Annotated in this window: 228 protein-coding genes, 7 tRNA genes and 1 other RNA gene (1 of these 236 running past the window's edge); 148 read left to right on the top strand and 88 right to left on the bottom strand. The window is 64.6% G+C overall.

What is annotated here, in order from left to right; translation table 11 throughout:
- The 4 genes from AC4PRM_RS13765 to AC4PRM_RS13780 all read right to left on the bottom strand — a co-directional run.
- A partial coding sequence (locus tag AC4PRM_RS13765; protein WP_492040300.1) for a beta strand repeat-containing protein occupies positions 1-5914 on the bottom strand: 5914 nt, incomplete at its 3' end.
- A 69-nt stretch (positions 5915-5983) separates the two neighbouring features.
- The gene (gene ettA, locus AC4PRM_RS13770; protein WP_492040301.1) at positions 5984-7651 is read right to left on the bottom strand and encodes an energy-dependent translational throttle protein EttA; all 1668 of its coding nucleotides are present in this window, start codon (positions 7649-7651) and stop codon (positions 5984-5986) included.
- A 118-nt stretch (positions 7652-7769) separates the two neighbouring features.
- The gene (locus AC4PRM_RS13775) at positions 7770-8405 is read right to left on the bottom strand and encodes an NrsF family protein (RefSeq protein WP_492040302.1); all 636 of its coding nucleotides are present in this window, start codon (positions 8403-8405) and stop codon (positions 7770-7772) included.
- On the bottom strand, positions 8395-8961 hold the full coding sequence (locus tag AC4PRM_RS13780; protein WP_492040303.1) for a sigma-70 family RNA polymerase sigma factor: 567 nt from the start codon (positions 8959-8961) through the stop codon (positions 8395-8397). The genes AC4PRM_RS13775 and AC4PRM_RS13780 overlap by 11 nt, the downstream gene beginning before the upstream one ends.
- A 161-nt stretch (positions 8962-9122) precedes the next feature.
- Here AC4PRM_RS13780 and AC4PRM_RS13785 point away from each other — a divergent pair, with 161 nt between their 5' ends.
- From AC4PRM_RS13785 to AC4PRM_RS13800, 4 genes are read left to right on the top strand one after another with little or no spacing between them, the layout of a single operon-like run.
- A complete protein-coding gene (locus AC4PRM_RS13785) occupies positions 9123-9425 on the top strand; it encodes a BufA1 family periplasmic bufferin-type metallophore (protein ID WP_492040304.1) in 303 nt (100 codons plus the stop codon).
- 13 nt (positions 9426-9438) lie between these two features.
- A complete protein-coding gene (gene bufB, locus AC4PRM_RS13790; RefSeq protein ID WP_492040305.1) occupies positions 9439-10308 on the top strand; it encodes an MNIO family bufferin maturase in 870 nt (289 codons plus the stop codon).
- Positions 10268-11038: an HvfC/BufC family peptide modification chaperone gene (locus AC4PRM_RS13795; RefSeq protein ID WP_492040306.1), complete on the top strand. Its 771-nt coding sequence runs from the start codon at positions 10268-10270 to the stop codon at positions 11036-11038. Before bufB ends, AC4PRM_RS13795 begins: the two co-directional genes overlap by 41 nt.
- A 10-nt stretch (positions 11039-11048) precedes the next feature.
- Complete coding sequence (locus AC4PRM_RS13800) at positions 11049-11507, top strand: DoxX family protein (RefSeq protein WP_492040307.1); 459 nt, start codon at positions 11049-11051, stop codon at positions 11505-11507.
- 19 nt (positions 11508-11526) lie between these two features.
- Here AC4PRM_RS13800 and AC4PRM_RS13805 read toward each other — a convergent pair whose 3' ends face one another.
- The 3 genes from AC4PRM_RS13805 to AC4PRM_RS13815 all read right to left on the bottom strand — a co-directional run bounded on the left by AC4PRM_RS13805 (position 11527) and on the right by AC4PRM_RS13815 (position 13907).
- Positions 11527-12399: an alpha/beta hydrolase gene (locus tag AC4PRM_RS13805; RefSeq protein ID WP_492040308.1), complete on the bottom strand. Its 873-nt coding sequence runs from the start codon at positions 12397-12399 to the stop codon at positions 11527-11529.
- Between the two features lie 93 nt (positions 12400-12492).
- Positions 12493-13104, bottom strand: coding sequence for a TIGR02466 family protein (locus AC4PRM_RS13810; RefSeq protein ID WP_492040309.1), 612 nt, complete (start codon positions 13102-13104; stop codon positions 12493-12495).
- A 44-nt stretch (positions 13105-13148) separates the two neighbouring features.
- Positions 13149-13907, bottom strand: coding sequence for a tRNA1(Val) (adenine(37)-N6)-methyltransferase (locus AC4PRM_RS13815; protein WP_492040310.1), 759 nt, complete (start codon positions 13905-13907; stop codon positions 13149-13151).
- A 190-nt stretch (positions 13908-14097) separates the two neighbouring features.
- Here AC4PRM_RS13815 and AC4PRM_RS13820 point away from each other — a divergent pair, with 190 nt between their 5' ends.
- A complete protein-coding gene (locus AC4PRM_RS13820) occupies positions 14098-15039 on the top strand; it encodes a polyprenyl synthetase family protein (protein ID WP_487922412.1) in 942 nt (313 codons plus the stop codon).
- Positions 15040-15047: 8 nt separating this feature from the next.
- On the opposite strand, the gene AC4PRM_RS13825 is transcribed toward AC4PRM_RS13820, so the two are convergent.
- From AC4PRM_RS13825 to AC4PRM_RS13835, 3 genes are read right to left on the bottom strand one after another with little or no spacing between them, the layout of a single operon-like run.
- Entirely contained in the window at positions 15048-15272 is a 225-nt protein-coding gene (locus AC4PRM_RS13825) for a YdcH family protein (protein WP_292169575.1), read from the bottom strand.
- Positions 15273-15309: 37 nt separating this feature from the next.
- Positions 15310-15789 carry a TIGR02444 family protein gene (locus tag AC4PRM_RS13830; RefSeq protein ID WP_487922386.1) on the bottom strand — a complete coding sequence of 160 codons (480 nt, stop codon included), beginning with the start codon at positions 15787-15789 and terminating at the stop codon, positions 15310-15312.
- Positions 15786-16388: a UbiX family flavin prenyltransferase gene (locus AC4PRM_RS13835; RefSeq protein WP_492040473.1), complete on the bottom strand. Its 603-nt coding sequence runs from the start codon at positions 16386-16388 to the stop codon at positions 15786-15788. Before AC4PRM_RS13835 ends, AC4PRM_RS13830 begins: the two co-directional genes overlap by 4 nt.
- A gap of 179 nt (positions 16389-16567) precedes the next feature.
- On the opposite strand from AC4PRM_RS13835, the gene AC4PRM_RS13840 reads away from it, so the two are divergent.
- Positions 16568-16741: a YdcH family protein gene (locus tag AC4PRM_RS13840; RefSeq protein ID WP_487922385.1), complete on the top strand. Its 174-nt coding sequence runs from the start codon at positions 16568-16570 to the stop codon at positions 16739-16741.
- 77 nt (positions 16742-16818) lie between these two features.
- On the opposite strand, the gene AC4PRM_RS13845 is transcribed toward AC4PRM_RS13840, so the two are convergent.
- Complete coding sequence (locus tag AC4PRM_RS13845; protein ID WP_492040311.1) at positions 16819-17487, bottom strand: DUF1013 domain-containing protein; 669 nt, start codon at positions 17485-17487, stop codon at positions 16819-16821.
- A gap of 218 nt (positions 17488-17705) precedes the next feature.
- Here AC4PRM_RS13845 and AC4PRM_RS13850 point away from each other — a divergent pair, with 218 nt between their 5' ends.
- Entirely contained in the window at positions 17706-18344 is a 639-nt protein-coding gene (locus tag AC4PRM_RS13850) for a beta/gamma crystallin-related protein (RefSeq protein ID WP_373258170.1), read from the top strand.
- A gap of 3 nt (positions 18345-18347) precedes the next feature.
- On the opposite strand, the gene AC4PRM_RS13855 is transcribed toward AC4PRM_RS13850, so the two are convergent.
- The gene (locus tag AC4PRM_RS13855; protein WP_492040312.1) at positions 18348-19319 is read right to left on the bottom strand and encodes an NAD(P)H-quinone oxidoreductase; all 972 of its coding nucleotides are present in this window, start codon (positions 19317-19319) and stop codon (positions 18348-18350) included.
- 81 nt (positions 19320-19400) lie between these two features.
- Between AC4PRM_RS13855 and AC4PRM_RS13860 the strand changes: the two genes are divergently transcribed.
- Together AC4PRM_RS13860 and rcdA are read left to right on the top strand one after the other, a co-directional pair.
- Entirely contained in the window at positions 19401-19604 is a 204-nt protein-coding gene (locus AC4PRM_RS13860) for a DUF1192 domain-containing protein (protein ID WP_373258168.1), read from the top strand.
- Between the two features lie 101 nt (positions 19605-19705).
- A complete protein-coding gene (gene rcdA, locus AC4PRM_RS13865) occupies positions 19706-20239 on the top strand; it encodes a protease adaptor protein RcdA (RefSeq protein ID WP_492040474.1) in 534 nt (177 codons plus the stop codon).
- Here the strand turns inward: rcdA and AC4PRM_RS13870 are convergent.
- Positions 20236-21795, bottom strand: coding sequence for a L,D-transpeptidase family protein (locus AC4PRM_RS13870; protein ID WP_492040313.1), 1560 nt, complete (start codon positions 21793-21795; stop codon positions 20236-20238). The genes rcdA and AC4PRM_RS13870 overlap by 4 nt on opposite strands.
- A gap of 175 nt (positions 21796-21970) precedes the next feature.
- Positions 21971-22195 (bottom strand): 50S ribosomal protein L31, encoded by a 225-nt coding sequence (gene rpmE, locus AC4PRM_RS13875; protein WP_373258166.1) that lies wholly within the window; start codon positions 22193-22195, stop codon positions 21971-21973.
- 149 nt (positions 22196-22344) lie between these two features.
- Between rpmE and AC4PRM_RS13880 the strand changes: the two genes are divergently transcribed.
- The gene (locus tag AC4PRM_RS13880; protein ID WP_492040314.1) at positions 22345-24195 is read left to right on the top strand and encodes an ABC transporter transmembrane domain-containing protein; all 1851 of its coding nucleotides are present in this window, start codon (positions 22345-22347) and stop codon (positions 24193-24195) included.
- A gap of 3 nt (positions 24196-24198) precedes the next feature.
- Here the strand turns inward: AC4PRM_RS13880 and AC4PRM_RS13885 are convergent, their stop codons facing one another.
- Both AC4PRM_RS13885 and AC4PRM_RS13890 read right to left on the bottom strand, forming a co-directional pair.
- Complete coding sequence (locus tag AC4PRM_RS13885) at positions 24199-25254, bottom strand: 2OG-Fe(II) oxygenase (protein ID WP_492040315.1); 1056 nt, start codon at positions 25252-25254, stop codon at positions 24199-24201.
- Positions 25251-25697 (bottom strand): HIT family protein, encoded by a 447-nt coding sequence (locus tag AC4PRM_RS13890; RefSeq protein WP_492040316.1) that lies wholly within the window; start codon positions 25695-25697, stop codon positions 25251-25253. The genes AC4PRM_RS13885 and AC4PRM_RS13890 overlap by 4 nt, the downstream gene beginning before the upstream one ends.
- Positions 25698-25785: 88 nt before the next feature.
- Between AC4PRM_RS13890 and AC4PRM_RS13895 the strand changes: the two genes are divergently transcribed.
- The gene (locus tag AC4PRM_RS13895; protein ID WP_492040317.1) at positions 25786-26148 is read left to right on the top strand and encodes a phage holin family protein; all 363 of its coding nucleotides are present in this window, start codon (positions 25786-25788) and stop codon (positions 26146-26148) included.
- Between the two features lie 3 nt (positions 26149-26151).
- On the opposite strand, the gene AC4PRM_RS13900 is transcribed toward AC4PRM_RS13895, so the two are convergent.
- From AC4PRM_RS13900 to AC4PRM_RS13910, 3 genes are read right to left on the bottom strand one after another with little or no spacing between them, the layout of a single operon-like run.
- Positions 26152-27297 carry a GNAT family N-acetyltransferase gene (locus tag AC4PRM_RS13900; RefSeq protein ID WP_492040318.1) on the bottom strand — a complete coding sequence of 382 codons (1146 nt, stop codon included), beginning with the start codon at positions 27295-27297 and terminating at the stop codon, positions 26152-26154.
- Positions 27294-27752 (bottom strand): RidA family protein, encoded by a 459-nt coding sequence (locus AC4PRM_RS13905; RefSeq protein ID WP_487922374.1) that lies wholly within the window; start codon positions 27750-27752, stop codon positions 27294-27296. Before AC4PRM_RS13905 ends, AC4PRM_RS13900 begins: the two co-directional genes overlap by 4 nt.
- Before the next feature lie 33 nt (positions 27753-27785).
- On the bottom strand, positions 27786-29045 hold the full coding sequence (locus AC4PRM_RS13910) for a DNA polymerase IV (RefSeq protein ID WP_492040319.1): 1260 nt from the start codon (positions 29043-29045) through the stop codon (positions 27786-27788).
- 143 nt (positions 29046-29188) lie between these two features.
- On the opposite strand from AC4PRM_RS13910, the gene AC4PRM_RS13915 reads away from it, so the two are divergent.
- Together AC4PRM_RS13915 and AC4PRM_RS13920 are read left to right on the top strand one after the other, a co-directional pair.
- The gene (locus AC4PRM_RS13915; protein ID WP_292172379.1) at positions 29189-29554 is read left to right on the top strand and encodes a response regulator; all 366 of its coding nucleotides are present in this window, start codon (positions 29189-29191) and stop codon (positions 29552-29554) included.
- Positions 29555-29559: 5 nt separating this feature from the next.
- Positions 29560-30924 (top strand): PleD family two-component system response regulator, encoded by a 1365-nt coding sequence (locus tag AC4PRM_RS13920; protein WP_373258158.1) that lies wholly within the window; start codon positions 29560-29562, stop codon positions 30922-30924.
- Here the strand turns inward: AC4PRM_RS13920 and AC4PRM_RS13925 are convergent.
- Both AC4PRM_RS13925 and rpmG read right to left on the bottom strand, forming a co-directional pair.
- Positions 30921-31112 (bottom strand): hypothetical protein, encoded by a 192-nt coding sequence (locus AC4PRM_RS13925; protein ID WP_373258157.1) that lies wholly within the window; start codon positions 31110-31112, stop codon positions 30921-30923. The genes AC4PRM_RS13920 and AC4PRM_RS13925 overlap by 4 nt on opposite strands.
- Positions 31113-31206: 94 nt before the next feature.
- Complete coding sequence (gene rpmG / locus AC4PRM_RS13930) at positions 31207-31374, bottom strand: 50S ribosomal protein L33 (protein WP_008262536.1); 168 nt, start codon at positions 31372-31374, stop codon at positions 31207-31209.
- 145 nt (positions 31375-31519) lie between these two features.
- Here rpmG and AC4PRM_RS13935 point away from each other — a divergent pair, with 145 nt between their 5' ends.
- Positions 31520-32083, top strand: coding sequence for a hypothetical protein (locus AC4PRM_RS13935; protein ID WP_492040320.1), 564 nt, complete (start codon positions 31520-31522; stop codon positions 32081-32083).
- Between the two features lie 21 nt (positions 32084-32104).
- Here the strand turns inward: AC4PRM_RS13935 and AC4PRM_RS13940 are convergent, their stop codons facing one another.
- Complete coding sequence (locus AC4PRM_RS13940) at positions 32105-32692, bottom strand: superoxide dismutase family protein (RefSeq protein ID WP_487922370.1); 588 nt, start codon at positions 32690-32692, stop codon at positions 32105-32107.
- Positions 32693-32817: 125 nt separating this feature from the next.
- Here AC4PRM_RS13940 and gyrA point away from each other — a divergent pair, with 125 nt between their 5' ends.
- The 5 genes from gyrA to AC4PRM_RS13965 are packed head-to-tail and all read left to right on the top strand — an operon-like array spanning position 32818 to position 38783.
- Entirely contained in the window at positions 32818-35580 is a 2763-nt protein-coding gene (gene gyrA / locus AC4PRM_RS13945; RefSeq protein WP_492040321.1) for a DNA gyrase subunit A, read from the top strand.
- A 27-nt stretch (positions 35581-35607) separates the two neighbouring features.
- Positions 35608-36405 carry an aminotransferase class IV gene (locus AC4PRM_RS13950; protein ID WP_492040322.1) on the top strand — a complete coding sequence of 266 codons (798 nt, stop codon included), beginning with the start codon at positions 35608-35610 and terminating at the stop codon, positions 36403-36405.
- 49 nt (positions 36406-36454) lie between these two features.
- Positions 36455-36943 carry a pantetheine-phosphate adenylyltransferase gene (coaD, locus tag AC4PRM_RS13955; RefSeq protein ID WP_492040323.1) on the top strand — a complete coding sequence of 163 codons (489 nt, stop codon included), beginning with the start codon at positions 36455-36457 and terminating at the stop codon, positions 36941-36943.
- A gap of 8 nt (positions 36944-36951) precedes the next feature.
- Complete coding sequence (locus tag AC4PRM_RS13960; protein WP_492040324.1) at positions 36952-37854, top strand: peptidylprolyl isomerase; 903 nt, start codon at positions 36952-36954, stop codon at positions 37852-37854.
- Between the two features lie 26 nt (positions 37855-37880).
- Positions 37881-38783 carry a peptidylprolyl isomerase gene (locus AC4PRM_RS13965; protein ID WP_373258150.1) on the top strand — a complete coding sequence of 301 codons (903 nt, stop codon included), beginning with the start codon at positions 37881-37883 and terminating at the stop codon, positions 38781-38783.
- On the opposite strand, the gene AC4PRM_RS13970 is transcribed toward AC4PRM_RS13965, so the two are convergent.
- Positions 38759-39907, bottom strand: a complete 1149-nt coding sequence (locus tag AC4PRM_RS13970) for a Ppx/GppA phosphatase family protein (protein ID WP_373258149.1) — start codon at positions 39905-39907, stop codon at positions 38759-38761. The two genes, AC4PRM_RS13965 and AC4PRM_RS13970, sit on opposite strands and share 25 nt — an antisense overlap.
- 147 nt (positions 39908-40054) lie before the next feature.
- On the opposite strand from AC4PRM_RS13970, the gene AC4PRM_RS13975 reads away from it, so the two are divergent.
- Together AC4PRM_RS13975 and phhA are read left to right on the top strand one after the other, a co-directional pair.
- The gene (locus AC4PRM_RS13975) at positions 40055-40354 is read left to right on the top strand and encodes a hemimethylated DNA-binding YccV-like domain-containing protein (protein WP_492040325.1); all 300 of its coding nucleotides are present in this window, start codon (positions 40055-40057) and stop codon (positions 40352-40354) included.
- An 80-nt stretch (positions 40355-40434) separates the two neighbouring features.
- Positions 40435-41310 (top strand): phenylalanine 4-monooxygenase, encoded by an 876-nt coding sequence (gene phhA / locus AC4PRM_RS13980; RefSeq protein ID WP_373258187.1) that lies wholly within the window; start codon positions 40435-40437, stop codon positions 41308-41310.
- Positions 41311-41369: 59 nt separating this feature from the next.
- On the opposite strand, the gene AC4PRM_RS13985 is transcribed toward phhA, so the two are convergent.
- A complete protein-coding gene (locus AC4PRM_RS13985) occupies positions 41370-44546 on the bottom strand; it encodes an autotransporter outer membrane beta-barrel domain-containing protein (protein ID WP_373258147.1) in 3177 nt (1058 codons plus the stop codon).
- A gap of 303 nt (positions 44547-44849) precedes the next feature.
- Between AC4PRM_RS13985 and AC4PRM_RS13990 the strand changes: the two genes are divergently transcribed.
- Both AC4PRM_RS13990 and AC4PRM_RS13995 read left to right on the top strand, forming a co-directional pair.
- Positions 44850-46184 (top strand): glycosyltransferase, encoded by a 1335-nt coding sequence (locus AC4PRM_RS13990; protein WP_492040326.1) that lies wholly within the window; start codon positions 44850-44852, stop codon positions 46182-46184.
- On the top strand, positions 46181-46699 hold the full coding sequence (locus AC4PRM_RS13995) for a SixA phosphatase family protein (protein WP_492040327.1): 519 nt from the start codon (positions 46181-46183) through the stop codon (positions 46697-46699). The genes AC4PRM_RS13990 and AC4PRM_RS13995 overlap by 4 nt, the downstream gene beginning before the upstream one ends.
- A gap of 1 nt (position 46700) precedes the next feature.
- Here the strand turns inward: AC4PRM_RS13995 and parE are convergent, their stop codons facing one another.
- Together parE and AC4PRM_RS14005 are read right to left on the bottom strand one after the other, a co-directional pair.
- The gene (parE, locus tag AC4PRM_RS14000; RefSeq protein WP_492040328.1) at positions 46701-48806 is read right to left on the bottom strand and encodes a DNA topoisomerase IV subunit B; all 2106 of its coding nucleotides are present in this window, start codon (positions 48804-48806) and stop codon (positions 46701-46703) included.
- A complete protein-coding gene (locus AC4PRM_RS14005) occupies positions 48772-50097 on the bottom strand; it encodes an O-antigen ligase family protein (protein ID WP_492040329.1) in 1326 nt (441 codons plus the stop codon). Before AC4PRM_RS14005 ends, parE begins: the two co-directional genes overlap by 35 nt.
- Before the next feature lie 100 nt (positions 50098-50197).
- Here AC4PRM_RS14005 and AC4PRM_RS14010 point away from each other — a divergent pair, with 100 nt between their 5' ends.
- Positions 50198-50965 carry a hypothetical protein gene (locus AC4PRM_RS14010; RefSeq protein ID WP_492040330.1) on the top strand — a complete coding sequence of 256 codons (768 nt, stop codon included), beginning with the start codon at positions 50198-50200 and terminating at the stop codon, positions 50963-50965.
- On the opposite strand, the gene AC4PRM_RS14015 is transcribed toward AC4PRM_RS14010, so the two are convergent.
- Positions 50966-53344, bottom strand: coding sequence for an ATP-dependent helicase (locus AC4PRM_RS14015; protein ID WP_492040331.1), 2379 nt, complete (start codon positions 53342-53344; stop codon positions 50966-50968).
- A gap of 87 nt (positions 53345-53431) precedes the next feature.
- Between AC4PRM_RS14015 and AC4PRM_RS14020 the strand changes: the two genes are divergently transcribed.
- Positions 53432-53620 carry a hypothetical protein gene (locus tag AC4PRM_RS14020; RefSeq protein WP_492040332.1) on the top strand — a complete coding sequence of 63 codons (189 nt, stop codon included), beginning with the start codon at positions 53432-53434 and terminating at the stop codon, positions 53618-53620.
- Between the two features lie 3 nt (positions 53621-53623).
- Positions 53624-53944: a hypothetical protein gene (locus AC4PRM_RS14025; RefSeq protein ID WP_373258139.1), complete on the top strand. Its 321-nt coding sequence runs from the start codon at positions 53624-53626 to the stop codon at positions 53942-53944.
- Between the two features lie 24 nt (positions 53945-53968).
- Here AC4PRM_RS14025 and AC4PRM_RS14030 read toward each other — a convergent pair whose 3' ends face one another.
- Both AC4PRM_RS14030 and AC4PRM_RS14035 read right to left on the bottom strand, forming a co-directional pair.
- Complete coding sequence (locus AC4PRM_RS14030) at positions 53969-54193, bottom strand: ribbon-helix-helix domain-containing protein (RefSeq protein ID WP_373258138.1); 225 nt, start codon at positions 54191-54193, stop codon at positions 53969-53971.
- Positions 54194-54203: 10 nt separating this feature from the next.
- Positions 54204-54704, bottom strand: a complete 501-nt coding sequence (locus AC4PRM_RS14035) for a YbaY family lipoprotein (protein WP_492040333.1) — start codon at positions 54702-54704, stop codon at positions 54204-54206.
- Positions 54705-54754: 50 nt separating this feature from the next.
- Between AC4PRM_RS14035 and AC4PRM_RS14040 the strand changes: the two genes are divergently transcribed.
- Both AC4PRM_RS14040 and AC4PRM_RS14045 read left to right on the top strand, forming a co-directional pair.
- Positions 54755-55510: a Coq4 family protein gene (locus AC4PRM_RS14040; protein ID WP_492040334.1), complete on the top strand. Its 756-nt coding sequence runs from the start codon at positions 54755-54757 to the stop codon at positions 55508-55510.
- Between the two features lie 89 nt (positions 55511-55599).
- On the top strand, positions 55600-56541 hold the full coding sequence (locus AC4PRM_RS14045) for a DMT family transporter (RefSeq protein WP_492040335.1): 942 nt from the start codon (positions 55600-55602) through the stop codon (positions 56539-56541).
- Here AC4PRM_RS14045 and AC4PRM_RS14050 read toward each other — a convergent pair.
- Positions 56538-56714, bottom strand: coding sequence for a DUF4169 family protein (locus AC4PRM_RS14050; RefSeq protein WP_492040336.1), 177 nt, complete (start codon positions 56712-56714; stop codon positions 56538-56540). The two genes, AC4PRM_RS14045 and AC4PRM_RS14050, sit on opposite strands and share 4 nt — an antisense overlap.
- A gap of 73 nt (positions 56715-56787) precedes the next feature.
- On the opposite strand from AC4PRM_RS14050, the gene AC4PRM_RS14055 reads away from it, so the two are divergent.
- Both AC4PRM_RS14055 and AC4PRM_RS14060 read left to right on the top strand, forming a co-directional pair.
- Positions 56788-57024, top strand: a complete 237-nt coding sequence (locus AC4PRM_RS14055; RefSeq protein ID WP_292169512.1) for a DUF2171 domain-containing protein — start codon at positions 56788-56790, stop codon at positions 57022-57024.
- 100 nt (positions 57025-57124) lie between these two features.
- Positions 57125-57520 (top strand): YccF domain-containing protein, encoded by a 396-nt coding sequence (locus tag AC4PRM_RS14060; RefSeq protein ID WP_449497088.1) that lies wholly within the window; start codon positions 57125-57127, stop codon positions 57518-57520.
- 57 nt (positions 57521-57577) lie between these two features.
- Here the strand turns inward: AC4PRM_RS14060 and fumC are convergent, their stop codons facing one another.
- Positions 57578-58969, bottom strand: a complete 1392-nt coding sequence (gene fumC, locus AC4PRM_RS14065) for a class II fumarate hydratase (protein ID WP_492040337.1) — start codon at positions 58967-58969, stop codon at positions 57578-57580.
- Between the two features lie 106 nt (positions 58970-59075).
- On the opposite strand from fumC, the gene AC4PRM_RS14070 reads away from it, so the two are divergent.
- Entirely contained in the window at positions 59076-59450 is a 375-nt protein-coding gene (locus AC4PRM_RS14070) for a RusA family crossover junction endodeoxyribonuclease (protein WP_492040338.1), read from the top strand.
- On the opposite strand, the gene AC4PRM_RS14075 is transcribed toward AC4PRM_RS14070, so the two are convergent.
- The 4 genes from AC4PRM_RS14075 to miaA form a co-directional block, all read right to left on the bottom strand.
- Complete coding sequence (locus AC4PRM_RS14075; RefSeq protein ID WP_492040339.1) at positions 59435-59830, bottom strand: GFA family protein; 396 nt, start codon at positions 59828-59830, stop codon at positions 59435-59437. The two genes, AC4PRM_RS14070 and AC4PRM_RS14075, sit on opposite strands and share 16 nt — an antisense overlap.
- A 94-nt stretch (positions 59831-59924) precedes the next feature.
- A complete protein-coding gene (locus tag AC4PRM_RS14080; protein WP_373258128.1) occupies positions 59925-60413 on the bottom strand; it encodes an SspB family protein in 489 nt (162 codons plus the stop codon).
- Positions 60414-60483: 70 nt separating this feature from the next.
- Positions 60484-60846, bottom strand: a transfer-messenger RNA (tmRNA) gene (gene ssrA / locus AC4PRM_RS14085).
- A 239-nt stretch (positions 60847-61085) separates the two neighbouring features.
- Positions 61086-61961 (bottom strand): tRNA (adenosine(37)-N6)-dimethylallyltransferase MiaA, encoded by an 876-nt coding sequence (miaA, locus tag AC4PRM_RS14090; protein ID WP_492040340.1) that lies wholly within the window; start codon positions 61959-61961, stop codon positions 61086-61088.
- An 86-nt stretch (positions 61962-62047) separates the two neighbouring features.
- Between miaA and AC4PRM_RS14095 the strand changes: the two genes are divergently transcribed.
- The 7 genes from AC4PRM_RS14095 to AC4PRM_RS14125 all read left to right on the top strand — a co-directional run bounded on the left by AC4PRM_RS14095 (position 62048) and on the right by AC4PRM_RS14125 (position 67827).
- Positions 62048-63121 carry an Mrp/NBP35 family ATP-binding protein gene (locus AC4PRM_RS14095; RefSeq protein ID WP_492040341.1) on the top strand — a complete coding sequence of 358 codons (1074 nt, stop codon included), beginning with the start codon at positions 62048-62050 and terminating at the stop codon, positions 63119-63121.
- Positions 63122-63168: 47 nt separating this feature from the next.
- The gene (locus tag AC4PRM_RS14100; protein ID WP_373258125.1) at positions 63169-63504 is read left to right on the top strand and encodes an ArsR/SmtB family transcription factor; all 336 of its coding nucleotides are present in this window, start codon (positions 63169-63171) and stop codon (positions 63502-63504) included.
- 6 nt (positions 63505-63510) lie between these two features.
- Entirely contained in the window at positions 63511-63936 is a 426-nt protein-coding gene (gene arsC / locus AC4PRM_RS14105) for an arsenate reductase (glutaredoxin) (RefSeq protein WP_492040342.1), read from the top strand.
- Positions 63933-65015, top strand: a complete 1083-nt coding sequence (gene arsB / locus AC4PRM_RS14110) for an ACR3 family arsenite efflux transporter (protein WP_492040343.1) — start codon at positions 63933-63935, stop codon at positions 65013-65015. The genes arsC and arsB overlap by 4 nt, the downstream gene beginning before the upstream one ends.
- Entirely contained in the window at positions 65012-65758 is a 747-nt protein-coding gene (arsH, locus tag AC4PRM_RS14115) for an arsenical resistance protein ArsH (RefSeq protein ID WP_492040344.1), read from the top strand. The genes arsB and arsH overlap by 4 nt, the downstream gene beginning before the upstream one ends.
- 99 nt (positions 65759-65857) lie before the next feature.
- Positions 65858-66955, top strand: a complete 1098-nt coding sequence (locus AC4PRM_RS14120) for an NADH:flavin oxidoreductase (protein ID WP_492040345.1) — start codon at positions 65858-65860, stop codon at positions 66953-66955.
- 98 nt (positions 66956-67053) lie between these two features.
- Positions 67054-67827, top strand: coding sequence for a sterol desaturase family protein (locus tag AC4PRM_RS14125; RefSeq protein WP_492040346.1), 774 nt, complete (start codon positions 67054-67056; stop codon positions 67825-67827).
- Here AC4PRM_RS14125 and AC4PRM_RS14130 read toward each other — a convergent pair.
- The 8 genes from AC4PRM_RS14130 to AC4PRM_RS14165 form a co-directional block, all read right to left on the bottom strand.
- Complete coding sequence (locus AC4PRM_RS14130) at positions 67794-68114, bottom strand: YbjQ family protein (protein ID WP_487922339.1); 321 nt, start codon at positions 68112-68114, stop codon at positions 67794-67796. The two genes, AC4PRM_RS14125 and AC4PRM_RS14130, sit on opposite strands and share 34 nt — an antisense overlap.
- Before the next feature lie 18 nt (positions 68115-68132).
- Positions 68133-68660: a dihydrofolate reductase gene (locus AC4PRM_RS14135; protein WP_492040347.1), complete on the bottom strand. Its 528-nt coding sequence runs from the start codon at positions 68658-68660 to the stop codon at positions 68133-68135.
- 5 nt (positions 68661-68665) lie between these two features.
- On the bottom strand, positions 68666-69715 hold the full coding sequence (locus tag AC4PRM_RS14140) for a hypothetical protein (protein WP_492040348.1): 1050 nt from the start codon (positions 69713-69715) through the stop codon (positions 68666-68668).
- Positions 69685-69990 (bottom strand): phosphoribosyl-ATP pyrophosphohydrolase, encoded by a 306-nt coding sequence (locus tag AC4PRM_RS14145; protein ID WP_492040349.1) that lies wholly within the window; start codon positions 69988-69990, stop codon positions 69685-69687. Before AC4PRM_RS14145 ends, AC4PRM_RS14140 begins: the two co-directional genes overlap by 31 nt.
- Positions 69990-70847 carry a thymidylate synthase gene (locus tag AC4PRM_RS14150; protein ID WP_492040350.1) on the bottom strand — a complete coding sequence of 286 codons (858 nt, stop codon included), beginning with the start codon at positions 70845-70847 and terminating at the stop codon, positions 69990-69992. The genes AC4PRM_RS14145 and AC4PRM_RS14150 overlap by 1 nt, the downstream gene beginning before the upstream one ends.
- A gap of 146 nt (positions 70848-70993) precedes the next feature.
- Positions 70994-71557, bottom strand: a complete 564-nt coding sequence (locus AC4PRM_RS14155) for a hypothetical protein (protein WP_492040351.1) — start codon at positions 71555-71557, stop codon at positions 70994-70996.
- On the bottom strand, positions 71554-72120 hold the full coding sequence (locus AC4PRM_RS14160; protein WP_492040352.1) for a hypothetical protein: 567 nt from the start codon (positions 72118-72120) through the stop codon (positions 71554-71556). The genes AC4PRM_RS14155 and AC4PRM_RS14160 overlap by 4 nt, the downstream gene beginning before the upstream one ends.
- Before the next feature lie 160 nt (positions 72121-72280).
- Entirely contained in the window at positions 72281-72823 is a 543-nt protein-coding gene (locus AC4PRM_RS14165; protein WP_492040353.1) for a DUF924 family protein, read from the bottom strand.
- Between AC4PRM_RS14165 and ilvC the strand changes: the two genes are divergently transcribed.
- The gene (ilvC, locus tag AC4PRM_RS14170; protein WP_492040354.1) at positions 72822-73838 is read left to right on the top strand and encodes a ketol-acid reductoisomerase; all 1017 of its coding nucleotides are present in this window, start codon (positions 72822-72824) and stop codon (positions 73836-73838) included. The two genes, AC4PRM_RS14165 and ilvC, sit on opposite strands and share 2 nt — an antisense overlap.
- Before the next feature lie 69 nt (positions 73839-73907).
- Here ilvC and AC4PRM_RS14175 read toward each other — a convergent pair.
- Positions 73908-73984 (bottom strand) — tRNA-Pro (locus AC4PRM_RS14175).
- 156 nt (positions 73985-74140) lie between these two features.
- On the opposite strand from AC4PRM_RS14175, the gene AC4PRM_RS14180 reads away from it, so the two are divergent.
- Positions 74141-74214, top strand: a tRNA-Gln gene (locus tag AC4PRM_RS14180).
- 51 nt (positions 74215-74265) lie between these two features.
- Here AC4PRM_RS14180 and AC4PRM_RS14185 read toward each other — a convergent pair.
- Positions 74266-76497 (bottom strand): prolyl oligopeptidase family serine peptidase, encoded by a 2232-nt coding sequence (locus AC4PRM_RS14185; protein ID WP_492040355.1) that lies wholly within the window; start codon positions 76495-76497, stop codon positions 74266-74268.
- Positions 76498-76583: 86 nt separating this feature from the next.
- Between AC4PRM_RS14185 and AC4PRM_RS14190 the strand changes: the two genes are divergently transcribed.
- Positions 76584-77414, top strand: a complete 831-nt coding sequence (locus AC4PRM_RS14190) for a trypsin-like serine peptidase (protein WP_492040356.1) — start codon at positions 76584-76586, stop codon at positions 77412-77414.
- On the opposite strand, the gene AC4PRM_RS14195 is transcribed toward AC4PRM_RS14190, so the two are convergent.
- The gene (locus tag AC4PRM_RS14195) at positions 77363-79147 is read right to left on the bottom strand and encodes an acyl-CoA dehydrogenase (RefSeq protein ID WP_492040357.1); all 1785 of its coding nucleotides are present in this window, start codon (positions 79145-79147) and stop codon (positions 77363-77365) included. The genes AC4PRM_RS14190 and AC4PRM_RS14195 overlap by 52 nt on opposite strands.
- 122 nt (positions 79148-79269) lie before the next feature.
- On the opposite strand from AC4PRM_RS14195, the gene AC4PRM_RS14200 reads away from it, so the two are divergent.
- The 3 genes from AC4PRM_RS14200 to AC4PRM_RS14210 are packed head-to-tail and all read left to right on the top strand — an operon-like array spanning position 79270 to position 81283.
- Entirely contained in the window at positions 79270-79815 is a 546-nt protein-coding gene (locus tag AC4PRM_RS14200) for a cytochrome b (protein WP_373258111.1), read from the top strand.
- Positions 79812-80366, top strand: a complete 555-nt coding sequence (locus AC4PRM_RS14205) for a YceI family protein (protein ID WP_492040358.1) — start codon at positions 79812-79814, stop codon at positions 80364-80366. Before AC4PRM_RS14200 ends, AC4PRM_RS14205 begins: the two co-directional genes overlap by 4 nt.
- On the top strand, positions 80363-81283 hold the full coding sequence (locus AC4PRM_RS14210) for an L-threonylcarbamoyladenylate synthase (protein ID WP_373258185.1): 921 nt from the start codon (positions 80363-80365) through the stop codon (positions 81281-81283). The genes AC4PRM_RS14205 and AC4PRM_RS14210 overlap by 4 nt, the downstream gene beginning before the upstream one ends.
- A gap of 3 nt (positions 81284-81286) precedes the next feature.
- On the opposite strand, the gene AC4PRM_RS14215 is transcribed toward AC4PRM_RS14210, so the two are convergent.
- From AC4PRM_RS14215 to AC4PRM_RS14235, 5 genes are all read right to left on the bottom strand, one after another.
- Entirely contained in the window at positions 81287-81736 is a 450-nt protein-coding gene (locus tag AC4PRM_RS14215) for a hypothetical protein (protein ID WP_373258109.1), read from the bottom strand.
- A 70-nt stretch (positions 81737-81806) separates the two neighbouring features.
- The gene (locus AC4PRM_RS14220; protein WP_492040359.1) at positions 81807-82835 is read right to left on the bottom strand and encodes a patatin-like phospholipase family protein; all 1029 of its coding nucleotides are present in this window, start codon (positions 82833-82835) and stop codon (positions 81807-81809) included.
- Between the two features lie 23 nt (positions 82836-82858).
- Positions 82859-83704 (bottom strand): 3-hydroxybutyrate dehydrogenase, encoded by an 846-nt coding sequence (locus tag AC4PRM_RS14225; RefSeq protein WP_373258107.1) that lies wholly within the window; start codon positions 83702-83704, stop codon positions 82859-82861.
- A 67-nt stretch (positions 83705-83771) separates the two neighbouring features.
- On the bottom strand, positions 83772-84539 hold the full coding sequence (gene yaaA / locus AC4PRM_RS14230; protein WP_487922326.1) for a peroxide stress protein YaaA: 768 nt from the start codon (positions 84537-84539) through the stop codon (positions 83772-83774).
- 67 nt (positions 84540-84606) lie between these two features.
- Complete coding sequence (locus tag AC4PRM_RS14235; protein WP_492040360.1) at positions 84607-85446, bottom strand: NAD(P)H-hydrate dehydratase; 840 nt, start codon at positions 85444-85446, stop codon at positions 84607-84609.
- Positions 85447-85563: 117 nt separating this feature from the next.
- Here AC4PRM_RS14235 and AC4PRM_RS14240 point away from each other — a divergent pair, with 117 nt between their 5' ends.
- The 4 genes from AC4PRM_RS14240 (at position 85564) to AC4PRM_RS14255 (ending at position 89977) form a co-directional block, all read left to right on the top strand.
- Positions 85564-85902: a P-II family nitrogen regulator gene (locus tag AC4PRM_RS14240; RefSeq protein WP_373258104.1), complete on the top strand. Its 339-nt coding sequence runs from the start codon at positions 85564-85566 to the stop codon at positions 85900-85902.
- A gap of 74 nt (positions 85903-85976) precedes the next feature.
- On the top strand, positions 85977-87386 hold the full coding sequence (gene glnA / locus AC4PRM_RS14245; protein WP_373258103.1) for a type I glutamate--ammonia ligase: 1410 nt from the start codon (positions 85977-85979) through the stop codon (positions 87384-87386).
- Between the two features lie 198 nt (positions 87387-87584).
- Complete coding sequence (locus AC4PRM_RS14250) at positions 87585-88790, top strand: saccharopine dehydrogenase family protein (protein ID WP_492040361.1); 1206 nt, start codon at positions 87585-87587, stop codon at positions 88788-88790.
- A gap of 14 nt (positions 88791-88804) precedes the next feature.
- The gene (locus tag AC4PRM_RS14255; protein WP_492040362.1) at positions 88805-89977 is read left to right on the top strand and encodes a carboxynorspermidine decarboxylase; all 1173 of its coding nucleotides are present in this window, start codon (positions 88805-88807) and stop codon (positions 89975-89977) included.
- 13 nt (positions 89978-89990) lie between these two features.
- On the opposite strand, the gene tatC is transcribed toward AC4PRM_RS14255, so the two are convergent.
- Genes tatC through AC4PRM_RS14270 form a run of 3 tightly spaced genes read right to left on the bottom strand, consistent with a single transcriptional unit; the run spans position 89991 to position 91683 of the window.
- Positions 89991-90884: a twin-arginine translocase subunit TatC gene (gene tatC / locus AC4PRM_RS14260; protein ID WP_492040363.1), complete on the bottom strand. Its 894-nt coding sequence runs from the start codon at positions 90882-90884 to the stop codon at positions 89991-89993.
- Entirely contained in the window at positions 90881-91435 is a 555-nt protein-coding gene (gene tatB / locus AC4PRM_RS14265) for a Sec-independent protein translocase protein TatB (RefSeq protein WP_492040364.1), read from the bottom strand. Before tatB ends, tatC begins: the two co-directional genes overlap by 4 nt.
- 26 nt (positions 91436-91461) lie before the next feature.
- Positions 91462-91683, bottom strand: coding sequence for a twin-arginine translocase TatA/TatE family subunit (locus AC4PRM_RS14270; protein WP_373258098.1), 222 nt, complete (start codon positions 91681-91683; stop codon positions 91462-91464).
- Between the two features lie 104 nt (positions 91684-91787).
- Here AC4PRM_RS14270 and rnhA point away from each other — a divergent pair, with 104 nt between their 5' ends.
- On the top strand, positions 91788-92231 hold the full coding sequence (rnhA, locus tag AC4PRM_RS14275) for a ribonuclease HI (RefSeq protein ID WP_492040365.1): 444 nt from the start codon (positions 91788-91790) through the stop codon (positions 92229-92231).
- Positions 92232-92233: 2 nt separating this feature from the next.
- On the opposite strand, the gene AC4PRM_RS14280 is transcribed toward rnhA, so the two are convergent.
- The 3 genes from AC4PRM_RS14280 to AC4PRM_RS14290 all read right to left on the bottom strand — a co-directional run bounded on the left by AC4PRM_RS14280 (position 92234) and on the right by AC4PRM_RS14290 (position 94193).
- Entirely contained in the window at positions 92234-92692 is a 459-nt protein-coding gene (locus AC4PRM_RS14280; RefSeq protein ID WP_492040366.1) for an NfeD family protein, read from the bottom strand.
- Between the two features lie 3 nt (positions 92693-92695).
- Positions 92696-93691 (bottom strand): SPFH domain-containing protein, encoded by a 996-nt coding sequence (locus AC4PRM_RS14285; protein ID WP_492040367.1) that lies wholly within the window; start codon positions 93689-93691, stop codon positions 92696-92698.
- A gap of 91 nt (positions 93692-93782) precedes the next feature.
- Complete coding sequence (locus tag AC4PRM_RS14290) at positions 93783-94193, bottom strand: NUDIX hydrolase (protein ID WP_373258094.1); 411 nt, start codon at positions 94191-94193, stop codon at positions 93783-93785.
- Between the two features lie 55 nt (positions 94194-94248).
- Between AC4PRM_RS14290 and AC4PRM_RS14295 the strand changes: the two genes are divergently transcribed.
- From AC4PRM_RS14295 to gmk, 8 genes are all read left to right on the top strand, one after another.
- Positions 94249-95655 (top strand): FAD-binding oxidoreductase, encoded by a 1407-nt coding sequence (locus AC4PRM_RS14295; protein ID WP_492040368.1) that lies wholly within the window; start codon positions 94249-94251, stop codon positions 95653-95655.
- Positions 95656-95682: 27 nt separating this feature from the next.
- Positions 95683-96963, top strand: a complete 1281-nt coding sequence (locus tag AC4PRM_RS14300) for an Nramp family divalent metal transporter (RefSeq protein WP_492040369.1) — start codon at positions 95683-95685, stop codon at positions 96961-96963.
- An 82-nt stretch (positions 96964-97045) separates the two neighbouring features.
- On the top strand, positions 97046-97990 hold the full coding sequence (gene fabD, locus AC4PRM_RS14305; protein WP_492040370.1) for an ACP S-malonyltransferase: 945 nt from the start codon (positions 97046-97048) through the stop codon (positions 97988-97990).
- A gap of 17 nt (positions 97991-98007) precedes the next feature.
- Positions 98008-98748: a 3-oxoacyl-[acyl-carrier-protein] reductase gene (gene fabG, locus AC4PRM_RS14310; RefSeq protein WP_492040475.1), complete on the top strand. Its 741-nt coding sequence runs from the start codon at positions 98008-98010 to the stop codon at positions 98746-98748.
- Between the two features lie 156 nt (positions 98749-98904).
- Positions 98905-99144 (top strand): acyl carrier protein, encoded by a 240-nt coding sequence (locus AC4PRM_RS14315; RefSeq protein WP_292169615.1) that lies wholly within the window; start codon positions 98905-98907, stop codon positions 99142-99144.
- A gap of 111 nt (positions 99145-99255) precedes the next feature.
- Positions 99256-100536, top strand: a complete 1281-nt coding sequence (fabF, locus tag AC4PRM_RS14320; protein WP_492040371.1) for a beta-ketoacyl-ACP synthase II — start codon at positions 99256-99258, stop codon at positions 100534-100536.
- Entirely contained in the window at positions 100537-101694 is a 1158-nt protein-coding gene (gene mltG, locus AC4PRM_RS14325) for an endolytic transglycosylase MltG (protein WP_492040372.1), read from the top strand. It abuts the gene before it with no gap.
- Between the two features lie 57 nt (positions 101695-101751).
- Entirely contained in the window at positions 101752-102393 is a 642-nt protein-coding gene (gmk, locus tag AC4PRM_RS14330) for a guanylate kinase (protein WP_492040373.1), read from the top strand.
- Between the two features lie 210 nt (positions 102394-102603).
- Here gmk and rsmA read toward each other — a convergent pair whose 3' ends face one another.
- Complete coding sequence (gene rsmA, locus AC4PRM_RS14335) at positions 102604-103413, bottom strand: 16S rRNA (adenine(1518)-N(6)/adenine(1519)-N(6))-dimethyltransferase RsmA (RefSeq protein ID WP_492040374.1); 810 nt, start codon at positions 103411-103413, stop codon at positions 102604-102606.
- Between rsmA and mmsB the strand changes: the two genes are divergently transcribed.
- The 14 genes from mmsB to AC4PRM_RS14405 all read left to right on the top strand — a co-directional run bounded on the left by mmsB (position 103339) and on the right by AC4PRM_RS14405 (position 115766).
- Positions 103339-104430: a 3-hydroxyisobutyrate dehydrogenase gene (mmsB, locus tag AC4PRM_RS14340; protein ID WP_492040375.1), complete on the top strand. Its 1092-nt coding sequence runs from the start codon at positions 103339-103341 to the stop codon at positions 104428-104430. The genes rsmA and mmsB overlap by 75 nt on opposite strands.
- A gap of 115 nt (positions 104431-104545) precedes the next feature.
- Positions 104546-105787, top strand: coding sequence for a 5-aminolevulinate synthase (gene hemA / locus AC4PRM_RS14345; protein ID WP_492040376.1), 1242 nt, complete (start codon positions 104546-104548; stop codon positions 105785-105787).
- Between the two features lie 41 nt (positions 105788-105828).
- Positions 105829-106527, top strand: a complete 699-nt coding sequence (locus AC4PRM_RS14350) for an SAM-dependent methyltransferase (RefSeq protein WP_492040377.1) — start codon at positions 105829-105831, stop codon at positions 106525-106527.
- On the top strand, positions 106524-106703 hold the full coding sequence (locus AC4PRM_RS14355) for a DUF6898 family protein (protein WP_373258083.1): 180 nt from the start codon (positions 106524-106526) through the stop codon (positions 106701-106703). Before AC4PRM_RS14350 ends, AC4PRM_RS14355 begins: the two co-directional genes overlap by 4 nt.
- 68 nt (positions 106704-106771) lie before the next feature.
- Positions 106772-108055 carry a serine hydroxymethyltransferase gene (gene glyA, locus AC4PRM_RS14360; protein WP_492040378.1) on the top strand — a complete coding sequence of 428 codons (1284 nt, stop codon included), beginning with the start codon at positions 106772-106774 and terminating at the stop codon, positions 108053-108055.
- A 6-nt stretch (positions 108056-108061) separates the two neighbouring features.
- A complete protein-coding gene (gene nrdR, locus AC4PRM_RS14365) occupies positions 108062-108529 on the top strand; it encodes a transcriptional regulator NrdR (protein ID WP_292175135.1) in 468 nt (155 codons plus the stop codon).
- Entirely contained in the window at positions 108529-109164 is a 636-nt protein-coding gene (locus AC4PRM_RS14370; protein ID WP_492040379.1) for a RibD family protein, read from the top strand. Before nrdR ends, AC4PRM_RS14370 begins: the two co-directional genes overlap by 1 nt.
- A 113-nt stretch (positions 109165-109277) precedes the next feature.
- The gene (locus AC4PRM_RS14375) at positions 109278-109868 is read left to right on the top strand and encodes a riboflavin synthase (protein ID WP_492040380.1); all 591 of its coding nucleotides are present in this window, start codon (positions 109278-109280) and stop codon (positions 109866-109868) included.
- Positions 109868-111001, top strand: a complete 1134-nt coding sequence (gene ribB / locus AC4PRM_RS14380) for a 3,4-dihydroxy-2-butanone-4-phosphate synthase (RefSeq protein ID WP_492040381.1) — start codon at positions 109868-109870, stop codon at positions 110999-111001. Before AC4PRM_RS14375 ends, ribB begins: the two co-directional genes overlap by 1 nt.
- The gene (gene ribH, locus AC4PRM_RS14385) at positions 110995-111459 is read left to right on the top strand and encodes a 6,7-dimethyl-8-ribityllumazine synthase (protein ID WP_373258183.1); all 465 of its coding nucleotides are present in this window, start codon (positions 110995-110997) and stop codon (positions 111457-111459) included. The genes ribB and ribH overlap by 7 nt, the downstream gene beginning before the upstream one ends.
- On the top strand, positions 111456-111983 hold the full coding sequence (nusB, locus tag AC4PRM_RS14390) for a transcription antitermination factor NusB (protein ID WP_373258078.1): 528 nt from the start codon (positions 111456-111458) through the stop codon (positions 111981-111983). The genes ribH and nusB overlap by 4 nt, the downstream gene beginning before the upstream one ends.
- The gene (thiL, locus tag AC4PRM_RS14395) at positions 111983-112972 is read left to right on the top strand and encodes a thiamine-phosphate kinase (protein ID WP_492040382.1); all 990 of its coding nucleotides are present in this window, start codon (positions 111983-111985) and stop codon (positions 112970-112972) included. The genes nusB and thiL overlap by 1 nt, the downstream gene beginning before the upstream one ends.
- A 42-nt stretch (positions 112973-113014) precedes the next feature.
- Complete coding sequence (locus AC4PRM_RS14400) at positions 113015-113440, top strand: hypothetical protein (protein ID WP_492040383.1); 426 nt, start codon at positions 113015-113017, stop codon at positions 113438-113440.
- Positions 113441-113618: 178 nt separating this feature from the next.
- A complete protein-coding gene (locus AC4PRM_RS14405; RefSeq protein ID WP_492040384.1) occupies positions 113619-115766 on the top strand; it encodes a sodium-translocating pyrophosphatase in 2148 nt (715 codons plus the stop codon).
- Between the two features lie 80 nt (positions 115767-115846).
- Here AC4PRM_RS14405 and AC4PRM_RS14410 read toward each other — a convergent pair whose 3' ends face one another.
- On the bottom strand, positions 115847-116326 hold the full coding sequence (locus tag AC4PRM_RS14410; protein WP_487922298.1) for an outer membrane protein assembly factor BamE: 480 nt from the start codon (positions 116324-116326) through the stop codon (positions 115847-115849).
- A gap of 81 nt (positions 116327-116407) precedes the next feature.
- Between AC4PRM_RS14410 and AC4PRM_RS14415 the strand changes: the two genes are divergently transcribed.
- From AC4PRM_RS14415 to AC4PRM_RS14445, 7 genes are all read left to right on the top strand, one after another.
- On the top strand, positions 116408-116953 hold the full coding sequence (locus AC4PRM_RS14415) for a ubiquinol-cytochrome C chaperone family protein (protein WP_373258073.1): 546 nt from the start codon (positions 116408-116410) through the stop codon (positions 116951-116953).
- Positions 116950-117465 carry a YceD family protein gene (locus tag AC4PRM_RS14420; protein ID WP_373258072.1) on the top strand — a complete coding sequence of 172 codons (516 nt, stop codon included), beginning with the start codon at positions 116950-116952 and terminating at the stop codon, positions 117463-117465. Before AC4PRM_RS14415 ends, AC4PRM_RS14420 begins: the two co-directional genes overlap by 4 nt.
- 91 nt (positions 117466-117556) lie before the next feature.
- Positions 117557-118633, top strand: coding sequence for a phosphate acyltransferase PlsX (gene plsX, locus AC4PRM_RS14425; RefSeq protein ID WP_492040385.1), 1077 nt, complete (start codon positions 117557-117559; stop codon positions 118631-118633).
- Positions 118630-119607, top strand: a complete 978-nt coding sequence (locus tag AC4PRM_RS14430) for a beta-ketoacyl-ACP synthase III (RefSeq protein WP_492040386.1) — start codon at positions 118630-118632, stop codon at positions 119605-119607. The genes plsX and AC4PRM_RS14430 overlap by 4 nt, the downstream gene beginning before the upstream one ends.
- Before the next feature lie 75 nt (positions 119608-119682).
- Positions 119683-119991: an integration host factor subunit alpha gene (locus AC4PRM_RS14435; protein WP_373258069.1), complete on the top strand. Its 309-nt coding sequence runs from the start codon at positions 119683-119685 to the stop codon at positions 119989-119991.
- A gap of 5 nt (positions 119992-119996) precedes the next feature.
- On the top strand, positions 119997-120422 hold the full coding sequence (locus AC4PRM_RS14440) for a MerR family transcriptional regulator (protein ID WP_492040387.1): 426 nt from the start codon (positions 119997-119999) through the stop codon (positions 120420-120422).
- A 51-nt stretch (positions 120423-120473) separates the two neighbouring features.
- Positions 120474-120550 (top strand) — tRNA-Pro (locus AC4PRM_RS14445).
- A 115-nt stretch (positions 120551-120665) separates the two neighbouring features.
- Here AC4PRM_RS14445 and AC4PRM_RS14450 read toward each other — a convergent pair.
- Positions 120666-120872 (bottom strand): DUF2842 domain-containing protein, encoded by a 207-nt coding sequence (locus tag AC4PRM_RS14450; protein WP_492040388.1) that lies wholly within the window; start codon positions 120870-120872, stop codon positions 120666-120668.
- Complete coding sequence (locus AC4PRM_RS14455; RefSeq protein ID WP_373258066.1) at positions 120872-121123, bottom strand: LPXTG cell wall anchor domain-containing protein; 252 nt, start codon at positions 121121-121123, stop codon at positions 120872-120874. Before AC4PRM_RS14455 ends, AC4PRM_RS14450 begins: the two co-directional genes overlap by 1 nt.
- A gap of 134 nt (positions 121124-121257) precedes the next feature.
- On the opposite strand from AC4PRM_RS14455, the gene AC4PRM_RS14460 reads away from it, so the two are divergent.
- A complete protein-coding gene (locus tag AC4PRM_RS14460) occupies positions 121258-122325 on the top strand; it encodes a COX15/CtaA family protein (RefSeq protein ID WP_492040389.1) in 1068 nt (355 codons plus the stop codon).
- Here AC4PRM_RS14460 and AC4PRM_RS14465 read toward each other — a convergent pair.
- On the bottom strand, positions 122294-123706 hold the full coding sequence (locus AC4PRM_RS14465; RefSeq protein WP_492040390.1) for an alkaline phosphatase PhoX: 1413 nt from the start codon (positions 123704-123706) through the stop codon (positions 122294-122296). The two genes, AC4PRM_RS14460 and AC4PRM_RS14465, sit on opposite strands and share 32 nt — an antisense overlap.
- 326 nt (positions 123707-124032) lie before the next feature.
- Here AC4PRM_RS14465 and rplM point away from each other — a divergent pair, with 326 nt between their 5' ends.
- The 4 genes from rplM to msrB all read left to right on the top strand — a co-directional run bounded on the left by rplM (position 124033) and on the right by msrB (position 127009).
- A complete protein-coding gene (gene rplM / locus AC4PRM_RS14470; protein ID WP_373258063.1) occupies positions 124033-124509 on the top strand; it encodes a 50S ribosomal protein L13 in 477 nt (158 codons plus the stop codon).
- A 2-nt stretch (positions 124510-124511) separates the two neighbouring features.
- Complete coding sequence (rpsI, locus tag AC4PRM_RS14475) at positions 124512-125009, top strand: 30S ribosomal protein S9 (RefSeq protein WP_487922290.1); 498 nt, start codon at positions 124512-124514, stop codon at positions 125007-125009.
- Between the two features lie 522 nt (positions 125010-125531).
- Complete coding sequence (gene argC, locus AC4PRM_RS14480) at positions 125532-126464, top strand: N-acetyl-gamma-glutamyl-phosphate reductase (RefSeq protein WP_492040391.1); 933 nt, start codon at positions 125532-125534, stop codon at positions 126462-126464.
- Between the two features lie 47 nt (positions 126465-126511).
- The gene (gene msrB, locus AC4PRM_RS14485) at positions 126512-127009 is read left to right on the top strand and encodes a peptide-methionine (R)-S-oxide reductase MsrB (RefSeq protein ID WP_492040392.1); all 498 of its coding nucleotides are present in this window, start codon (positions 126512-126514) and stop codon (positions 127007-127009) included.
- Between the two features lie 4 nt (positions 127010-127013).
- Here msrB and AC4PRM_RS14490 read toward each other — a convergent pair whose 3' ends face one another.
- Both AC4PRM_RS14490 and phaC read right to left on the bottom strand, forming a co-directional pair.
- Positions 127014-127397, bottom strand: coding sequence for a hypothetical protein (locus AC4PRM_RS14490; protein ID WP_492040393.1), 384 nt, complete (start codon positions 127395-127397; stop codon positions 127014-127016).
- Positions 127394-129406, bottom strand: coding sequence for a class I poly(R)-hydroxyalkanoic acid synthase (phaC, locus tag AC4PRM_RS14495; RefSeq protein WP_492040394.1), 2013 nt, complete (start codon positions 129404-129406; stop codon positions 127394-127396). Before phaC ends, AC4PRM_RS14490 begins: the two co-directional genes overlap by 4 nt.
- Positions 129407-129496: 90 nt before the next feature.
- On the opposite strand from phaC, the gene AC4PRM_RS14500 reads away from it, so the two are divergent.
- The 13 genes from AC4PRM_RS14500 (at position 129497) to AC4PRM_RS14560 (ending at position 138550) form a co-directional block, all read left to right on the top strand.
- A complete protein-coding gene (locus AC4PRM_RS14500; protein WP_373258057.1) occupies positions 129497-129943 on the top strand; it encodes a hypothetical protein in 447 nt (148 codons plus the stop codon).
- A 65-nt stretch (positions 129944-130008) separates the two neighbouring features.
- A complete protein-coding gene (gene glpX / locus AC4PRM_RS14505; protein WP_492040395.1) occupies positions 130009-130965 on the top strand; it encodes a class II fructose-bisphosphatase in 957 nt (318 codons plus the stop codon).
- Positions 130965-132767: a single-stranded-DNA-specific exonuclease RecJ gene (recJ, locus tag AC4PRM_RS14510; RefSeq protein ID WP_492040396.1), complete on the top strand. Its 1803-nt coding sequence runs from the start codon at positions 130965-130967 to the stop codon at positions 132765-132767. Before glpX ends, recJ begins: the two co-directional genes overlap by 1 nt.
- 61 nt (positions 132768-132828) lie before the next feature.
- Positions 132829-132903 (top strand) — tRNA-Glu (locus tag AC4PRM_RS14515).
- A 255-nt stretch (positions 132904-133158) separates the two neighbouring features.
- On the top strand, positions 133159-133725 hold the full coding sequence (locus AC4PRM_RS14520; RefSeq protein WP_492040476.1) for a cold-shock protein: 567 nt from the start codon (positions 133159-133161) through the stop codon (positions 133723-133725).
- Between the two features lie 29 nt (positions 133726-133754).
- A complete protein-coding gene (locus AC4PRM_RS14525) occupies positions 133755-134240 on the top strand; it encodes a DUF192 domain-containing protein (RefSeq protein WP_487922284.1) in 486 nt (161 codons plus the stop codon).
- Positions 134241-134289: 49 nt separating this feature from the next.
- A tRNA-Pro gene (locus tag AC4PRM_RS14530) sits at positions 134290-134366 on the top strand.
- A gap of 84 nt (positions 134367-134450) precedes the next feature.
- The gene (locus tag AC4PRM_RS14535; protein WP_373258052.1) at positions 134451-134756 is read left to right on the top strand and encodes an ETC complex I subunit; all 306 of its coding nucleotides are present in this window, start codon (positions 134451-134453) and stop codon (positions 134754-134756) included.
- Positions 134757-134844: 88 nt separating this feature from the next.
- A tRNA-Arg gene (locus tag AC4PRM_RS14540) sits at positions 134845-134921 on the top strand.
- 45 nt (positions 134922-134966) lie between these two features.
- On the top strand, positions 134967-135194 hold the full coding sequence (locus AC4PRM_RS14545) for a DUF6894 family protein (protein ID WP_373258051.1): 228 nt from the start codon (positions 134967-134969) through the stop codon (positions 135192-135194).
- A gap of 69 nt (positions 135195-135263) precedes the next feature.
- Positions 135264-136007: a Crp/Fnr family transcriptional regulator gene (locus tag AC4PRM_RS14550; protein WP_373258050.1), complete on the top strand. Its 744-nt coding sequence runs from the start codon at positions 135264-135266 to the stop codon at positions 136005-136007.
- 78 nt (positions 136008-136085) lie between these two features.
- Positions 136086-137198 carry an amino acid ABC transporter substrate-binding protein gene (locus tag AC4PRM_RS14555; RefSeq protein WP_492040397.1) on the top strand — a complete coding sequence of 371 codons (1113 nt, stop codon included), beginning with the start codon at positions 136086-136088 and terminating at the stop codon, positions 137196-137198.
- Between the two features lie 29 nt (positions 137199-137227).
- Positions 137228-138550, top strand: a complete 1323-nt coding sequence (locus AC4PRM_RS14560; RefSeq protein WP_373258048.1) for a dicarboxylate/amino acid:cation symporter — start codon at positions 137228-137230, stop codon at positions 138548-138550.
- Between the two features lies 1 nt (position 138551).
- On the opposite strand, the gene sseA is transcribed toward AC4PRM_RS14560, so the two are convergent.
- Positions 138552-139382, bottom strand: coding sequence for a 3-mercaptopyruvate sulfurtransferase (gene sseA / locus AC4PRM_RS14565; protein ID WP_492040398.1), 831 nt, complete (start codon positions 139380-139382; stop codon positions 138552-138554).
- On the opposite strand from sseA, the gene AC4PRM_RS14570 reads away from it, so the two are divergent.
- Positions 139382-140956 carry a cryptochrome/photolyase family protein gene (locus tag AC4PRM_RS14570; protein ID WP_492040399.1) on the top strand — a complete coding sequence of 525 codons (1575 nt, stop codon included), beginning with the start codon at positions 139382-139384 and terminating at the stop codon, positions 140954-140956. The genes sseA and AC4PRM_RS14570 overlap by 1 nt on opposite strands.
- Here AC4PRM_RS14570 and AC4PRM_RS14575 read toward each other — a convergent pair.
- Complete coding sequence (locus AC4PRM_RS14575) at positions 140953-142401, bottom strand: cryptochrome/photolyase family protein (protein ID WP_492040400.1); 1449 nt, start codon at positions 142399-142401, stop codon at positions 140953-140955. The genes AC4PRM_RS14570 and AC4PRM_RS14575 overlap by 4 nt on opposite strands.
- Positions 142402-142500: 99 nt before the next feature.
- On the opposite strand from AC4PRM_RS14575, the gene kdsA reads away from it, so the two are divergent.
- The 4 genes from kdsA to AC4PRM_RS14595 are packed head-to-tail and all read left to right on the top strand — an operon-like array spanning position 142501 to position 146944.
- Entirely contained in the window at positions 142501-143370 is an 870-nt protein-coding gene (gene kdsA, locus AC4PRM_RS14580; RefSeq protein ID WP_492040401.1) for a 3-deoxy-8-phosphooctulonate synthase, read from the top strand.
- 18 nt (positions 143371-143388) lie between these two features.
- Complete coding sequence (gene rfaE2, locus AC4PRM_RS14585; RefSeq protein ID WP_492040402.1) at positions 143389-144843, top strand: D-glycero-beta-D-manno-heptose 1-phosphate adenylyltransferase; 1455 nt, start codon at positions 143389-143391, stop codon at positions 144841-144843.
- Positions 144840-145841, top strand: coding sequence for an ADP-glyceromanno-heptose 6-epimerase (gene rfaD, locus AC4PRM_RS14590; RefSeq protein WP_492040403.1), 1002 nt, complete (start codon positions 144840-144842; stop codon positions 145839-145841). Before rfaE2 ends, rfaD begins: the two co-directional genes overlap by 4 nt.
- Entirely contained in the window at positions 145838-146944 is a 1107-nt protein-coding gene (locus AC4PRM_RS14595; RefSeq protein WP_492040404.1) for a DUF3089 domain-containing protein, read from the top strand. The genes rfaD and AC4PRM_RS14595 overlap by 4 nt, the downstream gene beginning before the upstream one ends.
- A 44-nt stretch (positions 146945-146988) precedes the next feature.
- On the opposite strand, the gene recG is transcribed toward AC4PRM_RS14595, so the two are convergent.
- Complete coding sequence (gene recG / locus AC4PRM_RS14600; RefSeq protein WP_492040405.1) at positions 146989-149088, bottom strand: ATP-dependent DNA helicase RecG; 2100 nt, start codon at positions 149086-149088, stop codon at positions 146989-146991.
- A gap of 80 nt (positions 149089-149168) precedes the next feature.
- Between recG and AC4PRM_RS14605 the strand changes: the two genes are divergently transcribed.
- Both AC4PRM_RS14605 and mfd read left to right on the top strand, forming a co-directional pair.
- Positions 149169-149486 (top strand): succinate dehydrogenase assembly factor 2, encoded by a 318-nt coding sequence (locus AC4PRM_RS14605; protein ID WP_492040406.1) that lies wholly within the window; start codon positions 149169-149171, stop codon positions 149484-149486.
- Positions 149486-152935, top strand: coding sequence for a transcription-repair coupling factor (gene mfd / locus AC4PRM_RS14610; protein WP_492040407.1), 3450 nt, complete (start codon positions 149486-149488; stop codon positions 152933-152935). Before AC4PRM_RS14605 ends, mfd begins: the two co-directional genes overlap by 1 nt.
- Here mfd and AC4PRM_RS14615 read toward each other — a convergent pair.
- Positions 152932-154245: a diguanylate cyclase domain-containing protein gene (locus AC4PRM_RS14615; RefSeq protein ID WP_492040408.1), complete on the bottom strand. Its 1314-nt coding sequence runs from the start codon at positions 154243-154245 to the stop codon at positions 152932-152934. The genes mfd and AC4PRM_RS14615 overlap by 4 nt on opposite strands.
- A gap of 161 nt (positions 154246-154406) precedes the next feature.
- On the opposite strand from AC4PRM_RS14615, the gene AC4PRM_RS14620 reads away from it, so the two are divergent.
- On the top strand, positions 154407-155348 hold the full coding sequence (locus tag AC4PRM_RS14620; protein WP_492040409.1) for a YihY/virulence factor BrkB family protein: 942 nt from the start codon (positions 154407-154409) through the stop codon (positions 155346-155348).
- Here the strand turns inward: AC4PRM_RS14620 and AC4PRM_RS14625 are convergent.
- Both AC4PRM_RS14625 and AC4PRM_RS14630 read right to left on the bottom strand, forming a co-directional pair.
- Entirely contained in the window at positions 155314-155544 is a 231-nt protein-coding gene (locus AC4PRM_RS14625) for a sulfurtransferase TusA family protein (RefSeq protein ID WP_492040410.1), read from the bottom strand. The two genes, AC4PRM_RS14620 and AC4PRM_RS14625, sit on opposite strands and share 35 nt — an antisense overlap.
- Entirely contained in the window at positions 155541-156032 is a 492-nt protein-coding gene (locus AC4PRM_RS14630; protein WP_492040411.1) for a CinA family protein, read from the bottom strand. The genes AC4PRM_RS14625 and AC4PRM_RS14630 overlap by 4 nt, the downstream gene beginning before the upstream one ends.
- An 81-nt stretch (positions 156033-156113) precedes the next feature.
- Between AC4PRM_RS14630 and AC4PRM_RS14635 the strand changes: the two genes are divergently transcribed.
- Entirely contained in the window at positions 156114-158426 is a 2313-nt protein-coding gene (locus AC4PRM_RS14635) for a fused MFS/spermidine synthase (protein ID WP_492040412.1), read from the top strand.
- On the opposite strand, the gene AC4PRM_RS14640 is transcribed toward AC4PRM_RS14635, so the two are convergent.
- Complete coding sequence (locus AC4PRM_RS14640; RefSeq protein WP_492040413.1) at positions 158423-159580, bottom strand: bifunctional 2-C-methyl-D-erythritol 4-phosphate cytidylyltransferase/2-C-methyl-D-erythritol 2,4-cyclodiphosphate synthase; 1158 nt, start codon at positions 159578-159580, stop codon at positions 158423-158425. The genes AC4PRM_RS14635 and AC4PRM_RS14640 overlap by 4 nt on opposite strands.
- Positions 159581-159644: 64 nt before the next feature.
- Here AC4PRM_RS14640 and dusB point away from each other — a divergent pair, with 64 nt between their 5' ends.
- The 7 genes from dusB to AC4PRM_RS14675 all read left to right on the top strand — a co-directional run bounded on the left by dusB (position 159645) and on the right by AC4PRM_RS14675 (position 167452).
- Positions 159645-160697: a tRNA dihydrouridine synthase DusB gene (gene dusB, locus AC4PRM_RS14645; RefSeq protein WP_492040414.1), complete on the top strand. Its 1053-nt coding sequence runs from the start codon at positions 159645-159647 to the stop codon at positions 160695-160697.
- Complete coding sequence (locus AC4PRM_RS14650) at positions 160694-162991, top strand: sensor histidine kinase NtrY-like (RefSeq protein WP_492040415.1); 2298 nt, start codon at positions 160694-160696, stop codon at positions 162989-162991. Before dusB ends, AC4PRM_RS14650 begins: the two co-directional genes overlap by 4 nt.
- A gap of 9 nt (positions 162992-163000) precedes the next feature.
- Positions 163001-164416 carry a nitrogen assimilation response regulator NtrX gene (ntrX, locus tag AC4PRM_RS14655; RefSeq protein WP_492040416.1) on the top strand — a complete coding sequence of 472 codons (1416 nt, stop codon included), beginning with the start codon at positions 163001-163003 and terminating at the stop codon, positions 164414-164416.
- Entirely contained in the window at positions 164413-165276 is an 864-nt protein-coding gene (locus AC4PRM_RS14660; protein ID WP_492040417.1) for a D-amino-acid transaminase, read from the top strand. The genes ntrX and AC4PRM_RS14660 overlap by 4 nt, the downstream gene beginning before the upstream one ends.
- Before the next feature lie 119 nt (positions 165277-165395).
- Positions 165396-165641 (top strand): RNA chaperone Hfq, encoded by a 246-nt coding sequence (hfq, locus tag AC4PRM_RS14665; RefSeq protein WP_168048505.1) that lies wholly within the window; start codon positions 165396-165398, stop codon positions 165639-165641.
- On the top strand, positions 165642-166970 hold the full coding sequence (hflX, locus tag AC4PRM_RS14670; RefSeq protein ID WP_492040418.1) for a GTPase HflX: 1329 nt from the start codon (positions 165642-165644) through the stop codon (positions 166968-166970).
- Positions 166971-166996: 26 nt separating this feature from the next.
- On the top strand, positions 166997-167452 hold the full coding sequence (locus AC4PRM_RS14675) for a hypothetical protein (RefSeq protein WP_492040419.1): 456 nt from the start codon (positions 166997-166999) through the stop codon (positions 167450-167452).
- Between the two features lie 65 nt (positions 167453-167517).
- On the opposite strand, the gene AC4PRM_RS14680 is transcribed toward AC4PRM_RS14675, so the two are convergent.
- The gene (locus AC4PRM_RS14680) at positions 167518-167877 is read right to left on the bottom strand and encodes an endonuclease domain-containing protein (protein ID WP_492040420.1); all 360 of its coding nucleotides are present in this window, start codon (positions 167875-167877) and stop codon (positions 167518-167520) included.
- A gap of 124 nt (positions 167878-168001) precedes the next feature.
- Here AC4PRM_RS14680 and AC4PRM_RS14685 point away from each other — a divergent pair, with 124 nt between their 5' ends.
- The gene (locus AC4PRM_RS14685; RefSeq protein WP_492040421.1) at positions 168002-168394 is read left to right on the top strand and encodes a hypothetical protein; all 393 of its coding nucleotides are present in this window, start codon (positions 168002-168004) and stop codon (positions 168392-168394) included.
- A 178-nt stretch (positions 168395-168572) separates the two neighbouring features.
- On the opposite strand, the gene AC4PRM_RS14690 is transcribed toward AC4PRM_RS14685, so the two are convergent.
- Genes AC4PRM_RS14690 through AC4PRM_RS14700 form a run of 3 tightly spaced genes read right to left on the bottom strand, consistent with a single transcriptional unit; the run spans position 168573 to position 171619 of the window.
- Positions 168573-169355 (bottom strand): DUF1223 domain-containing protein, encoded by a 783-nt coding sequence (locus tag AC4PRM_RS14690; RefSeq protein ID WP_492040422.1) that lies wholly within the window; start codon positions 169353-169355, stop codon positions 168573-168575.
- A gap of 45 nt (positions 169356-169400) precedes the next feature.
- On the bottom strand, positions 169401-170192 hold the full coding sequence (gene mazG / locus AC4PRM_RS14695) for a nucleoside triphosphate pyrophosphohydrolase (RefSeq protein WP_492040423.1): 792 nt from the start codon (positions 170190-170192) through the stop codon (positions 169401-169403).
- Positions 170189-171619 (bottom strand): MFS transporter, encoded by a 1431-nt coding sequence (locus AC4PRM_RS14700; protein ID WP_492040424.1) that lies wholly within the window; start codon positions 171617-171619, stop codon positions 170189-170191. The genes mazG and AC4PRM_RS14700 overlap by 4 nt, the downstream gene beginning before the upstream one ends.
- Here AC4PRM_RS14700 and AC4PRM_RS14705 point away from each other — a divergent pair.
- The 3 genes from AC4PRM_RS14705 to wrbA all read left to right on the top strand — a co-directional run bounded on the left by AC4PRM_RS14705 (position 171618) and on the right by wrbA (position 173783).
- The gene (locus tag AC4PRM_RS14705; protein WP_492040425.1) at positions 171618-172646 is read left to right on the top strand and encodes a D-alanyl-D-alanine carboxypeptidase family protein; all 1029 of its coding nucleotides are present in this window, start codon (positions 171618-171620) and stop codon (positions 172644-172646) included. The genes AC4PRM_RS14700 and AC4PRM_RS14705 overlap by 2 nt on opposite strands.
- The gene (locus AC4PRM_RS14710; RefSeq protein ID WP_492040426.1) at positions 172610-173107 is read left to right on the top strand and encodes a hypothetical protein; all 498 of its coding nucleotides are present in this window, start codon (positions 172610-172612) and stop codon (positions 173105-173107) included. The genes AC4PRM_RS14705 and AC4PRM_RS14710 overlap by 37 nt, the downstream gene beginning before the upstream one ends.
- Before the next feature lie 73 nt (positions 173108-173180).
- Positions 173181-173783: an NAD(P)H:quinone oxidoreductase gene (gene wrbA, locus AC4PRM_RS14715; RefSeq protein ID WP_492040427.1), complete on the top strand. Its 603-nt coding sequence runs from the start codon at positions 173181-173183 to the stop codon at positions 173781-173783.
- Between the two features lie 45 nt (positions 173784-173828).
- Here the strand turns inward: wrbA and AC4PRM_RS14720 are convergent, their stop codons facing one another.
- The 6 genes from AC4PRM_RS14720 to AC4PRM_RS14745 form a co-directional block, all read right to left on the bottom strand.
- Positions 173829-174233 (bottom strand): DoxX family protein, encoded by a 405-nt coding sequence (locus AC4PRM_RS14720; RefSeq protein WP_492040428.1) that lies wholly within the window; start codon positions 174231-174233, stop codon positions 173829-173831.
- A gap of 81 nt (positions 174234-174314) precedes the next feature.
- Positions 174315-176156, bottom strand: a complete 1842-nt coding sequence (gene cysN / locus AC4PRM_RS14725; RefSeq protein ID WP_492040429.1) for a sulfate adenylyltransferase subunit CysN — start codon at positions 176154-176156, stop codon at positions 174315-174317.
- Between the two features lie 47 nt (positions 176157-176203).
- Positions 176204-177115 carry a sulfate adenylyltransferase subunit CysD gene (cysD, locus tag AC4PRM_RS14730; protein ID WP_373257665.1) on the bottom strand — a complete coding sequence of 304 codons (912 nt, stop codon included), beginning with the start codon at positions 177113-177115 and terminating at the stop codon, positions 176204-176206.
- 112 nt (positions 177116-177227) lie between these two features.
- On the bottom strand, positions 177228-178301 hold the full coding sequence (locus tag AC4PRM_RS14735) for a PA0069 family radical SAM protein (protein ID WP_492040430.1): 1074 nt from the start codon (positions 178299-178301) through the stop codon (positions 177228-177230).
- A 145-nt stretch (positions 178302-178446) separates the two neighbouring features.
- Positions 178447-178531, bottom strand: a tRNA-Leu gene (locus AC4PRM_RS14740).
- Between the two features lie 95 nt (positions 178532-178626).
- Complete coding sequence (locus AC4PRM_RS14745) at positions 178627-180285, bottom strand: amino acid permease (RefSeq protein WP_373257662.1); 1659 nt, start codon at positions 180283-180285, stop codon at positions 178627-178629.
- Positions 180286-180479: 194 nt separating this feature from the next.
- Between AC4PRM_RS14745 and hrpB the strand changes: the two genes are divergently transcribed.
- The 9 genes from hrpB (at position 180480) to AC4PRM_RS14790 (ending at position 191992) form a co-directional block, all read left to right on the top strand.
- The gene (hrpB, locus tag AC4PRM_RS14750; RefSeq protein ID WP_492040431.1) at positions 180480-182942 is read left to right on the top strand and encodes an ATP-dependent helicase HrpB; all 2463 of its coding nucleotides are present in this window, start codon (positions 180480-180482) and stop codon (positions 182940-182942) included.
- A 154-nt stretch (positions 182943-183096) separates the two neighbouring features.
- Positions 183097-184008, top strand: coding sequence for a 30S ribosomal protein S2 (gene rpsB, locus AC4PRM_RS14755; protein WP_487922251.1), 912 nt, complete (start codon positions 183097-183099; stop codon positions 184006-184008).
- Positions 184009-184102: 94 nt separating this feature from the next.
- The gene (gene tsf / locus AC4PRM_RS14760) at positions 184103-185044 is read left to right on the top strand and encodes a translation elongation factor Ts (protein WP_492040432.1); all 942 of its coding nucleotides are present in this window, start codon (positions 184103-184105) and stop codon (positions 185042-185044) included.
- A 185-nt stretch (positions 185045-185229) separates the two neighbouring features.
- Entirely contained in the window at positions 185230-187803 is a 2574-nt protein-coding gene (locus tag AC4PRM_RS14765) for a TonB-dependent receptor plug domain-containing protein (protein WP_492040433.1), read from the top strand.
- 67 nt (positions 187804-187870) lie between these two features.
- Entirely contained in the window at positions 187871-188296 is a 426-nt protein-coding gene (gene mce, locus AC4PRM_RS14770) for a methylmalonyl-CoA epimerase (RefSeq protein ID WP_492040434.1), read from the top strand.
- On the top strand, positions 188296-188556 hold the full coding sequence (locus AC4PRM_RS14775) for a DUF1467 family protein (protein WP_487922247.1): 261 nt from the start codon (positions 188296-188298) through the stop codon (positions 188554-188556). The genes mce and AC4PRM_RS14775 overlap by 1 nt, the downstream gene beginning before the upstream one ends.
- Before the next feature lie 73 nt (positions 188557-188629).
- Positions 188630-189946, top strand: a complete 1317-nt coding sequence (proS, locus tag AC4PRM_RS14780) for a proline--tRNA ligase (protein WP_492040435.1) — start codon at positions 188630-188632, stop codon at positions 189944-189946.
- Positions 189943-191244 (top strand): lipoprotein-releasing ABC transporter permease subunit, encoded by a 1302-nt coding sequence (locus AC4PRM_RS14785; RefSeq protein ID WP_492040436.1) that lies wholly within the window; start codon positions 189943-189945, stop codon positions 191242-191244. The genes proS and AC4PRM_RS14785 overlap by 4 nt, the downstream gene beginning before the upstream one ends.
- Positions 191237-191992, top strand: a complete 756-nt coding sequence (locus AC4PRM_RS14790) for an ABC transporter ATP-binding protein (RefSeq protein ID WP_492040437.1) — start codon at positions 191237-191239, stop codon at positions 191990-191992. Before AC4PRM_RS14785 ends, AC4PRM_RS14790 begins: the two co-directional genes overlap by 8 nt.
- A 15-nt stretch (positions 191993-192007) precedes the next feature.
- On the opposite strand, the gene AC4PRM_RS14795 is transcribed toward AC4PRM_RS14790, so the two are convergent.
- Positions 192008-192124 carry a hypothetical protein gene (locus AC4PRM_RS14795; protein WP_487922407.1) on the bottom strand — a complete coding sequence of 39 codons (117 nt, stop codon included), beginning with the start codon at positions 192122-192124 and terminating at the stop codon, positions 192008-192010.
- Between the two features lie 11 nt (positions 192125-192135).
- Complete coding sequence (locus AC4PRM_RS14800; protein WP_492040438.1) at positions 192136-192669, bottom strand: hypothetical protein; 534 nt, start codon at positions 192667-192669, stop codon at positions 192136-192138.
- A gap of 273 nt (positions 192670-192942) precedes the next feature.
- Here AC4PRM_RS14800 and AC4PRM_RS14805 point away from each other — a divergent pair, with 273 nt between their 5' ends.
- The 3 genes from AC4PRM_RS14805 to AC4PRM_RS14815 all read left to right on the top strand — a co-directional run bounded on the left by AC4PRM_RS14805 (position 192943) and on the right by AC4PRM_RS14815 (position 197542).
- On the top strand, positions 192943-193524 hold the full coding sequence (locus tag AC4PRM_RS14805; RefSeq protein WP_373257647.1) for a response regulator transcription factor: 582 nt from the start codon (positions 192943-192945) through the stop codon (positions 193522-193524).
- A gap of 188 nt (positions 193525-193712) precedes the next feature.
- Positions 193713-197192, top strand: a complete 3480-nt coding sequence (gene dnaE, locus AC4PRM_RS14810; RefSeq protein WP_373257691.1) for a DNA polymerase III subunit alpha — start codon at positions 193713-193715, stop codon at positions 197190-197192.
- Complete coding sequence (locus AC4PRM_RS14815) at positions 197192-197542, top strand: GFA family protein (RefSeq protein ID WP_373257645.1); 351 nt, start codon at positions 197192-197194, stop codon at positions 197540-197542. Before dnaE ends, AC4PRM_RS14815 begins: the two co-directional genes overlap by 1 nt.
- 3 nt (positions 197543-197545) lie before the next feature.
- Here the strand turns inward: AC4PRM_RS14815 and AC4PRM_RS14820 are convergent, their stop codons facing one another.
- From AC4PRM_RS14820 to AC4PRM_RS14830, 3 genes are read right to left on the bottom strand one after another with little or no spacing between them, the layout of a single operon-like run.
- Positions 197546-198346, bottom strand: a complete 801-nt coding sequence (locus AC4PRM_RS14820; protein ID WP_487922241.1) for a TrmH family RNA methyltransferase — start codon at positions 198344-198346, stop codon at positions 197546-197548.
- Complete coding sequence (locus AC4PRM_RS14825; protein ID WP_492040439.1) at positions 198343-199251, bottom strand: RsmD family RNA methyltransferase; 909 nt, start codon at positions 199249-199251, stop codon at positions 198343-198345. Before AC4PRM_RS14825 ends, AC4PRM_RS14820 begins: the two co-directional genes overlap by 4 nt.
- Positions 199223-200695, bottom strand: coding sequence for a glycosyltransferase family 2 protein (locus tag AC4PRM_RS14830; RefSeq protein ID WP_492040440.1), 1473 nt, complete (start codon positions 200693-200695; stop codon positions 199223-199225). Before AC4PRM_RS14830 ends, AC4PRM_RS14825 begins: the two co-directional genes overlap by 29 nt.
- 139 nt (positions 200696-200834) lie before the next feature.
- Here AC4PRM_RS14830 and AC4PRM_RS14835 point away from each other — a divergent pair, with 139 nt between their 5' ends.
- From AC4PRM_RS14835 to AC4PRM_RS14850, 4 genes are read left to right on the top strand one after another with little or no spacing between them, the layout of a single operon-like run.
- Positions 200835-201455 (top strand): TetR/AcrR family transcriptional regulator, encoded by a 621-nt coding sequence (locus AC4PRM_RS14835; RefSeq protein ID WP_487922405.1) that lies wholly within the window; start codon positions 200835-200837, stop codon positions 201453-201455.
- A complete protein-coding gene (locus AC4PRM_RS14840; protein WP_492040441.1) occupies positions 201452-202252 on the top strand; it encodes an ABC transporter substrate-binding protein in 801 nt (266 codons plus the stop codon). The genes AC4PRM_RS14835 and AC4PRM_RS14840 overlap by 4 nt, the downstream gene beginning before the upstream one ends.
- Positions 202249-203229, top strand: coding sequence for a FecCD family ABC transporter permease (locus AC4PRM_RS14845; protein WP_492040442.1), 981 nt, complete (start codon positions 202249-202251; stop codon positions 203227-203229). Before AC4PRM_RS14840 ends, AC4PRM_RS14845 begins: the two co-directional genes overlap by 4 nt.
- Positions 203226-204023, top strand: coding sequence for an ABC transporter ATP-binding protein (locus AC4PRM_RS14850; protein ID WP_492040443.1), 798 nt, complete (start codon positions 203226-203228; stop codon positions 204021-204023). Before AC4PRM_RS14845 ends, AC4PRM_RS14850 begins: the two co-directional genes overlap by 4 nt.
- On the opposite strand, the gene AC4PRM_RS14855 is transcribed toward AC4PRM_RS14850, so the two are convergent.
- Positions 203972-206059: a lytic transglycosylase domain-containing protein gene (locus AC4PRM_RS14855; RefSeq protein ID WP_492040444.1), complete on the bottom strand. Its 2088-nt coding sequence runs from the start codon at positions 206057-206059 to the stop codon at positions 203972-203974. The genes AC4PRM_RS14850 and AC4PRM_RS14855 overlap by 52 nt on opposite strands.
- Before the next feature lie 108 nt (positions 206060-206167).
- Here AC4PRM_RS14855 and dapA point away from each other — a divergent pair, with 108 nt between their 5' ends.
- Both dapA and smpB read left to right on the top strand, forming a co-directional pair.
- Entirely contained in the window at positions 206168-207052 is an 885-nt protein-coding gene (gene dapA, locus AC4PRM_RS14860) for a 4-hydroxy-tetrahydrodipicolinate synthase (RefSeq protein WP_373257636.1), read from the top strand.
- Positions 207052-207522 (top strand): SsrA-binding protein SmpB, encoded by a 471-nt coding sequence (gene smpB, locus AC4PRM_RS14865; protein ID WP_492040445.1) that lies wholly within the window; start codon positions 207052-207054, stop codon positions 207520-207522. Before dapA ends, smpB begins: the two co-directional genes overlap by 1 nt.
- Here the strand turns inward: smpB and AC4PRM_RS14870 are convergent.
- The gene (locus AC4PRM_RS14870) at positions 207519-208160 is read right to left on the bottom strand and encodes a uracil-DNA glycosylase (RefSeq protein ID WP_492040446.1); all 642 of its coding nucleotides are present in this window, start codon (positions 208158-208160) and stop codon (positions 207519-207521) included. The genes smpB and AC4PRM_RS14870 overlap by 4 nt on opposite strands.
- A 71-nt stretch (positions 208161-208231) precedes the next feature.
- Between AC4PRM_RS14870 and folK the strand changes: the two genes are divergently transcribed.
- From folK to parC, 14 genes are all read left to right on the top strand, one after another.
- A complete protein-coding gene (gene folK, locus AC4PRM_RS14875; RefSeq protein WP_492040447.1) occupies positions 208232-208744 on the top strand; it encodes a 2-amino-4-hydroxy-6-hydroxymethyldihydropteridine diphosphokinase in 513 nt (170 codons plus the stop codon).
- A gap of 85 nt (positions 208745-208829) precedes the next feature.
- Positions 208830-209189, top strand: coding sequence for a DNA-directed RNA polymerase subunit omega (gene rpoZ, locus AC4PRM_RS14880; protein ID WP_373257632.1), 360 nt, complete (start codon positions 208830-208832; stop codon positions 209187-209189).
- 98 nt (positions 209190-209287) lie between these two features.
- Positions 209288-211474: a RelA/SpoT family protein gene (locus AC4PRM_RS14885; protein ID WP_492040448.1), complete on the top strand. Its 2187-nt coding sequence runs from the start codon at positions 209288-209290 to the stop codon at positions 211472-211474.
- A 37-nt stretch (positions 211475-211511) separates the two neighbouring features.
- Complete coding sequence (pyrE, locus tag AC4PRM_RS14890; RefSeq protein ID WP_492040449.1) at positions 211512-212096, top strand: orotate phosphoribosyltransferase; 585 nt, start codon at positions 211512-211514, stop codon at positions 212094-212096.
- Positions 212093-212854, top strand: a complete 762-nt coding sequence (locus AC4PRM_RS14895; RefSeq protein WP_492040450.1) for a pyridoxine 5'-phosphate synthase — start codon at positions 212093-212095, stop codon at positions 212852-212854. The genes pyrE and AC4PRM_RS14895 overlap by 4 nt, the downstream gene beginning before the upstream one ends.
- The gene (acpS, locus tag AC4PRM_RS14900; protein WP_492040451.1) at positions 212851-213252 is read left to right on the top strand and encodes a holo-ACP synthase; all 402 of its coding nucleotides are present in this window, start codon (positions 212851-212853) and stop codon (positions 213250-213252) included. The genes AC4PRM_RS14895 and acpS overlap by 4 nt, the downstream gene beginning before the upstream one ends.
- A 62-nt stretch (positions 213253-213314) precedes the next feature.
- A complete protein-coding gene (gene lepB, locus AC4PRM_RS14905) occupies positions 213315-214130 on the top strand; it encodes a signal peptidase I (protein WP_492040452.1) in 816 nt (271 codons plus the stop codon).
- Complete coding sequence (gene rnc, locus AC4PRM_RS14910; RefSeq protein WP_492040453.1) at positions 214130-214846, top strand: ribonuclease III; 717 nt, start codon at positions 214130-214132, stop codon at positions 214844-214846. The genes lepB and rnc overlap by 1 nt, the downstream gene beginning before the upstream one ends.
- Positions 214843-215802 carry a GTPase Era gene (gene era, locus AC4PRM_RS14915; protein ID WP_492040454.1) on the top strand — a complete coding sequence of 320 codons (960 nt, stop codon included), beginning with the start codon at positions 214843-214845 and terminating at the stop codon, positions 215800-215802. Before rnc ends, era begins: the two co-directional genes overlap by 4 nt.
- A 4-nt stretch (positions 215803-215806) precedes the next feature.
- Complete coding sequence (locus tag AC4PRM_RS14920; protein ID WP_492040455.1) at positions 215807-217039, top strand: serine hydrolase domain-containing protein; 1233 nt, start codon at positions 215807-215809, stop codon at positions 217037-217039.
- A gap of 53 nt (positions 217040-217092) precedes the next feature.
- Positions 217093-217710, top strand: a complete 618-nt coding sequence (locus tag AC4PRM_RS14925) for a flavodoxin family protein (protein ID WP_492040456.1) — start codon at positions 217093-217095, stop codon at positions 217708-217710.
- 29 nt (positions 217711-217739) lie between these two features.
- A complete protein-coding gene (locus tag AC4PRM_RS14930; RefSeq protein WP_492040457.1) occupies positions 217740-218192 on the top strand; it encodes a nuclear transport factor 2 family protein in 453 nt (150 codons plus the stop codon).
- A gap of 54 nt (positions 218193-218246) precedes the next feature.
- Positions 218247-218978, top strand: a complete 732-nt coding sequence (recO, locus tag AC4PRM_RS14935; RefSeq protein WP_492040458.1) for a DNA repair protein RecO — start codon at positions 218247-218249, stop codon at positions 218976-218978.
- A gap of 39 nt (positions 218979-219017) precedes the next feature.
- A protein-coding gene (parC, locus tag AC4PRM_RS14940; protein WP_492040459.1) for a DNA topoisomerase IV subunit A crosses the window boundary here: on the top strand, positions 219018-220727 show its 5' portion. It continues 495 nt past the right edge of the window; the window shows 1710 of its 2205 coding nt (coding positions 1-1710); its start codon is at positions 219018-219020; its stop codon lies off the right edge, out of view.

Genomic DNA, 220727 nt, shown 5'->3' on the forward strand with positions numbered 1-220727 from the left:
CCGTCACGCCAGCCGCCGCCGACGAATAGTCCGCCGTGTCGATCCCCGCTCCGCCAATCAGCGTATCGTTGCCTGCCCCGCCGATCAGACGGTCGTCACCGTCGTTGCCTGACAAGATGTCCGAACCAGCTCCGCCGTCAAGGACGTCGCTCTCTATCGTACCGTCCAGGATATCGCCGGTTGCCGTGCCATTGATGATGTTGGGGCCCAGGGGGGCACCAGCTATATCGAATAAGCCATCATTGAACCGCAGCCGTTCGATGTTTGTAAGTGTGTCTGTCCCGTCTGGGCCCGTCACCGTTGTGACGCCATCGACGGTGGATAGGGTATATGCTGATCTCGGGCCATTGAAGACGGCGACATCAGCACTGCCAGTACCGCCGTCTAGCCGATCGTTGCCTGCCCCTCCGATCAGAATGTCATTGGCCGCGCCGCCGTTAAGCACATTTGCTGCATTATTGCCTGTCAAGTGATCCGCAAAAGACGAGCCGGTCAGGTTCTCGATATCGAAAAAGACGTCCGTGCCACCGTCCCCATCATCGGTTGCACGGTTACTGGTCAGGCTGGCCGTCACGCCGGCATAGGCCAGTGCGTAGTCGGCGGTATCGGAACCAAGACCGCCTTCCAGCCTGTCGTTTCCGACACCCCCAACCAGCACATCGTTTGCGCGCCCGCCGATCAGAACATCATCACCGCCAAAGCCTTCGAACTTTGCGCCCGCGCCTCCGTCGTCACCCGCGCCCACGGAGATGCGGTTCACGCCGTTGTCGCCCTGAATGAACCGCTGGCCGGCCCCCGTGATCTCGATGACTACGTCTTCGACGGTGCGTACCGCGATTTGTGTGTCCGAGACATAGCCGAAACTGGTCGACAATCGCAGCATGACCCGGCTTCCGGACAGCACGAGGCTGTCGTGGCCCGCATCACCATCGACGATGATGTTATTGTTGCTGTAGACGGAGCTAGGCAAGCCGGCCGCGACAATCATCCGGTCGTCGCCGTTTCCGCCAGACAGTCGATCGCCACGCCAGCCGTAAAGCTGATCCGAACCGTCGCCGCCCTGCAGAAAATCAGTCCCCGTGCCGCCGCGCAAGAAGTCGTTACCGGAACCCCCGCTTATCTCGGTCGCCAGTTCCATCGCCGACAAGTCGATGCGATCGTTTCCAGAACCCGAGATGACGCCATAAATGTTCTTAAAGGTGTCCTGTCCGATCGTGAATCGGCTCCTCAGCACGGTGCCATCAATAGTCAGATCGACAGTCGCTGCGCTGTAGTCGAGAGTGTCGAACCCCAAATCGCCGTCGTAAATGGAGCCCGTGGTGCCAATCTCGGCACTGCCGATGAATGTATCGTCTCCCAGACCTCCGAAGACCGTGACCCGCCCGCTCCCGGCGCTGATCCAGTCGTCACCGCCGCCAGCATAGATGGTATCGCCACCACCCATCCCGTAAATCACGTCTGCGCCATCGCCGCCTCGCAGAATTTCGCGCGCTGCCGTTCCGACGAGAACGTCAACCACCGGAGTGCCCTCCAAACTGGAGGGCAGCGGGACGCCATCGATGCCCGTGATCATGTCGGCGAACCGAAGATGCTCGATACCAGTCAGTGTATCCACACCGTCCGGCCCGGTTACCGTGGTTACGCCCGCGGCGTTTGTCACGATCGTGTACGCCGAGCGGGCGGCGGAAAAAACAGCCGTGTCGGTGTCGTAATCGCCGTTCAAGCGGTCGTTCCCAGCCCCGCCGATCAGGATGTCGTCGCCGCCGGAACCCCAGAGCTCGTCGTTGCCTTCGCCCCCGTCGAAGCGGTCGTCATATTGATCCCTACCTGAAATGTAGTCGTCGCCACCCAGGCCAAAAATTACGCCGGATGCAGGCGGGGACAACTGATCACGTCCTTCAGTCGCGTAGACGATGATGCTTCCGTTCATGTCTCGCCCAATCAGCAAGTCGAGGAAGAGGCTGACAGATTGTTGAGACGATCCGGTGTAGTTATAGAAAAAGAAGCCATCCGAAGTCGGACTGTAGCCTGTAACTCCACGCACGACGATCGTATCGCCTTCGGCTGGGTTGAAGTCGAAGATGCGATCATAGGTGACGCTGGACACATCGATTTCGAAACGATCAGCGCCGGCTCCGCCGACCATATAGTCGTCACCGGCTCCTCCGCTCAGAACATCATTGCCGGCCCCACCGTGAAGCTGGTCATCACCTGCATCGCCATTCAGACGGTCCGACCCCGAACCGCCTTCCAGAATGTCGTTGCCGTCAGCGCCTGACAGGACGTCGGCACCGTCAAGTCCGCGCAGCATGTCGTTCAGTATTCCGCCTGTCAGGTTGTCGCTGCCTGCATTCCCGGATTGTATCAGAGGCGCAACCGGTGGCTGGCCAGACACGCTCGGCGTGGCTGATGCTGTCGGTGCCTGCGAACGTCCGGTGACCTCGCTCGGCAGAGTTGATGAAAACTGCAGCACTCCCGGGTTGAGATCAGCAACCAGAGCATTACGCACAAGCAGGCTATCCGTAGCGGAGAAAATGACCAGGACGTCCGAGCCCTGCTGCTGGATCGACTGCCATGCGCTGTGGCCTGCAACTCGAATGCGGTCGCCTGCCGCGACGCTGAAATCGGTGATCACGTCCGCCCCGGACCCGGCGTAGAAGATGTCGGCACCCGCGCCGCCCGTCAGAGTATCATTGTCTGCTCCGCCGCTGAGATGATCCGCGCCTGCGCCACCGCTGATGACGTCGGCCCCCCGGCCTGTGTAGATGCGATCATCCCCGTCTCCTCCGTCTATCCCGCCGTTCTGAAGGCCGAGACGACCCTCATAGACGTCGTCGGAGCCACCCAGATCGATGTGTCCTGTGATAAGCCCGTCGTTGAATAGCGTGGATTGCTCTTCGCCTAGATCGACCAGGCCGCGAAGCTCACCCGTATTGACGATGATAGACTTCTGGTTCTCGGGCGTTGTCACTGCCGGCACATTGCGCAAGGCGTAGTCGGCTTGCACGATGCCGCTGTTGAAAATTCGGCCGACGAACAGCGACCCGAAGGCCATGCCGATACTATCCATCCCGGCGGTTGAGTCGCTGACTATGATGCTGCCGCTGTTCACGAAGGCATTCGGTGAGGGGTGATCATCCAGTTTGACGCTCACGCCGATGCTCGCCTGGCCACCCACCACGACGATTTCGCCGGAGTTCCATACGTCCTGGCTTCCGATACGGGCCTCAACACCTGTCGCGCTGAGGCCTGCGTTGATCTCTATACGTCCAGAGTTGCTGAACTGCTGCAGGGGCTGGATGCCCAGAACATGGCCTTGTCCGGTGACGCGGATCAGCCCTGCGTTGAAAACCTCTTCGATCTGATAGATGCCGAAAACGTTCGTGCTACCAACTGCTGTAACCTCGAGCCTGCCGTCGGCCCGGTTCACAAAGGGATCAAACAGGACGTTCTTGTCGTTCCCCAACAGGCCATACAGATTAGCCTGGCCAGACAGCCCCTGAACCACGATATGGCCACTGTTGAACAGGGCAGGCTGGGGGCGGGCATCGACCGCTTCGAGCACGATGCCGGCGTCAAACAGGGTTGGCCGGGTGATGATGATCGTCTCATCAGCGCCGATTTCCGTCAGTTGATCGACGGTTAGAGTGGTCGTGAGGGCTGGCGTTGGCTGTTGCGGGAGTGCCTCGGCCGAAAATGAGATCGCGTCGCTGATAGCGGCCGCCGTCACATTGCGCACCAGGATGGAATCCGTGGCGGACAGGACGATCAGTACGTCTGCCCCGAGCTGCTGGATCGACGTGGCGGTGGAATAGCCATGGATAGACAACTGGTCACCTGACGGACCGGTCTCGAAATCGGTAATGACGTCGCCGCCGTCGTTGAGATTGAACACAAAGGTGTCTCGCCCAGTCCCCCCCGTTAGGACATCATTGCCCTTGTCTCCAAACAGAATGTCGTCGCCCTTGCCGCCAGACAAAATGTCTGCACCGGAGTTGCCCTCCAGGACATTGTCGCCGGCGTCGCCCGTCAGGGTGTCCGCGAAGATGCTGCCCTGAACCCCTTCGAAGTTGCGAATTGTGTCATTGGCGGCGGACTGAGCCGTCCCAGCAGAAAGGTCCGCGATTACGCCCGCGCTGGATGTCAGATACGACAACACATCGTAACCCTCGCCACCGTCGAGAGCGTCGCTACCACGACCGCCGTCGATGAAATCGTCGCCCGCGCCACCGAAGATGGCGTCAGCCCCCTCTTCGCCGAACAGATAGTCGGACAGGTTGCCGCCAATCAGCCGATCGTTGTCGTTGCCACCGAAAACGCCGCCGGTTACGACGCTGTCGCCGGTGCCGTCGTAGATGTCGGCGTCGGAGCCTAGGTCGACGTAGCCATCTATGGTGCCGCTGTTGCGCACCTCGTCGAGACCGGCACCCAGGATGATGCCCCCCCGTATGATGCCGGAGTTCAGCACGTGCTCGCGCGACAGCTGCATGGCCGTGTCGTCGATCAAGATGGCGATGTCGGCCTCGATCAGACCGCTATTGACATAGGTCTGGAGGCCATTGCCGCGCGCGAAAGGCGAAGCGGTGTTTACGGCGGTAAAGGCGATGCTCAGCGCCCCTTCACCTGTTGCGATCGCCCGGATTGTGCCGCTGTTCGTGAAGCTGCCGTTTGCATCCAGGACGACCCCGATAGCCCCCTGAGTCCCGCGTGCTTCGATCAGGCCGCTGTTCGCAAGGGTGGCATTCAGAGCGCTGTTGATGCCGAAAGCGAACGCGCCGTCGGCAAGGATTTCGCCGCTATTGGAAATCGTGACAGCGGCGCGTTGTGGAGCCGACGTCAAGATCGGAGTGTTTGCGACGTGTACGCCTTGCGCCAGATTGCCGGCAGTGACGCGGATCGTGCCCGAGTTGTCGAGATCCCAATTCGTGGATCGGGGAGCGGCACCAGTCGCGTCATACTCCGATGAAACGTCAATCAGCCCCTGGTTCGTCAGATCGGCGCTGCCTCGCGTTCCGATCGCGCCTGCAGCACCGTCATTGATGACCCGCAACACCCCTGTGCTACCGTTGAGGAAGCGACCATATTCCTGAAACACGCCGAAGTTCAGTGCGCTGTCATCCGGCGGGCCCTGAACGATGAGGGTCCCGAAGTTCGACAGGCCGCCGTTTGTCCCACCGATGGAATAGGCGGCGTCCTGAGTAAACACGTGGGTGGTTCCAGCCTCAACCAGGAACGGACCCAATCCAACCACTGGCCCGCCCGCTGGAACAGGCGCTGGCGTTGGAGCGGGTCCCGGCATCAGGCGGATGGCCTGCGGGAAGGCCGCCACGGTCGCAGTGTCCAGGTATTCGAGAATGATTTCTGACCCGTCGGGGAAGACCAGCGTCGCCCAACCCTGAGCACCGACATCGAGGCGGGGCATGGTCGTGAAGCCATACAGTTCAATCACATCACCTGCGGCGGGATTGAAGTCGGAGATACGATCCGGATTTCCACCTATCCCGCCCGTTTGGGGTGCCACCGTATCGCCGGGTGTGAAGATGAATCGGTCTGCCCCACCGCCGCTGCGGATATAGTCTGCGCCCGTTCCGCCCCATATGATGTCGTTCCCGGCGCCCCCATCCAGGAAATCGTCTCCGCCTCCCCCTTCGAGCCATGCGCCCAAGGGATCGGCAATGAGCCGGTCGTTACCATTCAGGCCAAAGACCGCGCCTCCGTTGAGGCTATACAAGGTTTCAGAGCGCCAGCTCCCTCTCGTGACGGTGCGATCGCCCGGCGATGGCGGCACGTACATTGGGTCCGCGAATGGTTCGGTGGACAGCGTCTGACGCCACGACAGTGTCGTTTCCACGGATCGAAACGCCGAAGGTGAAGCCTCCGGCAACAGCCGATCAACCAGACCCAGATAGCGCATTTCAGCCCCCAAATCGCAGGCCTGTTGGATACCGTGGTTCCGCTAGGCTTTGCAATCAGAAGGAAAGTCTTACCGCCCGAACTTCTGGAACTTTATCCGGTGCGGGATCAGGCTTTCGACGCCCAGGCGACGCTTCTTGTCTTCCTCATAGGCTTCGAAGTTGCCCTCGAACCATTCGACGTGGCTGTCGCCCTCGAAGGCCAGGATGTGGGTGGCCAGGCGGTCCAGGAACCAGCGGTCGTGGGAGATGACCACGGCGCAGCCTGCGAAGCTTTCCAGAGCCTCTTCGAGATTCTGCAGCGTCTCGATGTCCAGGTCGTTGGTCGGTTCGTCGAGCAGCAGCAGGTTGCCGCCGGTGGCCAGGGTTTTGGCAAGGTGGACGCGGTTACGCTCACCGCCGGACAGTTGGCCGACCTTCTTCTGCTGGTCGCCGCCCTTGAAGTTGAAGCTGCCGACATAGGCGCGGGTGTTGATCTCGCGCTTGCCGACCATCATCACGTCGGTGCCGCCGCTGATCGCCTGCCAGATGGTTTCTTCGGGCTTCAGGTCGTCGCGCGACTGGTCGACATAGGCCAGCTTGACCGTCTCGCCGACCTTGATGGAGCCGGCGTCGGGCTGTTCCTGACCGGTGATCAGGCGGAACAGGGTGGATTTACCCGCACCGTTGGGGCCGATGACGCCGACGATGCCGTTGGGCGGCAGCTTGAACGAGAGGTCCTTGAACAGCAGCTTGTCGCCATAGGATTTCTGCAGGCCCTCGGCCTCCAGCACCACATTGCCCAGGCGCGGGCCGGGCGGGATCTGGATGACGGCGTGGGTCTGGGCGCCGCGCATGCTTTCCTGCTCGTCCACCATCCGCTCATAGGCGGCCAGACGGGCCTTGGACTTGGCCTGACGGGCCTTGGCCCCCGAGCGGACCCATTCCAGCTCGCGGGTCAGGGCGCGCTGACGAGCTTCGGATTCTGACTGCTCCTGCACGACGCGCTTGGTCTTGGCTTCCAGCCAGCTGGAGTAGTTGCCCTCGTGCGGGTGGCCCTTGCCGCGATCCAGTTCCAGCGTCCACTTGGTCACCAGGTCCAGGAAGTAGCGGTCGTGGGTCACCAGGATGACGCAGCCGGGGAAGGCCTCCAGGTGGTGCTGCAACCAGGCGACGCTTTCGGCGTCCAGGTGGTTGGTCGGTTCGTCGAGCAGCAACATGTCGGGCTTGCTGAGCAGCAGCCGGGCCAGGGCCACGCGGCGCTTCTCACCGCCGGACAGATTGGTCGTCGCCCAGTCGTCGGGCGGGCAGCGCAGGGCGTCCATCGCCATTTCGATGCGGCTGTCGATGTCCCAGACATCGCCGGCATCGATCTTTTCCTGAAGGGCGGTCATCTCCTCCATCAGTTCGTCGGAATAGTTCTCGGCCATCTCCATGGCGATGGCGTTGAAGCGGTTGACCCACTGCTTCTCCTCGCACCAGGCCTCGACGTTCTCGCGGACGTTCAGGCTGTCGTCGAGCTGGGGCTCCTGTTCCAGATAGCCGCGCTTGATGCCGTCGGCGGCACGGGCCTCGCCGTTGAACTCGGTGTCCAGCCCGGCCATGATCTTCAGCAGGGTGGACTTGCCCGAGCCGTTGACGCCGACGACGCCGATCTTGGCGTCGTTGTAGAAGCTCAGCCAGATGTTCTCGAAGATCTTCTTGCCGCCGGGAAAGGTCTTGGTCAGACCCTGCATCTGGAAAATATATTGCTGCGCCATGAGGTGCGTCGCGCCCTGTCGTTCGATCGGATGGGGAGGTAGGCGCGGGATGTAGCGACCCCAGCGCCGGGTGGCAAACGTCTAGCGGCCGGGCAGGGCGGTTTGAAGGCGCGATCGCCTACCAGCGAAAGACCAGTTTGCCGATCAGGGCTCCGATGGCCACGGCGATGCCCATGCCAAGGGTGTACCAGACCGCGACGAAGGAGGCCGTGTGCTCCGGGCAGTGCAGGCCATACAGGGTCGTGGCGAGCGCGGCGGTCAGCAACCCTGCGGCAGCCCCGGCCAGCATGGGCCGGGTCGGAGCAAAGGCGCGCGCGGCCCAGAAGACGAAGGGGGCCGCGATCAGGCTGAGCAGGACGATGTTGGGCGCACAGACGCGGGCGCTGTCACCCATGACGGCGGGCATGCGGTCCGGCATCGGCATGGCGACCAGCTCATAGGCGGCCAGTCCCAAAACACTGGCCAGGATCAGGCTCAGAACGAGCAGAGGCGCTCGCGCACTGACGCCGGGGCGACCCAGACGGTCCAGAAGCCAGAAGCCCGAGATGGCCAGGGCGATCGTATAGGCCGCCTTGGCCCAGAAGGTTGGACCCCGCATGGCCAGCATCAGGTCACTGCGAAAGCCCAGCCAAAGGCCGACGGCGATCAGGACCAGAACGGCTGCGGGCACCAGCCATAGCAGCAACCGACGCTCCGGCCGCCGGGCAGGGGGCAGGTCGGCCGACAGGGCGGTGATCAGGTCGTCAGTCTTCATCGGAAATCCCTTCATGCACCTGTGAGGGTGCAAATCGGGCGGTCAGGGTCTTCAGGCTGCGGTGGACGCTGACCTTGGCGGCGGCGACGGAATAGCCGTGGCGTTCTGCGGCCTCTGCGACCGACAGGCCCTGGACCCGGATGTCCTCGATCAAGCGACGCTGGCGCACGGGCAGGAGAGACAGCACGCGGGTCAGGTCGTGCCTTGCCGCGCCATCCTCGACGGTGTGATCGGCAAACAGGTCGCCGGCGTCGTCCAGCGGGGCGGTCGGGCGGCGCCCCTGACGGCGCAGGTGGTCGATCAGCTTGTGGCGGGCGATCGAGAAGGCCCAGGCCGTGAAGGGCTGGCTGGAGTCCCATGTGGCGCGCTTGGCGTGGATGGCGATCAATGTCTCCTGCACCAGGTCCTCGGCGTCAGCCGCTCCGTCGTAAAGGCGTCGTGTGAAGAACGGTCGCAGATGACCGCCCATATCCGTCAACAGCACGCGCCAGGCCCCCGCGTCACCCGCAAGGCCACGCAGCATCAAGGCTTTCAAATGGGTTTCGCGATCTGTCACGTCTTGGGGTCCATACGCGCGCGATAAGCAAAGGGTTACAGCCCGTCTGCCGAAAATTCGACGCGATTTTTTCCAGCGTGGCTGTAACCGCCGGAAGGGCCCCGGCGAATGGGGAGGTGTGACCGGACGACCGGCCACCACCCTTTCAAAGGAGCCTTCTGATGAACGCCAAGACCCTGACCTCCACCGGCCTGGTCGCAGTCGCCCTGGCCGCCGGTGCCAGCGCCACCTATGCCCAGTCCTCGCAGAACAACAACCGCCAGGCCCCGGCCCCCGCCGTCGAGAAATGCTATGGCGTCGCCATGGCGGGCAAGAACGACTGTGCCGCCGGCCCCGGCACGACCTGCGCCGGCACCTCGGTGCGCAACTATCAGGGCAACGCCTGGAAGAACGTCCCGCGCGGCACCTGCACCTCCATCCGCACGCCGGCGGGCAATGGTTCGCTGACCCCGATCACGCGCTGATCGGATCAGGCGAATGACCCATAGGCCGGCTGCGGTTCCCCCTTCTGACGCCCCAACGGCGGGGCTTGGGCTGAAATCCGTGCATTACGAAGAGGCCCTGGCCGCGTCGGCGGCCGGCCTGTGGTTCGAGGTCCATGCGGAAAACTATATGGTCGACGGCGGGCCCCGGCTCGCCTGGCTGAACGCCATTCGCCGCGACAAGCCGCTGTCCCTGCACGGGGTCGGCCTGTCGCTGGCGGGCGACCAGCCGCCGGATGAGAATCATCTGGCGCGGTTGAAGGCCCTGTCGGACCGGTTCGAGCCGTTCGTTGTGTCCGAACATCTGGCCTGGTCGCGGCGCGGTGAGGTCTATCATCCGGATCTGCTGCCCTTCGTGCGCAGTCGCGCCATGCTGGACCAGATCTGCGCCAACGTTTCGCGGACCCAGGACGTGCTGGGGCGGCAAATCCTGATCGAGAACCCCTCCCACTATCTGGACCTGCGCGGCCCTGAGATGTCGGAGCCGGAGCTGCTGGGCGAGATGGTCCGGCGCACGGGCTGCGGCCTGTTGCTGGACATCAACAACGTTCATGTCAGCGCCAACAATCTGGGCACCTCGGCCCTCGACTATCTGAATGCCCTGCCGGTCTATGCGATCGGCGAAATCCATCTGGCCGGGCATGACCCCGACCCGGAACATGGCGAGCGACTGCTGATCGACAGCCATGCCGCCCCGGTCTCCCAGCCGGTCTGGGCGCTCTATGCCCGCACCATCGCCCGTATCGGGCCGCGGCCGACGCTGATCGAGCGCGACGACAACCTTCCCGCCTTTGGCGATCTCATGATCGAGCGGGACCGCGCCGATGCCGTGCTGGTCGCCGTTGAGGAGGCGCTGCGTGCCTGAGGATTTCCACCGCGCGCTTGACGCCGCGATTATCGGATCGGATCAAACGCTTATGCCCTGGCTGGCAGGCGAGGGGGCCGGATTGGCCATCTATCGCAACACGGTCGCCAAGGGGCGAGCCGATGCCCTGGCAGGTCTGTTCCCCACGGTCCAGCGGCTGGTCGGGGAGGACTGGTTTCGTGACGCCGCCCTGATGTTCGCCGCCGAACATCCACCGACCAGCCCCGTCCTGGACGACTATGGGCAGGGGTTTCCGGACTGGCTGGCCCGGTTTGAACCTGCGCAATCCCTGCCGTATCTGGCACCGGTCGCGCGGATGGATCTGGCCTGGAGCCGGGCCCATCGCGCCGCCGACGCGTCCGTGCTGACGGCAGAGGGCCTGGCCGGGCGCGACCTGTTCGGTTCACGCGCCACACTGCATCCCTCGGTCCAGCTGTTCTGGTTCGACTGGACTGCGGCCTCGATCTGGCTGGCCAACCGACCGGATGCGAACCCGGATCAGGTCGTCGACTGGACCGACAATCCCGAAGGCCTGGTCATCCATCGACCCGACATGACGGTGCTTCACCGTCGGCTATCGCGCGCGGAATGGCTGTTCCTTGATGGCTGCCTCCGCGACCTGCCGCTGGGCCGGGTGGCTCTGGAGGTCCAGGGGCAGGCTCCGGATACCGACATCGCCCGCCTTTTCTCCGGCCTGCTGAGTGCGGGCCTGTTCACCCATCTGATCTGAAAGTCCGACCATGACCGACACTGTCGCCCATACCGCCGTGCGTCCCGCCCTGGCCTTCATCCCCGACCTGATCGCGCGCCTGCTTCCGGCCTCAGTCATCAGCCTGATCATCCGGGTCGCCATCGCCGCGGTCTTCTTCCTGTCCGGCCGCACCAAGGTCGAGGGGCTGCTCGATATCACCGACGGCACCTACAGCCTGTTCGCCACCGAGTATCAGGTGCCGCTGATCCCGAGCGACATCGCCGCGCATCTAGCCACATATTCAGAGCATCTGTTTCCCATTCTGATCGTGTTGGGGCTGATGACGCGGGTTTCCGCCCTGGCCCTGCTGGGCATGACGCTGGTCATCCAGATCTTCGTCTATCCGCTCGGCTGGCCGACCCACCTGCTGTGGGGCGCGCTGCTGCTCTATCTCGTCCGTTTCGGCGCGGGTCCGCTCAGCCTGGACCGGGTACTGAAATGGCCTTGAAATTGGGTAGCTGGCGCAATCAGATTGCCTGCGCGGCTAAGGCCTGGCCGGAAGGACCGCCTTCAGCGCTCGGGTGAAGCCGCTCGGCGCGACGGTCAGGTGGTCTTCGTCGTCCAGCACTTCGCTGGTCAAGGTCAGGCTCCGGTAATTGCGCGACCGGAGGCGCTGCTCGAAACGCGCATTGTCTCCGACCATGTCGTAGCGCGTGGCGACCCGATCCCGGAAACTCGTGCTCGCCGATATACATGTGGACCCGCGCCGGAAGGTCCGTGTGGGCGCGGGCATAATCAGTCTCAGTCCGCATCATCGCGTGGTCGCCGAACCAGAAGGACGGACTGCCCAGAATGTAGCCATCGAACAGCTCCGGCTCGCTGAACAGGATCTGCGCCCCCAGCAGCCCGCCATAGGAGTGGCCCAGGAGGATGCGGCGCGCTGGGTCCGCCCGGAAGCGGTCCTCAATGAAGGGGAGGGCCTGAGTTTTCAGATAAGCCTGATAGGCCACGCCGCCGCCCGTGCGGTCGTTGATACGGACGGGCGTGTAGTCGCGAGTGCGGCTGCTCATGCCGCTTTCGCCTGCAGCGTAGGACAGGCCGACCAGGATGAACTCCTCGATGACCGGCCCATCCAGATTCACCCGTCGGGCGATCTGGCGGAGGATGGGGAAGGCATAGTCGGCGTCGGTGACATAGAGGACCGGATAACGGCGATTGGGCTCGGTGTCATAACTGGCGGGGAGGCTGACAAACACCTCGTAGTCCCGGCCCGAAATGGGATCGGGCACCGACCAGACCTGAGTACCCTTCAGCACATAGGGCGTGCCCTCGGCGGTGGTTTCAGCACTGGTTTGGGCGTCAGCACGCTGGCCGCAGCCCGCAGCGAGGCTCGCGGCCATCAAAATCGCTACCAGTTTCAATGCTCGCATGAGGCCCCCCAAGCTTCACCAGAGAGGGCAGACTTCAGGGCGAATACGGCGCTGAAAAGGCGATCAGGCGTAGTTGAAGCTGATCGAGATGCGCTCGGTCTTTGCCGCATTCACCGGCACTTCGTGGCGCAGCCAGCTTTCCCACATCAGGACTGTGCCCGCGCGGGGGGCCAGATAGACGAAGGGACGCTCCGCCTCGGGGGCGTCGGCGTGGACGCCGGGGCGAGCCATCATCATGGGCAGGCGGGGGTCTTCCAGCTTCAGGGCTGAAGCTCCGTCCGGGACCTCGACATAGACGGTGCCGCTGAGGAAGGCGTGAGGGTGGATGTGGCCGGTATGGCTGCCGCCGGGCTTGAGGATATTAACCCACAGGCTGTCCAGCCGGGGCTTGCGGGCCAGATCGAAGTTCAGGGCCCTGGCATAGGCGACGGCGTGGCGATCCAGATGCCGCTTCAGGTCGGCGAACTCCGGCAGGCGCTGGGGCAGGTCGGTCAGGGAGCCGTAGGAGGTATAGCCGCGATAGCCGTGCGCCTTGCACCAGGCCCGGCCAGCATGATCCTCGACCGCCAGCATGCGGCAGGCGTCGGCCAGTTCGGCGTTGAACACGTCGAAGCCGGGCGTGTCGGCCAGACTGGCCTCGTAAATCTGGGTGACGAAGAGGGGGCGCAGGGACATGGTACCGCTTTAGACGAAGCGGCCGCCTATCAGAAGGGCTGCGGTCAGAACGGCAGGGCGGCTTCGCCACGCAGGATCGCCTCGGCCTCGGGCGTATGCTTGGGCCCGCTGCGGTCGTGCAGGATCAGGGGCGGCAATAGACGCAAGGGGGCGCGACCGGTCTTGATCGCCTGGACCAAGACACGTTTGGCGGGCTCGTCCGCATGCGGGTGAATGCCTCTGACCGAGAACGAGCCGGCCGTTTCGCCCAGAAGGGCCAGCAGGTCGGCCAGCCGATCCGCCCGGTGGATGACGACGATCCGTCCACCCTCGCGCACGGCCTTCAGCAGGAAATGCGTCCAGGCCTGCAGTCCGTCGTCCGCCATCCACGCGTCGCGCTTGCCCGGTGCCGGTGCGCGCAGGGCGGCGGGATCGTCGAAGAACGGCGGATTGCTGATGGCCCAGTCGAACGGTGGCAGATCCAACGCTCTAAAGCCTGTGGCGACATCGCCCGTGACAATGCTGGCCGGGGCGCTGTTCAGGCTCGCGTTCTCGCGCGCGAGTTCCGCCATCGTGGTATCCCGTTCAAGCCCGACCAGCGTCATCTCAGGCTGACGCGCGGCAATCTGCATCAGTGCGCCGCCGGCCCCGCAGCCGGCCTCGATCAGGCGTTCGCCGGGTTTGCCCGCAACGGCGGCGGCCAACAGGGCGGCGTCCATCCCCGCTCGATAGCCTCTGGCCGGTTGGCGCAGCCGAACCCGCCCGCTCAGGAGGGCATTTTCGACAACCTCGGCTGTCAGGTGTGGCAGTGGTGCGACGGTCACGCGGCTTGACCCTTTCTTGGGCCATCACCATTGTGCGGTGCGTCGTCGTCAGGCAAGGCGGCGTCAGGATTTTCCGGCGCGATCCTCCGTCGCGCCATGCCGCACGAGTAAGCAGTTGGACGTTGTCACCCTGGCAGACCCCCACGTGAAGGGTGACGTCGAACCCCTGGTTCGGCTGGCGCACGCCGACATGGCGGCGGTCGACCGCTTGATCGTGGCCCGCATGCAGTCGCAGGTGCCGGTGATCCCCCTGCTGGCCGAACACATCGTGGCGGCGGGCGGCAAGCGTCTGCGCCCCCTTCTTACCGTGGCGGCAGCCCGGGCGGCCGGGGCGACAGGCGAAATTGAGGCCCCGATCAAGCTGGCGGCGGCGGTCGAGTTCATTCACACCGCCACCCTTCTGCATGACGACGTGGTCGATGCGTCCCAGCTTCGGCGCGGCAAGGTCGCGGCTCATCTCATCTGGGGGGCACCGTCCAGCGTGCTGGTCGGCGATTTTCTGTTTGCCCGAGCATTTGAACTGATGGTCGAGACGGGCCAGATGCGGGCGCTGGGCATTCTGGCGCGGGCCTCCAGCGTGATCGCCGAGGGGGAGGTGCTGCAACTGACCCGCGCCCACGACCTGAACCTGGATCAGGAAACCTATCTGCGTATCATCTCGGCCAAGACCGCCGAACTGTTTGCTGCTGCCGCAGAGGCCGGGGCGGTGGGTGCAGGGGCGGGCGACAAGACGGTCGAGGCGCTGCGGTCCTATGGGCTGAACCTCGGGCTTGCCTTCCAGCTGGCAGACGATGCTCTCGACTACGGCGGTTCGTCCGATGTGCTGGGCAAGAATGCCGGGGATGACTTCCACGAGGGCAAGGTGACCATGCCCCTGCTGCTGGCCGCCGCCCGCACGCGCGGCCGCGAGGACGCCTTCTGGGAGCGGACCATCAACAAGGGCGAGCGGACCGAGGACGACTTCCTGCGTGCGCGCGAGCTGATCATCGGCACCGGGTCGGTTACGACGACGCTTGATACGGCCTATGCCTATGCCGACGCCGCCAAAATCGCGCTGAAAGTCCTGCCGCAGGGCGAATGGCGCTCGGCGCTGGAGCAACTGGCAGACTTCGCGGTCAGCCGCGCCGCCTGATTACGTCTTCAGGCGATGATATCGGGCAGGATCAGGTTTTCGATCCGGACGATCTCGTCCTTCAGCGTCAGCTTCTTGCGCTTCAACCGGGCGATCATCAGCTGGTCCGGAATGGGCATGTGGCCCAAGGCCTCGATGGAGGCCGACAGGTCGGCATGCTCCTGCTGAAGCGCCTTCAGCCGGGCCTCCAGGGCCTTGTCTTCTTCGCTCAGAAACGGTTCGTCGTCGTTCATGGTGGTCCCCGGACGGGCGCTTATATCGTGCGACCGCTCAGGCCGGAAGGCATTCGGCCAGACGGATCAGCCCGGGGCGCGGAATGGATGACGACCAGGTGCGGGCGACGGCCACCAGCGCATCGATCGCGGGGCGAGCCGGCCCCGACGCGGTGGGGCTCAAGGCCTCAAGCGCCAGCAGCAGGCGACGCTCGGCGTCCAGTTCGGCGGCCTTGACCTGACTTCGGACAGCCTCGCGGTCGTCATCATCCATATCGACGGCCTTGATCTTCAGGGCCCGGCGGACGGCCCGCAGCGGCGCGACGGCGGTCTCTTCCCAGACACGGGCCGTGTCGCAAGCCGCCTCACGCGTGTCCGCGTCCAGGGCTCGTCCGGTGGTGGCGCTCCAGGCCGTCCACAGCAGCAGTGGCACATTCTGGCTCGCAGTATCCTGAAGCTCCAGGCAGGCCTCTGCCACGCCGGGTGCTGCATAGGCGGTCAGGACCCAGGGCCACAGGCCATTGCTGCCACTGCTCATGCTTCTGGCGCGCCCTTGAGCCCGTCCCATCGGCGCACGGCGGACCAGTCCAGCCCGAACAGGTCCAGCGCCCGCCCGACCGACTGATCGACGATGTCCTCGATGGATTTGGGCCGCGCATAGAAGGCGGGCAGGGGCGGGGCGATGATGGCCCCCATCTCGGTCAGAGCCGTCATGGTCCGCAGATGGCCCAGATGGAATGGCGTCTCGCGGACCATAAGCACCAGCGGACGCCGCTCCTTCAGCACGACGTCGGCGGAACGGGTCAGCAGGTTTGACGTTACGCCCGTGGCGATCTCGCTCATCGTGCGGACGGAACAGGGCGCGACGATCATGCCCAGGGTCTGGCAAGAGCCGGAGGCGATGGTGGCCCCCACATCCGCCAGTTTGTGCACCACATCGGCCCGACCGCTCAGATCGTCCGGCGTGAGATCCGTTTCCTGCGACAGAGTCAGCAGGGCCGCGCGGGTGACGACCAGATGGCTCTCAACACCCAGTGCACGCAGGGCGTCCAGCACGCGCAGGCCATAGGTCACGCCGGATGCACCGGAAATCCCGACCACCAGTCGCTGGGGCGGGTTCCGTATGGCTGTGTTCACAACTTCGGCCAATTCGGGCTCCAGGCTCTGTCTGTCCGGTCGGATCGGCGATCACCGGAATGTGATTCTACAGCCGGTCAAGCTGGGCGCTCACTAGTGGCGATACCGGGTCCGATGCGCAAGCCAGCGGGTCGGTGCCAGGGTGTCGCTATCGGTCCTTAGACATGGAGGCGAAAGCCATGACCATCGAAGCCCGTATCCGCGAACTGGGAAACCGTCATCGCAATCTGGATGAGACCATCCGGCGCGAGATCACCCACCCGGCCACGGATTCGCTTCATGTGAGAGAGCTGAAGCAGCAGAAGCTCCGGCTCAAGGAACAGATTACCAGTCTGGAGGCGCGCGCCGGATAGCGGCGTCTCCGAAGCCCGAAAGTGAAGACGGCCCCGGAGAGCGATCTCCGGGGCCGTTTTCGTAGGATGTTCGGACATTAGTCCTTGGAGCCGAATACAGATTCCGCTGTCGGCTCGGCACCGCGACGCTCGCGGGCTTCTGGGACGAACTCGTCCTCGACCGGCTCGGTCGGGGCTGCAGGTTGCAGGGTCGCGCCGCCCTTCTTGGCGTCATCCTTGGCCTTCTTGTCGGCGGCCTTCTTGACCAGTTCATCCAGGACGATCTGGCCGACCAGGCCCAGGGTCACCGGATCGACCGGCTTGATATTGGCGCTGTTCCAGTGGGTCCGGTTCCGCACGCTCTCGATGGTGGACTTGGTGGTCCCCAACAGCTTGGAGATTTGGGCGTCGGTCACCTCGGGGTGGTTGCGCACGAACCAGGCGATGGCGTCAGGGCGATCCTGGCGGCGCGAAACGGGCGTATATTTCGGCGCAGGCTTGGCGGCCTTCATCATCTCGGCGTGGCGGCTGACCACGGCCTGCATGTGATAGGTCTCGTCGTTCTGGGCCTTGTCCAGCTCTTCGCGTGTCAGTTGGCCATTGACCAGCGGATCGGCACCCCGAATGTCGCGGGCCACGTCGCCGTCGGCGATGCCGCGCACTTCCAGCGGGTGCAGACCACAGAATTGCGCGATCTGTTCGAACGTCAGGGAGGTATTGTCGACCAGCCAGACCGCAGTGGCCTTGGGCATCAGGATGTCGGTCATACGGGTATTCCGGTTCTAGGACGGGGCCAGAAAGTCGGGCTCCGGATACGACGGCGCCCGGCCTTTCGACCGGGCGTTGATGGTCTGGATATAATCGCATTCTCTGGAAAAGAAAACGAAAGCCTGCAATCTCGTACAGCCAAGGTTCATGGAGGGTATTGAACATTGCGCGCAACGGCGCGTTGGGCGTCTGTGGGTTCTGAATTTGGGAGGGTACCATGTTGCTTGAGACACTGGCCGCCATGACGATGATGTCCGGCGCTGAAATGCCGACGCAGGAGCGCGGCGCACCGCGCGGCGACTACCGCGACAGCTGTAGTGGCGAGTATGTCAATCGCGGTCGTCTGTACGCCGATTGCCGCACACGTCGGAACGATATCCGTGCCACGTCGATCGAACTGGCCCGTTGTTCTAGCTACGAGATTCGCAACACCGACGGCATTCTGACCTGCGGCCCGTATCGCGGCGACGACGAAGGCCGGCCCGGTAGTGGCGGTGGCTATCCCGGCGGTCCAGGCGGGGGATGGAACCCGGGTGGACCCGGCGGCGGCTATCCCGGTGGGCCCGGCGGCGGCTGGAATGGTGGTCGCCAGAGCATCACGGTTTACCGCGACGCCAACTATCGCGGTCAGGCGATGCAGTTCAACGGCGAGGTCTCAAACCTGCGCAATACAGGCATGAACGACGCCATCAGTTCGTTCCGCCTGCGTGGTACCTGGGAACTGTGCACCGACGCCAATTTCGGCGGGCGCTGCACAGTGTTCGATGGCGACGAAACCAATCTGGCGCGCTGGCAGCTGAACGACAGCATTTCGTCGCTTCGCCCCGCACGTCGTGGCGGCGGCGGTCGCTGGTAGACATCAGACGATCAGGACAATCTTGCCGACGTGGCCGCCCGCCTCAAGCCTGAGGTGGGCGGCTGCAGCCTCTGCCAGATCAAATGTTGCCTCGACCGGGGGGCGAACCTGTCCCGAAGCGATCCACGGCCAGGCCTTGGCCTGGATGGCTGCAATAAGTCTCGCTTTCTCGTCAGCTGGTCGCGCCCTCAGCGTCGACCCGGTCAGCACGATTCGCTTCATCATCACCGACGCCAGATCAATCTCGGCCCTGGCTCCGGTCAGGGTGGCGATAACCACCCACCGCCCGAAACGCTTGAGAACCGCCTGGTTCAAAGCCGCATAGTCCGCCCCGACCATATCCAGCACCACGTCGACGCCGCCGAAAGTGTTGATGGCGCCTTCCAGGTCATCTGCAGTCGCATCCAGGCTAAGGTCCGCACCCAGCGCCTGCGCGGCCGCTGCCTTAGCGGCTCCGCGAGACGTGGCGATTACCTTGGCACCTGCTGCCTTGGCCATCTGGATAGCGGTGACACCGATGCCGCTGGTCGCGCCGTGGATCAGCAGGGTCTCCCCGGATTTCAGATCACCCGCCTCGAACACATTGGCGAAGACGGTGCAGACGGTCTCGGGCAGGGCGGCTGCCTGAATGAAGTCCATGCCCACCGGCATCGGCAAGGCATGGCGTGCATCGACCACTGCCATCTCGGCATAGCCCCCGCCGCCCAGAAGAGCGTAGACCCGGTCGCCGACCGACCAGCGTGTCACGCCATCACCGACCTCATCGACTTCGCCTGCAACCTCCAGTCCCAGTCCGGCTGGTGCGCCCGGTGGGGAAGGGTAGAGCCCCCGCCTTTGCAGGATATCGGGTCGGTTGACGCCCGCCGCCCGAACCCGGATGCGGATTTCGCCCGGTCCCGCCACCGGATCGGGTCGTTCGACCAGCCTCAAGGCTTCGGCTGGTCCGGAGCCGCCGTCGATGTCGATCGCCTTCATCCTGCCTGTCGTCCTTGCAAATATCCGTGTCCCGGCGTTTCCTAGTCGGTTCTGACGGCCCTGGCCAAGGAGGAGGTGAGCATGTTCGAAGACAACGAACCCCGTCCCGCACGCGGCGCATCCCTGATTGCCGTGATCCGCGAAGACCTGGATCCCTATTCGGTCGAAGACCTGCAGACGCGGATCGAGACGCTGGAAGCCGAGGTGCAGCGCTGTCGTGCCGCCATCGACGGTAAATCCAGCCAGCGCAATGCTGCGGACGCCCTGTTCAACTTTGGCCGATGACGGACTGTTTGTGGCATGGCGGTTGCAGACCATTCTCTCGCCGCGCGAAATCGTGCCGGTCGTGATACGAGTGCGCCTGTTCCATGAGTCTGACTGAAGTCATGCCGACCGACGATCCCGCTGTCTCCTCGTCCATCGCCGCGACCGGCCGCACGCGCGCCGCCGTCGTGGACGATTTCGCGCGCTCGGAGCTGTTCGACCGCACCTTCCGCGAAGGTATGGAGCTGGTTGAAGACACCGCTGCCTATTTGGATGGCGATGGGCGGCGCGAGTCGCGTCTGCTGTCACGCGCTACGGCCCTGGCCTATGCGGGCGAAAGCATGACCCTGACCACGCGTCTGATGCAGATCGCATCTTGGTTGCTGGTGCAGCGGGCTGTGCGTGAGGGAGACATGAGTGCGCTTGCCGCGTGCGATGCCCGCTACCGTCTGGCCGACCGCAAGTCGTCAGCCGAACCTAGCGATCCCGAACTACCCATCGCCCTGATCGAATACCTGGTTCAGGCTGAAAGGCTATATGATCGGGTTCTGCATCTGGACCGCCGTATGTACAGGGACGCACCCGACGAAGCGCCAGCCAATCCTGTGCAGAGCCAGATGGACCGCCTGACGGCCGCGTTTGGTGCCAGGCCCTAAGGCCCGACGTCGTTGGCGTCGGTCCGGCCATCGGCCACCACGCGCGGCAGGCTGACGGCGATGCCGAGCGCTTCAGCAAGCTTGGCATCGCGGCTGTAGACGTCCTCGCGGAACGCGACCCGACCCTGACCATCGACGAAGGCTGTCCAGTACAGGAGACGAACCCCGATTTCGCGGCCGGTCTGGATGCGCTTGGTCTCGCGTGTGTCCTGGGCGGTGTCGAACTCGCTCAGCAGGGCAGGGTCGGGTGCCAGCAGGATACGGGCGAACTCGACCGCGCCCTGAACCCGAACGCAACCATGCGATCGCTGGCGCATAGACAGGTTGAAGGCCGCCTTGGTGGGCGTGTCGTGCAGGAAGATGGCGTAGCTGTCGCGCAGTTCGAACTTCACATAGCCCAGGGCCGCCGTCGGCCCCGCGCGCTGGATGACATTGCCCTGGGGCGTCACATACATGTTCTGGCTGGCCAGATAGCCGGGGCCGCGCGGCAGGATTTCGCGTCGGGCAATACCTGCGGGCACATACCAGGGCGGATTGGCCACGACGGATGCGAAGGGCTTCTCGAGGCTGGGTGTTTCGTTCTCCGGGCTACCAACCACGACCCGGTTGGAGTGAACGGGGCGCCCGTCCTTCCAGTAGACCATGATGGCGGCGGCCGTATTGACCTCGATCCGCTCGGGATTGACGTCGCGCTTCAGCCAGCGGCGACGTTCCAGGTTCAAGGCGATCTGGCGGGCGCGATCTTCAACCGAGGCCCCCAACGAGCGTTGCGTACCCGCACCGATGCGGCCGTCTGCGCCCAGACCATGCCGCGTCTGGAAGCTGCGCACGCCGGCCTCAATCTCGGAACTGTAGACATTGCCCGCCGACGCCAGACGCGCCCCGGCCTCCTCGCTCAGGTCGCCTTCGGCCACCAGACGCTTGATCAGTGGCTGGATGCGGGCATCGCTGGTGCCTGGCTCGATCGTGCCGCCCTGACGGAAGGTGGGCCAGCCGCCCGACGCGCTCAGGCGGCGATAGCGGACGTAACCTGCTGACAGATTGGTGTAGCCGATGTCCGTCGGGGCCAGGCCTTCGAACCAGTCCAGCAAGCGGTTCTGGGCCAGGGCGTCATTCAGCCCGGTGGACAGGTCGACGCGATTCTTCTGCATCTCCCATAGATCTTCGACGTCTTCGGGACGGACGCGGCCTTCCGCCAGCACGCGGCCATAGGTCAAGGCTGCGGCGGTCGTGCGAATCTCGGCTGCGCTGCGGTCGGCGGCCAGGGCGTCGAAGTCGAAATAGTCGATAGGCGACAAACCATGGCGCTCGGCCCGCAGCGAGGCGGCCTGAAGTCCACGCAGACGATCCGCCGTCCAGACGGGACGCCAGCCGTTCAATTCATAGAAGGCACGCACGTCAGGCTGGATGGCCGCGGGCAGCCGCGCCAGTTGATCGTTGAAGCCATTGTAGAAGGCGACCGTGGCCGGATCGCGGGTCTGTGCCTGTGCGGCCAGTCCCGTCGCCGATGCCATGGCTGTCACGGCCGCGCCCAGACCCAGTTGCCGTCGGTTCATCTCAGTCGCATCTTTCGGCCGTCGATGCGGACACAGCGTCCGCGCCACTCGACGGTCAACGCGATCATATTACTGGCGTTCCGGCCAAACAGAAAGGCGCTGGGCCGGGGCCCAACGCCTTCGTGATCTGCAAACCTCAGGGTGTGGCTTTGGCGCACACACCGGCAGGTAGGGCCTACTTCTTGATGAAGCCGGCGAACTTGTTGTTGAAGCGCGACACGCGGCCACCACGGTCCAGCATCTGCTGGTTTCCGCCCGTCCAGGCCGGGTGCGTCAGCGGATCGATATCCAGGTTCAGGACAGCGCCTTCCTTCTGATAGGTCGAGCGCGTCTGATAGGTCGTACCATCCGTCATGGTGACGGTGATGAAATGGTAGTCGGGGTGGGTATCGGCCTTCATGGTCGTCGTCCGTTGTCTCTGGCGCGGTGACGATGCCGACCGTCGATGCGCGAAAATGAGAAACCCGCCGTGCCTGTGACAACAGAACCCGGCGGGAATGAGCGGCGGCGTTTACACCGGGGGGCGTTCCGGGGCAAGAGGCGCGCACAATGACCGAAACCTTTGCCGCTCCGACCGACACCGCTGACCTTCGGGCGCGTCCCGGGGCGGGGGCGCAACTCAGCGAACAGATCACCGAGGCGGCGGGGCGACGGGCCCGGTCTCGCAATGTGCGGCCTCTCTTGCGGCTGCTGCCCTATGCCATGCGACACAAGGGGCATCTGGTCGTCGCCAGCCTGTGGCTGCTGGTTTCCACGGCGGCGTCCCTGGGGCTGACGGCGACCGCGCGCGGGGCCATCGACAATGGCTTCCGGGACGGCGGTTCCCAGCTCAATTTCTGGTTTCTCGTCCTCGGGGCAAATGCGTTTTTGCTCGGTCTGGCTACGGCGGCCCGTTATTTCTACGTCACCAAGACGGGAGAGCGGGTCATTGCGGACCTGCGCAAGGGCCTGTTCGAGCGCATCCTGACGTTGGACCCGTCCTTCTATGCGAAGATTCGGACCGGCGAGGTGCTGTCGCGCCTGACCACCGATATCGCCCTCATCGAAACCCTGATGACGACCTCGGTCTCCTACGCGCTGCGCAATGCGCTGACGCTGGTCGGCGGGACCGTGCTGCTGTTCATCGTCAGCCCCAAGCTGACAGGCTTCGTCCTGCTGATCGTGCCGCTGTTGATCGTGCCGCTGTTCGTGTTCGGCCGACGGGTTCGCAAGCTGACGGTCCAGTCCCAGGACCGGTTTGCCAATGCCGTGGGCTTTGCCGGCGAAAGCGTCGATGCCATCGAGACCGTCCAGGCCTTTGGCCGCGAAGCCTCGTCGATCTCCCGCTTCGGCCAGGCGGTGGAGGACGCATTCGGCGTCTCCCTTGTCCGCATGCGGGCACGCGCCTTGATGACAGCCCTGATCATCATCGTGATGTTTGGCGGCGTGACCCTGGTCCTCTGGTTGGGGGCCCAGGACGTGATCGCAGGCCGGATGAGCACAGGCGCGCTGCTACAGTTCGTTCTGCTGTCGGTCTTCACGGCGGCGGCGGTCGGCGCACTGGGCGAGAGCTGGGGTGATGTCCAGAAGGCCGCCGGAGCCATGGAGCGGATCGACGAACTCATGCGTGCTCAAGCCGCTATCGAGGCACCGGCCGTTCCGAAAGTGCTGCCGAGCCCGGCTATCGGCGAGGTGTCGATGACAGATGTCGGCTTCAGCTACCCCGGACGCCCCGATTTGCCCGCCCTGCGCGGTTTCACGCTAAATGTCCGGGCCGGCGAAACGGTCGCGTTGGTAGGACCGTCGGGGGCGGGCAAGAGCACCGTGTTCCGGCTCCTGCTTCGCTTTTATGATCCCCAATCCGGTGTGGTCAGCGTCGATGGTGTCGATGTCCGTGATGCCGATCCTGTGGCTGTGCGCAGCCGCTTCGCCTGGGTGTCGCAGGAGGCACCTTTGTTCTCCGGCTCTGCCAATGAAAACATCCGCTTCGGGCGTGAAACTGCGACATCGGATGACGTCGTCTCTGCCGCCCGTGAAGCCCAGGCACTGACATTCGTGGAGGCTCTGCCAGAAGGCTTCGACACGCCGCTGGGCGAACGCGGCAAGAGCCTGTCGGGCGGCCAGCGCCAGCGCATGGCCATCGCGCGTGCCCTCGTCCGTGACGCCCCGATACTGCTGCTGGATGAGGCGACATCGGCCCTGGATGCCGAGAGCGAGCAACTGGTCCAGGTAGCTCTGGATCAAGCCATGGAAGCCCGCACCACCATCGTCATTGCCCACCGTCTGGCTACGGTTCTTCGGGCCGACCGGATCGCTGTCATGGAAAACGGCCGCGTGGTGGAAGAGGGCAGCCATGCGGACCTGATCGCGCAGGGCGGGCTTTACGCCAGACTGGCAAAACTGCAGTTCCGCGATACCTGAGGTTCAGGCCGAAAGCGCCGGGTCTAGATATTTCAGGTTGGCCTCGCGGATCGCTGCCGCCGCTTCGTCATACAGAAAAGGCAGGAAGGCGAATCGCTCGCCTCGTGTCACCGGGGTCGCCTCGTGCAGCATAGAGCATGAGAAGACGCAGGCTCCGCCAGGCGGTGGTCGATAAGTTCGGTCTCCAAACTCAGGAAAGCGCAGATCGCCGCCATCGTACTCGGCGTTCAGGTTGATCGAGACCGCGAAGCGACGGTGCGCAGTACCCTTCGTGGTATTGTCGCGATGCGGGCGGAAAAAGCCGCCGGTCTCGGCATCGTAGCGCGCCACCAGATAGCGTTCGATGCGGGTGGGCTGAAAGTTGAAGGCCTTGGTGATCTGCGGGACCAGACGCTGTCTCAGCCGGGCCATGATCTGTTTCTGCACTTGAGCGTCATCCACCATCACATCCGTACGGCGCTTGTGATTTTCATCCATCATCAGGGTGGTCACGCCATCGATCTCCCGCATGAACCCTGACGCCTCGCCACCCTTTTCGCGGTAGAGGCCGATCAGCGCCTCGCAAAAGGCGGGTTCAAAGATGCGCGGCGTCAGCAGGACGGGAGCTGCGCCGGCCGCGCCGGAGTGTCGGCCAGGCGGCGGCAACTGAGTCAACCGCTCTATCATCCGACTGGCCTGATCTGCAGGCCCGGCGGCCAGCACATGAAGAGCGGGATCGATCAAAAACCAGCGATCTGTATCGGCGGCACCGTAACGCGCCGCGATTGCGCCGTCGGTATCGAACAGGAAGCGCAGGCCCGGCAAGCCATCCTGGCGGGTCTGCCGCTGCGCGTCGTCGCCGACGATCAGCACGAAGGCGCTGGCGTGGAGGTCGTCGAACGTCTTTCGCCGCTGCTCGAGGGTACGCACAGCCGTCTCGACACCCGGCCCGGCATGGACGATGGCCAGAAGCAGGTATCTTCCCGCCGCCGTGTCGAAGACATAGCGCGGATTGGTGACCCCCGGCGTGGCAAAGCCAGGCGCGGGCTCTCCGAAACCCGGCCCTGTGATCCGACTCACCCCGCAGGCTCCAGTTCCGCAGCGATCCGCTCTGCCAAACCCCTGAGAACTGCGGGCTCGGCCATTGGTGCATGGCCATGACCTTTCATCGGGCGGTCGGACCAGCGCGGGATGACGTGGAAATGCAGGTGGAAGACCGTCTGGCCGCCCGCCTCCCCATTCAACTGCATGATCTGAAAGCCCTCGGGCTTTAGCGCCTTTTCCAACGCCCGCGCCGTGCGCTGGGTGGCTGCCACAACGCGATTAAGCACCTCCGGCTCGATCTCCAGCAGGTTACGGGCCGTTGAGGTCTTGGCTATGACCAGCACATGACCCTCAGACTGAGGGAACACGTCCATGAAGACCAGGACGTGATCGTCCTCCCACACCTTCACCGCCGGTATCTCTCCGCGCAGAATCCTGGCGAAGATGTTGTCGGGGTCGTAGGGCGCGTGAAGTGTCATCGAAATCTCCTGATCCCATCGTTGCGAAAGAGGGGAGCCGGATCAAGCCGTTCGCGTTATGGTCAAGGTTCTGACCGGAGACTTTCCCATGCTGCGTTTCATCATCCAGTTCGCCGTCACGGCCCTCGCCCTGTGGCTGGCGGCCCAGATCGTGCCGGGCGTAGCGGTCGCATCGACGACGACGCTGCTGATCGCGGCCCTGCTGCTGGGCATCGCCAACGCCGTGGTGCGGCCGATCCTGACCATCCTGACGTTTCCTCTGACCGTCATCACCTTCGGCCTTTTCCTGTTGGTGGTGAACGCGGCCATGATCGGTCTGGTCGCCATGTTCCTGGAGGGGTTCGTCGTCGATGGGCTATGGGCTGGCATTGGTGCCGCCATCGTCACGGGCGTCGTCAGCTGGATCGCGGGCTGGTTCATCGGCGGTGACGACCGCCGCCGCAGCAACTGACATTCAGCTCTTTCGGAACGGCGACAGTTCCTGCGCCATCACAGCGATCTCGGCCTCCACGGCCGGGCGCTCGCCGTCCAGATAGCGGGCGACTGGCTCCCGCAGGGCCGGATCGGCGATCCAGTGGGCCGAATAAACGGGGGAGGGCAGGTAGCCACGCGCGATTTTGTGCTCGCCTTGCGCCCCTGCCTCGACCCGTGACAGGCCTCGCGCGATGGCGAACTCTATGGCCTGATAGTAGCAGAGCTCGAAATGCAGGAAGGGCACCTCTTCCAGCGCGCCCCATTGCCGCCCGTACAGGGCCTCGTCACCGATGAAGTTCAGCGCTCCGGCGATCGGCACCTCGTCCCGGAACGCCATGATCAGGGCGATGCGGTCGGCCATGGTTGCGCCGATCCGGTCAAAGAAATCCCGCGTCAGATAGGGTCGCCCCCACTTCCGCTCGCCCGTGTCCATGTAGAAGGCGAAGAAGGCGTCCCAGTGCGCAGGCTCGATATCCCGCCCGGTCAGCACACGGATGTCCAGGCCCGCCTGGGCGTCGCGCCGCTCGCGCCGGATGGTCTTGCGCCGGTTGGACGCCAGGGCCGCCAGAAAGTCGTCGAACGTGCCGTAGCCGTCGTTGCGCCAGACATATTGCATATCCTCACGCAGCAGCAGACCGGCCTCGCCCATGGCCCGCCAGTCAGCCTGTGTGGGGAAGTTCACATGCAATGATGACACGCCCAGCCGCTCGACCAGAGCCGTCGCGCCCTGGAGGAGGGCAAGGCGCACCGTGGCCTCGTCGGCAAACGGGTGGGCCAGGAAGCGTGGCCCGGTCACCGGCGTGAAGGGCACGGCTCCCAGAAGCTTGGGGTAATACTGGCCGCCCGCCCGCTCATAGGCGTCGGCCCAGCTGTGGTCGAAGACGTATTCGCCCTGGCTGTGGCCCTTGAGCCAGAGCGGCATGACACCGGTCACCCGGCGCTGGTCGTCGCGCAGACACAGGTGTCGTCCGGCCCAGCCCTGACGCGGCACGGCGCTGCCCGAGGCCTCGCAGGCGTCTAGAAAATCGAAGGACAGGAAGGGGTCGCCGCTGGGCCCGGCACAGCCGTCCCACTCGGCCTTGCCGATGTCCGCGACCCGATCGTGAACCGTGATGTGGAAGGTCACTGCACCTCGATGACGGCATCGACCTCGACGGCGAAGCCGAGGGGCAGGCGATAGACGCCGACAGCGGCACGGGCGTGGCGACCCTTGTCGCCGAACACTTCGACCATCAGGTCCGAACAGCCGTTGATCACGGCGGGAATGGCGGTGAAGTCGCCGGCCGCCTGAACGAAGCCGCCCAGTTTCACGACCCGCACGACCCGCTCCAGATCGCCGTCCAGGGCGTCGCTGAGTTGCGCCAGCAAATTGATGCCGCACAGGCGGGCGGCGGCCAGCGCCTGTTCCTGCGTGACGTCGTCTCCGACCGTGCCCTTGATGCCGCCCGAGGCATCGTTCGACAGCTGGCCGGAGATGTGAACCAGATTGCCCGTGCGGACCCAGCCGACATAGTTGGCCACGGCCTTGGCGGGCTCGGGGAGGGTGATGTTCAGTTCGGCCAGGCGGGCGGCGACGGTCATGGGACAGGGCTCCTGAGGGACTATGCGGGCGGTTTAGCCTGCGGGCGTCTTGCCGGGAAGGGCGCGTCCCGCGATCACGGCCCCTTGGCCGAATTTGGCGCGCAGGGCGTCGATGGCGGTCTCGGTTCTCAGCGTCCGTGTCTCGGTGGTTTCAAACAGCGCTGGCGTATCGACCGAATCCACGACCTCCGCCATGCCGATGCCGATCAGGCGATAGGGGCGACCGAGTTCAGGTGCCATCAGCTCACGCGCCGCGGCGAACAGCGCCCGCGCGGTCTGAACGGGTTCGGGCAGGCTGATGCGCCGCGTCACGATCTTGAAATCCGTCCGCCGCAGCTTCAGCACGATCACCCGGCTGGCCACGCCGTCGCGCCGCGCTTTGGACGCCAGTTTTTCGCACAGCGGCCATAGCTCGGCCTCCAGATCGGCGGCGCTGGTCAGGTCCTCGTTGAAGGTCGTTTCCGTACTCATCCCCTTGCGGTCGCGTTCAGGATTGACCGTACGCGCATCGCGGCCATGGGACAGTTCGTGAAGACGAAAACCCGTCTCACCATAGCGTTTGATCAGATCGCGCGGATCGGCGGCGGCCAGATCCCCGACAGTGGCATAGCCGTCGCTCTGCAGGGTCTTCAGGAACACCGGCCCCACGCCCGGCAGGACTTTCACCGACTTGGGGGCCAGCAGGGCCTGGGCGTCCGACCCGATCACCGAAAGCCCGCGCGGCTTGTCCAACTCGGACGCGATCTTCGCCAAGAAACGGTTTGGGGCCAGGCCGATGGAGACGGTCAGGCCGGTCTCTCGCTCGATCTCGTTCTGTGCCCGCACCAGCTGCCATACAGGCGGTCCACCGTTCAGCCGCTCCGTCCCCGACAGATCGACCCAGGCCTCGTCCAGCGACAGCGTTTGAATCAGGGGTGTCAGACGGGCCAGTGTTCCCAGAATGCGCTCGCTCTCGTGCACATATTTGCGAAAGTCAGGTTTGATGACCACCGCCTCGGGACAGGCCTTCAAGGCCTTGAACATCGGCATGGCACTACCGACGCCATACTGGCGTGCAACATAGCAGGCGGTGGAGACGACGCCTCGCTTGCCGCCTCCGACGATGACCGGTTTGTCGCGCAGTTCGGGCCGATCTCGCTTTTCCACCGAGGCATAGAAGGCATCACAGTCCAGATGCGCGATGGTCAGCTGGTCCAGTTCCTCATGCGCAATCAGCCGACGTGACAGGCAGGCCTCGCACCGCGTGACAATCTCGGCGGAACTCCACAGGCAGTCGCGGCAGAGGGACTTCATGCGCGACGTGCCTCCTTTCGCAAAACAGGGTTGGCGTGGCTTCACCCCAACTTAAGACCCGGCAAGGCATAGTGCATCCGTAGACGCGTGAAAAAAGCCCGGGCCGCAAAGTTTGCGAACCCGGGGCGAAAGACCGGGTGCCGATGTCCAAGACCGTCCTCATTGTCGAGGATAACGAGCTGAACATGAAGCTCTTTCATGATCTCCTCGACTCGCAGGGCTATCAGACGCTGCAGACCCGCGAAGGCCTGCAGGCGCTTGCGCTTGCGCGTGAACATCGCCCCGACCTGATCCTGATGGACATCCAGCTGCCCGAGATCAGTGGCCTTGAAGTCACCAAATGGCTCAAGGACGACGAGGAACTGAGCCACATCCCCGTCATCGCCGTCACCGCCTTCGCCATGAAGGGCGACGAGGAGCGAATCCGTCAGGGCGGCTGCGAGGCCTATATCTCGAAGCCGATCTCGGTGATGCATTTCCTTGACGTCGTCCGAAAACATCTGGGCTAAGGGCGATGACTGCACGAATCCTCGTCGTCGATGATCTGGAGACCAACGTCAGGCTTCTCGAGGCCAAGCTGACGCTGGAATACTATGAGGTGCTGACCGCCATGGATGGCGCGACAGCCCTTCAGATTGCGGGCGAGGAGCGCCCTGACATCATCCTGCTGGACGTGATGATGCCTGGCATGGACGGGTTCGAGACCTGCCGACGTCTGAAGGCCGATCCCGTCACCCGGCACATCCCGGTCGTTCTGGTCACTGCGCTGGATGGGCGCGAAGACAAGATCAAGGGTCTGGAGGCCGGGGCCGACGACTTTGTTACCAAGCCGATCGACGACGTCATCCTGTTTGCCCGGGTGAAATCCCTCGTCCGCCTCAAGTCTGTAATGGACGAACTGCGCGAGCGTGAGGAGAGCGGGCGGCGGATGGGTGTCGACACCGGCGGGGCCGGGCGTCTCAGAGGTTCAGGCGGGCGCATCCTGATTGTCGACGACAGCACCGTTCAGGCCGAGCGTATGGTCGAACAGTTGTCGCAGGAACATCGCCCGGTAGTTGAGCCTGACACGGCCGCTGCCCTGATCGCGGCACGCGGTCCCATCGATCTGATGATCGTCAATGTCTCGTCTGCAGAGTTCGACGGCCTGCGTTTCGTGGCGCAGGTGCGCTCGACCGAGGCGTCGCGGCGGGTGCCAGTCCTGGCCGTCGTCGATCCCGCCGACCGGCCGCGCCTGCTTAAGGCGCTGGAGCTTGGTGTTAATGACATTCTGCCCAAGCCTGTGGACCCTGAGGAACTGTCGGCCCGCACCCGCACCCAGGTGCGGCGCAAACGCTATACGGACTTTCTGAAGGAAAAGCTGGACTATAGCCTGGAAATGGCTGTCACCGACGCCCTGACCGGCCTGCACAACCGCCGTTACATGGCAGGCCAGCTGGACACCATGATGATCCGGTCGGCGCAGGGAGGTGAAGGCTTCGCTGTTTTGATGATGGACATCGACCACTTCAAGGTCGTCAACGACAGTTTTGGTCACGACGCGGGCGACGAAGTGCTCCAGGAGTTTGCTGTCAGGCTGGCGACCAATGTTCGCGCCATCGATCTGCCGTGTCGGATGGGTGGCGAGGAGTTCGTCGTCATCATGCCCGGTGCGTCGCTGGAAGCCGCGACCCGCGTCGCTGATCGCATCCGACGCGACGTGGCGGCTCAACCCTTTCCGATAATGGGGGGAGCCGAGTCGCTGACCGTTACTGTCTCAATCGGCGTCTCTGCCAGTGGTGGTATCGGCGACACGCCGGACGCTCTTCTGAAACGTGCCGACGAAGGCGTCTACGAAGCCAAGGCTAAAGGTCGCGATCAGGTCATCGCGCGGGCTGCCTAGCGGCTCATCCAAGGCTTGGATTTGCCCGAGGCGATGCGCGCAGCTTGCTCACGCTGAAACTTGCCACCCTTGGGCGGTGTCGGACGTGCGTCGATCGTCGCCTTTTTCAGACGCAGCGCCTTCTGGATCGGGGTTTCCCCCGCAGGCTCATTGGCAGCCACTGTCGGGTCATTATCAGCGTCGCTCATGACGGCACCCTAGCACGCTGCGGCAATGTCCCGCCCAAAGAAAAACGCCCGGCCTTTCGACCGGGCGCCTCAAAAGATCGGTGCGATCAAGTCCTTACTTGATCTTGCCTTCCTTGAAATCGACGTGCTTGCGAACGACCGGATCGTACTTCTTGACGACCATTTTCTCGGTCATGGTGCGGGCATTCTTCTTGGTGACATAGAAGAAGCCGGTGTCGGCGGTCGAGTTCAGGCGGATCTTGATCGAAGCTGGCTTAGCCATCGGAATTACCTCTGCGACGGCGAAAGCCGCTAAAATATGAGGCGCGGAACATACTCAGGGACGCCCGGAAGTCAACGCGGTTTGCGCAGCATCTTGAACTTGACTCGATTAGGCGGATTGAGACCTTCCGATTAGGCTGCCTCACATGAAACAGATCATCCTTGCCACTGCCGCGCTGATGGCCCTGTCTGCCTGCGCCACGACGCCGATGCCCGCGCCTCAGCAGAGCGCCTTCATGGCCAATCTCAATGGCCTGTGTGGCCAGCGATTCGTCGGCAGAGTGGTCACGACCGATGCGGCTGATGCCGATTTCACCAGCCAACGCCTGTTGATGCACGTGCGCGACTGTTCCGCCGAGGAAGTCCGTATTCCTTTCTGGGTCGGCGAAGACCGCTCCCGCACCTGGGTCGTCAGCCAGAACGAAGAGGGTGGCCTGACGCTGAAGCATGATCACCGCGACCCTCAGGGCAACCCGGACGGCCTGCACTGGTATGGCGGCGACACGACCAGTGCGGGGACAGCCAATCGTCAGGAATTTCCTGTCGATGATTTCTCGGTCGAACTGTTCAACGCGGGCAATGCAGCCGTATCGACCACCAATGTCTGGGCGGTCGAGGTCCATCCGGGGCGAATCTACGCCTATGAGTTGCGCCGGGCCAACCGTCACTTCCGCGTGGAGTTCGACCTGACCCGTCCCGTCAGCGAGTGACGGGACGGTCTGAGCGAGTTCCTAGCCGCCGCTGACGATACCGCAGGCGACGCGCGCACCCGATCCGCCGATGGGCTGGCTGACATAGTCGTCGGCCTGGGCGTGGATCATGATGCTGGAGCCGTCGGCGTCGAGCAGGTGTTGGCCCGGTCCGCCTTCGACCAGAGCTGCCGTCGTGGTGAAGACTTCGGCCATGCCGCGTCCGTCAGCCCCGACATACAGATTGGGCAGATCGCCCGCGTCATCGCCGTCCTGGTTCAGCAGGCCATGCGGCTTGGCCTCGGCGCTGTGCTGGACGTGGCCCCCGGCGGACTGGAAGCCCGGGCCCTCGCACTGACCCACTGCATGCAGGTGCAGCCCGTGCCAGCCGGGCGTCAGGCCGCTGGCCTCGACCCGGATCAGCACGCCGGTAGGGCCTTGGCGGAAGGTGGCGCTGCCCGCCGAAGCACCTTGGGCATTCATCAGCGGAGCCTGAGCCGTCGCGCCCACGGTCGCCCGCGTCGTGCCGTGGTTCATCCCGTGACCGGCATGCTGGGCCATATCTTGCGATTGGGCACAGGCGATCATGGGAAGGCTCATCAGTCCGGCGGCGATCAGGGGCAGGCGCATGGCGAAAAATCCTTGTGCATTGAACGAATGCCCGGTCGCGGCGACTTTGCCTTGCGCGGGCCAGACTGCTAGAAAACGCGGTAGCGGATCACGTTCCGATTCCGGCCATTTAAAGCCCGATTTCCTTGACCGACGACACCTATACCAATGCCGCACCCCCATCGGGCGGCAGTGACATTTCGACCATCACGATCGAGGACGAGCTGAGGCGCTCCTACCTCGATTATGCCATGAGCGTGATCGTGTCCCGGGCCCTTCCGGATGCGCGCGACGGGCTGAAGCCCGTGCATCGCCGCATCCTGTATTCGATGCACGATCTGAAGATGTCTCCGGACCGCGCCTATTCGAAATGCGCGCGTGTGGTCGGTGATGTGCTGGGTCGGTTCCACCCGCACGGCGACGCCTCGGTCTATATGGCCCTGGTCCGCATGGCCCAGCCCTTCTCCATGGGTCTGATGCTGGTCGATGGCCAGGGCAACTTCGGCTCGGTCGACGGCGATATGCCGGCTTCCATGCGTTACACCGAGGCCCGGATGGCCCCGGCGGCGGCGGCCCTGCTGACAGACATCGACAAGGACACCGTCGATTTCCAGCCCAACTACGATGAAAAGGAACTGGAGCCCGTCGTCCTGCCGGCCCGGATTCCGAACCTGCTGGTCAACGGCGCGGGCGGCATCGCCGTCGGCATGGCGACCAATATCCCGCCGCATAATCTGGGCGAGATCATCGACGCCTGTGTCGCCCTGCTGGACGATCCGAACCTGGGTGAAGAGGCGCTGCTGGACATCGTGCCCGGCCCCGACTTCCCCACCGGCGGCGAGATCATGGGCCGCACAGCCCCCCGCAACGCCCTGCGCGAGGGCCGCGGCTCCGTCATCGTGCGGGGCAAGGCCTCCATCGAGACCATCCGCAAGGACCGCGAGGCCATCGTGGTCACCGAACTGCCGTTCCAGGTCAACAAACAGACCCTGATCGAACGCATCGTCGAAATGGTCCGCGAAAAGCGGATCGAGGGCATCAGCGACGTCCGCGACGAATCCGACCGCGACGGCATGCGCATGGTCATCGAGCTTAAGCGTGACGCCTCGGGCGATGTGGTCCTGAACCAGCTTTGGCGCTTCACCTCCATGCAGTCGTCGTTCGGCGTCAACATGCTGGCGCTGAACCACGGACGGCCCGAGCAGATGGGCCTGCGCAAGATGCTGGACGTCTTCCTGGACTTCCGGGAAGAGGTGGTCATCCGCCGGGTCAAGTTTGAGCTGGCCAAGGCCCGCGACCGCGGCCACGTCCTGGTCGGCCTGGCCGTCGCCGTCGCCAATATCGACGAGGTCATCCACATCATCCGCTCCTCCGCCGATCCGGCCGAGGCCCGCGAGCGTTTGCAGGCCAAATCCTGGCCGGTCGGCGACATGATCGCCCTGATCGAACTGATCGCCGACCCGCGCTCGATGCTGATCGACGGCGACAAGCTGAACCTGACCGACGAACAGGCCCGCGCCATCCTGGGCCTGACCCTCAGCCGCCTGACCGGCCTGGGCCGCGATGACATCTTCGGCGAGGCGAGGGGACTGGCCGACACCATCCAGGGTCACCTGACCATCCTGTCGGACCGCGCCAATGTGCTGGCCATTATCCGCGAGGACCTGCTGCTGGTGAAGTCCGAGTTCGCCGTGCCGCGTCGGACGATGATCGGCGACGGCGACTTCGAGCTGGAAGACGAGGACCTGATCCCGCGCGAGGACATGGTCGTCACCGTCACCCACGGCGGCTACGTCAAGCGCGTCGCCCTGAACGCCTATCGGACCCAGCATCGCGGGGGCAAGGGCAAGTCCGGCATGACGATGAAGGACGAGGACGCCATCACCGGCGTCTTCTCCGCCTCGACCCACACGCCGGTGCTGTTCTTCGCCACCAACGGCAAGGCCTACAAGCTCAAGACCTGGCGCCTGCCGCTGGGCAATCCGACCTCGCGCGGCAAGGCCTTCGTCAACCTGCTGCCCATCGAGCCGGGCGACAGCATTATGAATGTCCTGCCTCTGCCCGAAGACGAGCATGACTGGGATAACTACGACATCATGTTCGCCACTCGCTCCGGCGACGTGCGCCGCAACAAGCTGTCGGATTTCGCCACCGTCAACCGGGCCGGCAAGATCGCCATGAAGCTGGAAGACGGCGACCGCATGGTTGGCGTGGCCCTGTGCACCGCCGACGACGACGTCATGCTGACCACCGCCCTGGGCCGTGCCATCCGCTTCAAGGCGGACGATGTGCGGGTCTTCAAGGGCCGCGATTCGACCGGTGTGCGCGGCGTTCGCCTGCAGGAGGGCGACGAGGTCATCTCCATGGCTGTTCTCGGCCGCGTCGATGCCACGCCTGAAGAGCGCACGGCCTATGTCAAACACGCGAACGCCATGCGCCGCGCCACCGACGGCGAGGATGACACGGCGGTCGTCGAAGGCGACGACGAGGCGGAAGGTGCCGGCGAGGCAGCCCTGTCGGTCGAGCGTATCGCCGAACTGGGGGCCGCCGAACAGTTCATTCTGACTGTGACCGAAACCGGCTTCGGCAAGCGCTCTTCGGCCTATGAATACCGCCGCACGGGTCGTGGCGGGCAGGGGCTGACCGCCCACGGCCTGGGCGGACGCGCAGGCACACGCCTGGCCGCCGCCTTCCCGGTTCAGGAAGGCGATGACCTGCTGCTGGTCACCTCCGGTGGTCAGATGATCCGCACACCCATGGCCCAGGTCCGCATCGTCGGCCGCTCCAGCCAGGGTGTCACCATCTTCAAAACCGCACAGGGCGAGAAGGTCGTCTCGGTCGAGCGCCTTCCGGACAGTGGCGGGGATGATGAAGGTGCGGTCGAGAACAGCGGTGACGCCGAGGCCTAATTCCTCCCCCGTCGGAGGAGGAATAAAGTGACGACCAACCTCTTCATCGACGGTGCCCCCGCTACGTTCGAAGACCTGGCCCATCAGGCGTTGGTCAACTACGGGGCCTACACCTCGTTCCGGGTCGAGGACGGCGGCGTGCGTGGTCTGGATTTGCACCTGGCCCGGCTGGAGGCCTCTGCCGTCGAGCTCTTCGGCCAGACCGTCGGGATGGATCACCTCCGCGCCCTGATGTGCTCGGCCCTCGGCATGCGCCAGAATGCCTGGCTACGCATCAGCCTGTTCTCGAACGCCATCTCAAATCGGGATCCGACGGCCCAGGGTGACCCGCGTGTTATGATCGGTGTCTTCGACCCGCCTTCACCGCTGGCCGACACCACGCGGCTGCAACTCCAGACCTATGAGCGCGATGCTCCGCACCTGAAGCACGTCGCCACCTTCGGCCTGCTGCGCACGCGTCGCGCGGCCAGAGCTGCCGGTTTCGACGATGCCCTGTTCACGGATCGTGACGGTCGGATTTCCGAAGGCTCTCTCTGGAATATCGGCTTCCTGTCCGGCGACACCGTCGTCTGGCCTGACGCACCCATGTTGGCCGGCGTGACCCAGGCACTGCTTTATAGGGGCTTGCAAGCGCAGGATATCAGCCAGACGACTCAGCTCGTCACTGCCGCAGACCTTTCCCATTTCGAAGCGGCCTTTATCTGCAACAGCGCCACACAGGCCGCATCGGTCACAGCCATCGATGACCACGTCTTTCAAGTGCGGCCCGATCTGATCGTCCGACTGAAGAATGCTTGGTCGTCACAGCCGCATCAGACGATCTAGGCCAGAACTGTCGCACCTGCTAAACCTCAGGAAAGGCAGGGGGAACGCCATGCACATCGGACTGTATCCGGGCACCTTCGATCCGGTCACCAACGGCCATATGGACATCATCGGCCGGGCCGTGAAACTGGTCGATAAGCTGGTCATCGGCGTTGCCCAGAACGACGACAAGGGCCCGCTGTTCACGACCTCAGAGAGGGTCGAGATGGTCCGGCGTGAGGTCGCCCAGTTCGGCGACCGGATCGAGGTACGCCCTTTCTCTAGCCTGCTGATGCATTTCGCCGAAGAACTGAACGCCAGCATCATCGTGCGTGGCCTGCGGGCCGTGGCGGACTTCGAATACGAGTTCCAGATGACGGCGATGAACCAGCGCCTCAATGCCGACATCGAAACCGTCTTCCTGATGGCTGATCCTCGGCACCAGGCCATCGCCTCGCGCCTGGTCAAGGAAATCGCCCGTCTGGACGGCGCGATCGACAGTTTCGTCAGCCCCACGGTCGCCGAGGCCGTCCGGGCCAAGGTCATGAACCGAGTATGAGAGACTTTATGAGTGTGAACTGCCATCTGGTCTTGGGCTTGTGCGTCGCGGCCCTGACGGCCGGATCGGCGGTGGCCCAGAGCGTGTCACAGACCGCAGCAACACCGGCCCCGGCGATCGCTGCGACGCCGATACCTGCCGACGCATCCTGGACCGTCGCGCCAGAGAATTTGCTGGTCATCGACACCAACAAGGGTCGCATCCTGGTCGGGCTGGACCCGCGTCTGGCTCCGCAATCCGTCGAGCGTATCCGCACGCTGGCTGATCGTGGCTTCTACGACGGTCTGGCGTGGCACCGTGTCATGGCGGGCTTCATGGCCCAGACCGGCGATCCCTTGGGCACCGGCGCGGGCAGCAGCGACTTGCCTGACGTGCCTGGCGAGTTTCAGTTCCGGCGAGGGCGCGACGCAAGGTTCGCCACCGTAGCGGAAAGCGGGGCGGGGACGCGCGGCATCATGGGTTTTATGCCGCTTCAGACCCAGCCGGATGCCCAGATGATGTTCAACGCTGACGGCCGCACCGACGCCTTTGGTTTGTTCTGCACCGGCATTGCCGGCATGGCACGCAACACCGACCCGAACAGTGCCAATAGCCAGTTCTTCCTGACCCTGGCCGAAAGCGCCAATCTGAACGGTACCTACACCCCGTTCGGGCGTGTCCTTGTGGGGCAAGAGGTCGTGGCTGCTTTGAAAGTGGGGCCAGAAGCTGCAAATGGCCGCGTCACCGACCCCGACGTGATGACGCGCGTTCGTACCGCTGCCGCCATGCCGGAGGCAGAGCGTCCGTCTGTTCGCGTCATGGACGTGGCCAATCCCGCCTATGTGGCGGTGCTGGCCGAACGCCGCGCCGCGCGGGGGACCCGATTCACAATCTGTGACGCCCTGCCGCCTGCGGAAATGGTCAGCGGCTAAGCGCAATACGAAGGGGAGGGGACACCATGCGTAATCTTTCAGGACTGATCGCCGCCGGGACGTTGGCCCTAGCGCAGTCTGTAGCGGCCCAGGACGTCGGCGGTCCACCACCCCCACCGCCCACGCCGACGCTTGAAACGACGATGGTTGCGCCCGAATGGCGCTCGGTCGCGGCCGAGAACCTGCTGGTCATCGACACCACCAAGGGCCGGGTCCTGGTTGAACTGATGCCTCAGGTTGCGCCGCTGCATGTCGAGCGCATCCGCCTGCTGTCGCGCAACGGCTTCTATGACAATCTGGCCTGGCATCGGGTCATCGACTGGTTCATGGCCCAGACGGGTGACCCGCTCGGAAATGGCGAAGGCCAGAGCCCATATCCGGATTTGAAAGGCGAGTTCACTTTCCGCCGCGACCCCTCTATGCCCTTCACGCCCGTGGCGGCCCCCTCCGGAGCGTTGGTGGGCTTTCTGGGCTCTTTGCCGGTCCAGACCCAGCCTGATTCCGCATTTGCCCTGACCGGCGATGCCAAGGTGCATGGCTGGGGCCTTTACTGCCCCGGCGTGGCAGGCATGGCCCGCGACGAGGGCAATGACACGGCCAACAGTCAGTTCTTCCTGATGCGCCAGTCCTATCCGGCTCTGGACAAGCGCTATTCCGTCTGGGGCATGACGGTGTCGGGTCTGGATGTGGTCCGCGCGATCAAGGTCGGCGATGGCGACAACGGCATGGTCGGCTCGGAACCTGATCGGATGACCCGCGTCCGCATAGCCTCCGACCTGCCAGAGGTGGAACGGCCTTCGGTTCGGGTGCTGGACACCGCCTCGCCACGCTTTCAGGCCTTGGTGGCAGAGACGAGAACGTCACGCGGTGCAGACTTCTCGGTCTGCGACATCACTCTGCCGGTTCAGGTCGCCGGGCCAGCCGCCTGACCTGAGCGTTTGCGCCGCCGGCGTCTGCGGGCCGGGCGGTGATCCTCGCGCATCCGCTGCAACAGCAAACCCTCGCGCAGGCCGCGGTCGGCGACCCGGACCCGCTCCGACGGCCAGGCCCGCTGGATCGCCTCCATGATGGCTGCTCCGGCCAGAACCAGATCGGCCCGATCCGGCCCGATGCAGGCCTCGGCCGCGCGGCCCTCCGGACCCAGATCCTTCAACATCTGCGCAGCCTTCTCGCAGTCGGCCCGCGTCATCCAGAGCCCGTCGACGAGGCTCCGCTGGTACCGCTTCAAGCCCAGATGTATGCCCGCCAGACTGGTAATGGCCCCCGAAGTGCCCACCAGATGCGCGCGGCCACTGGCAAAAAGCTCGCGCAAGGACGGATCCACCGGGGCGGAGGCGATGGCTTGTCCCATATCGGCGACCATGGCTTCGTACCAGTCGTCCAGCGCTCGAGTTGGCGATGCCGCTGGCTCCGGATGCCGTTCCGCCAAGGTGACCACGCCGACAGGGGCCGACATCCAGCCCAGCAGCTCAAACCTCGACCCGGTCTTCTTGAGCCAACTCAGCTCCGTCGACCCCCCTCCGACATCGACGACCAGAATGGCCTCGGCCGTAGGGTCGAACAGGTTGAGGCAGCCTTCAACGGCCAGCCGCGCCTCCTCAACCGGATCGATAATGCGCAGCTTCAGTCCTGTCCCCAGCCGGACGCGCTCTATGAAGGCTGCGCCATTCTCGGCCTGACGGCAGGCCTGGGTGGCGACAGCCATCAAACGGCTGGGGTCTATGTCCTTGCGGACCACTCTTTCGGCACAGAGGTCCAGTGCATCGTAGGCCCGATCCATCGCGGCCTCATCCAGGCGCCCTGTACGACCCAGGCCCTCGCCCAGGCGCACGATCCGGCTGAAGCTGTCGACCACGCGAAAGCCTTCGCGGCTTGGCCGCGCAATCAGCAGCCGGCAGTTGTTGGTCCCCAGGTCCAGCGCCCCATACAGAGGTGCTTCACGACCCATTGCCCGCGCTCCTCGAGCGTCGTCGCCATCCCGGGCGCGCGATCCGCTGGAGCGACCGGACTGGGACCGCTCGTCACGCTTCCGCGCGTCGTCGGTCTCCGGCATGGCCGAATCTTTCAAGGTGGGCGGTCCATTGCGGTGCCCGTCAGCATCACTCTAGGCCGCGCGTATGCTCCGCGCCAAGCGATCCTGTCATGAAAATGAACGGCGAGGCCGGGCAGCGCTCAGAACCGCTATGGCAAAGCTGTCCTCATGGAGCGCCAGACCACAGCCAGATTCAGCCTCGGCGATGTTGTTCAGCGCCGCGACGCCAGCTTTCGCGGGGTTGTGATCGATATCGACCCGTCCTTCGACGATCGGGTGGCTGAGGCAGGCCAGCCCTTCTATCGTATCCTGGCGGTAGGCCCCGATGGCGGGTTCACGGCCTATACTCGCGAGGATGATCTCATCCCCGACTCCAACCAGGGCGTCCTCCATCCCGATGACGCTGATCGACTTTTCACTGTGCATCCCGAAGGGCGCTTCACACCGGTCGATCACGCTCTTCACTGATGGCCCATTGGCTAGGTTCTGCGGCGAGCCTAGATTGCACTGATAGAGCCCTGAAGGCCGAGTGTGCGAGGAGCCCGTCGATGTCCGATTTTGCCCATGTCTTTGAAACGCCGCCAGAGGGCGCGGCCGCCGACTGGACGATCCCCCAGGACTGGTCTGCCTACACGCCGGTCGAGCACCAGACCTGGGACACCCTTTATGCCCGGCAGATGAAAATCCTGCCGGGCAGGGCGGCCGAAGTCTTCATGAAGGGGCTGAACGCGCTGGATCTCAATACGGGCGGCATTCCCGACTTCGCGGTCATGAATCCCAAGCTGCAGGCATTGACGGGCTGGACGGTAGTCTGTGTGCCCGGTCTCGTGCCTGATGACGTTTTTTTCGACCACCTGGCCAACCGTCGTTTCCCTTCGGGCCAGTTCATCCGCACACCCGATCAGCTGGATTATTTGCAGGAGCCGGACATCTTCCACGACGTTTTCGGCCATGTTCCGATGCTGACGGACCCCGATTTCGCCGATTATATGGAGGCCTATGGGAAAGGCGGCCAACGCGCGGCCTCACTGGGCATGCTGCCCAACTTGGCACGCCTTTACTGGTACACTGTCGAGTTTGGCTTGATGCGAGAGGAAGGCCAGCTCCGAATCTATGGGGCCGGCATCGTCTCTTCAGCGACAGAGAGTGTGTTCGCGGTCGAGGATGCCTCGCCTAATCGGATCGGCTTCGATCTGGAGCGGGTGATGAAGACCCTTTATCGGATCGACGATTTCCAGCAGGTCTATTTCGTTATCGACAGCATCGATGCGCTGAAAGCTGTGACACTTCAGGATTTCGGTCCGGTCTATGAGCGGCTCCAAGGGGCAGAAACCATTGCTATAGACGCCATATTGCCGAGTGATGACGTCATCACGCGAGGCAACCAAGCCTATGCGATTGAAGGCGGACGCTTCGCAGCCTGACTAGCATCAGCCGCAGAAACGCCCGCCAGCGGCTGCTGGCGGGCGTTATTTTAGCAGGTCTAGAAGCGGAAGCTGGCCCGCAGGAACAGCATGTAGCGGACGTAGTCTTCTATAAGCTCGGCGTCGGCGCTGATCGACAGCATGCCCAGTTCGTTACCCACATTCATGCGGAAGCCCAGGATTGGTCCACCGCCTTCGACGGTGGCCGGATCCAGTCGGAAGTCGGGCCCGCCAGAGGTGAACCGACCGATAGTGTCGCCCGGATCCACCGAGATATTCTGACGCCAGCCGAGACGAACCTCTGGTCGCAACCAGCTGTTTTCGCCCATACCCATTCCGATGTTGATGGCAGCGGTCGCCGAGAAAAGGTGGCCTTCGCGGTCGTCGATCTCCAGATCGAACCCGTCGCCGCCGCCTTCTTCGGTATAACCATCCTCGCTCAGCGAGAAATACTCGGCATAAACCTCAGGACGGAAGCTGAACCGGCCAAAGTTGCGCTCATACGAAGCGCCACCGGCAGCGGCGAGTGTCACGCCGTTCCAGCTGGCCTCATTACGCAGGTTCAGACCTGCGCCGACCAGACGGCGCTCCGATTCGAACGAAGCATAGCCGGCTGCCGCTCGAGCCCAAGTCGTCCAATACTGGCCCTGTGCACGCCAGTAGAGGCCCAACTCCAAGAGGTTGGCAGACAGGACTTCTTCGGCCTCGGCCTCGGGGTCTTCTAGATCGGATGAGGTGAAGGCAACTGACAAACCAACAGCGCCCAGACCCGTCCCGCGTTCGACGCCACCCGCGACGCCAAAGCCCTCTGAGCGGAAACCATATGTGTCGGTGCGATCCTTGTCGGCGTAGAAATTGATCTCTTGAACCCAGGCGCTGGTTTCGCCTGGGGCGGCGGAGGCATTGCGTCCCGTCAGGGCGCGGGTGACGGCGTCTACGCCCGATGCCAGCGACAGGAGTGGGCCTCCGGAATGTTCCGGCAGCAACTGCTCATACAGATTGAAGAAGTTGTCGCGGCCCGTCTGCGTCAGGAAGGCGTTCCTGACATCTTCATCACGGCTTAAAGCGCTGTAGAAAGCATCATAGATGCCGCTTTCGGCACCGATCATTCCAGCTTCGGCAGTTGTGCGCTGACGCACGTCGGCAAACACTATTCCATTTGCCTGGTCTGTTCCTGCCTCGACCACGTACAAATACGGTGAGTTGTCGCCGATCGTGCTCAGATCGACATCTCCAAGGTTCAGTGTCCCGGCGTCGATCAGATCGAAGCGACGTGGAGCTGTCAAAAGAGAGTTGAAGCGCACACCCAGTTCAGCACCTGTTGCCAAGGTGGCTGCGCCAGACACAACGAAAGTGCCTCCGGTGCTATTCTCCGGGTCCAGGCTAATCAGCAACCTACCGTCGGCCCCAATATCCAGTGTCGTGAGATTGAGCGCCGTCGTTCTTAGCGAATCCAGCGTTCCATTGGCGATGTTGATGCTCAGAGCGCCGTCTGTGTCGGTAATCTCGCTGCGAACAACGCTGTCGCCGCTGATCGCCAGATTGTCAGCGCCATCTCCAAAGGAAATATCACCTTCCACCAAGCCATTTTCGATGCTGACGGTGTCAGCTCCGGTACCCAGCCTGATGGCCCCGAAAATTACTGGTTCCTCGGAGTCGAGGACGCCGTCACCGTCCGAGTCCGGGCTGGTCGCGGTCGGGGTACCGACAACGCCGCGTTGCGTTATGGTCACGCCCGTGGTGTTGGAGCTCACGTCGATTGCCGTGCTTGAACCGGTGATCGGATCACCCGCTTCGTTCGGCCCTATCGCAGCCTGAATCGAACGGAGGTTTGTAATCGATGTGAGCGTGCCGCTTTGGTCATTAATGCCGACGACATCGGCGACGCCGCCGCCGGTGCTGGCAAGGATGCTGCCACTGTTTGTCAGGCTTTGAACGACGGCACCTGCGTCGATCTGAACTGCGGTCGCAGTGGCCGCCACGTCGCTTGCTACGCCCGCGGTGATCGCGCCGGAATTCGATACGGCTGGAGCAATGCTTCCTGCACCGAAGCGCACCGCAGTAGCATCAGCATCGTTTGCGAGCGTGGCGACCGTGCCCTGGTTCAGAAAACCACCGGTCAGATCCACTGTTTGACCTGCCACCCCGCCGAAAACGAGGCCGTTGGCGTCAATAAGATCATAAACGCCCTGCGCGTTGATCGTGCCGCGATTTATGAAACCGTAGGCGTTATCTCCGGTGCCGATGTTACCCAGCGTAATCGATTGGCTAGAAGAACTTACCAGGACAGCTGGTGCCTGGCCGAAGCTGTTAATCACACCCGTGCCTTCAGTGGCATCGGGAATTCCATCACCATCAACGTCAGTATTTGTTGTGCTGGTTGTCGGGGGGCGATCCACCACGACGCCACCTGCAACATTGCCGGCAATCACTACCGCGGGTCCGCCCTGCAACTTATCGTCAGGATCTAGCTTGGATTCAAAATCGTCGTTTCCACGCGATGTGTAGCGATACCCGCTCGCGCTGATTTCGCCTTGGAGCGTAAGCCTCCCGCTGATGTCGCCCTGCGTCGATACGGCTGAAGAGTTCTCGCCCCTGGCTATGACCTGGCCCAGCAGGGTAACGTTGCCTGTGACATCACCGGTAGTCTGTAGGGCGACCGAATTGTCCCCCACGACCCGAAGTGTGCCCAAGCTCTCGAAGTTTCCGATTAGTCCGGACTCAATGGAGACAGCAAACGAGTTGTTGCCCTCGACATTGATGATGCCGGTGCCAGCGATGATGTCGATGTCCCCGGTGACCGGAGCGCCGGCGGCGAGTCTGATGCCATATCGCCCGGAACCAGTGGCCCAGGGCCCGTCCAGATCACCGTCATTATCCGTGTCAGGATATTCTGCGATCGAATCCGTTATGGAAATGCCGCCATCGAATATCAGAGTTGTTGTCACACCCGGATTGACCAAAACAGCGGTCGCACCATCAGAAGCATTGAGCATGTTGATGGCACCGTTTCCGCCGATGCCAAATGTATTGTTCGAGTCGACGGTCACGGCGGTACCGCTCGAGACGCTAATCAGCCCGCCCGTTGTAATTCTTACGTTGTCAGGACCACTGCCAGTGGCGTTGCCTGTCGTGATGGGCGTAGTCCTCGTCGTCGAGATCACGACTTCGGCCATTGCACCGGTTGCGGCCATCAAGGGAGCGATCGCAACTGCGGTCGCAAGTAGAATACGCATTCGAAGAAAACCCCGTGGACGAGACACGCAGAGACGCCGACAATCCTCTATCAGGGACCGGTTCAGCATGCCTCAAGTTTCTCGAATTTGAGGCGAATGCAAGGCCGAAGGCGGATGGAAATGTCCGGGGACGAGCGTGGCCGGAGCGATGGACGGCCCGAATTACCGGTTGTCGGGCCTTCGTTGGCTGACCATGAGCCTTGGTGTGACCTCGAGGTCTCAGCACGTGGATTTGTCAGATAGCGGATGACGCTTGAGATTGCCTGCGGGCGGCGCTACGGCCCGGGTATGGTGAAGTCTCACATGTCCCGGGTTCGCAAGGCCCGCCGTATCCAGAAACGGGCTCGCCGCAGTGGCGCTATCAGTCCGCAGGAAGCGGAGTTGATGAGCCTGGCGGGACTGGAGGTCGAAGAAGGCGAACTGCGCCTGATACCAGGATGGGATGAAGAAGTTTCAAATACGCTGGCGGCCTTGAAGGCGGCGGCAGAGGATGAGCGTCCCCGCCTGGTTGATACCACTATGCTGTACGCGCCGAAATCCGGAGGGGTTAAGCGCTATCTCCAGTCCAAGAAGAGCTGGCTTGAAACCAATCGGCCCGGCGTGGCTCACTCGCTGGTCGTGCCGGGCGCGCATCACCGGGCCGGTGACGATGGCGTGGTGCAGTTGCATGCTACAAAGCTCCCGTTTGGTGACGGCTACCGATGGCCCACCTCTGTGCGTCGTTGGGGGGCATGGGTAGCAGCCCTGCATCCGACCGTGATCGAGGCTGGCGATCCCTATACGCCAGGGCAGGGGGCGCTGGAGGCTGGGCAAAGGGCGGGTTGCCCCGTAATCGGCTTTTGCCACTCCGATCCCGCTGGTTTGGCCGCGCTTCATTTTGGAGAATGGGCCAAGAAACCGGTTGAGAAACGCTGGGCGCGTCTATTCGGCCAGTTCGACAAGGTCGTGTCGCCCAGTCGCTACATCGCGCGGCGACTGGAAGAGGCAGGTGTTGGAAATATCGTGATCCGGCCATTAGGTGTGGAAATCGACACCTTTCGGCCCGACCGTCGTGACCGCGAGTGGCTGCTGACCAAACTGGGTCTGCCATCCTCGGCCAGACTGCTGTGCTTCGCTGGCAGGCCGGCGCGAGAGAAAAACATCGATGTCCTCATTGAAGCTGTGCAGCGGCTTGGCGAGCCCTATCATCTGGTGCTGGTCGGGGCTGGTGCAGGGATGCCGGCCGAAGAGCGGGTGATTTCGCTTCCCTACGAAGCCAACCCGAAAGCCGTGGCCAAGATCATCGCCTCCTGCGATGCCTTTGTGCACGCCAACGACAAGGAGCCGTTCGGCCTGATCGTTCTCGAGGCCATGGCCTGCGGTCGGCCCGTCGTGGGCGTAAACTCCGGCGGTGTGGCGGAGACTGTTGACGACAGTGTCGGACAACTGGCCGCCAGTGCCGATCCCGCAGTCTATGCCGCCGCGATCGAGGCGCTGTTCGAGCGCGATATCGAGGCCATTGGCGATTCGGCCCGCGCCCGCATGGTCGAGCGCTTCTCCTGGAATCGCGTGTTCGAGGATTTGAGCGACGTCTATGCTGAAGTCAGCGGGGCGGACGCCTTTCGCCGGACTACGGTCCGTGACACGGTCGAGGCATGACCCGCATCGTCGCTATTCTGACCTCCATCTTTCTCGCGTTCGCCTTGGGCACCCCTGTCGTGGCCCAGACCGTGATTCTGGTCCGGCATGCCGAGAAGGCCGACCAAAGCGCCGATCCTGTTCTGTCTGGGGAGGGAGAGGCGAGGGCACAGGCCCTGGCTGACCGATTGGGGGCGTCTTCGATCGATCTGATCCTGACCAGCTCGCTACAGCGTACCCGTCTCACGGCGGCTGCTACGGCTGAGGCCTATGGTATCGAACCCGTGGCCATAGCTTTGGATACCAGCACAGAAGCTCATGTCGCGGACTTGGTCGCCCGCGTCAGGGCTGCGCCCGAGACTTCTACCATCCTGATCGTCGGTCACAGTAACACAGTCCCAATGATCGCTCGCGCTCTGGGCCAGAACACGCCCGACATGCCGGACTGCGAATATGATCGCTTGCTGACTTTGAAGCTTCAGGGCGAGAGCGTCTTTGGCGTGACAGGCCGCTATGGCGCTCGGTCAGAATGCTGATCTAGACGTCTAGATCGGCCACCGCGAACTTCGCGTTTTCCTGAATGAACTGGTAGCGGGCGTCGGCCTTCTTGCCCATCAGGCGCTCGACCAGATCCTCGATCTCGTCTTCGGACGCAGGCAGGGTGACGCGGGCCAGGGTGCGCTTCTTCGGATCCATGGTGGTTTCCTTGAGCTGGGAAGCCATCATCTCGCCTAGGCCCTTGAAGCGGCCGATCTCGGTCTTCTTGCCCTTGAAGACAGTGGCGAGAAGTTCGTCGCGATGGGCGTCGTCGCGCGCGTATTCCGACAACGGACCGGCCTGAATCCGGTACAGCGGCGGCAGTGCCATATAGACGCGGCCCTGCCGCACGGCCTCGGGCATCGAGCGATAGAAGAAGGTGATCAGCAGCGCCGCGATATGGGCCCCGTCCACGTCGGCGTCGGTCATGATGACGATCCGCTCATAGCGCAGGTCGTCGATGTTGAAGCGGTTGCCCGGCTGGACGCCCAGCGCCAGCGCCAGGTCCGACAGTTCGATATTGGCCCGCAGCTTGTCCGCCGTCGCCGAGGCGACGTTCAGGATCTTGCCGCGCAGCGGCAGAATGGCCTGGGTGGTGCGGTCCCGCGCCTGTTTGGCCGAGCCCCCGGCCGAATCGCCCTCGACGATGAACAGCTCGGTGCCGTTGGCCGACTGGCGAGAACAATCCGACAGCTTGCCGGGCAGGCGCAGCTTGCGCGTGGCCTGGGCGCGCTGGACCTCCTTGTCCTTGCGACGGCGCAGGCGGTCTTCCGCCCGGTCGATGACAAAGCCCAGCAGCAGGTTGGCCTGTTTGGGGCTCTCGGTCAGCCAGTGATCCAGCGGATCGCGCAGCAACTGTTCGACCAGCCGCTGGCCCTCGGGCGAGGACAGACGGTCCTTGGTCTGGCCCTGGAATTCAGGATTGCGGATGAAGACGCTGATCAGCGCCCCGGCATTGGCGATGACGTCCTCGGCCGTGATCTGAACCGCGCGCTTCTCGTTGGTCAGTTCGCCGTAAGCCTTCAGCCCCTTGACCAGCGCGGCGCGGAAACCCGCTTCGTGGGTGCCGCCGTCGGGCGTGGAGACGGTGTTGCAATAGGACTGGACGAAGCCGTCGGCCTCTCCGAAGCCGATGGGCGACCAGGTCACGGCCCATTCGATGGCCCCGGTCTCGCCTTTGCGCTCGACCCGTCCGGCAAAGGCGGGAGTGACGGTTTCCAGCTCGCCGATCCGCTCGGCCAGGGCGTCGGCCAGACCGCCGGGGAAGTGCAGTGTGGCCTCGGCGGGCGTGGCGTCCGTGATTCGCTCCGGCGCGCAGGTCCATTTGATCTCGACGCCCCGGAACAGATAGGCCTTGGACCGGGTCATGCGGAACAGGCGCGCAGGCTTGAAGGCCGCGCCGACGCCGAAGATTTCTTCGTCCGGGTGGAAGCGGATCAGGGTGCCGCGCTTCTTGGATGGCCCGATCTGCTGGATCGGCCCTTGTGGCAGGCCGCGGCTGAACGACTGCTTCCACTCAGAACCGTCGCGCCAGACGGTGACGTCCAGCCGGTCGCTCAGGGCGTTGACGACCGAGACGCCGACGCCGTGCAGGCCGCCGGAGGTCTCATAGGCCTTGCCCGAGAATTTGCCGCCCGAGTGCAGCACGGTCATCACGACTTCCAGCGCCGACTTGCCGGGGTGTTTCGGGTGCGGATCGACCGGAATGCCACGTCCGTCATCGCGGACGGAAAGGACGCCGTCTGCGTCGAGATCAACGGTGATCAGCTTGGCATGGCGGGCCACGGCCTCGTCCATGGCGTTGTCCAAGACCTCGGCGAACAGGTGGTGCAGGGCACGCTCGTCTGTGCCGCCGATATACATGCCGGGGCGTTTGCGGACCGGCTCCAGCCCCTCGAGCACTTCGATAGAGCTGGCGGAATAGCTGCCGGGCACGGGCGGGGCCGAGGGTTCTTGCTTGGGTGCAGCGGCAGGCACCGGTTCCGGACGCGGCGCGGCGGCCTGGGGCGTCAGGGCGGGTTCCGGCGTCGGGGCAGGTGGCGTCGCCGGGCCTTTCGGCTCGGGGATGTCGTCAAACAGGGAAGGAAGGTTGCTGGACTGGCCCATCTGCATACTGTGCGGCGATTCGGGGACGGGTCTGGTAGGCCCGGCGACGCTTTACGGCAAGCGGCACGGTCGCACCTGTGGACGACGGCAGCATCGCGCGCGTCATCACCGCCATGAACAGCACCCAGGGCAGGTTTTGGTGGGTCACAAGGATGCTTTCCGAAAGGCTCAGTACGACGAAGGCGACCATGAAGCCCAAGCCCCACCAGCCCTCGCGCATGCCAGAGGCACCAGAGCGGAAAATCAGAATGACGGTCGTCAGCGCCAGGCAGAAGCCGACGAGAATAGCCCCGGGCCAGCCCAGCTGGACCAGCAGATCGATCCAGCCGTTGTGCGCCGAGGGCACCAGCCAGCCGGTCTCCTGACGCACCCAGTCGGCGGGCGGCGATTCGCCGATCCGGCCCCAGAAGGCCCCGTAACCGTAGCCGGTCATCGGTCGCTCGGCGACGCGGCGCATCAGGCTGGCCCAGATGTCGGTGCGCCCGGTCAGGGACGGGTCCTTGCCCAACGCCTCCAGCACCTCGACGGAGTGGGTGTCCCAGATCCACAAGCCCAGGCCGCTCAGTACGACGGCTATCCAGACGGCGAAGACCGCAAACGCAGGGCCGCCCTTGCGCATGGCCCAGAACCCCCCGACCAAACCAACCCCGACCACCAGGCACAGTAGCGAGGTCTTGGACTGGGTCGCCAATACCAAGGCTGAGGACAGGATCAAGGCGGCCAGTGGCAACAGCTTGCGCGGATCGGGCGAGGCCAGACAAGCGGCCGAGGCCGTGGCCCCGATGACCATCACCGCTCCCATCTGGTTCTTCTCGTACCAGAGGCCGCGCCACAGGCCGGCATTCTCAAGCTGGTGCACGCCGATGGCGGGGAAGGCGAAGATCATCACCAGACTGCCCGCCGCCATGACCAGCGTCGTGTACATCAGCAGGCGCGGCAGGTGCGGCCCCCGGAACGCGGAGCCCAGATACAGGGCGAAAACTCCGCTGATGGCCAGGGCGATCACCCTCCGGTCGGTCGTGTGATAGTCGATCGACCAGTATTTGGAAGCGAAGCACAGCCCCACGATCGCACCGACCAGGATTGCCGCCGGCCAGGCCCGCCAAACCCGATCCAGCCGCGCCACCGCCAGCACGGCGATCGCCGCATAGGCGGGCAACCAGACCAGCCGCAGCACCGGCGTCTCTTCCTGCAGGGGTGCGAAAACGGGACCGATCAGGGCACCGGTCAGCATGGCGATGATCAGCCCGCACGTCAGATACTCCCACCAGGCGGGGGCGGGTTCGATCAAACTGTGATCTGGACGAGACAAGCGCACCGATGCAGGGTCGTTGAACGGCCTTAACGAACGGTTGGTGAGGGTCCGACCTCCGGTTTCAGAGAGACAACTAATGCTTTCTGCCTTGTTCGGCGCTCGCAGCTTTCTGGATCCGGACATCGAGGCGTGGCACCTCGACGTGTGGGCAATGCTGATTGAACGCTATGTCGACAATGTCGCGATCGCTGATACGCCGCTTGTGCTCCCGACCAGGCAATACTTCCCGCCTACAGAAGCTACCGGTCATGCGAAGGCCGAACATATCTTTGAGTGTGTGAAGGGTATCATGGGGCTTTCGGACTGGCCCTGCAGTCTCGAGCCTCAAGGACGTCGAAGGTCGGGTCAGCAAGTTTCCGAGTTCGTTCACCTTGGTGGCGATGAGACACCAAACGGTACATTTCGAATCGAACCGGGCGGCAATGTCGTTATCTCCTATGCACCAGAGCTCTTGGACGACCCCACCGGGCTGGTGGCGACATTCGCCCACGAACTGGCGCACTATCTGCTGGCCTCGGAAGCTGATCTTGTTGAGGACGAAACCCACGAGCTCATGACCGACCTGACGGTGGCCTTCGTGGGCTTTGGCGTTTTCGGTGCCAACTCCTGCTTCAGCTTTGAGCAACATGGCGACGCATTCGGCCAGGGCTGGCGCAGCCGATCTTCGGGCTATCTCTCACCGCGAAGCTGGGCCTTTGCGTTGGCTGTTTTTTGCGAACTGCGCGGCGGCGACGGTGAGGTAGCGCATTATCTGAAGCCGGAAATCGAGGGATTGCGGCGGCAAGCGGTCAAATATCTCAGAAGAAACCCGAGCCTATTGCAGGGACTTCGCGCGTCCGCCTGATCAGGCTTTCTCCACAAACGTATCGATTACCTTCTTCTCCCCGGCCTTTTCAAACGCCACGACCAGTTTGTTGCCTTCGATGGCGCGGACGGAGCCGTAGCCGAATTTCTGGTGGAAGACGCGCTGGCCGCGGGTCCAGCCGGAGGCGGCCTTGGGGTCGGCGGTGGCGACAAGGCGGCCTTCGCCCTCAATGACGGTGTGGCGGGCAGGGCGGGCGGCCGGAGTCTGAGCGGCAGTGAAAGACTGGGCGCGCTTCCAGCCAGGGGAGGAATAGCCGCTGCCGAAACTGGGCATCTCGTCCCAGCGGGACTTGGCGTCCTTCATGCCGGGCATGGTGCCATAATAGCCGGTGTCGCTCTCGGCCTCGACGTGGTCGATGGGCAGTTCGTCGACGAAGCGGCTGGGCAGTTGCGAGGTCCAGCGGCCGTAGACCAGCCGGTTCGCCGCGAAGGAAATGCGCGCGTCCGACTTTGCCCGGGTGACGCCGACGTAGGCGAGGCGGCGTTCCTCCTCCAAACCCTTTTCCCCTTTTTCATCGATGCTGCGCTGGCTGGGGAAGACGCCTTCCTCCCAGCCCGGCAGGAAGACCAGCGGGAACTCCAACCCCTTGGCTCCGTGCAGGGTCATGATCTGCACCGACCCGGAGCCGTCCGCATCGGCATCGCCGCGATCCAGATCCATGACCAGCGAGACATGCTCCAGATAGGCTTGCAGCGTCTCGAACTGCTGCATCGACTGCGTCAGTTCCTTGAGGTTATCCAGCCGCGTCTGCCCGGTCGCGCGATCGGCCTTCTGCATGTCGGTATAGCCGCTCTCCTCCAATAGGGTTTCCGTCAGCTCCCAGTGGGGCAGGGTCTGGGCGAAGCCGCGCCAGCGGTCGATGTCGCGTATGAAGTTGCTGAGCGCCGTCCGCGTCCGCGCCTGAAGCTCGTCCGATCCGATCAGATCGCGCACTGCCGCCATGGCCGAGACGCCGGACAGGCGGGCGATCTGCAGGATCTTCTGCACACTGGTGTCGCCGATGCCGCGCTTGGGCACATTGACAATCCGCTCGAAGGCCAGGTCGTCGTCTTCGCTGACGATCAGCCGCAGATAGGCGTGGGCGTCGCGGATTTCGGCCCGTTCGAAGAAGCGCGGTCCGCCGATCACCTGATAGGGCACGGCCAGCAGGACGAACCGTTCCTCGAAGGCCCGCATCTGGAAGGAGGCGCGTACCAGGACCGCCATGTCCTTGTAGGCCACTCCCGCGCGCCGGGCCGTCTCGATCTCGTCGGCGATCAATCGGGCCTCGGCCTCGCCGTCCCAGACGCCGCGCACGCGCACCTTGTCGCCGCCCTCGTCCTCGGTCCACAGGGTCTTGCCCAGACGATCGCGGTTGCCCGCGATCAGGCCCGAGGCCGCGCCCAGAATATGCTTGGTCGAGCGATAGTTACGCTCCAGTCTTACGACCTTGGCTCCGGGAAAGTCGCGCTCGAAGCGCAGGATGTTGTCCACCTCGGCCCCGCGCCAGCCATAGATGGACTGGTCGTCGTCGCCGACGCAGCAGACGTTGCCGGTGGAGGAGGTGAGGAGCCTCAGCCACAGATACTGGGCGACATTGGTGTCCTGATATTCGTCGACCAGGATGTAGCGGAACCGACGACGATATTCCTCAGCGATATCCGCGTGTTTGGACAGGATCGTCAGGTTGTGAAGCAACAGGTCGCCGAAATCGCAGGCGTTCAGACTGACCAGACGGGCCTGATAGGCGGCATACAGCGCCTGACCCTTGCCGTTGGCGAAATCCTCTGACGGCGGCAGTTTGTCGGGCGTCCAGCCGCGGTTCTTCCAGTGGTCGATCAGGCCGGACAGGGACTTGGGCGTCCAGCGTTTGGTGTCCAGCCCTTCGGCCTCCAGCACCTGTTTGCAGACCCGCTCCTGATCGTCGGTGTCCAGGATGGTGAAGCTGGATTTCAGTCCGACCAGTTCGGCATGCCGCCTCAGAATTTGGGCCGCCACGCTGTGGAAGGTGCCGAGCCAGCGCAGACCCTCCGACGACGGGCCGATCAGGTGGGTGATCCGCTCGCGCATCTCGCGCGCCGCCTTGTTGGTGAAGGTGACGACCAGTAGCTCCCACGGCCGCGCCCGGCCGGTCGCAAGGATGTGCGCCAGGCGCGTCGTCAGCACCCGCGTCTTGCCGGTACCCGCGCCGGCCAGCACCAGAACGGGTCCGTCGACGGTCAGCACGGCGTCACGCTGTTCGGGGTTCAGACCCTTCAGATAATCGACGGCGGGTGCCTCGACGCCGCCCGGCCCTCGCGAACGGGCCAGGTCTGAGATGCGTGGGGCAGGGATATCGGGGAGACTCATCAGGGGAACATAAGGGGCACGAGGCCACATGTCAGCGCCGGTGTTTCATCCGCATCCGGAACCGCCAAGCCTGACCGTCGTTTCGGCAGCATCTGCAAAAGGGAAGGGACACTACACATGGCCGAGAATACGAGTGGCGGCGGCAACGCTGGTCTGGCCTTCATCGTTGGGGGGCTTCTGGTCGTCGTGGCGATCGTCGCCTGGTTCGTCTTCGGACGGGGCGGCGGCATGGGCGGCGAGACCAAGGACGTCAATGTCGACGTGAACCTGCCGGAAGTTTCGGCACCCGCAACACCCGGGAACTGAGCCATGACTGATCCTAATCGTCCGATCGATCCGCAGGACCGGCCCGAAGTGGTCCACCACACCACCGTGAATACGGCCCCGGCACCCGAGCGTCGCAGTGGCGGCGGCGGCGTGCTGGCCTTCATCGTCGGCGGACTGGTCGTCGCGGCTCTGGTCATCGGCTTCATCGTCTATTCGAACGGCGGCTTCGGCGGTCAGGCCGAGGACACCAATGTCGACGTCGACGTGAACCTGCCGGAGCTTCCGGCGGCTCCGGAGATGCCGGAACTGCCGAACATTGAACCGCCCTCGGTGCCTCAGCCGAACCCGGCACCGTCTAACTAAGCGACTACGTCCGGTCGTTTCGCGTCAGTGGAACGATCGGTCACCGCTGGCCCAGGCTAGGGCCAGCAGGCGACAGGCCGAGGCCAGTGGGGTTCGCCCCCGCGTCTCATCGATCCGTTTCATCAGGCCGGCGTGCGACAGGCCCAGAGCCTTGGCGATTTCGTCGAGCACGGTCCAGAAGGCCGGCTCCAGCGCGACGGAGGTGGCGTGTCCGGACAGGGACACCGACCGCTTGGTCAATCCGCTCACTATCCAGGCCTCACCTGACCCCGACCAGAACGATGTCAGCGCGGGACGCGGCACCCTGGGTCAGGACGGCGTGGCGCGTGTCGGTCGTGAACCTCAGGGCTCCCGCGGGATCTCGGATTTCAGCGCGCACCGCATAGGTGTGGCGCGGGTCGATGTCTGCCTCCTGCACGGACAAGGTGACGGCATAAGGCGGGCCGCGGCCACCGAGGTCTTGCGCCGCCTCTGCCATCATCCGCGAAGGGGCATCGGCCAGGCTGACGTCTTCCAGACGCACACTCAGACGATGGCCCGGCGGCAGCAGGATCCGCTCGCGATAGGTGACTGAGACGGCGATTGGAACCATGCCGATCCCGGCATTGGCTCCGGCCTCCGGCATAGTCGAACAGCCTGCCAGCACGACGGCCAGGGGCAGGGCGGTCAGGATGTGGCGCATCTCGGTCTCCTTGTGGCTGGCATGAGTGTAGCAGATCGCGCCGACTGGCCCCACCGTCATCATATGATCAGCGTTCACCCCTTGGGGTTTTCGCGCTAGGGTGCCTGTGCTTCGTCACAGGACCGCCCATGACCGCGACCGCCGACTTCGACACCTATACGCGCCTCCAGCCTCAGCGGATCGAGCCGCTGACGGCCTTGCGCGCCTTCCGCAAGCTGGTGGCCGACAAGGAGGACACCGCTCAGGTGTTCGAGATCATGCGCGCCCTGTCCGGCCGGTCCCTGGCACGCGGCTACAACCACATGCTCAAGACCCAGGAGGGCGGGCGGCAGGCGTATCTGGCCGAGGAACTGGCGCACAAGCTGGACGACCCGGTCTGGCTGGCCCGGTTCGAGCTCGGTACGGTCGGAGCCAGCTATCGTGCCTTCCGCGAAGAACGCGGCTTTACCGCTGAAGGTCTGGCCGACGAGGCTCGCAAGATCGGGCCCCAGATCGATGCCCAGCATCCCGTCGTCTGGTATTCGCGCCGCATTCGTGACGTGCACGATATCTGGCACGTGCTGACCGGCTATGAGACTGATGCACTGGGCGAGGCCTGTGTGGTCGCGTTCTCCTATGCCCAGACGCGAAATCTGGGCTTTGCCTTCATCGGCTGGGGCGCGGCGCGGGAAATCCAGCGCGAGGTGAAGTCGGTGCCCGCCCGCCGCGCGGTCTGGCAGGCCTATCGCAACGGCAAGGCGGCGAACTGGCTGCCGGGCCTCGATTACGAGGCGCTGTTCGCCCAGCCGCTGGAGGTCGCACGCGCACGTCTGAACATCCGGCCCGCCAGCGTGTATCACGCCGTGCCTGCCGAGGTGCGGGGGAGCTTGAAGCTGGGGGCCTGATCGCGACTTCCGGCGGCCATAAGTCCGACTTGTGGCAGGGCATGTCGAACCCGCTTGCGTCCTGACCGGCAACCGTTCAATCGGGCCCGGTGCAAAGCCCTGAACCGTCTTCCGCAGCCGTCACCCGCCGCATCCTGTCGCCCGCCGTGCTGGCGATCGGCGGCGTAGGCATCTGCGCCCTGATCTGGGGGACGACCTGGTATGCGATCACGCTGCAGCTGGGCACGGTCGCGCCCCTGGCCTCAATCGTCTGGCGGTTCGGCCTGGCGGCGATCCTGCTGTTCCTGGGCTGTCTGATCTTTCGCCAGCCGCTGCGACTGACCCGCGCCCAGCACCTGGCGGTCGCTGCCCAGGGCGTGTTTGCCTTCTCCATCAGCTACAGCTTCACCTATGCGGCCGAGGGGCTGATCGCGTCGGCCATCGTGGCGGTGATCTTTGCGTCGCTGGCCTTCATCAACCTGATCCTGTTCCGCATAGCCGCCGGGCAGCGCGCGGCACTGGCGTCGTGGGGTGGGGCCTTGCTGGGCGTGGTCGGCGTCGGCGTGCTGTCGGGATCCGAGATCTTGGGGGCCGGGCTGGGGCAGGGGGCCGCGACCGGCGTCGGCTTCGCGCTGCTGGCGGTTGCGGCCTCGGCCTTCGGCAATCTGTTCGCGTTCAGGGGTCAGGCGGCGGGGGCGGCCGTTATCCCGTCCACCGCTTGGGCGATGGCCTACGGGACTGGGGTGCTGGCGCTGTACGGCCTGGCCACGGGCGTCGAATGGTCGATAGAGCCGTCGCTCAGCTACATCGGTTCGCTGCTGTATCTATCGGTGTTCGGCTCGGTGATTGCGTTCGGCCTGTATTTCACCATCGCGCGCGCCCGCGGCTATGCCCTGGCCAGCTATATCTCGGCCCTGACGCCGCCGATCGCCATGCTGGTGTCCGTGCTGTTCGAGGATGCCCGCTTCGGCTGGCCTGCGCTGGTTGGGCTGGTGCTGGTCCTGGGCGGTCAGGTTCTGTTGATCCGCGCGCCCAAGGTGTCTGCCGCCTAGTCCTCGCGTTTCGCGCCATCCAGAACGGCCTGGATGCGATCCTTCTCCGCCTGGGCTTTTTGCCGCTCGGCCTTGGTCTGCCCGAAGGCCGAGCGGTTGACCGAGGCAGTCTCGGCCTGCGCCGCCTTGGCCCGCATCTTGCGCGCCCGGTTCAGGTTGATGATCTCGCCCATGCCGACCTCTGCCATACGAAACCGTCCCGTGCGGCATGCATTTTTGAGGGACACCGCAACAGGAGACCTCCCCATGGTAGACCCCACCCTGATCAAGGAACACCTCGAAGTCGTTGGTTCGGACGGCGAACACGTCGGTCGTGTGGATCACGTGCTGGGCGACCAGATCGAACTGGCTAAGCTGGACCTGGCCGGTGGCTTCAAACACCACATGATCCCGGTCAGCTGGGTCGAGCGCGTGGACGAGCATGTCCACCTGAACCTGACCAAGGACGAGGCCAAGTCGCGCTGGACTGAAAAGCCCCACTAGGCCGCAGGCTTACCGCGAATTCACGAAGGCCCCGCTGATATCGGCGGGGCCTTTGCCTATTTGAGAAAGGCACCGTCCGGGTGCAGGGAGACCAACCAAGTTGATCCGTCTGATCCTGAATGTCCTGTGGTTCATCTTGGGCGGCTGGGCCGCAGGCCTCCTGTGGCTCTTTGGCGGCGCAGTGCTGGCCCTGACCATCGTCGGCCTGCCGTGGACTTTCGCCGCCTGGCGGATCGCCAGCTATTCCTTCTGGCCGTTCGGGCGTGAAGTAGTGTGGCGCGAACCGGACGCGACGGCCTTGGGTGCCGGCTGTTTCGGCATCGGCCTAAATGTCATCTGGTTCGTGTTCGCGGGCTGGTACATCGCCTTGGCCCATGTGCTGATCGCGGTGGCCGAGGCGATCACCATCATCGGCATCCCGTTCGCGTTGAAGGATCTGGAACTGGCCAAGCTGGCACTGGCCCCGATCGGACGCACGATCCGCGACAAGCCTTGAATCAAGATGCCGGCCTGTGGACCAGGCCGACATGATGATGTCCCCGTGGTGGCGGCCTCAACCCGGCGAGATCATCTTCTCGGGGCGCACGGCCTCGTCGAACTCGGCGTCGGTCAGATAGCCGCCGCCGACGGCCTCTTCGCGCAGGGTCGTGCCGTTCTTGTGCGCGGTCTTGGCGATCTTGGCGCAGGCGTCGTAGCCTAGCTTGCCGTTCAGGGCGGTGACCAGCATCAGCGAGTTGTTGAGGCCGCGCTCGATGTTGTCGATCCGGGGCTCGATGCCGACGACGCAGTTCTCGGTGAAGCTGACCGCCGCGTCGGCCATCAGCCGCACCGACTGCAGGAAGTTGTACGCCATAACCGGGTTGAAGACGTTCAGCTCGAAATGGCCCTGCGAGCCCGCGAAGGTGATCGCCGCGTGGTTGCCGAACACCTGGACGCAGACCTGGGTCAGGGCCTCGCACTGGGTCGGATTGACCTTGCCCGGCATGATCGACGACCCTGGCTCGTTCTCGGGCAGGGCCAACTCACCCAAGCCCGAGCGGGGGCCGGAGCCCAGAAAGCGGATGTCGTTGGCGATCTTGAACAGCGAGGCAGCGACCGTGTTGATCGCGCCGTGGCTCATGACCATCGCGTCGTGGGCGGCGAGCGCCTCGAACTTGTTGGGAGCCGTGGTAAATTTGAGGCCGGTGATCTGGGCGATCTTGTCCGCAACCCCTTCGGCGAACCCGACTGGCGCGTTCAGTCCGGTGCCGACCGCGGTGCCGCCCTGGGCCAGTTGCATCAGGTCGGGCAGGGTGCTCTCGATCCGCTCGATGCCCTTGGCGACCTGCTGAACATAACCGGAGAACTCCTGGCCCAGCGTCAGGGGCGTGGCGTCCTGGGTGTGCGTGCGGCCGATCTTGATGATGTCCTTCCAGGCCTGCGCCTTGTCGTTCAGGGCGTTGTGCAGGGTCTGAAGGGCCGGCAGCAGACGGTGGACGACCTCCTCTGCGCAGGCGACGTGCATGGCCGTGGGATAGGTGTCGTTGGACGACTGGCTCATGTTGACGTGGTCGTTGGGGTGGACCGGCTTCTTCGATCCCATCTCGCCACCCAGCATCTCGATCGCCCGGTTCGAGATCACCTCATTGGCATTCATGTTCGACTGGGTGCCCGAGCCCGTCTGCCAGACCACCAGCGGGAAGTGGTCGTCCAGCTTGCCCTCGATGACCTCGTCGGCGGCGCGGACGATGGCGTTGCCGATGGCCGGATCAAGCCGGCCCAGGGCCATGTTGGTCTCGGCTGCCGCCCGCTTAACGATGCCCAGCGCGCGCACGATCGGCAGAGGCTGTTTTTCCCAGCCGATCTTGAAGTTGCCGAGGCTGCGCTGCGCCTGAGCGCCCCAATAGCGATCCGAGGCGACCTCGATCGGGCCAAAGGTATCGGTCTCGGTGCGGTAATCAGTCATGGCGCGAACGGCTCTCTCAGACGTGGCGGAGGAATGCGCGGCGGTGTAGCACGGAGGCGCGAAGGGGCAAGGACGGAGCGGCCATCATGCGACCAGAGGCCATGGCATGACCGCCGGCTGGATCGGCACCGGCAAGGTTCGCGCCCGTGAGGTCGGCGACGTCGTCGAGATCACCATCGAGGGCCTGACGACCCAGGCCAAATACTACAAGCCGCTGGTCTATGAGTTCATGCGCAAGGAGTGGTCGTCGCGGCCGTCCTATGGCGACTACACGGTCGAAATCCTGATGGAACACATCGGCGATCCGCCGTGGATGGACCTGGACAATCTGGCCAAGGCCCTGCTGGACGCCATCAAGGGCTATCTGTTCCACGACGACAGCCAGGTGGCGCGCCTGCTGGTCGAGCGCCGCCAGGGCGAGCGGGAACGGATCACGATCCGGTCATTCCCGCGCAGAGACGCCGGTCAGTCAGCGGGATAGCGCTCGAAGGCGGGCAGGCGGTGCAGGTCAGACATCCAGCCTATGGCCTCCGCCGTCTGGATCTGCGCTTGCAAAGGGATCGCCTCGGGGTCGTCCAGCGTGGCGCTCTGCACGTCAATCTGGCCCGGAAAGATGGCCTCGTTCGTATAGAACAGGCCCGTCCCGCATCGCCCGCAGAAGCCGCGTCGCCCGTCGGTGGACGAGGCGTACCAGACCGGTTCACCCGTGATGATGACCTGATCGGCAGGGGCCAGCGCCCAGGCCACCGCCGGGGCACCCGCGCATTTGCGACAATCGGTGCAATGGCACAGGGTGTGGTGGACGGCCTGATCAGCCGTTTCGTATCGGATTGCGCCGCAATGGCAGCCGCCGGTCAGCATGAAACCCTCCCGCAAGTTCCTGATATGTTCTTGCTGCGAATGACGGGTTTTGTCAAATGCGAACAGGACGGCGAGCGGCGCGAAGTCGGGACGACTATTTCTTGCGGAACTGGTCCAGTGAAACGACCTTGGGGCCGTCGTCGTCGCTTGGCGCGGGAGATTTGGCGGGCTCGGCGGCCTCGATCTCCTGTACGATCTCGTCCACCGTAACCGGCTCCTCGAACTGAAGCAGGAACTGGACGGAGGGGTCGTAGAACCGTGTCACGGCCGTATAGGGCATGGACAGGACCTTGGGCATGCCGCCGAACTTGAGCATGACCGAGAACCGGGTCGGCTCGACCGTCAGGTCCCAGTACTGATGCTGGAGCACAACGGTCATTTCTTCGGGGTATTTGGCCAGAACGTCAGGCGGCACGCTGACGCCTGCCGCGCGGGTCTTGAAGGTGATGTAGAAGTGGTGCGCGCCGGGGATCCCCTCGGGCATGGCGGCCCGTTCCAGCGCAAGCCGGATCACCCCACGCAGGGCATCCTGCGCCAGGGCGTCGTAATGCATTTCGTCGACGGGGGGCGTCTCTTCGGCCATGGATCGCTCTCGTGTTCGCGCGAGGTGTAGCGGGGCCGCGCGACGGGCGAAAGATGGCGACGAAGGAAATAGTGCCAGGGATTCTGTTGGCAGGCTCCCTGACAGGCCCCGCCTGAGGATCTGAACCCCCAGGACTTAAGTTGGAATTACCGGAACCGCATTACGCGGCGACAGCGTATTCCCCAGCGAAGTTATCGTTCGCAGTTAGAAAATGGCCCGATACGGTGGGCCAGGACGAGCGAAAGCAGTCTTCTTTACACGTCCGTCGATGCTAGTCGGCCCCATACCTTCCGCCGATACGCGGGAGAAAATGGTGGAGCCGCCGGGAATCGCACCCGGGTCCGGTCCGCTTATTACAAGCGCGTTTATCGCCATATCCGGAGCAAGCCCCGGCTCGATCAATATAGGGCATCCGTGGCCCGGTTCAAAGGGGCAACGCGAGTCTCGCGTCAGCCGCCGCCTGTGCGGCCTGTAGCCTTGCCACTTCCTTCGCAAACGGGACAGGTATCACCTGACGTCAGAGTACCGCGTCCCTCGCATTCGGGACACAGGCTAGCATCAGGCGTGAGAGCTGATGCCGGATCGGCGGGGTCTTCGGGGAAAAGACCCCGGTCCTGAATGTCATGCGGGTCCATGACCCAACAACGGCCGGCCGGCGCGGTGGTTCACCGATCAGGTCGCACGTGCCCAATCTGCCGTCTGGTTCCGGAACCAGGTCAGTTGGCGCTTGGCATAGTTGCGTGTGGCCTGCTGTGTGGCCGCGATGGCGTCATCCAGGCTGACCGAGTCGCTCAGATGCGCCGAAAGTTCTCGGACACCCACCGCCTTCATGGCGGGCAGGGTGGGGGCGAGGTTACGCCATAGCAGAGCCTGGACCTCGTCCAGCGCCCCGTGTTGGATCATGCTCTCCACGCGACGATCGCACCGGGCATAGAGCGCTGACCGGTCTGGTTCGACCACCATGCCGGTCCATGATCCCGGGGCGAGCAGAGGCGTCGTGTCGGCGGACCATTTGCTTAGGGCGCGGCCGGTGTGCTCGGCTACGGACATGGCCCGGATCAGGCGTTGACGGTCGCCCGTCTCGATCCGCTGTGCCGCTTGCGGGTCCAAGGTCGACAGCCGACTGCGGAATGCGGCCTCGCCCTCGGCATCGAACGCCTGCTCGGCGGTATCGCGGACCTCGACAGGCACATCGGGAATATCCGCCAACCCCTTCGTTAAGGCGGCGAAATACAGCCCCGTCCCCCCGACCAGAAGCACCGGACGCCCCGCCTCGGCCAGTTCGGCCATGATCGGCATGACAGCGCGGCTCCAGCGGCCGACGGACCAGGCGTCCGCCGCATCGGCGACGCCGTACAGTCGATGTTCGATCTCGGCTTCATCCTCGACCAAGGGGCGGGCGGTCAGGATGCGCAGATCGGCGTACAGTTGCTGGCTGTCGGCATTGAGGATGACGGCCCCGATCTCGCGCGCCCGCGCCATGGCCAAGGCCGACTTGCCGGACGCGGTCGGTCCGGCGATCAGTTCGATCAGGGGCGGTCGGGACAAATCGGCGCTCGCGGAGAGGGGGCTTTCGGCGATAGAAGGCCCGCACACGCCCCGCAACCCCGAAGCTCTTTCCAGAGGCCGCGCCATTGCCCGACCGCGACACCGTCATCGCCACCCTTGATGGCATCCTAGACCCGAAGACCGGGCAGGGGCTGGTCGCGGCTGGACTGGCGCAGGGGCTGACCGTCGCCGACGATCGCGCGGGCTTCGTGATGGAGGTGCCGGCTGGCGACACCGCCCTGTACGCCCCGATCCGCGACGCCGCCGAGGCTGCGCTGAAGGCCTTGCCCGGCATGGCCCGTGTCTCCGTCATCCTGACCGCCGAGACGGCACCCGCGACCAAGCCGGTGCGCACCGCCTCCCTGTCGCCCCAGGCGGTGGACCAGACTCGCGCCAGGGCTCCCGTCCCGACCGACCGGCCCGCTCATGTCCGCCGCGTCCTGGCCGTCGCCAGCGGCAAGGGCGGCGTGGGCAAGTCCACGGTCGCGGTCAATCTGGCGGTGGCCCTGTCGGCGCTGGGCTTGCGCGTGGGCCTGCTGGATGCAGACGTATACGGCCCGTCGCTGCCGACCATGCTGGGGATCTCCGGCAAGCCGGAGTACCACGATGGCATGATGCAGCCGCATGAGGCGTTCGGGCTGAAGGCAATGTCCGTCGGTCTTCTGACCGGGGCCGGGGACGCCATGGTCTGGCGCGGGCCTATGGCGGCCCAGGCCCTGACCCAGATGCTGACCCAGACCCGCTGGGGCACCGCCGAGAAGCCGCTGGACGTTCTGGTCGTCGACCTGCCGCCCGGCACTGGCGACGTGCAACTGACGCTGATCCAGAAGACGCCGCTGGACGGGGCCGTCATCGTTTCCACACCCCAGGAAGTTGCCCTGGCCGACGCCCGCCGGGCGCATGCGCTGTTCCAGAAGGTCGGGGTGCCGACTCTGGGCCTGATCGAGAACATGAGCGGGGACGTCTTCGGGCGGGGAGGGGCGAAGGCCGAAGCGGGTCGTCTGGACGTCCCCTACCTTGGCGACCTGCCGCTGGACGCCAGCTTACGCGAGGGTGGCGATGCGGGCCGACCTGTCGTGGTCAGCGCTCCGGACGGCGACGTCGCCCTGCGGTTTATGGCCTTCGCCGATGCCGTCCGGGAGGCTCTAGCGCTGAACTGACGGCCATCTCGTCTTGCAGCGATCCATAATTCCACTATCATGGAACTATGGAAACCGAATCCGCCCTGCTTGGTTTTGCGGCACTCAGCCAATCGACACGTCTCGAGACTTTTCGCCTGCTGGTGCGCCATGAGCCCGAGGGTCTGGCGGCGGGCGAGATTGCGGATCGTCTGGCGGTCCCGGCTAATACCTTGTCGGCCCATCTCGGCGTGCTGTCTCGCGCCGGTCTGGTCACGGCCACGCGTCACAGCCGTTCGATCGTCTATCGCGCCGATCTGAGCCAACTCAGCGATCTGGTGCTGTTCCTGGTCAAGGACTGCTGCGAGGGCCGGTCGGAACTGTGCCAACCCCTGATGGCCGAACTGGCCCCCTGCTGCGCCTGAGGCCCCATGGACGTCGTCATCTATCACAACCCTGCCTGCGGGACGTCGCGCAACACCCTGGCACTGATCCGGCACGTCGGGATCGAGCCGCATGTCATTGAATACCTGAAGACCCCGCCCAGCCGGGCCCTGGTCGCGTCGCTGGTCCAGCGCATGGGCGGCAGTGTCCGTGATCTCCTGCGTGAGAAGGGCACGCCCTATGCGGAGCTCGGTCTGGACGAGCCGTCCCTCACCGACGACCAGTTGCTTGATGCCGTCGAGGCGAATCCGATCCTGATGAACCGGCCGCTGGTGGTTTCGCCGCTGGGGGTAAAGCTGTGCCGCCCGTCGGAAGTGGTGCTGGATCTACTCCCGGCTGAGGGGCTCAAGCCCTTCACCAAGGAGGATGGCGAGGTCGTCGTCGATTGTGATGGACGCCGGGTTCGCGGATGACCGAGGTTGCCGTCGCCAAGCCAGCCCGACTGTCGTTTCTGGATCGTTGGCTGACGCTGTGGATTTTCGTGGCCATGGGGCTGGGCGTTCTTTTAGGAACGGTGGTGCCCGGCCTGCCGGGCTGGATCGACAGCCTGTCGGTCGGCTCGACCAACATCCCCATTGCCATCGGCCTGATCCTGATGATGTATCCGCCACTCGCGCGGGTGAAATACGAGGAACTGCCGCGGGTCTTTGCCGACAAACGGGTGCTGGCCCTCTCGCTCTTCCAAAACTGGGTTCTGGGCCCGGTTCTGATGTTCGCCCTGGCCGTGATCTTTCTGCGTGACCAGCCGGAATACATGACCGGGGTAATTCTGATCGGCCTGGCCCGCTGCATCGCCATGGTCCTGGTCTGGAACCAGCTGGCGCGTGGCGACAATCAGTATGTGGCTGGTCTGGTGGCCTTCAACTCGATCTTCCAGATTGCCTTCTTCAGCGTCTATGCCTGGCTGTTCCTGACCGTCCTGCCGCCGCTGTTCGGGCTGGAGGGCAGCGTGGTGGACGTCGGTTTCTGGACGATCGCCATCGCGGTCCTGATCTATCTGGGTCTGCCATTCCTGGGTGGCTTTCTGACCCGTCGCGTGCTGATCGCCCGCAAGGGGGGCGACTGGTACGAGAGCCGGTTCCTGCCCCGCATCGGACCGGTGACCCTGATCGCCCTGCTGTTCACCATCACGGCCATGTTCAGTCTGAAGGGTGGAGAAGTGGTCGCCCTGCCGCTGGATGCCCTGCGCATCGCCATTCCGCTGACGATCTATTTTCTGGTCATGTTTGTGGCCAGCTTTCTGATGGGGCGGCTGATCCAGACCGATTATCCGCGCACCACGGCCCTGGCGTTCACGGCGGCGTCCAACAATTTCGAACTGGCCATTGCCGTCGCTATCGCCGCCTTCGGCCTGGCTTCGCCGGTCGCCTTTGCCGCCGTCATCGGGCCGCTGGTCGAGGTGCCGGTGCTGATCCTGCTGGTCTCCGTCGCCCTCTGGCTGGGTCGCCGCTACTTCCCCGACACGGCCCCGAAAAAGGAGGTCTGCGGATGAGCCGGCTGCGTCATCTGCCCGATCCGGACCATCTGCCCGCCCTGGATCCAGGCTTCCTGAACCGCCAGCCCGGTCACGGTCTCGGCCCGGATGCCTCGCCGCCGCGCATCCTGCTGCTGTACGGCTCCCTGCGCGAGCGGTCGTTTTCCCGCCTGTGTGTCGAGGAGGCGGCCCGTCTTCTGCGTCTGATGGGTTGTGAGGTCCGGATCTTCGATCCGTCCGACCTGCCCCTGACCGATCAGGTCGCGGGCGACGACCATCCGGCGGTTCATGAGCTGCGGGAACACGCCATGTGGTCCGAGGGCATGGTCTGGTGCAGCCCGGAACGGCACGGCCAGGTCTCCGGCATCATGAAGCTGCAGATCGACCACCTGCCGCTGAACATGGGTGGCATGCGGCCGACCCAGGGGCGCACCCTGGCGGTGATGCAGGTCTCGGGTGGCTCGCAGAGCTTCAACGCCGTTAACACCCTGCGCCTGTTGGGCCGCTGGATGCGGATGATCACCATTCCGAACCAGTCCAGCGTCGCCAAGGCCTGGCAGGAGTTCGACGACGACGGTCGGATGAAGCCCTCGGCCTATTATGATCGCATCGTCGATGTGATGGAGGAACTGGTCCGGTTTACCGTCCTGACCAGGCCGCATGCTGGCGTGCTTGTTGACCGCTATTCGGAGCGCAAGGCCGAGGGCAGGGTGGTCGATCCCTCGACGGACCTGTCCGCCATCGCCATCAAGCGCTCATAGCGGATAATTTTCGACCGACAGGGTTTTCAAACGCAACCTCAATCGCCACCTTGGCGGTTCCAGTCCCGCTCCTCCGGGATGATTGTCAAAGAGACCGCGATGTCCGTCGAGACCCTGTTCCGTCCGTTTACCGTCAAGAACCTGACCTTGCCGAACCGCATCGTCATGGCCCCGATGACCCGGTCCTTCTCGCCGGGCGGTATCCCGACCAGCGACGTCGCCGCCTATTATCGTAGGCGGGCCGAAGGCGGCGTGGGCCTGATCATCACCGAGGGCACGGTGGTCGAACGGCCTGCCGCCCGTAACGATGCCGCCGTCCCGGTGTTTCACGGCGAGGCTCTGCCGGAATGGAAGAATGTGGTCGAGGAGGTTCACGCCGCGGGTGGCCTGATCGCGCCCCAGATCTGGCATGTCGGCGCGGCTCGGGGCCAAGGTGCGGACTGGCAGCCGCTGGGTCAGGTCGACAGCCCCTCCGGTCTCGTTGCCCCGGGCAAGCAGAAGTATGAGGCCATGACCGAAGAGGACATCGCCGACACCATCGCCGCCTTCGGTCGGTCGGCCCGTGCGGCCCGCGATCTGGGCTTCGACGCCGCTGAAATCCATTCCGCGCACGGCTATCTGATCGATCAGTTCTACTGGGCCGGTCTGAATGCGCGGGGCGATCGCTGGGGCGGCCCGACAATCGCGGAGCGTGCCCGCTTCGGCGTCGAGGTCGTCAAGGCCGTGCGCGAGGGTCTGGGTCCTGACATCCCCCTGATCATCCGCCTGTCGCAGTGGAAGCAGCAGGACTACGACGCCAGGATCGCCCAGAGTCCTGACGAGATGGCCGAATGGCTGCTGCCCCTGTCCGACGCGGGCGTCGACGTCTTCCACTGCTCGCAGCGCCGCTTCTGGGAGCCGGAGTTCGAGGGGTCTGACCTCAACTTCGCTGGCTGGGCCAAGGTCATCACCAAGAAGCCGACCATCTCGGTCGGCTCCGTTGGCCTGGATGGCGAGTTCATCGCGGCCTTCGGCGGAGCGGGCTCGAACCCGGCTTCGCTGGACGGCCTGATCGAGCGGATGGAGCGCGACGAGTTCGACCTGATCGCCGTCGGCCGCGCCCTGCTGGCCGATCCGCGCTGGGTCGAGAAGGTCCGCGAGGGTCGTAACGACGAGCTGATGGCGTTCGATCGCTCGGCGATGGCGACGCTCACCTAGGTTCTAGGTTTCAGGGGTTAGGTTCTAGGGTAGTGTTCGGGCGAGGTCGATGACGTCAAGCCTCCCTGAAACCTGACCCCTAGAACCTAGAACCTTCCTTGTTCCTCGCCGTTCTGATCACCACCGCCTGGCTCAGCCTGATCATCGGGCTGCGCTATCTGCTGATCGCGGGCGGGGTGTGGTGGATGCAGTGGGGCAGGGCGCGGGGCCTGGGGCGACAGCTGAACCGCGAGCGTCCGTCGCGCCGTCTGATGCTTCAGGAAATCCGCTACTCCCTGATCGCCACCCCCATCTTTGCCTTGCCTGCGGCCATCGCGCTGGAGGCGTTCAAGGCGGGCGGGACGCGGATGTATCTGGATCCGATGCAATACGGCCTGTGGTGGCTGCCGGTCAGTTTCCTGCTGCTGCTGATCGTGCAGGACACCCACTATTACTGGACGCACCGGCTGCTGCATCATCCGAAGCTGTTCGCCATAGCCCATGCCGGGCACCATCGCTCGCGTGAGCCTAGCCCCTTCGCGAGCTTCGCCTTCGATCCGATCGAGGCGGTCCTGACCGCCTGGGTTCTGCCGCTGATGGTGTTCCTGATCCCGGTCAACCTGTGGGTCGTGGCCCTGCTGCTGACGGTGATGACCGTGACCGCCGTGATGAACCACTGTGGCTGGGAGATGTGGCCGGATCGCTGGGTGCGTTCGCCGCTGGGGCGACATCTGATCACGGCTACTCATCATGGGCGGCACCACACCCATATGAAGACCAACTTCGGTCTTCACCTGCGCTTCTGGGATCGTCTGTGCGGCACGGATGCTATGCCGGACGTTCAGTCGAAAACAGCGCCTCAGAGTGGCTCGACCACCACGGCGGTGCCGTAAGCCAGCACCTCGGTCACGCCTTCCATGATCTCGTTGGACTCATAGCGCATCGCCACCACGGCATTGGCCCCCATGGATTGCGCCTGCTCAACCAGATGCGCATAGGCCTCGGCCCGCGACGCCTCGGCCAGTTTTACATAGGCCTCGACCCGTCCGCCCAGCATGGACTGGATGCCGCCGATGGCATCGGCCACCAGATTGCGTGACCGGACGGTGATCCCTCGCGCCAGACCCAAGGTTCGCACGATCCGGTGGCCCGGCACGTCATTTGTGGTCACGATCAGCATGGCGGTTCTCCTTGTGGGTCAGGCCCGGTCCAGAACGCGGAAAATAAAGTCGTAGTCGTCCTTTTCGCCCGCACCATGCGCCTCGGACGACGTCTCCGTGAAGGCTGCGGCATCGAAATCCGGAAACACCGCATCCCCCTCCGGCGAGGCATCGACCTCGGTGATGTACAGCCGTTTGGCGCGGGGCAGGGTGGCCTCAAACAGGGCCGTGCCGCCGATCACGCAGATCTCGTCCACGCCGTCATCCTCGGCTTGTTCGCGCGCGATCTCGATCGCTTCGTCCAGGCTGGTGCAGACCAGTGCTCCCTTGGGCGACTGATCGGTGCCGTAGGCCTCGTCGCGCGTCAGCACGATGTTCAACCGCCCGGGCAGGGGCTTCAGCGGCAGGCTCTCCCAGGTCTTGCGGCCCATGATGCACGGCTTGCCCATGGTGATGGCCTTGAACCGCTGCAGATCGCTGCGCAACCGCCAGGGCAGGTCGCCGTCGCGGCCGATCACGCCATTGCGGCCCCGCGCGACGACCAGGGCGATACGGGCAAGGGGCATGACGTTTACTCGGCAGGTAGGGCGATGATGATGCCGGACGGCAAAGTTTCGGCTCTTATCAGACGTCGGAGCGATTGGATTACGACGGCCCGGATATGGCCGCGTTCGGTCGGAGAGAGTAGCGATTCGGGATCGGTTACTCCCAGCACCGCGCCGTCGGCAGCCCGGCCGTATGCAAACATGGTCAGGAGTCGCTCGACAGCGTCAGCGTCGTTCCAGTCAAAGTCGCCCGCGCCGAGAAGTGCGATCACCTGACTGGGCGTGCCGTCGTCGGTCGCCCGGAAGAATTCGAGGAATCGCTCGCGCGTGATCCGGTTCTCGCCAGGGGCCCAAGCTCCTATGACGTACGTTTTGCCGTCAAAGCGATATTCAGCCTCGGGTGGGAGGCTCCTCGGGAAGGCGGCGCATTCCGCCGGGCGGGACAAATCACAGACCTCGCGCTGCGCCAGATCAGTCTCAAGGCGAGGGGCCAATGCGTTGACCATCACAGTGAACTTGGTTTCGTCTAGGTCTTCGGGCGAGAGGCCCGGAACGCCAGCTTCGATGGCGAGCTGAGCAAATGGCACTCGGCGGGTGCGCCAGACCCGATACACCGCCTGCTCGGTCGTCGTAGTGACGGCAAACTCCATCTCCGCAAGATCGCTTGGGAGGTCGCGTCGTCCGATACAGACGCGAGCCAACCCGAACCAGCCTGCGGAGGCCTGACGTTCCTGCATCGCAGAAACTTCGCACTCCTTGGGGGCATACTCGGTCTCGAAGACCCGCAAGTCCTCTATGGTCCCGGGCGAATCATCGGTGAGGGGAAGAGCGCTATATCCCAGCAAATCGACGAACGCCGCGCCCGTCTGACCAGACGGGGTAAACTCTCCGACCTCAATGGTCCCGCCCTGCCAAACGCTAAGCACCCAACCGGTCGGCGGCGTCACGGTGATCACTTCGGCTCTTACGTTCTGCGCGCTGACGGGTGCGCTGCCCATTGAGAGCCCAAGGGCGGCAGTGACGGCGGCAATGGCTTGTCGGACCGTCACGTCTTCTCCTCCAGCCAGTGCAGCCATTTCCGCTGCATGGCCTGTTCGAGGTCGATGCCCGCCCCGTCGCAATAGATCAGCAACATTCCCAGAACATCAGCCGCCTCGTCGCCCTGCGCCTGCGCATCCGCCTGACCCCGCGCCCGCCCGCTGACGCGCAGATGTTCAGCCGTCAGCTCGCCCAGCTCCTCCTGCAGCTTCAACAGCGCCCAGTCGCCGGACCGGTCGATCCCGTGCTCGGCGGCATAGATGTCGGAGATGCGTAGGACGTCATCCTGCAAGGCCTTGAGGTCAACAGCCATCAGACCGCGATCGGCGCCTTGATGTGCGGCCAGGGGGCATAGTCGCTGAGCACGAAGTCCTCCAGCGCATAGGCGAACAGGTCCGTTTTCGGCGCAATGGTCATGGTCGGCAGGGCCAGAGGTTCACGGCTCAGCTGGGTCTCGGCCTGTTCGACGTGGTTCAGATACAGGTGGGCGTCCCCGAAGGTGTGGACGAACTCGCCCGGCTCCAGCCCCACGACCTGGGCGATCATCATGGTCAGAAGCGCATAGGAGGCGATGTTGAACGGCACGCCCAGGAAGACGTCGGCGCTGCGCTGATACAGCTGGCAGCTCAGCTTCCCGTCGGCGACGAAGAACTGGAACAGGCAGTGGCAGGGCGGCAGGGCCATGTCGTCCACGTCCGCCGGGTTCCAGGCGGTGACGATGTGGCGCCGGCTGTTTGGATTGGTCTTCAGCCCGTGGACCAGCTTTTCGATCTGGTCGATCACCCGGCCGTCCGGCGCAGTCCAGGACCGCCACTGCTTGCCATAAACGGGGCCCAGCTCGCCCTGCGCATCCGCCCATTCGTCCCAGATGCGGACGCCGTTGTCCTTCAGCCAGCCGATATTGGTCTCGCCGCGCAGAAACCACAGCAACTCCACGATGATGGAGCGCAGATGCAGCTTCTTGGTGGTCAGCAGCGGAAAGCCTTTGGATAGGTCGAACCGCATCTGGCGCCCGAATACGCCCAGCGTCCCCGTGCCCGTCCGGTCGTCACGCCGCGCCCCATTGTCCAGGATGTCGCGCAGCAGATTCAGATACTGCCACTCCGGATGATCGGCGGGGGCCGCTCCGGTACGGGCTTGGATATCAGCAAGGGCGACGGCGGCGTTCATGGAAGTACAGTGTCGCCGAATCAGTCGTTCGTCCAACGACATCCGCCGTTTCGACCTTTGCAGGCTGTGGACACGGTATTTTCTCTTGGAAAGCTGGCGATTTTTATTTGAGGAGCGGACGGGGGCGGACCCCCGCCCGTCCGTTTTTAGCGACTCGATTCGACGAAGGCTGGATCGGCAAACAGTTGGCCGATCAGCTTTTGCACTGTCGCGACATAGCCCTGCATCGCCGCGGGAATTGCGGTCGCGCCAATGAACGACGAACCCCATTCATGATCGACGCTGTGTACTTTGTCGTAGACCACGCGACCGCCGCGGGTCAGCACGAAGCGCGCACCGACTGACGCGCGACCGATGCTGGAGCCGTTGGCGTCCAGACTATTCTCCGTCAGCGTGCCCGACAGGCGCAATCCGGCGGCGGCGTCGAGCCGTCCGGCGTTGCGCAACTCGGTTTCCAGCGCCTGTTGCAGGTAAGTACTGAAGGCTCCGTCGCTGCCGGAACCAGTTATGGAGCTACCGCGTATGCCCAACCGGCTGTCATTGACACCGATTGCGGCATTGACGTCGTCCACGCCGATCGGTGCCGTGCCCATGCGTAATGCATTCAAATTGGCCACGCCAGCCTGATAAGCCGGTGCAGGAGGATGCACACATGCCGCCAGCGCGAATGCTACCGTCAGGACTGCGCTGCGGATGGCGCTGCGTATCATTCGAACGCCCGCCTGTCGGCGAGTTGGTCGAGGCCGTTCCAGACGATCTGATCGATCACCTGATGGACGCCTTCCACCGGCGTCACCGCGGTCAGGCCGACCGGACCAGCCTTGTTGCCGATTGTCGTGTGGATCGCATGTCGCACGTCGACCGATGTCGTCCTGCCGGACCGGCTGTAGGTCATGGTGGCAACATAGCCGTCGGTGACCATGCTGCCGACCGCCCCGAATGTCAGGCCGGTGCCAAAGCCCTTGGCCTCTGCGTTATCACCGTCGACTGCGACGTTGTCGATCACGACCGTCAGCAGGCCAGCATCGGCACCTACGGCTTCGCGCGTCACTGAAGTGAACAGGCCTGACTCGGCGGCAACGGCGACAACGCGCGGCTGCACTTCGGCCGTCGCGGCAGCGTTGGCGCTGCCCTTACTGCGGAATTCGACCGCGACCTGAACCGGGCGTGGGGTCCTTGGCGCGACGATGTCGGCCTTGGCGACGAGCGGCAGTGCCGGATCGACATAGGAATTCATTGTCAAACAGCCGGACAAGACCACGGCGCAGGACAAAAGGGCCAGGCCGCGGGCGGCGTGGCGTACGAGAGTGGACGTCATTGGTATATCCCCCTGAATCGCTGAAAGGCCCGATGGACCGGCGTTCGTCTAATCCAGGATTCGTGACAGTTCAAAAGGCTCGACTACTTTTCTCGCGAGGCGATCAAAGCCCGAATCACCCCCCGAAACCGCCCTCATCGAGAAATGCCTGCTCCTGCGGCGTCGTCTCCCGACCCAGCACCGCATTCCGGTGCGGGAAGCGGCCGAAGCGCACGATGATGTCGCGGTGGACCTTGCCCCACTTTACCAATTCTTCGTCGCCGTCGGCCAGGGCCAGATACCGGTCCTGATCCTCCAGCCGCTCCGAGTGTTCGAAAGGCAGGATGACGAAGTTCTTCAGCTCCGGCTCGAACGCCAGGTGATGGCCGCGCGCAACGGCCTGATTGGCGAACATCAGGGCCAGGGGATCGGTGGCGAACTGGTGCGCAGTGCCGCGAAAGCTGTTCCGGGGGAACTGATCCAGCAGGATCATCAAGGCCAGCGCCCCGTCCGGCGTGTCCATCCAGTGATCCAGCTCGCGCCGCGCCGCCGCGACATGGGCGTCATGGAAACGCCTACGAAACTCCGCGTCGAAGGCGTCATCCCTGGCGAACCACTTTTGGGGACCGGCTTCTTTCCAGAAGCCGACGACGTCCGAAATCGCTATCTGTGTGCTCATGACCCAGACCCTAGCGGCTCCTTTGCCCGTATTCCACGACCGCGACTGCGACCTGTCGATCATTCGCGGCAAGCGCGTCGCCATCATCGGCTATGGCAGCCAGGGCCGGACGCATGCACTGAACCTTCGCGATTCGGGCGTCACCGACATCGTCATCGGGCTGAAGGCGACCTCGGCCACACGCGCAAAGGCCGAAGCCGACGGCTTCGCCGTCCTGACGGCAGGCGAGGCCACGGCAGGGGCCGATGTCGTCGCTGTCATGGTCTCCGACGAGGCGCATCGCGATCTCTGGGCTGACGAGATCGAGTCGAACATCGGGCGCGGTGCCGCGCTGATCTTTGCCCACGGCCTGTCGGTACGGTTCGGCCTAGTCCGACCTCGCGCCGATCTGGACGTCATCCTGGCCTCGCCGAAGGGCATCGGACCGCGCATCCGCGATCTGTACGAGGAAGGGCAGGGGGTCTTCTGCCTGTTCGGCGTGCAGCAGGATTTCAGCGGCGGAGCTCATGCCCTGGGCCTGTCCTATGCGGCGGCGCTGGGCTGTGGCCGCAAGGGCATACTGGAGACAACCTTCGCCGCCGAATGCGAGAGCGATCTGTTCGGCGAGCAGGTCGTCCTGTGCGGCGGGACCGCCGAACTGGTCGACGCGGCCTTCATGAAGCTGGTCGAGGCCGGCTACCCGCCCGAGGTTGCCTGGTTCGAGACCTTCTACGAACTGAAACTGGTGACCGACCTGATGTACGAGCGCGGAATCGCCGGCGCCTTCGCCCGTATCTCCAATACGGCGGAATACGGGGCCTATCTGACCGGGCCGCGAATCATCGGCGAACCGTCACGAACCGCCATGGACCACGTTCTGACCGAGGTCCGCTCGGGTGCCTTCGTCGATCGCCTGATGGCCGACTACGACGCGGGCTCGCCCGAATTGCTGTCGTGCCGCAAGGCTCTGGGCGAGCGCACGATCGAAGCCGTCGGCGCGCATCTGAATGCGGTCGCGGCCGAGGCAAGGGACTGAAAAGAAGAGGGGGTTATTCCTGCGCTCAAGCAGCGAGCCCCCGAGGGGCAAGCGTTAGCGCCACAAAAATGGTCGGAGTGAGAGGATTCGAACCTCCGACCCCTGCCTCCCGAAGGCAGTGCTCTACCAGGCTGAGCCACACTCCGACTTAAGGACGCGGTGTATAACGGCGGGGCCGAGGCCTCGCAAGCGGCGAAACGACGGCTTTGAAAATAGTCTCGAACCCGGTTCTTGCATCCCGCCGTCCCTTGTCGTATCTCGCACGCCTTCCGGCGCTTCGGCCCCGGAAATGCCGGACCTGCTGGGGAATGGTGTAATGGTAACACAGCGGTTTTTGGTACCGTCGTTCAAGGTTCGAGTCCTTGTTCCCCAGCCATCCTCGCCGGGCCCGCACGCTTCATAGCGGGACCCGGTAAGGTCAGGACGTTCAGGCCATCTCCCACCCCTTGTCGATGGCCCAGATGGCGAAGGCGTAGTCGTGGGCGACTTCCTTCAGGAAATCGAAGCGGCCCGAGGCCCCGCCGTGCCCGGCCTCCATGTTGATCTTCAGCAGGATCGGCTTGCCCGAGGTGGTCGCCGGGCGCAGCTTGGCCACCCATTTTTCCGGCTCCCAGTAGGTGACGCGCGGGTCGGACAGGCCGCCGGTGGCCAGCACGGCTGGATAGGCCTTGGGCTCGACCTGGTCGTAGGGGCTGTAGCTCATCATGTAATCGTAGGCGGCGGCGTCCTCGATCGGATTGCCCCACTCCGGCCACTCCGGCGGCGTCAGCGGCAGGCTGGTGTCGCTCATGGTGTTGATCACGTCCACGAAGGGCACCTGACCGATCACCCCGGCCCACAGGTCGGGCCGCATGTTGTTGACCGCCCCCATCAGCAGGCCACCGGCCGAGCCACCCTGGGCCACGATGTTCCCGGCGGTGGCATAGCGGCGCTGGATCAGGTGTTCGGCAGCGGCGATGAAGTCGGTGAAGGTGTTCTTCTTGGTCATCTTGCGGGCCGACAGGAACCAGTTCCAGCCCTTGTCCGACCCGCCCCGGATATGGGCGATCGCATAGATCCAGCCGCGATCCACCAACGACAGCCGCGAGGTGGAGAAGCTGGCCGCCATCGGAATGCCGTAGGAGCCATAGCCGTACAGCAGCAGCGGAGCCGAGCCATCCACCGGCGTGGACTTGCGCCTCAGGATGGTGACGGGCACCAGCTCGCCGTCGCTGGCGGGCGCGTTCAGCCGCTCGACGACATAGTCCTCCGGATTATGCCCCGATGGCACCTCCTGCACCTTGCGCAAGGTCCGCTCGCGCGTCGCCAGGTCGTAGTCATAGGTCGAGGTCGGGGTGGACGGCGAGTTGTAGCCGTAGCGCATGGTGGTGGTGTCGAACTCCGACGCTCCGGCCAGCGACAGGGAGAAGGCGGGCTCGTCCACCGCGATCTCATGCTCGGCACCCGCGCGGTCGCGGATGACGATCTTCGTATTGGCGTCGGCCCGCTCCTGGCGACCGATGAAATCCTTCACCAGGGATACGCCCTCGATGAAGCGGCCGGGCGTATGCGGGACCAGGTCGGTCCAGTTGGCCTTGGCCGGGGTGTCAGTCGGGGCCTCGACGATCTTGAAGTCCACACTGTCGTCGGCATTGGTGCGGATGACCCAGCGGTCGTCCCAGTGGTCTGCGTCGTACAGGCGGCCGACATGGCGGGGTTCCAGCACGACGGGCTCGGCCGTCGGGGTCGCGGCGGGAATGATCCGCGCTTCCGAGGTTTCCTGATTGGCGATGGAGATGACGATGAACTGGTGGTCGGCGGTCACGCCCACGCCCTGGAACATGCCCTCGTCGGTCTCTTCATAGACCAGGGTCGTCTCGCCACCGCGCGCGGGGCGGCGGAAGATCTTGTCCGGGCGGCCGTTGTCGTCGCGGTTGGTCCAGAAGATCCACTGGCTGTCGGGTGAGAAGGCGAAGTTGCCGCCAGCCGAACCGATCGGATCGGGCAGGACCTCACCGGTGGCCAGGTCCTTCATATAGATCTGATGCACCTCGGACCCTTGCGCGTCCTCGGCATAGGCGAACAGGCTGTGGTCGGGGCTGTGGTCGGCGGCGGAGACCTCCGAATAGGCCTTGCCCTTCGCCAGTTCATTGGCGTCCAGCAGCAGTTGCGGCGTCGGAGCGACCACGAAATTCTTCGTCACTGGCTGGCCGTCGACCATGAAGGTCCCCTGGCGCTCGACCCGCATGTAGCGGGGATGCTGATCGCCGGTCTTGTACTCGACATAATATTCCCATGGCCCGTCGGCGGCGGGAACGGAGCTGTCGTCCTGCTTGATCCGGCCCTTCATCTCCTCGAACATCGTCGCCTGCAGCGGCAGGGTGGAGGCCAGCATAGCCTCGCGATAGGCGTTCTCGGCCGTCAGGTGTTCCTTGACGTCGGCCTTGATCAGGGTCGGATCGCGCAGCACCGCCTGCCAGTTGTCGTCCTTCATCCATTGATAGTCGTCGGTCCGGGTGCGGCCCAGTTGTTCGATCGTTACGGGGACCTTGCGGGCGACCGGCGGGACGGGGCGGGCTTGCGGCATCGGGGCTCCAGACGGGCGGGCAAGAGTGGCAGAGGGCAGGGCGGTCGCGGCCAGCACGGCGGCGGAGGTGGCGAGAAGGTCGCGGCGGTTCATGATCAGCCCCTGTCGTTGAGGGCCGCACCTTGTGCGCGGCGGCGCTCCGCCGTCAAATGAACAAACGCCCATTATGGGATTGCGCCATGTTCGACCTGCTGCCGCCCCCTCAGGATGTCTCTGCCCCCACGTGGGACCTGACAGTCGGGTTGATCAATGCGACGGTCCAGATCGACCAGCCGAACGATGACGGGACGTGCCGTGTGGGTACGGGCTTTCTGATCGATGCGCCGCGTCCGGACGGTCAGCCACGCACCGTCCTGGTCACCGCCGCCCATGTGCTGGACGGGATGGCGAAGCCCGAGGCCCGGATCGGTTGGCGGGTGCAAATGCCTGAGGGGCGCTGGCGGTTTGCGCCCGAGCCGGTGCGTATCCGCTCGGAGGAAGGGCAGGCGGTCTGGACGCGGCATCCCGAGCGCGACATCGCCGTGATGGAGGTCTCGGCCCCACCCGCATTCGCCCGCGCGGCCCTTCCGCTGGACTGGCTGGCCGACCGGGACGCTTTCGACCGGTGGCAAGTCGGGCCGGGAGACGAGATGCTGACCCTGGGCTATCCGCACGGCTATTCAGCCAATACGGCGGGGTTTGCGATCCTGAAGACAGGTCGGATCGCGTCCTGGCCGCTGACGCCGATAGAGGCCTTCCCCAGCTTTTTGCTCGATTTCGCAGTCTTCCCCGGCAACTCCGGAGGTCCGGTGTTCTGGGTGCCATCAGCGCGGCGGGCGTCGGCCGCCGCCATGCCGGATCATCCTTACATCGCGGGCATCCTGGCGCAGGAGATGCGGGTGCGGGGCGAAAGCACCGGCATCGGCTTCGTCATCCATGCGGCCTATATCCGAGAGGCCGTGGCGCTGCTGGATGCGCCTCAGCCCGCCAGCACCTCGGCCGACATCCGCTCCAGCAGCGCCCCGCCCTGACCGATCATGGCCAGGCGGCTGGAGGCGTGGCCCAGGACGTTGGCGGCATAGACCTCGTAAAGGGCGATCTTGCCTTCCAGCCAGGCTGTGTCGCCACCACCTGCGTCCAGACGAGCCTTGGCGGCAAGGGCCCCCTTGGCCAGCATCCAGCCGCCGGTGACGTCGCCTAGCAGCTTCAGATAGCCATCGGCGGCGGCCAGAACGTCGGCCGCTCCATCTTCCGCAGCCTTGCGGTCCAGAATCCAGAGGGTGGCATCCTGTACCGCATCGACGGCATTGGCGAACCGTTCGATAGGCTTGCCGGAATACAGCCGCATCAGGTCAAGCAGGGTGGCCTTGAACTCGGCGATCAGGTCCTTGGCCGCCTGACCGCCATCCATCGACAGCTTGCGACCCACCAGGTCCATGGCCTGGATGCCGTTGGTGCCTTCGTAGATCGGGGCGATGCGGGCATCGCGATAGTATTGGGCCGCGCCGGTCTCCTCGATGAAGCCCATGCCGCCGTGGATCTGCACGCCCTGTGACGCGACCTCGCAGCCGATGTCGGTCGACCAGGCCTTGGCGATGGGGGTAAACAGGTCCTCGCGACCCTTCCAGCGGCGACGATCTTCTTCGGTGGCCGCATGTTTGGCCAAATCGGCGGCGACGCCGGTGGCCAGGCAGATGGCGCGGGCGGCGGCGATCCTGGCCTTCATGACCGACAGGGTCCGGCGCACGTCCGGGTGATCGATGATCGGGGCGTTGGCCTGGCCGGTCCAGACCGAGCGGCCCTGCTTGCGGTCAAGCGCATAGGCCAGGGCATGCTGATAGGCCATTTCCGCGATGCCGACGCCCTCGACGCCCACGGCCAGGCGCGCGGCGTTCATCATGACGAACATGTGCGACAGGCCCTGATTGGGCTCGCCGACCAGGGTCGCGGTCGCGCCCTCATAGCTCATGACGCAGGTGGGGGAGGCGTGGATGCCCAGCTTGTGCTCGACGCCCACGGGGCGGAAGGCGTTGCGGTCGCCCAGGGTGCCGTCGTCCTTCACATGGAATTTGGAGGCCAGGAACAGGCTGATGCCCTTGGGCCCGGCCGGCGCATCGGGCAGGCGGGCCAGGACCATGTGGACGATGTTGTCGGTGGCGTCGTGGTCGCCCCAGGTGATGAAGATCTTCTGGCCGTTCAGGGCATAGGTGCCGTCGCCGTTTGGGGTTGCCGTGGCCGTCAGCGATCCCAGGTCCGAACCCGCATGCGGCTCGGTCAGGACCATGGCCCCGGTCCATTCGCCGCTGACCAGCCGGGGCAGATAGACCTGCTTTTGCTCTTCGGTGCCTTGGGCCTCCAGCGCCTCGATCGCGGCCAGCGAGAGCATGGGGCACAGGCCGAAGGCCATGTTGGCGCTGTGCACCGTCTCATAGGCCGCCAACTCCAGCGCCTTGGGCAGGGCCTGCCCCCCGGCTTCGACCGAGGCGGTCAGGCCGGTCCAGCCGCCTTCGGCAAACTGGCGATAGGCATCGGCGAAACCGGGCGCGGCCGTCACCGTGCCGTTGGCATAGAGCGAGCCCTTCTGGTCCCCGATCTTGTTCAGGGGGGCGAGCACGCCCTCAGAGAACTGGCCTGCCGCCTCCAGCACAGCGCCCATCAGCTCGGCGTCATAGTCGGGAAACGCCCCGGTGGCGGCGACATCGTTGATGCCGGCGACCTCGGTCAGGGTGAACATCAGGTCGCGGATCGGGGCGCGATAGGTCATGGGCGGGCACTCGGTTGCAGATCGATACCCACTTTTGCCGTGATCGCGTCCCGACTTGCAAGCGGGCGCTTGGCCACAGGCGCGACCTGCGCCAAGGTGCGTTCACACGATCAGGAGTTTCCGTGGCCGAACCTCGCAACCGCTATTCGATCGTCTCGCTGATCCTGCACTGGCTGATCGCGGCCCTGGTCCTGACTCAGGTCCTGCTGATCACGGCGCATGAGGCGTCGGAGGGTACGCGGACCTTCATAAGCCTGCACAAGTCGGTGGGGCTCAGCATACTGATCCTTACCTTGGGCCGGATCGCCTGGCGAGTTGCCAATCCCGCCATCGCCCTGCCGTCGCGCGTGCCGGTCTGGCAGAGGCTGGTGGCCCGGGTGACGCATGTTCTGTTCTATGTCGTGCTGATCGTCATCCCGCTGACGGGATGGGCGGCGTCCTCGGCCACGGGGCGCGACATCGCCTGGTTCGGGCTGTTCAACTGGCCCCTGTTGCCCATCAGCGGCGGACGCGAGACGGCGGGCCTGCTGATGGACATCCACGGCCTGGTGGTGAAGGGGCTGTACGTCCTGATCGCCCTGCATGTGCTGGGCGCGCTGAAGCATCACTTCATCGACCGGGACAATGTCCTGCACCGGATGATCCCGCTGATCCCGCGCCGCCCATGATCCGCGCCCTCGCTCTGTCATTCGTCATTCTGGGCCTGACCACGGGCGCGCGGAGCAGCACTGACTGGGCGGTAGAGCGAGACGCCTCACGAATCGAAATGTCCGTGCGGGCCTTTGGCGGCACCCATTCGGGCCGGTTCGAGCAATGGTCCGGAAACATCGTCTTCGATCCGGAGAATGCCACGGCCAGTCGCGCCACTGTAACGGTCCAGACAGGATCGCTGCGCATGCAGCCGTCAGCCGTGACGGCGCGAGCCAAGGGGCCGGGCTTCCTGGATGCGGCTCAATATCCCACCATTCGTTTCGCCCTGAAGTCGCTGGAGCCGCTGGGCGGGGATCGCTATACGGCGCGGGCCGATGTGACGATCAAGGGCGTGACGCGACCGCTGGCCTTTCCGGTGGACTTGCGTCTGACCGACGGTCGGGCGCATCTGACCGGCGCGTTCGTAGTGGACCGCACACAGTTCGGCATAGGGACGACGGGGCCGTGGAACAGGCTGGTGGACAGGCGGGTGACCGTGCGGGTGCAGCTTCAGGCGCGTCCAGCCTGACGTCGGCCTCGGACGCGCAAGCGGCTGACGCCCTGCGCGCGGGTCGACTGGTTATCCTGCCGACAGAGACCGTCTATGGCCTGGCCGCCGATGCCTCCAACGCCGCCGCCGTCGCCTCGATCTTCGAGGCCAAGGGCCGCCCGCGCTTCAACCCCCTGATCGCCCATGTCGCCGACGCCATGCAGGCCGAAGCCCTGGCCGTCTTCGACGACCGCGCTCGTCGCCTGGCGGAGGCCTTCTGGCCCGGACCCCTGACCCTGGTGGCTCCGGTCAGGGACACCCGTGCGGTCTGCGACCTGGCCCGTGCCGGTCTGGAAAGCATCGCCGTGCGCGTGCCCGGCCATGCGCGCGCCCGTGCCGTCATCTCGGCCTTTGGCGGGGCCGTCGTCGCGCCGTCTGCCAATCGATCCGGTCGCCCCAGCCCGACGACCTTTGCCGATGCGGTGGAAGAGACGGGGTCATCCGCCGCCGCCGCCATCGACGGCGGGCCGTGTGCCGTCGGGGTCGAAAGCACGGTGGTTTCGGTGCTGAACGGCCGCGTGGCCCTGCTGCGCCCCGGAGCCGTGACGCGTCAGGAGATCGAAGCGCTGATCGGCCCGCTGGACACGGCAGGGGAGGGGCACCGGTCCCCCGGTCGCCTGACCCTGCACTACGCTCCCGACGCCCCCGTCCGAATCGAGGCGAGGGAGCGGCAACACGGCGAAATCCTGCTCGGCTTCGGTCCCGGCGTGGGCGACCCCCGCTGGAGCCTGAGCCCGTCAGGCGATGTGCGAGAAGCTGCTGCCAAACTGTTCCGTCTGCTACGCGAAGCCGACCGCGAGAGGCCCGCAGGAATCGCTGTGTCTCACATCCCGAACGATGGATTGGGCGAAGCGATCAATGATCGGCTTAGGCGGGCGGCAGGGTTTGTAGGGTAGGGTTCAGAATCTCTCGGTGAAATGTCTTCTAAGCATTTCGAGTTCGTGGCTACGGGCCAATGTCCCACCCAATGCGCCAGCCAGCAGCATCACATAGCCGGTAGCCACCGAAATCCAGGCTAGGCTGGAACTAAGCCAGAGGCTTCCCACGCTGATAGCAATACCGATCAGCGCAACTCCGAGTAACGGATACATTTTTCTGTCGAAACGCGATATCTCTGCAGACTGGGCAGGTGAGCTTTCCGCGCGACGTGCCTTGATCCAACTCAGCATCGCGAAGAAGCCTGACCACCAGGCGAGTCCCAGACCTGCGAGTATCAGAAGCCAGAACATCCACAACGATCCAAATGGTCCGATCGCGGCGGGCAAAAGCCTCGTGAATGGTCCGCTAGCGGCGATCAACATGCCCAGGCTACCAAGCCAGATTGCGCGCTTTTCATTCTGCATCGTCATCCGGGTACTCACCAAGCTATCGACTATGACTAGCCGCGAGGTTTGCCGCAGGCGAGGTGAAATCGTGAGCTCATAAAAACCGTGCCTTGATATCCACGCTCGACCGCTCGCCCACGGCCTCGAAACAGCTTTCCAGCCACTGCTCGCCCGCCTCTCGCCCGCGGGCCTTCAGGTCGTTCAGAAAGCGCCATTCGGTGTCGAACTTGCTGGAGAGGGACAGGCTGCCCAGCCACGGGCCCGGCTCGACCGCATGCATCAGCAGCCGACGGTAGCGGTCCTTGCCGACCTGTTTCAGCGTGCCCGCCTCGATCAGCTCCTGCACGAAGGCCACGGCGCGCAGTTCGGCGACCAGCGGGGCGTTGAAGACGATCTCGTTCAGACGGTCGGCGATCTCGTCGGCGGCGCGGGGCATCTCGTCGCGGGCGAACGGGTTGAGGTTCAACATCAGGATGTCGTCCGGCGTATCCGCATAGAAGAGCGGCCACAGCGCCGGATTGGCCAGATAACCGCCGTCCCAATAGGGCTCGCCCTCGATCTCCACAGCCTGAAACAGATGCGGCAGACAGCCGGAGGCCAGCAGGACGTCGGACGTCATTTCCGGCGTTTTGAACACGCGCGAGCGTCCTTGCCGGACCGCCGTGGTCGATACGAAGAGCGCGATGTCCGAGGCCCGAACGGCCTCGAAATCCATGACCGTCTCGATGACCCGTTTCAGCGGGTTCAGGTTAAAAGGATTGAACTGATACGGGCTCATGGTCAGGGCCAGGCTTTCGCCGGCCCGCCAGGCCGCGCTCTCCTTGAGCCAGGATGGGGCACCACCGGCCGAGGCCCCGAAGACATTGCGTCCTCCCGCCTGGTTCACTTCGCGCCACAACAGGTCCAGTTGGGCCCGTGCGCCCTCGGCCCCGCCTTTCGCCAGTCCGGTAATCAGGGCCGCCGCATTCATCGCACCGGCCGAAGCGGCGGTGACGGCCCGGATGTCCAGCCGGTCATCTTCCAGCAGGCGGTCGAGCACGCCCCACTGGAACGCGCCGTGCGATCCGCCCCCTTGCAGGGCCAGGCTGATGGGACGGCGTTTCGGGGCGGACGTCTTCGGCATCGTCTCGGCCCCTTCCTCTGTGGCTACTGCGCGGTCCAGCCGCCGTCGATCGAGAAGCTGGCCCCGTTGGCCGAGGCCCCCAGGTCGCTGACCAGATACAGGAACATGCCCACGAGCTGATCGGTCGTAACGAACTGTTTGGTCGGCTGGGAGCCCAGGATGACGTTCTTCAGAACGTCTTCCTTTGACATGTTGCGAGTGCGGGCCTGGTCGTCGATCTGCTTGTCCACGATAGGCGTGTGGACGAAGCCGGGGCAGACGGCGTTGCAGGTGATGTTGTCCTGGGCCAGTTCCAGAGCAACGGTCTTGGTGAAGCCGATGACGCCATGCTTGGCAGCGACATAGGCCGACTTGAACGGGCTGGCGACCAGGCCGTGGGCGCTGGCGATATTGACGATCCGCCCGCGCCCTTGAGCCTTCATGATCGGAATAGCGGCACGCGTCGCATAGAAGGCCGAGGACAGGTTGATGGCGATGATCTGTTCCCACTTGTCAGTGGGAAAGGCCTCGACCGCCTCGACGTGCTGGATACCGGCATTGTTGACCAGGATATCGACGCGGCCCAACTGCGCTTTGGCAAAGGCGACCATGTCGGCGACCTGATCGCCGTGGGTCATGTCGGCGGGATGGTAGAGAACGCGCGCGCCCGTCTCGGCCTCCAGACCCGCCCGCGTCCGCTCGATCTGATCCGCATCGCCCAGGCCGTTCAGGACGACATTGCCGCCGCGCTGCGCCACCGCCCTGGCGATGGCCAGACCGATGCCCGAGGTCGAACCGGAGATCACGGCGACCTGGCCGCCCAGATCACCGATGTCACGCAGGCGCTGATCGGACGTGGCATTGTCGTTACGCGCGGGCTGCTGAACCATGGTCGTCTCGCAAACTGAAATCCGGGGTCAACCTAGCCGTTCGCGTTTGCGAAGGCGACACAAGGAATCAAGAATTTCCCGACCTGGTGAATATCCAGTCCATGTCGGTGGATGCGGACTTGTCAAAGCGATAGCCATCGCGGTCGAACGCCTTCAGATCCTCGGCCTTGTCGATGCGCTCATCGATGGCGAAGCGAGCCATGGAGCCGCGCGCCTTCTTGGCGAAGAAGGAGATGATGCGCGCCTCGCCGTCCTTCTGCTCCTTGAAGTGCGGGGTCACGACCGGCAGCTTCAGCGCCTTGGCATCGACCGCCCCAAAATATTCCTGACTGGCCAGATTGATCAGGGTGGGATCGGCCTGACCCTCGGCGTCGGCGTTCAGCTGTTTCGAAATCCGGTCGCCCCAGAAGTCATAGAGGCTGGACCCGCGCCGGGTCTTCAACCGTGTTCCCATTTCCAGCCGATAGGGCTGAATACGGTCCAGGGGCCGCAGCAGGCCATAGAATCCCGACAGGATGCGCAGATGATCCTGCGCCCAGGTCAAAGCCTTGGTGTCCAGTTCGCGCGCGCTCAGTCCCTCGTAGACGTCACCCGCAAAGGCAAAAGCCGCCTGGATGCCGTCTTCCGATGCGGGATCGAAGGCCTGGAACCGCTCGCGGTTCAGATCGGCCAGCTTGTCAGAGATCGACATCAGCCGCCGCAGGTCTGGCCGCGTCAGCCGCTTGGTCGTGACGGCCAGTGACGCCGTCTCCTCCGTGAACCGTCGCGTGGAGGCGGGGGCATCGGCGACTTCGGTAAAATCCAGCCGCTTGGCCGGGGACAGGACGATCAGCAAGGCGGCACTCCGACAGCGAAGGCGTGCAGATAGGCGGCTTTGGTGACGAATTGAACCGGGCGCGCGGTCACAGGCTTTCGGGGCGTCTATCGTAGAGGGCGCTCAGCACCCCCGGCAGTCGTTCCGGCAGATCCTCGGCGATCAGCCCCGGTCCGAAGCTGCACGCCGCCTCGGCATGCATCCAGGCAGCGGCGCGAGCCGCATCGAAACTGTCCATCCGCTGGGCCATCAGACCGCCGATCATTCCGGCCAGGACATCGCCGCTGCCCGCGGTGGCCAACCAGGGCGTGCCGTTGTCGTTGACCGCCAGCCGCCCATCTGGAGCCGCGACCAGCGTCTGGGCTCCCTTCAACAAAACGATGCAGCCGACCCGTTTCGCCGCCTCTCTCGCCGCTGCCTCGCGCCCCTTGGCCAGTAAGTCTGGGAACAGGCGTTTGAATTCGCCCTCGTGCGGGGTCAGGACGTCGTCGCGGTCAAGAACCTCGAATAGGTCCTGCGGCCAGCCCTCGAAAACGGTCAGGGCGTCGGCGTCCACGATCAGGGCCGCGCCCGTCGCCGCCAGGGCCCGTACATTGGCCCGTGTAGCATCTGTGATTCCGGCGGCCGGCCCAATCACCACGGCGTCCATGCCCTCCACCGCCTCGATCAGCGCCTCGACCGAGCCGAACGGGGTCAGCATGACAGCCTCAATGGCCTGAGCAATCACAGTCGTGGCATCCGGCGGGCAGAGGATGCGCACCACGCCTGCACCGATCCGCAATCCGGCGCGTGCCGCCAGCCGAGCTGCCCCCGTCTGGTGCGCCCGGCCCGACACGACGCCCAGCCGTCCGCGCTGATGTTTATGCGTATCCGGCCCCGGCCAAGGCAGTTCGAGCCGCCAGTCGGACAGGGGTGGGGAGGGCTTCACGCACCTTCTCCGTTCACGGATGACGACATGTGCGAAAATACCCTTGCGTAATTGTGCAATGCAATGTCCCTTTAGACCCCGAGCGGATAGCCATTCCAAGCCCGCACCGGGGTCGCCATGAAGAAGATCGAAGCCGTCATCAAGCCGTTCAAGCTGGACGACGTGAAGGAAGCGCTCCAGGACGCCGGCGTGCAAGGCATGACCGTTCTGGAGGCCAAGGGATATGGCCGCCAGAAAGGCCATTCAGAACTCTATCGCGGGGCCGAATACGTCATCGACTTCCTGCCCAAGATCAAGATTGAGGTCGTGGTCTCCGACGACATGGTCGCCTCGGTCGTGGATGCCATCCAGACGGCGGCCCGCACCGGCAAGATCGGCGACGGCAAGATCTTCGTGTCCGACGTACTGGACGTCATCCGCATCCGCACCGGAGAGACGGGCGCACAGGCCGTCTGACCGACACCAATCCACCCGGCCGCGCTCTCGGGCGAGGTCGTCTTCCTCCCCGACAAGACTGAAGGACCTTCAAAATGAGCGCGGCAGCCAAGATCCTCAAAGAGATCAAGGACGGCGACGTCGAATACGTCGACCTCCGCTTTACCGACACCAAGGGGAGGATGCAGCACGTCACCTTCGACATCGACCTGGTCGATGAGGAGTTCCTGGAAGAGGGGACCATGTTCGACGGCTCGTCCATCGCGGGCTGGAAGGCGATCAACGAGAGCGACATGCTGCTCAAGCCCGACCTCACGTCCTCGTGGATTGACCCATTCTATCAGCAGAAGACGCTGTTCCTGTTCTGCGACGTTCTGAACCCCGACACGGGCGAGCCCTACAATCGCGACAGCCGCTCGATGGCCAAGAAGGCCCTGGCCTATGTCCAGTCCGCAGGCGTGGGCGATACCGTCTTCTTCGGACCGGAAGCCGAGTTCTTCATCTTCGACGACGTGCGCTGGAGCACCCAGCCGCACGACACCGGCTACACCTACGATTCCATCGAACTGCCGGCCAATACCGGGGCCGAGTATTCCGAGGGCAATATGGGCCATCGCCCTGGGCCCAAGGGCGGCTACTTCCCCGTCAACCCGGTCGACAGCGCCCAGGACCTGCGCGGCGAGATGCTGGGCGTGATGCGCGACCTGGGCATGCAGCCCGAGAAGCACCACCATGAGGTGGCTCCGGCCCAGCACGAACTGGGCCTGAAGTTCAGCGACCTGCTGACCATGGCCGACCGGCTGCAGCTGTATAAGTACGTGATCCACAACGTCGCCGCCGCCTATGGCAAGTCGGCGACCTTCATGGCCAAGCCGACCTTCGGCGACAACGGTTCGGGCATGCACGTCCACCAGTCGATCTGGAAAGACGGCAAGCCGCTGTTCGCGGGCGACAAATACGCCGGCCTGTCGGACATGTGTCTGTGGTACATTGGCGGCATCATCAAACACGCCAAGGCCATCAACGCCTTCGCCAACTCGACGACCAACTCCTACAAGCGCCTTGTCCCCGGCTATGAAGCCCCGGTGAAGCTGGCCTATTCTGCCCGCAACCGTTCGGCCTCGATCCGTATTCCGTGGGTCAACTCGCCCAAGGCCAAGCGTATCGAAGCCCGCTTCCCCGATCCGATGGGCAACCCCTATCTGACGTTCGTGGCCCTGCTGATGGCGGGTCTGGACGGGATCGAGAACCGCATCGATCCGGGCGCGCCGGCCGACAAGAACCTTTACGACCTGCCGCCCGAAGAACGCGGCAACATCCCCGAGGTTTGCGGCTCGCTGCGTGAGGCCCTCGAGAGCCTCGACAAGGACCGCGCCTTCCTCAAGAAGGGCGGCGTCATGGATGACGACTTCATCGACAGCTATATCGATCTGAAGATGGAAGAGGTGATGCGTCTGCAACTGCATCCGCATCCGGTCGAGTTCGACATGTACTACAGCTGCTGATCGGCTAATCAGCTTGACGAGGGAAACCCCGGATGGACCCCATCCGGGGTTTTTCGTGCGTGGACGACCTGTCGCGGGTCAGGGCGTCACATTCCTGGGGCAACAGGTTAGCGAAGCGGCGCGGCGCATGATAAGAGCCGCCCCCTCTTGCCGGGTACGGGTCCCGGCCTCGGTGTGTTGAGCTTCAGGAGTGCTTGAATGAGCAAGGTGCTGGTTATCGGAGCAGGCGGTGTCAGTTCCGTCGCGGTCCACAAGATGGCGATGAATACCGACATTTTCTCGCACATCACCCTGGCCAGCCGGACCAAGTCCAAATGCGACGCCATCGCCGGGTCGGTGAAGACCCGCTTCAACGTCGATATCGACACCGCCGCCATCGATGCCGATGACGTCGCCGCGACCACGGCCTTGATCCGGCAGGTTCAGCCTGCGCTGGTCGTCAACCTGGCGCTGCCATATCAGGACCTGGCCATCATGGACGCCTGCCTGGCCGCCGGCGTGCACTATCTCGACACCGCCAACTATGAGCCGCGCGACGAGGCCAAGTTCGAATACAAGTGGCAGTGGGCCTATCAGGAGCGGTTCGAGAAGGCCGGTCTGATGGCCCTGCTGGGCTCGGGCTTCGACCCCGGCGTTACGTCGGTGTTTGCCACATACACCAAGAAGCACCTGCTGGACCGGATCGACACGCTTGACATCCTGGACTGCAACGGCGGCGACACCGGCCTGCCGTTTGCGACCAACTTCAACCCCGAGATCAATCTGCGCGAAGTAACTGCCAACTCGCGGCACTGGGAAAACGGCCACTGGGTAGAGGGCCCGGCCCTCAGCCACAAGCAGGCCTTCGACTTCGAGGGCGTCGGTCAGAAGAATATGTACCTCATGTATCATGAGGAGCTGGAATCGCTGGCCAAATTCTATCCGGAGATCAAGCGCATCCGCTTCTGGATGACCTTCGGCGACAGCTATCTGAAGCACCTCGAGGTGCTGGAAAACATCGGCATGACCTCGATCGAGCCGATGCAGTTCCAGGGCCGCGAGATCATCCCGATCGAGTTCCTGAAGGCCCTGTTGCCCGAGCCCTCGTCGCTGGGACCCATCACCAAGGGCAAGACCAACATCGGCACCATCGCCACGGGCGAGAAGGACGGCGTCCAGAAGACCTTCTATGTGAAGAACATCTGCGATCACCAGGAAGCCTATGCCGAAACCGGCAACCAGGCCGTCAGCTATACCACGGGCGTCCCGGCCATGATCGGCGCGGCCCTGATGCTGACCGGCCAGTGGAAGGGCGCAGGCGTCTTCAATATCGAGCAACTGGATCCCGATTCTTTCATGGACATGCTGAACAAGCATGGCCTGCCCTGGACGGTCGAGGAGCTGGACGCTCCTCTGTCGTTCTGATCGCGGCCTGACCCATGGAAACCCGAGCCGGTGATCCGGGAGCCTTCGCCCGCTTCGACCTGAGCCGCGTCGCCTCGCCCGCCTTCGTGGTCGACGAGATGGCGGTGCGGCGTAATTTGGCGGTGCTGAAGGATGTGCGCGACCGGGCCGACGCCCGCGTCCTGCTGGCGCTCAAGGCCTTTTCCATGTGGTCGCTGGCCGATGTCGTCGGCGAGTATCTGGACGGAGTATGCGCGTCCGGCTTGTGGGAGGCGCGGCTGGCGCGTCAGTTCTACAAGGGCGAGCTGACCACCTATTCGCCCGCCTATACCGCGCAGGATTTGCCCGAGATCCTGCACCTGTCCGACCATGTAATCTTCAACAACCCGCAGCAGATCGCGCGCTTCGCCGGACTGATCGCGGCCGCACGCGCCGATGGCGAGGTGTTCGAGGTCGGCCTGCGGTTGAACCCCGAGCATTCGGAAGGGGAGGTGGCCAAATACGACCCGGCCCAGCCCTGTTCGCGCCTGGGCTTTCCGGTGTCTCAACTGAACCCCGAGCATATGCAGGGCGTCGACGGCCTGCATATCCACGCCCTTTGCGAACAGGATTTCGAGCCCCTGGCCCGCATCTGGGCGGCGGTGGAGCCGAAGCTGGCCCCGCTGCTGGGTGGGGTGAAGTGGCTCAACCTCGGCGGCGGCCATCACGTGACCCGCGCCGATTATCAGACCGACCGGCTGGTCGATTTCCTGCGCGACATCGCCGATCGTCACCGGGTCCAGGTCTACCTCGAACCCGGCGAGGCCGTGGCTCTGGACGCCGGCATATTGATCGGAGAGGTGCTGGACACCTTTGACAACGGCATGCCCATCGCCATCGCCGATCTGTCGGCGACCTGCCACATGCCCGATGTGATCGAGGCCCCATACCGCCCGGCCATGCTAGGTGAGCCGGAGGCGGGGGTCACCGTCCGTCTGGGCGGTCCGTCCTGCCTGGCCGGCGACACCATCGGAGACTACGTCTTCGTCGAACGCCCCAAGCCCGGCACCCGCATCGCCTTCCTGGACCAGGCCCACTATTCGATGGTGAAGACGACCACCTTTAACGGTGTCCCGCTGCCGGCCATTGTTCTGTGGAACAGCGACACTGACGATCTTCAGGTCGTGAAGTCCTTCGACTGGACCGAGTTCCGCGACCGTCTGTCCTGAGGCTTTACGCTGGCTAGACCGTCAGCCCCTCGGCCTCGTCCGCCTTCTTGCGCCGCATCTCGATCAGGCGAACGCACCAGATAGAGATCTCGTAGAGCAGCACCAGAGGTGTCGCCAGCATCAGCTGGCTGATGGGGTCGGGCGGAGTGACGATCGCGGCGACCACCACGACGGCGACGATGGCATAGCGGCGGCCCTCGCTCATCATCTTGGAGCTGATGATTCCCGCCATGCCAAGGAGGGTCGTCACGACCGGCAGCTGGAAGCACAGGCCGAAGGCCAGCATCAGGGAGGTCACCAGACTGAGGTATTCGGAGATTTTGGTGTTCAGCTCGACCGTGATGCCCTCGGTAACGATCTGCTGGCTCAGCGAGAACCACATGACGAAGGGCAGCATTACGAAATAGACCAGCGCCCCGCCGATCACGAACAGCACGGGTGCGATGAACAGGAAGGGCAGGAAGGCCCCCTTTTCATTGCGGTACAGGCCGGGGGCCACGAATTTGTAGAGCTGCCAGGCCAGGACCGGGAAGGCCAGCACAACGGCCCCGAACCCCGCCACCTTCATCTTGGTGAACAGCTGTTCCAGCGGGCCGGTGGCCTGCAGGACCAGATCGGTCGATGTGGTGGCGGGCAGGGGGTGCAGCCCCAGTGTCACGGCGATCAGCTCGAACGGATTGGCTCCGTGCCCTCCGGTCGCCGCTGCGGCCGCATGGAGGGCATAGGCGGCCTGGAACGGCTTGATCAGCCAGATCTGTATGGCTGCCGCGAAATAGAAGCAGACGAAGAAGGCCAGGATGAAGGCCACCACGCAGACAATCATCCGGCCGCGCAGCTCGATCAGATGCTGCATCAGCGGAGCGCGCGAGGCCTCGATCTCGGCTTCGTCGGTTTCGGCGCGGCTCACAGGTCGACCTTCTTGGCGCGGATGGCGCGGGACTTTCCGTCCGCGCCCTTGATGGATGCGGTCTTACTCGCGGGTTTGGCCGCAGCGGATGTTTTAGGCTTGGCAGGTGTCTTGCGGGCACGCGGTTTGGCGGCCACGGGCTGCGGCGATGCCTCCGAGTCCGGTGTGGCCAGCGGGGCCATAACAGGCGGGCTGTCGGGCCACTCGTCGGGTGCCGCCAGCATTGCCGCTGGCTCTGGCGCGGTCTCCAGCGGCTTGTTCAGATCGGCACGGATATCTTTGAAAGCGGCATCGGCGTCGGCTCCCAGCGCATGCATGGTGCCACCGGTCCTGAGCGCCTCGACCTCTTTTCTCAGATCGTCCAGCTCGGACTGGCGGGCCATGTCTTCGAAGCTGTTGCGAAACTCATTGGCCATGCCGCGCGCCTTGGCGACCAGCTTGCCGAGCTTGCGAAGAAGCAGGGGCAAGCGTTCTGGCCCCACCACAAGCAGGGCCACGACTGCGATCACCAAGTATTCAGCACCCCCGATGCCGGGGCCCAGACCACCCATCCGTCAATTTCCTCAGCCGGATGCGGCTATCGCTTCAGGTCTTCTTTTTCGGCTTCGGTGCGCGGCAGGGCACCCGCGCGCTGCTCGTCCGACGACTTGGTTTCGTCGGTGTCTTTCAGGCCGTCGCGAAAGGCTTTCACGCCTTTTGCGGCATCGCCCATCATGGCGGACAGCTTGCCACGTCCGCCGAACAGCAGGAGGACCACGATGGCGACGATGGCCCAGTGCCAGATGCTGAATGAACCCACGGAACTCTCTCCTCGGTCGGGCGACGATGCGCCCCGTCTAAATCTCGACCCGCATATAGGCGCTTCAGTGGCGCGACGCCAAGCGAACCTGTTAGGACGCGCGAATGAGTCACGTGATCATCCACACCGACGGTGCTTGCAAGGGCAATCCTGGCCCCGGTGGCTGGGGTGCGATTCTCCAGACCGGCAGCGGGCATGAGAAAGAGCTGTGGGGTGGCGAGGCGCTGACCACCAACAACCGCATGGAGTTGATGGCGGCGATCAGTGCCCTGGAGGCCCTGACCCGGCCGTGCCGCGTCGATCTGCATACCGACAGCCGCTACGTCATGGACGGCATCACGAAATGGATCGGGCCGTGGAAAGCGCGGGGCTGGAAGACGGCCGAGAAGAAGCCGGTCAAGAATGAGGACCTGTGGAAGCGCCTCGATGCCGCCCGCGCCCGGCACGAGGTCAAGTGGCACTGGGTCAAGGGCCATGCCGGGCACGAACTCAATGAACGCGCCGACCAACTGGCCAACCGCGGGATCGAGGATAGGCGGGCCGGATAGGCTTAGGTCGCTCTTACTGTCAGACGCGGACCATTGACCCCCTCGACGATCACGCTGGTGCCGACCTCGGGAGCGGTCCCCTCCAGGTCCGCAGGCCATTCCGCGCCCGAGACGAAGACCCGGCCGCGTCCGTCGACGAAGGGCTGAATGACCTGTGCCCGCTGGCCCAGCAGGCGGCTGTCGCGGCTGTTGATGTCGGGCGAATCCGTCGGATTGACCCGGGTGATCAGGCGGCGCGACAGCAGGGTGAAGGCGATGGTCAGTACGGCGAAGATCAGAACCTCGATCCCGAAGCCTAGTCGTACGCCGACCGCCGTCAAAACCGCGACAACGCCCGCCGATACCGCCGGCCACAGCAGCCATTCGGTCGAGAAGGCCGCCTCGACCGCCAGCAGGATCACGCCCAGCGCCAGCCATATCCAGAACGGGCTGGCGGCATAGAAGTTGACGACGGTGTCCATGACCTACTCCGTGGGCGGGACAGAGCCGCGCGGACGCGGCGGGGCAGGGGGTGTGGCGCGGGGCGCCGATGTGCGGATGTCGCTGCGGCTCTGCTGCTGCTCCTTGGCCAGACCGACCAGTTCGCCCAGGCCAGCGATGGTGCCGACCAGGCCGGACATCTCGGCAGGCACGATGACGGTCTTGGCCGTCGGATTGCGGGCCAGTTCGGCAAAGGCCTCCACATACTTCTGGGCGACGAAGTAGTTGATGGCATTGACGTCGCCGCGGGCGATAGCTTCGGACACCATGGCGGTCGCCTTGGCCTCGGCCTCGGCCTCGCGCTCACGAGCCTCGGCGTCGCGGAAGGCGGCTTCGCGGCGGCCCTCGGCCTCCAGGATGGCGGCCTGTTTTGCCCCCTCGGCGCGGGCGATGGCGGCCTGCTTCTCACCCTCGGCCTCGGTGATGACGGCGCGGCGTTCGCGTTCGGCCTTCATCTGACGGGCCATGGCATTGGTGATATCGACCGGCGGGGTCAGGTCCTTGATCTCGATCCGGTTGACCTTGACGCCCCAGGGCTCGGTCGCCGCATCGATGACGGTCAGCAGGCGCGAGTTGATGTTGTCGCGCTGGAACAGCACCTCATCCAGATCCATTGAACCGACGACGGTCCGCAGGTTCGTCGAGCACAGCTGTGTGATGGCGTAGTGCAGGTTTTCGACGCGGTAAGCCGCCGCGGAGGCGCTCATCACCTGGATGAAGACGATGGCGTCCACCTTGACCATGGCGTTGTCCTTGGTGATCACCTCTTGCTGAGGGACATCAAGGACTTGCTCCATCATATTCATGCGCCGCCCGACCCGCTCCACGAAGGGTGTTAGCAGGCTGATGCCAGGGGAGAGGGTGCGCGTGTATTTGCCGAAACGTTCAATGGTGAACTCGCGCCCCTGCGGCACGATCTTGACCACGCTGAACAGCAGCACAAACGCCAGTACGACCAGGAAAATAGCGAAATACAGCATCAACAGCCTCCCCTTATGCGCTCAGCCTAGCACCACCGTTCGGCGAGCGGCACCGAAACCAGACACGTCGAAGATGACAAAGCCGTAATCTTCACCGTTTCGCCGCCGCCAGCCCGATGATCCTCCTGGTCTCGGACCAATCGATCAGCGGTTCGACCTGATCCAGCGGCACGAATCGCGCCTCCAGTGCATCGTCGCCTGCCACAGGCTCGCCCGACACCCATTCAGCGGCATAGTCGATCAGTACATAGTGCAGACCTGCATCGGCGAAGAGGCCGTCCACCACGTCCATAAGGCCTGTGATCCGCGCCGTGACCCCCGTCTCCTCACTCAGTTCGCGCAAGGCCGCATCGACCGCCCGCTCTCCCGGCTCGATCCGCCCGCCGGGCAGGCTCCATTCGCCCAACCTCGGCGGTTTGCCGCGTCGGATCAGCAAGACCGCATCGCCGCGCAGGCAGACGATGCCGACGGCGGGAACGGGTGAGGCGAAGGACAATGTCATGCCTCTAGCCTAGCTTGGCCCTTCCGCCGCGCCCATGACTTTGACACAACAGGGCATGACCTCCCCGTCAACCGAAGCGCTCGCCGCCCTGAAATCCGCCCTCGGCCCCGGCGGCTGGACCGATGATCCCGCCGATATCGCGCCCTGGCTGACTGAGTGGCGCAATCGCTGGCAGGGGAATACCCCCCTGATGCTGACGCCGCGCTCGGTGAAGGAGGTCGCTCGCGCCGTCCGTATCTGTGCCGAGCATCGCATCGCCATCGTGCCTCAGGGCGGCGACACAGGGCTGGTCGGGGGGCAGATTCCTTACGGCGAGGTGTTGCTGTCGACGCGCAAGCTACGGGCCATCCGCGATGTTACCCCACTGGACGACGCCATGACGGTCGAGGCGGGGGTCACCCTGCTGGAGGCGCAACAGGCTGCGACAGCTGCCGACCGGATGTTCCCGCTCAGTCTGGCCGCCGAAGGCACGGCCACCATCGGCGGTGTCATCTCGACCAATGCGGGGGGGACCGCCGTCATCCGCTATGGCGTCATGCGCGATCTGATCCTGGGCATCGAGGCGGTCATGCCGGATGGCGAAATCTTTCACGGCCTGAAACGGCTGCGCAAGGACAACACCGGCTACGATCTGAAACAGCTGCTGATCGGGGCCGAGGGCACATTGGGCGTCGTCACGGCCGCGACGCTGAAGCTGTTTCCGATCATGCGCAGCCGTGCGACCGCCGTGGTCGGTCTGGACAGCCCCCATGCCGCCATCGACCTGCTGGCCCGCGCCAAGGCCGAGACGGGGGGCGGGGTCGAGGCCTTCGAGCTGATGAAGCGGATCGGCGTCGAGTTCGCCCTGAAGCACATCCCCGACACGCGTGAACCGCTGGACAGCACCCCGCCCTGGTACGTCCTGATCGAGCTGGTGTCGGGCGAGCCCGGCGGAGCCGAGGCGGGGATGGAGCGGCTGCTGACTGCGGCCTTCGAGGCCGGCTTGATCACCGACGCCGCCATCGCCCAGAACGATGCCCAGCGCGCCGCCTTCTGGAAGATGCGCGAGGAACAGTCCGCAGCCCAGAAGCCGGAGGGTGGTGGCTGGAAGCATGACGTCTCCGTCCCCGTTTCGCGTATCGCTGATTTCCTCGACGAGGCGACGGCAGCGGTCGAACGCTTCCACCCCGGAGCCCGGGTCAGCGCCTTCGGCCACGTCGGCGACGGCAATATGCACTACGATGTGCTGTGTCCGCCCGTGTCCGACCTGGCCACCTTTCTGGCGCGGTGGGAGGAGGGGTCTCGGATAGTCCACGACATCGTCGCCCGCTACGACGGCTCTATTTCCGCCGAGCATGGGCTGGGGCGTCTCAAGACCGATGAAGCCCGCCGCTACAAGTCGCCGATGGAAATTCGCACCATGCAGGCCATCCGTGCGGCCATCGACCCGCAGCGGATCATGAACCCGGCGGTGCTGTTCTAGCCAGGCGAAGCGCACTAGCGTCGAGGGATGAGCACGCCCGAGACGCCGATCCGCAACCGCTGGACCCTGATCGGGCCCGGTATCGTCGTGGCCGCGACGGGAGTGGGGGCGGGCGATCTGGTCGCTACCCTGATCGCCGGGTCGCGCTTTGGCTATGCCCTGCTGTGGGCGGCCATCCTGGGCACTTTGCTGAAGATCGCATTGGCCGAGGCGGTCGGTCGCTGGACCTTGGCGGGCGAGCGCACGATCTTCGACGGCTGGTCCAGCCTCGGCGGCGCGTTTCGGGTCGGTAGGCTGGGCGGCACCCTGAACTGGGCTGGCATCTATTTCGGCGTCTATGTCGTCGTCTGGGGCTTCGTCTATGGGGCGGCGGCCATGACCGCGACGGCCCTGCCGCTGGCGGCCCTGTTCCCGGTTCTGGACCTGAAGGTCTGGGGGATTCTCAGCGGCCTGGCTGGCTTGGCCTTTGTCTGGTTCGGTCACTACGGCCTGTTCGAAAAGGTGATGACCGCCTGCGTGGGGGTCATGTTCGTCACCGTCATCGGCCTGGCAGTTATCGTCGCGCCGGACCTGCCCGCGCTGGCCACCGGCCTGTGGCCCAGCCTGCCGCCGGGTTCGGCCTTCTATACTCTGGGCCTGATCGGCGGCGTCGGTGGCACCATCACCATGGCGGCCTATGGCTACTGGCTGAATGCCAAGGGCTGGAAGGGGCCGGGCTGGATGCGGGTCATGCGGCTGGACAACCGCGTCGGCTATATCGTCACCGGCGTCTTCGTCGTGGCCATGCTGATCGTCGGGGCCGAACTGCTGTTCAGCGCGGGTATCGCGCTTCAGGGCGGCGAGCGCGGCCTGCTGGACCTGGATCAGGTGCTTCGCGATCGCTTCGGTAGACCGATCTCCATCCTGTTCCTGGTCGGCTTCTGGGCGACCAGCTTCTCCAGCCTGCTGGGCGTCTGGCAGGGGGTCAGCCTGATGTTCGCCGACTTCATCGCCCATGTCCGTGGCCGGGCAGGAGATGAGGCCGTGCGCGGTGACCGCAGTCGGGCCTTCCGGGGCTATGCGCTTTGGCTTACGATCCCGCCCATCACCCTGCTGTTCATGGACCGCCCCTTCGGCCTGATCGTCGCCTATGGCGTGCTGGGCAGCGTCTTCATGCCATTCCTGGCCGGGACCCTGCTGTGGCTGCTGAATAGCGATCGCGTGCCGAGGGAATGGCGCAGCGGCTGGCTGTCCAACCTCATGCTGGCCGGGGCGACGGTTCTGTTTGCGGTCCTCGCGGGGCGGGAGCTGATCGGCCTGTTGCAGTAGCGGCTTTTCCGGCCCGGCTTGCCGCTGCGACACCTTTCGCCTAACCGGTGCGGCGTTGAATCAACGGACTACGGATCGATCCATGACCCTCGCGCTTCTCTTTCCCGGTCAGGGCAGTCAGTCGGTTGGCATGGGTGTCAGCCTCGCCGAAGCCTTCGCCAGTGCTCGCGATGTCTATGCGGAGATCGATGACGCCCTGGGCCAGAAGCTGTCGGTTCTGATGCGCGAGGGGCCGGAGGATCAGCTCACCCTGACCGAGAATGCCCAGCCCGCCCTGATGGCCGTCTCCCTGGCCGCCGCCCGCGTGCTGAAGGTCGAGTTCGGCGTGGAGGTCAGCCGCGCCGCCTTCGTCGCCGGGCATTCGCTGGGTGAGTATTCCGCCCTGTGCGCCGCCGGGGCCCTGACCCTGGCCGACACAGCCCGGCTGCTGAAACTGCGCGGTCAGGCCATGCAGCGCGCCGTGCCGGTGGGGCAGGGGGCTATGGCCTCGCTGATCGGGCCCAAGACGGACCTGGCCCTGGCCGAGGCTGCCGCCGCTGCTGGCTCGGAGGTCGGGGTCTGTGTCGTCGCCAACGACAACAACGCCGGCAACATCGTCATCTCGGGCGACAAGGCCGCCGTGGACCGCGCCATCGAAAAGGCTAAGGAGCTGGGGGCACGCGCCATCCCCCTGAACGTCTCGGCCCCGTTCCACTGTCCTTTGATGCAGCCCGCCGCTGACGAGATGGCGGATGCGCTGGGCGATGCGAAGATCGTCGCCCCGTCGGTCGCCGTCGTCGCCAACGTCACCGCTCGCCCCGAGACCGACCCCGAGGTCATCCGCCGCCTGCTGGTCGAACAGGTCACAGGCCGCGTCCGCTGGCGCGAGTCGATGGAGTGGATGGCAGGCGAGGGCAACGTGACCCGCTTCGCCGAGATCGGTTCGGGTAAGGTCCTGACCGGCATGGCCAAACGCATCGCGCCGGATGCCGAAAGCATGGCCTTGAATACGCCTGAAGACCTGGAAGCGTTCGCGAAGTCGCTCTGAGACATAAGGAAAAGATGATGTTCAATCTCACCGGCAAGACCGCCCTCATCACAGGCGCCACGGGCGGCATCGGCGGGGCCATCGCCCGGGCCCTGCACGCTCAGGGGGCCGCCGTCGTCCTGTCCGGCACGCGTGAAGCCGTGCTTCAGGACCTGGCCAAGGATCTGGGCGAGCGTGCGTTCGCCGCCGCCGCCAATCTGTCCGACCCTGACTCCGTCGACGGCCTGATCGCCCGGGCCGAGGAAGTCGCCGGCACCCCGCTCGACATCCTGGTCGCCAACGCGGGCATCACCAAGGACGGCCTGCTGATGCGGATGAAGGACGAGGACTTCTCCGACGTCATCAAGGTCAATCTGGAAAGCTATTTCCGCCTGTCGCGCGCCGCCATGAAGGGGATGATGAAGCGCCGCTCGGGGCGGATCATCGGCATCACCTCGGTGGTCGGCGTCACGGGCAACCCCGGCCAGACCAACTATGCCGCGTCCAAGGCCGGCATGATCGGCTTTTCCAAGTCGTTGGCTCAGGAAGTCGGCTCGCGCGGCATCACCGTCAACTGTATCGCACCGGGCTTCATCGCCTCGCCGATGACCGATGTCCTGAATGACGCCCAGCGCGAGACCACCCTGAAGAACATCCCGACCGGCCGCCTGGGCACCGGGGACGAAATCGCCGCCGCCGCCGTCTATCTGTCCTCCGACGAAGCCGCCTATGTCACGGGGCAGACGCTGCACGTGAACGGTGGCATGGCGATGGTCTAGGGGCGACGAGGGGTATTTCCACCCGTCCCGACTGTGCTAAACCCCGCAGACCGGTTGGCGCGATCCCTCGTTGAAGGCTTGCGCCGCCGCCCCCGCCGTCTTACGGCAGGATTTGAGACAACAGCCGCTTCGGTGGCCCCAAAAGCAGAGACCCCCATGTCCGACACCCTGGAACGCGTCCGCAAGATCGTCATCGACCACCTGGACGCCGATCCGGACAAGGTCACCGAAAAGGCCAGCTTCATCGACGATCTGGGCGCTGACTCGCTCGACAACGTCGAACTGGTCATGGCCTTCGAAGAACAATTCGACATCGAAATCCCCGACGACGCCGCCGAACACATCCAGACGGTCGGCGACGCCGTGAAGTTCATCGACGAGAAGCTGGCCGGCTGATCGCCAGCACCTTTTCGCACGGCATCGATGGCCGCCGCGATGTCCCCCTAGCGGGGGCGTCCGGCGGCCATTACTGTTTCAAGGCTTGGAATCTGTAAGGAGTCGCCACGCATGCGTCGCGTCGTCGTCACCGGCCTCGGCCTTCTCACCCCGCTGGGCTGGGGGGTGGAGCATAACTGGAAGGGCATCGTGGAGGGGCGCTCGGGCATCGGTCCGATCACCAACTTCGATACCGAAGGCTATGGCTGCACCATCGCGGGCGAGATTCCGTCGGTCGACGGACGCGGCGGCGGTGTGCCCGGCGAACCCGGCGTCTTCGATCACGAAAAGATCATGTCGCCCAAGGATCGCAAGCGGGTCGATGACTTCATCGTCTATGCCATCGCCGCCGCCGACGAGGCCCTGGCCGATGCAGCCTGGAAGCCCGAAACGGATGAGGACCGCGAGCGCACCGGCGTCATGGTCGGCTCCGGCATCGGCGGCCTGGGCCCCATCGCCGACACGGCCATCATCCTGAAGGAGCAGGGCCCGCGCCGGGTCAGCCCTTTCTTCATCCCTTCAGCCCTGATCAACCTGACCAGCGGCCAGATCTCGATCCGCCACGGTCTGAAGGGGCCGAATCACTCCGTCGTGACCGCCTGCGCCACCGGGGCCCACGCCATCGGCGACGCGGCCCGGATGATCGCCCTGGACGACGCCGACGTCATGGTCGCGGGTGGGGCCGAGAGTTCGATCGTGCCCATCGGCATCGCGGGGTTCCTGGCCTGCAAGGCGCTGTGCACCGCCTTCAACGACACGCCCGAGAAGGCCAGCCGCCCCTATGACAAGGACCACGCCGGTTTCGTCATGGGCGAGGGGGCCGGGATCATGGTCCTGGAAGAATACGAACACGCCAAGGCCCGCGGGGCCAAGATCTATGCCGAGGTCGTCGGCTACGGCATGAGCGGTGACGCCTATCACATCACCGCTCCGTCCGAGGACGGCGAGGGCGGCCTGCGTGCCATGAAGGCGGCGCTGAAGAGGGCCGGGCTGCAGCCGTCTGACCTCGATTATGTCAACGCCCATGGCACCTCGACCATGGCCGACTGGATCGAACTGAAAGCCATCGAGGGCCTGGTTGGCGACCATGCAAAGAATCTCGCCGTCTCCTCCACCAAGTCCATGACCGGCCACCTGCTGGGGGCCGCGGGCGCGATCGAATCGATCTTCAGCGTCCTGGCCATCCGCGACCAGATCGCACCGCCGACCATCAATCTGGACAATCCCGAGATGGAGACACCCATCGACCTGGTCCCGCACAAGGGCAAGCCGATGAAGATCGATGTGGCCATGTCCAACAGTTTCGGTTTTGGCGGCACCAATGCCTCGGTCATCTTCAGGAAGGTCGACTAGGTGTTCGGACGGTCGGTCGAGCGGGGATCGGGGCGCAGGACGGCCTTGCTGGCGGCCGCCGGCACCTTCGGCTTCTTCGTCATCGCGGCTCTGATCGCGCTGTGGGCCGTGCTGTATGCGCCCGGTCCCTCGGCCCGGTCTGGCGAGACCACCATCGTGACCCTGTCCAGCGGCTCCGGCGTCAACGCCATCGCGGCCCAGCTCAAGGCCGAGGGCGTGATCCGCTCCACCGACCTGTTCAAGGCCGCCGTCGCCCTGAACGGCTCCGCCCGCCGCCTGCGCGCGGGGGAGTATGAGGTGCCCAGCGGTGCGTCCCTGAATGCGGTCATCAATCTGCTGGTCGACGGCAAGGTCGTCCGCCACTTCGTCACCCTGCCCGAGGGCTGGTCCTCGGCCCAGGCGGTGGACATCCTGATGAAGGAGCCGGTGCTGGTCGGGGAGATCGAGGACATTCCGGAAGAGGGCACCCTCTGGGCCGAGACCTATGAGGTCGCGCGCGGCGAGACCCGGGCCTCGGTCATCGCCCGCATGCAGCGTGCCCATGACGAGGCCGTGGCCCGCCTGTGGGCGCAGCGCAGCCCCGCAACAGTAGTCCGCACCCTGGACGAAGCCATCATCCTGGCTTCGATCGTGGAAAAGGAGACCGCCGTCGCCGCCGAGCGGCCCCGTGTCGCCGGAGTCTTCACCAATCGTCTGCGTCTGGGCATGCGGCTGGAAAGCGATCCAACCATCATCTACGGCATCACCAAGGGGCGCCCCCTGGGGCGCGGCATCCGCCAGTCGGAGCTGGAGGCCGCCAATCCCTGGAACACCTACCGGATCGACGGCCTGCCGCCGACGCCCATCGCCAATCCGGGCGAGGCCTCCATCGCCGCCGTGCTGAATCCCTTGCGGACAGAGGACCTGTTCTTCGTCGCCGATGGCTCGGGTGGCCACGCCTTCGCCCGCACCTATCAGGAGCATCTGGCCAATGTCGCCCGCTGGCGCGAGATCGAGCGGCGCAAGGCGGGGCTGCCGCCCGAAGCCCCGGCTGTGACCAGCGAGGTTGCCGACACTGCTCAGGATCTGCCTCCCGGTGTCGTGGTCCCGCCCGGAGCCCAGGTGATCCGCGTACCCCAGCAGCCGACGGCGCAAACGGCTCCTCAGCCTGTCCAATGATGTGCATCTGGAGTAGGACGACGCCCAGTCGCAGAGTCGCCCGTCCCAAGGTTTCGAATGTCGAATGAACGCACGCCCCGCCGGGGTGTCCTCCTGATCGTCGCCAGCCCTTCGGGCGCAGGCAAGACCTCGCTGTGTCGTCGCCTGATGGCCGATCACGGCGGGCTGGAGTTGTCGGTATCCATGACCACCCGCGCCATCCGTCCGGGCGAGGTGGCGGATCGCGACTATCATTTCGTTGACGATGCAGAGTTCCAGCGCCTGATCGACGCCGATGCCTTCCTGGAGTGGGCCGACGTCCATGGCGCTCGTTACGGCAGCCCCCGCGCGCCCATCGACCGCGCCCTGGCCGAGGGCCGCGACGTCCTGTTCGACATCGACTGGCAGGGGGCCCGCGACATCGCCGAGAAATGCCCCGAGGATGCCGTGCGCGTCTTCATCCTGCCGCCCAGCCTTGAAGAGTTGCGCCGCCGCCTGGTCACCCGCTCCCAGGACGCCGACGACGTCATCGAGCGCCGCATCGCCAACGCCAAGGGCGAGATCGAGCATTGCGACCAGTTCGACTATGTCTTCGTCAACGACGACTTTGACCGCAGCTACGCTGAACTGGCCCACATCTACCACGCCGAACGCAGCTGCCGCGCTCGGAACCTGTGGGTCGAGAGCTACCGCGATGCCCTGCTGAACGAGGCGGTCTAGAGGGCTTGTGGGGCGACCAGCGATCGGTACACTCCCTTCATTGTTCAACATTGAAAGGAGGTGGTCGAATGTCTCATTGTCTCACGCCGCACGCGGCAAGCCGTCTGAGCCTGACCTCCCCTCTGGCGGGGTCTTGCGCCTGACGACAAGCCTCGTTTCTGGCTGACAATGTAAGGGTCGCTCCTCGGGGGCGACCCTTTTTGCTGGCGACTATTTGATCGAGGCCGCCAGCCGTAGAAACCCTGCCAGATCGATCACCTCGGCCCGGTCTTCCGGACTGATCCCCGCTGCTTCGCACAGGGCCGCGCCGCCCAACGGCTTCAGGCTGGAGCGCAGCATCTTGCGGCGCTGGCCGAAGGCGGCGGCGGTGACGCGTTCGAGGCGTTTCAGCGTTTGGGCATCGGGCCGATCGGGGCGGGGGATCAGATGTACCACGGCGGAGGCGACCTTGGGCGGCGGGGTGAAGGCGGCGGCGGGCAGGTGCATGACCAGACGCGCCTCGGCCACCGCTTGCGAAATCACCGCCAGACGGCCATAGGCGTCGTCGCCCGGGGCGGCCACGATCCGTTCGGCGACCTCCTTTTGGAACATCAGGGTCAAGGCATGCGGCGTCCACGGCCCGGTCAGCCATTTGATCAGCAGGGGTGTCCCGACATTGTAGGGCAGGTTGGAGACCAGATGCGTCGGGCCTTCGACCAGATCGGCCTCGCGCACTTTCAGCGCATCGCCCTCGACGATCCGCAGCCGTCCGGTGCCATCGTCCAGTTCGCTGAGCAGCGGCAGGAAGCGCGGGTCTTTTTCGACCAGCACGACAGCACCCGCATCACTCTCCAGCAGCGCCCGCGTCAGCCCACCCGGACCCGGCCCTACCTCGATCACGGCACGCCCCTCAAACGGCCCGGCCAGCCGAACGATCTTGCGCGTTACATTAAGGTCCAGCAGGAAATGCTGCCCGAAGCTCTTCTTGGCCAGCAGGCCGTGGGCATCGAGGCTGTCGCGCAGGGAGGGCAGGTCGGTCATCGCGCCTGCATAACAGGTTCGGCCTGGCTTGGAACGCGTCGGTCACGCTGGCGTCACCTCGCGCAAGCAGCTAACCATCCGGCAAAACAGACACCGGGAGACGACGCCATGACAACCTCCAAGATCGCCTTCATCGGCCTGGGCAATATGGGCGGTGGCATGGCAGCCAATCAGGCCAAGGCCGGGCATGCGGTCGCGGCCTTCGATCTGTCGGAGGCGGCGCTGGAACGGGCCAGGGGAGCGGGCTGCACGCCGGTCGCATCGGTGGCCGAGGCGGTCAAGGATGCGGACATCGTCATCACCATGCTGCCCGCCGGGCCTCATGTGCTGAAGGTCTACTCCGAACAGATCATCGGAGCGGCCCCCACGTCAGCCCTGCTGTTGGACTGTTCGACCATCGACGTGGACACGGCGCGCAAGGTCGCCGGACTGGCCAAGGAGGCGGGTTATGCCTTCGCAGATGCGCCGGTGTCGGGCGGGACGATGGCGGCGGACGCGGGCACCCTGGCCTTCATGGTCGGCTGCGATGAACCCGATTTCGCTCATATCGAGGCGGCGCTGGAGCCGATGAGCCGGGCGACCTTCCGCGCCGGTGATCACGGGGCGGGGCAGGCGGCCAAGATCTGCAACAACATGATCCTGGGCATCACGATGCTGGGCACGTGCGAGGCCATCGGCCTAGCGGAAAAGCTGGGACTGGACCCGGTCAAGATGTTCGACATCGTGTCCAAATCCTCGGGCCAGAGCTGGTCGACGACCACCTACTATCCCTGGCCCGGCCCGGTGCCGACGGCACCGTCGAACCGCAACTATGACGGCGGTTTCGCCACCGCCATGATGCTGAAGGACCTGAAGCTGGCCCAGGATGCAGCGGCCAAGTCGGGAGCCTCGACACCGCTGGGGGCCCAGACCGAGGCGCTGTTCCAGATGTTTGATGGGCTGGGTTATGGCGGTCGGGACTTTTCGGCCATCCTGCAGATGCTGCGCGGCAAGCTGGATGAATTGCCGAAGCCCTGAACGCATAAACCAGCCTGATAATCATTATCAATTAGAAGGTTGCGACGATTTAGCAGGCTTCGTTGATAGACTTTTATCGGCTCGAGGCGCACATACCGGTCATCGGCAAAAGACCATGCGGGCGATAGGGTTGTTCGACTACAAGGCGGCATTCGAGGGCTCGGTAGAGCAGGTCAAGGGAGAAGGGCGCTATCGCGTCTTCGCCGACCTGAAGCGCGTGCGTGGCCAGTTCCCTCTGGCGCGCCGCCGCCGCGAGGACGGCGCCGAACAGGACGTCGTGGTCTGGTGCTCCAACGACTATCTGGGAATGGGCCAGCACCCCGAGGTGTTGGGGGCCATGCAGGCCGAGATCGATTCCGTCGGTGCCGGGGCCGGTGGCACGCGCAACATCTCGGGTACCACGCGCTCGGCCGTCGATCTGGAGGCCGAGCTGGCCAGCTGGCACCAGAAGGAGGCAGCGCTGCTGTTCACCTCCGGCTATGTGGCCAATGAGGCGACGCTGACGACGCTGCAGCGCATCCTGCCGGGCCTGATCACCTTTTCCGACAGCCTGAACCACGCCTCCATGATCGCGGGCATCCGCAATGGCGGCGGCGAGCGGCACATCTTTGCGCACAACGACCTTGTGCACCTCGAGGCCCTGCTGGCCGCCGCGCCGGTCGATGCGCCCAAGCTGATTGCTTTCGAGAGCGTCTATTCCATGGACGGCGATATCGCTGACCTGGCCGGGACGATCGCCCTGGCCAAGAAATACAACGCCCTGACCTATCTGGACGAGGTCCACGCCGTGGGCCTTTACGGTGCGACCGGCGCAGGCGTGGCCGAGCGGGACGGGGTTCTGGACGGCATCGACATCGTTGAGTGCACCTTGGGCAAGGCCATCGGCGTTATGGGCGGCTATATCGCTGCTGACGCAGTGATCATCGATGCTGTGCGCAGCTGGGCCTCGGGCTTCATCTTCACGACATCGCTGCCGCCGGCCCTGACCGCTGGCGCGTTGGCCTCGGTGCGCCACCTGAAGGCCAATGGCGCTCTGCGCGAGGCGCATCAGGAGCGGGCGGCGACGCTGAAGGCGCGGTTCACGGCGGCGGGCATCCCCGTCCTGCCCAGCGTCAGTCATATCGTGCCGGTGCATGTCGGCAATCCGGTCCACTGCAAGATGATCTCGGACATGCTGCTGGAGCAGTACGGGGTCTATGTGCAGCCGATCAACTATCCCACCGTGCCCAAGGGGACCGAGCGGCTGCGCTTCACGCCATCGCCGAACCACACGGATGCGATGATGGACGACCTGGTCAAGGCCATGGATGCCCTGTGGACCCACTGCAATGTGGTGCGCCTGCCGCAGGTAGCTTGAGCACGCTGGATGGCACCACGGTCAGTCGTTAAGATCGACGAATGACAGACGCGCGTCCGCCTCTTTCCGCCTATTCCCACCATCGCGCGTTCGTCGGCCAGCCTGCTCGCTATGATCTCGCGGCGGGCTCTCAGTTCGCCTTGCTTTTCCTTCTTGGCCTTCGAGAACATCACCGGCTGCTGGATTTCGGCTGTGGGTCCCTTCGCCTGGGAAGGCTGGCGATCCCTTATCTGATGCCGGATCGCTATTGCGGAATCGAACCCGAGATGAGGCTGGTTGAAGAGGGATTCAAACACGAGCTCGGTGACGACATTCGACTGCTGAAGAGGCCGAGGTTTGACGCCAATCGGGATTACCGTGTCGAGGTGTTTGAGGAGACTTTTGATTTCATCATCGCTCAATCCGTCTTTTCACACACTGGACAAGCTCCGGTAGCAAAGGCCCTTGCTGCCTTTGCTGATGTCTTGGCACCAGGGGGAATCATTTTGGCCAACTGGCTGCTGGGATATGAAGACACTGGCGCGAACGTCGAAACGACGGACTGGGTCTATCCTGAATGCGTCTCATTCATGCCTGATCGCATTGTGCGGCTAGCCCAGGAGGCGGGCTTGGTGATCAGCGCCTGTCCCTGGCCTCATCCCGAGCTCAACTGGTTCGTCATGGCCAAGCGAACGGAGGACCTGCCCTCGCGTGATCAACTTAACGCCCTGCGCGTAGCTCCTCCGGCCTGGCAGCGATGAAAGACGATTTGGGCGAGGTTATCCTCGAGCTGACCCGCAACGGGGTTTATCTGAAATGCTCAGCGGTGCACGTCGCGACCGGCGTCGAGGCCACAGCTATCGGCCCCGTGACCGAGCGGCATGGGCTGGAGCGGATCGCCCTGGCCAAGCTGAAACGGGCCTTGGCGTCGCGCTGACCCACTAGATGTTGTGGTGAACCCGCGTCAGGCCTAAATGGATCGCCGCTCATGCCTCGGGGATTCCAGTGACCGCCTTCACCCACGCCGACTATTTCTCGAAAACCCTCGCCGCCGCCGATCCCGATGTCTTCAACGGCATCCAGGGCGAGCTGGCGCGGCAGAAGGAGCAGATCGAGCTGATCGCGTCCGAGAACATCGTCTCTCAGGCGGTTCTGGAGGCGCAGGGGTCGGTGCTGACAAACAAATATGCCGAGGGCTATCCAGGGCGTCGCTACTATGGCGGCTGTGAATACGTCGATGTGACCGAAGACCTGGCGCGGTCGCGGGCCAAGGAACTGTTCGGTTGTGCCTTCGCCAACGTCCAGCCGCACTCGGGCGCCCAGGCCAACCAGGCGGTGTTCCAGGCCCTGCTGCAGCCCGGCGACACCTTCCTCGGCATGGATCTGGCCGCAGGCGGACACCTGACGCACGGCAGCCCCGCCAACCAGTCGGGCAAGTGGTTCCGACCCGTCACCTATACGGTGCGCCAGGACGATCACCTGATCGACTATGACAACGTCGCCGAGATGGCCGAGCGCGAGAAGCCCAAGCTGATCATCGCCGGTGCCTCCGCCTATTCGCGGCCCATCGACTTCAAGCGGTTCCGCGAGATCGCCGACAGCGTCGGGGCCTATCTGATGGTCGACATGGCCCACTATGCGGGGCTGGTGGCCGGGGGCGTCTATCCCGACCCGCTGCCGCACGCCCATATCGTCACGACCACGACCCACAAGACCCTGCGCGGTCCGCGCGGGGGCATGGTGCTGTCGAACGACATGGAGATTGGCAAGAAGATCAACTCCGCCGTCTTCCCCGGCCTGCAGGGTGGCCCTTTGGAACATGTCATCGCCGCCAAGGCCGTGGCTTTTGGCGAGGCCCTGAAGCCGGAGTTCAAGGCCTATGCGCAACAGGTCGTGGATAATGCCCGGGCCCTGGCGGCAGTACTGGTCGAGCGGGGGACGCACATCGTCTCAGGCGGGACGGACACCCACCTGATGCTGGTCGATCTGCGGCCCAAGGGCGTGACGGGCAAGGCGACTGAGGCGGCGCTGGAGCACGCCCTGATGACCTGCAACAAGAATGGCGTGCCCTTCGACACTGCTCCTTTCACCGTGACCTCGGGCGTCCGCCTGGGCACACCTGCGGGCACGACGCGCGGCTTTGGCATGGCCGAGTTCCAGCAGGTCGGTCACTGGATCGCGGATGTGATCGATTCCATGAAGGGCACGGACGAGGCCGATCCGGCGGTCCAGGCCCGCGTGGCGGACGAAGTGCGCGAACTGACTGCGCGCTTCCCGATCTATGGATAGCCCGCGATGAAATGCCCCTTCTGCGGACATGCCGACACCCAGGTGAAGGACAGCCGCCCGTCTGATGACGGCGCGGCCATCCGGCGCCGACGGTCCTGTCCACAGTGCAACGGGCGTTTCACAACCTTCGAGCGGGTCCAGCTGCGCGAGCTGATGATCCTGAAGCGCAACGGGCGGCGCACGCCCTTTGACCGCGACAAGCTGGAGCGCTCGCTGGGCATTGCCTTGCGCAAGCGTCCGGTTCAGCCGGAACAGGTCGAACAGATGGTGTCGCGGATCGTGCGTCAGCTGGAAAGCCTGGGCGAGACTGAAATCCATTCCTCGACCGTCGGCGACTTCATCATGAAGGCACTGAAGTCGGTCGATGAGGTGGCCTATGTCCGATACGCCTCGGTCTACAAGGATTTCCGCGCCACCGGCGACTTCGCCCGCTTCCTGGGCGACGAAGGGCTGGACGAGCCAGGCAAGGGCTGATGCCCCTCAGGGTCACACTCAAACTGGCGACGTCGCTGGACGGTCGCATCGCCATGCCGTCAGGCGAGAGCCGCTGGATCACGGGCGAGGCGGCGCGGGCGCAGGGGCATCGGCTGCGTGCGGCGCATGAGGCCATACTGGTCGGGGTCGAGACGGTGCTGGCGGACGATCCGGAACTGACGGTGCGGTTGGGGGAAGAGGGGCGTGACGTCGCTCAGCCCCTTCGTGTGGTCCTCGACAGCCGCCTCCGCACACCCCCGTCGGCTAAGGTCGCATCCGGCAATACCCTGATCCTGACCGCCACCGAGCCGCACCCCATCGGCAGCGCCGAAGTCGTCCGGGTCGCGTCAGCCGATGGCCGACCCATCATCGAGGCCATCATCGGCGCTCTGTCCGAGCGCAATATCACCTCCGTCCTGATCGAAGGGGGAGGGCAGGTGGCGGCGTCCTGCATCCGCGCTGGCCGCATCGATCGACTGGAGTGGTTCCGCGCGCCTATCCTCCTCGGCGCGGAGGGACGCCCCTGTATCGCCGGCCTGGCCCTTGCGAAGCTGGGCAACGCCCCCAAGTTCCGTCGTCTGTCGGCCGAACCTCTCGGAGACGATTTGTGGGAACGCTATGAAGCGGTTCGCTAGCCCTTGCAGGCCCACCGGCGCTGGTGAGAAGGATCGCGCGACGACCTTCCATGCGGACTCGGTGGACTCAGTGGACTCTGTTTTTCGTCCACGTCTGAGCGGGCACGCCTGACATGTTCACCGGCATCATCACAGACATCGGCCGCGTGCGTTCCGTTCGCCAGACGGACCGGGACCGTCGCTATGAGGTCGAGACCGTATGGGACACCGCGACCATCGATCTGGGCGCATCGATCAGCCATGCGGGCTGCTGTCTGACGGTCACTGAGAAAGGTCCCGGCTGGTTTGCGGTCGAGGTATCCGGCGAGACTCTGTCGAAGACGACCTTGGGCGACTGGGCCGAGGGGCACCGCGTCAATCTGGAGCGTGCTGCCAAACTGGGCGATGAACTGGGCGGGCATATCGTCTCGGGCCACGTGGATGGTCTGGGTCGCGTCGTCTCGGTGACGCCGGACGGCGGGTCGCACCGGATCGAGATCGAGGTTCCTGCGCCGCTGCATCGCTACATCGCGGCGAAAGGCTCGATCACGGTGGATGGGGTGTCCCTGACGGTCAACGCCGTCGAGGGCGCGATTTTCGGCCTGAACATCATCCCGCATACCTGGGATGCGACCACCCTGGGCACTCTGAAAGCCGGGGATCGGGTCAATCTCGAGATCGACATGCTGGCGCGATACCTCGCGCGGTGGCAGGAGACGGCGTGATGCAATTGGCAGCCAATATGAACGACAGCCCGATCAGTCCCATCGAGGACATTCTGGAGGATGCCCGCAACGGGCGCCCCTACATCCTTGTGGATGCCGAGGATCGCGAGAACGAGGGGGATGTCATCATCCCGGCCCAGTTCGCGACCCCGGACCAGATCAACTTCATGGCGCGTCATGCGCGAGGTCTGATCTGTCTGGCCATCACCAGTGACCGGGCGCGGCAGCTGCGCCTGCCGCCCATGGCCGCTGACAATCGCACCAGCATGGGGACGGCCTTCACCGTTTCTATCGAAGCGCGCGAAGGCGTGACGACGGGGATTTCCGCCGCTGACCGCGCCCGGACCGTGCAGGTGGCCTCCGATCCGACCAAGGGGGCCGACGATATCGTCTCTCCGGGTCATGTGTTCCCGCTGGTCGCGCGGGACGGCGGTGTTCTGGTGCGAACGGGCCATACGGAGGCGGCGGTCGATATCAGCCGCATGGCCGGGCTGACGCCTGCGGGCGTGATCTGCGAGGTCATGAACGACGACGGGTCGATGGCGCGGATGCCCGATCTGGTTGCCTTCGCCCAGCTGCATGGGCTGAAGATCGGCACCATCGCGGACCTGATCGCCTATCGCCGGCGCACCGAACGCTATGTCGAGCGGGTCATGGACACGCCGTTCGACAGCGTCCATGGCGGGCCGTTCCGCCTGATGCTGTACCGGAACACCATCGAGGGGGCCGAGCATATCGCCCTGGTCAAGGGCAAGGTCGAGCCCGGCAAGCCGACGCTGGTCCGCATGCACCAGGTCGATTTCGCTGCTGACATTCTGGGCCACGTCGAGGCGCGACAGGACTATGTGCCCCAGGCCCTCAAGGCGATCTCGGACCATGACGGAGCGGGCGTGACCGTCTTCCTGCGCGATCCGGACCTGCACGGCCTGGCCGAGCGGCTGTCGGGTGTGCCTCGACCGCAGGCGGCGGATCGGTCGCTGAAGAACTACGGTGTCGGCGCGCAGATCCTGCTGGATCTCGGCGTGCGCGACATGATCGTGATGAGCTCGACCCGCCCCAATCCCACCGCGCTTGAAGGCTATGGCCTGCGCATCGTCGGCTGGCGCGGAATGGACGGAGAAGACCAATCCTGAGTGAACCCATTCGCGTCCTTATCGTCGAGGCGCGCTTCTATGACGATCTGGCCGACGCCCTTCTGGAGGGCGCGAAGGATGCCCTGCGCGAACAGGGGGCCGAGTTCGACGTCGTCTCCGTGCCTGGTGCGCTGGAGGTGCCGACGGTGATCGCCCTGGCCGAGGAAGCCGGGCGCTATCCGACCGCGCCGCGCTATGACGGCTATGTGGCGCTGGGCTGTGTGATCCGCGGCGAGACCTATCATTTCGAGATCGTCTCGGATCAGTCGGCGGCGGGCATCCGCAATCTGGGCCTGAAAGGCATCATCATCGGCAACGGCATCCTGACCACCGAGGACGAACACCAGGCCTGGGCGCGCGCCCGCATCAGCGAGGGCGACAAGGGCGGCGGCGCAGCCCGCGCGGCCCTGGACCTGATTGCGCTGCGCAAGCGGCTTCGCGTAGGACTGGGATCGTGACCCAGCCCAACAGCATTCAATCCGTCCTCGAACAATTGGCCGAGAATCAAAAGGCCAATGCCGAGCCACAACTGAGCAGTCGCCAGCGGCGTGCGCGCACGGTCGCGCGTCTGGCCGCCGTGCAGGCCCTCTACCAGATGGAGCTGGCGGGTGAGGGCGTGGACACTGTCATCACCGAGTTCTCGAACCACCGCTTCGATGCCGACATCGAGGGCGAACCCCTGGCCGAGGCGGACGAGGACTATTTCGCCCAGATCGTGCGAGGCGTGGTCGGCGAGCAGTCGGCCATCGACCTGGCGGTCAAGGCGCGGCTGGCATCGAACTGGCGGCTGGAGCGGCTCGATTCGACGCTGCGGGCCCTGCTGCGCGCAGGAGCGTGGGAGCTGAAATCGCGCCCCGATGTGCCACGAGAGATCGTGATCGACGAATATGTCGAGCTGGCCAAGGCCTTCTTCGATGAGGCCGAGGCCAAGTTCGTCAACGCCGCCCTGGACGGGGTGGCGCGGGACGTTCGCGCCAGCTGATGCCCTCCGTCGACGTCGCCGGTGAGTTCGGAACCATCCGGCGACTGTTCGCGCCCCTGGCCCATCCCGAGTGGGCCAGGGAGCTGAAGGACGACGTGGCCGTAGTGCCTTCGCGTCCCGGTTTCGATCTGGTTTTGACCAAGGATGCGATGGTCGAAGGGGTTCATTTCCTGCCCGACGACCCTCTGGACACGGTCGCGCAGAAGCTGTTGCGGGTGAACCTGTCGGACCTGGCGGCCAAGGGGGCGGAAGCCTTCGGCTATATGCTGGCCTGTCACTGGTCGGATCGCTGTGGCTGGCCCGAGCGGGAGGCCTTCGTCGACGGCCTGCGACGTGATCAGGCGATCTTCGAGGTCCTGTTGCTGGGTGGAGATACGGTTTCGACCAAGGGTCCGGCCAGCTTTTCCCTGACCCTGCTGGGCTGGATGCCGAAAGGACGAACGGTCGGGCGGGCGGGCGCGAAGCCCGGCGATGTGGTCATGGTCACCGGCGCGATCGGTGACGGCTGGCTGGGTCTGCAGGCCGCGCAAGGCAAGCTGTCGCTGGAGATGGAGCGGATCATCGCCCTGGTTGAACACTATCGCCGGCCTATGCCGCAGACCGATTTCGCATCCACGATCCGCGATATGGCGAGCGCCTCGGTCGATGTCTCGGACGGGCTGGTCGCCGACCTGGGCCATATCGCCTCGGCCAGCGGGGTCGGGCTGGAGATCGATCTGGAGGTGACGCCATTGTCTCTGGCGGGTCAGGCTTGGATGGAACAGAGGGTCGACACCCAAGCGGCGCTGGAAAAACTGGTCACCGGCGGCGACGACTATGAGATCGCCTTTACCGCCCCGGCTTCCAGCGAGGAGGCCCTGCGGCGCGAGGCGGACCGTCGCCACATCCCGCTGACACGAATCGGTCAGGTGGTGGCGGGTAATGGGGTAACTGTGCGCTATCAAGGACAGGCCGTGACCCTGGCCAAGCCGGGGTTCACCCACAGCTAGGCCGCAAACGAAATATCAAGCCCTGTTGGGTAAGAGGGTGTCATGCGCCGTCGTGACCTCATCGCTGCCTCTGCTGCCCTGCCTGCCGGTCTGCTGGCGGGCGGTGCCATGGCCAGCGAGGACGCCCCGACCTCTGCTGCACCTCTGAGCATCGCGGGCGTGGGCCTGCCGGTGATCACCGAGGGACGCATTCGCAACTATGTCTTCGTGTCGCTGAGGCTGCATCTGGGCGCAGGCACGACCGCGGAGGCCCTGCGGGTCAAGGAGCCCTATTTCCGCGACGCCCTGGTGCGTGCGGCCTATCGCACGCCGTTTACGGTGCCTAACAATTGGACCGTCATCGACGGTGCCGCCATGTCGGCCAGTCTGATGCGGGCGGCCACGACCATCGCGGGGCGCGGCAAGGTCACGCGGGTCGAGATCGTCACCCAGACACCCCGCCGCCGGACCGGTGTCCGCGCCGGCTGATCGCCGTTCACCGTAAGTGGTTGCGTCCTGTTGACGCATTTGCCAGTCTTCCGACGCAATCCCCACAGGCCGCAGTTCCGCGTCCGTTGCGCACGGGGGGACCGGAAGGCGGAAGAGGCCAAAAGGCCCGCCGCGCCAAGGATCCGGGCGCTCAATGCACTCAGGGTTTGGAAACGCCATGAATAACTATCTGTGGCTGGTCATCGCCGCAGGCGCGCTGGGAGTCCTCTACGGACTGATCCAGACCGCTGCGCTGATGAAGGCCAGTACCGGCAACGACAAGATGCGCGAGATCGCCGCCGCGATCCAGGAAGGCGCATCGGCCTATCTGCGGCGGCAATATATGACCATCGGCATGGTCGGGATCGTGATCCTGATCGCCGCCTATTTCCTGATCGGCGTCTATGCGGCGATCGGCTTCGTCATCGGCGCGGTCCTGTCAGGTCTGGCCGGGTTTGCGGGCATGCTGATTTCCGTTCGAGCCAATGTGCGGACCGCACAGGCGGCCTCGGAAAGCCTGTCCAAGGGGCTGGACCTGGCGTTCAGGTCCGGAGCCATCACCGGCATGTTCGTGGCGGGCGGGGCTCTGCTGGGTGTCGCGGGCTATTATGCCGTGCTGACGGCGGGCATGGGCCTTGAGGCCACGGGCCGGGAGGTCATCGACGGCTTGGTGGCGCTGGGCTTCGGGGCCTCGCTGATTTCTATCTTCGCGCGTCTGGGCGGCGGCATCTTCACCAAGGGCGCCGACGTCGGCGGCGACATGGTGGGCAAGGTCGAGGCTGGGATTCCTGAAGACGATCCCAGGAATGCCGCGACCATCGCGGACAACGTCGGTGACAACGTCGGCGACTGCGCCGGCATGGCTGCCGATCTGTTCGAGACCTATGCGGTGACGACCGTGGCGACGATGGTGCTGGCCGCCATATTCTTCCGCGAGCAGCCCTATGTCGAAACGATGATGCTGTTGCCGCTGGCGATCTGCGGCATCTGCATCGTGACCTCGATCATCGGTTCGTTCTTCGTGCGTCTGGGCAAGAGCCAGAACATCATGGGGGCGCTGTATCAGGGCCTGATCGTGACCGGCGTCCTGTCGGTCGCGGCGGTGTGGTGGGTCATCACGACCCTGGCCCCCGAGACCATGACGACCATGGACGGACGCACGTTCGATGCCATGGCCCTGTTCTGGTCCGGGCTTGTCGGCTTGGGCGTCACCGCGGCGATCGTGGTGATCACGGAATACTATACGGGGTCGAATTTCCGACCCGTGCGGTCAGTGGCCAATGCCTCTGTTTCGGGTCACGGCACCAATGTGATCCAGGGTCTTGCCGTATCGCTGGAGTCCACGGCGCTGCCGGCGCTGACGATCATCGTCGGCATCGTGGCCAGCTTCCAGCTGGCCGGCCTGTTCGGCATCGCCATCGCCACCACGACCATGCTCGGCGTGGCGGGGATGATCGTGGCGCTGGATGCCTTTGGTCCCGTCACCGACAACGCCGGGGGGATCGCCGAAATGGCGGGTCTGCCTAGCGAGGTGCGACATTCGACCGACGCTCTCGACGCGGTGGGCAACACGACCAAGGCGGTGACCAAGGGCTATGCGATCGGTTCGGCGGGCCTCGGCGCGCTGGTGCTGTTCGCGGCCTATACGTCGGACCTGAACTATTTCGCGGCCAATCCGGACCTGTATCCCTTCTTTGCAGGCATGGGCGCGATCGATTTCGGCCTGACCAATCCCTATGTCGTCGTCGGCCTGCTGTTCGGGGGGCTGCTGCCCTTCCTGTTCGGGGGCATGTCGATGATGGCGGTGGGCCGGGCCGCCGAGGCCGTCGTGGCCGAGGTGCGTCGTCAGTTCCGCGAGAACCCCGGCATCATGACCTATGAGGTCAAGCCGGAGTATGGGCGCGCCGTCGACATCCTGACCAAGGCCGCGATCAAGGAGATGATCGTGCCGTCGCTGTTGCCGGTGCTGTCGCCGATCGTGCTTTTCGTCGCAGTGCTGGCCATCTCGGACAAGGCGACGGCGTTCGCGGCGCTGGGGGCCATGCTGATGGGGGTAATCGTGACCGGCCTGTTCGTGGCCATCTCGATGACCTCGGGCGGCGGCGCATGGGACAACGCCAAGAAAGTGATCGAGGAAGGCTTCACCGACAAGAACGGCGTCGTCCACGGCAAGGGCTCGGAAGCGCACAAGGCCGCCGTCACAGGCGACACTGTTGGCGATCCCTACAAGGATACGTCCGGCCCGGCGGTGAATCCGATGATCAAGATCACGAACATCGTAGCGCTGCTGCTGTTGGCAGTTCTGGCGAGCGGGAACGTCGGCTAGCCCATCCCGATAGCGAAAACAAAGACGCCCCGGAGAGCGATCTCCGGGGCGTTCTTCATTCTGGCATCGAAGAGTTTGGCCTAGTCGTCGCGGCGCTGCTGGCCGGGGACGTCCTCGTCCGTGCGAGGCAGTTGGCCACGGCCGACGTTGCCCAGCAGTTGTTCCAGAATGGTCAGCTGGCGACCGCGCGTCGGCGTCTCATTGCTATTCATGGACAGGCGCTGGCCGTCGTCGAGCCCGAGCGTACGAACCTCTGCGACTTGGCCAGCGTCGTTGAAAGTGATCTCCGTCACGCTGCGCTGCGTCACCTGGGGGCGGTTGTAGGTGTATTTCTCGGTCGTCTGGCTGATGTAGTACCAGACTGTGTCCTTCTCGAACGTCGAGGTGGTCGATGGCGAGCCGAGGCGGGTCAGCACCGTCTGCCGTGTGTCCGTGCCCGCCACGATGTCCGTCGGCTTGGCGTCGATGGCCTGAAACCCGTTCTGCCCAATCGTGGGCGCACAGGCGACGGTCAGGGCTGCGAACGAAAGAGCGGCAAAAGTCAGGGAAATGCGGAGCATGGGCGAGCCTGCGACAAAACAAGGTCTTTGACCTAACCGGACCTGCGCCTTAGTTCAACGGCGCGGCGGAAAAGGGGCCGTATGATCATGCTGTCAAAACTGTTCCGAACCCGACCCCACGTCCGAATGGGTGAGACCCTGTATGAACGGGCGGTCGATCAGGCCCGCCATACGGATTTTTACACGACGCTGGGCGTCGCCGACCAGATCGATGCGCGATTCGAACTCTACACTCTGCATGCCCTGCTGCTGATTCTACGCCTGCGCGACGATGACCAGAATCGCGACGAGGGCGGGGCCGAGGCGGCGCAGGCGCTGTTCGACACCTATGTCTCGGCGCTGGATCATGCGCTTCGGGAACTGGGTGTGGGCGACACCTCCGTCGGCAAGAAGATGCGCAAGCTGGGAGAGGCCATGTACGGACGGATGCAGGCCTATGAGACGCCTCTGCGCGACGGCGATCAGGCGGCGTTGGCGGCGGGCCTGGCGCGGAACGTCTATGAGAGCGACGATGCGGCCACAGGTGCGGCCCTGGCGCGTTATGCCATTGCCAGCCGTCGACGCCTGGCGACACAAGGTTTTGGTTCGCTATTGAAGGGCCCGGACTGGGCGGAGATTGCGGCATGATCGAGAGCGGATTGCCCTACAGCGTGCCGGTGCGGTTGCATCAGGCCGGAGCGGGTCTGGAGCGGCATCTGGAGCCGGACGCAGCCGAGCGGGCGAAGATTGCAAAGTCGCTGGACCTGGCGTCGCTGGACGCTTTTGACGCCGACATCAAACTGGAGCCCAGTGGTCACTCGGGCTGGCGCGTGTCGGGCCGGGTGCGGGCCGACGCGGTCCAGACATGCGGTCTGACGCTGGAGCCGCTGCCGATCCACATCGATGCCAGGTTCTCGATTCCGCTGGCTGAGGCGGTCGAAACCGAAAGTGACGAGATCGACGTCACCCTGGACGACGATGCGCCCGACCTGATCGAGGACGGTCAGATCGACCTGGGTCAGTATGCGGTCGAGCAACTGGCGCTGAAGCTGGACCCGTTCCCCCGCAAGCCGGGCGCCGAATTCGTACAGCCCGAAGAACCGGCGGAAATCTCGCCCTTTGCGGTGCTGAAAGCGTTGCGTCCGTCCGACGAAGGTTGACGCAGGGTCTGCACGGTTGCATCCCCCCGGCGCGGGTCTATCTTCCCGCCTCAAAGCGCCCGAGTCCCTGGCGCGACGGAGTCGAACCGGCTTGCCATCCTCCATACTAATTTCGCTCGACGGCATGGGCGGGGACCACGGTCCGCCCGTCGTGATCGCCGGCATCCAGGACTATCGCAGACAGCACGGCGGCGAAGGAGTCTGCTTTCTGGTGCATGGCGACGAAGCCGCCATCCGGAGCGAGATGGCCAAGTGCGGCCTGGGCGACGATCTGGTCGTCGTGCGCCACACTGACAAGGTCGTAGGCATGGAAGAAAAGCCCGCCCAGGCCATGCGGCGGGGCAAGGGCTCGAGCCTGTGGAACGCCATTGAAGCGGTCAAAACGGGTGAGGCGCATGCTGTCGTCTCGGCGGGCAATACAGGGGCGTTGATGGCGATTGCCAAGCTGATCCTGCGCATGTCGGCCCACGGGCTGGAACGTCCGGCGATTGTCGCCAGCTGGCCCACGCTGCGCGGCGTGACCGCCGTGCTGGATGTCGGGGCCAATATCGAGAGCGACGCCGAACAACTGATCGAATTCGCCATCATGGGCGAGGCCTTTCATGCCGCCGTGCACGGGGTAGCGCGTCCAACCGTCGGCATACTGAACGTCGGCTCCGAGGACATGAAGGGCCACGAGGAGGTCCGGGAAGCCAGCCGTGTCCTGCGTGAGGGTGGTTTGGGTTTGAACTATCACGGCTTCGTCGAGGGCGATGACATCGCCAAGGGCACGGTCGATGTGGTCGTGACCGACGGCTTTACCGGCAATATCGCGCTCAAGACCGCGGAGGGCGTGGCGCGGTTCATCTCGGCCCTGTTGAAGGAGGCGCTGACGTCCAGCCTTCAGGCCAAGGTCGGGGCGGCGATCGCCATGCCGGCGCTTAAGGCCATGGGACGGCGGATCGATCCCAGTTCCATCAATGGCGGACCGCTGCTGGGTCTGAACGGCATTGTTGTGAAGAGCCACGGCGGGGCTGACGCAAAGGGCTTTGCCAATGCCATTCGTATCGCGGTGGATCTGGCCCGCAGTGACTATCTGACAAAGGTGCGTGACAGCCTGAACCGGCTGCCCGCAGCCCTGGAGTTGCCGGCGGCGGCGCCGGAGACCGTGACGGAGCCTTCCCAGTGAGCGTAGTGCGCAGCGCCGTGACCGGCGTCGGGTCCTTCCTGCCCGAACAGATCGTAACCAATGCCGACTTGGCCCAAATCGTCGACACGTCCGACGAATGGATCCAGGAACGCACCGGGATCAAGCAGCGTCACAAGGCCCGTGACGACCAGCCGACCAGCGACCTGGCCACCGAGGCCGCGCGGCGGGCCTTGGCCGATGCCGGCAAGACGGCGGCTGATGTCGATCTGATCATCGTGGCGACCACGACGCCGGACATGACCTTTCCGGCCACGGCCTCGATCGTGCAGCGCAAGCTGGGCGCGCCGGTAGGAATTGCGTTCGATGTCCAGGCGGTCTGTTCTGGCTTCGTCTATGCGATGAGCGTGGCGGACGGCTTCGTGGCGCGGGGCCTGGCCAAATGCGCCCTTGTGATCGGTGCCGAGGAAATGACCCGCCTGATGGACTGGACCGACCGGTCGACCTGCGTCCTGTTTGGCGACGGGGCCGGTGCCTTCGTCATGCAGCCGCGCGAGGGGCAGGGGACCAAGGACGATCAGGGCCTGCTGGGGTTTGCCCTGCGTTGCGACGGCAACAAGACGGACCTGCTGTATGTCGATGGCGGACCGGCCACGACGGGCACGGTCGGGCATCTTAGGATGGCTGGGAACCAGGTGTTTCGTCATGCCGTCGTCAATATCGCCGAGGCCATCACGGCGGCCTGTCAGGCGGCCAGCATCGAAGTGTCGGATGTCGACTGGTTCGTGCCGCACCAGGCCAATCAGCGGATCATCAAGGGCGTCGGTGACAGGCTGGGTCTGGACGAAAACAAGGTCATCTCGACGGTGGCGATCCATGCCAATACTTCGGCGGCGTCCATCCCGCTGGCCATGGATGCGGCCATTCAGGACGGACGGATCAAGCGGGGCGACATGGTGCTGCTGGAGGCCATGGGCGGCGGGCTCACCTGGGGAGCCTGCGCCTTCCGTCTGTAAAATAGGGTTTTCGGCTTTCCATTTGACGACGCTTGGCCTTTTATAGATCGAACGACCCTCGGAGGGGAGCGGACCGTGACCGACAATCAGACCCTGACCCGCGCAGACCTGTGCGAAGCCGTCCATGAAGAGGTCGGGCTCTCGCGACTGGAGTGTTCCGCCATGGTCGAACGGACGCTGGAACTGATCATCGAATCGCTGGAGCGCGGTGAGACCGTGAAGCTGTCCGGATTTGGTGTGTTTCAGGTCCGCGAGAAACGTGCCCGCATGGGACGTAACCCCAAGACGGGCGAGCCTGCTGCGATCAATCCGCGCCGGGTCATCAGCTTCCGTGCCTCGCAGATCATGAAGGGCAGGGTCCACGACGCGGTCGTGAGCGCCTGACGCCCGTGGCCAAAAGCCCCCAAGCCTTTCGTTCCATCTCCGAAGCGGCCGACGAGGTCGGTGTGCCCCAGCATGTGCTGCGGTTCTGGGAAACCAAATTTGCCTTCATCGCGCCGATGAAACGGGCTGGAGGGCGACGGTTTTATCGCCCGCAGGAACTGGTGGTGCTGAAGGCAGTCAAACGGCTGCTGCATGACGAAGGCCTGACCATCAAGGGCGTGTTGCGTCTGCACAAGGAGCAGGGGCTGAAGGCGTTGGCCCGCTATGGTGATCCCGGTGGACTGGTCAGTTTCGATGACGAAATGGCTGCGGCTATGCCCGAAACGCGTTCGACGTCGGGTCGAGCGACGGTTCGTCTGCGTCAGGCCTTGGCCGAGATTGAGGGCGCGCGGGCACGCCTGGATGCGGTTCTCATGAGAAGCGCCGGTTAGGCCATTTTTCCGTTTGCGGTCCGGCCAACCCCGTCTATAGGGAGCCCCTCTCGGAGCGTGGCGCAGCCTGGTAGCGCACTTGACTGGGGGTCAAGGGGTCGCAGGTTCGAATCCTGTCGCTCCGACCATCTTCCCTTGACCCGGTTCATCTTTGTTGTCCTATCGTGCACGACGCGGTCGCTTGCTACTTGAGGACGGGTTGGCCTTGGCACTCGTGACGCGCTGCTTGCGGCGAGTGTCGTTTCAGTCCTTCGGCTTGCCGCCTTCGGCCCATTTGAACAGCGGGAACAGGGGCACGCCCCAGGCGATGCCGGCGATGGCGAAGAAGGCCATGTCGATCCAGGGCGATTCCGGCAGGCGGTCGCCGATGGCAATGACGGCCCAGACGTAGAAGATCAGAAAGACCACAGTGCCCAGGCTGGCGACCAGGCGACGGCTACGCGGGCCCATCAGCGCTTGTTCCGGAACAGGAAGAAGGTGCCTAACGCGAGAGCCGCTGCGATGCCCGACCATGCAAGCCACAGCCACTGCTGTGAGGTGGCCACGCCGAAAACCCTGACCGCCAGAAACCAGCCCGCGACCGCTCCGACGCCGGAGACCAGAGCCGTAGCGAAGAAACCGCGGCGTCCGGTCAGCATGTCGGCCACACCGGCCAGGGCAAGGGCGATGGCCACGGCGGCGGCGATCTGGGCGTAGGGCAAGCAGCGTCTCCTGTTGCGGCGATCAGACGCCGTAAAGCGACTGGCACTCGCCGCCGGGGGCGGGCATACCGCTGATCCCGACGGTGAGCCAGTGCCACCGGGGGCAGTGTAACGGTCGGAACGGCGGGCGTCGAATGAAGCGTTTTAGCGCAGGTGGGCAGAGCCGGGCAGTGGCGGTCTGGCTGTTCGTCAGCGCAGCCCTGGTGTTCGCCATGGTCGTGGTCGGCGGCGTGACGCGCCTGACCGGATCGGGTCTGTCGATCACCGAGTGGAAGCCGATCATGGGGGCCTTGCCGCCTATGAACGGAACCGACTGGGCCGAGGCCTTTCAGAAATACAAGACGATCCCTCAGTACGCGCACATCAATCCGGACATGACCCTGGACGGGTTCAAGACGATCTTCTGGTGGGAGTGGGCACACAGATTTCTGGGGCGAATCATCGGCGTCGTGTTTGCCGTACCGTTCTTCGTGTTTCTGGCGCTGCGGAAGATCCCCAAGCGGCTGATCGGGCGGTGCGCGGTGCTGCTGGCGCTGGGCGGGCTGCAGGGGCTGATCGGCTGGTGGATGGTGTCCAGTGGTCTGTCGGAGCGGGTCGACGTCGCGCCCGAGCGCTTGGCGACGCATCTGGGGCTGGCGCTGCTGATCTTCATGGGACTGATCTGGACTGGGCTGGAGGCCTGGAACGGCGAGGAGCATTCGCGCTCGCCCGTGGGCTGGAGCCGAGGGGCGGCGGTGCTGCTCGGGGCCGTCTTCGTGCAATGCCTGCTGGGCGGGCTTGTGGCGGGGGCAAAGGCGGGGTTCGTTTATACCGACTGGCCGCTGATGAACGGGTCGGTCTTGCCGCCGGTCGAGTGGGGCGCAGGAGCGCTGACCTTCCTGCACGATCAGGCGCTGGTGCAGTTCAACCATCGGATCGCGGCCTACGGCCTGCTGATCGGCGGGACGATCTATGCGGTACAGGCGTGGCGTTGGCGGCTGGCCGAGGGGCTGGGCGTCAGCGCCATGGTAGTAGCAGCCGTGCTGTGGATGCAGGCGGCGCTGGGTGTCGTGACCCTGATCCATGCCGTGCCGTTGTGGCTGGGAGCGCTGCACCAGGCCGGGGCGGCTCTGGTCCTGGCCGTGGTGACGATCAATCTGTGGCTGGTGCGCCGATCTCAGCCGCGCCTGTTCATGTCCGGACCGAGGACCAGGGTCCTCTGATCGCCAGGGTGATGCCCGGGTACATGATATTCACGAACAGCACCTCGCCGTCGGGCGAGAAGACGGCTCCTGCAAACTCGGAATTCCCCGCGAACACATTGCGGCCGATGGCATAGACCTGCCCGTCCGGCGTGACGCCCTTCAGGTGGTTGCGGATGTCGCTGGAATAGTTGTCCTCGCAGACGATCAGATGGCCCCAGGGTGCGATGCAGATGTTGTCGGCCATGTTCATGGTGCGCAGGTCGGCACTTTCGGTGAACAGCTGGATGCGACCGGGACGGCTGGTCTCACCCGCCTGGCCTTCGTCGGACGAGGGGACGTAGCGCATGATCTGACCACGCTTCAGCGGCCCGCCCGAGGTGGCAGTCATGTAGAGTTCGTTGTCGCCCCAGAAGATGCCTTCGCCGCGCGCGACCAGGGCCGCCCCGGAGGCATGGCCGCGCAGACGCAGGTCGTCATTCGGCGATTCGACGTCGTCCATATCGATCCAGACGACCTCGCGCCAGTCGCGCACGGCCCACTCGGCGCTGTCCCAGTTGCGGGTGTCGGCACCGGGCTTGTCCTTGAATGCCATGGCCTGGAGGCGACCGCCTTCGATCAGCTTGCCGGGCGTTTTGGGGATGAAGCGATAGAAGAGGCCGTCGCCCTGATCCTCGGTCTCGTAGACGATGCCGGTGCGTGGATCGATGCAAACCGCCTCGTGGTCGAACCGCCCCATGGCCTTGAGCGGCACGGGATCGACCAGGCCGGTCGCCGTGGCGGGGACTTCGAAGACGAAGCCGTGCGGCTTGGTGACGTCGCGGGTGGCGGGCGTTTCGGTCGTCTCCTCGCAGGTCAGCCAGCTGCCCCAGGGGGTATGGCCGCCGCAGCAGTTGGTCGAGGTGCCGGCCAGGGACAGATGCTGGCTGACCTTCCGGCGTGTGGCGAGGTCATAGATCAGTGTGGTGGTGCCGCCGGGCAGGGCGCGACCGTCCTTGTAGGTGTCATAGCCCTTTGACGCGTCCAGCAGGCCGATGCGCTGCTGGTGAAAGCCGCCGGGGCCGAGATTGCGGTGAAGCGCGCTGGAGCCTTTGAGCTCGTGATTGCAGACCAGGGCGACGCGGGTCCCATCCAGAGGGAAACAGCCCATGCCGTCCGGCTGACCCGGCACGAACAGGCCATCGTCCATGGTGTCGCCGCTCTGGGAGACGATCTCGTAGGTGAAGCCTTCGGGCAGATCGAGCAGCTTGTCGGGGTCGGCCATCAGCGGGCCGTAGCCGTGCACATCGTTGATATAGGTCTCGCCCGCCGGTGCCGCCTGGGCTTTGACATTGCGGGCCAGACCGGCAAAGGCGACCGCAGCGGCAGAACCAGTGAAAAGCTGACGACGATCAGGGCGCATGCGAGAAGACTCCGTGGATGCCGTCTTATGCAGGGCCGGGGTGGCGGGATCATCATGGTTCTGTGACGAACGACGCCATGACGCAGGCAATCACGATCTCCCGCATGATGGATCGCCGGTAGAAACGCGCCTCATTCTGCCAAACATATGCGGTATTTTAATACCTTACTAAATTAAACTCATATATTCAATGACATATTGGCATGTTCGGGTGATATCAGTCATTGACCCCAACCCTGTCATCCCCTAGTAAGCGCGCCTTCCGCTTCTTCCGGCCATCTGGTGGGGAGGGGCTCATCGTATCGCCTTCCCGGGAAACCCACGTCATGCTGAAGAGCACTACGGCTTCGTTGAAGCCGGCCGACGTCGAGAAGAAGTGGATCCACATCGATGCCGAAGGCGTCGTCGTGGGCCGTCTCGCGACGTTCATCGCCAACCGTCTGCGCGGCAAGCACCGCGGCGACTACACCCCCCACGTCGATTGCGGCGACTATGTCGTCGTCACCAACGTCGACAAGGTGGTGTTCACTGGCAAGAAGAACACCGACAAGATTTACTACCGCCACACCGGTCACCCGGGCGGCGTCAAGCAGACGACCCCGGAAAAGGTCCTGAACGGCCGCTTCCCCGAGCGTGTCCTTGAAAAGGCCGTCGAGCGCATGCTGCCCAAGGAGAGCCCGCTGGCTCGCAAGCAGATGACGCACCTGCGCCTGTTCGCCGGTTCGACCCACGATCACGAAGCCCAGAAGCCCGAGACGATCGACTTCGCGTCGGCCTCTCCCAAGAACACCCGGAGCGTCTGAGCATGACCGACGTCACCAACACCGAAGCCGCCACCGGTTTTGATGCTCTGAAGAGCATGCAATCCCCCGGCGTGGGCGAAGAGCACCCCGTCTACGTCCAGAAGCTGGACGCCCAGGGTCGCGCCTATTCGACCGGCAAGCGCAAGAACGCGATCGCCCGCGTCTGGGTGAAGCCCGGCACCGGCAAGTTCACGATCAACGGCAAGGACCAGATGCAGTATTTCGCCCGCGAAATCCTGCGCATGATGATCGCCCAGCCGCTGGTCGTCACCGGCCGTGAAACCCAGTTCGACGTGGTCTGCACCGTCGAGGGCTCGGGCCTGTCCGGCCAGGCCGGCGCGATCCGCCACGGCCTGTCGCACGCCCTGACCCACTACGAGCCGGCCCTGCGCCCGGTCCTGAAGCCGCACGGCTTCCTGACCCGCGATAGCCGCGTCGTCGAGCGCAAGAAGTACGGCCGCGCCAAGGCCCGCAAGTCCTTCCAGTTCTCGAAGCGCTAACTGCCGATCCCGGCAGTGGGATTACGAAGGCGCTCCGGGGCAACCTGGAGCGCCTTTTTCTTTGGATTGGATCATGTCGCTTAGTCTGCTGATGATCGCGGGCGGGACAAGTCTCCTGCTTCTTTGCCTCGGGTTGGCTTGGAGGCTCTTGGCCGACCCGCCTCTAGGAAGCGACGCCTGGGCGTTGTCGATCTTCCTGATCTTGTTCTCAATCACGCTAGGTTACGGGGTGGTGAGCCAGGTGGCAGAGGTCGTGAACTACACCATACCTCGCCGCGAGGTTTTCGATCTGATCTGTTTGGCTCCGTTTCCGCTCGGACTCGCGGTGTTCATGGGGTGGAATTTTTTGACCGGAATCAGAAAGGGAGAGATCGATCAACGGTCTCGAGCGGGCATCAGGTACGTAACACGTCGAAGCAGCCAACCGATATCATACTGGAGTACACTGAGTTTCTTCGGCGCAGTGTCTCTCTTAGGCGTTGCAGCATTCCTGTTCGTTGTTTTCGCGCTGGTCAGGCAAGCATGACACTTACCATCTTCATCGACGGCGAGGCGGGGACCACGGGGCTGGAGATCCGCGAACGGCTGGAGGCGCGCGCTGATCTCCAGTTGATCCTGCTCGGCGACAGGCGGCGCGAGGTCGAGGCGAGGCGCGAAGCGCTGAATGCGGCGGATGCGGTAATCCTGTGCCTTCCGGACGAGGCGGCGAAAGAAGCGGTGGCCATGATCGAGAACCCGGCGGTGCGGGTGATCGACGCCTCGACGGCCTACCGCGTCGATCCGGCCTGGATCTATGGCTTTGCGGAGATGGCACCCGGGCAGCGCGAGCGGATCGCAGGCGCGACGCGGGTGTCCAATCCGGGATGCTATCCGACCGGCTTCATTGGCCTGATCGCGCCACTGGTACGGGCCGGGCTGGTGCCAGCCGACTGGCCCGTGACGGTCAATGCGGTGTCCGGCTATTCCGGTGGCGGCAAGGCGATGATTGCGGAGTTCGAAGGTGGTGCCCCGACACCGTTCCGCGCCTATGGCCTGTCGCTGAAGCACAAGCATGTGCCGGAGATGACGCGGCACACGGGCCTTTCGCGCGACGTGCTGTTCACGCCTGCGGTGGGCAACTATCGTCAGGGCATGCTGGTCGAGGTGCCGCTGCACCTGTCGTCCCTGCCCGAGACACCGTCCATCGAGCGCATCCATGGAGCCCTCGCCGAAGCCTACGACGGCCAGAGGTTCGTCGAAGTAGCGGAGCTCGAGACGACCGAAGCGATGACAGGCCTGGATCCCGAGGGCCTGAACGGCACCAACCGGATGCGGCTGCATGTCTTTGGCGACCGGTCGGGCGGGCAGGCGCGGCTGGTCGCACTGCTGGACAATCTGGGCAAGGGCGCGTCGGGCGCAGCGGTTCAGAACCTGAACCTGATGCTGGGGCTGGACGAGGGCACCGGGCTGGGGTGATCCGTCGCGCTTGAAACCTCTGCGGCTCTGCCGACGTATATTTGGTCATGACCCAGACCCTGAGCCGTCGAACCCTGTTCCTGACCGCCGGTGCGGTCGCCCTGACTGGTTGTGCGCCCGAGACGGCGGACGCCTCGACCCGTCAGTACGCCAACTCGCCCTTTCGCCGCGTGACGGATGCGCAGTGGCGACAGCGGCTGCCACGCGCGGCCTATGACGTCCTGCGGCACGAGGCGACCGAGCGGCCGGGCTCCAGTCCCCTGAACAACGAGAGCCGGCGCGGGACCTTCGTCTGTCGTGGCTGCGACCTTCCGCTGTTCCGGTCGCAGTGGAAGTACGACAGCCGCACGGGCTGGCCCAGCTTCTATGACGTCATCGCCGCCAATATCGGGACCAAGACCGACTATGCGATCGGCATCCCGCGCGTGGAATATCACTGCGCCCGCTGCCTGGGACACCAAGGCCATGTGTTCGACGACGGCCCGCGTCCGACGGGCAAGCGCTATTGCAACAATGGCGTGGCGCTGAAGTTCGTGCCCGCCTGACGGCTCAGGCCTGTTTGCGGGCCGTGATCGCCGACTGGACCGTCACGCCGAACAGGATCGAGGCGATCACGACCATCAGGCCGTAGTTGAAGCCGCGGATGAAGAACGGTACGACCGCCAGGACGGTCACGATGCTGGGAAATATCCCCGCCCAGACGGCCGAGGTCGGAGCCAGCGGGCTGATCATGGGCGGACGCTGGGCGTTCATTTTCATCAGCTTCGACAACGGCTGGTTCAGGCCGACGTAGATGACGGTGTACAGCACCGCCAGCGCCGGGTTCAGCCACACCGGACCAGGCTCGCCATAGACGGTCGCCGTCATCGTCAGGAGCAGAAGCGGGATGCCGGTCGCAAAGGCCAGCAGCAGGTTCGGTTCGATACGCTTCAACTCTTGACCTTCACATAGGAGCCCGGGGCCGGTTCTATCGGCGAAAGAGGGCCGGATTTGGGGTCGCGGGCCGCGACCCATCCGCCCGACTTGTCATGCAGCCAGTCGGCCCAGTGGTTCCACCAGCTGCCGGGATGCTCCTCGGCCCCCGCCTGCCATTCGGCCAGGGTCGCGGGCAGGGCAGGGTTGATCCAGTGCTGGTATTTGTTGGCGCTGGGCGGATTAATGACCCCCGCGATATGCCCCGATCCGGCCAGAGTCAGCGTCACGTCGGCATTGGAGAAGGCCCGCGCCGACCGATAGACCGAGTTCATCGGCGCGATGTGGTCCTCGCGACTGGCCTGGAAATACAGCGGGATGGTGACCTTGGACAGATCGACCGTGAGGCCGCCGATCTCGAACGTGCCCTGGCTGAGCCGGTTCTGGCCATACATGGAGCGCAGATAGTCCATGTGAAGCCGCTTGGGCATGCGGGTCTGATCCGCATTCCAGAACAGCAGGTCGAAGGCAGCGGGCGACTTCCCCATCAGATAGTTGGACACAAAGAACGACCAGATCAGGTCGTTGGCCCGCAGGGCATTGAAGGTCTCGGCCATGGCCGCGCCGGGCAGGACGCCGCCAGCCGCATCCATCTGTTCCTCGACCTGGGCCAGCCAGTGCTCGTCGGTGAACAGAAGGAGGTCGCCCGCCTCGGCGAAGTCGTGCTGCGCGGCGAAGAAGGTTGTGGCCGTGACCCGCTCGTCCTTTTTCGCCGCCATATGGGCCAGGGCCGCGCCCATCAGGGTGCCACCGATGCAGTAGCCGACGGTGTTCAGGTGCTTGCCACTAGTCTGCTCCAGCACCTTTTCGATGGCGCGATAGATGCCCTTGTCCAGATAGTCGTCAAAGCCGAACTCGGCCTTGTCTCTGTCCGGATTGACCCAGGAGCAGACGATGACGGTGAACCCTTGCGCCGACAGCCAGCGGATCAGCGAGTTCGCGGGCTGCAGATCCATGATGTAGAATTTGTTGATCCAGGGCGGGAAGATCAGCAGGGGGATGGCCCGCTGCTTGTCCGTCGCGGCATCGTACTGGATCAGTTCGAACAGCTCGTCGCGCCAGACGACCTGGCCCGGCGCGGTGGCGACGTTTTGGCCGACGACGAACTGGCCATAATCGGCCTGGCTGATCTTCAGCTTGCCTGCACCGCGCTCCATGTCGGCGGCGAAATTCTGCATCCCCCGCACCAGCGATTCGCCATTGGTCTCGGCCAGGGCCTTCAGCGCGGCCGGGTTGGAAGCCAGAAAGTTGGAGGGCGAGAAGGCGTCGGTCAAAAGCTTGGTGAAGAACTCGGCCCGTCGCTTGGTCAGGGGATCGACATCATCGACGCTGGAGACCAGGCCGTTCATCCAGTCAGCGGTGACCAGATACGACTGGCGCATCATGTCGAACATGGGGTTTTCGGACCAGGCCGGGTCCTTGAACCGCTTGTCCTTCGACGGTTCGGGGGGCGTGTCGTCGCCTGCCGCGCGGCGCGTCGTGGTGGCCCACAGGTCCATGTACCGGTTGAACAGATCGGCCTGGGCGGCGAACAGGCGATCGGGGCGCGAGGCGAGGCTGGTCATCACGCTGTTCATTGCCGGGCCGACGTTGAACGGGTCGGGCGACAGGGCGGCAGGGCGGTCCGCCTGAGACAGGGCGGCCTCGGCAATCGCGGTCTGGGCCGTCATCGCGGCGCGGGCCAGATTCAGCGAAAGGCTCTCGATCATCTGACGCTGATCGGCTCCGACGTCGGCGAAGGGGAAAGAGGGGGTGTCTGGTGCGGGCTGTAGCTCAGGTGTCGGGGACGGGGGCGAATCGGCCTGAACGGCTTCGACGACAGGGGAGGGGGTGGGCTCGATCTCTGGCTTGGCCGCCTTGGCGCGGGGACGAGGCGGCTTTGCTGACGTCGGGCGACCCGACTTGCGCGGCGCACGCGAAGCCGCGTCAGGCACGGTCTTCGGGACCGACTTGGACGGGGGCTTGGCCATGGTCAGGCTCCTTGAGATCGTCGTCAGACAGGGCAAGCCGCGCGCCCGCCCTTCCGCCTGTCGCAATCATGGCATATGAGCGCACCTGAAATGAACGCATTGATCCAGAAAATCGGCAGCGTGCTAGTCATGGTGGTCTGCGCTTCGGCACTGACGGCCTGTGCGTCGTCGTTCAACCCCCGCACGGACGAGACTTCGCCGATTGCTGCAAGGGTTCAGGCTCTGGTCGATGCGAATCGCGAATATCCGCGCTGGGCCGACTTTCCGAAGACGGATCAGCCTGCCCCAACCCCCACCGCCATTGCCGCAGAGGTCAATACGCTGCGGGTCACGCAGGGAGCCTTGGCGGGTGAAGTCGCCCGGATCGACTGGACACTGCCCGGCGATTCGGCGGCGTTCGCCGAGGCGCTGCGGGCGAGGGTGGCGGCCACTGCCGTCGCGCCGGCGACCCAGCAGACCCAGGCCGAAATCGATGAATACCTGCGCCGTGCCCGCGAACGCGGCCGTGCGCCACCGCCCATCACGCGCCGCCAATAGCTCACTGATCGACGCGCTCGCCCGGATCGGAGAATCCGGCGATCATCCCCCAAGGAGATACGCCCATGGCCGATCTGGCCCCTTACGCCGCCACTCTGGCCTACGATGCAGCGCGCGTGACCGAACTGGCGGCCATCGCCTCCTGGTCCCAGATCGGACGCGGTGACGAGAAGCACGCGGACCAACTGGCGGTCGACGCCATGCGCACGGCCCTGAACAGCCTCGACATAGACGGCAAGATCGTCATCGGCGAGGGCGAGCGCGACGAAGCCCCTATGCTCTATATCGGCGAAAAGGTCGGGACCGGCAAAGGTCCGGCCATCGACATCGCGCTGGACCCGCTGGAAGGCACCACCCTGACGGCCAAGGCCATGGCCAATGCCCTGACGGTGCTTTCGATGTCGCCCGGCGGCGGCATGCTGCATGCGCCCGACACCTATATGGACAAGATCGCCATCGGCCCCGGATTTGCGCCCGGAACGGTCGATCTGGACATGAAGCCGGGTGACAATGTCCGCTCGCTGGCCTCGGCCAAGGGCGTGCGCCCGGAAGACATCACCGTCTGCGTCATGGACCGTCCGCGCCACGCCGAGCTGATCGCCGCCCTGCGCGAGGTCGGGGCCAAGGTCATGCTGATCACCGACGGCGATGTGGCCGGCGTGATCCACACCGCCGAGCCGGAGACCGGCATCGACCTGTATCTGGGCTCCGGCGGAGCACCGGAAGGTGTGCTGGCCGCCTCGGCGCTGAAATGCGTGGGCGGGCATTTCCAAGGGCGACTGATCTTCCGCAATGACGAGGAGCGGGCACGGGCCAATCGTACGGGCGTGACCGACTTCGACCGCAAATACGATCTGCATGAGCTGGTGTCCAAGGACGCCATCTTTGCGGCGACTGGCGTGACCAAGGGGGCCATGCTGGACGGGGTACAGATGAAGGACGGCTTCGTCTCGACCCATACGCTGGTTATGGATTCCTCGACCCGCACGGTCCAGCGCATCCGCACGATCCGTCCGCTCTGATGGCCGACGGGGCGGGCCAGCCTGCGTTTCTGGGCATATCCCGCTCGCTCTCGGGCCGGGCCTGGCGGCAGAGGCCGGCCGAGCCAGGGCTGATCCGGGCGCACATGCAGGCTCTGGGTCTGGATGAACCGCTGGCGCGGGCACTGGCGTCGCGCGGGGTGCTGGCCGATCAGGGCGCAAACTTCCTGAACCCCACGCTGAAGGCACTGTTTCCTGATCCGTCCAGCTTCACGGACATGGACGTGGCGGCTCAGGTCATCGTCGAGGCCTTGCAGGCCGGTCAGTCGATTCATGTGTTCGCCGACTATGACGTCGACGGCGCATCCAGCGCGGCCCTGCTGGTCCGTTGGTTCCGGGCCTTGGGGACTGACCTGCCCATCTATGTGCCGGACCGCCTGACCGAAGGGTACGGGCCCAGCGCCAAGGCGTTCGACACCTTGAAGGCGTCCGGTGCCGATCTGGTCATTACTGTGGACTGCGGCGCGGCGGCCAATGAGGCGGTGGCCCACGCGGCGTCGATCGGGCTGAGGGTCGTCGTCATCGACCATCACATGATGCGCGAGCATCCGCCGGTCTGTGCCGCCGTGGTCAATCCGAACCGGCCCGGTGACACCTCGGGCCAGGGCAATCTGGCGGCGGCGGGCGTGGTGTTCGTGCTTCTGGCTGCGTTGAACCGCGAAGGGCGGAGCAAGGGCCTGTTCCAGGATCGCAAGGAGCCGGACATCCGCCAATGGCTGGATCTGGCGGCCATGGGGGCGATCTGTGATGTAACCGGCCTGACTGGGTTCAACCGGGCCCTGACCAGTCTTGGGCTGCGCGTCATGTCCGACTGGGGCAATCCGGGCTTGCGGGCTTTACTGGCTGCGGCGGGAGCCGAGCCAGGTCCCGCCAAGTCGAACCACGCAGGCTTCATCCTGGGGCCGCGAATCAATGCTGGCGGTCGGATCGGCAAGTCGGACCTGGGGGCGCGGCTGCTATCGACCGATGACGAGGCTGAGGCTTCGGCTTTGGCGGCAGAGCTCCATACGCTGAACATCAAGCGACGCGAAGTTGAGCGCCTGGTGACCGAGGAGGCCACGCGGCGTGTCGAGGCCACGGGGGCGCACGACGATGGTTCTGCGGTCGTGGTCATCGAGGGTGCGGACTGGCATCCCGGCGTAGTCGGGATCGTGGCCGGCCGTCTGCGCGAACGCTGGCGCAAGCCCGTGGTGGTGATTGGCGTCGATGCGATCAACGGCATCGGCAAGGGCTCGGGGCGTTCGCAAACGGGCATGAATCTGGGGCGGGCTATTCAGGCGGCCTGGAACGAGGGTGTGCTGATCGCGGGCGGTGGCCATGCGATGGCTGCGGGCCTGACGGTGCGCGTCGACGATATCGGGCGTCTGAGAGATTTCCTGAACGACCGCATGGCGGGCGAGCAGGCGCATGCCGAGGCATTGGACGGTGTGGAAATCGACGCCCTTATCGAGCCCGGTGCGGCGACGCGCGTCCTGTTCGAGCAGTTTGAGCAACTGGCTCCCTTCGGTCCGGCCAATCCAGAGCCTTTGTTCGCGCTGTCGCATGTCGCAGCCCGAGATGCTGTGGCCATGACGGGCAGACATGTCAGGTGCCGCCTGGTCGGGGCGGACGGAGCCTCGGTCAAGGCCATCGCCTGGCGCTGTTCGGACCTGCCGACAGGTCAGGCGCTGCTGTCGGGGCAGGGCGGGTTGAGTGTCGTAGGTCGCCTCAAGGCGGACGACTGGAACGGCCGAAAGGGTGTTCAGTTCGAGGTCGAGGACGTCGCTGATCCGCGGATGAATTAATCGGCCATCGGCGCTTGCATCCCCGAATGTCGGCGGCTATATCGCCGCTTCCCCGCGCAGCGGTCCCTTCGTCTATCGGTTAGGACGTCAGGTTTTCAACCTGAAGAGAGGGGTTCGACTCCCCTAGGGACTGCCAGCGCGGGGCATTCCATCTCCTGAGACCTGAGAACGGACTTCCCTGATCAGGGTGCCCCGGCCTATGATATCTGCTCATGGGTTGCACTGTGGTGCCAGGGTGAAACAGCCGTGCGCCGCGCCCGATGGAAGCTCACGCCAACACAAATAAATTTGCATCGGCTTCTCCCGACCAGCGTTTTTTCTCTTTTCCTGAGTTCACAGAACCGTGTTAAACGGAACTCGTCCGTAAGGTTAAGCGGGCGGAGGGGTGGCTGTGTCGGACTACGAGGGCGTTGAGACGGGTGCGGTGGCGATTGTTCGTGTCATCGGTCACGTGAAGTGGTTCGATCCGGGTAAGGGATATGGCTTCATCGTGCCTGATGATTCCGGTCTGACCGAAGATCGTGACGTTCTGCTGCACGTCACCAGCCTGCGTGACAAGGGTTTCGAGACGGCAGGAGAGGGGGCACCGATAGTTTGTGACTGTACACGTCGCCCCAAGGGTTGGCAGGTCACCGAGGTGCATGAGCTTGGCGAAGGCGAAGGCCCCACTCAGCCCCTACGTCGATCCGCCTACGACGGCATTCGCCAGCATCCTGCTGCACTGACGGTGGACGACGCCAGCACCGCCGGTATGGAAGTAGCCGTCGTCAAATGGTTCAATCGCACGAAGGGCTATGGTTTCGTGGTGCGAAACAACGAGCCAGGAGATATCTTCGTGCACGTCGAGACCTTGCGGCGCTGCGGACTGGATGATCTGTTGCCGGGCGAAGCCGTCGCGGTGCGGTTCGCCGACGGGCCAAAGGGCCTGGTGGTTGCGGAAATCAGACCGGGCGGTTGATCATGACCGCCCTATGAGGGTGTGAGTCTATGTCGAATCGTCGTGGGTTTCTGAGCGGTCTGGCGGCAGGCGTCGTCAGTCTGACGTTGTTGTCCGGCTGCGCAGGCGCGGGCACGCCCAAGGATGCACAGGGCAATCCACTCGAGCCTCTGACGGTCGTGACCAGTTCCGGTGAGCACCGCTTCATGGTCGAGATCGCTGACGACGATGCAGAACGCCAGCGCGGCATGATGGGGCGTCCACCTTTGGCGGATGACAGAGGCATGCTGTTTCAGTTTCCGGATGTCGCAGAGCGCGCCTTCTGGATGCACAATACGCCCTCTTCGCTGGACATCATCTACATCGATCCGCGCGGCGTGATCGTTTCGATCGCTCCGAATGCGCCGCCCAACAGCGATGCGCTGATCCCTTCGAACGGTCCTGCCAGCGGCGTTCTGGAACTACGTGCGGGTCGCGCTTCCGAGATTGGGGCCAAGGCTGGAGATAGGGTCCGACACCCATTCTTTGCCGAATAAGCGATTTGCTGCGTTGCGGCGCAGGCTCGAGTGTGTCACATCCCGCCGCCGGAGTGTAGCGCAGCCTGGTAGCGCATCTGGTTTGGGACCAGAGGGTCGGAGGTTCGAATCCTCTCACTCCGACCATTTTTTGGGGACGCTAACGCTCGGCTCGCGGAGCCTCGCTGCTTGAGCGTCCCGAATGGCGCTGATCAAGAGCCGAGGTTCCTCATGCTGGCCCGCATCTATCGTCCCGCCAAGACCGCCATGCAGTCGGGCAAGGCCAAGACCCTGAGCTGGCGCCTGGAGTTCGAGCCCGCCTCGGCGCGGACCATTGATCCCCTCATGGGCTGGACCAGTTCCGACGACATGAACGGTCAGGTTCGTCTGACCTTCGACAGTGCCGAGGAGGCTGTGGCCTATGCCGAGCGCCATGGCATTCCTTTCCGCTTGCATGAGCCGCAAGAGCCGCCGGTGATCATCAAGGCCTACGCCGACAACTTCGCCACTTTCCGCAAGCAGCCCTGGACGCATTGATCAGAGGGTGGCTATCGCTCGGCGTCTCGCTGCTTGAGCCGAGTTTTCTTTTGCGGCTACCGCGCTTTGCGCTACTTGAGCCGCGAGAGCGCCCATAGCTCAACCGGATAGAGCACCCGCCTTCTAAGCGGGATGTTGCAGGTTCGAGTCCTGCTGGGCGCGCCAACTTGGCCATAGGGAACGAAGACGTCTGGGGCGGCTTTCCCGGTCATGCCGCGCTACTTCTTTGACACCACATCAGAACGAACACCCGTCGATGCCGACGGGGAGACCTTGCCCAACGACGCGGCCGCCTGCGCCAGTGCCGTGGCCAGCCTGGCGGAGTTGCTGCCGGGCGAAGCCTCGAAACTGATTGGAGGTGGTGTCTTCGGCCTGACGGTGGCGCGTGAGGACGGGACTGTCTTCTACCGGATAGAAGCGGTCGCCACGGCGGTGTAGAATATTAGGCGCGGTCGGTGTAGCGCATGGGTGTCATGCTACGGTGGCGCTGGGGACCGGATACAAGATATGGCCAGCGTATTGAGCGCGGATAACAGCGGCAATGGTCTGCTGGAATCTATGGACGAGGCGGATCAGATCGCGCTGGAGCCGCATCTGCGCCGCATGAAGGTCGAAAAAGATCAGGTCCTGATCGAGCAGGAATCGCGTATTCGCGAAGTGCATTTTCCGGTCGCCACAGAGTTGTCCAATCTCATGGCCTTCAGCGACGGACGCGAGGTCGAGATTTCGACGGTCGGATCGGAAGGCGTTTCCGGCTTGGCCGCCTTCCTGGCCGAGGCTCCGTGTGCGTGGCGGGTGACCGTGCGTGAAGGCGACACCATCATCGCCCTGTCCGCAGCAGCGCTGAGGAAACAGGTGGGCGAGAGCCCCCGCCTGCTGAAGCGTCTGATGCTGCTGACCCACGATAATCAGTCCCAGGGGGCCCAGAATGCCGCCTGCAATGCGATCCACGACAGCACATCTCGACTGGCCCGATGGATATTGACGCTATGCGACAGGACCGGCCGGGACGCACTTGAGCTGACCCAGGAAGAAATGTCGGTCATGCTAGGCGTGCAGCGCACGACTGTGTCGGCCGGTGCTGCGGAGCTGAAACGTCAGGGTGCCATCTCCTACGCACGTGGTGCCCTGCGCGTCGAAAATCGGCGGCGCCTCGAGGGTGCGGCCTGTGAATGCTACATGATTCAGAAGACGCGAACCGAGAGACTGGGTCTGGCACCCGGTCAGGATATGCTTGAACCCGAGGACTAAATGCCTCGTGGCGGTTGATACCGACGGCGCGAACGCTTCTAAAGGGCCGACGAGGGTCAGTACGACGGTGAAACGGACATGCAGCCAGTGAAGGCAGGCAAGGCAGCGATCACAGGTGTGATCTTGGCCCTGGGTCTTGGCTTGGCCGGTTGTGATCTGTTCGGCGGTGGCGAAACGGCGGACGATACAGCCCCTGCGACCGAGACCAGCACCGTCGCTCCCGAATTCGCCAGCCCGACGCTGGCCGCGATCAAGGCGAGGGGCCGCTTGAATTGCGGCGTCCACGAGGGCCTGGTCGGTTTCGCCTATACGGACAATCGCGGTCAGTGGCAGGGCTTCGACGTCGACTTCTGTCGCGCCTTGGCCGCAGCCGTGCTGGGCGATGCCAACGCCGTGCGATTCGTGCCCGTGTCCAATGCCCAAAGGTTCGAAGCTTTGCGCAGCGGCCGCGCCGATGTCCTCTGGCGCGAAACGTCCTGGACCCTGTCGCGCGAGGCTGAGGAAGGCGTGCGGTTCGCGGGCGTCAACTATTACGACGGTCAGGGCTTCATGGTGCGACGGGCGCTGACCCTGACCAGCGCGCAGGAACTGAATACGGCCCGCGTCTGCGTTCAGCGGGCTTCGACCTCCGAAGGCAATGTGGCTGACTGGTTCCGCGCACGTGGCCTGGAGTACCGCAAGGTCGAGGCGGTGAGTGCCGAGGCGGCGGCGGCGGCCTATGGGCGTGAGGAATGTGATGCCCTGAGCGCCGACATCTCGGCCCTGGCGGCGGCGCGAACGACGCTGGCCAGCCCTGACCAGCACATGATCCTGCCGGACGTCATCTCGAAGGAGCCACTGGGGCCGGCCGTCAAGCGCGGTGACGAGGCCTGGACCTCTGTCGTGCGCTGGACGTTGAATGCCTTGATCACGGCCGAGGAACTGGGCGTCACGTCCGAGACCGTGGATGCCCAGATCGAGGAAGCGACCGATCCGCGTATTCGCCGCCTGCTGGGCGTTGAAGGCGAACTGGGCGCGACGCTGGGTCTGTCCGATGACTGGGCCGCACGCGCCATCAAGGCGCGCGGCAACTATGGCGAAATCTTTGCCAGAAACATCGGCGCGGATTCTCCGCTCGACCTTGAGCGGGGGCTTAACGCACAATGGAACGCTAGGCCGGGCGGCCTGATCTACGCCCTGCCCATTCGATGACAGCGCCCGATCAACGGGCCGGGGGATATATGGAAGCGACCAAAAAAGGCGGACTGCCGCTTCACTGGCTGATGCTGATCGGCTTTGTGGTCGGGCTGGGAGGCGGTCTGGCCGTCAATATGCTGGTGGGTCCGGAAACGGAATGGGTCGTCTGGGTGACGACCAACATCACCGGACCGGCGGGGCAGATCTTCCTGCGCCTGCTGTTCATGCTGGTGATCCCGCTGCTGTTTTCGGCCCTTGTGGTCGGGGTGGCAGAGATGGGCGACCTGAAATCGCTGGGACGTGCGGGTTGGAAAACTCTGGCGCTGACAATCCTGATGTCCGGCATCGCCGTGATAATCGGACTGGTGATGGTCAATGTCTTCCAGCCGGGCGCGGGCGTCGATCGCATCCTGGCCGACCAGCTACTGGCACAAGGTGCCGAAGGGGCCGGCAATATCGTCGACAACGCGCCCGAGAGCATCCAGCTGGGCCAGTTCTTCCTTGAACTGATCCCGTCGAACGTCTTCACGGCCGCTGCCGAAAATCAAATCCTGCCGGTCATGGTGTTCGCCCTGATCTTCGGCATCGGCCTGGTCATGGCCAAGAGCCCGGCGACCGATCGCCTCCAGCAGACCATCGAGGGCATCCTCGAGGTCACGATGAAGCTGATCAATCTGGTCATCAAACTGGCCCCGTTCGCCATCGCCTTCCTGATGTTCAACCTGGCGGCGCTGTTCGGGTGGGAGCTGCTGGTTCGGCTGGCGGCCTTCACCGGCGTGGCCGTGGGCGCGATGGCGATCCACATGTTCGTGGTCTATCCGACGATCGTCTGGACCCTGGGCAAGCGGTCGCCGTTGGCCTTCTTCCGGGGTATCCGCGAGCCCATGGTGGTGGCCTTTTCGACGGCCTCGTCCAACGCCACCCTGCCAGTGGCGCTCAAGGCGGCAGACGAGCAGCTGGGCCTGCCGCGCAAGATCGCGCGCTTCGTCCTGACGGTCGGGGCCACCGCAAACCAGAACGGCACGGCCCTCTTCGAAGGGGTGACCGTGCTGTTCCTGGCCCAGTTCTTCGGCATCGAGCTGAGCCTGTTCCAGCAGTTCGTGGTCATGCTGGTCTGCATCCTCGGCGGGATCGGGACGGCAGGAGTTCCTGCCGGGTCGCTGCCGGTCGTGGCAATGATTCTGGTCATGGTTGGCGTGCCCGCCGAGGGCATCGGTCTGGTGCTGGGCGTGGACCGCTTCCTGGACATGTGCCGGACCACGTTGAACGTCACGGGCGATCTGGTACTGGCGACGGTCGTGTCGCGTGGCGAAGACGATGTGCCGATCCAGCCCGGCGACGACGTGCCCGTGGCACCGCCGGCCTAGGTCAACCGGTCTGGATCGGGGTGTCCGACCGGGCACCCCATTCGGCCCAGGACCCGTCGTACAGGCGGCTGTCGGAGCCGAGTTCCGCCAGGGCCAGGCTCAAGACAGCGGCGGTGACGCCGGAGCCGCAGGTCGTGACGATAGGACGGCCGAGGTCCACTCCGGCATGCTGGAAGGCCTCAGCCAGAGCCTCGCCCCGCTTCAGGCGACCGGCATCGTCGAGGACCGACTTCATGGGCAGATTCAGCGCGCCGGGCATGTGACCCGGGCGCAGTCCGGCGCGCGGTTCTGGCGTCTGGCCCGCGAAGCGGGCGGCGGATCGGGCATCGACCACCTGGGTATCGCCGGTGAGGGCGGCCATGACTGTCGGGACATCTGCGACGGCGTCAGAGGCCAAGGTGGCGCGGAAGGTCGCGGGAGCTGGTTTTGGCGGGGTGCCGGTTTCGACGGGGCGACTCTCGGCCTGCCAGGCAGGAAGCCCGCCGTCGAGCACAAAGACGTTGGCCGTGCCCATCACCTGGAATGTCCACCAGACGCGGGCCGCGGAGAACAAACCGACGGTGTCGTAGACCACAATGGTGTCGGTCTCTGCGATGCCTAAGCTACCGGCCGCTTCGGCAAAGGCTGCGGCAGTCGGCAGCATGTGCGGCAGGTCCGAGGTGTGGTCTGAGACGGCTTCGAGATCGAAGAAGACCGAGCCGGGAATGCGCGCGGCCTCGAAATCGGCGCGGGCGTCGCGACCGTCCAGGTGCCAGGAGCCATCGACGATCCGCAGCGTAGGATCATTAAAGCGGGCAGCGAGTGCGGTGGCGGAGATCAGGGGAGAGGCCATTGGCCAAGACTAGCACGGACGACACGGGGGCGGGCAGGGGAACGCTGCGGCTGGTGTTGGGCGATCAGTTGTCTGACGGACTGTCCGCGCTGGAGGGGCTGGACGCCAAGCGTGACGTCGTCCTGATGGCCGAGGTGCGCGACGAGGCCACCTATGTGAAGCATCACAAGCAGAAGATCGCCCTGACATTTGCCGCCATGCGCAGCTTTTCGCTGCGACTGGAGGGCCGGGGCGTGACCGTGCGCTATGTGCGGATCGACGATCCCGACAACAGCCATTCTATCGTCGGAGAACTCCATCGCGCTCTGGATGATCACCGGTTCGAGGCCGTGGCCATTACCGAATGCGGCGAGTGGCGGCTGGCCGAGGCGCTTGCGGCCTTTGCGGGCGTGGCGCGGGTGCCGGTGGATATCCGCGAGGACCGACGCTTCATCTGCTCGCACGACCGGTTCCGGCGCTGGGCCTCGGGCAAGTCTTCCCTGCGCATGGAGTTCTTCTATCGCGAGGTGCGGCGCGAGACCGGCATCCTTATGGATGGAAAACAGCCGGAGGGCGGGCAGTGGAATTATGACGCCGAGAACCGCAAGAAACTGACCAAGGGCCTGCGGCCGCCGAAGCGGCTGCGGACGGTGCCAGACGCGGTGGCGCAAGGGGCTATCGCGGATGTGGCACGGCTGTTCCCCGACCACTTCGGTGATCTGGACGGCTTCGGCTGGCCGACCAAGGCGGAGCAGGCCGAGGTCGTCGTCGCCGATTTTCTGGAGAAGGTGCTGCCGTCCTTCGGGGACTGGCAGGATGCGATGGCCGAGGGCGAGCCATGGATGTGGCACGGCCTGATCTCGACCTCGATCAACCTGGGACTGGTCGATCCACTGGACGTGTGCCGGCGGGCGGAGGCGGTTTACCGGGCGGGCAAGGCCCCGCTGAATGCGGTAGAGGGCTTCATCCGCCAGATCATCGGCTGGCGGGAGTTCGTGCGCGGCATCTACTGGCTGAAGGTGCCGGAGTATCGGATGCGCAACTTCCTGGATGCGGACAGGGCCTTGCCGTGGTTCTTCTGGTCCGGAGAGACCGACATGGCCTGCGTGGCCGATGTCGTCGAGACGACGCGGGCCAATGCCTATGCCCACCATATCCAGCGGCTGATGGTGACCGGCAATCTGGCCATGCTGCTGGGGGTGCATCCGGACGCGGTCGATGACTGGTACATGACCGTCTACGCCGATGCCTATGAGTGGGTCGAGATGCCCAATACGCGAGGCATGGCGACCTTCGCCGACGGCGGGATCGTGGGCTCCAAACCCTATGCGGCCTCGGGGGCCTATATCGACCGGATGAGCGACTATTGCGGCCCGTGCCGCTATGATGTGAAGGCCAAGACGGGCGAGGGGGCATGCCCTTTCAACCGGCTGTACTGGGGCTTTCTTGAACGAAACCGGGGACGGCTGCGGGACAATGTCCGACTGGCCATGCCCTACCGCACGCTGGAAAACTTTGGCGAAGAAAAGCGCAAGGCCCTACTGGACGAGGCCGAGACCTGCCGGACCACGCTGGGCGCGGTCCCGATCGACTAGGGCTCCGGGTCGTCCTTGTTGGACACGGTCTTCAGGGCCGCCAGCGCGCGCGCGCGGCCTTCAGCGTGGTCCACGATCGGACGCGGGTAGTCGTGACCTAGACGCAGGCCGATCTCGCGCAGCACCTCGGGCGGGGCCGTCCGGGGAGAATGCAGCCATTTGTCAGGCACGCGGCGCACCTCCGGCACCCAGCGCCGGACATACGTCCCGTCGGCGTCGAACTTCTCGCCCTGGGTGATGGGGTTGAAGATGCGGAAATAGGGGGCGGCGTCCGCGCCTGACCCCGCGACCCACTGCCAGTTCTGGACGTTGGAAGCCAAATCGGCATCCACCAGCGTGTCCCAGAACCAGGCCTCGCCCTCGCGCCAGTCGATCAGCAGGTGCTTGATCAGAAAGGACGCCACGATCATGCGTACGCGGTTGTGCATGATGCCCGTGGCCCAAAGCTCGCGCATGCCGGCATCCACAATTGGATAGCCAGTCTGGCCGGTCTGCCAGGCCTTCAGGGCTTTGGCATCCTTGCGCCAGGGCATGGCGTCGTATTCGGGCCGGAAGGCTTGGGTCGTAATCTGGGGGAAGGCGGCCAGCAGGTGGGCCGAAAACTCGCGCCAGACGACTTCAGAAATGAATTTCTCGGCCTCCTTGCCAGCGGCCTTGCTGTCCCGGGCTGTCTCCACGACCCGCCACGGACTGATTTCGCCGAAATGCAGGTGAGGGGACAGACGACTGGTCCCCGCCTTGCCCGGCAGGTCGCGGTCGCGGCTGTAGGTCTTTGCTGCCGTGCTCAGAAAGGCATCCAGCGCTGCCTTGGCTCCGGCCTCGCCCGGCGTGCCGGTAAAGCCCCCGGACCAGTCGGGACGCGTCGGGTGTAGCCCCCAGTCGTCGATGTCGTCTGAGGCGACGTCAGTCAGGGCCTTGATCTGCCGAGGGATCGCGACATGCGCCGGCGGTGTCGCCTCGGCCAGCAGGGCTTTCATGAACGGCGTGAAGACCTTGTACGGCTGGCCCGAGCCGTTCAGCACCTTTCCCGGCGTGCACAGCAACGTCCCGTTGAAGCCCTTGCACTCGATATCGTCGGCCTGAAGGCTGTGGGCGATGTCGGCGTCGCGGGCGAAGGCATCGGGCTCGAACAACCGGTTCATGTAGACCGACTCGGCCCCCGTCTGATCGATCAAACGACGCAGTTCCGATTCGCTGTCGCCGCGTCGCAGGATCAGTTCAGCACCATGCTTCTTCAGCGAAGCCGCCAGCGCACGCAGAGACTTGTCCAGCCACCACAGCGAGGCCGCGCCCATGGGCCGGACGCGGCTGCCCTGATCGAGGATGTAGACCGACAGGACGGGACGACCGCTCTTCACCGCATGGCCCAGTGCCGGATTGTCCGCCAGACGCAGGTCCTGACGGAACCACAGGATGACGGGGCTGTCGTCGGCCTTGGTGGTCATGCGGTCGCGCTCCATGATAGCTTGCGAACACCAACGTCCGACGCCACCTGATCGCCGCATAGGTGCGTCAGTTGCGCCGTCTCTCCAAGCCGAAAGTCCATGCCCGTGTCAAAGCCCAACGCCATCATCGACATCAAGGACGGCCTGACCCGCCCCGTCTCCATCGGTGGCGGCCAGCGGATCGTCTTCATCGCCGGCCCGTGCCAGCTGGAAAGCCGTCAGCATGCGCTGGAGATGGCCCATGCGCTGAAGGAGATCGGCGAGCGGTTGAACGTCGGGATCATCTACAAGACCAGCTTCGACAAGGCGAACCGGACCAGTGCCACCGCCGCCCGCGGGTTCGGACTGGAAGGCTCCCTGCCGATCTTCGCCGAAATCCGCGAGGTCACGGGCCTGCCGGTCCTGACCGACGTCCACACCGAAGATCATTGCCGCATCGCTGCCCAGGCCGTGGACATCCTGCAGATTCCGGCCTTCCTCAGCCGCCAGACCGACCTGCTGCTGGCCGCCGCCGCGACGGGCAAGGCGATCAACATCAAGAAGGGTCAGTTCCTCGCCCCCTGGGACATGAAGAATGTGATCGCCAAGGTGGTGGGTGCAGGGAACCCCAACGTCATGGCCTGCGAGCGGGGAGCCAGCTTCGGCTACAACACCCTGGTGTCGGACATGCGGGCCCTGCCGATCCTGCGCGACATCGGTTGTCCGGTCGTGTTCGACGCGACCCACAGTGTGCAGCAGCCGGGCGGGCAGGGGACCTCCTCGGGCGGTCAGCGCGAGTTCGTGCCCGTCCTGGCACGCGCCGCCGTTGCAGTCGGTGTGGACGCCGTCTTCATGGAGACGCACCAGGACCCGGACAATGCCCCGTCGGACGGGCCGAATATGGTGCCGCTGGATCAGTTCGAAGCCCTGGCCGCCGAGCTGATCGCCTATGATGACCTGACCAAGAGCCGGATGGCGAAAGCGGCGTGAATCCGATAGGCCGTAAGCATGGCTGAACGGACGCTCGACCTCGGACAATTGCAGGCACTACTGGAGCGCGTGCGCGGGCTGAAGATCGCCTGCGTCGGCGACCTGATGCTGGACCGCTACGTCTATGGCGAGGTCAGCCGTATTTCGCCGGAAGCCCCTATTCCTGTGCTGAAGTCGCGCCGGACAACGGCCATGCCGGGTGGCGTCGGCAATGTCGCGCGCAACGTGGCGGCGCTGGGCGGTGTGGCGCGTCTGGGAGCCGTGGTCGGTCAGGACGCGGCAGGTCAGGAACTTGTCGACCTGATCGCGGCCGAGGACGGCATCGAGGATGCGGTGGAGCGGCGGGTTGGCGTGGCCACCATCGTCAAGACGCGCTTCGTGGCGGCGGGGCAGCAGTTGCTGCGCCTGGATGAGGAAGACGCAACGGTCGCGGCGAAAGATAGCGACGCGTTTACAGATGCTTCCGTCATTCTGTTGTCCGACTACGCCAAGGGCGTGGTCAGCGATTCCGTGATCGATCAGGCCATCGCAGCGGGGCGAACGGCGGGCGTTCCGGTCGTGGTCGATCCCAAGGGGCGGGATTTTGCACGCTATGGGGCTGTCGACCTGATCAAGCCCAATGCCAGCGAACTGGCGGGGGCCACGGGCCTGCCGGTCGAGACGGATGAGGAAGTCGAGACGGCGCTGGTGGCGCTTCTGGCGACCACCACGGCCAAGGCGGTCGTCGTGACCCGCGCGGGCAAGGGCATGAGCCTGATGCGGCGGGATGGACCTGTGGCGCACTTCCCGGGCCGGGCGCGCGAGGTGTTCGACGTCTCGGGCGCGGGGGATACCGGTCTGGCGGCGCTGGGTCTGGCGCTAGGGGCTGGAGCGTCGCTAGAGACGGCGGTCGAGTTTGCCATCCTGGCCTCGGGCGTGGTCGTGGGCAAGGCGGGGACTGCCGTTGTGACGGCCGCGGAGCTGATCGACGCCGAGATGAGCCAGCACGCAGCCAGCGCCCACGCCAAGGTGATGCCGCTGGACGACCTGGCGCATGTCGTCGAGGGCTGGAAGCGGCAGGGGCTCAAGGTCGGCTTCACCAACGGCTGTTTCGACATCCTTCATCGGGGCCACGTCGCCTATCTGGCCCAGGCGCGGAGCTGGTGCGACCGGCTGGTGGTGGCCTTGAACACCGATGCCTCGGTGCGACGGCTCAAGGGCGAGGGGCGGCCGATCAACGATCTGGACAGCCGGGCCGTCGTCATTGGCGGTCTGCAGTCGGTGGATCGGGTAACGGCTTTCGACGATCCGACGCCCCTGGCCCTGATCGAACGACTGCGGCCCGATGTCCTCATCAAGGGCGCGGATTATACGCGCGAGGGCGTCGTCGGCGGCGATTTGGTCGAGAGCTGGGGGGGCGTCGTCCGGTTGGCCACCTTCGAAGACGGCTATTCCACCACACGCACCATCGAAAAGATGAGGGATGAGGCATGAGCCGTCGCATGATCGTGGTGACCGGTGGAGCGGGCTTCATCGGCTCCAACATCGTCGCCCGTCTGTGCGAGGAGGATCGCCACGACGTGGTGGTCTGCGACCGTCTGGAAGACGCGGCCCTGGGCAAATGGAAGAATATCGCCAAGCACCCGATCGCCGACTTCTGGCAGCCCGACGAACTGTTCGAACAGCTGGAGCGGCATGCCGAGGCGGTTGAATCTGTCGTGCACATGGGGGCCATTTCCTCGACGACCGAGGCGGATGCCGACCTGATCCTGCGCACCAACTTCAGCCTGTCGCGCGACCTGTGGGACTGGTGCGCCCTGCGCAATGCCCGGATGATCTATGCGTCTTCAGCGGCCACCTATGGCGACGGCGAGGCTGGCTTTACAGATGACGACGGTCTTGAGGCACTGACTGCGCTGAAGCCGCTAAATGCCTATGGGTATTCGAAAATGCTGTTCGATCAGTATGCAGCTCGGCAGTCTGATCGAGGGCAGTCGCCCAGCCAGTGGGCCGGGTTGAAGTTCTTCAACGTCTATGGCCCAAACGAATACCACAAGGGCGGTATGAAGTCGGTCGTGGCCCAGATCTGGCCGAAGGTGCAGGCCGACGAGGCGGTGACACTGTTCCGCTCACACAACCCTGCCTACGCCGACGGCGGCCAGATGCGCGACTTCGTCTTCGTGGACGACGTGGTCGACATCATCGCATGGCTGCTGGACACACCGTCCGTGTCGGGCGTGTTCAACGCCGGTTCTGGTCAGGCGCGATCGTTTCAGGACCTGGCGCAGGCGACCTTTGCCGCCGCCGGAAAAACCCCGCAGATCACCTATGTCGATACGCCCGTGAGCATCCGCGACAAATATCAGTACTTCACCGAGGCGCGGATGGAGCGTATCCGGGCGGCCGGCTATCCGGGCCAGTCCACGCCACTGGAAGAGGGCGTAAGGCGCTACGTTCAGGGCTTCCTGTCGCAAGCGGACGCCTATCGGTGACGAAGTCCCGTCTGACCTTGCGGCAATGGGTGGGTTGGACCGGCTTCGGCGTCGTGGCCGTTCTGACCCTGGCGATCGCTGTCTGGCGAGGTGATATTCTGCAGGCCTTTCTGGATCCGCAGGTGCCGTTCCAGACCTATACGCCGCCGCCCGCACCCGATTACGCAAGCCCGGATGCCTGGGCGATGAGCGACATGCGCAGTCCCGCCTCTGGTCCCGCAGCCGTCTTTTTCCTGCACTCCACGACCTTTGACGGCGGCCGGGACTGGAATGGGCCGATCGGGGACGGTGAGGCCGATCGCTATCTGAAGCGTGTGGTCCTGCCCAACTACGCCGGTCCTTTTGCCCTGGCGGGGGCTGTGAGCGTACCGCGATATCGCCAGGCCAGCCTCTACACCCGACTGACGGCGCGCGAGGACGCGCGGGAGGCGAGGTCGTTTGCCTATCGGGATGTGGCGGCTGCATTCGATGTCTGGATCGCGCGGCATCCGACAGGTCCGGTCGTCCTCGCAGGCGTAGAGCAGGGCGGGGAACTGCTCGAGCGGCTGGTTCGCGAAAAGGTCGCTGGTGACCCTGCGCTGCGTCAGCGCATCGTCGCCGCCTATCTGATTGATGTGGTCGCGCCGTCCGTGGGTGTGACACCCCAACTTCCGGCCTGTCAGAAACGAATGCAAACAGCTTGCCTGGTGGGCTGGTCGCCTGTCAGCGAGGGCAATGATGGCGCAGCGTCAAGACGGCTTCGTCGGGCACTGGTCTGGGACAAGGCCGGGGACCTTGTCTATCTCGACGGGCGGGAGGCCCTTTGCGTGAATCCGATAACCGGCGCGGCCAACGACGACCAGGCCGCAGAAAGACTGCATGCGGGTGCCACCAATGCGACCGGGCTGGAATGGGGGGTCCGTCCGGCCTTGCTGAGCAGGGAGATCGCTGCGAAGTGCCAGGATGGTGTGCTGAGACATACCGAGCCCCGGTCGGAATCCTTCAAACCGACGGGAAGCTGGACGGACAGAAGAAAATCCCGGCCTTACAATCTCTTCTACGGAGATATTGAGAGCGATGTTCAGCGCAGGCTGTCGTCTTGGAGTGCCGATACAGAGACCTGATCGTTTTTAGTTTCAAAGACTGGAATGAAACGAACAGCGGTAGGTCAATCAGCTCCTGAGCGGTCGTTCTTCCAGTCGAAGAGGGCTTCCAGCACGCGGATGGTCGAACCTCGCTCGGAAACAAGATCAGGATCCCGGCCCAAAATCAGGCGTGCATCGTCAGATGCGGCCAGCAGCAGGCTCCGGTGGCGGATCGGGTCGGCGAAGCGGTAGGCCGGAAAGCCACTCTGTTTCAGACCCAGAGGATCGCCGCCGCCCCGAAGGCGAAAATCTTCTTCCGCGATCTCGAAGCCGTCTTCGGTCCGGCGAAGCGTTTCCAGCCGGACCCGCGCAGTTTCACCCAGGGAAGGCTCCTGCCCGGTGTCACTACCTCCATAAAGCAGGATGCAGGCACTGGCCTTGGCTCCACGCCCGACGCGCCCACGAAGCTGGTGCAACTGCGCCAGACCAAAACGATCGGCGTGCTCTATGACCATGATGGTGGCATTCGGCACATCGACCCCGACTTCCACCACCGTCGTGGCGACCAGCAGCGGCAGCCGACCGTCAGCGAAATCGGCCATGACGGCCTCGCGCTCGGCCCCCGGCATCTGGCCGTGAGCGAGGCCCACCTCGACCTTCAGGATGCGCCGCAGGTCGGCGGCTCGCGCCTCTGCCGCTGCCAGGTCGATGCTCTCGCTCTCGGCCACGAGGGGGCAGATCCAATAGGCCTGGGCTCCGCTGTCCAGCGCCGCCTTCAGCCGCTTGGCGACCTCGCCAATACGGGCCTGGGGCAGGACGGCCGTCGTGACAGGGGTGCGGCCCGGCGGCTTTTCGGTCAGACGCGACACCTCCAGCTCACCGTACTGGGTGAGTTCCAGTGTGCGCGGGATGGGTGTGGCCGACATGGTCAGCAGATGGACACCGCCGGTGCGAGGGTTGCCCTTGGCCTGCAGTCTCTGGCGTTCGTTGACCCCGAAGCGGTGCTGCTCGTCGATGACGGCGAGGGCCAGTCGGTCAAAGCGGACGGCGTCCTGGAACAGGGCATGGGTTCCGATGGCCACCTGGGCATCGCCGGCTGCGAGAGCCGCCAGCCGCTCGCGCCGCTCGGCCGGTGTATCGCGGCCGGTCAGAAGGATGGTCGAAATCCCTGCAGTCTCCAGCAAGGGGGCCAGCTTCTGATAATGTTGCCGGGCCAGGATTTCAGTCGGGGCCATCAAGGCAGATTGAAAGCCCGACGCCGCCGTATCGACCAGGGCCAGGGCGGCGACCGCGGTCTTGCCGGAACCGACGTCGCCCTGCAGCAGGCGCCCCATCTGCTCGCCCGCCGCGAGGTCGCGGCGTATCTCCTGAACTGCCTGGGCCTGGGCACCCGTCAGGCTGAAAGGCAGGGCGTCCAGCAGTCGGGCAGAGGCATCTCTTGGCATGATGCGGGGCGCTGGCGTGATCTTGCGAGTTCGGCGGCGGCGGGCGAGGGCCAACTGGTGTGCCAGCAGTTCGTCGTAGGCCAGACGCTGGCGAATTGGTGCCTCTGGTAGAAGGTCTGGCTCGGAGGAGGGAGCATGGAGCGCTTTCAAGGCGTCGCGCCAGCTCGGCCAGCGCATCTTCGCCAGCCACGCAGGATCCTGCCACTCCGCCAGATCCGGCGCTTGGGCCAGCGCCGCCTGGGCCAGTTTGCGCACCACGCGTGAGGTCAGACCCTGCGTGGCCGGATAGACCGGCTCGACGGCGGGAATATCGACGGCCTGTTCGGGGGTGAAGATGTCCGGATGGACGATCTGGACTTCGTTGTTAAACCGCTCGACCTTGCCCGACACCCACCGCTTCTGGCCCTTGGGCAGCAGGCGATCGATGTGCTGGGCCGAGCCGCCGAACCAAATCAGGTGGACGAAGCCGGTCTCATCGATCGCCCGGACCTTGATCGGCGCGCCCGGCTTGCCGGGCACGATCAGGCGGTCGATGACGATCTCGAACAGACCGACATGCCCCTCGACCGCGTCGACGGCCGTCATGGGGCGTCGGATGATCAGGCCGGACGGCGACAGGAAGGCCACGTCGCGCACCAGCGGCCCAGCCAGTTTCTGGACCAGAGACAGGATTTTCGGGCCCACGCCCTTCAGGCTGGACACCTCTGCAAACAGGGGAAAGAGAATCTGCGGCCTCATGACACCCAGCATAGCTGGCGAAAGGCCGGTTGGAACGCTATCTGGTGCCGACCTGACGCACTGACCGGGCAAGGAACCTTGTGACCGATATCGACGCACGCCTGATGGAAGACAAACGGAACCGGCTGGGGCGCATCGCCTTCCGGGCCTGGCGGCGTGGGTTCCGCGAGGCCGACCTGGTGCTGGGCCCGTTCACGGATCAGGTCGGGCCGACGCTTGCCGACGATGAGTTGGACGCCTTCGAGTCCCTGCTGGCCCAGGACGACGATCACGAACTCTATGCCTGGATCATCGAGAGCCGTCCGACGCCGGACGAATACGAAACTCCGGTAATGGCCAAGATCAGAGCCTTCATGCGCGATCACGTTGCCGCAGCAGTCGCTGAAGGGGCTGGTTGATGGACGGCGAGGCGTTGCGGCGCAGCGAACAGGATCTCGGCGGCGCACCGGAAGGCCTGGATGCGCTGACCGTTGCAGAGCGGCTGAAGACCGACGGCGGCATCGGTGTCTTCATAGCCCGCGACTATGGCCGGATGGGAGAGTTCGTCCAGGCGTTCGGATTTTTCTCAAAAGACATTGAAGTCGTGGAGTTTCCGGCCTGGGACTGCCTGCCCTACGACCGGCTGAGCCCCACATCGTCGGTGTCGGCCGAGCGGATGGCGGCTCTGACGAAATTGGCGCGGCGGGACGCGTCGGACAGACGCCCCCTGCTGGTCGTAACGACGGTCGGCGCGGCCATGCAGCGCACGCCGCCACGCGAGATCACCGAAGGCGCGGGCTTCGAGGCCGTCACGGGCACCGATCTGGATACGACCCAGCTGGAGCGTTACTTCGCTGCGAACGGCTACATGCGGGCCTCGACCGTGTCGGAGAAGGGCGAGTTCGCCGTACGCGGCGGTGTGATCGACGTCTATCCGCCTGGGTTCGAAGAGCCCGTGCGACTGGACATGTTCGGCTCCGAGCTGGAATCGATTCGCACCTTCGATCCGGCCACACAGCGATCGACAGGACAGAAGACGTCGGTGGCCCTGGCCCCGGTGTCCGAGGCCCTGCTGGATGCCGACAGCATCTCGCGGTTCCGCACCGGCTATCTGAACCTGTTCGGCGCACCGGGCGATGACGCCCTGTATGCCGCGATCAGCGAGGGCGCGCGGCGTCAGGGCATGGAGCACTGGCTGCCGTTATTCTACGACCGGCTGGAGACGCTGTTCGACTATCTACCCGATGACGCGCGGCTGTTTCTGGACAATCAGGTGGAGGCGGCGCGGGCGGAGCGCTGGACCCTGACGGCCGACGCCTATGAGGCCCGGCGCGATGCCTCGATGACCAAGGCGGGCGCTGCCAACCGGGCCCTGCCGCCACAGCGGCTGTATCTGGATGCTGGCGACTGGAACAGCGCCCTGGCCGGTCGCTGGGTGCGTCGTCTGTCGCCGCTGGCCAATTCAGGCGAGGACGCCGGCGGACGCCTGGGCCGCAGCTTTGCCGCCGAGCGGGCGCAGGACAGCGTCAATCTGTTCGAAGCGGTCGCCCGGCATGCCCAGGCGCTGAAGGCGGCGGGCAAGCGGGTGCTGTTCGCCTCCTGGACCGAAGGCTCATCGGAGCGGCTGGCCTCCATGATGGCCGACCACGGGCTGGAGCATGTCATCGCCGTGCGTGACTGGGCCGATGTCCAGGCCGCGCCGAAAGACGTCTATCTGCGCGGCATCTTGCCGGTTGAACATGGCTTCGAGACGGATGAGATCGCTGTCATCTCCGAAACCGACATGCTGGGCGACCGGCTGGCGCGTCCGCGCAAGAAGCGCCGGGCGTCCAACTTCCTGGCCGAGGCTTCGGCTCTGACGACGGGCGATCTGGTGGTCCATCTCGATCACGGCATCGGACGGTATGAGGGCCTCAAGACGCTGGAGATCCAGGAAGCCCCGCACGACTGCCTGGAGCTCATGTACGCCGGTGAGAGCAAACTCTACTTGCCGGTTGAAAACATTGATCTTCTGACACGTTACGGCAGCGATGCCGACGGGGCGCAGCTGGATCGTCTGGGCGGGGCGGGCTGGCAGGCCCGCAAGGCCAAGGCCAAGCAGCGGCTGCGCGACATGGCCGAGGGGCTGATCGCCCTGGCCGCCAAGCGGGCCTTGCGGACCTCAGAGGCCATCACCCCGCCGCACGGCCTGTTCGACGAGTTCTGTGCCCGCTTCCCCTATGAGGAGACAGACGATCAGCTGAACGCCATCGGCGACGTGCTGGAAGATTTGGGCAAGGGCACGCCCATGGACCGCCTCATCTGTGGTGACGTCGGCTTCGGCAAGACCGAGGTGGCGCTGCGGGCCGCCTTTGTGGTCGCCATGACCGGTCAGCAGGTCGCTATCGTCTGTCCTACGACCCTGTTGGCCCGACAGCACTTCAAGACCTTCAGCGAGCGCTTCGCGGGCTGGCCCATCACCGTGCGGCATCTGTCGCGCATGGTCACGGCCAAGGACGCGTCCGAGACCCGCGCGGGCCTGAAGGACGGTGCCTTCGAGATCGTGGTCGGGACCCACGCCGTCTTGAGCGAGCAGGTCGGGTTCAAGGACCTGGGCCTTGTTATCGTTGATGAAGAGCAGCATTTCGGGGTCAAGCATAAGGAGAAGCTGAAGTCCCTGCGGGCTGACGTTCACCTGCTGACCCTGACCGCCACGCCGATCCCGCGCACGCTGCAGATGGCGCTGTCGGGCATCCGCGAGATGTCGATCATAGCGACCCCGCCGGTCGACCGTCTGGCGGTTCGCACCTATGTCACGCCGTGGGATGCGGTCCTGGTCCGCGAGGCCCTGCTACGCGAGAAGTACCGCGGCGGTCAGGCCTATTATGTCGCGCCACGCCTGAAAGACCTGCCTGACATTGAGCAGTTCCTGCGCGAACAGGTGCCCGAGGTGAAGTTCGTCGTCGGCCACGGCCAGATGAGCCCGACTCAGCTGGAAGACGTGATGAGCGCCTTCTACGACGGCACCTATGACGTGCTGCTGTCGACCACGATCGTCGAGAGTGGCCTGGACGTGCCGACGGCCAACACCCTGATCGTGCACCGGGCCGACATGTTCGGCCTGGCCCAGTTGCACCAGATCCGGGGCCGGATCGGACGGGCGAAGGCCCGGGCCTTTGCCTACCTCACCACCGATCCGAAGCGGCCTTTGTCGCTGTCGTCCGAACGGCGGCTGCAGGTGCTGCAGTCGCTCGACAACCTGGGAGCCGGCTTCCAATTGGCCAGCCATGACCTGGACCAGCGTGGGGGCGGCAATCTGCTGGGCGACGAACAGTCGGGCCATATCCGCGAGGTCGGCGTCGAACTGTATCAGCAGATGCTGGAAGACGCGGTCGCGGAGCTCAAGCAGAACGGCGAGGGGGGCGAGATCGATCGCGGCTGGTCGCCCGCCATCAATGTGGGCGCGGCTGTATTGATTCCAGAGGCTTATGTTCCGGACCTGAATGTGCGTCTGAGCCTGTACCGGCGCTTGTCCGATGCCGAAAAGACCGAGGAGCGCGAGGCCCTTGCCGCTGAACTGATCGACCGGTTCGGCCCGCTGCCGGACGAGGCCAAGCAGTTGCTGCGCATTGTCGGCATCAAGGCCAGTTGCAAGACCGCCTGTATCGAGCGCATCGACATAGGGCCCAAGGGCGCGGTCCTGACCCTGCGCAACAACGCCTTCCCCAACCCCATGGGTCTGGTCGGCCTGATCCAGAAGAACCACGCCTTCTGGAAGATCCGGCCGGATCAGAAGATCGTGGTCAAGGGCGACTGGAACACACCCGAGGAGCGGCTGAAGGTGGCCGAACGCATCACGACGGACCTGGCGCGGGTGGCCGGAGCCTAGCGCGCGGCGTTGATGTCGTGTGACGCCCGCTCCAGCACCGCGGCCGGGCTCTCGCCGGGCTGAACCTCGGCGACGCCACATTCGAACTCGACGACGAAGGGCGTCTTGTCGGGGCCGGCCTCGAAGGCGGTGCAGCCGATGACGGCGGCGATGCGGTCCGCCGCGATCCGGCCGGCGGGCCCGCGCGTGGCGGGCAGGGCCAGGGCGAAGACGTCCGGGGCCAGGCGGGCGGCCGTGTCCTCGGTCCGGATCAGGCGCGACACCATGGTGCCGATCTGCGGTAGGGCGCGATCCAGCCAGCCACCTCGACGCGCCTCGCGGACGGCGTCGGTCTCCGTCACGCGCAGGACAGCGACAGACAGCGGGCGCCGGCGCAGGCGGGCCCCTTCGGCCACGCGGGCCAGATGGCTGGCGAACAGTTCGGGCGTGAACAGGCCGGTATTGGGATCGGTCAGCCCTGAACCGCGTGCGCTTTCCAGCGACTTGCGAATGGCGACATGACGACGATGGGCGCGGGCCAGGGCGACGATCCGGTCCGCCGTCTCGTCCTCGGCCGTGTCAGCGGCGGCCACATCCGCAAAGCCGCGGTTGTAAAGCTCTGCCAGATTGATCTCGGCCGAACCGCGCAGATAGAGCACCGCCGGGATGTGATACAGGCGCGTGTTGCGCTTCATGCCAGAGGCGATGGACAGGGCCGGAGCGTGATCTTCGGCCCCCCACAGCACGGCGGCGTCGAAGGCCCGCTCATGCAGATAGTCGAAGGCAGTATAGGGCGTCGGGGCGGCGACGACTTCGCAACCGTGGGCTTCCAGTGCATTGGACAGGGCCAGGAAGTGCCGGTCTGCCTTGCCTGCAGCCAGGACGCGCAGGGGCGTATCATCGATATCGACCGGCTTGAGGGGTTCGCCCCGGGCGGTGAAGGTCGTTTCGCGCAGTGCCACTTCTTCCTCGGCGATAGCCGAGCGGACCAGGGCCTCGAGCCGCAAGGCCGCCTGGGCGGGGTGAGGGGGCGCTGACATGATCAGATCGGCTTGGTTACCGACCCATGTCGTCGCTTCGGACCCGATAGCCATGACAGGCAGGCGTCGCGGGGCGACGGCCAGCCGAAGCGCCTCGACGCCGGCTTCCGTGTCGGCGACGCGGGCGTCCAGAATGATGGCTTCCAGCGGCCAGTCCATCAGCACAGTCAGTGCGGCGGCCAGCGAGCGAGCCGTGACCGTGCGCCAGCCCAGAGCGTCCAGGCCCTGACACAGGGGCCCGACCACCGCGTCGTCATGGGCGACGACCAGAATGCGAGGATCGGAACTCAAGGGTGACATCTCCAGGGCCGGACCGCGTTCGGACTCGACGTCGGGGACCATAGCGATGCCACCCCGAATGGAGCAACAGCGAGTGGGCGCTTTCCCCTGTATTCAGATCGGCTATGGTGTCCGGCTAAAGGGCGGTTGTGGGGACCGGATTGTCATCTGAAATGAACACACACGCGGTGACGCGATGGGTAGCGCCTGCGTTGTGGGGGCGGCTGGCCGTGAAAGCCTTCGCGAGGAGCTGGGGTCGCGACGTCATGCTGTACACGGGCGGAGTGTCCTTTTTCGCCCTCTTGGCCGTCTTCCCGGCCATTGCCATTCTGATCGGCTTCTACAAGGCCGTTCTGACGATCGGGCAGGTCAGCGAGCAGGCTGCGGCGCTGGCTGATGTCATGCCACACGCGGCACGGGCCATATTCATGGCCGAGATCGACCGACTGGCCAATGCGTCAGCCCGCACGGTGTCGGCCCAGTCGGCCTTTGCCGTGATCATCGGCGGCTATGCGGCACATCGGGGTTTCAAGGCCTTGCTGGCCGGACTTAATCTCATTCATGACGAGACGGAGCCGCACGGCTTTTTCAAATTCAATCTTCTGGCCTTCTTCGTGGCCCTGTTCGCCTTCCTTCTGTTCACCGTCGTGTCGGGGGCCGTCGTGACGTCGCGCATTCTGGAGCGTGCCAGCGCGGATGAACCTGGCCGTCTGGTATCCAACTGGAGCATGGATGCGCTCTGGCCTGCGCTGGGTCTGGGGCTGGGCCTGACGTTGCTCTATCGGTATGCCATGTCGCATCGCGCGCCGGTGGCCTGGATCCCGTCGATTGTCGGCGGTGTCGTGGCAACGATCATGTCGACCATCTCGTCCTGGCTCTGTGCCATCTATGTCGAGCAGATCGCGCCGTTGGGAGCCACCTATGGCTCCGTGGGGGCCGTGGTCGTGCTGCTGATCTGGCTGTCCTGGAACGTCAACGCCATCTTCTACGGCGGAGCATTCACCACAGAGATGGAACTGGCGGCCCGGTCAAAGGGCGCGCCTCGTCTGGAGCCGGGTGACGACTTGCCGGACAGCGTGGTCAAGCTGTCGGATCGGCGGGCGCAGCGACGGTGATGGTCAGGACGCCGTCGGTTTGCTCGATGGTGATGACCTGGCCTCCGATCTGGTCGATCAAAAACGGCACATCGATTCTCGCCATGGGATCGGTGGCCAGGAGGGTCAGTTGACTGCCGGGGGCCGCCGCCCGCAGGGCCTTCTGCAGCTTCAGGCTGGGGACGGGACAGCGGTGGCCGCGTGCATCGACGATCACGACCTTGTACGTTCCATCAGCATGTCCAGAGCGACGCGGACACTGGCCAGCCGTATAGCTTCACGGCCCAGATCGCCAAACCGGTGCTCGGCATGACTCAGGCCACCGGGGCCACATGCAGCGAAATGGACCAGCCCGACGGGCTTGTCATCGGATCCTCCGCCCGGACCGGCGATGCCGGTGATCGAGACCGACAGGGTCGCCTGCGACTGAGCAACTGCCCCGCTCGCCATGGCACGCGCGACGGGCTCGGACACGGCTCCATGCGTGGCGATCATGCCAGCGGGCACGCCCAGCATCTCGGTCTTCGCGGCATTGCTGTAGGTCACGAACCCCCGGTCAAGGACGACGGATGAGCCCGCGACAGCGGTCAAGGCCCCGGCTACCAGACCGCCGGTGCAGCTCTCGGCCGTTGTGATCATCAGGTTTCTGGTGGCGGCGGCCACGATAACCTGACGGGCCAGTTGCTCAATGTCGTCGGGGAACATGGACAGGCTTTCCGGAGCGGCGGGGTTCTGGTCTAGGGTAGTCTATCCCCGCCTGACCGGAAGACCTTTCATGAGCCGACCATGAGTGAGACGAGCCTGGGCCCGGACGTGGGCTACGCTGCACCGCGCCGGTCTTCGGATCGGCTAACGCCCCTTCTGTTCGCCCTTGCCATCTTCACTTCGGCGGCCCTGGTTTTCGGCGTCCAGCCCATGGTGACCAAGCTGGTCCTGCCGATGCTGGGCGGCTCGCCGTCAGTCTGGAACACGGCGATGGTCTTCTTCCAGACCGCGCTGCTGGCCGGTTACGGCTATGCCCACCTGCTGCAGCGAATCGGGTCGATCAAGCTGCAGGTAGGGGTTCATCTGATCTTGCTGGTGCTGGCGGCGCTGTTCCTGCCGCTCAGGATCAACGGCTGGCTGGGCGATCCCGAACCGTCGGCCCCCATCGGCTGGTTGCTTGTGACCCTGACCCTGTCCGTGGGTGCTCCCTTTGCGGTGCTGTCCGCGACCGCGCCGCTGCTGCAGGCGTGGTACGCAAGGGTGCGTGTGGGGCAGGCGGAGGGCCAGAACCCCTATGTTCTTTACGCCGCGTCCAACCTGGGCAGCTTCCTGGCCCTTCTGTCCTATCCGGTTCTGATCGAGCCCCTTGCAACCTTGTCGGGTCAGCGATGGGGTTGGAGTGTCGGCTACGGCATCTTCGTGCTCATGATCGTTGGCCTGGCCGCAGTGGTCTGGAGCCGACGGCTGGATCGCTCGACAGAGCCGGCACCTCTGCCGACAAGTACGCCCATCCCATGGGCAGAAAAGATCCGCTTCGTGCTCCTGGCCGCCGCGCCTTCCAGCCTGATGCTGGGCGTCACTGCGCATCTGTCGACCGATGTGGCGTCGGCACCGTTTCTTTGGGTCATACCGCTGGCATTGTACCTGCTGACGTTCGTCATCGCATTCCAGGCGCGGCCATGGATACCGCTACCCATAACGCTTGTCCTGTCGGCGGCATTGGGCGCGATGTGCGCTGTGGTGGTGGCGTTCCGGTCGATCGAGTGGACCCTGGCCTTTGGGGTCAGCCTGCTGGCCTTCTTCTTCCTGACACTGATGTGCCACCAGTTGATGGCCGCCCGCCGCCCGCCTCCGGATCGCCTGACGGAGTTCTACCTGCTGATGTCCCTGGGCGGAGTGGTCGGCGGGGCGTTCACCGCCCTGGTCGCACCTCTGCTGTTCGACATGGTGTGGGAGTATCCGCTGGTGCTGGTGCTGGTCGGTCTGTTCCGGCCTTGGGGCAAGGGCGGGCTGACGTCCTATCAGACGATGGCGGTGATCCTGGCGATCGTGTCGTCCGCCGCACCGGTCCTCGTATCGATCGCGCTGAATGCCGACGACTATGCGCGCACAATCTTCTACGCCAAGTCGCCGTTGATGATGCCGCAATTGACCATATTGCTGCTGCTTCCTGCCGTGATCTGTGCGTTCCTGCTTCGGGATCGGGGTCTGGTCTTTACCGGTATCGTGCTGCTGATGACCCTGTCAGCCCAATGGGTCGGCCGCGGACATGACACCAGCTTTTCAGACCGCAGCTTCTTCGGCGTCGTGCGTATCGCCAATGTGCCGGACCCACGTCTGGGCGGCGATGTGCATGTACTGACGCACGGAACGACCTATCACGGAGCCCAGGCACGCAATCCGCTCTTCGCCTGCACGGCGCGGATGTACTATGCACCAACCACCCCGATTGGGCAGTCAGCGCTGATTGTCGGGCGTCGCGGCCCGGCCAATATCGGCGTGGTCGGCCTGGGGACAGGTGCCATGGCCGCCTACAAGCGGGCCGAGGACCGGATGACCTTCTTCGAGATCGACCCCATGGTCGATCGTCTCGCGCGCGATCCAGACTGGTTTACCTATATCTCCGGCTGCGCTCAGGGGCCAGTCAGGACCGTGCTGGGGGATGCGCGCCTGACGCTGGCCAATGAACCGGTCGGCAGCTACGACCTGCTGGTCATAGACGCCTTTTCTTCGGATGCCGTGCCGACGCATCTGCTCACCGTCGAGGCTATCGATGGCTACCTGCAGCAGCTGAAGCCGACGGGTGTGCTGGTGCTGCACCTGTCCAACCGCAACCTGGACATCACCTTGCCGGCGATCGCGGCGGCCCAGGCGCTGGGGCGGCCCAAACTTCATCAGGTGACTTATCAGGGCCCATCGACGCCCGATCTGGCCGAAGCATCGACCGAGGTCCTGATCCTGTCGCCGACCGAGCAGGGGCTGGAAGATTTTCGCAGCGACCCACGCTGGATAGACCCTGCGGACACCGATGTCGCGGCCTGGACTGACGACTATGTGAATCTGTTCGGGGCCATGCGTCGGCGATATCAACCTGTCGCCGCGCCGGAGGCCTAGCTGCGTGCCGGCAGTTCGATGGTGGCTAGGGCCTGGGCGGCCAGGCCTTCGCCTCGACCGGTGAACCCCATGGCTTCGGTCGTGGTCGCCTTGACGCTGACCGCGTCCAGCGGAAGAGCCAGCAGTTCGGCGAGGCGTTCGCGCATGGCCTGACGGTGCGGTTTCACCTTGGGCCGCTCGCAGATCAGGGTGACATCCACATTGACCAGTCGCCCGCCCCGCGCGCTCAGCCGCTCGACCGCGTGGATCAGGAACAGATCGGACGAGGCCCCCTTCCATTGCGGGTCCGTTGGCGGGAAGTGATCCCCGATGTCGCCATCTCCCATGGCCCCCAGAATGGCGTCGGTCAGCGCGTGCAGTCCCGCATCGGCATCGGAATGGCCGATCAGGGTCTGGTCATGCGGAATCTCGACCCCGCACAGCCACACGGCATCGCCTGGCCCCCAGCGGTGGGCGTCGAAGCCCTGACCCACGCGGATCTGACGGGGAATGTAGGCCTCGGCCATGGCAAAATCCTCTGGGTAGGTAAGTTTCATCAGGCGAGAGTCGCCTGACACGATGCGGACTCGGCCACCCGAGCGCTGAACGACGGTGGCCTCATCGGTGGCGACCTCGTCGGCGGGCCAAGCGGCGTAGGCGGATGTAATCTTGTCATGGCGGAAGGCCTGCGGGGTCTGGGCCCGCCAAAGGTCGCCGCGTTCGACCTCGCCAGTGACGATGTCGCCGTCCGCACGGCGCAGGCTGTCGGCGACCGGCAGGGCGGGCAGGGCACCGTCGGCATCAGCTAGGGCGGCAATCACCCTGTCGATGACGCTGCGATCCAGCAGGGGGCGGGCGGCATCATGGATCAGGACTGGACGGTCGGTTGGGCCTTTGAGGGCCGCGAGACCATTCTGAACAGACGCCGCGCGTGTCGACCCGCCGAGCGTCAGACGCCAGCCGCTCAAACCCCCTAGGGCTGCCTGTGCTTCAGCCTCGGCGTCGCCCGCCACGACCACGACGAGATCTTCCGCCCCGGCCTCGATCAGGGCCTCGACCGACCACCGGATCACCGGCTTGCCACCCAGGTCGCGCCATTGCTTGGCTCCGCCAAAACGGGAGCCGGAACCGGCGGCGACCACAATGGCGGCAAAGCGGGGGAGGGGTGTCGTCATTACGGCCTTCTAATCGCCGCCGTCATGCTTGACGAGGGGGCGTCGACGCGCGGTAAGGGGCCACATGGCCACAGGCATACAGATCGGTGACGTTTGGGTGCCCGGACGGGTGCTGACCGCGCCCATGACCGGGATCACGGACCTGCCGTTCCGCGTCCTGGCCTCCCGGCTGGGCGCCGCCTATGTGGCGACAGAGATGGTCGCGGCCGCGGAGCTGGCACGGGCACGGCCTGATGTCGTTCGGCGCGCAGCAGTCGGGGACGGCCTGCCCCTGACCGTGATCCAGCTGGTCGGGCGTGATCCGGCGACGATGGCGCAGGGCGCGCGCATGGCCGAGGCGGCAGGGGCCGACATCATCGACCTGAATTTCGGCTGTCCGGCCAAGGAGGTCACAGGCTCGGCATGCGGCTCGGCCTTGATGCGCACGCCCGATCTGGCCGCGCGCCTGATGCAGGCGGCGGTCGAGGCGACCTCGCGCCCCGTCACGGTCAAGATGCGGCTGGGCTGGGATGACGCAAGCCGCAATGCGCCCGACATTGCCCGCCGGGCCGAGGACCTGGGTATCAAGGCCATCACGGTCCACGGGCGCACCCGCCAGCAATTCTACACCGGCCGCGCCGACTGGCGGGCGGTGGGCGAGGTCAAGGCGGCGGTCGCCCTGCCGGTGATCGTCAATGGCGATATCCTGACGGCCGACGATGCCCGCGAGGCCCTGCACCAGTCGGGCGCGGACGCGCTTATGCTGGGCCGCGGTGTCTATGGGCGGCCTTGGCTGGCGGCGCATCTGGAGCGGGCGCTGGCAGACGGGACGGTTCTGACCGAGCCGGATTGCGCCGAACGCACCGCCATAGTGATCGAGCATCTACGAGCCTCGGTGGCCTTCTATGGTCTGCCGCTGGGGCTGAAGATGTTCCGCAAACATCTGGGCTGGTATGTCGAACAGGCCCCCTGGCCTGCAGATCCCCAAGAGCGGCGCGCGGCCAAGGCGCGCCTGTGTCGGCTCGAGCACCCGGGCGAGGTGGAGCAGGCGATCACGCAGCTGTGGTCGTCAGTGACGCTTTCCGGTCACTCGCCTGTTGATCTAGCGCCACAGTTGGTAGACGCTGGAGCGGTATGACGGAGACGCCCATCGCGACCCACGCCGATCAGACGCCCCCGCCGAGCGGCATGGGGGGCTGGTTTTCCGGTTGGTCCGAAGAGCGTCGTCGCAATCTGTTCCTGTTCACCTTTGGCCTGTCGCTCCTGATAACGGCTGCAGCCATCTGGCTGGTTGCCGAGGCTCCGGGCACAAGCGGCGACGGCGCACGGGATTTGGCCAGCCGGGCCGTGCTGTGGATCCTGTCGATCAATCTGGTGCTGATCCTGGCCTTGGCAGTGGTCGTCGGGCGACGCGCGATCGGCCTGTTCCGGCGCAGATCCGACGCGGGTGCGCGTTTGCACCTGAGGTTCGTGACCCTGTTCTCGATGGTGGCCCTGATACCGTCGATCCTGATCGCCCTGGTATTCGGCGTTTTGGTCAACCGGGGCGTCGACCAGTGGTTCAGCGACAATGTCCAATCCGCCGTCGAAAACGGCGCGACCATCGGGCGGGCCTATCAGGAAGACGTGGCCAACGAGATGGATGGCGACATACTGGTCGTCGCGGAACAATTGAACAGTGTTCGGCCCCTTTTTGACAACCGGGTGCAGTTTTCTGATGCTCTGTCTCAGGTCGGACAACTGTTCGGTTATCCCGCCGTCTACATTTTAGGGTCCGACGGGCAGGTTCTGGCCAGCGGTGAATCGCCAGGTGCCCCACCCTATGTCGCTCCTTCCATGGAAGCGTTGGAAGAAGCATCGCTTGAAGGTGCCCCTCCTGCTCAAGAGGTCACCGAGGGGCCGGACGCGGTGCGTTCCGTCATGGTCTTGCCTGCCTATGGCGACGCCTTTCTTTATATGGTCCGCCCGCTTCAGCCTGGCTTGCTGGCCCAGATGCGCAATGGCGAGGAATCGATTCTGGCCTATCGGGAGGCCCAAGCCAGCCGCGAACGCATCCAGGCCTCATTCGCGCTCAGCTATGTCGAGACGGCTTTGCTGGTTCTCGTTGGGGCAGTCTGGCTGGGTATGTCGGCTGCCAGCTCCATCTCCGGCCCCATCGGGCGGCTTGTCGAGGCGGCGGACAAGGTGGCGGGCGGCGATCTGGCGGCGCGTGTGGACGGCAACGACGGGCCGGGCGAAATCCGTATGCTTTCAGCCGCGTTCAACCGCATGACTGCCGATCTGGCCGCTCAGCAGTCGGCACTGCGTGCGGCCAGCGAGGAGGCGACGGGGCGGACCCGCTTTATCGAGACGGTGCTGTCGGGCGTATCGGCTGGCGTCATAGGGCTTGACCGCCAGCGCCGGGTCTCGGCCATCAACGACAGCGCGGTCGAACTGCTGGCCATATCCGACACGGACATCATCGGTCGTCCGCTCGGCGAGGTCTCGCCCGAGCTCAGCGAACTGGCGGCGCGGGCCGAGGCCCATATCGAAGAAGAGATCGACGTGACTCTGGAGGGTGAAACACGTCGTCTGCGGGTGCGGATCGAAGGTGGTGTCGGCGGAGAGATGGTCCTGACCTTCGACGACATCACACGTCTGGTCACGGCCCAGCGCAACGCCGCATGGCGTGACGTAGCGCAGCGCATCGCGCACGAGATCAAGAACCCGCTGACGCCCATCCAGCTCTCGGCCGAACGGCTGCGTCGCCGCTATCGCAAACAGGTCGAAGAGGACGTCGAGGTCTTCGACCGCTGCACCGAGACCATCATCCGTCAGGTGGGTGACATCGGGCGGATGGTCGATGAGTTCTCGTCTTTCGCCCGGATGCCCGCGCCACGATTTACGTCGTCCGATCCGGCGGAGTTGTTGCGTGAGGCGGTGTTCGCACAGCGCGTGGCCGTTGCCGAGATCACTGTCGAACTGGCCGAGCCCCTGCCCAAGGTCACCATTCATGCCGACCGCCCCATGATCGGTCAGGCCCTGGCCAACATCCTGAAGAATGCGGGGGAGGCCGTGGCCCTGCGCCGCGAAACGGACCCCAGGGCCGGTGACGGAGACGGTCCGGGTATTCTGGCGCGCTTGCTGGTCGAGGACGACGTGGCGACCTTCGTGATCGAGGATGACGGGCCCGGCCTGCCTGCCAAGGATCGTGATCGCCTGACCGAACCCTATGTGACGACGCGCGAGAAGGGCACTGGCCTTGGCCTCGCCATCGTCAAACGCATCTGCGAGGAGCATGGCGGCGAGCTCAAACTGGCCGACGCCGAGACGCTGGGCGGTGCCAAGGTCTGCCTGATCTTTCCTCTGAAATCCCAACAGCCATCGACCGCTTCGGCCAAGGCGAAGGACGCTCCGGCGTCCCGATCCGTGACCGTTCCGGCCAACGAATAGCGAGGCGATATGCGATCCACGGGAGCCGATATTCTGGTCGTCGACGACGAGGCCGACATCCGCGAACTGGTGTCCGGCCTGCTTGAGGATGAAGGCCATGCCGTGCGCGTGGCCTCCAACTCCGAAGAGGCCCTGGCCGCCATCCGGGCACGCAAGCCGTCGCTGGCCCTGCTCGACATCTGGATGAAGGGCGGCGGTCTGGACGGGCTGGAACTGCTGGACGTCATAAAGGAACTGGACCCGGATCTGCCTGTGGTGATGATCTCGGGCCACGGCAATATCGAGACGGCAGTCACCGCCCTGCAGCGCGGGGCCTATGACTTCATCGAAAAGCCCTTCAAGTCCGACCGGCTGGTCGTCGTCGTGCAGCGCGCGCTGGAGACCAGTTCGCTGAAGCGCGAGAACCGCCGGCTGAAGGCCCAGGTCAATGAGCCTGACGGTTTCATCGGTCGCTCCGCGGCAGCCCAGGCCTTGCGCACCACGATCGCCAAGGTTGCCCCGGCCAACAGCCGCGTCTTGATCTCTGGACCGCCCGGATCCGGCAAGGAACTGGTCGCGCGCCAGATCCATGAGGCCAGCGCCCGGTCGCGTGGCGAGTTCGTCGCCATCGCCGCAGCCGGCATGACGCCTGAGCGACTGGATCTGGAGCTGTTCGGTGAGGAGGGTCACGATGGCCGTCCGCGCAAGATCGGCGTCTTCGAACGCGCCCACAACGGCACGCTCTATCTGGACGACGTCGCTGACATGCCTCGCGAGAGCCAGAGCCGCGTCCTGCGCGTCCTGGTCGAACAGCGCTTCCGCCGCGTCGGCGGCGAGCAGGACGTTCAGGTCGACATCCGCGTCATCACCTCGACCTCGCGCGACCTCAAGGTCGAGATCGCCGAGGGCCGGTTCCGCGAGGATCTGTTTCATCGCCTGAACGTCGTGCCCATACGCGTGCCGGCCCTGTCCGAGCGGCGCGAGGATATCGGCGAGCTGATCGACTATTTCATCGACACCCTGTCGGCCTCGCAGGGCCTGCCCAAGCGGCGCATGGGCGACGACGCCATCGCCGTGCTGCAGGTCCACCCCTGGCCGGGCAACGTCCGTCAGCTGCGCAACAACGTCGAGCGGCTGCTGATCCTGGCGACCGGCGATCCGTCCGAGCCGATCAGCGCTGACATGCTGCCGTCCGAGGCAACCAATGCCAACTCCACCGGTACGCTTGGCGCTGAGCGGATCATCGCCCTGCCGCTGCGTGAGGCGCGCGAGGTGTTCGAGCGCGAATATCTGGCGGCCCAGATCATGCGCTTCGGCGGCAATATCAGCCGCACCGCCGCCTTCATCGGCATGGAGCGCTCGGCCCTGCACAGGAAATTGAAATCCCTGGGCGTCTCCCCCTCGCGCGGCGGCGACGACGACGAAGAGCCGGTGGCCGAAGCATGAGCCGCGTCGCCTATGTCAACGGCCAGTACCACCCGCATGGCCAGGCCACGATCCATGTCGAGGATCGCGGGTTCCAGTTCGCCGACGGCGTCTATGAGGTCTGGTCCATCTTCGACGGGCGGATGGCCGATTTCGACGGCCACATGACCCGCCTGCACCGCAGCCTGAACGAGCTGAGGATCGACATCCCCATGAGCCGCGAGGCCCTGACGCGGGTGCTGCACGAGACGATCCGGCGCAATCGCGTCCGGAACGGCATCGTCTATCTGCAGGTCACGCGCGGCACGGCCCGGCGCGATCACCCTTTCCCGGCCGAGGGCACCCCACCCAGCGTCATCGTCACCTCCCGCTCCATCAGCGCCAGCAAGGCCGAGGCGCAGGCGAAAAAGGGCGTCGCCGTCCTGACCCAGCCCGACATCCGCTGGGGCCGCTGCGACATCAAGACCGTCGGCCTGCTGGCCAACGTCCTGGCCAAACAGGCGGCGCGCGAAGCCGGGGCCTATGAGGCCTGGATGGTCGACGAGATGGGTCTGGTCACCGAGGGCTCATCCACCAATGCCTGGATCGTGGACGAGCACGGGAAGCTTCGGACCCGCGACACCCAGGCCAACATTCTGAAGGGCATCACCCGCACCGCCCTGATGGCCCTGATCGAGCAGGAAAAGCTGGAGCTGGACGAGCGCCCCTTCAGCGTGGACGAGGCCAAGCGCGCAAAAGAAGCTTTCTTCACCGCCGCCGGGGCCTTCGTCATGCCGGCGGTGTCCATCGACGGCACCACCATCGGCGACGGCAAGCCCGGCCCTATCGCGACCCGCCTTCGCACCCTGTATCTTGAACAGGCCAAACGCGACGCCATTTAGGGTCGCGCCCCTGTTGCGATGCCGCCCTGGCGGTGCGTAATGTGGCGGGCCGGGCATTCGATCCGGTCCCGTGTGGTCACCCACGCGGCGGAACAAGCAAGAACAGGGGCAAACCTGCCATGTCGCAAGACAAATCCAAGAACCTTCAGGACACCTTCCTCAACTCGGTCCGCAAGACCAAGACGCCGCTGACCATCTTCCTGGTCAATGGCGTCAAGCTGCAGGGCATCGTCACCTGGTTCGACAACTTCTGTGTGCTGCTGCGCCGCGATGGCCAGTCGCAACTGGTCTACAAGCACGCCATCTCCACCATCATGCCGTCAGCACCCGTGCAGCTGTACGAGCCTGACGCCGACGAAGACTGATTGACCCAAAAACTCATCGACCACGCCGTCCCGCTGATCCGGGCGATCGTCATCCACCCCGATGGACGCAGCGAAAGCAGTCGCGCGGCGGAGGAACGGCTTGAAGAAGCGGTGGGCCTGGCCCGCGCGCTGGACCTGGACGTGCGCGCCGAAGAAATCGTGCGCCTGCGCAAGGTCACGCCCGCCACCCTGTTCGGCACCGGCAAGGTCGAGGAACTGGCCGCCCTGGTCACCGCCGCAGAGGCCGAGGCCGTGGTCATCGACGACGACCTGACCCCGGTCCAGCAGCGTAATCTGGAAAAGGCGTGGGATTGCAAGGTCATCGACCGCACCGGGCTGATCCTGGAAATCTTCGGCCGCCGCGCCCGCACCAAGGAGGGCCGGCTGCAGGTCGAGCTGGCCCGGCTGGACTATGAGAAGTCCCGCCTGGTCCGCACCTGGACCCACCTGGAGCGGCAACGCGGCGGCACCGGCTCGACCGGCGGCCCCGGCGAGACCCAGATCGAGCTGGACCGCCGCCTGATCGCCGACCGCATCGTCAAGCTGAAGGTCGAGCTGGACGAGGTCCGTCGCACGCGCGGCCTGCACAGGAAACAGCGCCAGAAGGTGCCGTTCCCGACCATCGCCCTGGTCGGCTACACCAATGCCGGCAAGTCGACCCTGTTCAACCGTCTGACGGGGTCAGAGGTCATGGCCAAGGACCTGCTGTTCGCCACCCTGGACACGACCCAGCGCACCATCCGCCTGCCGCAAGGGCGCCCCGCCATCATCGCCGACACCGTCGGCTTCATCTCCGATCTGCCGCACGAACTGGTCGAAAGCTTCCGCGCCACGCTGGAAGAGGTGGGCGAGGCCGACCTGATCCTTCACGTCCGCGACATCGCCTCCACCGACACGGCGGCCCAAGCCCGGGACGTCGAGACGGTCCTGAAACAGATCGAACAACCGACTGCCGCCGACGGCACGGTCAAGCCGCGCCGCATCCTGGAGGTCTGGAACAAGACCGACCTGCTCGACCCCGAGGCGCGCGAAGCCATCGAGGGCCAGGCGGCCCGCTCCGGCAACACGGCCGTCGCCGTCTCCGCCTGGACAGGGCAGGGGATCGAGGCCCTGCGACAAGCCATCACCGAACTCATCGACGATGACCCTGAAATGGACTTGGTCCTGCAACCCTCCCAGGGCGAGGCCTTGGCCTGGCTCTACGAACACGGCCGGGTTACGGCGCGCGATACAGATGCCGAGGGGCGGACCCATCTGACGGTGCGGCTGGACCCGCAGGCCATGGGGCGGTTCGAGCGGCAGTTTCAGGCCGTCCGCTCACTTGATTAGAACATCGGTTCTCGCGATGGTTTGCTATGACCGACGCGCGAAGCTTGATGCCCGAACTTGAGGCTTGGAACCACGGTCGCGGAATATCTCCGCTCGATTGGCTCTACTGCGGAAGTCGGTCCGATCACGCGATCGCCTTCTGCGATCTTTTCTGGCCGACTTTTGTTGTCGTGGACGACTGCGTTTTAAGGTCGGATTACTCCGAAGACGGTCTCCGCGAATGGAAAAGCGTGCAAGCATCGCGGCAGACCACCGAAGGCGGCCTCAACGTCCTGTCGCTCGTCGATCTCTTTGTTCCAAACGGCGAAGTCTGGTCCGAGCTTGTGCAAAGGCGGGCGATCTATCTAGGCCAAGTGCTGGCTGACATTTACCGCGTGAAGCTCGCCCGCGACTTTCCGGATCGGGAGTTCGTGGTCAAGTTGGAGTGCGAGGACGGCGACGGAGAGATAGCGCTCTCATTTTGGCAGGCCGGAGCGCATTAGGTTAAGCTGTCTCCTCCCTGTTCGCGAAGCGAATGGGGAGGGGGACCACGAAGTGGTGGAGGGGTCTAACAACCGCGCCTCTCGTTGGCGACGCGCGCAATGAACTCGAGCACACTTTCAAGGTTCACGCGCACGTCCTCTGCCGCCAGCCTGATCACCCTAAGACCTTGCTGATGCAGCCATACTGTCCGTCGGCGGTCATGTTCGATCCGATCGGGGTAGTCGTGGGACTGACCGTCCACCTCGACCGCCAGCTTCGCTTCGGCGCAATAGAAGTCGAGAATGAACGGGCCAATTGGATGTTGCCGACGAAACTTCAGACCGCGCAGTTGCTCGCGACGAAGGCATAACCATAGACGCGCTTCGGGCGGCGTCAGCCGACGACGGAGGTCTCTGGCTCTCACGACCGTTTTGCGCGAAACCATATCCCCTCCACCACCCTTCGGGCGGTCCCCCTCCCCATTCCTGCGGAACGGGGAGGAGACGTCAAGCGCGCCGCAGCCACGACCGTTTCTGACGTACCCGCATGCCAGACTGCGCGCCATGTCGATGAGCACGCAAATCAATCCCGCCGACTACGATGAAGACAGCGGCAATGTCTGGGATCATGCGCGGCGGGAGTATCTGGCGGGCGTGAAGGCGACGCATATCTGTCAGCGGTACGGCATGTCGCTCAGTTCGTTCCGGCTGCATGCGCGGGTCGGGGGCTGGCGGCGGATGGATCAGCCCACCTGTGACGCGCCGCCCGAGCCCGGCGAATACCATCCCGACGACGCCGTCAGCTTCGCCGACCTGGCCCAGGAGGCCTTTCTGAACATTCGCCGCGCTCTGGGCACGGGCCGCGCGTCCGAGGCCTCGACCTGGCTGCGCGTCTACGACCGCCTCGCCGACAAGGCCCGCGACCACGTCATGGCCGAACTGCCCGACATCGTGACCCCGTAGCTCGAGTCCAACCGCGACCCCCTGACCCTGTTCGCGGTGGAAGACGAAAACACCAACGATCTGAATGCGATGGCCGAAGGTTCGCAGTCAGAACCTCACGGATTGGACTCCTTGCACCCGGTTTTTCCGGAGTCCAAATCATAGCTCAGGCGTAGGGGCGGCCTCCGATCGTCGACCGCTATCCCTGCCGGGCCGCGGCCAGGATCGGGCCACCCGACGCTGTCTGAACCAGGATGGCCGTGCGCAGGCCGGGTCGGTCCGACACGGGCGTGGCAAAGCCGACCGTCTGGCCCCGCCATTGGCCCAGTTTCACCAGTTCGCGCACGACATTGGCGTGGGGCAGGGTGCGGCCGGTATTCTCGCCCCGCGCCACCGGCACCTCGATCGGTCGGGGCTCATAGCGGACCAGCCAGACATCGGCCGGTTGACGCGGTGCCTCGCCGCCCGCCAGGCCGACTCCTCGGCCCTGAAAGCGGATAGTGGGCCCGGTGAAGGCGCGGTGCCGCGCGATCTCCCGCTCGATCTCGCTCATGCGCCCGCCCACGACGTCTTCGCGTCCATCGACGACGATCTGCGGCGTCCAGACGTTGCCGTTGCCCAGGCCTCGCTGATAGTCGCGCTGGCGGGCGGTGAAGGCCGGCTGGGCAAAGGTGTCGCGCCACCCCAGCTGGTCCCAGTAGGTCACGCCGAAACTGAGCGCCAGAATGTCCGGGCGGTCGGATAGCCGCAACAGATTGGCATTGGCCGGCGGGCAGGATGAGCAGCCCTGACTGGTGAACAGTTCCACGACGGTCAGCTCGGTCGGAGGGGGCGGCGACGCCTCCGGCCTCGCTGGAGCCACAGATACAGCCCCGACCGTTGTCGCCACCGCGACGGCTGCGGCCAGTCCGATCAGGCGTAGCGACGGGAACCGTCGACGGCGCATTGATGCGGTTGGGATCAGATCAGTCGGCTGGCTCATACCAGGCTATTCGGCGCTACCGCCGGTCAGGTTACAGGACGACCTTCAGAGCGCCCGCTCCGCCGCCTTGGCCGCGTCCCACAGGGCGTCCATCTCGGCGAGATCGCTCTGCTCCGGCGTCCGCCCATCCTTCGCCAGTTCCGCCTCGATGAAGCCGAACCGGCGCACGAACTTGGCATTGGCCCCGCGCAGGGCGTCCTCGGGCTCGACCCCCAGCTTGCGCGCCAGGTTGGCCACGACGAACAGCAGGTCGCCCATCTCCTCGCGCGCCTTGTCCAGGTCGCCGGCGGCGATCTCGACCCGCAGTTCGGCGACCTCCTCGTGCAGCTTGTCGAAGACCTCGTCGGTCGAGGGCCAGTCGAAGCCGACGCGGGCCGCGCGCTTGGTCAGCTTGGCCGCCCGGGCCAGGGCGGGCAGGCCGACCGGCACGTCGTCCAGCACCCCATGCTGGGCCTTCGCCACCCGCTCGGCCGCCTTGATGTCCTCCCACCGAGCCTTCTGGGCCACGCCGTCCGCCTTGGCCGCCTCGTCGCCGAACACATGCGGATGCCGCCGCTCCAGCTTGTCGGCCATGGCGTTGGCGACGTCGTCGAAGACGAACAGCCCCTGTTCCTCGGCCATGCGGGCGTGGAAGACGACCTGGAACAACAGGTCGCCCAGCTCGCTCCTCAGGTCGTCATAGTCTCCGCGCTCGATGGCGTCGGCCACCTCATAGGCCTCCTCGATCGTATAGGGGGCGATGGTGGCGAAGGTCTGCTCCACGTCCCACGGACAGCCGCCCAAGGGCGCCCGCAGCCGGGCCATGATGGCGTTCAGGCGGTCGATGGGGGTGCTCATCCCTGGGCCTTCGCGTCCAGCGCCGCCCGGATCTCGGCATGGCGTGCCTGATCCAGCGGATAGCGGTGCAGCGCCACCGCCGCCACCAGCAGGCACAGCGCGGGCAGGCCGGCGAACATGATCTGCAGCCACATCAGGGCCGGGCCAGAGTTCTGTCCACCCAGACCCGGATCGAACCCGGCCATCTGCAGCCCTGCGAACGTCAGGACCGAGACCGCATACCCCAGCTTCGACGTCGCCGTCAGGATGGAGAACAGCAGGCCCGTCCGGTCCGCACCGTCATCCAGCCGCACCTGATCGCTGACGTCCGCCATCATCGCTCGCAGCAGCAGGTCGCCCGAGGCGAAGGCCAGCCCGACCAGCGCCACCATCGCCCCGGCCATCAGCAGGTCGGCATAGGGGGCCGGATTGCCGGTCATGCCCTCCAGCGCCGACCGTGCCGGCTCGACCAGCACGGGCGCCAGGAAGGCGGCGAACATCAGGGTGACGGCGAAATAGACGCAGGCCCAGATCAGCGCCTTGTGCTTGCCCAGCCTGACCGCCAGCCAGCTCCAGGCCGGGGCCCCGAACAGGCCGAACACGAAATAGACCAGCAGCAGGATCGAGGTCTCCGCCCGCTCGAACCCCCGCGCCGCCTCGAAGAAGTAGAAGAACAGCGCCCCGACCACGCCCCGCGCGATGCCCAGCGCCAGGTCCGCCCCCAGCAGCCGCTGGATCACCGGCCGCTTGAACAGGGCCAGATAGCCGAAACGCGTCTCGGCCGCCGTCGCCGGTCCGGGCGGCGGCTCGGGCGTGAAGGCGAAGGTGATGGCCAGCGAGACGGGCAGGGCGATGATGATGAACCACCCCTGCCACTGCACAGCCCGGGCATAGTCGCCCCAGCCCATGTTCTGGACCAGCACAGGCACCAGCAGGACCGCCAGCACACCGATGATGTTGGCCGTCTGCCACCAGCCATAGATGCGCGAGCGCTGGTTGTAGTCCGATGACAGCGCCGAGGCCCAGCTGACCTGCGACAGCAGGCTGACCGAGAAGCCCAGCGACAGCACCACCAGCCAGACAGTCAGATAGGCCGGTCCCGCCCCGGGCCGCGCCATGAACAGCATGCCGACCGCCAGCATCAGCACCGGTGCCGCCAGCCCCATCCACAGCCGGTAGCGTCCGAAGCGGCTGTGGGTCCGGTCGATGACCATCCCCAGCGCCGGGTCTACGACGATGTCGGCCATCCGGATGATCAGAAAAATCAGCCCGACCACGGCCAGGTCGACGCCCACATGGCTGGCATAGAACTCCGGCAGGGTCACATAGACCGGCAGGCCCAGCGCCGCATAGGGCAGGCAGGCGGCGGAGAAGGCGGCCAGAACGCCATTGCTGCGACGCGGCGCGGCGGCTGTGGCGGCAGGGGCGGCGACGGGGGCGTCGGTCATGGACGGGTCCATCTGGAAAGCCGGTGAATCGGCCTGTCGCACCATGCCGCCTTTGCGGGCAGGGCGCGAGACGGGCGGTGACGCTTTCGTCACCGGCAGCGCGGAAATGGCCTTGCCGCCGCCACAGGCCTGGGGTCAGCATGCCGCCATGTGGACTCGTCTCGTGCCCGGCCTGCTGGCCGCCCTGTGTCTGATCTTTGCGGCCCAACCGGTCGCAGCCCAGGCGCGCGATCAGGCCGAGGCCTGCGAGGCGACCTCTCCCGACTGGGACGGCGCGGCCTTCGCCAACTTCATCTCGGTCAACTCGCTGGAGTGGACCCCCTTCAATCAGGTGGAGTGGGGCTGGCAGACCTATGTGCCCCTGATCCAGCAGGAGATCGGCACCCGTTGCGGCGTCGGCACCGTCCGCTTCGCCCAGGCTCTGGCGCAGTTCCAGTCGCAGCGCGGGCTCATCGCCAACGGCATCTTCGACGACGCCGCTTTTCAGGTCTTCAAGGGCATCTGGCAGGAGCGCCGCCCCTTCATCATGGCGCGGGTGAGGGGAGAGCCTTGCCCGGCCCCGCCGCCTCTGTCCGAACTCGGCTATCTGGTCGAGGAAGAAGAGCACGCTGACCGCCTGACCCGCCTGCTGCGCCGCGACGTACTGGTCGCCTATCGCCGGATGGTGCAGGCCGCCCGGCGCGAGGTGCCCGAGGTCGCGGCCAACCCCGAACTGCTGCAAATCTTCTCCGGCTTCCGCGACCCCGAGGCCGACGCCGCCCGATGCGCGGCCCAGGGCAATTGCGACGGCCTCAGGCGCGCGGTCTGTTCCGCCCATCGCACGGGCACGGCCGTCGATCTTTATGTCGGTCAGGCTCCGGGTCTGGGCGTCGACAACACCAGCCCCGCCAGCCGCGCGGCCATGAGCCAGACGCAGACCTATATGTGGCTGGTCCGCAATGCCCGGCGCTTCGGCTTCGTGCCCTATGCCTTCGAGCCCTGGCACTGGGAATGGATCGGTCCGACGGGCGAGAGCGGCGCGTCGTGATCCGGGGCCTGACACCGGGTGAGCAGGGGCTGGCGAGGGAGGCTCTGGGTGACGCGGTCGATCTGGCGACGGTTCGGTTCTTCCCGACGCCCTGGCCCTTTGATCGCGCCTTCGTGCCGGGGCGATGGTTTGGCCGCGACTGGATCGCCTGGCCGGTTCGGCAACTTCCCCGCGACTTCGCCGCTGCCCCGCTGAGGCTCCAGGCCGTCCTGATCCATGAACTGGTTCACATCTGGCAGGCCCAGACCGGGGTCAATCTGCTGACCGCCAAGCTGAGGGCCGGGGACCATGCGGACTCCTATCGGTATGCGGTCAGTGACGACTGCCGCTGGGACGCTTTGAATATTGAGCAGCAGGCCATGGTCGTAGAGCATCGCTTTCGGCTGTCGCGCGGGGAACGAACGCCGGCGGATCGGGCTTTCTATCACCGCGTCTGCCCACTGCCGGCCCACATGGCTTGAAATCCAAAGGGGCAAGATTATATCCGCTACAGATGCGGTTGCGAATTGGCGCGCCGTCCAAGCGGAGAGCGAAATGCCCAAGGTTCTGGTCCTTTATCATTCCACCTATGGCCATCTGGAAACCATGGCCGAAGCGGTCGCCGAGGGCGCGCGCTCGGTTGAAGGGGCCACGGTCGACATCAAGCGCGTTGCCGAGACGGTGCCAGACGAACTGGCCAAGTCGAGCGGCTACAAGCTGGATCAAGCGGCCCCCATCGCCAAGGTCCAGGACCTGGCCGATTACGATGCCATCATCGTCGGGGCTGGTACGCGTTTCGGCACGGTCGCCTCGCAGATGCGCAACTTCTGGGATCAGTCCGGCGGGCTGTGGTTCCAGGGCAAGCTGGTAGGCAAGGTCGGTGGCGTCTTCACTGCCACGGCGACCCAGCACGGCGGGCAGGAGACGACCCTGATCGGCATGATCCAGACGCTGATACACCACGGCATTCTGGTGGCCGGTCTGCCCTATTCCTTCCAGGGCCAGATGCGGAACGACGAGATCACGGGCGGCTCGCCCTACGGTGCCACGACCATCACCAACGGCGACGGCTCGCGCATGCCCAGCGAGAACGAACTGGACGGTGCTCGCTTCCAAGGCAGGCATATCGCCGAGGTGGCCAAGAAGCTGTTTGGCTAAACAGTTGGAGTGCCGTCGCCAGTCAGTCCGGCGACGGCGGCTCAATCAGCGGCGGCGCTTGCCGCGGAGATTATCGACAGCCCAGGCTCCGGGCCCGGCAAAGATCAGGTAGAAGAAGACGAAGCAGTACAGTGCGGCCAACTCGCCCTGATTGACGATAGGGTAGGGGCTCTGGGGCGCATGCACCATCCAGTAGGCCACAGCCATGAAACCGGACAGGATGAAGGCCGTGCCTCGCGTGAAGAGACCCAGGATGATAAGGACGCCACCGACCAGCTCGATCGGCCCTGACCATCCGGCGAGGGTAGAAAGATCGATGCCACCGCCCTGACCGCCCGGCGGGAAGTGCAAAATCTTCTGTGTCCCATGCTGCAGCAACAGCAGACCCGACACAATCCGGAGAACGCTCAGTATGCGCGGTGATAAAGCAGAAAGGCTAGCCGTATTCACATTCGCTCCTCTTTATGCACAAAGACGATAGGCCAGTTTCACAAAGAAACAATAATCGGAGTTGTGGATAATACCTTTAGACTACATCATATCGTCTATCTTCATTGTTCGCTCCAACCATTCCACTATGGTCGAAGTCGCTTCTTTTGCGGAGGTCGTTGTCGTATCGATCACGATTTCTGCCGCGAGCGGAGGCTCATAAGGGCTGTCGATCCCCGTAAAATTTTTCAGATCACCCGCACGCGCCTTTTTGTACAACCCCTTGGGGTCGCGACTTTCAGCGACTGAAAGAGGCGTCGAAATGTAAACTTCGACGAATTCGTCTGCTTGCACTAAATGCCGCGCCATATCGCGTTCGGCACGAAATGGCGAAATGAAGCTGACCAGAACAATCAGTCCCGCATCGACCATCAGGCGCGAGACCTCGGCCACACGTCGAATGTTCTCGACCCTGTCCTCTTCTGTGAAGCCGAGATCACGGTTCAAACCGTGACGAACGTTGTCCCCATCAAGCAAATACGTGTGGCGACCCAAGCCGTGTAGCGCTTGTTCAACGAGATTTGCGACTGTGGACTTTCCGGCCCCGGACAGGCCTGTTAGCCATACGACCCGACCTTTCTGGTGTTTGGCTACGGCACGCGCACGCTTGTCGATGGTAATGGGCTGCCAGGAAATGTTGTGCGCACGACGCAAGGCAAAATTTATCAGTCCGCATGCGGCGGTCGCATTGGACGATCGGTCGATCAGGATGAAACCTCCGAGCACGCGGTTGTCTCTGTACGGCTCAAAGGCGACCGGACTCGTCAGGGAAAGATTGGCGAATCCCACTTCATTGAGCGCCAACTTCTTCGCGGCATGATGCTCTAGTGTACTGACGTCCAGTTTGTATTTCAGCTCGGAGATAGTCGCCTCCACCAAGCGCGTCCCGATTTTCATCAGGTATCGTCGCCCCGGCAACATGGGTTCATCGCTCAACCAGATCAGGGAACATTCGAACTGGTCTGCCATAACGGCCGGACTATCTGGAGCGCAGAGCATGTCCCCGCGCGCAACATCGATATCATCAGCGAGCGTCAGCGTGATGGATTGGCCGACGTTAGCCTCCCCCAGGTCACCATCAGCGGTCACCAATCGACTGACATGCGTCATGATGCCGGAAGGCAGGCTCATTATTCTATCGCCAGGCCTTATCGTACCGGCGGCGATTTGACCCGAGTAGCCCCGAAAATCCTGGTTTGGTCTGTTGACCCACTGGACGGGAAATCGAAATGGGGCTGTCGCGACAGGCAAAGTAGTATCGAGAGTTTCGAGCAGAGCCAGCAGCGTGGGACCATCGTACCACGGCATGCTGTCGTCTTGCGACACCAGGTTTTGACCCAGTGACGCAGATATCGGCACGGCGTGGACCGATGCCAGCTCTAGTCCATCGCAGAAAGTCTTGAACTCTTGGGATATGCGCTCGAAGGCATCCGACGACCAGCCGACCAAGTCCATCTTGTTGACGGCCAAGATTAAATGACGAACGCCAAGCAAGGAAGCCAGATAGGCGTGCCTATGAGTCTGGTTAAGCAGCCCCTTGCGGGCATCCACCAGAACCACGGCGGCATCGGCTGTGGACGCCCCCGTCACCATATTTCGAGTGTACTGTTCATGCCCAGGGGTATCAGCGACGATAAATTTTCGCTGCGGCGTGGAGAAGTAACGATAGGCGACGTCGATCGTGATTCCCTGTTCACGCTCCGCTGACAGACCGTCAATGAGCAGTGCATAATCGACATCTTGGCCAGTGGTGCCATAACGCTGACTATCCGTTCTCAAGGCAGCGAGGTGATCGCTCAGGACGGAGCCGGCATCGTGTAGAAGCCGCCCAATCAAGGTGGATTTTCCGTCATCGACGGAGCCGCAGGTTATGAACCTCAACATGGGCCGGTCATCGGGAACATTCGGATTTCTGGCTGGCTCGCCCGACATCAGAAATAACCCTGCTGCTTCTTAATCTCCATCGAGGTCGCAGTGTCGTGGTCGATGAGCCGACCTTGGCGTTCTGAAGTTTTTGCCGCCGCCATCTCCGCAATTACGTCATCAAGGTTTGAAGCCTTGCTCAGAATCGCTCCGCTCAATGGGTAACAGCCCAGAGTTCGGAAGCGCACTGATTGGATGGAAGGGGACTCGCCGGGGCGGAGCCGAAAGCGTTCATCATCAACCATGATGAGTGTGCCGTTGCGTTCAATGACCGGCCGGTTTGAAGCGAAATACAAGGGAACAACAGGAATGGCTTCCCAGCGGACATATTGCCAGACATCCATTTCCGTCCAGTTCGATAGTGGAAAGACGCGCAGACTTTCGTCAGGTCTCTTTCGGGTGTTGAATAGCGCCCAGAGTTCCGGCCTTTGCTGGCGAGGGTCCCACTGGTGATCCTTGCCTCGAAATGAGCAAATACGTTCCTTTGCCCGCGATTTTTCCTCATCACGCCTTGCCCCTCCGAAGGCGGCGTCAAAGCCGTGCAGAGTGAGCGCCTGTTTCAGGCCGTCCGTTTTCCACATGGCGGTGTGACGATCCGGGCCGTCGTCGAAAGGATTGATACCAAGGTCTCTGGCTGCAGGATTTTCGTGAACTATCAACTCGATATCGGGCAGCGATGCGACCCGATCGCGATCCGCGTACATGTCCCGAAACTTCCAGGTGGTATCGACATGAAGCAGAGGGAAAGGTAGCGCCGCAGGGAAGAACGCCTTTCGAGCCAGATGCAGCATGACCGCTGAGTCCTTACCCATCGAATACAGCATCACCGGCTTCTGGGTCTCAGCGACGATCTCACGAAATATATGGATGCTCTGAGCTTCTAGTTCCCGCAGATGTTTTGGTGCAGCAGGAGACTTCATGGGATGCTTCATTTGGCACGTACGCACGTTTATGACGCGCGGCGATGCAGTTACGGTGTGAGGTCATGGACAAGTTGAATGTTCCAACCCACGCAATCTGGTCCCGGGATGCTCAGTCGTCCAGAAAAAGATCCCGCTGGGGACGCGCATCTGCGGGGACCCGGAACTGGCTTTCGTCCAGCAGGTGGCGCGGGGCGTCCAGGCCGTAACGTTTGACTGCGGCCCGAAAGCGGGTGGCGATCAGCTCGGCGACGGGACCGGTTCCCTTCATGCGCGTGTTCCAGTCGGGATCATAGTCGCGGCCGCCGCGCGTCTGACGGATGAGGGACATGACGCGGGCTGCGCGGTCCGGACGGGCGTCGGCCAGCCACTCGCGGAACAGATCCTTGATCTCCAGCGGCAGACGCAGGGTGACGTACATGGCCGTCGTGGCTCCGGCTTTGGCGGCGGCCTCCAGGACGGCTTCCAGCTCATGGTCGTTCAGACCGGGGATGACGGGGGCGAAGCCGACACCGATGGGCACCCCGGCCTCGGCCAGGCGCGAGATAGCCTCCAGCCGTTTGGCGGGCGTGGAAGCGCGAGGTTCCATGGCGCGGGCCAAGCCCCGGTCCAGGGTGGTGATGGAGACGAAGGCCGAGGCCAGGCCGTCGCGGCCCATGGGTCCCAAGATATCGGCATCGCGCGTGATCAGCACGGATTTGGTGATGATACTGAACGGGTGGCGGAAGCGCTGCAACACTTCCAGCACGCCGCGCGTGGACTTCAGCTCGCGCTCGACCGGCTGATACGGATCGGTATTGCCGCCTATGTGAATGCGTTTGCAGACGTATCGGGGGCGGGTGAGTTCCTGCTCCAGCAGACGCGCCGCTTCGGGTTTCCAGAACAGTCGGCTCTCGAAATCCAGGCCCGGGGATAGGCCCATCCAGGCATGGGACGGACGGGCGTAGCAGTAGATGCAGCCATGTTCGCAGCCCTTGTAAGGGTTGATTGACCGGTCGAAACCGATGTCCGGACTGGTATTCCTGGCGATGATCGTCCGGGCGTGCTCGGGCGTCAGGGTCGTGCGCAGGGGCGCAGCCTCGGCATCCTGATCGGTCCAGCCGTCATCGAATGCCTGAACAGTTTCCGGTTCGAATCGCCCGGTCGCGTTCGACCGTGCCCCTCGTCCCTTTTCCGCTTCAGCCATTCCAAGAGGATAGCACCGGAACGGAACAAATCAAGAACAACAACGGCCGCGCTTATCGACCGTGATAACGGCCTGTGCTTAGAGGGGCGGCCACCTAGCCCTCAAGCAGCAGTTCGCCGCGCGATGTGCGATAGGGCAACACAGGTGGTGCGGATGAGAGGACTCGAACCTCCACGCCTTGCGGCGCTGGAACCTAAATCCAGTGCGTCTACCAGTTCCGCCACATCCGCATAGGTCTTGGAGAATGCCTCTAGGCGATGCCGCGCAAAAGCGAAAGGCCCGGGATCGCTCCCGGGCCTTTGCTGTATCGATAGGACTGAAAGGATCAGTCCTTCTGGTTGTCGACACCCTCGCCGAAGGCGGCGGCCGGGGAGGTGATGGTCGTCTCCTCGGTGATGTCGATGCCCTTGGCCAGCTTGGAGTTCCAATAGCCGTAAGCGATGTAAACCACAGCACCAACAATCGCATAGATGCCTAGGATGGTCAGGGGCAGCGGGTTGTCGTTGAGGGCGTGCTGAACCATCGGGATGAAGTTCAGACCGGCCAGGGCCGCACAGGCCAGGATGCCCAGCACAGCTGTGAAGATGCCGCCCGGAACCTTGAACGGACGCTCCATCTCCGGATGCTTCAGGCGCAGCATGATCACCGACAGGCAGACGATGGCGAAGGCGCTGGCCGTACCCAGAGAGACGAGGTCGCCCAGGATGGAGATCGGCAGGAAGGACGCCGCCACCGCGATGACGATGCCCAGCAATATCGTGCCGATCCAGGGGGTGCGGAACTTCGGATGGATGATCGCAAAGGCCTTGGGCAGCAGGCCGTCGCGCGCCATCGTATAGAAGACGCGCGTCTGACCGTAGCACAGCACCAGCATGACCGAGGACAGGCCGGTGATGGCACCGATCTTGATCAGGAAGCTGATCAGGTTCAACTGCCCACCCGGCGCGACGGCCAGCGGGATGTTGGCCCAAGTCAGGGCCATGCGGTCGATGGCGACGGCGATCGGGGCGGGCGAGGCCAACTCCAGATAGGGCACCACGCCGGTCATGACGGCCGCAACGGCCATGTAGATCAGCGTACAGACCACCAGCGCACCCAAGATGCCGACGGGGACATCCTTGGACGGGTTCTTGGCCTCGGCCGCAGCGGTCGAGACCGCTTCGAAGCCGACATAGGCGAAGAAGATGATCGAGGCCCCACGGAAGATGCCACCGACGCCGAACTGGTCCCAGGTCGCGCCCTGGGCCGGGATGAAGGGATCCCAGTTGGCCGGGTTGATATACTGCACTCCCACCAAGATGAACGTCAGCAGCACGATGATCTTGATGACCACGATGGCGTTGTTGATGTTGGCCGATTCCGACACGCCGAGCACCAGCAGGCTGCAGACTGCAGCGATGCCGATGGCGGCGACCAGGTTGAAGGTTCCCGTCAGCGGGAAGCTGGAGCCAGCCTCGCTCTGGACATACTGGACCAGCGGCGTGGCCCACTGGGGTCCTTCGCCACCGGCGTACTGTATGGTCGGGAACAAATTCTCGGTCACGCCGAAGTCGGACAGGATCGAGATGACATAGCCGGACCAGCCGACGGCCACGGTCGAGGCCGCGACGCCATACTCCAGCACCAGCAGCCAGCCCATGATCCAGGCAAAGACCTCGCCCATCGTGCCGTAGGCATAGGTGTAGGCCGAGCCGGAAACCGGCATGGTCGAGGCCAGTTCGGCGTAGCAAAGGCCCGCAAGGCCGCAGGCGATGCCGGCCAGCACGAACGAGAACATGATCGCCGGACCGGCATGGGCCGAAGCGACCTGTCCTGTCAGCACGAAGATACCGGCACCGATGATGGCGCCGATGCCCAAGCTCATGAGGTTGAGTGGGCCCAGGGTCCGTTTCAGCTCGCTCTTGGCGGCTTCCTTCTGGATCTGAGCAATGGATTTCTTGAGGAAAAAGCGGTTCCCCTTGGGCCGAAGGCCGTCTGCGGACATAGAGTCTCGCCCCCTGATACTACGGTGAACCCTCCCCGGGCCACCTTCAATGGCGCGGACGCTAGCGGGGCAAGACGGCGCTGGCAACGCGGTTTAGGAATGGTGAAGGCCCGACGACGCTTTCGTGAAGCTGGTAGAGGCGTCTAAAGCACATCGCAGGATGCGCCTGGCGCACCTCGCATCTGTCGAGTCGCATGACCCTTCTGCCTATCCACGCTGTTCTGGAACCGCTCAAGGCCGCGCTTGTGGCCAGCAATGCCGTTGTGCTGGCTGCGCCGCCAGGAGCAGGCAAGACGACCGTCGTGCCACTGGCGCTGCTGGAGCAGCCGTGGCTGGGCGATCAGCGCGTGCTGGTACTGGAGCCACGCCGACTGGCGGCGCGAGCGGCGGCAGAGAGAATGGCGGCGACGCTGGGTGAGCAACCGGGCGAGACCGTCGGCTATCGCACCCGCCTGCAAAGTCGGATCGGGCCGCAGACGCAGATCGAGGTGATCACCGAGGGCGTCTTTACCCGCATGATTCTGGACGATCCCGGCCTGGAGGGGGTCGGGGCAGTGTTGTTCGACGAGTTTCACGAACGCAGCCTGGATGCGGACCTGGGGCTGGCCCTGGCGCGCGAGAGTCAAACGATCCTGCGAGACGACCTGCGGCTGCTGGTCATGTCGGCGACGCTGGATATCGCGGGCGTGTCGCGGTTGCTGGCGGACGCCGACGGTGCAACTGCTCCCGTGATCCAGGCCGAGGGACGAGTATTTCCGGTCCAGACGCGCTACCTCGGGCGCAATCCGGTCGAGCGTCTGGAGGACGCCGTGACGCGTGCGGTTGTCCAGGCGCTGGGCGAGGAGACGGGGTCTTTACTGGTCTTCCTGCCTGGGCAGGGCGAAATCCACCGCACAGCGCAGAAGCTGGCCGAACGGCTGCGTGACCCAACGGTTGATTTGGTGACGCTGTATGGCGGGCTCGATCGAGCCGCTCAGGATCGGGCCATAGAACCTGCGGCACCCGGACGCCGCAAGGTCGTGCTGGCCACCTCGGTCGCGGAAACCAGTCTCACGATCGACGGCGTTCGGGTTGTGATCGATACGGGATTGTCGCGGGTGCCCCGATTTGAGGCGGCGAGTGGCCTGACCCGACTGGCAACGGTCAAGGTCAGCAAGTCGTCGGCCGAGCAGCGGCGAGGGCGGGCAGGCCGGACGGAGCCGGGGGTCTGCCTGCGTCTGTGGGACGAGGAGCAGACGCGAGGACTGGTGCCCCATCAACGGCCGGAGATACTTGAGGCGGACCTGACGGGGTTCGCGCTTGACCTGGCGCGCTGGGGGCGAACCGATGTGGACGGGCTGATATTGCTGGATGCGCCACCTGCGGGCGCGTTTGCAGAGGCGCGGACGATACTCGGGCGACTGGGCGCGCTGGATGAAGCGGGGGCTTTGACCTCGCACGGACAGAGGCTGACGCGGATGCCTCTGTCGCCGAGGCTGGCGCATATGGTCTGTGTGGCCGCTGATGGCGGGGACGCCGGATTGGGGGCCAGGGTTGCGGCAGTGCTCAGCGAGCCTGGACTAGGCGGGAATGCAGTCGATCTGGGCGACCGGTTGCAGGGTCTGGCCCGTGACCGATCGCAACGGGCGAGAGACGCCATGACGATGGCCGATCGCTGGGCGAGGGCAGCAAGGAAGGGGTCTGAAACCTCGGTAGTGGATTCAGATTTAGTTGAAGCTGGCTGGCTGTTGGCTGAAGCCTTCCCGGAGCGGGTCGCCAAGGCGCGGGGCAAGCCGGGAGAGGTGCTGTTGGCGTCCGGTCGCGGAGCTTTTCTGGACCCGACGGATGTGCTGGCGCGCGAGTCGTGGCTGGCGGTGGCGGAGATGGGGGGAGGGGATGCCCGTGATCGCATCCGTCTGGCCGCACCCGTCGATCCCGCACGGTTGGAGGCGCGGATCGAGGTCGAAGACCGATTGGTGCAGGAGCCGTCGGGGCGCATGACCGTGCGCCGCCTTCGAAGGATCGGAGCCATCGTTGTCGATGAGAGGGTGATGGGGCCGCCTGACCGGGCAACAATAACGCTGGCCTTGCAGGCACAGGTCGAGCGCGAGGGACTGATACAGATAAGTTGGGGTGAACGCTCAGCCAGCCTGCGGGCACGGCTGGCCTTCCTGCATGGGCTGGACGCCACCTGGCCGGATGTTTCCAATTCTGCATTGCTGGCGACGCGACAAGACTGGCTATGGCCGCTTCTTGAGGGTGTTCAGGCCCTGTCGGCGATCTCCGACGCCGCACTGGAGCAGGGATTAAGATCACTGGTCCCATGGGATCGCCACCGGGCAATCGACACTCTGGCACCGGCGAGGCTGGATACACCGCTGGGCTCGGCCGTCATCGACTATGCGGCCGAGGGCGGGCCGCGCGTCGACATCCGGGTTCAGGAGCTTTTCGGTGTCACGCAACATCCGAATGTGGGCGGCGGATCGGTACCCCTGACCCTAGCCTTGCTGTCGCCGGCGCGCCGTCCGGTTCAGGTGACGAAGGACCTGCCAGGCTTCTGGGCCGGCAGCTGGGCAGCGGTTCGGGCGGAGATGCGCGGTCGCTACCCCCGCCACCCATGGCCCGAAGACCCGGCTATTGCAGAGGCGACGTCTCGTGCAAAGCCGCGCGGGACGTGACGCTTGCCTTTTATGCCCATCGCGCCTAGAGACGCCCCCACTTCACACGCAGGCGTGGCGCAAGTCGGGGAGACATCCCGGTTTGCACCGTTCCGAGGGTCATCTGACCTTTCAACGCCTGCGGCGGATCAATCGGATAAAGGACACTACCCTCATGGCTCTGCCAGAATTCTCCATGCGTTCGTTGCTCGAAGCCGGCGCACACTTCGGTCACCAGACGCACCGCTGGAACCCGAAGATGGATCGCTACATCTTCGGCTCGCGCTCCAACATCCACATCATCGACCTGTCGCAGTCGATCCCGCTGCTGCACCAGGCTCTGGTCGCCGTGCGCGACGTGGCCGCCAAGGGGGGGCGCGTGCTGTTCGTCGGCACCAAACGCCAGGCCGCCGATCCTGTCGCCGAGGCCGCCAAGCGTTGCGCCCAATACTACATGAACAACCGCTGGCTCGGCGGCACCCTGACCAACTGGCGTACCGTGTCGGGCTCCATCGCCCGCCTGCGTGAATTGGACGCCCTGTTGGAAACCGGTGGCGAAGGCCGGGTCAAGAAGGAACTGCTGACCCTGACGCGCGAGCGCGACAAACTGGAACTGTCGCTGGGCGGCATCAAGGACATGGGCTCCGTGCCGGACATCATGTTCGTGATCGACACCAACAAGGAGGCCATCGCCATCCTTGAAGCGCGTAAGCTGAACATTCCGATCATCGCCATCCTGGACACCAATTCCGACCCGGACGGCATCACCTATCCGATCCCCGGCAACGACGACGCCGCCCGCGCCATCCAGACTTATTGCGACCTGATCGCCGATGCCGTCCTCGACGGTCTGGCGGCCGGTGCCTCGCAGTCGGGCGTGGACCTCGGTGCTGCCGTCAACCCGGACGAGCCCATGCTGCGCGAAGCCAAAGCCCCCAAGGTTGAAGCCGAAGCCGCCCCGGCCGGTACGGAGGCCGTCGCCGCTGAAATGGAAGCCGCTGCTGAACCGGCCGTCGCCGATGAAGCCGCTCAGGCTGCAGCGTCCGACGCCAATGACGCCGTCGAAACCGAGAAGGCCGCGGTCTGAACCGACCCGCCCGTATCTGACGGCGAAAACTGACATACGGCCGGGCTAAATCAGCCCGGCCGTTCCCGCATTCGAATACCCAAGGAGCTATACAATGGCCGAGATCACAGCCGCCCTCGTCATGGAACTGCGCGCCAAGTCGGGCGTCGGCATGATGGACTGCAAGAAGGCGCTTCAGGAAACCGACGGCGACATCAATGCCGCAGTCGACTGGCTGCGCGCCAAGGGCCTGTCCAAGGCCGCCAAGAAGGCTGACCGCGTGGCCGCCGAAGGCCTGGTCGCCGTCGCATCGAAGGAAGTCGGAGCCGGTGAAGTCGGTGCTGCCATCGAGTTCAACGCCGAGACGGACTTCGTGGCCCGCAACGAACTGTTCCAGAACGCCGCCAAGTCGTTCGCCCAGCTGGGTCTGGAGCACGCCACGGTCGAGGGCCTGCACGGTGCCGAACTGGAAGCCGGCAAGACGGTCCAGGACGAGGTCACCAACCTGATCGCCACGGTCGGCGAGAACATGCAGCTGCGTCGCGCCGCCCGCCTGTCGGTCGATGAAGGCGTCGTCGCCTCCTACGTCCACAATGCCGTGTCGCCCGGCGTCGGCCGCATCGGCGTGCTGGTCGCCCTGCACGGCGGTGGCGACAAGGCCGCCCTGCGCGAACTGGGCCGCAAGATCGCAATGCACGTGGCCGCGACGGCTCCGCTGTCGCTGAACACGGACGATCTGGACCCCGCCGCCGTCGAGAAGGAACGCGAAGTCCTGACCGAAAAGGCCAAGGAAGAAGGCAAGCCCGAGAACATGATCGCCAAGATCGTCGAAGGCCAGATCAACAAGTTCCAGAAGGACGTGGTGCTGATCAAACAGCCGTTCGTCATGAACCCCGACGTGACCATCGAGCAGCTGGTCGCCGACACGGGCAAGGAACTGGGCGCGCCCGGCCTGCACCTGGCCGGCTTCGTCCGCCTGGCGCTGGGTGAAGGCGTCGAGAAGGTCGAAGGCCCGGACTTCGCCTCGGAAGTCGCCTCCATGATGGGCGGCAACTGATCGAGCCAGCCCTACGGCTGAACTAACGAAATGAAGGGGGCCGGTGGCGATGTGTCACCGGCCCCTTTTTGCGTTCAGGGGGCGTCAATTCACAACGCGATCGCTATAGCGCCGCGATGAGACATCCAGAGGCGATTCGACCCACCAGACTGCTACTGATCACCGGCGTGGCGACATGTTGGGCCATGGCGTCGCAAGTCGCTGCGCAAACCGCCGATCCGACCGCCTTGGACGATGTAGTGGTGACCGGCTCGCGTCTGGCGGGAGGGCAGCGTCTGGCCCCCGTGCAGGTGATCGATCGCGAAACCCTGGAGCGCGTGGGCGTCGTGGAGCCCGCGCAACTGCTGCCGTTGCTGACGGCAAACTCCGGGTCCGAGGCTCGCGTCGATCAGTTGAACCAGCCCCAAAGCTCGGGCACGGCGCAGTTCAACCTGCGCAATCTGGGACTGGGGTCGACGCTGGTGCTGGTCGATGGGACGCGCTGGACGACCAGTGCGGCGGTGGCCACAGACGGTGCAACCTTCGTCGATATCAATGCCCTGCTGCCCATGATCGCGGTCGAGCGGGTCGAAGTGATCAAGGATGGGGCCTCGGCCATCTATGGCTCGGATGCGGTCGCCGGGGTGGTGAACTTCGTGACCCGAACGGGGCCGCTGCGGCCCGAGGTTCGATTACGCCAGGCCATCGCGGATGGAGGCGATGAGACGACGATCGAGGCTCTCACCGGCTTTTCGCTGGGTGGCGGCCAACTGGTGCTGGCCGCATCGCATCTGCGACGCTCATCGATCGGGTCGAATGAGCGGGATTTCACCCAGGCCGAACACTATGCCCGAGCACCGTGGACGGCGGTAACGAGCTATGGCCAGCCCGGATCGTACTTCAGGCCCAGCCAGGGTCGTTTCGCGCCAGACCCGGACTGTGACGATGCCGCCTTTGGCAGCGCCTTTCGCAATGGGCCGAGCGACAGCTTCTGTCGCCTGGACTATTCCGATTTCTTCGATCTGTCGCCGGAGGAAGAGCGGACGCATCTGTTCGCCGATTATCGACGTCCTATAGGCGATCTGAGTTTCCATCTTCAGGGGGTCTGGACGGCGACCCACACGCGGGCGAGACAGTCGCCGTCATTGCCTATTCTGGCGCGCAGTCCGGTCGTTCCGGCCAGTCATCCAGACAACCCCTTTGGTGAAGATGTGCTGTTTCGAGGGCGGTTGCTGGGCGCAGAGGCGGGGGCGTCGGTCGCGAATTTCGACTACCGGACCTGGCGTCTGTCGACGGGATTGTCGGGTAGGCTCGCATCAAGTTGGAACTGGACTATGGATGCCACGGCCAGTCGTCAGCACACTGCCTATGACAAGCCGGATGTCATTGGCAGTGCACTCGATGACGCGCTGAACGGCTTCGGGGGACCGGATTGCGACCAGATCAACGGTTCGCCCGGCGCGGGCAACTGTCGGTATTTCAATCCGTTCGGCAGCGCCTATCTGGGCACTGGCACGACCAACGATCCGGCGCTGATAGACAGTCTGATCGGTTGTACCGGATTGCGAGGGGCGGCCCGATTGCTGACGCTCGATGCCCAGACCTCGGGGCGTGTCGCAGACTGGACTGGAGGCACGCTCGATCTCGCGCTTGGTCTGCAGTATCGGCAGAGTGGCCTGCGTCACGACTGGAGCGACCTGGTGAACGCCGGCGACCTGCTGACGGCAGGGTTTTCTCCCGATTTCGAGGGCGATCAGGCTGTGGCCGCAGCCTTTGCTGAAGCGCGCCTGAGCCTGGGCCAGACGTTCGATGCCCAGTTCGCCGTGCGACAGGAGGCTTATGAAGGCGGAGAAGACGCCGTCAGTCCGCGCGTGGCGTTCGGCTGGAGCGCGATGGACAGCCTGAGCATCAAGGGATCATGGAGCCAGGGCTTCCGTGCGCCTTCGGTCTACACCCTGTTCGGGGCACAGGCGTCGCAGCCTTCGGTGTTCGATCGGGGAGCCTTCGTTTTTGTGAACACGCTGGCGTCCGGCGATCCGGACCTGAAGCCGGAACGCTCTGAAACCCTGTCATTAGGTGCGGTCTGGCAGCCCAGTGAGGCGCTGACGTTCAGCCTTGATGCCTGGCGGATCGATTACCGCGAACTTATCGTCAAGCCGTCGGCCCAGGCCGTGATCGACGCTGCGGCCGCCGATGACGCCGCTGGACGCACGGGAACCCCGGCCCAGATGCAGGTGACGCGCTCGCCCAGCGGCGCTCTGACGTTCGTGGCCCTGCGCTTCATCAATGCGTCTTCGGTCGAGACACGTGGGTTGGATCTGTCCGCGCGCTACGAACGCGAAGTGGCCGGCGGACGACTGTCGGCCACTGCCACTTGGACCTACGTCGATCGTTACGACATTCAGGTGGCGGAGGGGGCCCGCAGGGTCTCCGGCGTCGGTTCCACGAACCTGAACACTCTCGGGCGTTCGCTGCCAAGGAACCGAGGCGAGTTGGCGCTATCCTGGAGCGGGGCGTTAGATACGATTACCGTTCTGGCGCACCATACCGGGCGCTATCGCAACGATCGTGCGGGCATCACCGATGCGCGCATCGAGGCATCGACGATGGTCGACATGCACTTCAGCCATGTCCTGACGCGGTCGCTGGATCTGTCGCTGTCGGTGGAGAACGTGGCGGATAGCGACCCACCGCTGGCGCAGTTTGCCCTGGGCTATGATCCGGTCGTCGCCGATCCACGCGGTCGCATCATCAGCCTCGGCATTAGGCATCGGTTCTGACCGGGCACTTTGCCTGCGACGATCCATGTCCCTTTGCGCGGTTCAACAGACCCGCTAAGTCCGCGTGATGATCGGAAAACTGAACCACGTCGGCATTGCCACGCCGTCCATCGAGACCAGCGTCGCGATGTATCGCGATCTGCTGGGGGCCACCCAAGCGCATCCGCCGTTCGACCTGCCGACGCAGGGGGTGCGGGTATGTTTTGTGGACCTGCCGAATGCACAGATCGAACTGATCGAGCCGCTGGGCGACGATTCGCCGATCCACGGCTTTCTGGCCAAAAACCCGAAGGGCGGGCAGCATCACATCTGTTTCGAGGTCGAAGATATTCTGGCTGCGCGTGATGCGCTGCGCGCCAAGGGCGCGACCATCCTGGGTACGGGCGAGCCGCGCATCGGCGCGCACGGGACGCCAATCCTGTTCCTGCATCCGAAGGACATGGGTGGGGTGCTGGTCGAGCTAATGGAAACACCCAGAGAAGGAGCGCACTGATGCCGATCGGTCCCGTCACGATGTTCGCCATCTACGTCGTCTGCTGGTGGGTGGTGCTGTTCACCGTCCTGCCGTTGGGGACATCGCGCGAAGTGCATGAACCGCCGACCGATGGGCGTCAGTGGGGCGCACCGGAGGCCCCGAATTTGAAGCGCAAGTTCATCACCACCAGCTGGGTCTCCGCCCTGGTCTGGTTGCTGGTCATGGTGCTGGTCTACATCGGCTGGATGCCCTTGCCGGATCTCGCGCCGCCCGTTTGAGGTGGTGGCCTAGCTTTCGCCCCCGTCGCCCGGCTAAAGCACTTGTCCCTGATTGATTGCCGGATTCTCGCCCATGCGCCTGTCGCGCTATTTCCTGCCCACGCTGAAAGAGGCGCCTTCCGACGCCACCATCGTTTCCCACCAGCTGATGCTGCGTGCGGGCATGATCAAGCAGGAGGCCGCCGGCATCTACGCCTGGTTGCCGCTGGGTCTGCGGGTGCTGCGAAAGATCGAGCAGATCGTGCGCGAAGAGCAGGAGCGGGCAGGGGCGGTCGAGCTGCTGATGCCGACGCTGCAACTGGCCGACCTGTGGCGCGAAAGCGGGCGGTACGACGCCTATGGCCCCGAGATGCTGCGCATCACGGACCGGCACGAACGCGAGCTGCTGTACGGGCCGACCAATGAGGAGATGATCACCGACATCTTCCGGGGCTTTGTGAAGAGCTACAAGGCCCTGCCGCTGAACCTGTTTCACATCCAGTGGAAATTCCGCGACGAGCGCCGGCCGCGGTTTGGCGTGATGCGCGGCCGCGAGTTCCTGATGAAGGACGCCTATTCGTTCGACATCGACGAGGCCTCGGCGCGCAAGGCCTATAACCGGATGTTCGTGGCCTATCTGAACACCTTCGCGCGGATGGGTCTGAAGGCCGTGCCGATGCGCGCCGACACCGGGCCGATCGGCGGCGATCTGAGCCACGAGTTCATCGTGCTGGCCGAGACGGGCGAGAGTGCGGTCTTCTGTGACCGCAAGCTGGTGGAAATGCCCGTTCCCGGTTCAGACGTCGACTGGAACGATTTGCAGGCTGTCGTGGACCAGCGCACGGCCCTGTACGCCGCCACCGAAGAAATGCACGACGCCGCCCAGTTCGAGACCCAGACGCCCGAGGCAGATCGCCTGACCGCGCGCGGCATCGAGGTCGGCCATATCTTCTATTTCGGCACCAAATACTCTGCGCCGATGAAGGCCAGGGTCGCCGGGCCGGACGGTCAGGACACAGAGGTCCACATGGGCAGCTATGGCGTCGGGGTGTCGCGCCTGCTGGGGGCGATCATCGAGGCCAGCCATGATGAGGGGGGCATTATCTGGCCCGACGCCGTGGCCCCGTTCGATGTGGCGGTGATCAACCTGCGCAACAGCGACGAGGCCGTGAACGCGGCCTGCGACGAGGCCGTTCATCGGTTGGAAGCTGCCGGCCGCGAGGTGCTGTATGACGACACCGACGAGCGTCCGGGCGGCAAGTTCGCGCGGGCCGACCTGATTGGCGTGCCGTGGCAGCTGACCATCGGGCCCAAGGGCCTGGCCGAGGGCACGGCCGAACTGAAGCGTCGGGCGACGGGCGAGAAGACGTCCGTGCCACTGGACGAAGCGATCTCAAGGCTGCTGGCATGACCGACGCAGTTGTTGCCAAGGCCACGAAGCCGGCCGGGCCGTTCTCGGCCTGGGAGGTCGGGCTGGCGCTCCGCTATCTGCGGGCCAAGCGCAAGGAGGGCGGGATCGCCATGATCGCCGTCATCTCCTTCGTCGCCATCGCCCTGGCCGTCATGGCCCTGATCGTAGTGATGAGCATCATGGCCGGGTTCCGCTGGACCCTGCTGGACCGGATGCTGTCCTTCAACAGCCACATGTACGTCCAGGGTCAGATTCTGAACTCGCCGGATCGCGAAGCGGCGCTGGACCGAATCAGAACCGTGCCCGGCGTCATCAGCGCCGCCCCCATGATCGAGGCCCAGAGCCTGGTGCGGGCCGGCGGCATGACGACAGGGGCCATCGTCAAGGGCATCCGCCCGGACGACCTGCGCTCGCTCAACTATGTCTATGACAGCCTGGACCCCGAGGCCCGCCGCACATTCGGGCAGGGTGCTTATGGCGGCGACAACATCATCATCGGCCGGGCCTTGGCCGAGGGCATGGGCCTGCGGGTTGGTGACGCCATCACCCTGTATTCCCCGACGGGGGCCGACAGCGCGTTCGGCAATCTGGGTGGGCTGGAGAAGAGCTATCGCATCGGCGGGCTGTTCACCTCGGGCACGGCAGACTTCGACCGGGCCTTCATCTTCATGCCGCAGGAACAGGCACAGCTGTTCTTCGGCAAGGAGGGCGTCTGGGACGTCATCGACGTCAAGGTCGCCAAACCCGACGAGGTCGGTTCCATGATCGCGCCCGTGCGGGACGCGGCGGGGGCGGGGGCCTTCGTCACCGACTGGCGCGATCGCCTGGCCGCCTTCTGGGGCGCGTTGAAGGTCGAGCGGGTGGCCATGAGCATCATCCTGGGCCTGGTCGTCGCCATTGCGGCCCTGAATATCATTTCCGGCATCGTCATGCTGGTGAAGAACAAGACGCGAGACATCGCCATCCTGCGCACCATCGGAGCCAGTCAGTCATCGATGCTGAGGGTCTTCTTTATGGCCGGGGCTACCATAGGAGTGGCAGGGACAATCACAGGCCTGACGCTGGGTCTGCTGTTCTGCCTGAACATCGGCTCGATCCAGCATTTTCTGGAGTGGGTGTTCCAGACCAAGCTGTTTGATGCAGACGTCTATATGCTGGACGCCGTGCCGGCGCTGGTCGATCCGCTCGACGTCTTCTGGGTCACCCTGTGGTCGACCTTCATGTCCTGCATCGCAGGCCTGATCCCGTCGTGGCAGGCGGCCAAGCTCGATCCAGTGGAGGCGCTGCGTTATGAGTGAGACCTTGACGCAGGACGCGACCATACAGAGCCGTGCACAGGCTTATCCACAAGGCGCCGTCTTTTCCGCGCGCAATGTGACCCGGACCTATCCGACGGCGTCGGGCGGGCTGACCGTGCTGAAGGGCGTCGATCTGGACATCATGCCGGGCGAGATCGTCGGTTTGATCGGACCCTCGGGGTCCGGCAAGTCGTCGCTATTGCATGCTGCAGGCCTTTTGGAGCGCCCCAGCTCGGGCGAGATCCGTTTCGAAGGTGAGGATGTCGGCTCTCTCAGCGAGCGCGAACGGACGCATATTCGCCTGGCCAGCATCGGCTTCGTCTATCAATTCCACCACCTGCTGCCGGAGTTCGATGCGAGGGACAATGTGGCGCTGCCGCTGCGGATCGCGGGCGTCAGCCTTCCGCAGGCCCGCAAGCGGGCAGACGAGGTTCTGACCAGCCTGGGCCTGGGTGAGCGGCTGACGCATCAGCCGTCGGAGTTGTCTGGTGGCGAGCGTCAGCGTGTCGCCGTGGCCCGGGCCCTGGCCAATCGGCCCCGCCTGCTGCTGGCCGACGAGCCGACGGGCAATCTGGACCCGGCCACCAGCCAGACGGTGTTCGAGGCCCTGCACGATCTCGTCAAACAGACCGGTGTCGGAGCCCTGATCGCGACGCACAACATGGAGCTGGCCGGACATATGGACCGCGTCTTCGCCCTGAAGGACGGCCATTTGGAAGAGCGTCCGGCGCAAAGCCAGACATACTGAATCCTCGTACCGGGCCTATTTCTTGCCCGGGGGCGTGGTGAAAGGCGAACTGCCCACGCTGACGGGCGGCTTGGCCTTTTCCGCCTTCGGTTTGCGGACTTCCTTGTTGCTGCGGACCTGACCCTTGGCCATGCGCTTGTCTTTCATGACGCCTGCCGCCGAATGGCGGGCAGGGCGGCGTCAAACCCCGCATACAGCAAATTTGCCGTCGATGCTCTGGGTGACCGAAATGGAAACACGGAGGCATGTCGCCAGGCGGTTTCGCCTAGTGTGCCAAGTGCGATCTCCATCTGACGATGGCCCGCCCATCGAAGGAGCATTTCCAGTTCGATAGGGTCCGCCAATCCCACGCCGAGGGCTTGGTCGATCCACTCAGCTTCGGGGGGCAACAGGCGTGCGGGATTTACGACGAGCGGTAGCCTGGCTCTTGCGCCGATGGATCGATGGCCGAGGAGTTTGAATTTCGCGCCGTGTCGCCTTTCCAGCTTAGCAATCAATGCTTTTAGTTTAGCCGCTTCGCCCTCCAGCATGATCAGATGCCCCGATGCCACCGTCACGATGGCTCCTGAGGCTGTATCGTCGATCTCCGGCTGGAATGAGCGGAGGTCGAGGCGGTTATCGCTATCCGGCTCCAACCACGAGGCCAGCCACAGTATGACTGCATACAAGTTGTTCATGCCGAGCCCGTCGCCCGTCAACAGGCCTTTGAGCCCGAGTTAGACGTCACGGACCACGGCAGCAATTGCGTGTGACTACGAGGTTTCGATGAGCGACCGTGCCCTGTAACGTCGGTCTGTCATGATCTCGAGGTCAGGACTAAAGTGCCCGGACAGGGGACGAAGAGTGACTGTGATTTCGACCATGCCACGCCCAAAGCCGACCCCAGGCTCTCTGCTACAGACCCGTCCCATCGACATCGCTCCCTTTCGCAGGCTCTAGGGCCTGGCCTCATGAACAGGGAAATTCTGATCATCGATGATGATCCATCGATCTTGCAGACTCATATGCTTGCGCTGCGGGTAAGTGGATACGACCCGGTCGGTTTCACCGATCCGCTCGATGCCTTGATGTGGGCTTCCGACGCCGAGCCGACCTGTATCGTCGTCGATCTCAAAATCCCGGGTGTAGAGGGCCTCGATCTGGTCGCAGCCTTCTGTGCCCTTGGTCGGCATGCCGTCATACTGATCAGCGCATTCGTGGACGTGACGACGACGGTCGATGCGATGCGCCTGGGCGTCGATAACGTCCTTCAAAAACCTTCGGATCCGGAGCGACTGATCGCTGCGGTGGAACGTGCACTTCTGGCTCTTGCCAAAACCCCGTCGCAAGATTTTCTGACCTTCACTCGGCGCGAGCGGCAGGTGGCTGATCTGATTGTCGCGGGACGCACGACAAAGCAGATCGCTCAGTCCCTTTCCCTGAGCCCCCGTACCGTGGAATTCTTTCGGGGTAGCCTGCTTCGCAAGACTCAATCGCCCAATACGGCTGCCCTGGCATCCGCTCTAACGCGCCTAGGGTTTATCCCTGACTGACTTGACGAGAACAAAGCCGCAACATAGAACATACAGGCAACATTCAATCTGGGGACAAGATCATGGCGCGTTGGACGAGAGATATGCTGTCGCTTGCGTCGTGCGGCGGCTTCGTCTGGATGACTTGGCAGGCCGCCTATCTGATTCAGTGAGTCGGTAAGATGGGCCTGTTCAAGGAGAGCCAGGCCATCGCCACTGCATCTGCCCAGTTCGTCCATCTTCGGGTCCGTTCCGCTTATTCGCTGCTGGAAGGCGCGATCAAGGCAGGCAAGGTCTCAACCCTGGCGGCGGACGCGGGCATGCCGGCCGTCGGTGTCACCGACCGGGCCAATCTGTTCGGAGCGCTGGAGTTCAGCGAAGGGGCCAAGGCCGCAGGCGTTCAGCCGATCCTGGGATGCGCCCTGCCGGTGACCGGCATAGGCGGGCAGATCAATCAGCGTTGGGCCAAGGTGCCGACCGTTGTTCTTCTGGTTCAGAACGAGGCCGGTTGGCTGAACCTGTCGGCCCTGTCGTCCTCAGCGTTTCTGGATGCCGGTGCGACCGACGAGCCCAGCGTGCCGTGGGACAAGGTGGTCGCCCATTCCGAGGGTCTGTTGCTGCTGTCGGGCGGGCCAGACGGGCCGGTCGATCCCCTTTTCGTCCAGGGCAAGGCCGCCGAAGGTCAGGCGGCCCTGGCGGCCATGCAGGCGGGGTTCGGCGACCGCTTCTATGTCGAGCTTCAGCGCCACGGCCTGGCCAGCGAGCAACAGGCCGAGCGTGGTTTGGTCGACTGGGCCTATGCCCATGACGCGCCGCTGGTCGCCACCAATGACGTCCACTATGCCAAGGCGGCGCAGGCCAAGTCGCACGATGCCCTGCTGTGTATCGCTGACGGTGCCTTCGTCGGGCAGGACGACCGTCGCAAGATCACGGCGGAGCACTGGTTCAAGCCGGCGGCAGCCATGCGCGAGCTCTTCGCCGACCTGCCCGAGGCCTGCGACACCACGATCGACATTGCCCGGCGCTGCGCTTTCCTGGCCCCCACGCGCGCGCCCATCTTGCCACGTTTCGATGCCGGGGCAGGGCGGTCCGAGCCAGACGAACTGATGCATCAAGCCCGCGAGGGGCTGAAAGAGCGGCTGAAACAGGTCGTGCCCGCCGCGCCCGAGGCCGACTACTGGACCCGTCTCGAATGGGAGGTCGGGATCATCCAGCAAATGGGCTTCCCCGGCTATTTCCTGATCGTGTCGGACTTCATCAAATGGGCCAAGACGCACGGGATCCCGGTGGGGCCGGGGCGGGGATCGGGGGCCGGGTCGCTGGTCGCCTGGGCCCTGACCATCACGGATCTGGATCCCTTACGGTTCGGCCTGCTGTTCGAGCGGTTCCTGAATCCCGAGCGGGTCTCCATGCCCGACTTCGACATCGACTTCTGTCAGGAGCGGCGCGAGGAGGTCATCGACTACGTTCAGGACCGCTATGGCTCCGACCGGGTCGCCCAAATCATCACCTTCGGCACACTTCAGGCACGCGCCGTGCTGCGGGACGTCGGCCGCGTGTTGCAGATGCCGCTGGGTCAGGTGGACCGCCTGGCCAAGATGGTGCCGGCCAACCCCGCCAACCCCGTGACCCTGGCCCAGGCTATCGAGATCGAGCCCCGCCTGCGCGAGGCGCGCGATAATGAGGCGTCGGTGGCGACCCTGCTGTCGACCGCGCTGGAGTTGGAAGGGCTGTACCGCAACGCCTCGACCCATGCCGCCGGTATCGTGATCGGCGATCGGCCTCTGGTCGAACTGGCCCCCCTGTACCAAGACCCGCGGTCCACCATTCCGGCCAGCCAGTTCAACATGAAATGGGTCGAGGCGGCCGGTCTGGTCAAGTTCGACTTCCTGGGTCTGAAGACCCTGACGGTGCTGGATCGTGCGCGTCAGTATCTGGAGCGTCGCGGGGCCGCGCCCGACTGGAACGCCCTGCCACTGGACGATCCGGCGACCTATGAACTGATGGCCTCGGGGCAGACAGTCGGCGTGTTCCAGCTGGAATCCCAGGGCATGCGCGACACCCTGCGCAAGATGCGCTGTGGCTCTATCGAAGAGGTCACGGCGCTGATCTCGCTGTATCGCCCCGGCCCGATGGAGATGATCGACACCTATATCGACCGGAAGTTCGGCCGGCAGGAGGTCGACTATCTGCATCCCAGCCTGACCGAGGTTCTGACCGAGACCTATGGCGTCATCATCTACCAGGAGCAGGTGATGAAGATCGCCCAGATCCTGGCGGGCTATTCGCTGGGGGAGGCTGACCTTCTGCGCCGGGCCATGGGCAAGAAGAAGAAGGAGGAGATGGACTTTCAGCGCGCCCGCTTCGTCAAGGGCGCGTCCGAAAAGGGAGTCTCGGAAACTCAGTCGGGATACATCTTCGACCTGGTTGCCAAGTTCGCAGGCTATGGTTTCAACAAGTCACACGCCGCCGCCTATGCCTTGATCAGCTTCCAGACCGGCTGGCTGAAGGCGACGCATCCGGTCGAATTCATGGCCGCGTCCATGTCGCTCGATCTCAGCAATACCGACAAACTGGCTGTATTTTATCAGGATTGTCGCCGGTTCGAAGTACCGGTCAAATCACCGGATGTGAACCGCTCCTCCGCAGATTTCGATGTGGCTTGGGACGAGCAGGCGGATGGCACCAAGGTCGGTTCGGTCCTTTACGCGCTGGGGGCCATCCGCAATGTTGGCCTTGAGGCCATGAAGCACCTGGTTCAGGTGCGCGAAACCGGCGGGCGCTTCACCGACATCTTCGATTTCTTGGAGCGGGTCGATCCGAAGTTCGTGAACAAGCGGGCGATGGAAAACCTCGCACGAGCCGGGGCCTTCGACAGCTTCCACACCAACCGCCGCCAGCTGGTCGAACAGGCCGACACCCTGATGGCCTATTGCCAGAGTGTGGCGGCGGAACGGGCCTCGTCACAGGTGTCGCTGTTCGGCGGCGATCAGGCGGGCGCAGCGCGGCCACGGCTGAAGCCGGTCGAGCCCTGGATGGGACCGGAGCGGCTGGATCAGGAACTGTCCGCCGTCGGTTTCTACCTGTCCGGCCACCCGCTGGAGGACATGGCGGCAGCGCTGAAACGCAAGCGTGTGACCTTTGTCGCCGAGGCCACGGCCCTGGCCGAAAGTGGGCACGAAGCCTTCATGATGGCGGGTGTCGTACGCCGTCGTCAGGAGCGGGCCAGCGCCAAGTCGGGCGAAAAGTTCGCCTTCGTCACCTTCTCGGACCCGACCGGTGAGTTCGAATGCCTGTTCCCGCCGGAACAGCTGCGCAAGTGCCGCGAAATCCTGGAGGTCGGGGCGTCGATCATGGTTCGGGTCCGGGCCAAGAGCGCGGATGGCGAGGTCCGGTTTTTCGGCGACGACGCCAGCCGTCTGGACACCCTGATCGATGACGGGGCCATGGGGCTGCGTATTCACGTCTCGACCCAGACGATTGAGGCTGTCGAGGCCTTGAAGAGCCGTCTCGACCGAGCCAAGGCCAATGGCAAGGGCGGGGAAGTGTCCCTGATCGCCGCCGTTGATACGCCGTCGTCCGGACGACGCGAGATCGAGATGAAGCTGCCTGGGCGCTATCGCCTGGACGGAGCCTTACGCGGGGCTTTGAAATCGGCACCCGGCGTGGTGCTGTTGGAGGATGCGTGATGACGACACATCAGGGTTCGTGCCAGTGCGGGTCGGTGGCCTATGAAGTCGAGACCGAACTTGACGGTGTGTTCGAGTGCAACTGCTCGCACTGTTATCGCAAGGGGCTGGCTCTGGTTTTCGTCTCGCCGGACGCCTTTCGCCAGACGGCTGGCGAAGGCGCGTTGAGCGAGCACACCTTCAACACCCACAAGATCACTCACCTGTTCTGCAAGACCTGCGGCGTTCAGGCCTTTGCAAGCGGCGTGGCCCCGAACGGCGAGCCGATGGTGGCCGTCAATGTGCGGACGCTGATCGATGTCCAACCATGGAGCTGGACCGCCCAGCGTGTGGACGGGCGCAGTTTCTGACGCTCAAGCATCGTCGGTCACCGCATAGACCATGATGCCGGTCGCGACGGCAAGGTTCAGGCTGTCAGCACGGCCTCGCATCGGAATCTTGACGTTGACGTCGCAGGCTGCGGCCAAGGCGTCGGTCAGTCCGGCCTGCTCGTTGCCCATCAGGATGAGGGCCGGATGCCGAAGTGAGGCTTCGCGGTAGCCATGAGTAGCGTCCAGCCGAGTGCCGATCACGCTGCCCGGCCAGGTGTCACGCCAAGCCAGGAACTCTGCGGGCGTGGCGCGGGCTATGGCGACGGCGAAGACCGAGCCCATGGTGGCGCGCACGGCCTCCACAGAATAGGGATCGACACAGTCTCCGATCAGGATGACGCCGCCACATCCGGCAGAGTCGGCCGTGCGAATGATGGTGCCCAGATTGCCGGGGTCGCGTACCTGCTCCAACGCCACCCAGGCCGGTGCCGATGTGGGCTGAATGGCCGACAGGGGGGTGTAGACCTGATCGAAGACGCCCAGCACCGTCTGCGGGTTGTCACGGCGGCTAATCTTTTCCAGGATAGGATGGGTGACCACGACGACCTCGCCACCCGCCTCGCGAGTCGCGCCTTTGGCACGGTCCAAGATGGGATGTTCGCGCGCCTCCATGCCGACCAGGAGCAGACGGGGAATGCGACCTTGATCCAGCGCCTCGCCGATGAATTTCAGTCCCTCAGCCAGGAAGTGGCCTGTAGTCTCGCGCTCCTTGCGCATATGCAAGGCGCGCACTGCCTTGACCGTGTCGTTGGTCAGGGAGGTGATCAGCCGGTCGTCGCTCATGCCGACCATCGCGCGAAGAAGCTAAGGCCGATGGCTCGTCCATCCGGACCATCTTCGGCTAGGGCCAGTTCGCCCCAGTCGATGGTGCCGCCGCGATCAGCAGTCGCCTCCGCCATCATATGTGACAGCGAAACGCCGGAAATCCGCGCCGCATAGGCGTTGAGCAGCAGGAACGAGGCGTCATCCGACAACAGGGCCGCACAATCCTTCAACAAACCTGGCAAGTCTTCGAACAGTCGCCAGACCTCGCCCGTCGGCCCACGACCATACTTAGGCGGGTCCAGGATGATCCCATCGTACTTGACCCCGCGCCGGACTTCGCGGGCCGCATATTTGCGAGCGTCCTCGACGATCCAGCGGATCGGCCGATCGGCCAGGTCGGAGAGTTCGGCATTCTCGCGCGCCCAGGCTACGGATTTCTTGGAGGCATCCACGTGGGTGACCTCGGCTCCCGCCGCTGCGCAAGCCAGGCTGGCTACGCCCGTATAGCCGAACAGATTGAGGATGCGGGGGACGGGCCGTCCTGGTTCTGAGGCCAAAGTCTTGATCCGGCCGTCTAGCCATTCCCAGTTGGCAGCCTGCTCCGGGAAGAAGGCCAAGTGCCGGAACGGCGTGAAGCGACTGGTAAAACGCACATCACGCCAGGCCAGAGGAAACGTGTCGATGAGCTTTCCCGCGAAGCGCCAACGCCCGGACTCATCCTCGTCGGTTGGATCGAACACGGCGTCGGCCTGATCGAACGCGACACTATCGCGTGCGGACCAGAAGCACTGAGGTTCGGGCCGAACGACGGTATAGCGACCATATCGCTCCAGTTTTCGCCCTCCGCCACTGTCCAGCAGCGCATAATCGGCCCAGGCGCGGGTGACGAGTGTTTCAGGCAGTGGGTTCAGACGCGGCGACATGTGACGCTGATAGGCGGACAGGCAAGGGCACGTCCAGTCTGACATCCACTGAAGAGTGCTGATCTTGATATTGGACCGGCTGGTCTGGCGCGTGCGGGGTCTTGTCCCAAGCAAAGGGTTCGCGGATCAGACGCCAGGCGGCGTGGACAAATGCCAAACTGAGCAAAGACCAGTAAAATGGTGCCGCCAGCATATCCTTGACTTCATACGCGACGCCTGCCCGTCTGGTACCGATTGCACAGCTCAACCAGGCAGAGGCTGTGCCGACACTTAGGACGCAGATCGCAAGAGCAGGCGTTTGAGGCGACAGGCCAGCGATGCTGTAGACGCCCGCCGTCGTGACGAACCACGCCAGAGACGGACCATATAGCGCGGCGGACATCAAACCCGCTCCCAGCGTCGCAGCCAGGGCAAATCCACCACGAAGACCCAGTTGCAGGGGGTGCCGCGTATGGGTTCCCCAAGTTTGCATATATCCCTTCAGCCACCGCGTCCGCTGCGGAAGCCAGCAGGCGAGTCCGCCAGGAGGCGTTTCCCATGTTGGTCGCGTGATGACGCCCAGCCGCCAGCCATGACGCCACAGTCGGAACCCGAGGTCTGCGTCTTCGGTGACGTTGAAGGCATCCCACCCTCCGACTTTTCTCAGAACATCGACCCGAAAATGATTGCTGGTACCTCCCAACGGAAACGGCAGACCCAGCTTGGCCATGCCCGGCAGAGCGGTTTCAAACAATGAGGCATATTCAGCCGCAAACTGCCTATCAAGAAAGGGCGTTGGTTGGGCGCTGGCGTAGTTGCGTCGGATGCGTAAAGGCGCTTGCAGGCACGCGAGCCGACCCGATGTATCGGATGCGAACCTTGAAGCCGCTTCCTTCAACTGCTGAGGATCGGGATCATCTTCGGCGTCGTAAACGGTCAATATCTCCCCGGTCGCAATCGGCAAGGCGCAGTTCAGAGCTCTTGGCTTTGTGCGTGGTGTCCCAGCGGGGGCGATGAAGATATCCAGCCAAGGGGGCCGTGGTGTGCAAAGTGCCGCCTGGATCGTGGTGTGGTCATGCGCTTCCAGCACCAGAAGGCCCTGTAGGCGATTGGCAGGGTAGTCGATCTTGCTCAATCTCTCGATCAGTTGCCCGACAACTTTCGCCTCGTCGTGAAGTGCCGCCACGATAGAGTATCTGGGCCAGACCTCCGGGGCGTCGGCCTCCGGTGGCGATCTCATGCTCACGATGATCAGAGCCAGTCGCCACATCGCATTGGCAAGGAATGTTACTGCTGCAGTAATAAGGACGATGCTTCCAACCTGAACCGATGCGTAGATCAGCCCGATCACTATCGCAGCAATCAGGACTGCAAACGCCAGTAGCTGGCCGATTGTTGGCCAGCGCGTTGATGCGCTGTCCTCGGGTGCAAGCCCATGCACAGCGCTGACGCATCGCTCTTCCACGTGCTGACCCCCGTCCGCTCCAGCTGAAACGGGTAACGCGTCGGCTTAACAACGACAAGTGGTGTTCAGCTGCCAGGCGATTGGCAAGGGGCGGCGATTGCCGCTATTCACATGGACGTTCCGGAGTTTCCGATTGACCGTGTCTGCAAGCCAAACTCGATCCCAGCGCAAGCCGAAAGGCGAAGGTCACGCTCGCCGGGCTGAAATTCTGGCGGCAGCCGAACGGATATTCGTCGATCACGGCTACGAAGGAGCTACGATCAGGAAGATCGCAGACGAGGTCGGCCTTTCGTCCACGGCGCTCTACATGCACTTCTCCGAGAAGAGCCAAATCCTTCACGAAATCTGCGAGCGGGCTTTTGAGCAACTGCTGATCATGAATCGCGCTGTCCTTGCCGATGCAGGGACGCCGGAGGAGCGGATGCGACGGCTGATGCAGTCTTACGTGCAGTTCGGGTTTGAGAATCCGAACGCCTATCGACTGGTCTATATGACGCGTCCGCAGGAGGCACAGGAGGCGCAGAGTGCGGCGCAGAGCCTGGGGGGCGAGTTGTTCGGGGCCTTTGTCTGCGTAGTGGAAGAGGCGGCTGCGCAGGGCCGTTTGCGCGGAGAACCTCGGGCGACGGCCCAGGCCCTGTGGGCGGGCGCGCACGGTGTGGTGTCACTGATCATCACCAAGCCGTATTTCGACTGGGTCGAGAAGGACCTCTTGGTCGACACCCTGCTGGACGCACTATTCGTCGGTTTGCTCAAGCCGTGAGAGGGGCATTCGGGGGGGCGGCACTGGCGGCCGGTTTTGTGATTTCGACCTCGGCAGAAGCCGCACCACTCCGGGTCATGTCGCTGGATCAGTGTGGGGATCAATACGTTCTGGCGCTGTCGCCCGATGCCACGCTTGCCTTGTCGCCGCGTGCGGACGATCCCGATTCATGGATGAAGGCGCAGGCCGCAGGTCGACGCCGCATCAGGCCCACCCTGGAGGCCGCGATCGCCTTTCGCCCCGATGTCGTCGTGCGTTACTGGGGCGGCGAGCCGCGACTCCTTGCGGCGTTGGAGCGTCGAGGCATCACGGTGCTGACCATCGACGATGCCACGACGATGCAAGGCGTCCAGGACAACATCACCAGGGTGGCTGACGGCCTGGGCCAGCGTCAGCGTGGATCACGTCTGTCAGCATCGATGCAAGGGCGACTGGCGAATGCCTCGCCACGCAGGAGCGACGGCAATTCGTCGGCGCTGTATCTGACTCCTGGCGGCTTCACGGCCGGCACAGGGACCTTGATCGACGCCGTTCTGAAGGCGGCAGGGTTTTCCAACCTGGCGACTTCACCCGGCTTTGCTCCAGTGAGTGTCGAGCGGGTGGCGCTCTCGCCACCCAGACGATTCGTCCTGGGCTTCTTCGATCTGTTTCGCTCAGACTGGCGCGGGCCGGGGCGCCATCCCGTCATGCAACGTGCGGCTGATGGACGGGTAGCAGCCAAACTCCCTGCGGCGGTTCTGACCTGTCCGGCCTGGTTCGCTGCAGACGCCGCCGTGATGGTAAGCCAAGGGCAATGAATCGTCTGCTCTGGGGTCTGGTCCTGCTGATCATAGCCGCCACCGTTTCCGGCATTGGCATGGGCGAAAGTGTGCTCGGCGCAGAGCAATGGCGTGCGGCGTTCACAGATCCGGCGTCGGGACCGGCCGAGGTGTTGTGGCAGGTCAGGGCCCCGCGCGTCATGACGGCCATGATGGTGGGTGCAGCCCTCGGTCTGGCCGGGGCGGTGATGCAGGGACTTTTACGCAATCCGCTGGCCGATCCAGGCGTTTTGGGCGTGTCCGCTATGGCGGCACTGGGGGCGGCCCTGGCCATAGTTGCGGGGGTAGCCGCCTTTCCGGGAGCAGTCGAGACGGCGGCCCTGGTGGGGGCGGGACTTGCGGGCGGGCTGCTGATTCTGTTTTCGGCGAGGGTCAGGTCGCCAGAGGCCCTGATCCTGTTCGGGGTGGCCCTGTCCAGTTTCGCGGGCGCGGCGACGGCGCTGATCTTCAATCTGTCGCCTTCGCCGATAGCCACCGCCGAGGTCATGAGTTGGTTGCTGGGGTCGGTTCAGAACCGAAGCTGGATCGATGTGGCCTGGATAACGCCGGCGATCATGTTGTCCGGCGTGCTGGCAGCGATCGCGGCACCCGGCCTGCGGATGCTTAGCCTGGGTGAGGAGACGGCGCGGACGTCTGGCCTGCCGATGGCGCGGTTGAGGTTGATGGCCCTGCTGGCAGCGGCATTGGCGACTGGGGCGGCGGTGGCGGTGGCAGGTGTGATCGGCTTCGTGGGACTGGCCGCGCCGCATCTGGTGCGGACGCTGGTGAAGGGTGATCCGGGGCGGGTGCTGTTCCCATCGGCGTTGGCGGGCGGGTTGATGCTGGTGGTCGCGGATTTGCTGGCACGGATGACGCCGACCGATCAGGAGCTGAAGCTGGGTGTGTTCACGGCACTGGTCGGCGCGCCACTGTTCGCCCTGATCGCCTGGCGGGCCGCGCGGGAGTGGCGGCTGTGACGGCTCTGGTTCTGGAGCAGGCGACGGCCCGGCTGGGCAAGTTGACCGTGCTGGAAGCGGTGTCGCTGACAGTCCGTGAAGGCGAGCTTGTGGCGCTGGTCGGCCCGAACGGCGCGGGCAAGTCGAGCGTTATCCGTGCGTTGGCAGGACTTCTACCGCTTGTCGATGGGACAGCTTCCACGATGGGGCAGCCGGTAAAGGCGCTGAGCCCGAGCGCGCGTGCCGAGCGCGTCGCCTATCTGCCGCAGGAGAGGCGCGTGGCGTGGAACATGCCAGCGGTAGAGGTGGCGGCGCTGGGCGCGCCGTTCCTGTCGGCGACCAAGGCGTTGACCCGCGCACATGAGGCGCTGAAAGCCGTCGAGGCCGATCAACTGGCGGATCGCGGTGTGGCCGAGATGTCTGGCGGCGAGAGGGCACGCGTTCTACTGGCCCGTGCGCTGGTCGCACAAAGCGATGCCCTGCTGGTCGATGAGCCGATTGCCGGGCTGGACCCGGACGCCCAGTTGATGGTGCTGGATCTGTTACGCGTCCGTGCCAAGGCCGGGCAGGCGGTGCTGGTCAGCCTGCATGACCTGGGGCTGGCCGCCCGATACGCAGTCCGCGTCATTGTCATGCATCAGGGCAAGGTCGTCGCCGACGATGATCCGACGCAGGCTTTGACGCCGCAGATCCTGTCCGAAGTCTTCGGCCTGACAGCCCGCTGGATCGACGGGCCGGATGGACCGCTTCTAAGCCAGAGTCGCTACTCCGAGGGCTCGCCAGCGGGCGTGTACTGTTCGCCGGGGCCGACATAGCTGTAGGGCTGGGCCGAGCCGCGCGGCGTGCCTCGACGCAGGTCCTGCGACAGGGTCAGCGGGGCCGAGCCGCCGTTGAGGCGAGCCTTGTAGACCGACATGTTTTCCATGACCCGCATCATGTAGTTGCGCGTCTCGGTGAAGGGCGCACATTCGATGAAGTCGACCGGATCGACCTGACCGGCCCGCGGATCACCGCACCGTGCCGTCCACTGTGGCACGCGGCCCGGACCGGCATTGTAGCCGACGGTCGTCAGCAGCATGGAGCCGTTGAAGTTGTTGGTCAGGTCCGCCAGGTGGAAGCTGCCCAGCGTCATGTTGAAGTCGGGATCGTACAGCCGCTCGTCGCTGTAGGGCAGGCCAAGCTGGCGGGCGACGCGGCTCCCGGTCGAAGGAAGGAACTGCATCATACCGCGCGCATCGGCCCCGGAGCGCGCACGGGGATCGAAGCTGGACTCCTGGCGCGTGATGGCCAGGGTGAACTCCAGCGGTGCGGCCCCGGCGACGGGCGGCGGCAGGCGAACCGGGTACTGACGCTCGGGCATCAGGAAGCCACGCTGGCTGGCGGCACGGCCGATCATCATGGCCGTAAAGCCTTCGCCATAGTTGCGCGACATATCCATCAGCAGGGCCATGTCGCCAGCCGTCGGCAGGACGTCGTCCAACTGGTAGGCGAAGACGCGGAACAGGCTGGTCTCGCCCGTCTCGCCCAGAATGCGCATGGCGCGGACCATCTCATTGGCTTCGAACGATGCGATCTCGGCCTGGCTGGGGGCTGGGTCGCCGGGCAGGGTGAGGGTGGTCTGACCGGCCTTCTCGGCTGCGAGTTGGCCATAGAAAGTCTGGATGTGCCGCGAGCCCGCCTGGTAATACTCCACCGCCATCGGAGTGTTGCCGTTCGCCTCTGCTGCGCGACCAAGCCAGTAGAGAGCACGGCCCTGGGTAATCGGTGTCGAGGAGGCCTGGCGCAGAACCTCGAAATGGGCAGCGGCGCGTGACGGATCATTCAGCTTGGTCAGGGCGACCCAGCCGGCGAAGAACTCCGCATCGACCTTGCGCTCTCCGGAGGGGAAGGCGTGGCCGTTCATGGCGTCATAGGCCGCCTGCCAGTTGCGGACCTGAAGGGCATCCAGGAAATAGTTGCGGCGCTCGCTCCACAGGGTGTTCTGACCCTCGGTATGCGAGGGGGCGGGGGGCAGGGCGGACAGAAGGGCAAAGCCCTCTGACTGACGATTCTGCGAGCGCAGGATGCGTACCCGCTCCAGCGCAACGTTCGGGTCGCGTGCCTGGGAGGCGCTTAGCGAGGCCACCATCGCGTCGGGGCTGTAAGCCGTGCGCAGGGCCAGGACGGCGTTGGCGACCGACTGGCGCTCAGGCGAGGCCAGCGCCATCATCGCCCGCGTTGCCGGGCCGTGCGGACCGGACAGAAGCATGGTCAGGCGGGCATCGTGGTCGCCCTGGTTCAGCCATCCACTCCAGCGGCCCAGGATGCGGCTCTGGCTGGCGTCATCGAACGAACGGGTGCGCCACCAGTCGGTGATCAGGGCGCGGGCCTCGTCGCGGCGGCCGGTCTGCTCATAGGCTCCGGCCAGAGCGATGGCCCCTTGCACTGTGGACGGCGGAGTCTGGGCGAACAGACGCAGGGTCGCCTCGGCATTGGCATAGCCACCGTCCAGGGCCCGCTCGGTCGCGGCGCGGCGACTGTCGCTGCGGGGCCAGCCGGCGAAGGTCGAATCGGCGACGGCCAGATCGCTGAACCCCATCTGTGAGGCCGAGGTGTCCAGCAGCGCCCATTCGATCAGCTTGCGACCCGCTGGATCGCGCATGTTGGCGGCGGCGTTGCGGGCACCCGCGATGTCGCGTGCGCGGGCGGCCGCCAGACCTTGACGGAAAAGCGCCGTGTCCTGATCGTCCAGCACACGCGGTTGATTGCTGACGTTCGGGGCCACCGACGTGTAGGGAACCGCCTGTGGCAGCAGGGTTTCAGGAGCGGGGCCGAGTAGGGCCAGCGCAGCTGCCAGGGAGGTCATCATCATGCCGTGTCTTATCCTCATGCGTCGTGGTTGCGGTCAGGCGACCGGCAACCTACCCTTTGCGCCCGCTGTCGGCGTGTGCCGTCACTTCCTCGCAGGACCATCGTTTCAATGACCGCCCCTTTGTTCAAGGGCGTGATCACCGCCCTGATCACACCTCTTCGTGACGGAAACGTGGACGAAGCCGCCTTCGCCACCCTGATCGAACGCCAGATCGCCGCCGGCGTCGACGGCGTCGTGCCCATGGGCACGACCGGAGAGGGGGCCAGCATGGACCTGGATGAGCACAAGCATGTGATCGACCTGTGCGTGCGACTGGTCGCCGGGCGGGTGCGGGTGATCGCGGGCACGGGCTCGCCCTATACCAAGGAAGCCATCGACCTGGCCCGCCATGCCAAGACGGTCGGGGCAGACGGCGCGCTTATCGTGACACCCTATTACATTCGCCCGTCGCAGGCGGGGCTGGCGGCACACTTCGAAGCGATCGCCGATGCGGTCCAGCTACCGATCCTGCTCTACAATGTGCCCGGTCGCACCGGGATAGATCTGGCCAATGAGACGGTGGCTCGGCTGGCGAAACACCCGAACATCGTCGGCATCAAGGACGCCACCGGCGACATGAGCCGGGTCAGCTGGATGCATGCCAACATCGACGGTCAGTTCGACCTGATCTCCGGTGATGACCCCAGCTACCTGGGCTATCTGGCCTATGGCGGGGTCGGGCTGATCTCGGTCGCCTCCAATGTCGCACCCGAAGCCATGGTGGCCCTGCACAAGGCGGCGGTGTCGGGCGATGCGGCCAAGGCGCGCGACTGGCAAGATCGTCTGATCGGTCTGCACAAGGCGCTGTTCCTCGACAACTCGCCGTCACCGACGAAATACGCCCTGGCGAAGCTAGGCCTGTGTACCGAAGAGGTCCGCCTACCGCTGTCGCTGACGGCGGATGCGGTCAAGCCCGCCATCGACCGCGCCATGGCGGATGCAGGCGTCGGCTGATGGCGGCTGAAAAACCCAAGACCAAGGTGCTGGCGGAGAACCGGCGGGCCAAGTTCGATTACTTCCTGGAGGATTTCGTCGAGGCCGGGATCCAGTTGCTGGGCACCGAGATCAAGGCCCTGCGCGACGGACGGGCCAATATCGCCGAAAGCTATGTCTCGCCCGAGGGCCGGGACCTGGTGCTGATCAATGCCGACATCCCGCCCTATAAACAGGCCAACCGCTTCAACCACGAACCGCGCCGCCCGCGCCGCCTGCTGCTGCACCGCAAACAGATCGACCGCATGATCGGTGCCGTCCAGCGCGACGGCCAGACCATCATCCCGGTGCGGCTGTATCTGAACGAGGCCGGCAAGGCCAAGATCGAGATCGCCATGGCCAAGGGCAAGAAGCTGCACGACAAGCGTCAGGCGACAGCAGATCGTGACTGGGCACGGGACAAGGCGCGTCTGATGAAGGAGCGGGGTTAAGCGTCGATCGCCGCCTTCGCCCGCTCGAAAATTTCCTCGAACATTCCCGCCGTCAGCCGTCCCGTGTTCGTGTTCAGGCGCGAGCAGTGGTAGCTGTTGATCAGGGTGTAGCCTGCGACCTGGCCCTCGACGCCGTGGCCCGGTGGGATGGCGGTGCCGGGCAGGCCAAGGGTCTTCAGGATGCTGCGGCGCGAGACGTCGCCTAGGGTGACGATGACCTTCAGCCGGGGCAGTTCGGCCAGGCGGGCCTTCAGGAACGGACGGCAGGTCGCCTCCTCGACCGGCAGGGGCTTGTTCAGCGGCGGGGCGCAGCGGACGGCATTGGTGATCATGCAATCGACCAGTTCCAGGTCGTCATTCCCGTCCGGATCGTAATGGCCGCGCGCGAAGCCGGTCTTCTTCAGCGTCTCGTACAGGATGATCCCCGCGCCATCGCCTGTGAAGGGGCGGCCCGTGCGGTTGGCCCCGGTCCTGCCGGGGGCAAGCCCCGCGATAAGCAACCTCGCATTCGGGTCGCCGAACGACGGTGCCGGACCGTTCCACCAATCGGGATGCGCGGCCTGATTCTCGGCCCTGTAGGTGACCAGACGGGGGCATAGCGGGCAGTCTCGGGGCGGTTCGGGCGGGAAGGGGCTCATCGGTCGCTGATACACCGAGCCCGCACGGCGTCACACTCCCGCAATGTCTGCGATTGGAGTAGGGTGTGTGGATGGAACGCTATCATGGCCCTCTGGCTGAAGCAGTGATCGTGGCTCTGGGCTGCAACGACTGCGGCGTCTGGCGCGACTGCCGCGAGGCGCTGGAGGCGGCGCTAGCGCGGTTCCGGGCCGAGGGGATCGATGTGCTGGCTCGGTCGTCCTGGTGGTCGTCGCTGGCCTGGCCGGATCCGACCGATCCACCTTTCCTGAACGGCGTCGTTATTGTGCGCAGCGACCACGACCCGCACGCCTTGATGCAGGCGCTGGGACGGATAGAGGAAGCCTTTGGCCGCCAGCGCCACCAGCAGAATGCGCCACGAACCCTCGATCTGGATCTGATCGCCCACGGTCGGCTGAGTGGCGACCTGGAAGGCCTGATCCTGCCGCATCCGCGGGCGGCGGAAAGGCGCTTCGTCATGGGGCCGCTGGCCGAGATTGCGCCGGATTGGGTGCATCCGCACGGGGGCAGGGCGGTCGATCTGGCGCAGGCCGCGACCGTCGGTCGGGACGCCCGAGCCGCCTGACGCCGTATTGCTGCCCATGTGGCGTTGCACAATCAGGCTCAACACTCTATTTTGTGCGGTTCTGATTGCCGCCCGAGGATTTTGAATGGCCCGCGTAACCGTCGAAGACTGCATCGAAAAGGTGCCGAACCGTTTCGGTCTGGTCCTGCTGGCCGGTCACCGCGCCCGCAACATTGCCAATGGTGCGCCGTTGATGCTGGACCGCGACAATGACAAGAACCCTGTCGTCGCCCTGCGTGAAATCGCCGAGGACAAGGTCGTTCCGGACGACATGACCGAGACCATCATTGTCACCCTGCAACGTGTCGACGAGCGCACCGAAGCCGAGGACGAGGCCGAAATCGTCGGTCTGCTGGCCGAGCCGCAGCACATGAACATGGCCGAGGCCGAACTGATCCGTGCGCTGCAAAGCGACCGCGACGGTGGCCAGGAGGAACGCTACTGACGGCGGAACCCGCCAACGGTATCACCATCCTGCCGGCGCGGCAGTCCGCCCCGCCGCTGCAAGCTGCCAATCTGAACGACCCGGACGGCACCCGCCCGGTGAAGGAAGCATCCGAGCCCAAGGCCCGGGTGCTTCGTCAATTCGAGTTGGTGGAGGCGGTTCGTGCCTATGATCCCACCGCTGACGAACAGCTGCTGAACCGCGCCTATGTCTATGCGATGAAGATGCATGGGTCGCAGTTGCGGGCCAGCGGCGATCCCTACTTCGCCCATCCCATCCAGGTCGCAGGCATACTGACGGACTACCGGCTGGACACCGCCACCATCGTGACGGCCCTGCTACACGATGTGGTCGAGGACACCTCGGCCACGCGCGACGACATCGCGGCGATGTTCGGCGAGGAGATCGCCGTTCTGGTTGAGGGCGTGACCAAGCTGTCGCGTCTTGAGCTTCAGGCCGAGCACACGCGCCAGGCCGAGAACCTGCGCAAATTCATCCTGGCCATCTCCAAGGACGTCCGCGTCCTGCTGGTCAAGCTGGCGGATCGTCTGCACAACATGCGGACGCTCAAATATGTCAAGCCGGAGAAGCGCGAGCGGATCAGCCGCGAGACGCTTGAAGTCTATGCGCCGCTGGGCCGGTCGATCGGCATCCATTCGATCGCGTCCGAGCTGGAAGAACTGGCGTTCGAGCATCTGAACCCGACGGCCCGCACGGCCATCGAACGGCGTCTAGAAGCGCTAAAGCTGGAGCATGGCCGCGCCATTGAGGGCGTGTCGCGCGAGGTCGAGCGGGTGCTGCAGGAGGGTGGGGTCAAGGCCAAGGTCTATGGCCGCCAGAAGACGCCCTATTCGATCTGGCGCAAGTTGCAGCGCAAGTCGGTGGGTTTTTCTTCCCTGTCCGACATTTATGGCTTCCGGGTGATCGTGGAGGCCGAGGACGACTGTTACCGCGCCCTGGGGATCATCCACCGCGCCTGGCCGATGGTCCCGGAGCGGTTTAAGGATTTCATCTCGACGCCCAAGTCCAACAACTATCGCAGTCTGCATACGACGGTCGTGGGTCCGTCAGGCCTGCGGATCGAGATGCAACTGAGGACCGAGGCCATGGACCGCGTGGCCGAGGACGGGGTGGCCGCGCACTGGGCCTACAAGAACAAGTCCTATGGGTTCGACAAGGAGGCCATGGAGGCGGACGGCGGGCGCGACCCGCTGCAGAACCTGCGGCATCTGGTGCAGGTCATCGAGCACGGCGAGGGCGGCGAGGACTGGGTCGAACATGCCAAGCTGGAGATGTATCTCGAGCAGGTCTTCGTCTTCACGCCCAAAGGCTCGCTGATCACCCTGCCGCGCGGCGGGATGGCGCTGGATTTCGCCTATGCCGTCCACACCGAGGTCGGCGACACGGCGGTAGGCGTCAAGATCAACGGCGAGCTGAAGCCCATGCGGACGCAGCTCCAGAACGGGGATGTGGTGGAGATCGTGCGCGGAGCCAAGCGGGAAATCCCCGTCGACTGGCGCTCGCTGACGGTCACGGGGCGGGCGCGATCCGCCATCCGCCGCCACATCCGCACCTCGGAGCGGGGCGAGTTCCAGAAACTGGGCCGAACGACCTTCGAACAGACCCTGTCACGCGCGGGCAAGACGGCGGCGGAGGTCTCGCTGGCCCCCGTGCGCGAGACATTGGGTTTTGCCAATGACGACGACCTGTTCGAGGCGATCGGTCGTGGGCGACTGTCGGCGGCCAAGGTCGGTGAGACCCTGTTCCCCGCACTGAAGGGGCGGCTGAAGGCCGGGCCGGATCGCAAGCGGATCGCCGACGATCAGGCACGGCTGTTCGTGCGTGGCGGTGGACTGACGCCGGGCGTCAGCATCCATTTCGGCCATTGCTGTTCGCCGGTGCCGGGCGACCGCATCGTCGGGATCCTGGAGCCGGAGGCCGGGCTGACGGTCCACACCATCGATTGCCAGAAGCTGGCGGACTTTGCTGACGACGATTCGGTCTGGCAGGACCTGCAATGGACGCCTCAGGCGGAGCAGGGGGCTGTGGCATCGGCGCGCATCCGCGCCACTATCCAGAACGCACCCGGCGTCCTGGGCCAGGTCGCCACCCTGATCGGCGAAGCCGGCGGAAACATCCTGAACCTGGTCATGAGCCACCGCCAGCAGGATTTCTTCGACGTCGACATCGACGTGGAGGTCGAGGACGCCAAACACGCCACCCTTCTGATGGCCGCGCTGCGCGCCAATCCGGCGGTCGACACGGTGGAGCGCGCGCGGGGATAGGCTTGGACGGCGCGGCAACGCTCGCTATGACGATGCCATGAACACTGAAGATGTCCTGAACGAATTCCGCGAAGCCGGTGCCCTGCGCGAAGGGCATTTTGTCCTGTCGTCGGGTCTGCACAGCCCAGTCTTTTTGCAGAAGAACCTGGTTTTCATGGAAACGGCCCGCTGCGAGCGGCTTTGCAAGGCGCTGGCCGACAAGATCGTGGCCACAGTCGGCGCGGTCGATGTTGCCATCTCTCCGGCCGTAGGCGGTATTATCCCCGGCTATGAGACGGCGCGTCACCTGCAGGTGCGCTCGCTCTACGTTGAACGCGAAGGCGGACAGTTCAAGCTGCGTCGCGGCTTTGCAGTCGAACCGGGCGAGAAGGTGGTGATGGTCGAGGATATCGTCACCACGGGGCTGTCTTCGCGCGAGTGTATTGCGGCCATCCAGGCGGCGGGGGGCGAGGTCGTCGCGGCGGCCTGTATCGTCGATAGATCCGGTGGCCGAGCCGATGTCGGGGTGCCGCTGGTGGCACTGGCGACGCTGGACGTGCCCGCCTATGCGCCGGATGCCCTGCCGCCAGAACTTGCAGCCTTGCCCATTGAGGATCCGGGTAGTCGGCGGTTGAACCAATGAGCCATCCCCTGCGGCTGGGCGTCAATATCGACCATGTGGCCACGGTGCGGAATGCGCGCGGCGGTCTGAATCCCGATCCGGTCCGGGCGGCGCATGAAGCTTTGGACGCCGGTGCCGACGGCATTACGGCACACCTTCGTGAGGATCGTCGCCATATCTCGGATGCCGATATCGACGGCCTGTCGGCCCTGCTGCGAGAACAGGCGCGGCCCCTGAACCTGGAAATGGCCGTCACGCAGGAGATGCTGGCCATCGCCCTGCATCATCGACCTCACGCCGTCTGTCTGGTGCCGGAAAAGCGTGAAGAACGGACAACCGAGGGTGGGTTGGACGTCGTCGGCGGACACAACTGGATCACCCCGTTCGTCGGGCAGCTGAATGAGGCGGGTTGCAGGGTGTCGCTGTTCATCGGGGCCGACCCCGAGCAGATCCACGCGGCCCAGCGAACGGGGGCCGCCGTCGTCGAGTTGCATACCGGGGCCTTCTGCGACGCCGTGCGCGAGGGTCGGGTCGAGGAGGCACAGGCCGAGCTGGAGGCTTTGCAGCATGGAGCAACCCTGGCCGTTCAGCTGGGGCTGGAGGTGCATGCCGGGCACGGGATCGACTACGAAACTGTCACCAAGGTCGCGGTCATCCCCGAGATCGCCGAGTTGAACATCGGCCACTTCCTGATCGGAGAGGCGATTTTCGTCGGCCTGGGCCCGGCTATCGGTAGGATGCGAGCCCTGATGGATGCCGCACGCGAGCCCGCCGCATGATCATCGGGGTCGGCGCGGACCTGTCGGACATTCGTCGCATCCAGGCTTCGCTGGATCGGTTCGGCGACAGGTTCAAGCAGCGCTGCTTCACCGAACACGAACGCACCCGATCCGATCGCAAGCCAGACCCCGCGTGGAGCTATGCCAAACGGTTCGCGGCCAAGGAGGCCTGCGCCAAGGCGCTGGGGACCGGCATGCGGGCGGATGTCTATTGGCGGGATATGGGGGTGGTGAACCTGCGCTCGGGCCAGCCGACGCTGGCCCTGACCGGACAGGCCGCCGAGCACCTGCATCGCTTGATGCCCCCCGGGCATGAGCCACGTATTCACCTGACGCTGAGCGACGAACACCCCTATGCACTCGCCTTCGTGGTGATCGAAGCCTTGCCCGTGGCGTAATCAGCCTATACCGACCGTTCGACTTTGACCCGCGCGCGCGCGCGGCTGGGAATGACTTTCTGATGAGCGACGACACCACGTCCAATGCGCCGGTCACGGACATCAAGCGCACCCCGATATTCGGCGGCGGCAAGGCCGAGAAGAAGAAGCCGGAAAACGAAGGTCTGGAGATCTTCAAGACCATCTTCTACGCCCTGCTGATCGCCCTGGTCCTGCGGGTGCTGCTGTTCCAGCCCTTCACTATTCCCTCGGCTTCGATGGAGCCCAATCTGTACGAGGGCGACTACATCGTCGTGTCGAAATGGTCCTATGGCTATTCGCGCCATTCGATGCCGTTCAGCCCGGAAATCTTCGAGGGCCGCATCTTCGGCTCGGCTCCGAAGCGGGGCGATATCGCCGTCTTCAAACTGCCGCGGGACAATCGCACCGACTACATCAAGCGCGTGATCGGTATGCCCGGCGACCGGGTGCAGATGATCGACAATGTGCTGCACATCAACAATGTCGCGGTTCGCGACGTGGTGGTGTCCGGCAACGAACTGTCGGGCATGTTTGGCCAGCAGATCATTCAGGCGCGCGAGACGCTTCCGGGTGGCAAGAGCTTCACCATACAGGATTTTGGTCCTGGCAACGATCTGGACAATACGCCGGCGTTTGAAGTGCCCGCCGGTCACTACTTCATGATGGGCGACAACCGCGACAACTCGATCGACAGCCGGGTCGAACAGACACAAGGCGTGGGCATGGTCCCCGAAGAAAACCTGGTCGGCAAGGCCGAGATCATCCTGCTGTCGTGGGAGCCTGGCGCCTCGCTGTGGAACCCAGTCAGCTGGTTCTCCAACATCCGCCCCAGCCGGTTCTTCCGCGTCCTCGACTGATGGCCGATCGTCGCGCAGAGGCGGTGCGCGCGCTGTCGACGGCCTTGGGCCACCGCTTTGCCGATCCGCGCCTGCTGGACCTTGCCCTGACGCATGCCAGCGTGGGGGAGGGGGCGGAGCGAGACGCGCGGGGCCGTCCGTTCGCCGACAATCAGCGGCTGGAGTTCCTGGGTGACCGGGTACTGGGCCTGCTGGTCGCGGATCGCTTGATGCGCGACTTCCCCGATGCCAACGAAGGCGACATGTCCTCGCGCCTGCATGCGCTTGTCGACAAGGCCGCCTGTGCCCGCGCCGCAGAGGCGCTCGGTGTCGGGCCCGCGATGCGTTTGTCGCCCGGCGAGGCCAAGCAAGGTGGTCGGCGTCGCCAAGGTGTGCTGGGCGATGCGATGGAGGCCATTCTGGCGGCTGCTTGGCTGGATGGCGGCATGGAAGCCGCGCAGGCCGTGTTCGATCGTGCCTGGGCCGCCGAATTGGCCGCGCCGCCTGTGCGCTCGGTCAGCAATCCCAAGTCGGCACTGCAGGAGTGGGCTCTGGGTCAGGCCAAGGCCCTGCCCACCTACCGCATTCTCGAACGGACGGGCTCCGACCACGCTCCGACCTTCACGGTCGAGGTGAACGTCGACGGCTATGCGCCCTTGACCGCACAGGGGCGTTCGCGTCAGGACGCAGAGAAGACGGCCGCTATCGGCCTGTTGCAACGTGAAGGCGTCATTTGACCGATCCCCAGGACACCCGTGTGAATACCCGCGCAGGCTTTGCCGCCATCATCGGCGCGCCCAATGCCGGCAAGTCCACGCTGGTCAACCGGCTGACCGGAACCAAGGTGTCGATCGTCACGCAGAAGGTCCAGACCACCCGTTTTCCCGTGCGCGGTATCGCCATCGAGGGCGACGCCCAGATCGTGCTGGTGGACACGCCGGGCATCTTCACGCCCCGCCGCCGGCTGGACCGGGCCATGGTCGCCTCGGCCTGGGGCGGGGCCTCGGACGCTGACGTCGTCATACATCTGATCGACGCCGCCTCGCACATCGCGTCGGAAGGCAAGGAAGGCCAGGCTGCCGACCGGCGCTCGGCCGAGGACACCGAGACCATCATCGCCAATCTGAAGGCGTCCGACACCCAGGTCATCCTGGCCCTGAACAAGATCGACGGCATGCGCCGCGACACGCTGCTGGCGCTGTCGCATCAGTTGTTTGAAACCGGCGTCTATTCCGAGGTCTACATGATCTCGGCGCTGAGCGGCGACGGTGTGGACGACCTGAAGCAGCGGCTGGCCCGCGCCATGCCCGCCGGGCCGTGGCTCTATCCGGAAGACCAGTCCGCCGACGTGCCGATGCGGGTCCTAGCGGCCGAGATCACGCGCGAGAAGGTCTATCTGCGCGTCCACGAGGAACTGCCGTATTCGGCGGCGGTCGAAACGACGTCGTTCGAGGACAAAGCGGACGGTTCGGCCCGGATCGAGCAGACCATCTATGTCGAGCGCGAGAGCCAACGGCCCATCGTCCTGGGCAAGGGCGGCCAGACCCTGAAATGGATCGGCCAGAAGTCGCGCGAGGAACTGACCGAACTGCTGGATCGGCAGGTCCATCTGTTCCTGACCGTGAAAGTCGATCCGAAGTGGCAGGACAGCCGCGCCCTGTACGCCCAGTTCGGGCTGGATTTCGACGTCTGATTCCTTGTTTCAGGTTCCCCGACATTCCGGTGGCCATCCTCGGCTGACCATCGCCCTCATCAGCGCGGTCCTGATCGCTGTGGCCGGCCTCATCGGCTGGTTCAGCGTGCGTCCCAACGCCGAGGCCTCGGATGTGGTCGAGACAACTGCCCCGCCGCGTCCGCCTCTGGTGGTGGTCGAGAGCTTGCCGCGACTCAAGGCGCATCTGGATCGCTGGGGCGCGAACGAACAGTTCACGGGCGCTGTCCTGGTGGCGCGAGGTGACGAAATCCTGTTTCGGCAAACCTATGGCTTGGCCAATCGGGAAATGGGCGAGCCGTTGAAGCTGGATTCGCGCTTCCGCCTGGCCTCGGTCAGCAAGCAGTTTACCGCCGCCGCCATCCTTCGCCTGCAGGACGAGGGCAAGTTGTCCGTCGATGATCCGCTGTGTCGCTGGATCGAGGACTGCCCTGCCGCGTGGGCTCCCATTCGGCTCAACCACCTTCTGTCGCACACCTCCGGCATTCCCGACCTTATGGCCCGACCCGGCTGGGGCAACCGGCGAGTGACCCCGGCGACCACTCAGGAATTGACCGAAGATTCCAAGCGTTTCAGCCTCAGCTTCGCCCCCGGTACCAAGGTTGGTTACAACAACGCGGCCTATAATCTGTTGGGCGTCGTGGTCGAAAAGGCCAGCGGCCAGCCCCTGCACGACTATTTGCGCACCGCCTTCTTCGACCCTCTGGGCATGGAGGATACGGGCTATGATGACGACCAGTCGGAAGTCGTTATGGGCTATGCCAACCTGGTCGGAGGAATCGCCCCCCAGCCCAATGCCAACCTCAGCATCATCTTCGCCGCTGGTGCGCTGTACTCGACGCTCGATGACCTGCTGGTCTGGGAGAAGGCGTTGCATCAGGGCGATCTGCTGACGCCTGCCAGCTATGCCCAGATGATCGCCGATCACGCCCCCGCCGATACGCCCGATGAGCGGGGACGCCCGCACCGTGCCTGGGGCTATGGCGTATTCTCGAACAGCATCGGCCGACGCGTCAGCCCGGGCTTTGCAGACCGCCAGATCTATCACACCGGCAGTTGGTCGGGCTTCCGCAACCTGATGACCCACCAGCCCGATCAGGACGTGACGGTGATCGTCCTGTCCAACAACTATCATCAGCGCGACGCCGTCTTCCTGATCTCGCAGCAGGCCATGGCCGAGGCCTTGGGCTACCCGTTTCCCACCGCGATGGCCCGTTAGCGGGAACGCGGCGGGCCCGCAGGGGTTGGATCAGGGCAAACCGGAGCCCTGCCATGAAAGCCGTCGTCCTAAACTGCACGCTGAAGCCGTCTCCCCAGACCTCCAGCACCGAGGCCTTGGCGAACGTCGTCATCGTCGAACTCGAAAAGGGCGGGGCCGAGGTCGAGATGATCCGGCTGGTCGATCTAGACATCAAGCCCGGCGTCAGCGCCGATGAAGGCAAGGGCGACGAATGGCCGTCCATCGACGAGAGGCTCAAGGCCGCAGATATCGTGATCTTTGCGACCCCGACCTGGCTGGGCCAGATGTCCAGTGTCTGCCTGCGTGCGCTGGAGCGGATGGATGCCTGGTTTGGCGAGACTGACGACAGTGGACGCCCCGTGGCCTTCGGCAAGGTCGCCGGCGTCGTGGTGACAGGCAATGAAGATGGGGCCCACAACATTGTGGCCACGGTCTGTCAGGGACTGATCGACTTGGGTTTCACCATTCCGGGGCAGAGCTGGACCTACTGGCACCTGGGCCCCGGGCCCGGACCAGACTATGTCGAGACGGATCAGGGGCACGAATATTCTGACCGCGTAGGCCGCAACGCCGCACGCAATCTGCTGGCCGTGGCCAAGGTGCTAAAGCCGACGACCTATCCGGTTCCAGAAAGCGGGGAGCAGGGCTAGGCTGATCGCATCCTGCCGGAGCGCCAGCCATGATGAACCTGTTCGCCGTCCTGTCGATCCTGTCCGCGTCGCCGGAGACGGATGTCGAGGCGGTCATTGACCGCATGCATCAAGCGGCATCTAGGGCCGACGGACAGGACTACTTTAATCAGTTCACCCCTGAGGCCCGCTTCATCGGCACCGACGCGACCGAGCGCTGGTCCCTGACCGCCTTCCGCGCCTATGCGGAGCCGTATTTCGCAAGGGGACGGGGCTGGACCTCTGTGCCACGCGAGCGGACGGTGACTATAGCGCCCATCGGGTGCCGCTGCGTCGCCTGGTTCGACGAAATTCTGGACAATGAGAGCTATGGCCAGGTGCGCGGTTCCGGGGTGTTGAGCCTTACGGACGACGGCTGGAAGATCGAGCAATATGTCCTCAGCTTCACCGTACCGAATGACCGCGCCGATGACGTCGTGGCGGCGATCAAGTCCGAGGAATAAGCGCAACGTACAGGAACGTATGGCCAACATCAGTCTGACCGGCTAACGACCGGCATGGATTTCACCGACGATGCCTTCGTTCTGTCAGCGCGCGCGCATGGCGATACGGGTGTTGTCGTTGAACTGCTGACGCTGGATCACGGTCGCCGTGCGGCCTATGTCGCGGGCGGGGCGTCACGAAAGATGAAGCCGTTCCTGCAGCCCGGCGCGCGGGTTTCTGTCGATTACCGAGCCCGGACGTCTGACCACCTGGGCTCAGCGCGGCTGGAGCCGGTGGGGGAGGGGCCCAGCGCCCTGTTTGACGACCCGATGGCCCTGACGGGCCTCGCCGCCGCCGCATCTGTTGCGCAAGGAGCTCTGCCGGATAGAGAACCGCATCCAGGGGCCTTCATGGCGTTCGAGGCTCTGATGGGAGCGTTCGTCCTTCCCGATGTCTGGCCCGCCATTTTCGTCCGTTTCGAGGCCGGGTTGCTAGAGGACCTGGGCTTTGGGTTGGACCTGTCCCGATGCGCCGTCACCGGAGATATGGACGACCTGATCTGGGTCAGCCCGCGGACGGGTCGCGCCGTCAGCCGAAATGCCGGCGCACCCTATGCCGACAAATTACTGGTCTTGCCGCCCTTCATGCTCGGGGCGCAGGCCGGGCTGGGTGAAGGCGATGTCGGGGCGGGCCTGGCCCTGACCGGCCATTTCCTAGAACAGTTCGTCTTTCACCCCCAGAACCGGCCTATTCCGCCTGCACGGGTGTGGATGATCGACAAGCTGGGCGAGGCGGGACGACTTTAGGCGCTAGACTCAGGCGCTGGGATTACCGATTCGGAAGCCATGACCATTCATACCCCGCCGCCTGAGGGCGGCCGCATCATCGACGAGCCGATGAGCGAGGCGCTGAGCCGTCGCTATTTGGCCTATGCGCTGTCGACCATTACCAACCGCGCCCTGCCGGACGTGCGGGACGGCTTCAAGCCTGTGCATCGGCGCATCATGTACGCCATGCAGCAGATGCGCCTGAACCCCCAGGCGGCTGCACGCAAATGCGCCAAGGTCGTCGGGGAGGTTATGGGCGGCTATCACCCCCATGGCGATGCCTCCATCTATGACGCCCTGGTGCGTCTGGCCCAGGATTTCTCTCAGCGCTACCCACTAGTCGATGGCCAGGGAAACTTCGGCAATATCGACGGCGATAATGCCGCGGCCATGCGCTACACCGAGTGCAAGCTGACGCCCGCCGCCGTGTTGCTGATGGAAGGGATCGAGCAGGACTCGGTCGACTTCAAGGCCACCTACGACGACCAGGACGAAGAGCCGGTTGTCCTGCCTGCCGGCTTCCCCAATCTGCTGGCCAACGGCTCGTCGGGTATCGCCGTCGGCATGGCCACCTCGATCCCGCCGCACAATGTCGGTGAGCTGATCGACGCCTGCCAATTGCTGCTGGATCGGCCGGACGCCACCACGGCGGAACTGGCGACCATCGTGCCGGGACCGGACTTTCCAACCGGGGGCGTGGCGGTCGAGGGCCATGCCTCGATCCTGGAGGCTTACGAGACCGGTCGCGGGGGCGTGCGTCTTCGGGCGCGGTGGGAGCGGGTGCCGCTGGATCGTGGTGGCTATCAGATCGTGGTCACCGAGATGCCGTATCAAGTCGGCAAGTCCAAGCTGGTCGCCGATCTGGCCGATCTGATCGAGCACAAGAAGGCCCCTCTGCTGGGCGACGTGCGCGACGAGTCCGCCGAGGACATTCGTCTGGTGCTGGAGCCCAAGTCGCGGACGGTCGAGGCCGACGTCCTGATGGAGAGCCTCTTCAAGCTTTCCGATCTGGAGGTGCGCTTCCCGATCAACATGAATGTGCTGGACGCCACGGGCACGCCGGGCGTGCTGGGACTGAAGGCCTGTCTACAGGCGTTTCTGGAGCACCGTCGCGAAGTTCTGGTGCGCCGGGCGCACTGGCGGATAGAGCGGGTCGAGAAGCGGTTGCATCTGCTCGAAGGCCTGCGGATCGTCTTCCTGAATCTGGACGAGGTCATCCGTATCGTCCGCGAGGAAGAACAGCCCAAGGCCGTGCTCATCGCCCGTTTCGGCCTGACGGAGCTTCAGGCCGACTTCATCCTCGACACTCGTCTGCGCCAGCTGGCGCGGATCGAAGAGATGACGATCGAGAATGAATTCAAGACTTTGATGGAAGAACTTGCGGCACTGAAGTCGCTGTCAACAACGCCTGCCAAGCAATGGAAGCAGGTCGGTAAGGACCTGGAGGCCGTGCGCAAGGCCATGGTTTCGCCACGCCGCACCACAATCGCCGAGGCCGTAGACAGTTCGGCCTTCGCCGCCGCGGTCGAGGCCTATATCCCGCGCGAGGCCATCACGGTCATCCTATCCGAGCGCGGCTGGATCCGGGCCGCCAAGGGCAAGGTCGAGGATCCGTCGGAGCTGAAGTTCAAGGAGGGCGACAGTCTGGCCTGGCTGGTGCCTGCCTTCACGACCGACAAGCTGCTGGTCGCGGCGTCGGACGGGCGCATCTTCACGATCGGTGCCGAC

The organism is Brevundimonas sp. DW-iso22, assembly GCF_058725425.1.

Bases quoted from the DNA above. Each gene is read 5' to 3' on its own strand.
- ettA (WP_492040301.1), bottom strand. From the start codon at position 7,651: ATGGCGCAGCAATATATTTTCCAGATGCAGGGTCTGACCAAGACCTTT.
- AC4PRM_RS13775 (WP_492040302.1), bottom strand. From the start codon at position 8,405: ATGAAGACTGACGACCTGATCACCGCCCTGTCGGCCGACCTGCCCCCT.
- AC4PRM_RS13785 (WP_492040304.1), top strand. From the start codon at position 9,123: ATGAACGCCAAGACCCTGACCTCCACCGGCCTGGTCGCAGTCGCCCTG.
- bufB (WP_492040305.1), top strand. From the start codon at position 9,439: ATGACCCATAGGCCGGCTGCGGTTCCCCCTTCTGACGCCCCAACGGCG.
- AC4PRM_RS13795 (WP_492040306.1), top strand. From the start codon at position 10,268: ATGCCGTGCTGGTCGCCGTTGAGGAGGCGCTGCGTGCCTGAGGATTTC.
- AC4PRM_RS13800 (WP_492040307.1), top strand. From the start codon at position 11,049: ATGACCGACACTGTCGCCCATACCGCCGTGCGTCCCGCCCTGGCCTTC.
- AC4PRM_RS13805 (WP_492040308.1), bottom strand. From the start codon at position 12,399: ATGGCCGCGAGCCTCGCTGCGGGCTGCGGCCAGCGTGCTGACGCCCAA.
- AC4PRM_RS13810 (WP_492040309.1), bottom strand. From the start codon at position 13,104: ATGTCCCTGCGCCCCCTCTTCGTCACCCAGATTTACGAGGCCAGTCTG.
- AC4PRM_RS13820 (WP_487922412.1), top strand. From the start codon at position 14,098: ATGGCGGCGGTCGACCGCTTGATCGTGGCCCGCATGCAGTCGCAGGTG.
- AC4PRM_RS13825 (WP_292169575.1), bottom strand. From the start codon at position 15,272: ATGAACGACGACGAACCGTTTCTGAGCGAAGAAGACAAGGCCCTGGAG.
- AC4PRM_RS13830 (WP_487922386.1), bottom strand. From the start codon at position 15,789: ATGAGCAGTGGCAGCAATGGCCTGTGGCCCTGGGTCCTGACCGCCTAT.
- AC4PRM_RS13840 (WP_487922385.1), top strand. From the start codon at position 16,568: ATGACCATCGAAGCCCGTATCCGCGAACTGGGAAACCGTCATCGCAAT.
- AC4PRM_RS13845 (WP_492040311.1), bottom strand. From the start codon at position 17,487: ATGACCGACATCCTGATGCCCAAGGCCACTGCGGTCTGGCTGGTCGAC.
- AC4PRM_RS13850 (WP_373258170.1), top strand. From the start codon at position 17,706: ATGTTGCTTGAGACACTGGCCGCCATGACGATGATGTCCGGCGCTGAA.
- AC4PRM_RS13855 (WP_492040312.1), bottom strand. From the start codon at position 19,319: ATGAAGGCGATCGACATCGACGGCGGCTCCGGACCAGCCGAAGCCTTG.
- AC4PRM_RS13860 (WP_373258168.1), top strand. From the start codon at position 19,401: ATGTTCGAAGACAACGAACCCCGTCCCGCACGCGGCGCATCCCTGATT.
- rcdA (WP_492040474.1), top strand. From the start codon at position 19,706: ATGCCGACCGACGATCCCGCTGTCTCCTCGTCCATCGCCGCGACCGGC.
- AC4PRM_RS13870 (WP_492040313.1), bottom strand. From the start codon at position 21,795: ATGAACCGACGGCAACTGGGTCTGGGCGCGGCCGTGACAGCCATGGCA.
- rpmE (WP_373258166.1), bottom strand. From the start codon at position 22,195: ATGAAGGCCGATACCCACCCCGACTACCATTTCATCACCGTCACCATG.
- AC4PRM_RS13880 (WP_492040314.1), top strand. From the start codon at position 22,345: ATGACCGAAACCTTTGCCGCTCCGACCGACACCGCTGACCTTCGGGCG.
- AC4PRM_RS13890 (WP_492040316.1), bottom strand. From the start codon at position 25,697: ATGACACTTCACGCGCCCTACGACCCCGACAACATCTTCGCCAGGATT.
- AC4PRM_RS13895 (WP_492040317.1), top strand. From the start codon at position 25,786: ATGCTGCGTTTCATCATCCAGTTCGCCGTCACGGCCCTCGCCCTGTGG.
- AC4PRM_RS13905 (WP_487922374.1), bottom strand. From the start codon at position 27,752: ATGACCGTCGCCGCCCGCCTGGCCGAACTGAACATCACCCTCCCCGAG.
- AC4PRM_RS13910 (WP_492040319.1), bottom strand. From the start codon at position 29,045: ATGAAGTCCCTCTGCCGCGACTGCCTGTGGAGTTCCGCCGAGATTGTC.
- AC4PRM_RS13915 (WP_292172379.1), top strand. From the start codon at position 29,189: ATGTCCAAGACCGTCCTCATTGTCGAGGATAACGAGCTGAACATGAAG.
- AC4PRM_RS13920 (WP_373258158.1), top strand. From the start codon at position 29,560: ATGACTGCACGAATCCTCGTCGTCGATGATCTGGAGACCAACGTCAGG.
- AC4PRM_RS13925 (WP_373258157.1), bottom strand. From the start codon at position 31,112: ATGAGCGACGCTGATAATGACCCGACAGTGGCTGCCAATGAGCCTGCG.
- rpmG (WP_008262536.1), bottom strand. From the start codon at position 31,374: ATGGCTAAGCCAGCTTCGATCAAGATCCGCCTGAACTCGACCGCCGAC.
- AC4PRM_RS13935 (WP_492040320.1), top strand. From the start codon at position 31,520: ATGAAACAGATCATCCTTGCCACTGCCGCGCTGATGGCCCTGTCTGCC.
- AC4PRM_RS13940 (WP_487922370.1), bottom strand. From the start codon at position 32,692: ATGCGCCTGCCCCTGATCGCCGCCGGACTGATGAGCCTTCCCATGATC.
- coaD (WP_492040323.1), top strand. From the start codon at position 36,455: ATGCACATCGGACTGTATCCGGGCACCTTCGATCCGGTCACCAACGGC.
- AC4PRM_RS13960 (WP_492040324.1), top strand. From the start codon at position 36,952: ATGAGTGTGAACTGCCATCTGGTCTTGGGCTTGTGCGTCGCGGCCCTG.
- AC4PRM_RS13965 (WP_373258150.1), top strand. From the start codon at position 37,881: ATGCGTAATCTTTCAGGACTGATCGCCGCCGGGACGTTGGCCCTAGCG.
- AC4PRM_RS13970 (WP_373258149.1), bottom strand. From the start codon at position 39,907: ATGCCGGAGACCGACGACGCGCGGAAGCGTGACGAGCGGTCCCAGTCC.
- AC4PRM_RS13975 (WP_492040325.1), top strand. From the start codon at position 40,055: ATGGAGCGCCAGACCACAGCCAGATTCAGCCTCGGCGATGTTGTTCAG.
- phhA (WP_373258187.1), top strand. From the start codon at position 40,435: ATGTCCGATTTTGCCCATGTCTTTGAAACGCCGCCAGAGGGCGCGGCC.
- AC4PRM_RS13985 (WP_373258147.1), bottom strand. From the start codon at position 44,546: ATGCGTATTCTACTTGCGACCGCAGTTGCGATCGCTCCCTTGATGGCC.
- AC4PRM_RS13990 (WP_492040326.1), top strand. From the start codon at position 44,850: ATGTCCCGGGTTCGCAAGGCCCGCCGTATCCAGAAACGGGCTCGCCGC.
- AC4PRM_RS13995 (WP_492040327.1), top strand. From the start codon at position 46,181: ATGACCCGCATCGTCGCTATTCTGACCTCCATCTTTCTCGCGTTCGCC.
- parE (WP_492040328.1), bottom strand. From the start codon at position 48,806: ATGGGCCAGTCCAGCAACCTTCCTTCCCTGTTTGACGACATCCCCGAG.
- AC4PRM_RS14010 (WP_492040330.1), top strand. From the start codon at position 50,198: ATGCTTTCTGCCTTGTTCGGCGCTCGCAGCTTTCTGGATCCGGACATC.
- AC4PRM_RS14015 (WP_492040331.1), bottom strand. From the start codon at position 53,344: ATGTGGCCTCGTGCCCCTTATGTTCCCCTGATGAGTCTCCCCGATATC.
- AC4PRM_RS14020 (WP_492040332.1), top strand. From the start codon at position 53,432: ATGGCCGAGAATACGAGTGGCGGCGGCAACGCTGGTCTGGCCTTCATC.
- AC4PRM_RS14025 (WP_373258139.1), top strand. From the start codon at position 53,624: ATGACTGATCCTAATCGTCCGATCGATCCGCAGGACCGGCCCGAAGTG.
- AC4PRM_RS14040 (WP_492040334.1), top strand. From the start codon at position 54,755: ATGACCGCGACCGCCGACTTCGACACCTATACGCGCCTCCAGCCTCAG.
- AC4PRM_RS14050 (WP_492040336.1), bottom strand. From the start codon at position 56,714: ATGGGCGAGATCATCAACCTGAACCGGGCGCGCAAGATGCGGGCCAAG.
- AC4PRM_RS14055 (WP_292169512.1), top strand. From the start codon at position 56,788: ATGGTAGACCCCACCCTGATCAAGGAACACCTCGAAGTCGTTGGTTCG.
- fumC (WP_492040337.1), bottom strand. From the start codon at position 58,969: ATGACTGATTACCGCACCGAGACCGATACCTTTGGCCCGATCGAGGTC.
- AC4PRM_RS14070 (WP_492040338.1), top strand. From the start codon at position 59,076: ATGACCGCCGGCTGGATCGGCACCGGCAAGGTTCGCGCCCGTGAGGTC.
- AC4PRM_RS14075 (WP_492040339.1), bottom strand. From the start codon at position 59,830: ATGCTGACCGGCGGCTGCCATTGCGGCGCAATCCGATACGAAACGGCT.
- AC4PRM_RS14080 (WP_373258128.1), bottom strand. From the start codon at position 60,413: ATGGCCGAAGAGACGCCCCCCGTCGACGAAATGCATTACGACGCCCTG.
- AC4PRM_RS14100 (WP_373258125.1), top strand. From the start codon at position 63,169: ATGGAAACCGAATCCGCCCTGCTTGGTTTTGCGGCACTCAGCCAATCG.
- arsC (WP_492040342.1), top strand. From the start codon at position 63,511: ATGGACGTCGTCATCTATCACAACCCTGCCTGCGGGACGTCGCGCAAC.
- arsB (WP_492040343.1), top strand. From the start codon at position 63,933: ATGACCGAGGTTGCCGTCGCCAAGCCAGCCCGACTGTCGTTTCTGGAT.
- arsH (WP_492040344.1), top strand. From the start codon at position 65,012: ATGAGCCGGCTGCGTCATCTGCCCGATCCGGACCATCTGCCCGCCCTG.
- AC4PRM_RS14120 (WP_492040345.1), top strand. From the start codon at position 65,858: ATGTCCGTCGAGACCCTGTTCCGTCCGTTTACCGTCAAGAACCTGACC.
- AC4PRM_RS14130 (WP_487922339.1), bottom strand. From the start codon at position 68,114: ATGCTGATCGTGACCACAAATGACGTGCCGGGCCACCGGATCGTGCGA.
- AC4PRM_RS14135 (WP_492040347.1), bottom strand. From the start codon at position 68,660: ATGCCCCTTGCCCGTATCGCCCTGGTCGTCGCGCGGGGCCGCAATGGC.
- AC4PRM_RS14140 (WP_492040348.1), bottom strand. From the start codon at position 69,715: ATGGCTGCACTGGCTGGAGGAGAAGACGTGACGGTCCGACAAGCCATT.
- AC4PRM_RS14145 (WP_492040349.1), bottom strand. From the start codon at position 69,990: ATGGCTGTTGACCTCAAGGCCTTGCAGGATGACGTCCTACGCATCTCC.
- AC4PRM_RS14150 (WP_492040350.1), bottom strand. From the start codon at position 70,847: ATGAACGCCGCCGTCGCCCTTGCTGATATCCAAGCCCGTACCGGAGCG.
- AC4PRM_RS14155 (WP_492040351.1), bottom strand. From the start codon at position 71,557: ATGATACGCAGCGCCATCCGCAGCGCAGTCCTGACGGTAGCATTCGCG.
- ilvC (WP_492040354.1), top strand. From the start codon at position 72,822: ATGACCCAGACCCTAGCGGCTCCTTTGCCCGTATTCCACGACCGCGAC.
- AC4PRM_RS14165 (WP_492040353.1), bottom strand. From the start codon at position 72,823: ATGAGCACACAGATAGCGATTTCGGACGTCGTCGGCTTCTGGAAAGAA.
- AC4PRM_RS14185 (WP_492040355.1), bottom strand. From the start codon at position 76,497: ATGAACCGCCGCGACCTTCTCGCCACCTCCGCCGCCGTGCTGGCCGCG.
- AC4PRM_RS14190 (WP_492040356.1), top strand. From the start codon at position 76,584: ATGTTCGACCTGCTGCCGCCCCCTCAGGATGTCTCTGCCCCCACGTGG.
- AC4PRM_RS14195 (WP_492040357.1), bottom strand. From the start codon at position 79,147: ATGACCTATCGCGCCCCGATCCGCGACCTGATGTTCACCCTGACCGAG.
- AC4PRM_RS14205 (WP_492040358.1), top strand. From the start codon at position 79,812: ATGATCCGCGCCCTCGCTCTGTCATTCGTCATTCTGGGCCTGACCACG.
- AC4PRM_RS14215 (WP_373258109.1), bottom strand. From the start codon at position 81,736: ATGACGATGCAGAATGAAAAGCGCGCAATCTGGCTTGGTAGCCTGGGC.
- AC4PRM_RS14220 (WP_492040359.1), bottom strand. From the start codon at position 82,835: ATGCCGAAGACGTCCGCCCCGAAACGCCGTCCCATCAGCCTGGCCCTG.
- AC4PRM_RS14225 (WP_373258107.1), bottom strand. From the start codon at position 83,704: ATGGTTCAGCAGCCCGCGCGTAACGACAATGCCACGTCCGATCAGCGC.
- AC4PRM_RS14240 (WP_373258104.1), top strand. From the start codon at position 85,564: ATGAAGAAGATCGAAGCCGTCATCAAGCCGTTCAAGCTGGACGACGTG.
- glnA (WP_373258103.1), top strand. From the start codon at position 85,977: ATGAGCGCGGCAGCCAAGATCCTCAAAGAGATCAAGGACGGCGACGTC.
- AC4PRM_RS14250 (WP_492040361.1), top strand. From the start codon at position 87,585: ATGAGCAAGGTGCTGGTTATCGGAGCAGGCGGTGTCAGTTCCGTCGCG.
- AC4PRM_RS14255 (WP_492040362.1), top strand. From the start codon at position 88,805: ATGGAAACCCGAGCCGGTGATCCGGGAGCCTTCGCCCGCTTCGACCTG.
- tatB (WP_492040364.1), bottom strand. From the start codon at position 91,435: ATGGGTGGTCTGGGCCCCGGCATCGGGGGTGCTGAATACTTGGTGATC.
- rnhA (WP_492040365.1), top strand. From the start codon at position 91,788: ATGAGTCACGTGATCATCCACACCGACGGTGCTTGCAAGGGCAATCCT.
- AC4PRM_RS14280 (WP_492040366.1), bottom strand. From the start codon at position 92,692: ATGGACACCGTCGTCAACTTCTATGCCGCCAGCCCGTTCTGGATATGG.
- AC4PRM_RS14285 (WP_492040367.1), bottom strand. From the start codon at position 93,691: ATGCTGTATTTCGCTATTTTCCTGGTCGTACTGGCGTTTGTGCTGCTG.
- AC4PRM_RS14290 (WP_373258094.1), bottom strand. From the start codon at position 94,193: ATGACATTGTCCTTCGCCTCACCCGTTCCCGCCGTCGGCATCGTCTGC.
- AC4PRM_RS14295 (WP_492040368.1), top strand. From the start codon at position 94,249: ATGACCTCCCCGTCAACCGAAGCGCTCGCCGCCCTGAAATCCGCCCTC.
- AC4PRM_RS14300 (WP_492040369.1), top strand. From the start codon at position 95,683: ATGAGCACGCCCGAGACGCCGATCCGCAACCGCTGGACCCTGATCGGG.
- fabD (WP_492040370.1), top strand. From the start codon at position 97,046: ATGACCCTCGCGCTTCTCTTTCCCGGTCAGGGCAGTCAGTCGGTTGGC.
- fabG (WP_492040475.1), top strand. From the start codon at position 98,008: ATGTTCAATCTCACCGGCAAGACCGCCCTCATCACAGGCGCCACGGGC.
- AC4PRM_RS14315 (WP_292169615.1), top strand. From the start codon at position 98,905: ATGTCCGACACCCTGGAACGCGTCCGCAAGATCGTCATCGACCACCTG.
- fabF (WP_492040371.1), top strand. From the start codon at position 99,256: ATGCGTCGCGTCGTCGTCACCGGCCTCGGCCTTCTCACCCCGCTGGGC.
- gmk (WP_492040373.1), top strand. From the start codon at position 101,752: ATGTCGAATGAACGCACGCCCCGCCGGGGTGTCCTCCTGATCGTCGCC.
- mmsB (WP_492040375.1), top strand. From the start codon at position 103,339: ATGCTGCCCGAAGCTCTTCTTGGCCAGCAGGCCGTGGGCATCGAGGCT.
- rsmA (WP_492040374.1), bottom strand. From the start codon at position 103,413: ATGACCGACCTGCCCTCCCTGCGCGACAGCCTCGATGCCCACGGCCTG.
- hemA (WP_492040376.1), top strand. From the start codon at position 104,546: ATGCGGGCGATAGGGTTGTTCGACTACAAGGCGGCATTCGAGGGCTCG.
- AC4PRM_RS14350 (WP_492040377.1), top strand. From the start codon at position 105,829: ATGACAGACGCGCGTCCGCCTCTTTCCGCCTATTCCCACCATCGCGCG.
- AC4PRM_RS14355 (WP_373258083.1), top strand. From the start codon at position 106,524: ATGAAAGACGATTTGGGCGAGGTTATCCTCGAGCTGACCCGCAACGGG.
- nrdR (WP_292175135.1), top strand. From the start codon at position 108,062: ATGAAATGCCCCTTCTGCGGACATGCCGACACCCAGGTGAAGGACAGC.
- AC4PRM_RS14370 (WP_492040379.1), top strand. From the start codon at position 108,529: ATGCCCCTCAGGGTCACACTCAAACTGGCGACGTCGCTGGACGGTCGC.
- AC4PRM_RS14375 (WP_492040380.1), top strand. From the start codon at position 109,278: ATGTTCACCGGCATCATCACAGACATCGGCCGCGTGCGTTCCGTTCGC.
- ribB (WP_492040381.1), top strand. From the start codon at position 109,868: ATGCAATTGGCAGCCAATATGAACGACAGCCCGATCAGTCCCATCGAG.
- thiL (WP_492040382.1), top strand. From the start codon at position 111,983: ATGCCCTCCGTCGACGTCGCCGGTGAGTTCGGAACCATCCGGCGACTG.
- AC4PRM_RS14400 (WP_492040383.1), top strand. From the start codon at position 113,015: ATGCGCCGTCGTGACCTCATCGCTGCCTCTGCTGCCCTGCCTGCCGGT.
- AC4PRM_RS14405 (WP_492040384.1), top strand. From the start codon at position 113,619: ATGAATAACTATCTGTGGCTGGTCATCGCCGCAGGCGCGCTGGGAGTC.
- AC4PRM_RS14410 (WP_487922298.1), bottom strand. From the start codon at position 116,326: ATGCTCCGCATTTCCCTGACTTTTGCCGCTCTTTCGTTCGCAGCCCTG.
- AC4PRM_RS14415 (WP_373258073.1), top strand. From the start codon at position 116,408: ATGATCATGCTGTCAAAACTGTTCCGAACCCGACCCCACGTCCGAATG.
- AC4PRM_RS14420 (WP_373258072.1), top strand. From the start codon at position 116,950: ATGATCGAGAGCGGATTGCCCTACAGCGTGCCGGTGCGGTTGCATCAG.
- AC4PRM_RS14450 (WP_492040388.1), bottom strand. From the start codon at position 120,872: ATGGGCCCGCGTAGCCGTCGCCTGGTCGCCAGCCTGGGCACTGTGGTC.
- AC4PRM_RS14460 (WP_492040389.1), top strand. From the start codon at position 121,258: ATGAAGCGTTTTAGCGCAGGTGGGCAGAGCCGGGCAGTGGCGGTCTGG.
- AC4PRM_RS14465 (WP_492040390.1), bottom strand. From the start codon at position 123,706: ATGCGCCCTGATCGTCGTCAGCTTTTCACTGGTTCTGCCGCTGCGGTC.
- rplM (WP_373258063.1), top strand. From the start codon at position 124,033: ATGCTGAAGAGCACTACGGCTTCGTTGAAGCCGGCCGACGTCGAGAAG.
- rpsI (WP_487922290.1), top strand. From the start codon at position 124,512: ATGACCGACGTCACCAACACCGAAGCCGCCACCGGTTTTGATGCTCTG.
- argC (WP_492040391.1), top strand. From the start codon at position 125,532: ATGACACTTACCATCTTCATCGACGGCGAGGCGGGGACCACGGGGCTG.
- msrB (WP_492040392.1), top strand. From the start codon at position 126,512: ATGACCCAGACCCTGAGCCGTCGAACCCTGTTCCTGACCGCCGGTGCG.
- phaC (WP_492040394.1), bottom strand. From the start codon at position 129,406: ATGGCCAAGCCCCCGTCCAAGTCGGTCCCGAAGACCGTGCCTGACGCG.
- AC4PRM_RS14500 (WP_373258057.1), top strand. From the start codon at position 129,497: ATGAACGCATTGATCCAGAAAATCGGCAGCGTGCTAGTCATGGTGGTC.
- glpX (WP_492040395.1), top strand. From the start codon at position 130,009: ATGGCCGATCTGGCCCCTTACGCCGCCACTCTGGCCTACGATGCAGCG.
- recJ (WP_492040396.1), top strand. From the start codon at position 130,965: ATGGCCGACGGGGCGGGCCAGCCTGCGTTTCTGGGCATATCCCGCTCG.
- AC4PRM_RS14525 (WP_487922284.1), top strand. From the start codon at position 133,755: ATGTCGAATCGTCGTGGGTTTCTGAGCGGTCTGGCGGCAGGCGTCGTC.
- AC4PRM_RS14535 (WP_373258052.1), top strand. From the start codon at position 134,451: ATGCTGGCCCGCATCTATCGTCCCGCCAAGACCGCCATGCAGTCGGGC.
- AC4PRM_RS14545 (WP_373258051.1), top strand. From the start codon at position 134,967: ATGCCGCGCTACTTCTTTGACACCACATCAGAACGAACACCCGTCGAT.
- AC4PRM_RS14550 (WP_373258050.1), top strand. From the start codon at position 135,264: ATGGCCAGCGTATTGAGCGCGGATAACAGCGGCAATGGTCTGCTGGAA.
- AC4PRM_RS14555 (WP_492040397.1), top strand. From the start codon at position 136,086: ATGCAGCCAGTGAAGGCAGGCAAGGCAGCGATCACAGGTGTGATCTTG.
- AC4PRM_RS14560 (WP_373258048.1), top strand. From the start codon at position 137,228: ATGGAAGCGACCAAAAAAGGCGGACTGCCGCTTCACTGGCTGATGCTG.
- sseA (WP_492040398.1), bottom strand. From the start codon at position 139,382: ATGGCCTCTCCCCTGATCTCCGCCACCGCACTCGCTGCCCGCTTTAAT.
- AC4PRM_RS14575 (WP_492040400.1), bottom strand. From the start codon at position 142,401: ATGACCACCAAGGCCGACGACAGCCCCGTCATCCTGTGGTTCCGTCAG.
- kdsA (WP_492040401.1), top strand. From the start codon at position 142,501: ATGCCCGTGTCAAAGCCCAACGCCATCATCGACATCAAGGACGGCCTG.
- rfaE2 (WP_492040402.1), top strand. From the start codon at position 143,389: ATGGCTGAACGGACGCTCGACCTCGGACAATTGCAGGCACTACTGGAG.
- rfaD (WP_492040403.1), top strand. From the start codon at position 144,840: ATGAGCCGTCGCATGATCGTGGTGACCGGTGGAGCGGGCTTCATCGGC.
- recG (WP_492040405.1), bottom strand. From the start codon at position 149,088: ATGAGGCCGCAGATTCTCTTTCCCCTGTTTGCAGAGGTGTCCAGCCTG.
- mfd (WP_492040407.1), top strand. From the start codon at position 149,486: ATGGACGGCGAGGCGTTGCGGCGCAGCGAACAGGATCTCGGCGGCGCA.
- AC4PRM_RS14620 (WP_492040409.1), top strand. From the start codon at position 154,407: ATGAACACACACGCGGTGACGCGATGGGTAGCGCCTGCGTTGTGGGGG.
- AC4PRM_RS14630 (WP_492040411.1), bottom strand. From the start codon at position 156,032: ATGTTCCCCGACGACATTGAGCAACTGGCCCGTCAGGTTATCGTGGCC.
- AC4PRM_RS14635 (WP_492040412.1), top strand. From the start codon at position 156,114: ATGAGTGAGACGAGCCTGGGCCCGGACGTGGGCTACGCTGCACCGCGC.
- AC4PRM_RS14640 (WP_492040413.1), bottom strand. From the start codon at position 159,580: ATGACGACACCCCTCCCCCGCTTTGCCGCCATTGTGGTCGCCGCCGGT.
- dusB (WP_492040414.1), top strand. From the start codon at position 159,645: ATGGCCACAGGCATACAGATCGGTGACGTTTGGGTGCCCGGACGGGTG.
- AC4PRM_RS14650 (WP_492040415.1), top strand. From the start codon at position 160,694: ATGACGGAGACGCCCATCGCGACCCACGCCGATCAGACGCCCCCGCCG.
- ntrX (WP_492040416.1), top strand. From the start codon at position 163,001: ATGCGATCCACGGGAGCCGATATTCTGGTCGTCGACGACGAGGCCGAC.
- AC4PRM_RS14660 (WP_492040417.1), top strand. From the start codon at position 164,413: ATGAGCCGCGTCGCCTATGTCAACGGCCAGTACCACCCGCATGGCCAG.
- hfq (WP_168048505.1), top strand. From the start codon at position 165,396: ATGTCGCAAGACAAATCCAAGAACCTTCAGGACACCTTCCTCAACTCG.
- AC4PRM_RS14675 (WP_492040419.1), top strand. From the start codon at position 166,997: ATGACCGACGCGCGAAGCTTGATGCCCGAACTTGAGGCTTGGAACCAC.
- AC4PRM_RS14680 (WP_492040420.1), bottom strand. From the start codon at position 167,877: ATGGTTTCGCGCAAAACGGTCGTGAGAGCCAGAGACCTCCGTCGTCGG.
- AC4PRM_RS14685 (WP_492040421.1), top strand. From the start codon at position 168,002: ATGAGCACGCAAATCAATCCCGCCGACTACGATGAAGACAGCGGCAAT.
- AC4PRM_RS14690 (WP_492040422.1), bottom strand. From the start codon at position 169,355: ATGAGCCAGCCGACTGATCTGATCCCAACCGCATCAATGCGCCGTCGA.
- mazG (WP_492040423.1), bottom strand. From the start codon at position 170,192: ATGAGCACCCCCATCGACCGCCTGAACGCCATCATGGCCCGGCTGCGG.
- AC4PRM_RS14705 (WP_492040425.1), top strand. From the start codon at position 171,618: ATGGACGGGTCCATCTGGAAAGCCGGTGAATCGGCCTGTCGCACCATG.
- AC4PRM_RS14700 (WP_492040424.1), bottom strand. From the start codon at position 171,619: ATGACCGACGCCCCCGTCGCCGCCCCTGCCGCCACAGCCGCCGCGCCG.
- AC4PRM_RS14710 (WP_492040426.1), top strand. From the start codon at position 172,610: ATGGATCGGTCCGACGGGCGAGAGCGGCGCGTCGTGATCCGGGGCCTG.
- wrbA (WP_492040427.1), top strand. From the start codon at position 173,181: ATGCCCAAGGTTCTGGTCCTTTATCATTCCACCTATGGCCATCTGGAA.
- cysN (WP_492040429.1), bottom strand. From the start codon at position 176,156: ATGTTGAGGTTCATAACCTGCGGCTCCGTCGATGACGGAAAATCCACC.
- cysD (WP_373257665.1), bottom strand. From the start codon at position 177,115: ATGAAGTCTCCTGCTGCACCAAAACATCTGCGGGAACTAGAAGCTCAG.
- AC4PRM_RS14735 (WP_492040430.1), bottom strand. From the start codon at position 178,301: ATGGCTGAAGCGGAAAAGGGACGAGGGGCACGGTCGAACGCGACCGGG.
- AC4PRM_RS14745 (WP_373257662.1), bottom strand. From the start codon at position 180,285: ATGTCCGCAGACGGCCTTCGGCCCAAGGGGAACCGCTTTTTCCTCAAG.
- hrpB (WP_492040431.1), top strand. From the start codon at position 180,480: ATGACCCTTCTGCCTATCCACGCTGTTCTGGAACCGCTCAAGGCCGCG.
- rpsB (WP_487922251.1), top strand. From the start codon at position 183,097: ATGGCTCTGCCAGAATTCTCCATGCGTTCGTTGCTCGAAGCCGGCGCA.
- tsf (WP_492040432.1), top strand. From the start codon at position 184,103: ATGGCCGAGATCACAGCCGCCCTCGTCATGGAACTGCGCGCCAAGTCG.
- AC4PRM_RS14765 (WP_492040433.1), top strand. From the start codon at position 185,230: ATGGCGTCGCAAGTCGCTGCGCAAACCGCCGATCCGACCGCCTTGGAC.
- mce (WP_492040434.1), top strand. From the start codon at position 187,871: ATGATCGGAAAACTGAACCACGTCGGCATTGCCACGCCGTCCATCGAG.
- AC4PRM_RS14775 (WP_487922247.1), top strand. From the start codon at position 188,296: ATGCCGATCGGTCCCGTCACGATGTTCGCCATCTACGTCGTCTGCTGG.
- proS (WP_492040435.1), top strand. From the start codon at position 188,630: ATGCGCCTGTCGCGCTATTTCCTGCCCACGCTGAAAGAGGCGCCTTCC.
- AC4PRM_RS14785 (WP_492040436.1), top strand. From the start codon at position 189,943: ATGACCGACGCAGTTGTTGCCAAGGCCACGAAGCCGGCCGGGCCGTTC.
- AC4PRM_RS14790 (WP_492040437.1), top strand. From the start codon at position 191,237: ATGAGTGAGACCTTGACGCAGGACGCGACCATACAGAGCCGTGCACAG.
- AC4PRM_RS14795 (WP_487922407.1), bottom strand. From the start codon at position 192,124: ATGGCCAAGGGTCAGGTCCGCAGCAACAAGGAAGTCCGCAAACCGAAG.
- AC4PRM_RS14800 (WP_492040438.1), bottom strand. From the start codon at position 192,669: ATGAACAACTTGTATGCAGTCATACTGTGGCTGGCCTCGTGGTTGGAG.
- AC4PRM_RS14805 (WP_373257647.1), top strand. From the start codon at position 192,943: ATGAACAGGGAAATTCTGATCATCGATGATGATCCATCGATCTTGCAG.
- AC4PRM_RS14815 (WP_373257645.1), top strand. From the start codon at position 197,192: ATGACGACACATCAGGGTTCGTGCCAGTGCGGGTCGGTGGCCTATGAA.
- AC4PRM_RS14820 (WP_487922241.1), bottom strand. From the start codon at position 198,346: ATGAGCGACGACCGGCTGATCACCTCCCTGACCAACGACACGGTCAAG.
- AC4PRM_RS14825 (WP_492040439.1), bottom strand. From the start codon at position 199,251: ATGTCGCCGCGTCTGAACCCACTGCCTGAAACACTCGTCACCCGCGCC.
- AC4PRM_RS14845 (WP_492040442.1), top strand. From the start codon at position 202,249: ATGAATCGTCTGCTCTGGGGTCTGGTCCTGCTGATCATAGCCGCCACC.
- AC4PRM_RS14855 (WP_492040444.1), bottom strand. From the start codon at position 206,059: ATGATGATGACCTCCCTGGCAGCTGCGCTGGCCCTACTCGGCCCCGCT.
- dapA (WP_373257636.1), top strand. From the start codon at position 206,168: ATGACCGCCCCTTTGTTCAAGGGCGTGATCACCGCCCTGATCACACCT.
- smpB (WP_492040445.1), top strand. From the start codon at position 207,052: ATGGCGGCTGAAAAACCCAAGACCAAGGTGCTGGCGGAGAACCGGCGG.
- AC4PRM_RS14870 (WP_492040446.1), bottom strand. From the start codon at position 208,160: ATGAGCCCCTTCCCGCCCGAACCGCCCCGAGACTGCCCGCTATGCCCC.
- folK (WP_492040447.1), top strand. From the start codon at position 208,232: ATGGAACGCTATCATGGCCCTCTGGCTGAAGCAGTGATCGTGGCTCTG.
- rpoZ (WP_373257632.1), top strand. From the start codon at position 208,830: ATGGCCCGCGTAACCGTCGAAGACTGCATCGAAAAGGTGCCGAACCGT.
- pyrE (WP_492040449.1), top strand. From the start codon at position 211,512: ATGAACACTGAAGATGTCCTGAACGAATTCCGCGAAGCCGGTGCCCTG.
- AC4PRM_RS14895 (WP_492040450.1), top strand. From the start codon at position 212,093: ATGAGCCATCCCCTGCGGCTGGGCGTCAATATCGACCATGTGGCCACG.
- acpS (WP_492040451.1), top strand. From the start codon at position 212,851: ATGATCATCGGGGTCGGCGCGGACCTGTCGGACATTCGTCGCATCCAG.
- lepB (WP_492040452.1), top strand. From the start codon at position 213,315: ATGAGCGACGACACCACGTCCAATGCGCCGGTCACGGACATCAAGCGC.
- rnc (WP_492040453.1), top strand. From the start codon at position 214,130: ATGGCCGATCGTCGCGCAGAGGCGGTGCGCGCGCTGTCGACGGCCTTG.
- AC4PRM_RS14925 (WP_492040456.1), top strand. From the start codon at position 217,093: ATGAAAGCCGTCGTCCTAAACTGCACGCTGAAGCCGTCTCCCCAGACC.
- AC4PRM_RS14930 (WP_492040457.1), top strand. From the start codon at position 217,740: ATGATGAACCTGTTCGCCGTCCTGTCGATCCTGTCCGCGTCGCCGGAG.
- recO (WP_492040458.1), top strand. From the start codon at position 218,247: ATGGATTTCACCGACGATGCCTTCGTTCTGTCAGCGCGCGCGCATGGC.